Genomic DNA, 199,702 nt, shown 5'->3' on the forward strand with positions numbered 1-199,702 from the left:
CGGTCTTCGACCACCCGACGCCCCGGCTGCTCGCCGACCACCTCCGGGGCGAACTGCCCGGGCCGGCGGCGCCGGTGGTGGCGGAGCCCGCCGGCACCATCGGCCTGCTCTACCGGCAGGCCTGCGCCGACGGCAAGGTGAAGGAGGCGACCGACCTGCTGATGGTGGCCTCGCAGCTGCGGCCGTCCTTCGCGGCCGCGTCGGTGGCCGACACCCGGCGACTGCTGGAACCGGTCCGCCTCGCGGCGGGCCCCGCGGACGGCCCCGCCGCAGTGACGCTGTTCTGCCTGCCCTCGCTGACGGCGATGTCCAGCCCGCACCAGTACGCCCGCTTCGCCGCCGGGTTCGGACCGCGGCGCGCGGTCTCCGCACTGCCCCTGCCCGGCTACCTCCAGGGCGAGGAACTGCCGGACAGCGCCGAGGCGATCGTCGAACTCGTCGCCCGGTCGGTGCTGCACGGCGCCGACGGCGCACCGTTCGCCCTGGTCGGCTACTCCTCCGGCGGCTGGGCGGCGCACGACGTCGCCGCCCGGCTGGAACGGCTCGGCAGCCCGGCCGCGGCACTGGTCCTGCTCGACACCTTCCTGCCGGGCGAGGCCGCCGATCCCGCCTTCCGCACCGACATGGTCAAGGCCATGTTCGACCGGGAGGAGGAGTACGGCTGGACCACGGACGCCCGACTCACCGCGATGGGCGGCTACTTCCGGCACTTCCACGGCTGGACGCCCGACGGGATCGCGACCCCGACCCTGCTGGTGCGGGCCGAACAGCCGCTCGGCGACCGCCGGGCCTCCTGGCCACTGCGGCACACCGCGGTGGACGTCGACGGAGACCACTTCACCATGCTGGAGGCCGCCGCCGGCACCGCCGCCGACGCGGTGGACGACTGGCTGCGGACCGTGCAGCCGGAGCACAGCACCGAGGGAAAGACGACCCAGCAGTGAGCATACGTACCGCATCCGACCCGACCCCCCGTCAGGGCCTCGGCCCCGACGTCCGGAAGGCCGCCACGGTGGTCATCCTGGGATCGACCATGTCCTTCCTGGACTCGACGATCGTCAACGTCGCCCTCAAGGCCCTGGCATCCGGCCTCGACGCCTCGCTCGACACCATCCAGTGGGTGGTGACGGCCTACCTCCTCGCGGTCGCCGCGGCGATCCCGGTCTCCGGCTGGGCGGCGCGCCGTTATGGAGCCCAGCGCACCTACGTGGCCGCGGTGGTCGTCTTCACGGTCGCCTCCCTCCTGTGCGCGGCCGCCCAGACCCCCGGGCAACTGATCGCCCTCCGGGTGCTCCAGGGCCTCGGCGGCGGCCTGATCATGCCCGTCGGGCAGATCATCCTCGCGAGGGCCGCCGGACCGGTGAACCTCCCGCGCGTGATGGCGGTCGTCGGCGTGCCCATCGTGCTCGCACCCGTCTTCGGGCCGTTCGCGGGCGGGCTCCTGCTGCACTACGCGGACTGGCGCTGGATCTTCCTCGTCAACCTGCCGGTGGGAGCCGTCGCCGTGCTCTGCGCCCTGCGACTGCTGCGCCCCGACGGACCGCAGGACCCGACCCCGCTCGACCCGCTCGGGCTCCTGGCCGTCTCCGGCAGCATGGTCGCCCTGACCTACGGGTTCGGGGAGATCGGCCGGCACATCTCGGCCGTCCCGCTGCTGGTGCTCGCCGCCGGAGTCGTGCTGCTGGCGCTGTTCATCGTCAGGACCCTCCGTACGGCGCACCCGCTCTTCGACATCAGACTCCACCGCGATGCCGTGTTCCGGTCGGCCTCGCTCACCACGGTCTTCCTGTCCATGGGCATGTACGCGGGCATGGTGCTGATGCCGCTGTACTTCCAGAGCGTGCGCGGCGCCGACCCGGTCACCACCGGGGCGCTGCTGCTGCCGTCGAGCATCGGCGCCGCCGCGGCCACCTGGCTGTCCGGGCGGGTCGTCGAACGGCTCGGCGGCGGGCGCACCGCCTTCCTCGGGGCGGCGCTGAGCCTCGCCGCGGCCGTGCCGTTCGTCCTGGTCGGGGCGGACACGCCGTACGCGGTGATCGGCACCGCCATGCTGCTCTCCGGCTTCGGAGCCGGACTGTCCGTGATGCCGGCCATGACCTCGGCCTTCCGGGCCGTCGACCCGCGCAGGATCAGCGATGCCTCGCCGCAGATCAACATGCTGCAGCGGCTCGGGGGATCGATCGCGACGGCCGTGTTCGTGGCCGTCCTGCAGAACGGCCTGGACGAGGCGGGAGACAACGCCGACAGCCGGATGTCGGCGTTCACCGTCACCTTCTGGTGGTCGCTGGCCGCGGCGGCACTCGCCGCGCTGACCGCCCTGACCCTGGCCCTCGCCCAGCGGCGCGCGGCCACCCGCCAGAAGGCCGGGGCCTGACATGACACTCACCGTGCCGGGCCGCGTCGACGAGCGGCAGGACGAACTCTGCGAACTCGACCGGTCCCTCATCCGGATGATCCGGCGCCGCGCCGAGCTGGTCGGTGAGATCGAGGCGCTCCGCCGGGACGCCGGCCTGCCCCGCACCGAACTCGCCCGGGAGAGCCGGATGTTGAACGAGTACCAGAGCGGCCTCGGCCGACCGGGCGTCCAACTCGCCCTGCTGCTGCTCGAACTCGCCCGCCACCGGCCGTAGCCGGACACCCGGAGCCGCATCCGGACTGCCCGGAGCCGCAACCGGACGAAGCAGCGCAGTCGTCCGAGCCAGATGAGAACCACCTGATGGGACACACCACATGACCGAGATCTCGGCCATCCATTGGCCGCCGTCGCTCCGGCCTCGGCGGACACCGACTGGCCGCGAGCTGTAGGACGCGTACTCAGGCGGCCGGGGGTCAGCTGGTGAGGGTGGGAGCGGAAGGGATCGCCCTCGTCCCACCGCACAGAGGACCGCGGGGAGGGGCCGTGCGGTGGGAGAGTGGTCAGCGGCGCAGGAGGCCGAGCCGTTGGGCAGACCGGGACGCGACCCGCACCGGCGGCGGGGGCGGCCGTCGACTGTCTCCTCCCGTTCGACCCGGATCAGCCCTTCGGTCAGCAGCCGGTCCAGGCTGCTGTAGAGGGTGCCGGCGCCCAGCTGCATCCGGCCGTCGGAGATCGCCGCGACCTCCTCGCCGAGCGCGTAGCCGTGGCGTGGACGGTCCGCGAGGGCTGTCAGCAGGAGAAAGGTGGGCCCTGCAGGGAGCGTTTCTTCGTCTTGGCCACCACCATGATCCGCAGTCATCCGAGCCCCGGCGCCCGCTGCGGGACGTCCTGGTGGTGGGCCGAGCGTGCTTGTCCGTGACCTCGTCTACGGTCTTCCCATGCGTGATCAGCTGTCGTCGCAACTGGAGGGAACCGCGATGGACGGGGCAGGAGACGTTCGGGCGGCCTGGGCACGGTTCGCCGCGTGGCTCGAACGCTACGACCCCGGGGTCGTAGCCGTCCTCGGCAAGCCGGGGGACTCGGAGGACATCGGCCGAGCCGAGTTGCGTATGGGTCTGGAGCTGCCGACGGAGCTGCGGCAGTGGCTCCTCGCGCACGACCCGGACGCCGGGGGGCGGGCCGAGCCCCGCGAGACCCTGGTGCAGCGGGGCTGCGACGTGCCCGTTCCCGGCGGTCATCTCCTGCTCGGCCTGGGAGACATCGAGCGGGTCTACCTCCACCGGCTGGCCGTGGAGCAGATGGAACCCTCCGACGATCCCGACTGCCCGTCCTGGCGCCCGGAGTGGGTGCCGATTGCCGCGGATCGCGACGGCCTCTACGGGGTGTTCCTGGACGGGGCCAACGGGACGGTCGGCACGTGGGCCGAGTACAGCCTGCCCGACGAAGGCGTCTACGCCTCGTTGTCCACCTTCTTCCAGCAGGCGGCGGACGAGCTGGAAGGAGCCACCACCGGGAACTGGCGCGGCCCCGGCGCGCCTGCGCGGCCCCTCAAGCGCGACGAGCCCCGCCCGGGGGGCGAGGCGGCACGCCGCTGAGGCCCGCACCCGGGGCATGGTCGTGAACGACCGCGGGCGGATTTCCCTGACCACCCACTCGGTAGACCGAGTCGAGCGGCGTGGGCCCGCCCCGGGCAGGCTGGCTTGCCCACCCCGGTTGGCTTGCCCACCCCGGCTGACGGCCGCCACCCCGGCCGACGAGGGCGCCAGGACCGCACCGGCGGGCCCCGAACGTCGGGGCCCTTGTCGGCCGTGGCGACATCGATCCTGGCGAAGGGGACTCTCGGACCGGCTACCAGCCCTGACCGATCTGGCTGCGGGCTCCCAAGGCCGTGCTGCCGGTGCCCGGGTAGAAGTAGAGGCCGCCGGTGGAGCCGGTGGGCGCCTGGACGGCGTCGACGTCGCCCCTGCCGTCGCCGTTGAAGTCGGCGCCGACGAGTTGGCGCATGCTGTTCCAGCCGGTGCCGATCCGGACGCGGTTGCCCAGGGTGCTCGTTCCGTTGATGGAGCCGGAGCCCGGGTAGGCCCACAGCACGCCGTCGCGGTCGACCGCGACGAGGTCGGCCTTGCCGTCGGCATTCAGGTCGCCGGGGCTGGTGAGTTCGGTCATGGTGTCCCAGCCGGCGCCGATCTGGCTGCGACTGCCGAGTGTCGAGGTGCCGTTGAGTGTTCCGTTGCCGGGGTAGACCCACAGGGCACCGCTCCGGTCGATGGCCAGCACGTCCGGTTTGCCGTCGTTGTCGGCGTCCAGGACGGTGACCTCCCGCATGCCGTTCCAGCCGGAGCCGATCTGCGTCCGGGCACCGAGTGTGCTCATCCCTGCGGCGGTGCCGCTGCCGGGGTAGACGTACAGGTTCCCGGTGCCGGTGTCGACGGTGAGCAGGTCGGCCTTGCCGTCGCCGGTGAGGTCGCCGGCCGCGAGCATGCCCATGGAGCCCCAGCCGGCGCCGATCTGGATGCGGTCACCGAAGGTGCCGTTGCCGTTGCCCGGGTAGAGCCACAGTTTCCCGGTGGCGGCCTCGGCGCCCACGAGGTCGTTCCTGCCGTCGCCGGTGAAGTCGGCGGAGGTCAGGTTGACCATGCCCGCGGGGGCGGGCTGACCGGGCCAGGTGGTGTGGACGACGATGCGGTTGGAGTCGTTCTCGTTGGCCATCCAGAGCTCGTCGCTGCCGGGCCAGTAGGAGAGGTTCTCGATGTTGACGCCGGTACGGGTGATGAGGCGCACCGGCTCGCCGAGGTAGGCATGGTAGAGGCAGCTCGGGATGTTGGTGCCGCCGTGCGAGGCGTCCACGAACTCCGGGCACGGGCCCGCCATGACGAAACGTCCGTTGTTCATGGCGACGCCCTGCACGCCGCCCATCGGGGAGGCGAAGGCGTCCGACGCCTGGACCCGGCCCGAGGCGTCGGCCTTCAGGTTGCCGGTGACGGGGTCGATGGGCCAACGGACGATCGGCGCACTCGCCCTGCCGAAGTCCCCTTCCACCTTGTAGGGGTCGCCTTCCGAGGTGACCAGGGCGGGCTGGGAGCCCGTGAGGTCGAGCGAGGCCGAGGTGAGGCAGGGGCGCTGGGGAACACCCGCGTAGGCGCCGCAGTCGCCGGGCGAGCCCGCCCCGGTGTAGGTGTAGCGCCCCACGCGCGGGAGGGCGAAGGCGTGGCCGGCCGCGTGTGTCCTGCCGTTCGCGTCGACACCGACCGCGGTGTCGGAGGTGTCGTCCATCTGCCAGATGTCGTTCAGGTCGAAGACGTCGAGGCTGTCGCCCCGGCTCGCGACGTACAGCCGGGTGCCCGACCAGACGACGGAGTTGGCGTGACCGCCGAGCGCCGTGAAGGTGGCGCTGTCATCGGAGAGGCCGACGAGCAGGGCGTGCTTGTACGTCACATGGGCCGGGTCGGTGACATTGGCGAAGGTGATCCGCTCCGCACTGTCGGAGGGCCCGTGCCAGCTGGCGATGAGCACCTTGCGGCCGTTCACCAGGGTCTGCGCCTGGGGTGATTCGCCGGAGCCGGTGAGGCCCTGCGGAACCCAGGACGAGGTGTCGTCGTCCTCGCCGGACCAACAGAAGCCCTGGGCGCCGGTGATGTGGGAGGGGTGGCACAGGGCGCGGGCCGAGGTGCCGGTGGTGGCGAGGACGCCGTTGATCCCGGTGCGCTTGAGGGAGGGGTGGGCGGACTCGAAGGTGGCGGCTCGGGCCGCCTCCCGGCCGTTGTCCCACTGGAAGCCCAGCCCGTCGGTGCCGATCCGCGTGACCGTGTTGTAGGTCGCGACGGCCCCGTCGGGGACGGTGGTCACCGTGGTGGCGGCGGAGGCCGGGCCGCTCGCGGCTCCCACGGTCAGCGAGAGGAGTGCTGCGGCAACTGCGGCGGCACCTCGGATTCGTGGCTTGCTGCGAGGCGGAGTGGTCATGGTGGATCATCCTCCCACCGTGCCTGGAATGTGTCACGGCCCGGAGGTTCGTCCTGCGGAACGCGGCGCAGGGCCGTCCGTGCATCGATGATGCCGTAACGACCCTGGACGCTTAGGGCGAGTTGACGCTACATCAGGTGCGCCATTGAGGCGTTGGGTAGAGGCTCCTGGCGCGACTGCCTCGAAGCCGTCCGCCGTACGGCTTCAGCGGCGCTCGAACGCCGCCTCGCCCTGGCTGGGGGTACCGCACTGCGACCGCTGCGGTGACCGGTTCCACCGGCAGGTGAACCTCGCCAAGAGCGGAAAGAAGGGCCAGTCCGTCGAGGGCGAGCGGGTCACCGCCGCGATCGCCGGTTCATGGTGGAGTCCGAGATCGCGGAACGGATCGCGGCGCGACGCCCGGAACTGGACGACCGAAGAGCCCACGGCGGGCGGGGGCCGGGGAGAGCGTGGCGAGACCACGAACCGAGCGCGTCGGGGAGTGGGTCCGCGTCGAGCAGGTCAAACGCCGAGGAGCGGCGCCGACGCGCCAGCCCGGCAGTGGTAACTCACCTGCCAGGCTAGCGCGTTGGCGCCGTGCTGGTGGTGCCGTGGTGCTGTCAGGTGCGCCAGGTCGGGCTGGTGATGATCGCCTTCAGTGCGTCCACGTCGAGTGCGGGGTCGCCGGGCTTGAAGGTGAAGCCGTCCTCGCCGTTCCACTCCGAGACGCGCACCTGGCTGCCGTCCGGGTAGTACACCGCGGCCGTCCAGTGCAGGATCTGGTCCGTCGCGGTCTTGCCGTTGCCGAAGCGGTTGGTGACGACCAGGGTGCCGTCGGCCCGCTTCTCCCGGGCCTCCAGTGGGGTCGTGGTGTCGTGCGCCATGCTCTTCAGCTCGTCCCGGCCGCGCTGGGACGCGGGTTCCACGCCCACCATCAGCATGCTGCTGCGGCCGTCGACCGTCGCCGTGAGCACGGCCCGCTTGGCGTCCTGGCCGGAGACCTTGGCGCCGGCCGGCAGCAACGGGGCCAGCTTGGCGAGCAGGTCCTCCCCCGACGGGCCCTGGGGGGCGGTGGGCTCCGCAGCGCCTGCGGGCTTGAGTGCGCCCGGGACCGGCGCGAGCGAGGCGAAGACCCGGTCCCACTGCGGGGCGGTGACCAGGCTGGTCAGCTGGTCGCCCGTCAGCGGCGGGTTCGGCCGGCTCGCCACCGCCGGCTGCCCGTTGTGCTCGATGACCATCACCCTGCGGCCGTCCGGGCCGGCCCAGGTGGCCCGCCACTCGCGCTTGGCCGCGTCGTAGGCGTCCCGAAGCTTGTCGACGACCAGGACGGAGCCGTCCGGGCGGACGGTGCGGTCGCAGGAGTCCTGCGGCGTACTGAACGCGTCCATGCAGACCGCGCCCGTGTCGGGCCGCTGGTCCGTCCGTTCCGCGGAGACCTCGAGGATGCTGTCCCCCGCCCCGTCGTCGAACCAGAGCGTGGCACCGGTCCGGTGCTGGCCGCGGTCGCCCGCGCCTCCGGCGGTGATCACGCGCACCTTGCCCTGCGGGAGCAGTCCGGAGATCAGCCCGACGACCTCCTCGGTCGACATCTTCGGCAGGTCCGGCGCGGGCGGGCCGGCCGGGCCGACGGCGCCGAACGGCCCGCGGCCGGCGGCCGCGAAGCCGCCCGCCCCGGCCAGGACCAGGACCGCCAGGGCCCCGGCGACGCCGGCGCGACGGCGGCGGCGTCGACGGCGCCCGCGCTGCTCGGCGCTCGCCGCGAGGTCGGGCTGAGCGGGGCCGGGCGCCAGCTCGGCGGCGCCGCGCAGGGCGCGGGCGAAGTCGTCCGCGAAGTCGTCCGTGAATCCGTCGTCAGTGGGCATGGCGCAGCACCGCCTTCTCGGAGGAGGGGTCCGTTCCGGTCACGCCGCTCGCGCCTGTCGCTCCGGTCGGGTCAGTGGGTCGGCGCACGGCCGCATCGATGTTGTCGCCCAGTACGGCGCGCATCCTGACCAGCGCCCGCCTGCTGCGCGTGCGGACGGCGCTGGAGCTCAGGCGCAGGACGGTCGCCGTCTCCTCCACGCTGCGGTCCTCCCAGAACCGGAGCACCAGCACGGCGCGGTCCTGCGTCGGGAGCTCGGCCAGGGCGCGCAGCAGCGTCAGCCTGAGCGCCGGGTCCGGGTCGTCCACGCCGATCTCGGGGAACTCGTCGGTGACGCGCTCGGAGGCGCTGCGCTTGCGGCGGTACGAGAGGAAGGTGTTGACCAGGACGGTCTGCGCGTAGCCGCTCGGGTTGTCCAGGCGGGATATCTTCCGCCACTTGACGAAGATCCGGCCGAGCGCCTCCTGGACGAGGTCCTCTGCGAGGTGGGCGTCACCGCCGGTGAGGAGGAAGGCGGTCCGCAGCAGGTGGCGTCCGCGGGAGGCGACGAAGTCGGGGAACTCCGGCCACGGTGGTTCGGCCGGGGTGTCCGGACTCGGTGATTGATCCATGTCTTGGTAACGCGGTGGCCCTGGCTCCGTGTGACAGCTTGATCGTCAGATGGTCGCATGGACGGGATCGGCGGGATCAGCGGGATCGGCGGGATGGCCGGGCGCGGCGAGGCCGGGCAGGGCTGCACGGACGGCGGTGGCGATCCTCAGCCGTGGCGGACACGGCGGTGGGAGTCGGCCGGCTCCGGCGGCGGGCCGGTTCCCGGGCCCCGGGAGAACACCCCCACCCCCGCCGAGCAGCCCGCCGGCGCGCGGTGTTCTGCCAGCGGCAGAACACCGGCCGGGCCGGGCTCGACGATCGCTACAGTCCAGTCCCATGACGGCGATCACGACGCGTACGGTCGAGTACCCGGCGGACGGTTTGACGATGATCGGGCACCTCGCGCTCCCGGCCGGTATCGACCGCCGGCCCGCGGTGCTGCTCGGACCGGAGGGCATGGGGCTCAGCGACGTCGAGCGCCGCCGGGCCGATGCTCTCGCCGAGCTGGGATACGTAGCGCTGGCCTTCGACCTTCACGGCGGGCGCTATTTGGGCGACCCCGAGGAGATGCTGGCCCGTTGCCTGCCGCTGCTCGCTGATCCCGACCGGATGCGGGGCATCGGGCATGCGGCGCTCGACGTGTTGCGCACCGAACCGCGGACCGACCCCGACCGGATCGCCGCCGTCGGCTACGGCACCGGGGGCGCCGTCGGGCTGGAACTCGGGCGCGACGGCGTCAACCTGCGCGCGATCGGGACAGTCAACGCACTGACCACGGGCCGACCGGGCGAGGCAGCGCGCATTGGCTGCCCGGTGTGGGCCGGAGTCGGGTCGGAAGACGCGATCATGCCGCCCGCGCAACGGAACGCGTTCACCGCCGAGATGCAGGCCGCGGGCGTCGACTGGCGCCTCACGGTCTACGGCGGCGCCTTGCACGCCTTCCACCACCCACCGGTCGACCACCCCGTGGTCCCCGGCGTCGGCTACCACCCACAGCACGCGCAGCGAGCCTGGCGCGACGTCGTCGACCTGCTCGCCGAGTGCCTGCCCGTGACAGAGGATCTGGGGACATGACCTAGGCAAACGGCCTGGCGCCAGGCCTGATCCGCGTCATGCACTGACAGCCCCCTCCCCTCAAGTCCGCGCAGCGGAACCACATTCGAGCGGCCGACGGCGACCAGCTGCGCGAGCTCACACGGCTCGTCGACGCAGGAGAGATCCGTCCCGTCGTCGACCGCGTCATCTCTTTCGACCAGACCCGCGAGGTGATGGAGCACGCCGAGAAGGGCCGCGCCAAAGCCGGAAAGGTCGTCGTCGCGATGGCGTGAGAGCCTCCACCACGCAACGGCGCACCTCGGCAACCAGAGGATCCGCCCCTCACCTCACACAGGAACAGTCGTGAGGAGTGCGGCCGCGGGGAGGGATGAGCGTCCGATGCCGCCTTTGCGCAGGGTGGGCAGGATCACGGTGCGGTCGGGGACGGTGCGGTCGGGGATGCGGTTGGCGACGAACTGGAGCCCGGCTGAGCGGAACGCTCACGAGCATGCGGTGCAAGTTGGCCTTGCCGACCACGGATCCACTGAAAGCGGCTGACTGCGACTCCCCACGGACGGCCAGTAGTGGGGAGGTACCTGGCCCCCCGGTCACTCAGTGTTGATAGAACGGATGGTCGCCTCGTGTAGGTGGGCGTCGATCAGGGCGTTGGTGGCTTCCGGCTGTTCGATGTGCGGAAGATGGCCCGCCTCGGGGATGACCTGGAGCGCGCCGTTGGCGAAGGCGTCGGCGTACGCCGCGCCGTACGCGGGCGTGACGATGCGGTCGCTCTCCCCCCAGAGCAGGAGGGCCGGCACCTGCACACGTCCGAGCCGCCGCAGGAGTTTCGGGTCGTGCATGTAAGGGGCGCCCGCGAGGGTGCGCATGGTGGCCATGTTGGCTTGTCGGCGGGCGAGTTCGTCGGCGGGGATGCCGGCGGGGTCGAGGTGGTAGCGGTCCGGGTCGTGCCAGGAGTGCTCCGCCACGCCGCGTGCGTCGAGGGCGAAGAAGTCGGTGATCGGTTCCGCTTCGACGTTCACGCCGACGGCGTCGATCAGGATGAGGCCGGTGATGATTCCCGTGGTGTCGCGTACGGCCATCTCGGCGGCGATCCAGCCGCCGAGCGAGGAGCCGACGACGAGGACGTCGTGCAGCCGGCGGTCGTGCAGGAGGTGGAGGTAGGCGAGGGCGAGGTCGTCGATGCCGGTGAGCCATTCGGGCCGGTGGGTGCCGTCCCAGCCGGGGTGCACGGGCGTGATGGCGTGTGCGGTACGGGAGATGTGGCGGGCGAGGCCGGCGACCGTGGCCGGACCCCCTCCGCCGTGCAGGAGCAGGACGGGCCTGCCGACTCCGGCTTCGGACACGGTGAGGGGCAGGTCTGAGTACACGGCTGCCGTGTGGTCGGTGAGCATGCCTCCACATTAACTAAGTATCCTTATATAAGCTAGCTTGGTCATGTCGTAGACTCGATCCATGAACGGTGAGCTGCAAGAACTCGGCAGAGCGGTCAAGCAGGCCCAGTACCGGCAACACCGAGCGCTCGACAGTGCGCTCTCGACCGTCGGCACCACGCTGGCCCAGTGGGATGCCCTGCGCGCGATCGGCCGCACACCCGGGGCATCGGCCCGCGAGTTGGCTGCGGCGACGTTCCAGACCGAGCAAGCCTTCGGAACGCTCGTCGGCCGCCTGACGACCCAGGGCCTGGTCGAGCGTCGACCGGGACACGGCCGGCGCATCGAGCACCATCTCACTGCTGCCGGTGAGCAGGTCCTGGTGGCCGGCCACAAGGTCGCCGACGAGATTCTCGCTGCCTGCTTCTCCACCTTGCCCGCAGCGGACCGTGCGACCCTGCTCGACCTGCTCCGGCGTCTCAACGCGGCACAAGCCGGGTAGAAGCGACCGCCGCGCCCACCTCGTACCACTCGCAACCGGCCGCGCTGGAGAGCTCCGTCCGTCCGTTGCCACGCGCCGAGGGCCCAGCTGCGCCGCGGTCTCCTCGGCGCCGACTCCGAGGCGGTGGCGTTCGACGAACGCCCGCAGCCGGTGCTGCCCGTCGCCTTGGCGTGGCGTACGGGAGCTCGGCGGCGGGCCGGTACACCTCGGCGCCGGTCGCCAGCTCCGGCGCGGGACGAGGCCGGAAACGGGCTCGGCGGCTGCCAGGCTGCCAGCAGTGCGGGATATCCCTCAGCCGCCGCAGAGCGCGCGCAGCGGGCCGGTGCGGCCGCGGGTGGGGACGGACCACAGCTCGTGGCCCCGCAGGCCGAAGCTGTGCAGCAGGGCGTTGGCGGCGAGGAAACCCGTGGTGGCGGCCCGCTCTATCAGGGCCGTCGGCAGCGGGCAGCGGATGCCGTCAGCACCAGGCGCGGGTGGGACGTGCGCACGCCGGGCCGCCCGCGGTAGCCGTCGACCGCGAAGTGAGGGCAGTCCTCTCGCCAGAGGTGCCGGCTGTCGACGATCCGGGCGGTCGCCAGCTGGGGTGTCCGCCCAGGCGCGCTGGCGTGCCGTCAACGGCGCCCACCTGGTCGCGCTCGTCCGCGCCGGCGCCTGCTTCGAACGCGGCCTGCTCGTCGAGCGTGCCGAGGCCCTCGCAGCCTGATCAGGGGCTGCGAGGGCCGGGCAAGGGGGTTACGCGGTGGTGGGGCTGCTGCTGGTCCCGGCGCGCAGGGCCGCGATGAGCCAGGCGAACACGGGCGCAAGGCTCGGCGGGAGGGGCCAGGCGTTGATCACGGCAACGAGGTGCCAGTAGCGTTCCGCGCGCGGGTCGTTGGCGGTCTCCAGGCGCGTCAGCAACCACTCGCGCAGCTCGCCGTCGTCCGCACGGTTGAAGGCTCGGGCGTAGCGCGCGGTCAGGTCACGGACGACGGGCACGGACTCGGCGGAGGCCGGGGCGATGCCGGAGGCGAGGGCGTCGCCGACCCGGTCGCGGACGGCTTCGGTGAGCTCCTGGTGCAGGCCGGTGGTGTCGCCCTGGGCACGCTCGTTGGCCTGGTGCTCGGCCATCCGTCGCACGGAGGCGCGGAAGGCCGGGTCCTGGGTGAGTTCGGCGAGCTCGACCCAGGCGTCGAGCTGCTCGGGTTCGGGGTCGTCGGGCAGCTCGGGCATGGCCGAACGCATCAGGGCCACGAAGTCGGGGTTGGCTTCGAGATCGCCGAAGGTGTCGTCGATGAAGTCGTTGACGAGGCGTCGGCGTTCGTCGTCGGAGAGTTTCGCGAGCTTGTGCATGAGGTCCATCTCCTTGGGAGTAGAGCCCCGTTTGGCCACCGCCCGCAGCACCGCGCGTCGCAGTCGAAGGGTGCGGATCTGCACCTCCAGTGCGTCGGCGTGTGCCGCCGCGACCTCGGGCACCGAGATCTCCCGGTCCAGCACCTGCCGGATGACGGCAAGTTCCAGGCCCAGGTCGCGAAGAGTGCGCACCAGGTCCAGGCGTGCAAGCGCGGTGATGTCGTAGAGCCGGTAGCCAGCCGGGCTTCGGTCGGCTGACGGCACGATCCCGGTGTCGGAGTAGAACCGTATGGTCTTGACCGTCAGCCCGGTCCTACGGGCCAGAGCCCCGATCGTGAAGAGTCCGTCGCCGTCCATGCCCCCACCCTTGTGTCTCCCCTTACTGGAGACTCAAGTCATCTTCCCTCCACCCACCACCCCACGGGACCGAGACAGCCGCCTCATCCACAGGTCTTGACAATTGCTCGCACGCGAGCGGGGACGGCTCGCAGGCCTGGGGTCCTCCCCGACCGGCTCGGCGCTCGTGCGGGCAGATACGGCGGCGGGCGGTACACCAAGACCGGTGTACCGCCCGCCGCCGTTCGCATGAGATCAGGCCGCCGCCCTGAAACTGGCCTCCAACAGCGGCACTGCCCGAGACACGTCCTCGGCCGATGCGATCCGAACCTCCAGATTCCCGGTGCCCAGATGCCCGACCTTCCGAAGGTCACGGGTCCAGCCCGGCTCCAGCTCCACCGCGGAGGGGTCCACGTTGAGCACCACCACCAGCTCCCGGGCCAGCACTCTGACGCACGGGTAGTTCCGCCGCCGCCGGTAGGCGAGGGCTCGTTCGCCACAAACCGGATCCCCAGCATCGTCTCCATGTGCGCTTCGACCAACGCCTGAAGGTGCCGCTCCAGCTCCATCGCACCACCCTCGACCCTGCGAACCGCACCGCTATTGACCCGGAAGACCTGCGTGGTCGTACACCACGGTGACAGGTGCGTGGTCAGACCAGCGCTCGGCGTGCGTGGCAGGGCGCTCGACGTAGGCCTCAACCGCCTTGGCAGCGATGCCGGGAGTTGTGCAATGCAGGTCGATGCGCCAGCCGGAGTCGTTGTCGAAGGCGCGGCCGCGGTAGGACCACCAGGTGTAGGGGCCGGTGCGGTCGGGGTGGAGGGCGCGGACGACGTCGACGTAGGCGGCTTCGTCGTAGACGCGGGAGAGCCAGGCGCGTTCTTCGGGGAGGAAGCCGGCGGACTTCTGGTTGGCCTTCCAGTTCTTGAGGTCTTCGGGGCGGTGGGCGATGTTCCAGTCGCCGCAGACCACGACTTCGCGGCCGTTGGCGGCGGCGCGGGCGTGCAGGGCGGTGAGGTGGTCGAGGAATTCCGCCATGAAGCGTTCCTTCTCGTCCTGGCGGTCGGTGCCGACCTCGCCGGAGGGGAGGTAGAGGCTGGCGACCGTCAGGCCGGGCAGGTCGATTTCCACGTACCTGCCCGAGGTGTCGAATTCCTCCGACCCGAATCCGATCACGGTGCGCTGCGGCTCCACCCGGGAGAGGATGGCGACGCCGGCGCGGCCCTTGGCGGCGGAGGGGGCCCACACCGCGTGCCAGCCGTCCAGGTCGCGCAGTTCGACGGGCAGTTGCTCGGGTTCGGAGCGCACCTCCTGCAGGCAGACCACGTCCGCCTCGGTGCCGGCCAGCCACTCGACGAAGCCCTTCTTGGCTGCGGCCCGGATTCCGTTCACGTTCACACTCGTCACCACGATCACCCGGGCAGCCTACCGACTGGCCGCACCCGGCCCGAATCGTGACGCGCGGCGGCTCGGGGTGCGGGCCGGATAACGGCAGCGGCTGACACGAGCTGACACGAGCTGACCCGAGCTGACCCGCGCTGACCCGCGCTGACATGGGTTTATGCGAGCCGACGCGAGCTGACGTGAACGCGGCATGAAGAAGTGCGACCGTCGCATCAAGCCGCGGCATTGGTCTTGACCATCTCAGGACAGAGCCCCTAGGGTCACTTACTGCAAGGACCTTTAATAAAGAAGGACGGATAAAGGCTCGCTCTCCCACCTGCCGCAACAGCGGACAGCGGGCCCCGGATCCGCCCTCCTTGTCGCAGGGCGGACAGCACACAGGTGGAGGACGCGGTGGGAACGACTGGACAGCTTTCTGCGGTGCCGGAGCCGAAGTACTGGCACCTGCGCACGGTGCTGCTGCGGGCCATCGACTCGGAGTTCTCCATCGGTCAGGTCCTGCCCAACGAGCGTGAGCTGGCCGCCCGTTTCGGCGTGGCCCGGGCGACGCTGCGGCAGGCGCTCGACCAGCTGGAGCTGGAGGGCCGCCTGGTGCGCCGCCGCGGGATCGGCACGCTGATCGCGGCCCCGCGGGTGGGCGTCCCGGTCAACCGGCAGGAGGAGGGCTGGCCCGGTGTCGGCCGCAGCCAGGCCTGGCGGACGGTCGACTGCACCACCGCCCCGGCCTCCGCGCGGCTGGCGAAGGGCCTCGGCATCGCCGAGGGCGCCACCGTGCACACCGTCCGCCGGGTCCGCCTGGTGGAGGGCCGCGCGATGGCCACCGAGTCGCTGCACGTCCCGGCCGCTGCCCTGCCGCACCTGCCGGGCTTCCGCGCCGAGAGCGACCGTGCCCGTTCGGTGCTGCGCCAGCTGGAGCGGCTGGAGGTGGACGGTGAGTCGCGCTCGGTCGAGCTCGGCGTCGCCGAGGCCGAGGAGGCCGCCCTCCTGGAGCGCCCGCCGGGCTCCCCGGTCCTGGTCATGACCACCCAGTACGCCTCCGCCGGACGCCTGGTGGCGCTCGCCGTCTCCACCTACCGCGCGGACACCTGCAAGCTGACCTTCGGCGAGGCCGGCCTGGTCGAGGTCACCCCGGTCGCCCCGGCGGCCGCGACGGCCGAGGTCCGCACCGCTTCCTGAAACGCCGCCTCCCGGCGCACTGCCCGCTGGCGCACTGCCCGCTGGAGCACCGCTTCTCCCGAACCATTGTCCGGAAACCCTCAGGCCGAGGCCCGGGCGCCCAAGTGGCGTCCGGGCCTTTGCCGTTGACCGCCGCCGGCCGCCGAGCTCGACCCCCCGGCCGCCGAGCTTGACCCCCAAACGTGACGGATCCCCTGCCGTCGCCGGTCAGGCCCGGGGCGGGTCGACCGCGAAGAGCTGGTCCTCCGCGTGGTCCAGGGCCACCCGCAGGGCGCCCATCGCCACCACCTCCGATCCCAGGGCCGCCAGGGCGACCTCGGGGGCGCGCAGGGTGAACTGGGCGAGGCGTTCGCGCAGGGGGCCGAGGACGCCGTCGAGGCCGGCCGCCCAGCCGCCGATGACCACCAGTTGCGGGTCGATGGCCAGGACGAGGGCGGCGACGCCCTGGACGAGGCGGGTGAGGAAGCGGTCCATGGCGACCTTGGCGACCTCGTCGCCCTCCCGGGCCAGGCGCAGGACGCGGGCGACGGCGGCCTCGTCCAGCGGGTTGAGCGGCTTGCCGGTGGTGGACAGCAGGCGCTCGGGGGTGACCTCCTGGCCGAGCAGGTGCAGTGCGCCGATCTCGCCGGCCGCGCCGCCGTAGCCGCGGTGCAGTTTGCCGTTGATGAGGGATCCGGCGCCGGGGCTGAGGCCGGCCATCACGAAGACGACGTCGTCGGCGCCGACCGCCGAGCCCTGCCAGTGCTCGGCGATGGCGGCGAGGTTGGCGTCGTTCTCGATGAGGACCGGGCAGCGGAACGAGCGCCGGAGCCGGGCGCCGAGGTCGAGGCCGGTCCAGCCGGGCATCGCGGTGCCGAGTTGCACGGTGCCCTCGCGGTCCACGATGCCGGGGGTGCCGATGCCGACGGACCACAGGTTGTCGCGGGAGATGCCGGCCTTGCGCAGCACCTCGGCGACGGCGGTACGGACGGCGGTGAGCCGGTCCTCGGCCTCCAGGGTCTCGTCGACCGGCTTGAAGTGACTGCCCACCACCTCGCCGGTGAGGTCGGCCAGGATGACCCGGATGTCGTGCACGCCGATCTCGATGCCGAGGATGTGCCCGGCCTCGGCGCGGAAGCGGAACCAGCGGGCCGGGCGGCCGCGGCGGCCGGGCCCGGGCTGACCGTCCTCCTTGGGCTGCTCGACCTCGGCCACCAGCCCGGTCTCGACCAGGCCCTCGATCACGCCCTCGACGGTCGGGCGGGAGAGCCCGGTCTCGCCGACGAGCTGAGTGAGGGTCACGGAGTGGCCGTTGCGCAGCGCCCGGAGCGTGACCGCCGCGTTGATCCGCCGCAGCAGCGAGGAGTCTCCTCCGGTGAGCCGATCCGCCAATGCGATGCCCTTCGCCGTTCGCGCGACTGCCCTGGCGCGCGGTGTCGAGTGCGCGGTGCCCACCGAATGGCCCGCGGGGGTGCGCCCCCGGTACGCGTCACGGCGGCGGGGGGCCACCTGCGCGAGGGCCGGAGGACATGCGGAGCCTACCCGGGGACGGGCCCGGGCGGCGAGGATCCTTGCAGCTCATCCAGGCTTCGGTATCGAAATGGTACGGATCGGGTGGCGGTGCGTGATTCGGGCTTCACGGCGCGGTCACGGACGGTCCGTCCTGGGGCTGCCAGGGCCTGTGGGGCGTCCGAGGCCTCAGTCCACCCGGGCCGCGAACAGCCGCTGCCCCAGCAGCCCCATCGGGTGCCCGTCCTCCGGCAGCGTCAGGACGGTCGGGCAGCCCGCCGCGGTGAGGGCGTCCCGCCAGTGCTCCGGTGGCCGGGCGGTGAGGCCGCGGGCGTCGCCGGTGATGAGCAGGTCGAGCTGTTCGGCGGTGGGGGCGAGCAGGAGCAGTCGGCCGCCGGGGGCGAGCAGCCGGACCAGCGGCGGGACTTCCCCGTCGGGGCGTGCGGTCACGGTGGCGACGATCAGGTCGTAGCGGCCGCCGTCGGGGGTGACGTGGTGTTCGGCGTTCTGTCGGGGCCGGGCGGCGAGGGCGCGGGCGGCGACGGTCTCGGTGCCGTCGGGGTCGGGTTCGAGGACGCGCAGCGGGGCGGGTCCGTCGTGCGCTTCGGCGGTCCTGCGGACCAGCGTGCCGAGGGCGGCGCCGAGGTAGCTGCGGGCGGCGGCCCAGCGGACCGGGGCGGCGGCCGGTCGGGGGGCCTCCTCGCCGGTGATGAGCCGGGGCAGCCGCAGTGCGCCGCGCCGGACCCGGTCGAGGGCGGCGGCGGGGCCGAGTCCGTCGGCCCAGGTGTCGACGGCGGGGCGCCAGGCCTCCCGGGCTTCGGCGGGGGTGAGTGCGGGGCCGCCGTGGAAGACCGCGCCCTGGGCGCCGCCGTCGTGACGGGTGATCATGCCGTGCCGGGCGAGGGCGTCCAGCCAGCGGGCGACGCGGGGGCGCTGGGCGGGGGTGACCATGGCGGTGGCCATGATCTCGGCCTCGGGGTGCCCGCGGTGGGGGTCGGTGAGGGCGCCACTCTGCTGGAGGGTGAGGAGCAGGGCGCGGAGTACGGCCCGGTCGAGGTGGGTGCCGAACTCGTCTAGGTGTTCGGCGGTGACGCCGATGCTGTGCTTCCAGGCGGCGGCCGTGGCGTCGGCGGCGTCGGCGCGCAGTCGGCGGTCGGCGGCCTCGGCGTTGCTGTCGGGGGCGCGGACGTGGGCGAGGACGGCGCCGAGTGCGTCGACGGCGGCGTACACGTCGTCCTGGCGGGGTTCGGGGCCGACGTGCAGGACGAGGCGGAGCGCGCTCAGGTCGTGGGCGGTGTGGCCGGGCAGCCGGCTGAGGCGCCAGAGCAGGGCGGAGGGCAGGCTGAGGTGGGTGGTGCCGTTGGCGGCGATGGCGGCGAGCTGCCGGTCGGGTTGCTGTTCGGGGTCGCCGCAGTGGACGGTGCCGCCGGCGAGCAGGGTGGCGAGGGCGAGTTCGACGGCGAGGTCGGTGACGGGGTGCAGCACGGTGTGCCGGATCGGGGGCGGGCCGAGGATGCCGGCCCAGTAGCGCAGTCGCTGTTCGGCGGCGCGGGCGGCGGTGGGGGCCAGCGCGGCGTGCTGGGCGACGCGTTCGGCGAGGGCTCGTGGCAGGCCGCCCGGCGGGGAGGCGCCGAGCAGCAGGCCGGTGCCGCTGATCGCGCGCCCGTCGGTGACGACGGCGGGTCGGTCGCCGCGTTCGCGCAGCGCGCTGACCAGGGCGGGAGTCGTGGGCACGGTGATCACTTCCGGGGTGCGGGGGAGAAACCGCACTACTGAACCATGTGGTCGGGCAGGGGGAGCCCGTCGATGGGTCAAAATTCTGTAATGATTTTCATGTCGGGCAGCCAAGCGGCCCGGGCGAAGTCGCTACGAAGTGGACGGAACTTCGCATTCCGGAACTGCCGTGCGATCCCTTGACAGTCGTTGCGGGTACTGGATTACTGGGCCGGGGCGTTCCTGACCGAACGATCGGTAGGTTTCTCCCCGATCGGCCGACCAGTGAAGGAGCGACGATGACCGGCACCGCACCCGTCCCGCGCCGACGCCTCGGGGAGCCGATCCCGCCCGCGCTCCTGGACGCCGGCGAGCGCCTGGGCCCGGACGAGTTGCGCGCCCACCAGCTCACCCGCCTTCGGGCCACCCTGCGGCACGCCTACGACAACGTCGAGCTCTACCGCCGCAAGTTCGACGCGGCCGGCGTCCGCCCCGAGGACTGCCGCAGCCTGGCGGACCTCGCCCATTTCCCCTTCACCACCAAGGCCGACCTGCGCGAGGGCTACCCCTTCGGCATGTTCGCCGTCCCGATGGAGCGGGTCCGCCGGATCCACGCCTCCAGCGGCACCACCGGCCTGCCGACCGTGGTCGGCTACACCGACCACGACCTCTCCATGTGGGCCGACGTCGTCGCCCGCTCGATCCGCGCGGCCGGCGGCAGGCCGGGCCACAAGGTGCACATCGCCTACGGCTACGGGCTGTTCACCGGCGGCCTCGGCGCGCACTACGGCGCCGAGCGGGCCGGCTGCACCGTCATCCCCGTCTCCGGCGGCATGACCGCCCGGCAGGTGCGGCTGATCCTGGACTTCGAGCCCGAGATCATCATGGTCACGCCGTCCTACCTGCTCACCATCCTGGACGAGTTCGAGAAGCAGGGCGTCGACCCGCGCAGCACCTCGCTCAAGGTGGGCATCTTCGGGGCCGAGCCCTGGACGGAGGAGATGCGGCGCGAGATCGAGGAACGGCTCGACCTGCACGCCGTCGACATCTACGGCCTCTCCGAGGTGGTCGGCCCGGGCATCGCGCAGGAGTGCGTGGAGAGCAAGGACGGGCTGCACATCTGGGAGGACCACTTCTATCCGGAGGTCGTCGACCCGTTCACCGACAAGGTGCTGCCCGAGGGCGAGGGCGGCGAACTGGTGTTCACCTCGCTCACCAAGGAAGCGCTGCCGATCATCCGCTACCGCACCCGCGACCTCAGCCGCCTGCTGCCCGGCACGGCGCGGCCGGCGTTCCGGCGGATGGAGAAGGTCGCCGGGCGCAGCGACGACATGATCATCCTGCGCGGGGTGAACCTGTTCCCGACCCAGGTCGAGGAGATCCTGCTGCGCACCCCGGGCGTCGCGCCGCACTTCCAGCTGCGGCTCACCCGCGAGGGGCGGCTGGACCGGATGACCGTCCGGGTCGAGGCCCGGCCGGAGGCGTCCGCGGGGCAGCGGGAGGCAGCGCGGGAGGCGATCGTCCGCGCGGTGAAGGACGGGATCGGGGTGACGGTCGCGGCGGAGGTGGTCGAGCCGTACACCCTGGAGCGCTCGGTCGGGAAGATCAGGCGGGTGGTGGACGAGCGGGGCTGAGGCACGGGAGCGTCGGAGGCGGACGGCCGTCCGGGGGTGTCCTGCCGTACGCCTCCGACGTCTACAGAAATGTAGACGGTCGATCGGCGGTCAGTCCAGCGGGCTCTCCGGCTACCCGTTCGGCTCACCGGGATCGTGGGCGCGCCCGATGCTTCCCAGACTCGGAGGGCAAGGGGGTGGACTCAACCGGAGAGGCATCCTCATGAGCATCGGGCTTCGCCGCGTCCTCGCGGTCACCGCTGTGGTTTCCCTCGGTCTGGGCGCCGCCGCCTGCGGCAGCGCCAAGCAGTCGTCCGGAGGGGGTTCCTCGGGCGGCGCGAGTGCGAGCGGCAGCGTCTCCGTCGGGGCCGTCCGGATCGGCCTGCTGCTGCCGGAGAGCAAGACCACCCGCTACGAGCAGTTCGACCGCCCGCTGATCGAGCAGCGGATCAAGGAGCTGGCTCCGCAGGCGCAGATCGACTACTACAACGCCAACCAGGACGCGACCCTCCAGCAGACCCAGGTGGACACCGCCCTCACCAAGGGCGACAAGGTGCTGATCCTGGACGCGGTGGACGCCAAGTCGATCCAGTCCTCGGTCCAGAAGGCCCACGACGCGGGCGTCAAGGTGCTCGCCTACGACCGCCTCGCCCAGGGCCCGGCCGACGCGTACGTGTCCTTCGACAACCACAAGGTCGGCGAGCTGCAGGGCAAGGCCCTGGTGACGGCGGTGGGCGGCAAGGCGAACTCCGGCTCGATCATCATGATCAACGGCTCGCCCACCGACCCCAACGCGGCCGACTTCAAGGCCGGCGCGCACAGCGCGATCGACGGCAAGCTGAAGATCGGCAAGGAGTACGACACCCCGAACTGGGATCCGAACAACGCCAACCAGGAGGCTTCGGCGGCCATCACCGCCCTCGGGGCGAGCAGTGTGGTCGGCGTCTACTCCGCCAACGACGGCATGGCCGCCGGCATCGCCACCGCGCTGAAGGCCGCCGGCCTGAGCGTCCCGCTCACCGGCCAGGACGCCCAACTCGACGCCATCCAGCGGATCCTGGCCGGCACCCAGACCATGACGATCTACAAGCCGTTCAAGCCGGAGACCGACATCGCGGCCCGGATGGCCGTCGCACTGGCCGCCGGCCAGAACCCCGACTCCACCCTCGCACCGACGACGGTGACCAACGGCAGCGGCAACAAGGTGGCGGCCAACCTGATCACCCCGATCGTCGTCGACAAGAACAACGTCAAGGACACGGTGGTCAAGGACGGTCTCTACACCGTCGCCCAGATCTGCACGCCGGACTACGCCGACGCGTGCAAGGCCGCCGGCCTCGCATAGCCGGCGTCCTCCGCCCACCCGATCGAACCCGGATCGGCCCGAATCGAACCCGAACAGGCCCCGCCTCCACGACGAAGGCGGGGCAAGGGAGTTGGTCACTGTGGCAGGTGAGACCGTACTCGCTCTGCGCGGGGTCTCGAAACGGTTCGGCGCCGTCCAGGCGCTCACCGACATCGAACTGGAAGTGCGCGCCGGCGAGGTGGTGGCCCTGGTCGGCGACAACGGCGCCGGCAAGTCCACCCTGGTCAAGGCGATCGCCGGGGTGCACCAGCCCGACGAGGGCGCCATCGAGTGGCAGGGCAGGCCGGTGACCATCCACCGGCCGCAGGACGCCCAGCAGTTGGGCATCGCCACCGTCTACCAGGACCTCGCGCTCTGCGACAACCTCGACGTGGTCGGGAACCTCTTCCTCGGCCGCGAGATCCGGCGTTTCACCATCCTCGACGAGGTCGCGATGGAGAAGCGCTCCCGGGAACTGCTGGACACCCTCTCCATCCGCATCCCCAGCGTGCGGATCCCCGTCGCCTCGCTGTCCGGCGGCCAGCGCCAGGTCGTCGCGATCGCCCGCGCGCTGATCGGCTCGCCCAAGGTCGTGATGCTGGACGAACCGACCGCCGCCCTCGGCGTCGAACAGACCGCCCAGGTGCTCGACCTGGTCGAGCGGCTGCGGGAGCAGAACCACGGCGTGCTCCTCATCAGCCACAACATGGCGGACGTGATGGCCGTCGCGGACACCGTCGCGGTGCTGCGCCTCGGCCGCAACAACGGCGTCTTCGACAAGCGCTACACCAACCAGGAAGAGATCATCTCGGCCATCACCGGCGCCACGGACAACGCCGTGACCCGTCGGAGGGCCCGCGGCCAGGAGGGTTCCGAGTGAGCGACAACATCCCCGGGAGCCCCCCGGGCGGCGAGCCCGAACGCCACCGCGCCCGGCTGCCCGAGGACGGCATGTCCACGGGCGGCGTCAACGCCCCCGTCCCGGTGGCCCCGGAGGCCACCCCCGCGGTCGACCCCCGGCTGATCGTCCGCCAGGAGGGCATCAAGGGCTACCTCGCGGAGTTCCGCCGCCGGATGAGCAGCGGCGAACTGGGCTCGCTGCCCGTCGTACTGGCCCTGATCGTGATCTGGGTGGTCTTCGGGAGCCTCAACAGCAGCTTCCTGTCCGCCCAGAACCTCTCCAACCTGTCCCAGCAGATCGTCGGCACCGGCATGATCGCGATCGGCGTGGTCTTCGTGCTGCTGCTCGGCGAGATCGACCTCTCGGTCGGCTCGGTCAGCGGCCTGTGCGCGGCCATCTTCGCCGTCCTGAACGTGACCAACGGCGTCAACCAGTGGGTCGCCCTGATCACCGCGATCGCCGGCGGTGCGATCGTCGGCGCGATCCACGGCATCTTCTTCGCCAAGGTCGGCGTCCCGGCCTTCGTGGTCACCCTCGCGGGCAACCTCGGCTGGAACGGCCTGATGCTGCAGATCCTCGGCGCCAGCGGCACCGTGAACCTGTCCGGCAAGGACATCGTGTCCAGGCTCTACAGCACGATCTACGGCCAGCAGATCGCCGCCTACGGCGCGGCGGCGGTCGGCGTCCTGCTGTTCCTGTTCGCCTCACTGGTCGACGCCCGCCGCCGCCAGGCCGCGGGCGTGCCGTCCCGGCCGGTGGCCGACATCGTGCTGCGGACCGTCCTGCTGGCCGTCATCGCCTTCCTCGCCGCCTACACGCTCAACCAGTACAAGGGGCTGCCGCTCGCGCTGCTGATCTTCCTGATCTTCATCGTGGTGCTGGACTTCGTGCTGCGCCGCACCGCCTACGGCCGGCAGGTGTTCGCGCTCGGCGGCAACATCGAGGGTGCCCGGCGCGCCGGCATCAACGTCTCCTGGATCCGGATCAGCGTCTTCAGCATCTGCTCCACCATGGCGGCGGTCGGCGGTCTGTTCCTGGCCGCGCAGATCCAGTCCGCCAGCCAGACCTCCGGTGGCGGCAACCTGCTGATGAACGCCATCGCGGCCGCCGTCATCGGCGGCACCAGCCTGTTCGGAGGCCGCGGCAAGACCTGGTCCGCGCTGCTCGGCGCGCTGGTGATCGGCTCGATCCAGTCCGGGATGAACATCGAGGGCCTGAGCAACGCCATCCAGTTCATGATCACCGGCGCGGTCCTGCTGGCCGCCGTCGTGGTCGACTCGCTGGCCCGGCGCACCCAGAAGGCCGCCGGACGGGCGTGAGCGTCCCCCGGCTGGCCCTATGCTGCGGGACATGCCGAGTGAACTGCGTACTCTCCAGCCGGCCGAGGACCTCGCCTTCATCCGGCGCGAGACCGAGCTGAAACCCGTCCCCTTCGTACCCGAGATCAGCCTGCACATGGCCGAGGACGCCATCGCCCTGTGGGAGACCACCGAGCGGGCTCGCGGCCGGGACGGCCTGCCGCCGCCGTTCTGGGCCTTCGCCTGGGCGGGCGGGGTGGCCGTCGCCCGCTACGTGCTGGACCACCCCGAACTGGTCGCGGACCGCGCGGTGTTGGACGTCGCCGCCGGATCCGGGCTGGTCGGGGTCGCCGCCGCGCTGCGCGGCGCGACCACGGTGCGCGCGGCCGAGATCGACGCCTTCGCGGTCGCCGCGATCGGCCTCAACGCCGAGGACAACGGCGTACGGGTGGAGGGCGCCCTGGTGGACCTGGTGGACGGCGACGGCGCCCCCGCCGAGGTCGTCCTCGCCGGGGACGTCTTCTACGAGCGGGCCATGGCCGCCCGCTTCCTGCCCTTCCTGGAACGGGCCGCCGCGCGCGGCGCCACCGTCATCGTCGGCGACCCGGGCCGCGCCTACCTGCCCCGGGACCGGTTCACGGCGGTGGCGGCGTACCAGGTGCCGGTGGTCGCGGACCTGGAGGACACCGCCGTCAAGACCACCACGGTGTGGCGCCTCGGCTGAGGGCGCCCGCTCGCGGGCCGGAATTCCCGGCGGCCGGCCCGGGGCGACTGCTGGACAGGCCCGCATGACCGACCAGACCGCCGTGATCGAGAAGCCGGTGCTGCGCGCCGCCACCCCCGACGACATCCCCGCCGTGGGGTCAAGCCACTGGAGAGCTGAACCCGCCCGCTCCCGTTCCAGTCCCCGTCCGGACGGCCGCCGAGCGCTGGCGGCCGGTACCGGGGCGTGGTCCGCTGGGGCCGATGCGCATGCGAACGACTTCGTCGCGCCACGTGTCGAACCCGCCGGTGCGCGGCACCCCGGGGCCGGTTCCCGGGGTGCCGCGCACCGGTGTTGCCTAGCCGCGCAGGCGGGCCAGCCAGGCCTCGACCTCGTCGGAGCGGCGGGGGAGGTCGGCGGAGAGGTTCTCGTTGCCGTCGGCGGTGACCAGGATGTCGTCCTCGATGCGCACGCCGATGCCGCGGTACTCCTCCGGCACCGTCAGGTCGTTCTGCTGGAAGTAGAGGCCCGGCTCGACGGTGAGCACCATGCCGGGCTTCAGCGGGCCGTCCACGTGGATCTCGGTGAGGGAGTGGGCGCAGTCGTGGACGTCGATGCCCAGCATGTGGCCGGTGCCGGCGAGCGTGAAGCGGCGGTGCAGGCCCAGCTCGTACACCTTGTCGGCAGTCAGGTCGCCGAACAGGCCCCAGGCGGTGAGGTGTTCGGCGAGCTCGCGCTGGGCGGCGCGGTGGAAGTCGCGGAAGTCGGCGCCCGGCTTCACCGCGGCGATGCCGGCCTCCTGGGCGGCGAACACGGCGTCATAGACCTTGCGCTGCAGTTCGGTGAAGCGGCCGCTGACCGGCAGGGTGCGGGTGACGTCGGCGGTGTAGAGCTCGTTGGTCTCCACACCCGCGTCGAGCAGCAGCAGGTCGCCGGGCTCGGCGTGGCCGTCGTTGCGCACCCAGTGCAGGGTGGTGGCGTGCGGGCCGGCGGCGGCGATGGTGCCGTAGCCGACGTCGTTGCCCTCGATCCGCGCCCGGACGAAGAAGGTGCCCTCGATCAGCCGCTCCGGCGTCCGGGCGTCGGTGCCGAGGACGCGCACCACGTCCTCGAAGCCGCGGGCGGTGGCCTCACAGGCGAAGCGCAGCTCGGCGATCTCGAACTCGTCCTTGACCAGGCGCAGTCCGGACAGGAAGGCCTCGAACTCGGCGTCCCGCTCGGCGACGGCCCGGCCCTGGAGGGCCTGCTCGACGCCCGCGTCGTGGCGGCGCAGCACGCGGACCGGGCCGGTGGCGGCGGCCAGGTCGGCGTGGACGGTGTGCACGTCCCGGCAGGGCAGGCCGAGCAGCCGCTCGCTCTCGGTCAGGCTGTTGCGCCGGCCGTCCCACAGTTCGCCGTGGTTGTCCAGCCAGAACTCGCCGTTGTCGGTCCGGGAGCGGTCGCGCAGGTACAGCACGGCGGTGTGGCCGCTGTCGCCGGTGGGCTCCAGGACCAGCACGGCGTCCTGGGACTGATCGCCGGTCAGGTACACGTAGTCGGAGGACGGCCGGAACGGGTAGTCGGTGTCGTTGGCCCGCACCTTGGGGTTGCCGGACGGGACCACCAGCAGCTCGCCGGGGTAGGCGGCGGACAGTTCGGCGCGGCGCCGGGCGGTGTGCGCGGCCTGCGGGATCGGTGCCAGGGCGGTGCGTTCGGTGTCGGCCCAGCCCTGCTTCATGTTCTCGGCGAGTTCGTCCGTCACGCCGCGGGTGAGGCCGTTCTTCCGGTACTTGATGGTCTCGGCGGGCTCGGTCACTACGGTCTCCTGGTGAGGGTGGTGGATGCGAGGTGCTTCGCTACGCTGCCCCGTCCGACGGCATGCGTCCCGTACGGTATATCGAACGGGTGTCGGGAGAGAAGAGGTCGAGCGTGAACGACGCCGAGGAGTCCGTTCGGGGTGAGCAGTCTTTTCAGGTTGAGCGGTCCGATCAGGGTGAGGAGTCCGTTCGGGGTGTCCTCGCCGCCAACCTGAAGCGGGTCCGGGCCGCGCACGGGCTGACGCTGTCCGAGCTGTCCCGGCGGGCCGGGATCGGCAAGGCGACGCTCTCCCAGCTGGAGTCCGGCGCCGGCAACCCGACCCTGGAGACCGTGCTCGGGCTCTCCCGGGTGCTCGGCGTGCCGATCTCCGACCTGGTGGAGGGGCGGCCCGCCGACGAGGTGACGGTGGTCCGGGCGGCCGAGGCCGAGGTGTTGAGCGGCCGGGGCGTCGACCTGCGCCCACTGCGCCGGATCGAGTCCGGGGACGTGGTGTTCGAGGTCTACGACCAGCAGGTGCGCACCGACGGCACGCAGATCTCCGGCGGCCACATCGGCACCGAGCACACCATCGTCCAGGCCGGCCGGCTGCGCGTCCGGGCGGGCCGCCGCGAGGTCGAACTCGGCCCTGGCGACTACGTCGGCTTCGATGCCGCGCTGCCGCACTCGTACACCGCCCTGGGCGGCGAGGCGGTGCGCTCCGTGCTCCTGCTCCAGTACCGCGCCGAACAGCGCCTCCACCTCGACGAACCGGCGGGGCCGGCCACGGGGCAGCTCGCGCTGCGGCACGATCACTGACGGACGGCGTTCGGAGGTCGTTTGGACGGCGTTCGGAGGTCGTTCGGTTTACCGAATGCGCGGTGCGGCCCGTCGAGCCGTGGCGAGGCGGAGGCGGTGGGCCCCGGCCCCCACTCCCCTCGTGGTGGGGGCCGGAGCGGGTCTCCGCGGTGCCGACCAGGGAGAGCATGCCAAGCGCGGCGGCCGGACGGCCATGCATTAGCCTCGGGGCCTAATAGTCAACAACGCGCCAGGTCAAGGCGGCTGCGGGGAGCCGGGGGTAGGTTCGTGATCGCACTGAAGTTCGGGGTCGCGGACCTCGCGAAGACCCGGTTCGTCATATCGCCGTTCGACCACCTGATGGCCGCCTCGGCCCGGCGGGGCGTGCACCAGAGCGTCGGGTCGCGCAGCGAGCGCTGGTGGCGGGAGATCCGCCGCCACGTGCCCGACCGGGCCGGGCGCTTCCTCGACGTGGTCAACGCGAGCCCGATCGGCGTCCCCGACTTCATGGTGGCCGACCTCGACGCCGTCCGCCGGCAGCTGACCGACGAACTCGACGCGCTCCTCGCCGTCCCGCAGCGGGCGGTCGAGGAGGACGTCGCGATGTTCGGCAGCGGGCCCGAACTCCCGGCCGCCCTCGCCCGGTTGCGCGACGACGGCCCCCGGGGCCTGCGCGAGGTCAGCGACGGTGCCTGGGCACTGTTCCGGTCCTGCCTCGCCCCGGACTGGCCCGAGATCCGCCGGGCCCTGGAGGCCGACATCGCCGTCCGGGCCCGCACCACCGCCCGCTCCGGGATAGGCGCGATGCTCGACTCGCTCCACCCGAAGGCGGTCTGGCGGGACGAGGGCGTGCTGGAGTGCACCCTCGGCGAGCTGGAGGGCTCCTTCGAACTGGGCGGCCGGGGCCTGGAGCTGCGGCCCAACTACTTCGTCCAGCAGGGCATCAGCCTGCTGGCGGGACCGGACCGCCAGAGCCTGCTGCTGCACCCGATCGCCGCCCCGACCGCCGAGCCCGCGACCCGGACACCGGCCGCCGACGGCCTCGCCGCCGTCCTCGGCCCCGCCAGGGCCCGGGTCCTGCGCGCCATCGCCGGCAGCGCCTGCTCCACCACCGAACTCGCCCAGCGCCTCGGCGTCACGCCGCCCTCCGCCTCCGCCCACGCCGCCGCCCTCCGCGCGGCCGGCCTGATCGGCACCCGGCGCGAGGGCAAGCAGGTCCGCCACTCCCTCACCGACGTCGGCCACGACCTCCTGCTCGACAACCCGGAGCCGTCACTGCCGGCCTCGTAGCGGACGCCGTGCGGCCGTAGGGGGAGGCGCCAGAGGTGCCAAGCGGGCGGAGGCTGATGAGTCAGGACTACGAGCCGGTCGGCAGGCCGTCAACCGGGCTGTTCCAGGCCCCCACCCCGTGCACGAACGGTACGGAAACGGGCCGTGAATTGTTCCACCGCCCGGTCGCGTTCTGCCGGGCGCGTCGACCGTGGCGTCCATGGCGGCCGGGGCGCGGGTGATGTCGGGCACGGCGACGCCGACGCCTCGCCCGGTGATGGGTTCCACCTGCGTACGGGCCCGGGCGACTGCTTGCCGCGGGGGCGCGGTCGGCCGACGGCGGCGGTCCGATCGGCGGGTCGGCCGCTCCTCGGCGGACCGTGACCGGCCCGACGGGCGATCGGCGTACCGGTGCCGTCCGGCGCCGGGCCGGGCATCATGGGCCGCGACGGGACGTCGCGGAACGGGCGGAACAGGGAGTCGACCGATGAGAAGGCCGATGATGGAGTTCGGCTGCGCGAAGTGCTACGGCGAGGACGCGCAGGCGGTGTGGCGGAGGCAGCAGAAGGGGTTCGAGCACGAGGCCGAGGTGGTCGACGGGTCGCACTTCTCCGTCGCCGTCCGGCGCTGCCGGGACTGCTCACAGCGGTTCGCGTGGATCTTCACCGAGTTCGTCGACTGGATGGGCGGCGACGACGCCCAGTACGTCACGGTCCTGCCGCTCACCGCCGCCGAGGCCGGTGGGCTCGTCGCCGGCACCCTGCGGCCCCACGACCTCGGCGCGCTCGGCCGCGACCGCCGCCGCCTGGACCACGACTGGCCCACCGGAGGACCGGCCGGCCTCCGCTGGAACTCCGGCCCGTTCCTGGTCCGGGAAGGCCGCTGAACGCTCAGGCGTGGCACGTGGCCGGGGCGGCCGACCGGCGGGATAAGGCCTTTCCGTCCGGGCGAATGATGACCGGCGGACGCTACCGCGCCGTCGACCGCGGGAACCGGACGACGCCGTAGACGAGCATCGCGACCCCGAGGCCGTAGGCGTACGCGCCGGAGGCGAGGAGATCGAGGTACCCCCGAGTCGACTGGACGTACAGGTAGAAGAGGAACAGCCCGCTGTTGAGGGCAGCGGAGAGACCGTGCAGGTACCGGGGCCAGCGCGGGACGGGGAGCGTGCGGGCGCTTCGCGCGAGGAACAGCGCTGCCGTGCAGGTGGCGGCGCCGAGTGCGGAGGCCACGACGACCGGCCAGGAGCCGTCGGACAGGCTGGTGATGGCGACCGTCGACCCCTCGACGGGCGGAAGGACCATGGCGAGCGCCAGGGCGGCGATGGCCAGCCAGAAGGGGAGCACCGCGCGTTGCCGGGCCGCCGCGGGAAGTACGGCCGGGGTCGGCTCGGCGGGTGCGACCGGCCGGGCGATCGCCGTGCCGGGCAGCGCGTGCGCGACGGGCGGCGGTAGCCAGGCGGTCACCGGCGGCGCGGCTTCGGTGGTCGGCGGCCGGGTGTCGACCGGCAGCAGGGCGAGTTCCTCGATGAGCGCGGTCACCGAGGGGCGCCGGGCGGGGTCCTTGGCGAGGCAGCGGGCGATGACCTCCAGGCCCGTCGGCAGCCGGGAGAGGTCGGGTTCCTCGTACGCGATGCGGAAGTTGAGCGCCTGCGCCGAGCCGGTGCCGAAGGGGCCGGTGCCGGTGGCCGCGTAGGCGAGGACCGCGCCGAGGGCGAACACGTCGGTGGCCGGGGTGACGGGCGCGCCGGTGAGCTGCTCGGGGGCCATGAAGCCGGGGGTGCCGACGATCATCCCGGTGCGGGTGAGCGCGGTGGCCTCGGCGGCCACCGAGATGCCGAAGTCGACGACCCGGGGGCCGTCCGGGGCGAGCAGGACGTTCGAGGGCTTGAGGTCCCGGTGGACCAGGTCGGCCGCGTGGATGGCCTCCAGCGCCTCGGCGAGGCCCGCGCCCAGGGCCCGTACGCTCTCCGCCGGCCACGGGCCGTGCGTCGCGATCGCCCGGTCCAGGGGCAGGCCGGGGACGTAGGCGGTGGCGAGCCACGGGGCCGCGTTCTCGGGGTCGGCGTCGACCACGGCGGCCGTGAAGAAGCCGTTGACCCTGCGGGCGGCGGCCACCTCACGGCCGAACCGGCGCCGGAACTCGGGATCCTGGGCGAGTTCCGGCCGCACCACCTTCACCGCGACCAGCCGCCCGCTGGGCGACTGCCCGAGGTAGACCCGGCCCATCCCGCCGGCGCCCAGCAGCCCGGTGATCCGGTACCGCCCCACCTGCCGCGGATCGGTCGGCTGCAGCTCGTCCACCAGGCCCCCTCGCTTCACCGCCAGTGCTGTCCGGACGACGGTACCGCGTTGAACTGATCCAAGGTCAGGAGGATTTGTGCGAGCAGAGGTTCGCGGGTGGTGGTCCGGCTACCGCGCCCGGCTACCGCGCCCGGCTACCGGTTCGTCCGGAGGCCGTTGCGGTAGCGGCCCGGGGTCGTTCCGATGATGTCGGTGAACGCGGCGATGAAGCTGCTGGGGTTGGCCCAACCGCAGGCGTAGGCGGTGCGGGTGGTGTCGTGGCCGTCGGCGAGGAGCACGAGCGCGTGGTGGATGCGCAGTTGCGTCCGCCACTCGTAGAAGGTCATGCCGAGTTCGTCGCGGAACAGCCGGCTGAGGGTGCGGGTGCCGGCTCCGACCGCCTTCCCGAGTTCGGCCAGCGTGGCGTTGTCGGCCGGTGTCCCGTGCAGGATCCGGGCGATGGCCTGCAGCCGGTCGTCCCGTGGCTCCGGCAGGTGCAGTGGCTGTTCGGGTGCTTCGCGGAGTTCGTCGACGAGGACGCGGAGGAGACGGGAGCGCGCGGAGCGGCTGCGGTCGGGTGCGGCGTCGTCGTGGTCGCGGGGGACGGTCAGGGCGAGCAGGACCTCGCGGGCGAGGCCGGTGGCCAGGAACACGGCGGGATGGTCCGGTATCAGCCGGGCGAGGGACGGCGTGAGGAAGACGATCCGCATGTCGGTGTCGCCGTGGGCGCGGTGGTGGTGCGGGAATCCGGCGGGGGTCCAGGCGACCCGGTTGGCGGGGACGATCGACGTGCCGCGCTCGGTGTGGACCGCCAGGACGCCGCCGGCCGCGTACACCAGGTGTCCCCGGGCGTGCGACTGCACTGTGCTCGTGCCTCCGGACGGCCAGAGGTGGCGCCCGCCGGACGGCCACACCTGGGACGTCACACCGGCGGTCCGGCGAGGTTGGCCGTGAACGGGCATCAGTCGGCGTCCTGTCGGTAACGAGCCACAGCTTGATCCGGTGAGACTACCTACAGGCCCGCTGGCTTCCGGTCGTGCAGAGCGCCCGACCGCACCACAGGTCATCGAGGCGGCGTGCCCCGATGCCGCGGCTAGAGACAGAACTTGAGACAGAAGGAGACAACGCATGGCTACGTTCGTCCTGGTGCCCGGCGCCTGGAAGGGCTCCTGGTCGTTCGAGGCGGTGGTTCCGCTGCTGGAGCGTGCCGGTCACACCGTTCACGCCCTGACCCTGACCGGTCTGCGGCCGGACGACGACGATGCGACGGTGGCGGCCGCCAACCTCGACACGCACGCCGACGACGTTCTACGGCACCTCGACCGCCACCGCATCACCGACGCGACGCTGGTCGGCCACAGCTACGCCGGGATGGTGATCGCCGCCGCGGCCGACCGCGCCGGCGGCCGGATCTCACGGCTGGTGCATCTCGACGCGTACGTGCCGCGCGACGGAAAGTCGTGCTGGTCGTCGACGAACGAGCACTTCCGGGGAGTGTTCGCCGCCGGCGCCGCGGCCACCGGCTACGCCGTCCGACCGCCGGGCGCCGGCGATCCCCGCCGCCGCCCCCATCCGCTCGCCTCGTTCCTGCAGACGATCCGGCTCACGGGCGCCGTCGACCGCGTCCCCCGACGGGAGTTCGTCTACTGCTCGGGGTGGGAGGACCGGACGCCGTTCGCCGAACTCCGCACCCGGCTCCGGGCCGATCCCGAGTGGCAGGTCCACGACCTCCCGACCGGCCACGACGCCCTGCACGAGGCGCCGGAGGCGGTCGCCGCGCTGCTGCTCGGCTGAGGGCGCGCCGAAGCGTGCAGCCCTCGGACGCCGGCGTTCTCACACGCCGTTGAGGGCATAGGTGCGGAAGGTCGCGATCAGCGGCAGCACTTCGGTCTTGCTCGGGTCCTCCGTGACCGCGCGCATCGCGTCGATCACCGTGTGGGCGATGATCCTGGTGACGGCGAGGTCGTCCGGCGCGGCGACGGCGCCCCAGGCCCTGAGGGTCTGGGTGAGCAGGGCGCTCATCCTCGCCCCGATGTTGGAGCTGACCGCGTCGGAGATCTCGGCGATCTCCTCGTCGCTCATGGTGGAGCGCAGGCCGAAGGCCAGCGCCAGCAGCGTGTCCATCGCGTGTTCGCCGTACGCGGCGACCAGCGCCGGCAACGGCTGCTCGTCGGCGCTGCCCGCCGCAAGGGCGGACAGTGCCTCGGCGTCGTCGTTCCATGCCGCCTCCAGGGCGGCCAAGGCCCGCAGGGCCTCGTCTACGGTCAGCCCGTCTGTCATGGGAGGAACGGTAGGGAGCCGGTAGCGCTCGTGCCCGTGGTTCGGGGGCAGGGATCACACCTTCGAGCGAAGCCGGGCCGGTTCGGGCCTATTCGGGCCGATGGACGTGCGCGAAGTGCGCCGCGTCCCAGCTGCCGCCCAGCTCGGGGGCCAGCGAGGCGGTCGCGAGGGCGGCGAAGTCCTCGGCCGTGCCCGCCCGTTCGGGCAGGGCGCCGAGCAGGGGGGCGCCGGCGGAGCGCGGGAGGTCGGCGAGGTTGCAGCGTTCGGCGAGGCCGGGGGAGGCGGGCCAGGAGCCGACGACGACGCCGGTGAGCGGCAGGTCGCGCGCGGCGAGGGCCTCCGCGGTGAGGGAGACGATGTTGAGCGTGCCGAGGCCGGCCGAGGCGATGAGGAGCACCTCGGCGTCGAGCCCGGTGGCGCGGACGGCCCGGGCCTGGTCGGCGAGGGTGCGGCCCTCGTCGTCGTAGCGGACCAGCAGGCCGCCCGCGCCCTCGACCAGGACGAGGTCGTGGCTGTCGGCGAGTTCGGCGACCTCGGACACCACGTCGGCGGGGGAGAGGTACGGCAGCCCGGACCGCCGGGCGGCGGTGTCGGGGGCCAACGGCTCGGGGTAGCGAGCCAGTTCACGGTACGTCAGGTCACCGGCGAGGCGCCGGACCTCGGACGCGTCCCCGGGCTCGCCGGGGGCGACGCCGGTCTGGCCCGGCTTGAGCACGGCGACCTTGCGCCCCGCCCGCAGCGCCGCCGAGGCGAGGGCCGCCGTGGCGACCGTCTTGCCGACGTCCGTGTTGGTCCCGGTCACGAACAGGATGCGCGCGCTCATCCCGCCACCGCCGCGGCGGTCACGGCGGCAGCGATCCGTGCCACGTCCTCGTCCTCCGTCACATAGGGGGGCATGGTGTACACGAGGTCCCGGAAGGGGCGCAGCCAGACGCCCTCGCGGGCAGCCGCCTCGGTGGCCGCCGGGACGTCCACGGGATGGTCCAACTGCACGACGCCGATGGCGCCTTGGACGCGTACGTCCCGTACGCCCGGCAGTGCGGCCGCCGCCGCGAGGCCGTCGGCGAGGCCGGTCTCGATGCGTTTGACCTGCACCGCCCAGTCCTGTCCGAGCAGCACGTCCAGCGAAGCGCTCGCGACGGCGCACGCCAGCGGGTTGCCCATGAACGTCGGCCCGTGGGCGAGCACCGGCATCTCGCCGCGGCTGATGCCGTCCGCGACCTCGCTCGTGCACAGCGCGGCGGCCAGGGTGAGGTAGCCGCCGGTCAGCGCCTTGCCGAGGCACATCACGTCCGGTGAGACGCCCGCGTGGTCGGCGGCGAACAGCGCGCCGCTGCGCCCGAATCCGGTGGCGATCTCGTCGAAGACCAGCAACACCCCGTACCGGTCGCAGAGTTCGCGCAGCATCCGCAGGTAGGCGGGGGAGTGGAACTGCATGCCGCCCGCGCCCTGGACCACGGGCTCGACGATGACGGCGGCCAGCTCGTCCGCGTGACGTGCCATCAGTTCCTCGAACTCGCTGGCGTATTCGGGATCGAGCGGGGCGTCGAACCCGGCCGGCGGCTGCGGCGCGAAGAGCTGCCCGGGCAGCACCCCGGCCCACAGGTGGTGCATCCCGCCGTCCGGATCGCAGACGGACATCGGGTGGAAGGTGTCACCGTGGTAGCCGCCGCGCCAGGTCAGCAGCCGGCGCTTCTGCGGCCGCCCGGTCGACTGCCAGTACTGCAGGCACATCTTCATCGCGACCTCGACGGCGACCGAGCCCGAGTCGGCGAGGAAGACGTGCTGCAGCGGCTCCGGGGTGATCTCCACCAGCTTCGCCGCCAGCCGGACGGCGGGCTCGTGGGTGAGCCCGCCGAACATCACGTGGCTCATCCGCCCCAACTGCTCGCGCACGGCCTCGTCCAGCACCGGGTGCCGGTAACCGTGGATCGCCGCCCACCAGGACGACATCCCGTCGACCAGCTCGCGCTGCCCGCCGGCGACGGGCTCGGTCAGGCGCAGCCGCACCCCCGAGGCGGATTCGACCACGTAGGGCGTGACGGTGCCGGGCATCGGCCCGTACGGGTGCCACACGTGGGCGCGGTCGAGGGCGAGCAGGGTGTCCGCGGGCAGCGGGGGCATGGTGAGGTCTCTCCGAGGTGGGCCGAGGCGGCCGAGGTGTCAGGCGTTGGGCGCGAGTTCGGTGCCGGCGCCGCGGCGGCGGACCTTGACGAGGTCGCTGCGCAGCTCGTCCTCCGCCGGCTCCTCCGCCGGCTCCTTCGCGGGCTCCTCGGCCGGCGTGTCCTGCGGGTGCTCGTGCCCGCCGCAAGGGCCGCAGCCGCAGCCGCCGCCGCTGCCGCAGGCGGAGGTCGCGGTGCCGCAGCCACCGGTGGCTGCGGCGGCCTCGGCGACGTCCGCGCGGTGACGCGGCAGGGTGGCCTCGCCGGCGCCCTCGACCTCGAAGCCGGCGTCCTTGATCATGTCGAGGTCGGTCTGCCCGGCCTGGCCCTCGCTGGTCAGGTAGTCGCCGAGGAAGATCGAGTTGGCGATGTGCAGGCCGAGCGGCTGCATCGAGCGCAGGTGCACCTCACGCCCGCCGGCGATCCGCACCTCGGTGTCCGGGTTGACGAAGCGGACCATCGCCAGGATGCGCAGGCAGCGCTGCGGGGTGAGGTTCCACTCCTTGGCGAGCGGGGTGCCCTCGAAGGGGATCAGGAAGTTGACCGGGACGGAGTCCGAGCCGAGCTCGCGCAGCGCGAACACCACGTCGACCAGGTCCTCGTCGCTCTCGCCCATGCCCGCGATCAGGCCGGAGCAGGCGGACAGGCCCGCGCCGTGCGCCTTCTGCACGGTGTCCACCCGGTCCGCATAGGTGTGGGTGCTGGTGATGGCCCCGTAGGTGCCCTCGGAGGTGTTGAGGTTGTGGTTGTACGCGTCGGCACCGGCCGCCTTGAGGCGCTCCGCCTGGTTGTCGGAGAGCAGGCCGAGGCAGACGCAGATCTCGACCGCGGGGTCGGCGTCCTTGATGGCGGCCATGGTGTCGGTGACCCGGTCGATGTCGCGGTCCGTCGGGCCGCGGCCGCTGGCCACCAGACAGACCCGCTTGGCGCCGCCGGCCACGCCGGCGCGGGCGGCGTCGGCGGCCTGGTCCGGCTTGAGCCAGGTGTACTTGAGGATCTCGGCCTTGGACCCGAGCCGCTGCGAGCAGTACGAGCAGTCCTCCGGGCAGAGCCCGCTCTTCAGGTTCACCAGGTAGTTGAGCTTGACCCGGCGGCCGAACCAGCGGCGGCGCACCTTGCCGGCCGCGGCGACCACGTCGAGCAGCTCGTCGTCGGTGGTGGCGAGGACGGCCAGGGCCTCCTCGCGGGTCGGGACTTCGCCGCGCAGGCCCTTGGCCGTGAGGGTATCGAGCAGATCCATGGGGCGATCCTGCCTGCTGGTGCTCGAACGGCGCCAGAGCAAACCCGCCAGAAGATCCGGGTGAGGATGTGCCGATTGCCACAGTGTCGAAGGTCACGGCTCCGTCGCTGGTCACGCGCTTGACGGCGAACCCGGACGCCGGTTACCGACAGGTAGTCGGCGGTTCGCCGCGGCCGCGCCGGACGCCCCGCCGTGACGCGCCGCCAGGCCCCGCGCGGACGATGATCCACAACCCCCGACCCCGTGATCCAGGCCACCCCCGGGGTGCTTAGAATCTGCGCCATGACCACGCAGGGGGAGCGCACCCCGACTCCGGGAGAAGGCCAGGAAGACCAGGCAGGGCAGCGGACCGGAGGGGGCGCCGACGTCGTTGCGGCGGGCACCGGCCGCAGACGGGGCGGACGACTGACGGCCCGCCGCGTGGCCGGATGGCTCGTCATAGCCGGCGTGGTCGCGGGCGGCGGATGGGTCATCACCCGCCCGACGCCCGGCGACTACATACCCGGGCTCGGCCCGTCCCGCAACGACGCCGCCAAGACGCCGCCGGTCGTGGGCGCCCCGCCGCCGCGCACCGACCCCGAAGGCCTCAACGTCGACAACCTCTTCCCCGCCCAGCGGCCGGTCGAGGCCGCCGGGTACAAGGCGCGGCGCAACGGCGTCCGGCAGGGCGACAACTGCGCCGAGGTACTGCAGGACCGCGCACAGGAACTACTGAAGGACACCGGCTGCCAGGCCTACCTGACCGTCAGCTTCACCGGTGTCGACCGCCCGGTCCTCTCCAGCGTCACCCTGCTGCGCTTCCCCGACCAGGCCTCCGCCACCAGGGCCGCCGACGCCCTGCGGGCCAAGCCCGGCGCGGTGGCTTTCATCCTCGCCGACACCACCATCGCGCCCGCGCAGTCCGGCGGCGGCAAGCCGGGCGGCGACCCGCGGGTCGAAGCGGTCGGACACTACGTGACGGTCACCGGCTCCCGGACGGGCGACGGCCGCCCGGCGGGCGCCACCACGAGCGCCCCCGGCGCACCGGCCGCCCAGAACCCGCCGCCCACCGGCGCGGCGCCCAGCACCGAGCAGATGCTGGACGAGGCCACCCGCGCGCTCTCCTACGCGGCGGGACTGCCGTTCGTGTGGATGTGACCGACGCCGGGTGGACGTGACCGACGCCGAAGGGGCCCGGAAACCCCGGGCCCCGGCCGCCTCCCGCGGTCGACGGTCGGTCAGCCGCCGAGCCGGTCCACCGCGGTCACCCGCAGCACTGCCCGGCCCTCCTCGTCCGAGCCGTACAGGTCCACCTCGGCGCTGATGCCCCAGTCGTGGTCGCCCGCCGGGTCGTCGAAGATCTGCCGGACCCGCCAGGAGGAGTCCTCCTCCTCGATGATGAGCATCTTCGGGCCGCGCGCGTTCGGGCCGGTGCCGAGGTCGTCGTACTCCTCCCAGTACCCGTCCATGGCGTCCGCCCAGCGGTCCGCGTCCCAGCCGTACTCGCCGTCCAGCTCGCCGAGCTCGTCGTAGTGCTCCAGCGCGCACAGTTCGAGCCGGCGGAACAGCTCGTTGCGCACCAGCACCCGGAACGCGCGCGCGTTCGCGGTGACCGGCGCCGGCCGGTCGTCCAGCGTGACCTCCTGGGTGGCGGGCCCGGTCGGGTTGGCCAGTTGCTCCCACTCGTCCAGGAGGCTGGAGTCGACCTGGCGGACCAATTCGCCGAGCCAGGCGATGACGTCCTTCAGTTCGTCGGTCTTGACGTCCTCGGGGACGGTCTGCTCCAGCGCCTTGAAGGCGCCCGCCAGGTAGCGCAGCACGATGCCCTCGGTGCGCGCCAGCTCGTAGTGGCCGACGTAGTCCGAGAAGGTCATCGCCCGCTCGTACAGGTCGCGGACCACCGACTTCGGCTGCAGCCGGTGGTCGCCGATCCACGGGTGGGCCCGCTGGTACACCTCGTAGGCGTGGGTGAGCAGTTCCTCCAGCGGCTTCGGGTAGGTGATCTCCTGGAGCCGCTCCATCCGCTCCTCGTACTCGATGCCGTCCCGCTTCATCTCGCCGATGGCCTCGCCGCGCGCCTTGTTCTGCTGCGCGGCGAGGATCTGGCGCGGGTCGTCGAGCGTCGCCTCGACGATGGAGATCACGTCCAGCGCGTAGGAGGGCGAGGTCGGGTCGAGGAGTTCGAAGGAGGCCAGTGCGAAGGTGGACAGCGGCTGGTTGAGCGCGAAGTTCTCCTGCAGGTCCAGCGTCAGCCGGACGATCCGGCCCTCGCTGTCGGGCTCCGGCAGCCGCTCCACCACGCCGCCCTCCAGCAGCGAACGGTAGATGGCGATCGCGGTGCGGATGTGCCGGCGCTGCGCGGCCTTGTCCTCGTGGTTGTCGGTCAGCAGCTTGCGCATCGCCTCGAAGGCGTTGCCCGGGCGGCTGATCACCGACAGCAGCATCGCGTGGCTCACCTTGAACCGGGAGACCAGCGGCTCCGGGTCGGCGGCGATCAGCTTCTCGAAGGTCTCCTCGGTCCAGCCGACGAAGCCCTCGGGCGCCTTCTTGCGGACCACCTTGCGCTTCTTCTTCGGGTCGTCGCCGGCCTTCGCGACCGCCTTGTCGTTCTCGATCACGTGCTCCGGCGCCTGGGCCACCACCTGGCCCACGGTGTCGAAACCGGCCCGCCCGGCCCGGCCGGCGATCTGGTGGAACTCCCGGGCGCGCAGGATCCGCACCCGGTTGCCGTCGTACTTGGACAGCGCCGTGAACAGCACCGTGCGGATCGGCACATTGACACCGACGCCGAGCGTGTCCGTCCCGCAGATCACCTTCAACAGGCCCGCCTGCGCGAGGCGTTCGACCAGCCGGCGGTACTTCGGCAGCATGCCCGCGTGGTGCACGCCGATGCCGTGGCGCACGTAACGGGACAGGTTGCGGCCGAACTTGGTGGTGAAGCGGAAGTTGCCGATCAGGTCGGCGATGGCCTCCTTCTCCGCCTTCGAGCACATGTTGATGCTCATCAGCGACTGCGCCCGCTCCACCGCCTCCTTCTGGGTGAAGTGCACGACGTAGACCGGTGCCTGACCGGTCTGCAGCAGCTCCTCCAGGGTGTCGTGCATCGTGGTGCGGCGGTACTCGTAGAAGAGCGGCACCGGGCGGGTCGCGTTGCGGACCACCGTGGTCGGACGGCCCGTCCGGCGGGTCAGGTCCTCCTCGAAGCGGCGCATGTCGCCGAGCGTCGCGGACATCAGCAGGAACTGCACCTGCGGCAGCTCCAGCAGCGGGATCTGCCAGGCCCAGCCGCGGTCCGGCTCCGCGTAGAAGTGGAACTCGTCCATCACCACCTGGCCGATGTCCGCCCGCGTGCCGTCCCGCAGCGCGATCTGGGCCAGCACCTCCGCGGTGCAGCAGATGATCGGCGCCGTCGGGTTCACGCTCGCGTCGCCGGTCATCATGCCGACCTGCTCGGTGCCGAACATCTTCACCAGGTCGAAGAACTTCTCCGACACCAGCGCCTTGATCGGGGCGGTGTAGAACGTCCGCTGCCCGGCCGCCAGCGCCGCGAAGTGCGCCCCCGCCGCCACCAGGCTCTTCCCCGAGCCGGTCGGCGTCGCCAGGATCACGTTGTTCCCCGACACCAGCTCGATCAGCGCCTCCTCCTGCGCCGGGTACAGCGTGATCCCCCGCTCCTCCGACCAGGCTGCGAACGTCTCGTACAGCGCATCGGGGGTGGCGGGCTTCGGCATCAGCTCAAGGAGGGTCACCCGGCTATCTTGCCTGCTCGCCGCCACCCCGGGCAAAGCCCGCGGCCGACCGGACAAGGCGGCCGCCCTGCGGTGACCGGCCCGCCGGCTGCGCAGATCATGTGCCGAGCGGCACATTGATCCCGCTTCGGGCGGCATGCCAGAGTGCCGGGCATGAGCCAGCCCCTCGCCTCCGAACCGCACACCGCCGAACACGCACCGGCGCACGTCTTCGACTGGCTCGACGAGGCCGCCGCACTGCGCGCCGAGGCCGGGCTCACGCGCACGCTCCGCAGCCGGACGGCCGCGGACCCGGTGCTGGACCTCGCCGGGAACGACTACCTGGGGCTGACCAGGCATCCCGTCGTGACACAGGCGGCCGCGGCCGCCGCACTGCGCTGGGGCGGCGGATCGACGGGTTCGCGGCTGGTGACCGGGACGACCGCACTGCACACCGAGCTCGAACAGGAACTCGCCGAGTTCTGCGGCGTCGAGGCGGCGCTGGTGTTCTCCTCCGGATACACGGCCAACCTCGCCGCACTCACCGCACTCACCGACCCGGACACCCTGATCGTGTCCGACGCCTACAACCACGCCTCACTGATCGACGGCTGCCGGCTCTCCCGCTCCGACGTCCACCGCACCCCCCACAGCGACCCGGCGGCGGTCGCCGAAGTACTCGCCGGGCGGGCCCAGCGGCGGGCGCTCGTGGTCACCGACTCGGTGTTCTCGGTCGACGGCGACGCCGCCCCGCTGCCCGCCCTGTCCCGGGCCGCCCGCGCCCACGGCGCCGCCCTGCTGGTCGACGACGCGCACGGGCTGGGCGTCCTCGGCCCCGGCGGCACCGGCGCCCTCGCGGCAGCCGGACTCGCCGGGCAGCCCGACACCGTCGCCACCGCCACCCTCTCCAAGTCGCTCGGCTCCCAGGGCGGCGCCGTCCTCGGCCCGCGCCGGGTGATCCGCCACCTCACCGAGACCGCCCGCACCTTCATCTTCGACACCGGCCTCGCCCCGGCCGCCGCCGGCGCCGCCCTCGCCGCCCTGCGCCTCCTCCGCGCCGAACCCGCCCGCGCCGACCGCGCCCGCGAGGTCGCCCGCACCCTCGCCCGCCGGCTCACCGCGGCCGGTCTCCACGCCTGCGAACCGGAAGCCGCGGTGGTCTCCGTCCGCGCCCCCGGCCCGGAGGCGGCCGTCGCCTGGGCCGCCGCCTGCCGCCGCGCAGGCCTCGCCGTCGGCTGCTTCCGCCCGCCCTCCGTCCCGGACGGCATCTCCCGCCTGCGACTGACGGCCCGGGCCGACCTGACGGACAGTCAGATCGCCGACGCCGTCCGCCTCATCGCGGAGCTGGCCCCGGCCGGGTTTATTCCGGTGGATCGTACGGCTACCGGACGCTAGGGTGCGTGATCGTTCGGGGGGAGACCGAAGGCCGTTGGCGCGCCGATGACGCGTGGCACCGCCAGCCGGTTCGGGCCTCGGATGGAGGCTTTTCGGACCCGCCGATGGGAGAACGCTCTGATGAACCCCGTACGCCGCACGCTGGTTCCGGCACTCGGTGCCGCGCTGCTGGTGGCCGTCGCCGCCCCGTCCGCGAGCGCGGACTCCTTCCCGCCCGGTTTTCCGAACGGTATCCCGCCGAAGGTGGCGATACTGCGGAACGTGCACAGCGGCAAGTGTCTCGAGGTCGCGGACTGGAGTACCGACAACGGTGCTCCGGTCCGGCAGTGGGAGTGCCACGGCGGGGCCAGCCAGGTGTGGAACTTCGTCTCCGGGATTCCGGGCGCGTTCGTCAACGTGTACAGCGGCAAGTGCCTGGAGATCGCCGACTGGCGGCGGGACAACGGGGCACCCGCCCGCCAGTGGGACTGCACCCGCGGTGACAACCAGAAGTGGAGCTGGAGCCGCAACAGCCCGACCGAGGGATGGAAGATCTCCAACAACAACGGCCTGAAGGCGCTGGAGATCGGCGGCTGGAGCACCGACAACGGGGCCGCCGCGGACCAGTGGGAATTCCACGGCGGGGACAACCAGCGGTGGCAGGCCATCGAGCCCTGATCGAGAGGCCTGCCCCGCCGTGTCCTACGGCCGCCCCGCCACCAGTAGCGCCTCCGCGCCGGCCGGGCGGTAGCCCGCCGCCTGGAAGGCGCGGACGCTCGGGGCGTTGCCGGGGGCCTGTTGGGCCCAGACGGCGGCGCCCGCCGGCAGCAGGTGGCGGGCGGCGGTGGCTAGGGCGCGGCCGAGGCCGCGGCCCTGGGCGTGCGGGTGGACTTCGACGGCGCACTCCCAGCGGCCGGCCACGCCCCGGCCGAGGATCAGCACTCCGCCGTCCGCCGTGAACACCCGGACGTCCTCGCGGTGGCGCAGGGCCCGCACCACCCGCGGGTGTTCGCGGTCCTCGACCTCGGCCAGCGCCAGCGGCGGCTCGCCCGGGAGGCGGTCGGCGACCGACAGCAGGTCGATGTTGTTGACCACCCGCCCGGTGCGGTGTGCGAGGGCGGTCAGGAAGGGCGGGCAGAGCGGCGCGGACAGCGGGTCGCCGGGGTCGGCGGCGAGCGTCTCGTGCACCCAGGCCGGATCCTCGTCGGTGAAGACGAGCGCGTGCGCGGAGAAGGACACCACCCCGGCGTCGCGCGGCGACGGCTGCGGCACCACCGTCACCGACCCGTCCGGCGGAGGGAAGATCCCGCCCGCCGCGTCCGCCAGGATCTCCGCCAGCCCCCGCGCGCCCATGCGAGCCCCCATCCGGGGCCCTGTTCGGGCCCCCACCCGAGCCCCTGTTCCGGGCCCCCGCCTGTCGACGGCCGTCAGCCTACGCCGCTACCGGGTCACGTCACTTCCTGCGGGCCCGGCTCGGCTGGACCCGGGTGGGTTCGCCGGCCGCCTTGGGGTGGTCGGGCGGGTAGGGGAGTTCGCCGAGGCCTTCGTCGTGGAGCTGCTTCTCGTAGAGTTCGAGCAGGCCTTCCAGGCGGAACGCCTGGCCGTCCATCTCCGCGTTCGGGTCGCCGAGTTCGGCGAAGCGGGCGGGGACGGTGCGCAGGTCGAAGTTCTCCGGGGTGACGTCGTCGAGTTCGTCCCAGCGCAGCGGGGCGGAGGCGGTGGCGCGGGGGCGGGCGCGCAGGGAGTAGGCGGAGGCGATGGTGCGGTCTCGGGCCATCTGGTTGTAGTCGACGAAGATCCGCTCGCCGCGTTCCTCCTTCCACCAGGCGGTGGTGACCTGTCCGGGCATCCGCTGTTCCAGGACCCGGCCGAGGGCGATCACCGCGTGCCGCCCGTCGGTGAAGGTCCATTCGGGCACCAGCGGCACGTACACGTGCAGTCCGCGTCCGCCGGAGGACTTGGGCCAGCCGCGCAGGCCGTGCTCCTCGAGGAGGGCGCGTAGCTCGTGGGCGGCACGGACGGCGTCGTGGAAGTCGGTGCCGGGCTGCGGGTCGAGGTCGATGCGCAGTTCGTCGACGTGGTCGGTGTCGGAGCGGCGGACCGGCCAGGGGTGGAAGGTGAGGCAGCCCAGGTTGGCGGCCCACAGGACGGCGGCGGGTTCGGTGGGGCAGATCTCGTCGGCGGAGCGGCCGCTGGGGAAGTTGATCCGGGCGGTGGGCAGCCAGTCCGGCAGGCCTTTGGGGGCGCGCTTCTGGTAGAAGAACTCGCCGTCGACGCCGTCCGGGAAGCGTTGGAGGGTGGTCGGGCGGTCGCGCAGGCCGCGCAGCACCCCGTCGGCGACGGCCAGGTAGTACTGCGCGACGTCCAGCTTGGTGAAGCCGCGTTCGGGGTAGTACACCTTGTCCGGGTTCGACAGCCGGACGGTGCGCCCGGCGACTTCGAGTTCGACGGCTGAGCCCATGCCCTTCACGCTAGACGCGCCGGGCTCCGGCCGCGCCCCGAGCCGTGCGCCCCGCGCCTTGACCCGCGCCCCGCGCCCCGAGCCCCGCGAGCCCTGCGCCCCGCGCGCGGCCGGGGGCGAACCGGGCGAGGATCGGACGCATGGACCTGCCCGTGATGCCGCCGGTGGCGCCGATGCTCGCCAAGTCGGTGGCCAAGATCCCGCCCGGGATGCAGTACGAGGCGAAGTGGGACGGCTTCCGTTCCATCGTGTTCCGCGATGGGGACGAGATCGAGCTCGGCAGCCGGACCGGCAAGCCGCTGACCAGGTACTTCCCCGAGCTGGTCGAGGCATTGCGGCGCAATTTGCCGCCGCGTTGCGTGCTGGACGGCGAGGTGGTGATCGCCCGGGACGGCCGGCTGCGCTTCGAGGAGCTGCTCGAGCGGATCCATCCGGCCGCGAGCCGGGTGAGGCTGCTGGCCGAGCGGACCCCGGCCTCCTTCGTGGCCTTCGACCTGCTCGCCCTGGGTGACGACAGCCTGGTGGACGAGCCGCTGTCGGTGCGCCGCCCGGCGCTGGAGGCCGCCCTGGCGGGCGCCGTCGATCCGGTGTTCACCGCTCCCGCCTCCACCGATCTCGATGTGGCGCACACCTGGTTCGCCGAGTACGAGGGCGCCGGGCTGGACGGTGTGGTGGCCAAGCCGCTGGACCAGCCGTACCGGCCGGGGGAGCGGACCATGTGCAAGATCAAGCACGAGCGCACCGCCGACTGCGTGGTGGCCGGCTACCGCGAGCACAAGAGCGGCCCGGTGGTCGGCTCGCTGCTGCTCGGCATCAACGACGCGGCGGGGAGGCTGCAGCACGTCGGCGTCTGCGCGGCGTTCTCGATGGCCCGTCGCCGTGAACTGGCCGAGGAGCTGGCGCCGCTGCGGTTGGCCGACCTGTCCCGGCACCCGTGGGGCGCCTGGGCGGACGAGGCCGCGCACGCCGAGGGCCGGCTGCCCGGCGCGGTCAGCCGCTGGACCGGCGGCAAGGACCTGTCGTGGATCGCGCTGCGCCCCGAGCGGGTGGTCGAGGTCGCCTACGACCACATGGAGGGCACCCGCTTCCGGCACACCGCGCAGTTCCGCCGCTGGCGGCCGGACCGCACACCGGAGAGCTGCACCTACGAGCAGTTGGAGGAGCCGGTCTCGTACGATCTGCAGCGCGTGCTGGGCATCTGACGCAACACCCAGGGGCCCGACCCGGCGAACCGGGTCGGGCCCCTGGGTGTTTGCGGGGGCGGACGTCAAGCCCGCACGGTGGACGGCGAGTTGCCGGCCGGCACGGACGAGGAGTTGCCGGACGGCGAGTTGCCCGCGGAGGCGGATCCGGAGGCGGACCCAGAAGCCGAGCCCGAAGCCGAGCCGGACGCCGAACCCGAAGCCGAGCCCGAGCCCGGGGCCGACGGCGCGGCCGTCGCCGGCGGGATCGAGTAGACGTTCTTCGGCGAGACGATCTTGGTGATCTCGTTCGCGAACAGCGAGGACGGCTCCGAACCCTGGTACAGCGCATCGGTGTTGAGGAGCATCGTCAGCGTGCTCTGGGCGTCCGGCATGTACACCACCACGCTCTCGTAGCCCGGCATCGAGCCGTTGTGCCCGATCCACCCGTTGTTGTTGAACAGCCCGAAGCCGTAGGTGACGCCGGGATCCCCGGTCGGCAGGGTCTTCAGCCGTTCGGCCTGGGTGGCCGGCTTCAGCAGGGTGCCGGTGGCCACGGTCTTGGCCCAGCTCTCCAGGTCGGCGAGGGTGGTGATGACGGCCCCGGCCGTCCACGCCCAGGACGGGTTCCAGCTGGTGGCGTCGACGACGGAGCCGTCGGGCGTCTGGTTGGTGTAGCCGTGCGCGTGCGGGTCGGGGATGGCCGCGTCGACGGGGAAGCTCGTCTTGCCGAGCGAGGCGGGCGTGAACACCTGGTCCTTGAGGACCTCTCCGGCGGTCTGCCCGCCGACCTTCTCGATCAGCTTGCCCAGGATGATGTAGTTGCTGTTGTTGTACTGGAACTGCATGCCGGGCGGGGACACGGCGGGGTGCTTGTAGCCGTAGGCGAGCAGCTGGTCCGGGGTGAAGACGTGGTTGGGGTCGCCGATCAGCGTGTTCACGAAGTCCGGGTCGGAGCTGTACGGGAACAGGCCGCTGCGCATCTCGCCGAGCTGGCGGACGGTGATCCCGTCGCCGCCGGGGACTCCGTCCACGTACTTGGAGATCGGGTCGTCCAGGCCGACCTTGCCCTGGTCCACCAGCCGCAGCACGGCGGTCGCGGTGAAGGTCTTGGTCTCGCTGCCGATCCGCGAGTACAGCCCCGGGTCCATCGACGCCCCGGAGCTCTTGTCGGCGACGCCGAAGGACTTCTGGTAGGTGCCGCTGGGCGTGATGAGCCCGACCGAGATGCCGGGCACGGAGGCCTGGCTCATCACCCGTTGGATCGCGGCGTCCAGCCGGGAGGTGACGTCGGGGGTCAGCGGCACCACCGCGCCCGAGGAGCCGCTCGCCGAGGCGGTGGCGGACGGGCTGAGCGCGGCCGGTTCGGCGTTGACGCCCGCGCCGCCGGACTGCTGCGCGGGCGTGGAGTCGCCGGAGCAGCCCGCGGTGGCGAGCAGGCCGGTCAGGGCCAGGGCGGCGGCGGTCGCGCGACCGGCCGAGCGGGGGGCCGTCGGGCGGGGGGCGGCCGGGCGCGGCCGTCGGGTCTTGGTCATGGTGTCGAGAGCGCCTCTCTGGGGCGGACGGCCCCGTGGCGAAGGGCCCCGGAGCACTGCTCCACGGGGCCGTGGGGGGAGCGTCGCCACCGTAAGCACCGGGGCCGCCCGGCCGCGCGCGGATCGGCTCGCGGCTGATCCGAACGGGCCCGCTGTCAGCCGAGTGCCCCACCCGGCTGGCGGCAGCAGGTACCGTCAGCCGCCGTCAAGCCCCGTCAGGCACTGTCAACCGCGGTCTACCGCTGTCAAGTACCCCGGCAGGTCCGTCGGTTGGTGTCGGGGCAGCGGCCCCGCGCTCGGCCGGACGGGTGAGCCCCGGCACGCCGCGCCCGCCGCCGGCCGCTGCTCGGGCACGATCGTTTAGCCCAGCTGTGGCCACCCTTAAGAATTCCTCGATGGACCGCACCCCCTCTCACCAGGCAGATTGCTGCCTGCCCGGAGTGTGCCCGTCAGGTGCGGCCGATCCGGGCCCCGCGGCCTGCCCGACCCTCGAAGGCCGTCCCACCCGCACGTCAGGAGCCGTCGCCCGTGAAGGCACTCGTCAAGCAGAAGGCCGAGCCCGGCCTCTGGATGATCGACGTCCCGAAGCCCGAGATCGGCCCCGGCGAGGTGCTGATCAAGGTCCTGCGGACCGGCATCTGCGGCACCGACCTGCACATCCGCAAGTGGGACGGCTGGGCGCAGCAGACCATCAGGACCCCGCTCGTCCTCGGCCACGAGTTCGTCGGCGAGGTCGCCGAACTCGGCGCCGGCGTCACGGACATCGCGATCGGCGACCTGGTCAGCGGCGAGGGCCACCTGGTCTGCGGCAAGTGCCGCAACTGCCTGGCCGGCCGCCGCCACCTGTGCCGCAACACCGTCGGCCTGGGCGTCAACCGGGACGGCGCGTTCGCCGAGTACGTGGCGCTGCCCGCCTCCAACGTCTGGGTGCACCGGGTTCCGGTCGACCTGGACGTCGCCGCGATCTTCGACCCCTTCGGCAACGCCGTGCACACCGCGCTGTCCTTCCCGCTGGTCGGCGAGGACGTGCTGGTCACCGGCGCCGGCCCGATCGGCATCATGGCCGCCGCCGTCGCCAAGCACGCCGGCGCCCGCAACGTGATGATCACCGACGTGTCCCCGTACCGACTCGACCTGGCCCGCGAGGTCGGGGTGACGCTGGCGCTCAACGTCGCCGAGCACACCATCGAGGAGGGCCAGCAGAAGCTGGGCCTGCGTGAGGGCTTCGACGTCGGCCTGGAGATGTCCGGCCGGCCCGAGGCGATGCAGTCGATGATCGCCAACATGACCCACGGCGGGAAGATCGCCATGCTCGGCCTGCCCGCCGAGCAGTTCCCGGTGGACTGGGCCTCGGTCGTCACCTCGATGATCACCATCAAGGGCATCTACGGCCGCGAGATGTTCGAGACCTGGTACGCGATGTCCGTGCTGCTGGAGGGCGGCCTGGACCTCAGCCCGGTGATCACCGGCCGCTACCCCGCCGCCGACTTCGAGGCCGCCTTCGACGACGCCGCGAGCGGCAACTGCGGCAAGATCATCCTCGACTGGACCGCCTGAGCCACCCCGCCGACACAGAAGGAGCCTGTCGTGTTCGACAACGTGCGCGCCGACCTCGCCGCCACCCTCGACGAGATCCGTGAGGCCGGCCTGTTCAAGCCCGAGCGGGTGATCGGATCCCCGCAGAGCGCCGCGGTCACCGTCACCGGCGGCGGCAAGCCCGGCGAGGTGCTGAACTTCTGCGCCAACAACTACCTCGGCCTGGCCGACCACCCCGAGGTGCTGTCCGCCGCCAAGGACGCCCTCGACCGCTGGGGCTACGGCATGGCCTCGGTGCGCTTCATCTGCGGTACCCAGGACGTGCACAAGGAGCTGGAGGACCGCCTCTCGGCCTTCCTCGGCCAGGAGGACACGATCCTCTACTCCTCCTGCTTCGACGCCAACGGCGGAGTGTTCGAGACCCTGCTGGACGACCGCGACGCCGTCATCTCCGACGCGCTCAACCACGCCAGCATCATCGACGGCATCCGGCTCTGCAAGGCCCGCCGCCACCGCTACGCCAACCGCGACATGGCCGATCTGGAGAAGCAGCTCCAGGACGCCCAGGACGCCCGCCGCCGCCTGATCGTCACCGACGGCGTCTTCTCCATGGACGGCTACGTCGCCCCGCTGCGGGAGATCTGCGACCTGGCCGAGCGCTACGACGCCATGGTCATGGTGGACGACTCGCACGCCGTCGGCTTCGTCGGCGCGAACGGCCGCGGCACGCCCGAGCTGCACGGCGTGATGGACCGGGTGGACATCATCACCGGCACCCTGGGCAAGGCCCTCGGCGGCGCGTCCGGCGGCTACGTCGCCGCCCGCCGGGAGATCGTCGCCCTGCTGCGCCAGCGCTCCCGCCCGTACCTGTTCTCCAACTCGCTGGCCCCGGTGATCGCGGCCGCCTCGCTGAAGGTGCTCGACCTGGTCGAGCGGTCCAACGAGCTGCGCGAGCGGCTGGCGGCCAACACCGCGCTGTTCCGCAGCCGGATGACCGAGGCCGGGTTCGAGATCCTGCCCGGCGACCACGCGATCGCCCCGGTCATGATCGGCGACGCGGCCAAGGCCGGCCGGCTCGCCGAACTCCTCCTGGAGCGCGGCGTGTACGTGATCGGCTTCTCCTACCCGGTGGTCCCGCACGGACAGGCCCGGATCCGGGTGCAGCTGTCCGCGGCGCACTCCACCGAGGATGTCGAGCGCGCCGTCGCGGCCTTCGTGGACGCGCGCGCCGCACTGGGGGAGTAGCCCCCGTCGGGCCCGGCAGGGGCCCGCACAGACCGCCCGTGGGCCGGACCGCTCGGAACCGGACCGGCCCACGGGCTCACGACCGCCGTGCGGCGAAGGCGCGCATCGACGCGCCCGCGCCGCACGGCCACCAACCACCTGCCGCACCCTCCCGCCGCGGGGGCGGGACGCCGGCCCGGCCGGCGCCCCGCCCCCGTTCGCGGTTTCGCGGGTGCCCCCGGGATCGGATCAGTCGTCGTCCTGGCCTTGGCCCTGGTCGCCGTCTCCCTGATCGTCGCTGCCCTGGTCGTCGCCGTCGCGGTGACCGGTGGGCTTGGCGAAGACCTGGTAGCCGTCGCTCGCCGGGCCGCCCGTGCCGGCGGTCAGGTTGCCGCTGGTCGAGCCGAACACCACCGTGCGGCCGTGGGCGTCCACGAAGGGGTCGACCGAGGAGCCGTTGCCGAGCGAGCCGTCCGGCGCGGTGGAGACCCGCTCGGTGCGGCCGGTGCGCAGGTCCTGGCGGTAGACCTCCCAGCCCGGGTGCTGCGGGCCGGCCACCAGGTTGTCGGCGGCGGAGGAGAAGTAGAGCCAGCGGTTGTCGGCGGTGATCCGGCCGTGGCCCGAGGAGCCGACCGAAGTGGTGCCGGGCAGGCCGCCGCTGACCCTCGTCACGGTGCCCTTCCGCAGGTCCCGGACGTACAGCACGGTGTGGTACCGGTGGCCGCCGGTCGACCCGCCGGGCTCGGGCAGGGCGTAGACCGCGCGCCGCCCGTCCGGGCTGATCGTCGCGTCGAAGCTCGCGTAGCCGAGCTTGCCGTCGAGGTCGAGGCTCGCGGCGGAGATGCGGCCGGACTCGACGTCGTACGTGTAGTAGGCGCCGGTCGTCGGCCGGGCCAGGTTCGGCCGGGCCAGGTCGAGCTGCGCCAGGTTCGGCCGGGCGCTGCGGGGCAGGGCCGGGGCGGCGCCGGGGGCCTGTTCGACGTCGGCGGGGGCGGCCTCGGCGGCCGGGGCGGCGAGGGCGGGGGCCTGGTCGGCCGGCAGCAGGTTGCCGGCGAAGGAGGTGAAGCCGATGGTGCGGCCGTCCGCGCTGATCGTCGGGTTGAGGGACATGCCGTCGCCCGGCTTGCCGTCGACGCCGAGGGACACCAGGCGGGTCGTCCCGCTCCGGCGGTCGGTGACGTAGATGTTGTAGTCCCAGGTGTAGGGCCTGGCGAGCGACGGGTCGCCGCCCTGGAGGCCCGGGACGAGGTCGGTGCGGCTGGACACGAACGCCACGTAGCGGCCGTCGGCGCTGATCGAGGGGGCGTACGAGGCGTGGAACCGGTCGGTGTCCGTGCCGGTGAGCCCGCCGCTGATGAGCTCGGTGCGGCCGGTGCGGCGGTCGCGGAGGTACACGTCGTCCCGGCCCTGGACCTGCATGCCGGGTACCACGTTCGGGGCGTCGCTGTCGAAGGCGACGTAGCGGCCGTCGGCGTTGATCGCCGCGTAGTCGGTGAAGCCGTCCAGCGCCTCGCCGCCGGCGCTCAGGTCGACCCGCTCGGTGCGGCCGGTCCACAGGTCCCGGACGTAGGCGTCGCGGCCGCTCTTCGCGGGCTGGGACACCAGGTTGCCGGCCCACGAGGTGAACAGGGCGTAGCGGCCGTCCGCGCTGATCCCCCGGCTCCACGACTGGTTGTCCGGCACGGCGCCGTTCAGGCCGACGCTGACCTGCGTGGTGCCGCGCAGGACCGGTGCGGCCTGGGCGGGCGCCGCTGCGGCGGCGAGCACGGCGGCGGCCGCCAGGATGCTGCCGCCGCCCGCGAGCCACCGGCTGCGGGCGGTACGGGTGCTGGGTGTCATCGATGATCCTCCCCAGATCACGGTGCCGGGCCCCTCGGCCCCCGCGGCCCGGTTGGGCACGAGCCAAGCTCCGTACGGCCGGGCGGTCAACGAAGGGAAGCGATCTCGTCCGGAAATACGCCACGGGTGGTACCGCCGGCCGGGAGTCCGGTCCCGGCCGGTCCGCCGCCGGCCGGCCCAGCACCCCGGCCGGCCCGGTTCGCTCCGCCGCGCTGGCAGAATTGGTCTGTGATCGACGCACGACGGCTGCGGACCCTGCGGGCCGTGGCGGACCACCGCACCGTGACCGCCGCGGCGGCCGCCCTCTACCTGACCCCCTCCGCGGTCTCCCAGCAGCTGGCCGCCCTGGAGCAGGAGACCGGGCACCACCTGCTCGCCCGCGAGGGCCGGGGCGTGCGGCTGACGGCGGCCGGGGAGATCCTGCTCGGCCACGCCGATGTCGTGCTCGCCCAGTTGGAGCGCGCGGAGGCCGACCTGGCCGCGTACCGGGCGGGCGTCTCCGGGGAGGTCACCGTCGCCTCGTTCGCGACGGGTATCGCCTTCGTGCTCGCGCCCGCGATCGGCCTGCTCGCCGAGCACGCGCCGGGGGTGCGGCTGAAGGTGCTGGACGCCGAGGGTGACGCCAGCCTGCCGATGGTCCTGGAGGGCCGGGCCGATGTCGCGGTGGCCGTCGAGTACCGGGGCGCCCCGCGCGCGGACGACGCCCGGCTGACCCGGGTGCCGCTGTACGCCGAGCCCTTCGAGGCCGTCCTGCCGCTGGACCACCGGCTGGCGGCCGAGGCCGGTCCGCTCGCCGTGGCCGCGCTCGCCGACGAGCCGTGGATCGGGCCGTACCCGGGCAATCCCTGCCATGACGTGGTCCTGCTGGCCTGCGAGCACGCCGGGTTCCAGCCCCGGCTGGTGCACTCCTCGGACGACTTCCGCGCCGTCGTGGCCCTCGCCTCGGCGGGTGTCGGGGTCGCCCTGGTGCCGAGCTCGGCGCTGCGCGGCGTCGACCTGGGTAAGGTCGCGGTCCGCCCGGTCGACAGCGAGCTCGCCACCCGCCGGGTCTTCGCGGCCGTCCGGGCCGGGGCCGACGGGCATCCGCTGATCCGCCCGGTCCTCGACACCCTGGCCGAGGCGGCGGCCGCGAGCGCGTAGCGCTGCGGGGGCGCTGGGGGCCGCGGGGGCGTCCGGAAACGGTTCTGCGGCTGCTCGGCGTCCCGGGTCGGGCGGCCGCGCCGTGTGCTGTCGGCGTGGCGTCCCGGCCAGGGCGGCCGTGCAGCCGCTGGTCCGTGTGGGCGGTCGGGTGTCCGACCGCCGGGGTCACCCGTCCGTGAGGGTGATCAGGCGGACGGCGGGTGCGGAGACGACCTGTACCACCGTCGTGCCGGGCAGGCGCAGCTTGACGAAGCCGCCCTGGAAGGCCACCGACGCCCTGGGCACCGAGGAGACCACCCGGCCGTCGGCGTTCACCACCGTGTAGCCGTCGACCAGTTCGACGGCGGCCTCGGCCCAGTCCTCGTTCATGTGTCCCCCCGGTGTACGACCGTCCCTGCAAACGGTACCGATCGGTACCGCCTGCAGGACGGTACCGATCGGTACCGTTTGGCGTCAAGAGTGGTTAGGATCCGTCCCATGGCAGTCAACGCACGGGCGCGCCTGCTGAGCACGGCCGAGTCCCTCTTCTACGCGCACGGGATCCACGCGGTCGGTGTGGAGCGAATCCTCTCCGAGTCCGGTGTGGGCCGGGCCTCCTTCTACCGGCACTTCGCCGGCAAGGAGGCCCTGGTGACGGCCGTCCTGGAGGGCCGGGACGCGCGGTGGCGCGCCTGGCTCTCCGAACGGGTCGCGGCCCACGGCGGGCATCCGCTCCACGTCTTCGACGCGCTGGCCGAACGGTTCGCGGCGCAGGACTACCGGGGGTGCGTCGCCATCAACACGATGACCGAGATCACCGACCGCGCCAGCCCGGCCCGCGAGATGGCGGCCCTCCACAAGAGGCGCGTCGTCGAGCTGGTCGAACAGCTGCTGCGGGACGCGGACATCCCCGAACCCGGGCGCCTCGCGCGGCAGTTCGCCCTGCTGATGGACGGCGCCATCGTCACCGCCCTGCGCGAGGGCACCCCGGACGCAGCCTGGCGGGCCCGCGGCATCGCGCAGGCCCTGCTGGCCGCCTGAGCCGCCGCTGCGCCGCCCACATAGGGTGGGAGCGATGATCGTCCGTACGGCCAGGACATCCCGACCATCCCAAGGGGCCCCATGAGCGAGACCGCAGCTACCGACCACCGGCTCCCGGTCGGGGTGATCGGCCTGGGTGACATCGCGCAGAAGGCCTACCTGCCCGTGCTCACCGCGCTGCCCGGGCTCGACCTGCGGCTGATGACCCGGGACGCGGCCAAGCTCGACCGGATCGGCGAGGCCCACCGGATCGCGCCCGAGCACCGCTTCACCGACCTCGGCGCGCTGATCGGCAGCGGCATCCGCGCCGCGTTCGTGCACGCCGCCACCGACCAGCACGTCCCGATCGTCGAGCAGCTGCTCACCGCCGGAGTGGACGTCTACGTGGACAAGCCGCTCGACTACACCCTGGACGGCGCCCGCCGCCTGGTCGGCCTCGCCGACCGCACCGGCCGCTCGCTGACGGTCGGCTTCAACCGCCGCCACGCGCCCGGCTACGTGCAGGCCAAGGAGCGCCCACGCGACCTGATCGTGCTGCAGAAGAACCGCGAGGGGCTGCCGGAGGCCGCCCGCACCCTGGTCTACGACGACTTCATCCACGTCGTGGACGTGCTCCGCTTCCTCGCCCCCGGCGAGATCGAGCACGTGGACGTCCGGGCCCGCACCCGGGACGGCCTGGTCGAGCACGTGGTGCTCACCCTGGGCGGCGAGGGGTTCACCGCGCTGGGCATCATGAACCGGCTGTCCGGTTCGACCGAGGAGGTCCTGGAGGTCTCCGGCGGCGACTCCAAGCGGGAGGTGCGCAACCTGGCCGAGGTGGTCGACCACCGCGGCCAGCCCACCGTCCGCCGACGCGGCGACTGGGTGCCGGTCGCCCGCCAGCGCGGCATCGAGCAGTGCGTCGTCGCCTTCCTGGACGCCGTCCGCTCCGGGCGGACCGTCGACGCCCATGACGCGCTGCGCACCCACGAGCTGTGCGAGCTGGTCGTGGAGCGGATCGAGGCTTCCTGGGAGTCCGCTGGGAGCGGACTGTGAGAAGGCTGGGCTGACGGCCCGTCACGTCGCCCGAGCGGAACCGACAGTTCACCGACGAGGTCTTGTCGGGGCATTTTCTACGCGCGTATCTTGAGGGTCGCCGCGGGGGGCGGGCGTCCGTCCCCCGCTCCTTCGCTACGCGAGTAGCGCGCGCCCGAAGCGCGCCTCCGCCCGGACCGCCGTGCCACGACCGTGCCGCACGGCGGAGCTAGGAGTCCTGCCCGGTGACCACTGCCCCCGCACCCCGCCCCCGCAGAGCCCTGCTGCGCGCCGCCCTGATCCCGGCCTCGCTGGCCGCCTCGCTCGTGCTCGTCCCACTCCCGGTGGCGAACGCCGCCGCTGCCGCCACCCCCGCCCCGACCGAGGCCGGCCCGCTGCGGATCCACGACGTCCAGGGCTCCACCCGGATATCCCCGCAGGCCGGCAAGCCCGTCACCGGCGTCCCCGGGATCGTCACCGGCGTGCGCGCGTACGGCAGTTCCAAGGGCTTCTGGATCCAGGACCCGCACCCGGACGCCGACCCGGCCACCAGCGAGGGCATCTTCGTCTTCACCGGCGGCAACCCGACCGTCAAGGCCGGCGACTCGGTGCTGGTGAGCGGCAAGGTCACCGAGTACTACCCGGGCTACGCCGGCGGCTCGCAGTCCGTCACCGAGATCTCTGCCCCGGGCGTCACGGTCGTCTCCTCGGGCAACCCGCTGCCCGCCCCGGTGGTCGTGGACACCCGCAACATCCCCGGCACCTACGCCCCGGCGGCCGGCGCGGACGGCACCATCGACGCCGTCAAGCTCGACCCGGAGAAGTACGCCCTGGATTTCTACGAGTCCCTGGAGGGCATGCTCGTCCAGGTCAAGGACGTCCGGGTGATCCAGGCGACCGACAAGTACAACGAACTCTGGGTCGCCGCCGACCGCCAGGATCAGCGCAGCAAGCGCGGCGGCGTGCTGTACGAGTCCTACCGCGAGCCCAACGTCGGCCGTCTGATGGTGCAGCAGCAGGCGGCGTCCTCGCAGCAGCCGTTCCCGGTGGCCAACGTCGGCGACGAGCTGACCGGCACCACCACCGGCCCGCTGGACTACAACCAGTTCGGCGGCTACACGCTCGTCGCCGGCACTGTGGGCACGCTGAAGGACAACCACCTCCAGCGCGAGGTGACCGCCCAGCCGAGCGACCGCGAACTCACCCTCGCCACCTACAACGTACAGAACCTGGCCCCGAACAACCCGGCCGCCAAGTTCGCCGAGCTCGCCCGGGGCATCGTCACCAACCTGCGCTCACCCGACGTCGTCGCCCTGGAGGAGATCCAGGACGACAACGGCAACAAGAACGACGGCACCGTGGACGCGAGCCGGACCGTCGCCACGTTCATCGCTGCGATCAAGGCGGCCGGCGGCCCGGCCTACGACTGGCGCTCCATCGACCCGCAGGACGGCAAGGACGGCGGCGAGCCCGGCGGCAACATCCGCCAGGTCTTCCTGTTCAACCCGCAGCGGGTCTCCTTCACCGACATCGCGGGCGGCGACGCCACCACCGCCGTCGGCGTCACCGGCACCGGCGCCGCCGCCGCGCTGACCGCCTCGCCCGGCCGGATCGAGCCGAACGACGAGGCCTGGACCGACAGCCGCAAGCCCCTGGTCGGGCAGTTCGCCTTCCGCGGCCGGAAGGTCTTCGTGATCGCCAACCACTTCAACAGCAAGGGCGGCGACCAGGGCATCGACAGCCGCTTCCAGCAGCCGACCCGCAGCTCCGAGGTGCAGCGGACCAGGCAGGCCACCGTCGAACAGGCCTTCGTCGCCCGGCTGCTGGCCGCCGACCCGGAGGCCGAGGTGGTCTCCCTCGGCGACTTCAACGACTACCAGTTCTCGCCCGCACTGGCCGCGCTCACCAAGGGCGGCGTGCTGCGTGACCTGGTGAACGAGCTGCCCGAGACCGAGCAGTACTCCTACGTCTACCAGGGCAACTCGCAGGTGCTGGACCACATCCTGGTCAGCCCCGAGGTCGGCTACGCCAAGTACGACGTGGTGCACATCAACTCCGAGTTCGCCCAGCAGGCGAGCGACCACGACCCCCAGGTGGTCCGCATCAAGCCGTGACGTGAGCTGCGGTTATCCTGCCTCCGTACGCTGCCTCCGCCGCCGGTGATCCCCGGCGGCGGAGGCAGCGCCGTGTGACAGGGCAGAGACGGGGAGACGATGGAGTACCGGATCGAGCGGATCGGCCGCGAGGACTGGCAGCGCCTGCGGAAGGTGCGGCTGGCCCAACTCCTCGACACGCCCCTGGCGTTCGGCGAGACCCATGAGTACGCGAGCCACCAGGGCGAGGGCAACTGGCGGGCCCGGACGAACTGGGTCAACGAGCCCGGCCGGATCGGCCTGGTCGCGGTGGACACCGACGGCGAGTGGGTCGGCACGATGCTCTCCGTACCGAACGCCGACCAGGCCGACGCCGTCGACCTGATCGGCGTCTGGGTGGACCCGGCGCACCGCGGCCGCGAGCGCGGCGTCGCGGACGCCCTGCTGGACGCGGTGCTCGGCTGGGCCCGCGACCGGGGCGCCGGGCGGATGCTGCTCGGGGTGCACGAGGCGAACCCCCGCGCCGCCGCCTTCTACCTGCGGCGCGGGTTCACGTACACCGGGGGCGAGACGCCGTACGTGCTGGACGCCTCGGCCCGGCTCCTGGAGATGGCCCTCCCGCTGGGGTGACATCGAGAGGGCCCGGATCCTGGAGACAGCCCTCCCGCTGGGCTGACGCCCGGGCGGGGAGGGCCCGGACCTCATCGGCCGACGTACTCCGCCAGGGCCTCGCCGGTCAGCGTCGAGCGGGCGGCGACCAGCTCGGCCGGGGTGCCCTCGAAGACCACCCGCCCGCCGTCGTGGCCCGCGCCCGGGCCGAGGTCGATGATCCAGTCGGCGTGCGCCATGACCGCCGGGTGGTGCTCGATCACGACGACCGACTTGCCGGACTCCACCAGCCGGTCCAGCAGCCCGAGCAGCTGCTCGACATCGGCCAGGTGCAGGCCGGTGGTCGGCTCGTCCAGGACGTAGACGCCGCCCTTGTCCGCCATGTGGGTGGCCAGCTTGAGCCGCTGCCGCTCGCCCCCGGAGAGCGTGGTGAGCGGCTGTCCGAGGCTGACGTAGCCGAGCCCGACGTCCGCCAGCCGCTCCAGGATCCGGTGCGCGGCCGGGAGCCTGGCCTCGCCCGAGCCGAAGAACTCCGCGGCCTCGGTCACCGACATCGCCAGCACCTCGGCGATGTCCCGGCCGCCGAGCCGGTACTCCAGCACCGCGGGCTGGTAGCGCTTGCCCTCGCAGTCCTCGCACGTGGTGGCCACCCCGGCCATCATCGCCAGGTCGGTGTAGACCACGCCCGCGCCGTTGCAGGTCGGGCAGGCGCCCTCGGAGTTGGCGCTGAACAGGGCCGGCTTCACGTCGTTGGCCTTCGCGAAGGCCTTGCGGACCGGTTCGAGCAGCCCGGTGTAGGTGGCCGGGTTGCTGCGCCGGGAGCCGCGGATCGCGCCCTGGTCGACCGAGACGACGCCGGCGCCCGGTGCGATCGAGCCGTGGATCAGCGAGCTCTTGCCGGAGCCGGCCACCCCGGTCACCACCGTGAGCACCCCGAGCGGGACGTCCACGTCCACGTTCCGCAGGTTGTGGGTGTCCGCGCCCCGGATCTCCAGCTGCCCGGTGGGCTTGCGCACCTCCTCCCGCAGCGGCGCCCGGTCGGCCAGGTGGCGGCCGGTGACGGTGCCGCTGCCGCGCAGCCCCTCGACGGGCCCCTCGTAGCAGACCGTGCCGCCCGCCGTGCCGGCGCCGGGGCCGAGGTCGACGACGTGGTCGGCGATCGCGATGGTCTGCGGCTTGTGCTCCACCACGAGCACGGTGTTGCCCTTGTCCCGCAGGCGCAGCAGCAGCTTGTTCATCCGGTCGATGTCGTGCGGGTGCAGGCCGGTGGTGGGCTCGTCGAAGACGTACGTGGTGTCGGTGAGCGAGGAGCCGAGGTGGCGGATCATCTTGACCCGCTGCGCCTCTCCGCCGGAGAGCGTGCCGGACGGGCGGTCGAGCGAGAGGTAGCCGAGGCCGATCTCCACGAAGGAGTCGAGGGCCTGGCGCAGCGTGGTGAGCAGCGGTGTCACGGAGGGCTCGTCGAGTGCGCGGACCCAGGCGGCGAGGTCGCTGATCTGCATCGCGCAGGCGTCGGCGATGCTGATCCCGGCGACCTTGGAGGAGCGGGCGGCCGCGCTGAGCCGGGTGCCCTCGCAGTCCGGGCAGGCGGTGAAGGTGACGGCCCGTTCCACGAAGGCGCGGATGTGCGGTTGCAGCGCGTCCTTGTCCTTGGCGAGCATCGACTTCTGGATCTTGGGGATCAGGCCCTCGTAGGTCAGGTTGACGCCGTTGACCTTGACCTTGGTCGGCTCCCGGTGGAGGAAGTCCCGCAGCTCCTTCGCGGTGTAGTCGCGGATCGGCTTGTCCGGGTCGAGGAAGCCCGAGTTGGCGTAGATGCCGACCGTCCACCAGCTGTCGGTCTTCCAGCCGGGGATGGTGATCGCGCCCTCGGAGATCGACTTGGTGGCGTCGTAGAGCTGGGTGAGGTCGATGTCGGAGACGGTGCCGCGCCCCTCGCAGCGCGGGCACATGCCGCCGGTGATGCTGAAGCTGCGCCGTTCCTTGACGGTCTTGCCGCCGCGTTCGACGGTGACCGCGCCGGCCCCGCTGATCGAGGGGACGTTGAAGGAGAAGGCCTTGGGGGAGCCGATGTGCGGGGTGCCGAGGCGGCTGAAGAGGATGCGCAGCATCGCGTTGGCGTCGGTGGCGGTGCCGACGGTGGAGCGCGGGTCGGCGCCCATCCGCTGCTGGTCGACGATGATGGCGGTGGTGAGGCCTTCGAGGACGTCCACCTCGGGGCGGGCCAGGGTGGGCATGAAGCCCTGGACGAACGCGCTGTAGGTCTCGTTGATCAGCCGCTGGGACTCGGCGGCGATGGTGTCGAAGACCAGCGAGCTCTTGCCCGAACCGGACACGCCGGTGAACACCGTCAGGCGGCGCTTGGGGAGGTCGACGCTGACGTCCTTGAGATTGTTCTCGCGCGCGCCGTGGACGCGGATCAGGTCGTGGCCGTCGGCGGCGTGCGGCTCGGGCGGGTGCGCGTCCGTCCTCTTGGACATGGTTCTGGTCTCTCCCTGTCGGTCGGGCGGGCCCGTCCCCGCGGTCACGGTCGGTGGTGGAGCCCTTCGATCCAACCAGGATCGAACGGATCCGGACCGGCCGGTGCCGTAGCGGGGCGGGCCCGTCGGGCGGGTGGTTGCCGGGTGGTTCAGCGCACTTCGTTGAAGCGGATCAGGTTGCCGGCCGGGTCGCGGAAGGCGCAGTCGCGCGGGCCCCACGGCTGCTCGGTCGGCTCCTGCACCAGCTCGGCGCCGCCGGACTTCAGCCGGTCGAAGGTGGCGTCCAGGTCGGGGGTGGCCAGGACGAGCCGGGCGTAGGTGCCCTTGGCCATCATCTCGGTGATCGTCTTGCGCTCCTCCTCGGTGACCCCGGGGTCCGCGGCCGGCGGCTCCAGGACCACGGAGACGCCGGCCTGGCCGGGCGCCCCGAGGGTGATCCAGCGCATCGGGCCGCCGCCGACGTCGTTGCGGACCTCGAAGCCGAGCAGGTCGCGGTAGAAGGCGAGGGAGGCCTCGGGGTCGGTGTGCGGGAGGAAGGTCCAGTGAATGGTGATGTCGTTCATGAGGGCAACGCTAGGCGGGCCCCCGGGCCGGGCGCTTCTCGAATCCTGATCGGTCCGCGTGCCCGGCCCGGCGGCGAGCGCTGTCAGATGGTGAGCGGGTCAGACGGGCGGCAGCAGATCGCTCTCGCTGACGGTGTACGTCAGCGGGGGGTAGCGGAAGTCCGTCTCGGTGTTCTCACGGCGTCGCAGCCGGTAGAACTCCTGCCGCTGCTCCTCGTCGGCCGAGCGGAGGCGCGCACCGTGCGGGAGGTACGCATGGCCGTCTCGGAACCGGACGGAGGTCTTCGACGCCCGGAAGGTCACGCCCAGCCACTGGTTGTCCGCCGCCTGGACGGGCTTGTCCAACACGATCCTGTGCCGGAGGCGCCGGTTCGAGGCGACGGAGAACGCGACGACACTGTGGTGGGCGAGCGGGATCTCGAACGTCCCGCCCCCGGCGTCCTTCGACTCGAAGACCAGCTTCCTCGGCGGCCCTGCTTCGGGACGTCGGTAGCAGGAGAAGACGGCGATGTACGAGTCGTCGGCCAGATCGAGGGCTTGGTCGCTGTGGCTGCCCATGGTGGTGTAGGCGTTCGTGTAGCTCTCGATGAGGGCGTTGTTGAAGCCGACCGAAAGCCCCGCACGTTCCTGGATCCTTCGCGCGAGGTGTTCGTGCACCGCCCGGAACCGCTGCGTCGGACTGCCGTACCGGGTGGTCGTCCGCACGAGCGGCACGCCACCCGCCTCGTCGATCCGGGCAAGGGTGGCGCCCCGGCGGCCTTTTCCCACGTCTTCGAGGCGAGCCGACGCCGACAGCTCGGCGAAGAGGCCCTCCTCGGCCGGCAGCGGGTACGAGAGGATTTCGTCCGAAATCCTAGGCTCGGGGGGCAAGGTAGTCTCCCGTGTTCATGCTGAAGCGGAATCCGTCGCCGTAGTCGATCGTGGACGAGGTCCTGTTCTCCTCGGCGTACAGCCTGCGGAGGTCGTCCATGCCGGCCGGTGTGGGCGGCCCCAGCTCCACCAGGCCTCCGGCCGCTTTGAGGAACGTGCGGCCGTCCTTGTGCACGGCTTCGGTGCCGGAGCAGCGCACCACGTATCCCAGGCGGGTCGGGAGCGATTCGGCGGCCAGCATGGAGGGCCGGATCTCGTGCGTGTACAGGCGGTTGGTGGACAGCGGCATGAGGAACACGGAGCCGGGGTGGAGGGTCAGGGTGAACTGCGGGGGGAGCGTGCCGCCGCCGTGTTCCCCGGCCGGTTCCTTGAGTCGGAAGTGGAGCCTGGTCAGTCCGCTGGCACCCTTCACGCCGTGGTCGAAGGCGTCCTCGGCCAGCGGCTGCAGCTTGTCGAGCCGGTCGTAGAAGGTGCAGAAGGCCATGATGCCGTTGGCGGGCATGTCCTTGGTCTTGTCGGCGTGGGCCGAGATCCTGGCCTTGGACTGCTTGCGCCCGGCCGTGGCACGGGTGTTGTGGTAGATCTGGGCGAGGACGTGGTTCAGCGGCGCGTGGTTCCGGAAGACGGCGGCGGCCTCGCGGTTCAGGTCCGCCACGATGCGGGTGTCGGTCGGGCGGAAACCCTCGGTCGGCCCGGAGAGGTTCGTGGAGCACCGGAGCAGGCGGAAGTGCAGTTCGTCACCGTCCCGGGTGACGGGCGTCAGGTAGATCCCGCTGCGATGGGCCGTCCCGGGTTTGGTGGACTCCGTCAGGGACTGGAACGCGTGCTCGGCACGGATGCGTCCGAAGTGGTCGTCGCCGGGGTCGAAGAAGCGGCGGTAGTACACGCCGACGCCGTGGACACGGGTGGGAACGCGGCCGAGGTCGACCAGGGTCCACGGTTGGCCGGCGTCCCCGTGGCGGTCCTCGCGGTAGCCGTGTGACAGCTCCCGGATGACGAACACCCGGTCAGCCGTGCGCAGTTGGCGGTCGCTGATCGTCGATATGTCGCCACAGAGGTAGACGGTCCTGTGCGTGAGGTCGGGCGCACCGGACGCAAGGTCCTCCGGTGTGACCGTGGACCCGAAGAAGTCCCGGATCAACCGGCTCACGTCGTCATCGTGCGGTGTCGAAGGCGCAACCAGGATGGTGCCCGCATCCTCGATGCGGGCTTCGGCCGGCTCTGTTGTGTGCATCAAACGGTCCCCGCCATTCGCAGATCTTGGTGATCGGTCAAAACCGTAACCGTTGACGGCAACGGGCCGCCCCCGGCATCGGTTCCGACCGCGGCGGACGGCCGCCGGTCCGGGTGCTCCGTACGGCGAAACAAGCAGGCGTGATTGCTTTTTTCGCGAGGCGGTGCCACGCTGCTGCCCGACGGCGATCCCGCTGGGGCGTCGCCAACTCACCGGCAGGGGAGGCGCATTGGTGCGCGACGGCGCGGTACTGCGGATCGGCAACGGCTCGGGGTTCTACGGCGACCGCTTCGCCGCGATGCGGGAAATGCTCACCGGCGGGCCGCTGGACGTCCTCACCGGGGACTACCTGGCCGAGCTGACCATGCTCATCCTGGCGCGGGACCGGCTGAAGGACCCGTCGCTCGGCTACGCCCGGACCTTCCTGCGCCAGATGGAGGACTGCCTCGGGCTGGCCCGCGAGCGCGACGTCAAGATCGTGGTGAACGCGGGCGGCCTCAACCCGGCCCGGCTCGCCGACGAACTGCGCGAGCTGGCCCGGCGGCTGGGCGTCGAGGCCGCCGTCGCGCACGTCGAGGGCGACGACCTGCTGCCGCGCCGGGCCGAACTCGGCCTGCCCGACGGCCTGGTGGCGGCCAACGCCTACCTCGGCGCGTTCGGCATCGCGGCCTGTCTGGCCGAGGGCGCGGACGTGGTGGTCACCGGCCGGGTGACGGACGCGGCACTGGTCGCCGGGCCCGCGATCGCCCGCTTCGGCTGGACCCCGAAGGACCTCGACGCCCTGGCCGGGGCGGTCGCCGCCGGACACGTCCTGGAGTGCGGCGCCCAGGCGACCGGCGGCAACTACGCCTTCTTCCGCGAGCACGACGTGACCCGGCCCGGCTTCCCGATCGCCGAACTGCACGCCGACGGCTCCAGCGTGATCACCAAGCACCCGGGCACCGGCGGCGCCGTCACCATCGGCACCGTCACCGCCCAACTCCTGTACGAGACCGGCGGACCGCACTACCTCGGGCCGGACGTCACCGCCCGGCTGGACACCGTGCGGCTCACCGAGGAGGGCCCGGACCGGGTCCGGATCGACGGCGTGCGGGGCGAGGCCCCGCCGCCCACCCTGAAGGTGGGCCTCAACCGGATCGGCGGCCACCACAACGAGGTGGTCTTCGTCCTCACCGGCCTGGACGTCGAAGCGAAAGCCGCCCTGGCGCGACGGCAGTTCGCCGAGGCCCTGCCGCCCGAAGCCCGCCCCGCCGAACTGCGCTGGACGCTCGCCCGCACCGACCACCCGGACGCGCCGACCGAGGAGGCCGCCTCCGCCCTCCTGCGGCTGACCGCCCGGGATCCCGACCCGGCCAAGGTCGGACGGCAACTCGGCAAGGCGGCCGTGGAGTCGGGCCTCGCCGGCTACCCCGGCTTCCACCTCACCGCCCCGCCCGGGCCGGGCTCGCCGTACGGGGTGTTCACCGCCGTGTCCGTCGACGCCGGGGCCGTCGAGCACACCGCCGTCCTGCCCGGCGGCCGCCGACTCGCCGTCCCGCCCGTACCGGCCACCGCACAATCCGGCGACGCCGTCGGCGAGTTGCCCGAGCCGCTGCCGGCCGGACCGACCCGGCGGGCCCCGCTCGGCCTGGTGGCCGGCGCCCGGAGCGGGGACAAGGGCGGCGACGCCAACCTCGGCGTCTGGGCCCCCACCGACGACGGCTGGCGCTGGCTCGCTCACGCCCTCACGGTGGAGCGGCTGCGCGCACTCCTCCCCGAGACGGCGGACCTGACCGTCACCCGGCACCTCCTGCCGAACCTGCGCGCCGTCAACTTCACCCTCACCGGCCTGCTCGGCGAGGGCGTCGCCGCCCGGCACCGCTTCGACCCGCAGGCGAAGGCCCTCGGGGAGTGGCTGCGCTCCCGCCACCTGGACATCCCGGAACGGCTCCTGGCCCGGGAGCCGTTCCCCGACCGTGCGGAGGCGCCGCGATGACCGTCCTGCCCACCCGCGTCGACCCGGCCGGCCCGGAGTACGCCGAGCACCGCGCCGCGATGCTCGCCAAACTCGCCGACCTGGAGGCCGAGCACGCCAAGGCGTTGGCCGGCGGCGGCCCCAGGTACCTGCAGCGCCACCGCGAGCGCGGCAAGCTGCCGGCCCGCGAGCGGATCGAGCTGCTGGTCGACCCGGACTCCCCGTTCCTGGAGCTGTCCCCGCTGGCCGCCTGGGGCAGCGACCACCCGGTGGGTGCCGCGCTGGTCACCGGCATCGGGGTGATCGAGGGCGTGGAGTGCGTGATCACCGCCAACGACCCGACCGTGCGCGGCGGCGCCAGCAACCCCTGGACGCTGCGCAAGGCCCTGCGAGCCAACGAGATCGCGCGGCACAACCGCCTCCCGCTGGTGAACCTGGTGGAGTCCGGCGGCGCCGACCTGCCCAGCCAGAAGGAGATCTTCATCCCCGGCGGCGCCCTCTTCCGCGACCTCACCCGGCTGTCCGCCGCCGGCGTCCCCACCGTGGCCGTGGTGTTCGGCAACTCGACGGCCGGCGGCGCGTACGTGCCCGGCATGTCGGACCACACCGTGCTGGTCAGGGAGCGGGCCAAGGTGTTCCTCGGCGGCCCGCCGCTGGTCAGGATGGCCACCGGCGAGGAGTCGGACGACGAGTCGCTCGGCGGCGCCGACATGCACGCCCGCACCTCCGGCCTGGCCGACCACTTCGCGGTGGACGAGGCCGACGCCCTGCGGCTGGCCCGCCGGATCGTCGCCCGGCTCGACCACCGCAGGGCCGGCCCCGCGCCCGACCCGCGCGCCGAGCCGCCGAGGTACGACGAGGAGGAGCTGCTGGGCATCGTCCCCGGCGACCTCAAGGTGCCCTTCGACCCGCGCGAGGTGATCGCCCGGCTGGTCGACGGCTCCGACTTCGACGAGTTCAAGCCGCTCTACGGCACCAGCCTGGCCACCGGCTGGGCCCGCCTGCACGGGTACCCGGTGGGCGTGCTGGCCAACGCGCACGGCGTGCTGTTCAGCGCGGAGTCCCAGAAGGCCGCCCAGTTCATCCAGTTGGCGAACCAGCGGAGCACCCCGCTGCTGTTCCTGCACAACACCACCGGCTACATGGTCGGCAGGGACTACGAGCAGGGCGGCATCATCAAGCACGGCGCGATGATGATCAATGCCGTCGCCAACTCCCGGGTGCCGCACCTGTCGGTGCTGATCGGCGCCTCCTACGGGGCCGGTCACTACGGCATGTGCGGCCGGGCGTTCGAGCCGCGCTTCCTGTTCTCCTGGCCGAGCGCCAAGTCCGCCGTGATGGGCCCGCAGCAGCTCGCCGGGGTGCTCTCGATCGTCGCCCGGCAGTCGGCCGCCGCGAAGGGGCAGCCGTACGACGAGGACGCGGACGCGGCGATCCGGGCGATGGTCGAGCAGCAGATCGAGGCCGAGTCGCTGCCGGTGTTCCTGTCCGGCCGGCTCTACGACGACGGCGTGATCGACCCGCGCGACACCCGGACGGTGCTCGGCCTGTGCCTGTCCGCGGTCCACAACGCGCCGGTCGAGGGTGCGCGCGGCTACGGCGTCTTCCGGATGTGAGGGGGCAATCGTGAGGTCCACGACAGTGCTGGCACCGACGACGTCGATCGGCAACCTGCTGGTCGCCAACCGGGGCGAGATCGCCCGCCGGGTCTTCCGCACCTGCCGGGAGCTCGGCATCGCGACCACCGCCGTCCACTCCGATCCGGACGCGGACGCCCCGCACGTGCGCGAGGCCGACGCGGCCGTCCGGCTGCCCGGGGCCGCGCCCGCCGACACCTATCTGCGCGCCGACCTGATCGTCCGCGCCGCGCTCGCCGCCGGGGCCGACGCCGTCCACCCCGGGTACGGATTCCTGTCCGAGAACGCCGAGTTCGCGCGGGCCGTACTGGACGCGGGCCTGCTCTGGGTCGGCCCGCCGCCGGCCGCGATCGCCGCGATGGGCTCCAAGACGGCCGCCAAGCGGCTGATGGCCGCGGCCGGCGTGCCCGTCCTCGGCGCGCTCGCCGAGCCGACCGAAGCCGACCTGCCGGTCCTGATCAAGGCCGCCGCGGGTGGCGGCGGCCGCGGCATGCGGGTGGTGCGCGCCCTCGCCGAACTGCCCGGCGAACTGGCGGCCGCCCGCGCCGAGGCCGCCAAGGCCTTCGGCTCGGACGAGGTGTTCTGCGAGCGCTACCTGCCCGCCGGGCGGCACGTCGAGGTCCAGGTGCTGGCCGACGCGCACGGCACGGTCTGGGCGGTCGGCGACCGCGACTGCTCGCTGCAGCGGCGGCACCAGAAGGTGATCGAGGAGGCGCCCGCCCCGGGCGTCCCGGAGCGGGTCCGGGCCGAGCTGCACGCCGCGGCGGTGAGCGCGGCCCGGGCGATCGGCTACGTCGGCGCGGGCACCGCGGAGTTCCTGCTCGCGGCGGACGGCGGGTTCTGGTTCCTGGAGATGAACACCCGGCTGCAGGTCGAGCACCCGGTCACCGAGGCGGTCACCGGACTGGACCTGGTGGCCCTCCAACTCGCCGTCGCCGAAGGGCAGGAGCTGCCGCCGCAGCCGCCCGCTCCGCACGGCCACGCGATCGAGGCCCGGTTGTACGCGGAGGACCCGGCCCGGGACTGGCAGCCCGCCACCGGCACCCTGCACCGCCTCGAACTCGCCGTTCCGCACGAGGAGTTCACCGGCCGGGGCATGCGGCTGGACTCCGGCGTGGCGGCCGGCGCCGAGATCACCCCGCACTACGACGCGATGCTCGCCAAGGTGATCGCCTGGGCGCCGACCCGCGCCGCCGCCGCCCGCCGGCTGGCCGACGCGCTGGCCCGCGCCCGGATCCACGGCCCGGCCACCAACCGGGAGTTGCTGGTCCGGGCGCTGCGGCACCCGGCCTTCCTGGCCGAGCGCCTGCACACCGGCTTCCTGGCCGAGCACGGGGCCGAACTCACCGCGCCGGACGCCCAGGGCATCGAACGCGCCGCCCTGGCCGCCGCCCTCGCCGACGCCGCCGCCCGGCGCACGGCGCTTCCGTCCGGTTGGCGCAACCTGCCCTCCCAGCCGCAGCTCAAGCGCTACCGGTCGGATGACGGCACCGAGTCGGAGGTCCGCTACCGCCTCACCCGCGCGGGCCTCCGGGCCGAGGGCCACCCGCAGACCGAACTGGTCGAGGCCGGCCCCGACCTGGTCGTCCTGTGCGAGGCCGACGTGCGGCGCGGCTACCGCGTCGCCCGCTACGGCGACCGGGTCCACGTCGACTCGCCCCTCGGCAGCACCGCGCTCACCGCCCTCCCGCGCTTCCCCGCCCCCGCCGTCCGCACCGACCCGGGTGCGCTGCTCGCCCCGATGCCCGGCACCGTCGTGCGCACCACCGCCGCCGTCGGCGACACCGTGACCGCCGGCCAGCCGCTGCTCGTGCTGGAGGCGATGAAGATGGAGCACCGCGTCACCGCCCCCGCCGACGGCATCCTCGTCGAACTGCGCGCCACCCCGGGCCGGCAGGTCGAACTCGGCACCCTGCTCGCCGTCGTGCAAACGGCGGACCCCGCCACCGTCTGAGGAAGGACCCCGCATGTCCGCCATCGGCAGCCAGCTCCTCGAAACCCCCGAACGCCGTGCCCTGCGCCAGGCCGTCGGCGACCTCGGGCGCCGCTACGGCTCCGCGTACTACCTCGCCAAGGCCCGGGCCGGCGAGCCCGCCGACGAACTGTGGGCGGAGGCCGGCAAGGCCGGCTACCTCGGCGTCAACCTGCCCGCCGAGTACGGCGGCGGGGGCGGCGGCATCACCGACCTCGCGATCGTCCTCGAAGAACTGGGCGCCGCCGGCTGCCCGCTGCTGCTGCTCATCGTCTCCCCGGCGATCTGCGGCACCGTGATCGCCCGCTACGGCACCGAGGAGCAGAAGCGGAGCTGGCTGCCCGGACTCGCCGACGGCAGCCGCAAGATGGCCTTCGGCATCACCGAGCCGGACGCGGGCTCCAACGCGCACCGGATCTCCACCGTCGCCCGCCGGGACGGCGCGGACTGGCTGCTCAGCGGCCGCAAGGTGTTCGTCTCCGGCATCGACCACTCCGACGCCGTCCTGTTCGTCGCCCGCACCGAGACCGCGGCCACCGGGGGGAGCCCCAGGCTCAAGCCCTGCCTGTTCGTCGTCCCGCGCGACACCCCCGGCTTCGAGTTCCGGCCGATCCCGATGGAACTCGTCGCCCCCGAGAAGCAGTTCCAGGTCTTCCTGGACGACGTCCGGCTGCCCGCCGACGCGCTGGTCGGCGACGAGGACGCGGGCCTGCTGCAACTGTTCGCGGGCCTCAACCCCGAGCGGATCCTCACCGCCGCCTTCTCGCTCGGCCTCGCCCGCCAGGCCCTCGGCAAGGCCGTCGAGTACGCGAGGACCCGCACCGTCTGGTCCACCCCGATCGGCGCCCACCAGGGGCTGGCCCATCCGCTGGCCCAGTGCGCGGTGGAGGTCGAACTGGCCCGGCTGATGACCCAGAAGGCCGGGCTGCTCTACGACGCGGGCGAGGACGCGGCCGCGGGGGAGGCCGCCAACATGGCCAAGTACGCGGCCGGGGAGGCCGCCGCCCGTACGGTCGACCAGGCGGTGCAGACCCTCGGCGGCAACGGCCTCACCCAGGAGTACGGGCTGGGCGCGCTGCTGGCGGCCACCCGGGTCGGCCGGGTCGCCCCGGTCAGCCGCGAGATGGTGCTCAACTACGTCGCCCAGCACACCCTCGGCCTGCCCCGGTCGTACTGAGCCGGGGCGCCGTGCCGCTGCTCACCGTGCCGAGGACAGGTGGGCGAAGACCACGGTGTTGGCCTCGTACCCGGTCTTCCGGTCGAACTTCCCGCCGCAGGTGATCAGCCGCAGCTCGGCCCGGCCGGTGCCGCCGCCGTACACCAGGGCGTCCGGGAAGTCCTTCTTCGCGAAGACCCGTACGGAGTCCACGGTGAACACGGCGGTGTGCCGGTCCTTGCGGGCCACCTCGACGGTGTCGCCCGGGCGCAGCAGCCCGAGCCGGTAGAAGACGGCCGGCCCGCTGCGGTTGTCCGCGTGCCCGACGACGACGGCGGTTCCGTCGGCTCCGGGCGCGGCTCCGTCCCGGTACCAGCCGGTGAGGTTGCGCTGCTCCATGGGCGGGGTGCCCGGTGCTCACGGTGGGGTGCTCCAGGGTCCGGGGCCGCACCCGGGGGTGGGCGGCCGTGGGGCAACACCGTCCGTGCGGGTGCCCCCGGGGGCAACCGTGCCACGCAGGCGCGGCCTCCGGTTCCCCACAATGGCCCAGCCTCCCCCCTGACTGTCCGTATGCTCCTGAACGCGCCCCGAACCGATCCACCAGCGGTTTTGTTGCTGCGTCAACTTCCTTACTGGAGGCTTACCTTGGTGTTCCGAAGTGAATTCCCGGACGTCCCCGTGGCCGACCTGCCGGTCCACGAGGCAGTGCTCGGCGCCGCGGCCCGGTACGGCGACCGGCCGGCTCTGATCGACGGCCTCACCGGGGAGCAGGTCAGCTACACGCAGCTCGCCGCCGCCGTCGAGCGGGTCGCTGCCGGGCTGGCCGGATCAGGGGTGCGCCGCGGAGACGTCATCGCCCTCTTCAGCCCCAACACGATCGCCTACCCGATGGCCTACTACGGCGCCACCCGGGCCGGCGCCACCGTGACCACCGTGCCCTCGCTGGCCACGCCCGCCGAACTTGCCGGCCAGCTGCGCGACAGCGGCGCCCGCCGGCTGATCACCGTCTCCCCGTTCCTGCCGACCGCCCGGACCGCCGCCGACCTGCTCGCCGAGCAGGGCCACCCGCTCACCGAGGTCCTCGTCCTGGACGGCGCCGACGGCCACCGCTCGCTCGCCGACCTGCTCGCCGCCCCCGGCCCCGCGCCCGAGGTCGCCATCGACCCGGGCGAGGACGTCGCCGTGCTGCCGTACTCCAGCGGCACCACCGGCCTGCCCAAGGGCGTGATGCTCACCCACCGCTCGATCGCCACCAACCTCGTCCAGTGCGACGCCCTCTACCGCCCCGGCGTGGGCGAGCGGGTGCTCGCCGTCCTGCCCTTCTTCCACATCTACGGCCTGGCCGCGCTGCTCAACCAGCCGCTGCGCTGCGGCGCCACCGTGGTCGTGCTGCCCCGCTTCGACCTGGAGCAGTTCTGCCGCGCCGTCGAGGAGCACCGGGTCCAGGCCCTGGTGGTGGCCCCGCCGATCGCGCTCGCCCTGGCCAAGCACCCGGTCGTGGACCGCTACGACCTCTCCTCCGTCGAGTACCTGCTGTGCGCCGCCGCCCCGCTGGACCACGAGCTCGCCGACGCCTGCGCCCGGCGCCTCGGCCTGCCGCACCTGCTCCAGGGCTACGGCATGACCGAGCTCTCCCCGGTCACCCACGTCGTCTCCCCCCGGGAGGGCGACCCCCCGCGCGGCTCGGTCGGCCGGATGGTCCCCTCCACCGAGCTGCGGATCGCCGCCCTGGACGGCTCCGGAGACGACCTCGGGCCCGGCGAGCGCGGCGAGCTGCTGATCCGCGGCCCCCAGGTGATGAAGGGCTACCTCGGCCGCCCCTGCGAGACCGCCGCCGTGATCGACACCGACGGCTGGCTGCACACCGGCGACGTCGGCTACGTCGACGAGCGCGGCTACCTGCACATCGTCGACCGGGTGAAGGAACTGATCAAGTACAAGGGCTACCAGGTCGCGCCCGCCGAACTGGAGGCCGTCCTGCTCGGCCACCCGCAGATCGCCGACGCCGCCGTGATCGGCGTCCCGGACGCCGAGGGCACCGAGTGCCCCAAGGCCTTCGTGGTCCGCGCCCCCGGCAGCGGGCTCACCGCCGAGGAGGTCACCGGGTACGTCGCCGCGCAGGTCGCCCCGTACAAGAAGGTCCGCGCGGTGGAGTTCGTCGACGCCGTCCCCAAGTCCGCGGCCGGCAAGATCCTCCGCCGTGAACTGCGCGCCCGCGAGGCCGCGCGCGCTGCCGCCCACTGAACCGGCAGGGCCCCGGCGGGCGAGGACCGGCGCCCGTCTGTGAGGATCGACCCGCCGCGCCCGCACCGGAACAGGAGCCGCCAGCAGCCATGGCCAGCCACCCCGCCGCCCGCACCCCCCAGCAGGACCGCAGCCGCGCGACCAGGGCCCGGCTGCTCGCGGCGGCCGTGGACTGCCTGGCCGAACTCGGCTGGCACGGCTCCACCGCCACCGTGGTCGCCGAGCGCGCCGGCGTCTCCCGGGGCGCCGCCCAGCACCACTTCCCGACCCGCGAGGACCTCTTCACCGCGGCCGTCGAGCACGTCACCGCCGAGCGGCTGGCGGCCGTCCGCGCCCACGCGGACGAGCTGCCGGCCGTCGGCCCCGACCGCACCCTGGCCGTGGTCGACATGATCGTGCGCCTCTACACCGGCCCGCTGTTCCGCGCCGCCCTGCACCTGTGGACCGCCGCCGCCACCGAGGAGGGGCTGCGCGAGCGGATCGTCGCCCTGGAGGGCCACGTCGGCCGGGAGGCCCACCGGGCCGCCGTCGAGTTCCTGGACACCGACGAGAGCCACCCCGGCGTGCGCGAGTCCGTGCAGGCCACCCTGGACCTCGCCCGCGGACTGGGCCTGGCCAACCTGCTCACCGACGACAGCCTCCGACGATCCGGGGTGATCCGGCAGTGGGCGGGCGTTCTGGAGAGTACGCTGCGGCCGGTACGCCCATGACGCCCGTACATCCGGAGCGGCCGGACGACTCCTGACCAAGGGGTCGCCGGGCGGCCGATGTCCGTGCAGTCTGGAGAAGAACCCCGGCCGGCACGGACCGCGAGGCCCACCCGGTCGGGACACGAGGCCGAACCGGGGTGCTGTCTGATCATGCACGGACACGAGTGGGACGCTACCGACGCCGCCGACCCGGCACCGGGCGGCGCCCCGGCACGTCCCGAGGACACCCGCCCCGAGGGCATACGTCCCCAGGGCATACGTCCCGAAGGACACCGGCTCGTCCCGCTCGCGACGGCCCTGCTCCAGGGCGACGGCCTGATCCTGCACTGGAGCGAGGACGCCGAGGCCCTGCTCGGCTACACCTCCGACGAGGCCGTCGGCAGCTACGCCGCCCAACTGCTCACCGACGCCGGCGACCGCACCGAGGTGCTGGACCTCTTCGGGCGGATCATGAACGGCACCGGCTGGTCCGGCGTCTTCCCGGTCCGCCACCGCGACGGCCACAAGGTCGACCTCGAGTTCCGCACCTACCCCATCGCCGGCCCGGCCGGCACCCTGCTGCTGCTCGCCACCGCCTCCGACATCCGCGCCCTGCACGCCGTCGAGGCCGACCTGGCGGTGCTGGACGGCATCTTCGGCCGCTCGCCGATCGGCATGGCCGTCTACGACCCGGACCTGCGCTACGTCCGGCTCAACGAGGCGCTCGCCCGGATGAACGGCGTGCCGGTCGCCGCCCACCTCGGCCGCCGGATATCCGCGGTGCTACCCGGCCTCAACAGCGCCGAGATCGAGCAGACCATAAGACAGGTGCTGACGACCGGCCGGCCCGTCGTGGACGCCCGCTCGCACGGCCGCGTCCCCGGCGACCCCAAGCGGGACCGCGCCTGGTCCGCCTCCTACTTCCGGCTGGAGGACTCCACCGGCCGGGTGTTCGGCGTCTGCTCCTCGATCATCGACGTCACCGAGCGCTTCCAGGCCGAGGCCCGCGCCGCCCGGGCCCAGGAGCGGCTGGCCACCATCGCCGAGGCGACCGCGCGGATCGGCACCACCCTCGACCTCCAGCGCACCGCCGAGGAGCTGATCGAGGCCGTCGTCCCCCGGTTCGCCGACTTCGCCACCGTCGACCTGCTGGAGCCGGTGCTGCGCGGCTCCGAGCCCACCGCGATCCCCTCCGACCGGACCGTCACCCTGCGCGCCGTCGCCGTCGGGGAGTCCTACGAGTCCGGCCTGGTGCACGCCGTGGACGTGGTCGGCGAGACCTCCGAGTACGCCCCCGACCGCAGCTACACCCAGTGCCTGCGCAGCGGGAAGCCGCTGGTCCGGGCCCACGTGGACGAGGAGGTGTTGCGCGGGCTGGTCTCCAGCGAGGACCGGGTGGCGCCCGGCATGGCGGCGGGCATCCACTCGTACCTGATGGTGCCGATCACCGCCCGGGGCATGGTGCTCGGCGGCTCCGAGTTCATCCGGATGCGCAACCCCGAGCCGTTCACCGCCGCCGACGTCGCCCTCGCCGAGGAACTGGTCGCCCGCACCGCGCTGGCCCTGGACAACGCCCGGCTCTACCGGCGCGAGCGGGAGACCGCCCTGACCCTGCAGCGCAGCCTGCTGCCGCAGGAGGTGCACCGCACCCTCGGCCTGGAGATCGCCTACCGTTACCTGCCCAGCAGCGTGGTCAGCGAGGTCGGCGGCGACTGGTTCGACGTGGTCCCGCTGTCCTGCGGGCGGGTCGCCCTGGTGGTCGGCGACGTGATGGGCCACGGCATCCGGGCCGCCGCCACGATGGGCCAGCTGCGCACCGTCGCCCGCACCCTCGCCACCCTCGACATGCCGCCCGAGCAGGTCCTCACCCGCCTGGACGAGACCGCCTCGGGAATCGGCGAAGGCCAGTTCGCGACCTGCGTCTGCGCGGTCTACGACCCGCTGGAGCGCACCCTCCAGATCGCCTCGGCCGGGCACCTGCCCCCGGTCCGGGTCGCCCCCGACGGCACCGCGCAGATGGTCGAGGTGCCGCCCGGCGTGCCGCTGGGCGTCGGCGGCGTGGCCTTCGAGTCGATCGAGTTCACCATTCCCGAGGGCGGCATGGTCGCGCTCTACACCGACGGCCTGGTCGAACGGCGCGGCCAGGACCTGGACGCCGGGATCGACCTGCTCGCCCGCACCCTCGCCGGGCCCGGCCGCACCCTGGAGGAGAGCTGCGACGCGGTCCTCGGGGCTCTGGTCACCGACGGCACGGAGGACGACATCGCGATGATCATGGCGCGGGTGCTGCCGCTGCCCGCCGACCGGATCGCGACCCTCCCGCTCACCGGCGGCGGCAGGCTGCCGGGCAAGGCCCGCCGGTTCACCCGGGCCACCCTGGAGACCTGGGGCCTGACCGCGCTCACCGACTACGCCGAACTGCTGGTCAGCGAACTGGTGACGAACGCCCTGCTGCACGCCGACGCCCCGCGCCGGCTGCGGCTGTTCCGCGACCGGGTGCTCACCGTCGAGGTCGCCGACGCCGGCGGGCAGGCCCCGCAGCTGCGTCCGTTCGCCGAGCAGGACGAGGGCGGCCGGGGGATGTTCCTGGTCAGTGAGCTGGCCCAGCGCTGGGGCAGCCGGCTCACCCGGGACGGCAAGGTGGTCTGGGCCGAGCTGGAGCTGCCGCTCGGGGCGAAGTAGCGGCGCACCGGAACGCGAGAACGGCCGTTCCCGACAGGAGAACGGCCGTTCCGTGGCGGCGGCCGGCGGCGCGGGTCACACGGGGACCTTCTCCGACACCTCCGCCGGCTCCTCGGCGGCCGCATCCGGCCCGGCCAGCCCGCGCAGCAGCCGCCAGGCCGTCACGGCCGCGCCGACCAGCAGCACGGCGGCCAGCAGCCCGGCGCTGTTCATGCCGCCGACGAAGACCTCCTTCGCGCTCGCCAGCAGCGGCTGCGCCACCTCCGGCGGCAGGCCCTGCGCCGTCTCGACGGCCGCGCCCAGCGACTCGCCGGCCCGGGCCGCGACCGCCGGGTCGGTGCCGGCCGGGACGGACAGCCCGTTCGCGTAGATCGAGCCGACCACCGAGCCGACCAGCGCGATGCCGAGCGCGGTGCCCAGCTCGTACGCCGTCTCCGAGACCGCCGAGGCGGCCCCGGCCCGGTCGGCGGGCGCGGCGCCCAGCACCAGGTCGGCGCCGAGCGTGTAGACCACGCCCTCGGCCGTGCCGACCAGGAGGAAGGACGCCGCCAGCAGCAGGTAGGTGGTGTCCTGCTGCAGGAAGCCGAGCGCGCCGACGCCCAGGCCCATCGCCAGCAGACAGGCCGTCAGCGCCTTCCGGGCGCCGAAGCGCCGGGCCACCCGGGCGGTCAGCAGACCGCCGACCACCGAGCCCGCGAAGGCCGGCAGCTCGGCCAGGCCGGCCTGGAGCGGTTGGTAGCCGCGGACCAGCTGCAGGTACTGCGAGACCACGAAGATCACGCCGGAGAGGCCGACCAGGGAGACCAGCGAGGCCGAGACCGCCGCGGTGAACCGGCGGTCGCGGAACAGCCGGACGTCGAGCAGCGGGGTCTCCAGCCGCAGCTGGCGGCGGACGAAGACGGTCAGCGCGGCGGCGCCCAGCACGAAGGCGGCGGGGACGTCCCAGCGGTCGACGCCGTGCGCGGCGGCCTCCTTCACCGCGTACACCACGCCGATCACCCCGGCCAGCGACAGGACGACGCTCAGCACGTCCCAGCGGCCGGGCTCCGGGTCCTTGGACTCGGGCAGCAGCCAGGCGCCGAAGCCCAGCAGCAGGAGCAGCACGGGGATGTTCATCAGGAACACCGAACCCCACCAGAAGTGCTCCAGCAGCGCCCCGCCGACCACCGGCCCGAGTGCGGCGCCGGCGGTGGCGGCCGCGCCCCAGATGCCGATCGCGGTGGCCCGTTCCCGGTCGTCCGGGAAGAGGCCGCGGATCAGCGAGAGGGTGGAGGGCATGATCGTCGCGCCGGCCACGCCGAGCAGCGCGCGGGCCAGGATCAGCCAGCCCGGGCCCGGCGCGTAGGCGGCCAGCAGCGAGGCGGCGCCGAAGGCGGTGGAGCCGGCCAGCAGCAGCCGCTTGCGGCCGATCCGGTCGCTCAGCGCGCCCATGCTGACCAGCAGGCCGGCCAGCACGAAGGAGTAGGAGTCGCCGATCCAGAGCAGCTGGGTGCCGGTGGGGCGCAGCGTCTCGCTGATCGACGGGATGGCGAGGGAGAGGACGGTCGCGTCGAGCGCGACCACGGTCACGGCCAGGACGAGGACGGCGAGGCCGGTCCAGCGCTGGCGGGCGGTCGGGGTGCTCATGGTTTATCGGTGTCCGGTCTGCGGTCCGAGGTGCTGGGGTCCGAGGTGCTGGGGTCCGAGGTGCTGCGGGCGGTGGGACTGGCGCCGGTGGGGCTTCCGCCGGTGGTCGGGCTGGCGGTGGTGTGGCCGGGGCCGGGGGCGTGCGGTCTGCGCAGCGCGCCGCCGAGGAAGAGCTCGGCGAGGGAGAAGGCGGCGTCGCGCGGGGCGAGCCGGCCGTCCTGGATGGACCAGCCGACGCCGGCGACCAGATCGAAGAAGGCCTCGCTCAGCCAGGCGGCGCTCAGCTCGATGCGGAACGCGCCCTGCTGCTGGCCGCGCAGGAACAGCGCGTGCAGCCGGGCGATCTGGAGCTCCCAGAGGTCGTTGATGTCGTCGTTCTCGTAGAGCTGGTTCTCGCCGGCCAGGAAGGCGCAGAGCGCGGCGTCGGGGACGGAGGCGTCCACCAGCCGGCGCAGCGCGGCCTCGGCGTCGCCGTCCTCGACGCCGGCGGTGTCCAGGGCGGCGGCGAACCGTCTCAGGCCGAGCAGGCCGACCTCGCGGATCAGTGCCTCGCGGCCCGGGAAGAGCCGGTGCAGTGTGGCGCGGCTGATGCCGGCGGCGCGCGCGATCTCGTCCAGGTGGGCGGTCGGGCGGCGGGAGAGCACGCTGACGGCGGCTTCGAGGACGGTGTCGCGGTCGGTGGCCATGAGTCGAGTGTAGGTCACGTGAGACATGGGTGTCTCATAATTGATCCATGAGTCTCAGATGACCCGCCAGCTGTTGGTGTGCGGGCAGCAAAAAACCGGGGACGGCGAGTGCCATCCCCGGTCGGGGTGCCGCGGTGCCGCGGCTCAGCTCTGGTTGTAGAACCCGGTGTCGTCGAGCGGGCGGTCGATCACCATCACCTCGACCTCGGCCGGGGTGAGCAGGAAGACCCGGCGGGCGATCCGCTCGATGCCGCCCTGGGTGCCGAAGATCAGCCCGGAGGCGAAGTCGACCATGCGCTTGGCCTCGGCCTCGTCCATTTCGGTGAGGTCCATGACCACCGGGATGCTCGCCCGGATGTGCTCACCGACGGTGCGGGCCGCCTCGAAGCCCGTCGGCCGCAGGGAGACGATCTTCGCGGGCGCGGCGGCGGACGGTACCGTCTCCTGGTCGACCCACTCGTCGTCGTACACCGCGGCCGGGTAGTGCCCCGAGGGCATCAGCCACCCGTTGTGGTGCTCGTCGCGAAGTGCTCCCATGCCGCGCCTCCCTGCCTCGTCCCGTCCTGGTCCCCCGGGGGCGCGTGCCGTCCTTGACACGTCATCCACTCGTCGGAACTGTCCGAGTATCGCACTGTTCACCGGTCCCGTGCCCGCTCGCGACCCCCGTACGAGTCGTGCCGCGCCGGAAGCCCGGGCGGACCCGGGCAATCACAGCAGACGCGGCGCGGCGCCGTACGGTTGCGCGCGTAGACCATATCGGTCGCAGTCACCGGGTAATTGACCTTCTGTCAACAAAGCGGAAACGATTTCACCCGGCGGTTCACTCGCCGGTCCGGCCGTCCACCAACTCGCGCAGAAGATCCGCGTGGCCGTTGTGTCGCGCGTACTCCTCGACCATGTGGGCGAGGATCCAGCGGAGCGTCACTTCCCGGCCGTGGCGCGGCCGCTTGCCCACGGTGTCCAGCGGCAGGCCGTCGGCCGCGCGGCGGGCGGCCGCGATCTCGGCGCGCCAGGTGGCGAAGTCGGCGGCGACGTCGGCGGTGTCGACGTTGTCGAAGTCACCGTCCGGATCGGCCTTGCTCCAGTAGTGGCCGGTGGCGAACTCCTTGCCGAGCAGGATCTCCTGGAACCAGTAGCGCTCCACCTCGGCCATGTGCCAGACCAGGCCGAGCAGCGAGAGGCCGGACGGCGGGACGGAGCGCAGGCGCAGCTGATCGTCGCTCAGCCCCTCGCACTTGACGGCGAGGGTGCTGCGGTGGAAGTCGAGGAAGGCGGTGAGGGTGGCGGACTCGTCGGCGGCCATCGGCGGGTCCACCCGCGGGTTCTGTTCGGTCATGCCCGCCATCCTGACGCCCGGCGCCGAGGCGGGGCGAGCGATTTGTTCGGCCGGGCGTTCAGCCGGTCGTCTCCCGGCGGCGGCCCTTGGCCGTCCGCCAGAGCCCGACCAGCGTGCCCGCCGCGAGCAGGGCGATCACACCCGCCGACAGCAGGAAGGCCGCCGAACCCGGCCGGTCCGCGCTGGCCGCCGCCGTGACGTACACCGCCGTGGTCGGCACCACGCCGATCGCGGTGGCGAGCAGGAACGGCAGGAAACGGACGCCGGAGAAGGCCGCACCGTAGTTGGCCGCCTGGAACGGCATGCCGGGCAGCAGCCGCAGCACCAGCACGCTGCGGAAGCCCTGTTCGGTGAACCTGCGGTCCAGGGCGCCGAGTACCTTCCCGTGCAGGTGGGGGCGGAGCGCCTCCCGCCCGAGCCCCCGGCCGAGCCCGAAGGCCAGGGCGGCCCCCACCGTGGTGCCGAGGACCGCCAGCGTGACGCCCTGCTGGATGCCGAGCAGCAGCCCGGCGGCCGCGTTCAACGCCGGCCGGGGCACGAACGCGAGCGTCCCCACCGCGTAGACCAGCGCGAACAGCGGCCCGAACCAGTACCCGGGCAGCCGGTCCGCCAGCCCGCCCGACAGCAGGTCCGTCGGGCTCCACAGCAGCAGCGAGCCGGCTGCCGCGCCGAGCAGCACGATCAGCAGTGCGAACCGCCACCAGGGGGAACGCGGGGCGGCGGGTGGTGCGGCAGGAGGCGCGGGATCGGCGACGGGGCCGGAAACGGGGGCGGGAACGGGCGCGGACACCGCCCGAGCGTAACCGGTGCGCCGGGGCGCCCCGGCGCCTGCCCCAGCCCGGCCGCCCCCCGGCCCGCGCCCGGCCCCCGCCCGGCCGCCGACTCAGCTGTACGGGTCCTTCTCGGGGTTGTAGTGCCAGAACTGGTTGGCTCCGGCCTGGTACTCCCACTGGATCACCGGGGTGCCGTCGGCCAGGGCGCCGCCGGCGACGTCGAGGACGAGCGCGCTGGAGGCGTTCACGATGCGGCGGGGGGTGCCGGGGTGGCTCGCGGGCGGGTCGCTCCACTTCTGGTTGGAGCCGCCGTTGCAGGCCCACTGGTCGGCCTGGGTGCCCCAGGCGGTGCTGTAGGCGGGGATCTCCAGGCACTTGCCGCTGTGCAGGTTGATCCAGCCGTCGGCGGTCTGGGTCCACTTCTGGTTGTCGCCGCCGGTGCAGGTCCAGATCCGGACGGGGGCGCCGTCGTCGGTGCGCCAGTCGGCGACCTCCAGGCAGAGGTCGTTCGGCCCGGCGTACATCCCGGTGCGGATCTCGGCGGGGCCGAAGTCGGTGGCGGCGGCTGGGGCCGCCGGAGCCGCCGGTGCGGGTGGGGCGGTGAGGGCCACCGCGGCGGTGGCGAGGACGGCGGTGGCGGCGGCTAGCCGGGTACGACGGGTCATCTGGTCGACCTCCGTGGGTACGGTTCGGCGCCGACCGGCGACGAGGCCCGGCAGGGGTTGCCGGGAGTCCCGGGCCGCGACGGGGTGTTCGACGGCCGGGAGTTCGAAGAAGTTGTGCGGGGCGCCCCGGACAGGTGAAGACGTCGTGGAGACCGCCGGGCGGAGGGCGAGGTCGGCGAGGTCGGCGGGGCACTCCCTCGGGAACTCCCCGTCATATCGTGGAGAGGTCCTTTCCGGAACGCTTGTCCGGTTCCGTCGCGGTCGCGGTGTCGGCGGTGGCGTTCCGTTCGGCCCGGCGCAGCGCCCCGGCGCTCAGCAGCAGCGCGAAGACGAGGGCGGTGACCAGCCCGAAGGAGACGGTCAGCGAGGTGGCCTGGGCGAGGGCGCCGATGACTGCGGGAGCGATCAGGCCGGAGGTGTAGGTGACGGTGGCGACGCCCGCGATGGCCTGGCTGGCGTTGGTGCCGATCCGGCCGGCGGCGGCGAAGGCGAGCGGGACGATGACGGCGATGCCGACGCCGATGAGCGCGAAGCCGGGGATGGCCAGCGCGGGGCTGTCGGCGGCGACCACCAGCAGGCCGCCGACGGTGGCGACGGCCCCGCCGAGGCGGGTGGTGCGGACGGCGCCGAGGCGGCGGATCGCGGCGTCCCCGGCGAGCCGGCTGACCGCCATGGTCAGCGAGAAGGCGGTGTACGAGGCGGCCGCGAGGGTGGCCGAGGCGCCGGTGACGTCCCGCAGGTAGACGCCGCTCCAGTCCATCGAGGCGCCCTCCGCGAAGACCGCGCAGAAGCCGACCAGCCCGATCACCAGCGAGCTGCGCGGCGGCAGCGCGAAGCGCGGTGGCTCCTCCGCGCCCTCCGGCGCCCGCAGGTCCGGCAGGCCCCGGCAGACCGGCTGGGCGAGGATGAGCAGGACCAGGGCGGTGACGGCCAGCTGCAGCCGGGCGTCGAGGTCGAGGTGGGCGGCGAGGATGCCGAACCCGGAGGCCAGCAGGCCGCCGGCGCTCCACATCCCGTGCAGGCCGGACATGATCGAGCGGCCGAGCCGTTCCTCGATCTCCACGCCCTGCGCGTTCATCGCGACGTCCGCCATCCCGGCCGTGGCCCCGTACACGAGCAGTGCCGCGCACAGCCCCGGCAGGGAGGGGGCGAGTGCGGGCAGGGCGAGGGCCAGGCACCAGAGGGAGATCAGCCCGCGCACCGCCGCCCGCCCGCCGTAGCGGTGGACGAAGCGGCCGGCCAGGGGCATGGCGAGCGAGGAGCCGACGGCGGGCATGACCAGGGCCAGGCCGAGCTGGCCGGCGGAGAGGTCGAGGCGGTCCTGGATCCAGGGGATGCGGGTGACGAAGCTGCCGCTGACGGCGCCGTGCACGCCGAAGACGAGGGCGATGCTCGCCCGGGCCCGGCGGGGGGCGGCCAGCGGTTCCGGCGGTGGTGCGGTGGTGCGGCTCATCGGCGTTTCCTCCCGGTCGCGCGGGGCGGGGCGCGACGGTGCCCCGGTGGGTGGACGGTTCGATAAACTATCAGGAAGGGAACCTGATAGAAACACTCTGGAAGGATGAGCGGTCATGACCAGCGCGCGTACGGCCACGCCGAGCACCGCCCGGGCGATCAACGACCGGCTGGCGCTGAACCTCCTGCTCGAACAGGGGCCCCTGACCGCGACCGAGCTGCGCGACCTCACCGGCCTCTCCCGGCCGACCGTCGCGGATCTGCTCGAACGCCTCCAGCGCACCGGCCTGGTGGCCCTCGTCGGCGAACGCGGCGAACAACGGCGCGGCCCCAACGCCCGGCTCTACGCCCTGGCCGCCTCCCGTGCGCACATCGCCGCCTTCGACGTCCGCTCCGGCGGCGTCACCCTGGTCGTCGCCGACCTGGCCGGGCGGACCCTCGCCACCGCCGAGGTGCCGGTCGAGGGCGATGGGACGCCCGACACCGCCGCGGCGGTCACCGCCACCCTGCTGGAGACCGCGCACGGCGTCGGCGTCGAACGGCTGCACACCGTCGCGGTCGGCGCCCCCGGACTGGTCGACCCCGCCACCGGGCGGCTGCAGAGCACCGGCAAACTCCCCGGGTGGCACGCCGAACTCCACGCCGCACTGACCGAGCTGCCCGGCACCGACGTCATCCTGGAGAACGAGGTCAACCTGGCCGGGCAGGCAGAGCACCGGATCGGCGCCGCCCGGGACCGCGACACCTTCGTGCTGATGTGGCTGGGCCACAGCGTCGGCGCCGCCGTCATCCTGGACGGGCGGCTGCGCCGCGGCGCCTCCGGCGGCACCGGCGAGATCTGCTTCCTGCCCGTCCCCGGCACCGTCGGCCTGCCCAGAGCCGACAGCTGCGAGGACGGCTTCCACGGCCTCGTCGGCAGCGCGGCGGTCTGCGCGCTGGCCCGCGACCACGGGCTGCCCGCCGACCCGGCCGGGGACGCGCCCGCCGCCGAGGCCGCCGTCCGCGCCGCCCTGGACGCCGGCGAGGCGGGCGGGCGCTTCCTGGACGAGCTGGCCGAGCGGATCGCGATCGGCGCGGCCGGCGTCTGCGTGGTGCTCGACCCCGGCTGCGTGGTGCTCGGCGGCGAGACCGGCCGGGCCGGCGGCGCCGCGCTGGCCGACCGGGTCGAGCGGCGGCTGGCCCGGCTCTCCCCGCTGAGCACCGAGGTGCGGGCCGGGACGGCGGGCGGCGGCGCGGTGCTCGCCGGGGCGGTGCTGACCGCCGGGGACGCGCTGCGGCGGGACCTCTTCGGCGAGCCGTAGCCGCGCCGGTGCCGCCACCGGCCGCTCGCGCTTTTCCGGCCGCTTTTCCGGCCGCGCCGCCGGTACGGCAGGATGGCAGCGGGGGCGCGTACGACCGTCCCCGCGCCTCGAACCACCCGTCTCCCGAACCACCCGTCCCTCGAACCACCGTCAGGAGTCGCACATGGGCCAGCCCGAGGTGCCGGCCAACCCGTACCGCATCGGCGAGGCCGCGGCGCTGCTCGGCGTCAGCGCCGACACCATGCGGCGCTGGGTGGACGCCGGGCGGGTCACCGCCGCGCGGGACGAGCACGGCCACCGGATCATCCCCGGCGCCGAGCTCGCCGCCTTCGCCCGGGAGCTGGCCCGGCCGGAGACCGCCGAGGCCGAGGGCCGCCCGTCCTCGGCCCGCAACCGATTCCCCGGCATCGTCACCCAGGTCGTGCTCGGCGACGTGGCCGCGCAGGTGGAGGTCCAGGCCGGGCCGTTCCGGGTGGTGTCGCTGATCAGCCGGGAGTCGGCGGAGGAGCTGAACCTGGTCCCCGGCGCACCCGCCACGGCGGTCATCAAGTCCACCAATGTGATGATCGAACGGCGCTGACAGCCCACCGACGAGTCCCGGAACCGACCCGAGAGGCCCGGATGCCACCCCAGCCCCTGCCGACCGCCCAGAGCGCCGTGCCCGCGGTCGAAGCCGCCGCCGCCCGGCCCGGCCGGACGGTCCACGCCCGGCACGACACCGGACGGGTGCTCGCCGTCGCCCACCGCGGCGACCCGTACCGCCACCGCGAGAACACCCTGCCCTCCGTCGAGTCCGCGCTCGCCGCCGGAGCCGACGCCGTCGAAGTGGACGTCCAGCTCACCCGTGACCGGGTACCCGTCCTGCTGCACGACCGCACCCTGGAACGGCTCTGGGGCGACCCGCGTGCCATCGGCCGGGTCACCGCCGCGCAGCTGGACGAACTCCGGCAGGGCCCGCACGCCATCCCCACTCTCGCCGAGGCGATCAAGGCGGTGGCCGCGGCCGAAGACCGCCGGCTGCTGATCGACCTGGACGACCCCGGGCCGGCCGCCGCCACCTGGTCCGAGGTCACCGGGCTCGGCGCAGAGCGGCACGTCGCCTTCTGCGGCCCCGCCACCGCCATGCTCGCCGTACGGGAACTGAGCCCGGACGTCGAGATCGCGCTCACCTGGAAACAGCCCCGGCTGCCCGCCCGCGCCCTGCTCGACGATCTGCGCCCGCGCTACCTCAACCCGCCCTTCGGCCTGGTCACCCCCGAGTTCACCGCCGCCGCCGCGGACGCCGGACTCGCCGTCTCCACCTGGACCGCCGACCTGCGCCGCACCATGCGCCGCCTGCGCGACGCCGGCGTCGCCTCCATCACCACCAACCGGATCGCCGCCCTGCGCTCGGTGCTGGACCGCCGCCCGTGACCGCCACCGGGCCGGTGCTGGGACGGCGGGCCGTCGGCCGCGCCCTGCTGGCCCGTCAGCACCTGCTCGCCCGTACCCGCCGGACGCCCGCCGACCTCGTCCACCACCTCGGCGGCCTCCAGGCCCAAGCCGCGCCCCACCCGCCCTACCTCGGGCTGCTCGCCCGGCTCGACGGCTTCACCCCCGAGCCGCTGAGCGCACTGATCGAGCAGCGGGCAGTGGTCCGGATCGCCCTCCAGCGCGGCACCATCCACCTCGTCACCGCCGACGACTGCCTGACCCTGCGCCCGCTGCTCCAGCCCGTCCTCGACCAGGCGCTGCGCACCACCTACGGCAAACAGCTCGCCGGGCTCGACCTGGAGGCCCTTGCCGCCGAGGCGCGCGGCCTGGTCGAAGCGGAACCGCGCACCTTCCAGCAGCTCGGCACGCTGCTCGCCGCCGGCCGCCCCGACCGCGACCCGGCCGCGCTCGCCCAGGCCGCCCGCTGCCGGCTGCCCCTGGTCCAGGTGCCGCCCCGCGGCCTGTGGGGACGCGGCGGGCCGGCCGCCCACACCACCGCCGAGGCCTGGCTCGGCCGCCCGCTCGACCCGGCGCCCTCGCTGGACGATCTGACCCTGCGCTACCTCGCCGCCTTTGGCCCGGCGACCGCCGCCGACCTGCAGAAGTGGAGCGGGCTCAGCCGGCTCGGCCCGGTGCTGAGCCGGCTCGCACCCCGGTTGGCGACCTTCCGGGACGAGCACGGCCGGCTGCTGTACGACCTGCCGGACGCGCCCCGGCCCGACGGGGACACCCCGGCGCCGGTGCGGCTGGTCGCTCCGTTCGACAACCTGCTGCTCTCCCACGCCGACCGCACCCGGGTGCTGCCGGAGGAGTACCGGGAGCGGGTCATGACCCGGAACGGGATCGTGCTCGGGACGCTGCTGGTGAACGGGCTGGTCGCCGGTACCTGGCGGCTGACGGACGAACGGGACGTCGTCGTCCGGCCGTTCGCGCCGCTGCGGCGGGCCGACCGGCAGGCGGCGGAGGCCGAGGCCGAGCGGGTGGCGGCCTTCGCGGGCCGGGGTGGGGCCGTGGGCGGGGCTGAGGGCGGGGGCGGGGATGGGCAGGGCGGCGGCGGGGCGGCCCGCGGCGCGGTCCGGATCGAGGCGCCCCAGTAACCCGTTCGGGTGCTTGCCGGTGACTCGACGGGCGCGTCGTCGGCCGCTCTGCTGAGCTGGGGCGGTTCCGACCCCATGACCCCCGGCGGAGGTGACCGTGTCGGTGGAGCGCCCGCCCGATGGCCAGCCCGAGCACCGCAGTCCCGAGCACCGCAGTCCGGACCACCGCAGTCCGGACCAGCTGCTGCCGCCCGTGCTGCGGCAGGCGGCGGCCTGGTCGGCGGCGGTGATCCTGCTGATCGCCGTCGCCTCGATCGTGGTCTTCGCGCTGGTCGAACTGCGGGCCGCCACCGTCCCGTTCATCCTGGCCCTGCTCGGGGCCTCCCTGCTCTACCCGGTGGTGCCCTGGCTGGTCCGGCGCGGCGTCGGGCGCGGCCTGGCCGCCGGGCTGACCTGCGTGGTGCTGGTGGTGGCGGTCGGCGGGGTGATCGCGCTGCTGGTGAACTCCCTGGTGCACAGCGCCCCGCAGATCGCCACCTCGCTGCAGGAGTCCGGTCAGCGGCTGTCCGAGTGGCTGGGGCCGCTCGGGGTGAAGATCCGGCACGCCCTCGACAACGCGAAGGGCGAGACCAACTCGCTCGTCTCCACCCTCACCAGCGGCGTGCTGTCCGGCCTCGGCCTGCTCACCCAGCTGATCGCCGGCGGGGTGCTGTCCCTCGCGCTGGTCTTCTTCTTCCTCCGCGACGGCCACCGCACCGGCGACACCATCCGCTCGTACCTGCCCGAGCGCAGCGCCGAGACCGTGATCGCGTGCGCCGAACGCGCCTTCGACGCGATGGCCGGCTTCATGCGCGGCACCACCCTGATCGCCCTGATCGATGCGGGCTTCATCACCGTCGGCCTGATCGCCCTCGGCGTGCCGGGCGCGCCCGGACTCGGCGCCCTGGTCTTCATGGGCGCCTACATCCCCTTCGTTGGCGCCTTCCTGTCCGGCACGGTCGCCGTCCTGGTCGCCCTCGCCGACGGCGGACTCGGCACGGCCCTGTGGGCCCTCGGCGTGGTGCTCGCCGTGCAGATGATCGAGGGCAACATCCTCCAGCCGGTCATCCAGAGCCGCACGGTCGAGTTGCACCCGGCCACGATCATGGTCGCCGTGGTGGCCGGCTCGGGCATCGCCGGCATCATCGGCGCCCTCCTCGCCGTTCCGGCCTGCGCGGCGGCGACGGGCATCGTCTCGGTGCTCCGGGGTGTCCCGGCGCGGGCGGACGGCGGGGCGTGAGAAGCCGGTTGCCAGGCCCGGGGCCCGTGTGTGAACATCGCTAATGCGACATGAGTCGCGATAACTTGGGGTGGGGTGGCATGGAACTCTTCGAGGTGGCCGAGGCTGGGGCCGGCCCGTACGGGGTGGCCGTCGGCAGCGACGGGGGTGTCTGGTTCACGCTGGTGCACTCCGGCGAGGTGGGGCGGCTGGGCGCGGACGGCTCGGTGGCGCGGTACGGCCTGGGGGCGCCCGGGTGCGGGCCGGCGGTGATCACGGCCGGCCCGGACGGGGCGATGTGGTTCAGCCGGATGCGGGACCAACGGATCGGGCGGATCGACGGGGACGGCGAGGTGGGCTCGTTCGCGCTGCCGGGCGAGAGCGCCGGGCCGGGCGGGAACACGGGGCCGTACGGGGTCGCCGCCGGCCCGGACGGGGCGCTGTGGTTCACCGAGCCGAACGCGGACCGGATCGGGCGGATCACCGTGGACGGCGAGGTGACGGAGCATCCGCTGCCCGTGGCCGGGGCGTTCCCGTCGCTGATCACGGCCGGCCCGGACGGCGCCCTGTGGTGCACGCTCAACCAGGCCGACGCCGTCGCCCGGATCACTGTCGACGGGGAGGTGACCGTCCACCGGCTGCCGACCGGCGGCACCGCTCCGGTCGGGATCACCGCCGGGACGGACGGGGCGCTGTGGTACGTCGGCATCGGCGGCGGTCTGGTCGGGCGGATCACCGTGGACGGCCGGGTGACCGAACACCCGCTGGCCGACCGGACGGCCAGGCCGCACGCGATCGCGGCGGGGCCGGACGGCCGGCTCTGGTTCACCGAGTGGGGCGCCGGCCGGATCGGCGTGCTCTCCCCGGACGGGCAGCTCGACGGCCACCTGGTCCCGGCCGGGGCCGCCGAGCCGCACGGCATCGCCGTCGCCCCGGACGGCACGGTGTACGCGGCGCTGGAGTCCGGGCAGATCGCCCGGCTGGCCGCTCAGGGCTGACGGCGGAGCAGCTCCTCCAGGTCGGCGAGCAGGCCGAGGGCGGCGGCCCGGTCGGGGACCGGCTGCGGGGCGGGGGCGCGCTCGGCGACCACCCGCAGCGCGGCGGCCGCCTGGCGGGCGAACATGGCCAGCAGGTCCAGTTCGGGCAGGCTCGCGCGGGCCTGCGGGGCCGGGTCCAGCACCTCCAGGACGCCGAGCACCCGGCTGCCGTGCGTGAGCGGCGCGGCCATCAGGGCGTTCGGGACGTACGCGGTGGACTCGGCGAAGTCCCGGTCGAAGGTGCGGTTCGCGCCCAGGTCGTCGACCACCATCGGCTCGCCCGACGCGGCGACCCATCCGGCGATGCCCCGGCCGGCCGGGAACCGGCGGCCCACCAGCGACTCCTCGCCGCGCCCGGACACCGCCTGGAAGACCAGCTCCCCGGCGCTCTCGTCGAGGAGGCAGACCGAGCCGGCCTGGGCGCCGAAGATCGCCCGGGCGACGTCCACCACCGACTGCAGCAGCTCGCGGGCCAGCGGGTCGGCGGCGGGATCAGTGCTGAGGGTCATCGGGCGCCTCCGGGGTGGGGGTGGTCGGGACCTGGACGTTGGCCGCGGTGAGGTAGAGCGCGCTCTTCAGCTGGAAGGTCGTCAGCCGCGGCCGCCGGGACAGGATGCGGGCGCAGAGCCCGGCCACGTACGGGGTGGCGAAGCTGTTGCCGGTGGTGCGGATGGTGGCGCCGCCGAGCCAGGGCACCCGGACGTTCTGGCCGGGGGCGAAGAACTCCACCGGCGGCGCCGGGTTGTACAGGTGCAGGGCCGGATCGTCCTCCTGGTGGCTGCCCACCGAGATGACCGAGGAGAACCGCCAGGGGAAGCTCTCCACCGGGGTGTTGTGGGCGGAGGCGACGATCGCGGTGCGGGCGAAGAAGGCGTCGTCGGCGATCGCGTGCAGCTCCTCCAGGAAGCGGGTCCGGGTGGTGGAGAGGCTGAGGTTGACGACGTCGAAGCCCTGCCGGACGGCCCACCGCAGCCCGGCGATCAGCATGTCGCCGGTGCCGGTGAAGCGTTCGCCGAGGACCCGGACGCTGTAGAGCTCGCAGTCCGGCGCGGTGCGGCGGATGATCCCGGCGCAGGCGGTGCCGTGGCCGCAGGTGTCGCCGGCGGTGTCCGGGCGGACGGTCAGCTCCCGGGTGACCGGATCCTTGACCACCGCCCACGAGCCCTGCAGCGGGCCGACCAGCGGGTGGTCCGGCTCGACGCCGGAGTCGACGACGCAGACCCGCACGCCCTTGCCGGTGCCGCCGCTTCCGCCGCCGGTCTCGTCGCCGGCGTCGGTGAAGTGGTCGGCGAGGACCGGGAGTTCGGCGGGGGAGCGGTCGCGCAGGCTCCAGGTGAGCCCGGCCGGGCCGCTCACCGGGTGCCCCCGAGCCGCTCGGCCCGTCGTACGCCGGGCAGGTGGCCCTTGGTGGCGAAGCGGTCCCGGGCGGTGGCGGCGGCCACGGCGGCCTCGGCCGGGCGGTCGAGCAGCAGCAGGGCGTGCGCGCGGTCGAGCGCGGTCAGCGCCTGGAGCAGCAGCGACTCGGTGGCTTCGGCGGCGCTCAGGGCGGCCGCGGTGAGGTCCAGGGCCGGTGCGCCCTCGCCCCGGGCGGCGGCGAGCCGGCCGCGCAGCGCGTCCAGTTCGACCGCGAGCACCGGCGGCAGCGCGGCGCCGGCGTCCATGTCGTCCAGGTGGCGGGCGGCCTGGGCCGGGCGGTCGGTGTCGAGCAGGACACGGGCCGTGGTGAGGGCCAGGCGCGGCAGCGGGGCCGCGGTGCCCTGGCGGCGGGCGATCTCGGCGGCGTCGGCGAGCAGGTCCAGGGCCTGGCCGGTCTGGCCGGTGGCGGCCGCGGCCTGGGCGGTCAGCGCCGGCAGTGCCACCATCGCCTCGGCCAGCGACAGCTCCCCGGCCAGGCCGTTGGCCTCGGCGAGCAGCAGCTCGGCCTCGGCGGGGCGGTCGCGCAGGGCCAGCAGGACGGCCAGCGGGCCGTTCAGCGCGACCCGGACGGTGCGCCGGCCGGCGCCGTGCTCGGCGAGCAGCGCCCGCAGCCGGAAGGTGACGTTCGGCACCGGTTCGGGGCCGGCCAACAGCGAGGCGGCCAGCGCGGCCAGCACGGCGGCCCGGTCCAGCTCGGCGTCGGTGCGGGAGACCTGGTCGAGCGCCTCGTCGAGCAGCTGCTCGGCCGCGGTGTGCCGGCCCGCGAGCAGGTGCTCCTCGGCCAGCCGGAGCCGGGCACGGGCCTGGCCGAGGTCGTCGCCGGTGTCGGCGAACAGCGGCAGCACGGCGCGGGCGGTGGCGGCGGGCTGGTCCGGGCCGGGCGGCAGGCCCCGGGCGGCCAGGGCGAGCCGGGCGTGCGCGGCGTCCAGTGGGTCGGCGGCGGAGTCCCGGACCTGGGTCAGGACGGGCAGGGCCTCGTCGGCGCGGCCGAGCGCCAGGCGGGTCTCGCCGAGGCGGCGCAGGGTGGGGCCGGCGGAGCGCTCGTTCGGGTAGTGCAGCCGGACGGCGCGCTCCAGCAGGTCGACGGCGGCGGCGAGGTCGGCGCGGGCGAGGGCGCCGGCGCCGGCGGTGCCGAGGGCGGCGGCCGCACGGCTGCGCAGGGTGTCGGTGCGGGCGTCCAGCAGCCCGAGCTCCAGCCGGTAGCGGTGGGCGCGTTCCAGGTGCCCGCCGACGGCGGCGTCCCCGGTGGAGCGGACGGCGGGCAGGTCGGCGGCGCGCTCGTGGCGTTCGGCGCGGGCCCGCTTGGACATCGACTGGTAGACCGACTCCTGGACCAGGCCGCTGCTGAACCGGTAGCCCAGGCCGGCCGGTTCGACCAGGCGGCGCTCGGCCAGCCGGGCCAGCGCGGCGTGCAGCCGGGGCGGGGTGTCGTCGCCGGCGGCGGCCGGGCCGACCGGAAGGCCGTCGATCGGGCCGGTGAAGACGTCGTCCTCGGGGTCGGCGAAGGCGTCCTGATCGGCACCGCCGTGGGCGAGTTCGGCCAGCTCGGCGGCGGTGAAGGCGCGGCCGAGGACGGCGGCGAGATCCAGCGTGGCGCGCTCGTCGCGCTCCAGCCCGTCGATCTGGGCGCTGAGCAACGCCCGTCCGGCGGGCGGGAGTTCATCGGCCAGGGCGGGGCCGTCGGCCTCGGTGAGGGCGGCCAGCAGCTCCTCCAGGTGCAGCGGGTTGCCCTCGGCGCGCTCCAGCAGCCGGGTGGGCACCGCGTCCTGGTGGGCGCTCAGCTCGGTCAACTGGGCGGCCAGCAGGGCCGATTCGTCCCAGGACAGGCCGCCGACCGGCAGCGCCGGCAGCTCCGGGCGGGCGGCCGGCAGCTCGGGGCGGGCCAGGCAGAGCAGCAGCACCGGAGCCGCGCCGAGCACGCCGGTCAGCCGCTCGACGGCGTCCAGCAGCGCCGGGCCGGCCCACTGGCAGTCGTCCAGGACGAGCACCGCGGGGCGCTCGACGGTGCGCCCGCGCAGGATCGCGGCCAGCAGCTCCAGCGACCGCCCGGCGCCGATGCCCGGCGCGGTGGCCTCGTCCAGCCGGGCCAGCGCCTCGGCCGGGGCCGCGCCCTCGGGCTCGTCCAGCAGGGTGCGGACGGCCTCGGCGAGCGGCGCCAGCACGCCCTGCTCGCCGAAGCTGCGGCAGCGGGCGGTGCCGCAGCGCGCGGTGCGCCGGCCCACCCGCTCGCGCCAGTCGCGCACCAGGCGGGTCTTGCCGATCCCCGCCTCGCCGGACACCAGCAGCAGCTCGGCGCCCGAGCCGCCCGCCACCCGGACCAACGCCGCGTCCAGCTGGGCCAGTTCACGCTCCCGGCCGACCAGCGGCACGTCGAAGCGGCGCAGCAGCTCCGGGTCGTCCTCGTCCAGGCCGACCAGGCGGTAGGCGGTGACCGGCTCGGCCTTGCCCTTCAGCCGCAGCGGCCCGACCTCATCCACCTGGGCGGCCGGGCCGGCCGCGCGCAGCGTCTGCGGGCCGATCAGCACCTGGCCCGGGGCGGCCTGGGTCTGCAGCCGGGCGGCGATGTTCACGGTCTCGCCGGAGATCAGCGCCTGGCGCGCGGAGGCGTCCGAACCTGCCACCACCTGGCCGGTGTTGACGCCGATCCGGACGTCCAGCCGGACTCCGAGGGTGGCGTCCAGCTCGGTGTTGAGGTCCTCCAGGTCCTCCAGCATGGCGAGCGCGGCGGCCAGCGCCCGGTGGGCGTCGTCCTCGCGGATCACCGGGACGCCGAAGACGGCCATCACGGCGTCGCCGATGAACTTCTCCAGGGTGCCGCCGTGCGCCTCGATCCGGCGGTGCATCCGCTCGAAGTAGCGCAGGATCACCTCGCGCAGCGTCTCCGGGTCGAGCGCGCCGGACAGGGCGGTGGAGTCGACCAGGTCGCAGAAGACCACCGTGACCAGCTTGCGCTCCTCGGCAGCCAGGTCGAGGGCGGCGGCCCGCGGGGTGCCGCAGGCGGGGCAGAACTGGTCATTCGTGGCGACGAGTTGGGCGCAGAGTGGGCAGGGCATGGGGGCCGTCCTTCGGTCGTCCTCCGCGGTGCGGGGCGTACGGGGGCGCGGGCGTACGGGGTCTGGCGTGCGGGGTCCGGGTGTTCCGAGCCTGAGTGTTCCGGGCCAGGGTTGCGGGTGCGGCTTCGGGCCCGGTTCGGGAGCGCCTGGCGATCGGTATGGCCGCAGGTGGGGCGGGGTGCGGGGGCGCCGGGCGGCGGCGGCGAGGGGCCGGCGGGCCCCGCCGGCGGGGCTGCGACCTGCGGGCATACCGGCGGCCAACCGCCTCCAAAGCCGGGCGCAGCCGGCCCCGCCCACCATGGGTCGGCACGGCGGGCACCCGCTCGCCGCCACCGTAACGAACCATCTGTGGAAGGGAGTTCGACCATGGCTGAGAACATCGACCAGAACACCGACCAGAACACCGACCAGAACGTCGGCGAGAACGGCGAGGAGGCCCCGGAGGTCGAGGCGCACGCCGCGAACGTCCTGGACCTGCAGTCGATGAAGGTCCTCGCCGAGGCCTCCGACGGCAACTGCTTCAGCCTGATCAGCTACGTCGCCGGCGCCGAGACCTCCGCCTGACCGGCACCGGCACCGGGGCGGGGGCGGGCGCACCACCGCCCCCGGCCGCCGGCCGTAGCGCAAGGCTTCCGGGGCGGTCCCGCCGACGCGGGGCCGCCCCGGCCCGATCCGCCCCCACCCCACCACGGAGGACGGCCATGGAGCCCACCCCGCTCGCCCGCAACCGGGACTTCCGGCTGCTCTGGGCCGGCGGCCTGCTGGCCTCGCTCGGCTCCCAACTCGCATCGATCGCCCTGCCGTTGCTCGTCCTCCGGGAGACCGGCTCGGCCGTCCGGGCGGGCGCGATCGGCACCGTCTCGGTCGGCGCGCTGCTGCTCACCATGCTGCCCGGCGGCGTGCTCGCCGACCGGGTCGAGCGGCGCCGCCTGATGCGGGTCTGCGACGTCGTCAGCCTGCTCGCCGTCAGTGCCCTGGTCGTCGCCGTGCTGCGCGGTCACACCCCGCTGCCGCTGGTCCTGCTGGTCGCCGCGGCCGGGGCGCTGATCTCCAGCGTCTACGGCCCCGCCGCCGGCGGCCTGCTGCGCGCGGTGGTGCCACGTGAGCAGGCCCGCGACGCCTCGTCCCGGATGCAGGCACGCGGCGCCGCGGCCCGGCTGATCGGACCACTCGGCGGCGGCGCGCTGTTCGCCTGGCACCCGGTGCTGCCGTTCCTCGCCGAGGGCGTCGGACTGCTGCTGTCCACGGTCTGCGTGGCCCTGATGCGGACCCGGTCGGTGCCCGGCGAGAAGAGCGGATCGGTGTTCAACAAGCGGGAGTTGACCGCCGGGCTGTCCTTCATCTGGCACCAGCCCTACCTGCGGACCCTGCTGCTGATCTTCGGCCTGGGGATGAACTTCGCGTTCAGTGCGCTGATGTTCGCCACCCTGGCCGTCGCCTCCGACGGCGGCCGCTCCGGCGTCGGCGGCGGCACGGTCGTCTCCTGCACCGCGGCCGGCGCCCTGGCCGGCGCGCTGCTCGCCCCGAAGCTGGGCGCCCGGGCCCGCGACGGCAGCCTGGTCGCGCTCGCCTGCTGGGCCTGCGCGCTGACGGCCGGCGTCCTGGTGGTGACCCGGGTGCCCCTGCTGGTCGGGCTGCTCTGCGCGGCCTGCATGTGCCTGTCCACCGTCGCCAGCATCGGTTTCGTCTCCGGCATGCTGCTCGCCGCGCCGCCCGACCGGATCGGCCGGGTGCAGAGCGCCGCCGCCTTCCTCTCCACCCTGGTCCAGCCGTTCGGCCCGCTGGTGGGCGGCACCCTGCTCGGCGCGGTCGGCGGCACCCGTACCTTCGCCCTGCTGGCGCTGGCCATCGCGCTCTGCGCGGCCGTGGTGACCTGGGCGCCGCCGGTGCGGCGCGGACCGGCGCTGAGCCCCGCCGTCTGAGCCCCGCCGTCCGGAAGGCGTCCGGGCACACCGTCCGGAAGCCGGCCGGGGCCGCCCCTCCGACGCTGTCCGACCCGCCGTCCGAACCGTTCCGGAAGGAGGCGCGCCATGGCCGGCGCCCACGAGACCCAGCTGTACTGCCTCGCCGACCCGACGTACTACGACACCCCCGGGCGGCTGCGCGACCGGACGAGCCGCTACGCGCTGGGGCTCGGCGAGCCGCCCGACGGCTGGCGCCGGGAGCACCGGGGCCTGTGGACGGTGCTGCGGCCCGACGGGGTCCGACTGCCGGAGCAGGGCTGGAAGCTGCACGTGTCGGCGGTCGAGGACGGCGCCGAGGAGACGCTGGCCGTCGTCGCGCGGATCTGCGCCGCACGCCGGGTGGTGTTCAAGTTCCTGCGCGGCCCGGCGGCGCTGCGGGTGGCGAACGGCAAGTTCACGGGGCGCGGCAGCAGTGGCAAGTTCGTCACCGTGTACCCGCCCTCCGAGGAGGAATTCATCGGACTGGCCGAGGAGTTGGCGACGGCGCTGGACGGGCGCCCCGGGCCGTACGTGCTGACCGACCTGCGGATCGGCACCGCCCCGGTGTACGCGCGCTACGGGGCGTTCGTCGAACTGTGGTGCCAGGACGGCGCCGGACGGCCCGCACCCGCCCTGCGGGATCCGTCCGGCGCCCTGGTGCCGGACTCGCGAGAGCCGGCGTTCCGGCTGCCGCCGTGGGTGCGGCTGCCAGAGGCGCTGCGCCCGCACCTGGCCGCGCGGGAGGCGGCCGTCGGGGAACTGCCGTACCGGATCCTCGACGTGCTGCAGTTCTCCAACGCCGGCGGGATCTACCTGGCCGAGCACCGGGGTACCGGGGAGCGGGTGGTGCTGCGCGAGGCCCGCCCGCACGCCGGGCTGGACGCGGCCGGCGCGGACGCGCTGACCCGGCTGCGGCGCGAGCGGTGGGCGCTGGAGCGGCTCGCCGGGCTGGACTGCGTGCCCCGGCTGCACGAGGTGCGGACGGTGTGGGAGCACACCTTCCTGGTGCAGGAGCACATCGAGGGCGTCCAGTTGTTCACCGAGGCGATCCGGCGCTACCCGCTGGTGCACCAGGACTGCACCGCGCAGCAGCGCGCCGAGTACGCCGCGTGGGTGGGCGGGGTGGTCGCCGGCCTCGACAAGGCGCTCGACGCGCTGCACGCGCGGGGCGTGCGGTTCGGGGACCTGCACCCGGCCAATGTGGTGCTCCGGCCGGACGGTTCGGTGGTGCTGGTGGACTTCGAGTACGCGGCGGCGCTGGACGACCGGCGGGTGCCGACGGCCGGGGCGGGCGGCCCGCGGATTCCGCCCGGGCTCGACGGGGCCGGGGCGGACCGCCACATGCTGTGGACCACCTGGCTGATGCTGCTGATGCCGGTGCTGGAGCTGGCCGACCGCGACCCCGGCAAGCTGCCGGCTCTGGAGCGGCGGGCACGGGAGTGGTTCGGGCTGGGACCGGAGGAGGGGCCGGTGCGACCGGGGACATCGGCGGCGACGGCGGAGTCGGTGAGCGAGCGGCGGGGCCGGGAGCTGCTGGCCGGCCCGTCCTGGGCACCGGCCCGGCGGGAACTGGTCGCGGGGATCCACGCGGGCGCCACCCCGGACCGGCCGGACCGGCTCTTCCCGGGGGACGTGGCCGGCTTCGCCGACGGCGGGACGGGCGTCGCGCACGGAGCGGCCGGGGTGCTGTACGCGCTGCACCGGGCGGGCGCCGACTGGCCGGCGGAGTACGCGGACTGGCTGGTCGCGGCGCTGCGCCGGCGCGGTGCCCGGCCGGGCACGGGCGGCCTGTACGACGGGCCGCTCGGCGTCGCCGTGGTGCTGGCCCGGGTGGGGCGGCCGGAGGCGGCGGAGGAACTGCTCGAACGGGCGCGCGCGGCCCGCCCGGCACGCGAGGCCGGACTGTTCGGCGGGCGGGCCGGCGCCGCGCTCGCCCGGCTGCGCCTCGCGGACGCGCTGGGCGGCCGCCGGGAGTCGGCGGACGCGCTGGCCGACGCCTGCGAGCTGGCCGCGGTGGTCCGCGGCGAGGAGGTCGCCGGGCTGGACGCGCCGACCGCGGCCGGCCTGCTGTACGGGCTGGCGGGCATCGCGCTCCTCCAACTCCGGCTTTACCGGCGGACCGGCGAGCCGTGGCTGCTGGACTCGGCGCGGGCGGCGCTGGAGCGGGCGACGGCGCAGTGCGTGCGGGTGCCGGACGGCTCGGTGCAGGTGCTGGAGGCCGGGCGGCGGCTGGCGTACCTGGACCGGGGGAGCAGCGGCATCGCCCTGGTGGTGCGGGAGTTCCTGGACACGGCCGAGCTGCCCGACGGGGAGGCGTTCCTGGCGGCCGTCCGGACGGTCTGCGCGCCCGGGTTCGTCCGGGAGCCGGGGCTGTTCCGGGGGCGGGTCGGGCTGACGCTGGCGCTGGACGGGCTGGGCGGCTCGGCGGAGGCCGTCGCCGGGCAGGTGGCGCGGCTGCAGTGGCACCTGGTGGCGCGGCCGGAGGGCCTGCTGGTGCCGGGGATGCGGCTGCGGCGCTTCTCGGCGGACCTGCACACCGGGGCCGCGGGGGCGCTGCTCGGGCTGTGGGGGCTGGAGGAAAGCGGGCGCGGGGACGTGCTGGACCTGCTGACGCTGGGCTGAGGCCCCGCGCCGCGCCGGCCGGCTCGGCGTCAGGAGACGGGGTCGAGGCAGGCCGCCGCGCGCTCCCGGGCGTGCAGCTGGGTGAGCCGGGGAAGGGCGTACAGGGCGGCGTGGGCGGTGACCTCGCCGGTGGGCGAGGTGACCGCCCCGGTGTCGGTGAGCGATTCGAGCGTCCGCAGGGCGAGGCGCTCGGGGCGGCCGAGCGCGGTGGCGGCCTCGGGGAGGGTGAACAGCAGGGACAGCGGCAGGGCGGCGAGCCGGGCGAGGGCCAGGCGGCCCTGGTCGGTGAGGTCCCGCCAGCCGGAGTCCAGCCGGGCGCGGACGGTGACGTCCCCGGCGACCAGTTCGTCCAGGGCCCCCGCCGGGTCCTCCAGCCGGGCCGCGTACTCGGCGAGCGGGAGGTGGCGCAGGACGGCGAGCCGGGTGCCGGCCACCCGTACGGCGAGCGGCAGCAGTCCGCAGGCGTCCACGATCCGGGCGGCGGCCGCACGGTCGGTGCCGAGCCGGCCGGTGCCGACGATGCGGCCCAGCAGGTCCAGGGCCTCGGCGGGCGCCAGCGGCGGGACGGCGACGCGGCGCACCGAGGCGAGCCCGGTGAGCTGGCTGCGGGAGGTGACCAGGACGGCGCTCGGGCCGGAGCCCGGCAGCAGCTCGCGGACCACGGCCTCGCCCGGGGCGTCGTCCAGGACCAGCAGCATCCGGCGCCCGGCGAGGGAGGCGCGCCACAGCGCGGCGGCCTGGCCGGGGTCGGCCGGGGCGCCGGTCGACGGAGTGGTGGTCGACGGAGCGGCGGCCGACCGGGCGGTGAGGGAGGCGAGTTCGGCCAGCACCTCGGGCAGCGGGCGCGGGGCGCCGTCGGCGGTTCGCAGCCGGACGAGCAGCCGGCCGTCCGGGAAGCGGTCGGCGAGCAGGTGGCCGGCGTGCACGGCGAGCGCGGTCTTGCCGCTGCCGGCCGGGCCCGAGAGCACCGCGACGCGCCCGCTGCCCTCAGCCAACTCGTCGATCAGCTCGCGCAGTTCGGCCGACCGTCCGGTGAAGTCGGCGGTGTCGGCGGGCAGCAGGGCGCCGCCCGGGGCGGCGGCGCGCTCCGCGCGGGCGGCCGCGGGCCCGGTCCGGCCGCGGGCGAGCAGCTCGCGGTAGCGGGCGGTCAGGGCGGGGCTCGGCTCCAGGCCCAACTCCCGGGAGAGCAACTGGCGGTGGGTGTCGTACACGGCCAGCGCCTCGGCCTGGCGGCCGCAGAGGTGGAGGGCGTTCATCCGGCCGGCCTGGAGGCGTTCACGCAGCGGGTGGCGCTCGGCGAGCTCGGCCAGCTCCTCGGCGACGGCCCTGGCGTTGCCGAGCTCCAACTCGGTCTCCGCCCAGTCCTCGTGGACGCCCAGGCAGTGCGTCTCCAGGCGGCGCGCCTCCGCGTCGACGGCGGGTGAGGAGCGCAGGTCGGCGAGCGGCGGCCCCTGCCACAGGTCGAGGGCCTGGCGCAGCAGCCGGGCGGCCGGGGCGAGCGCACCGCCGTCGGCGGCGGCCCGGCCGGCCCGGGCGAGGGCGCGGAACCGCAGGAGGTCGAGCTCGGGCTCGGCGAGCCGCAGCAGGTAGCCGCCGGACGAGTGGACCAGCCGGTCGGGCCCGTCCTCGCGGCCGAACAGGGCGCGCAGGGTGCAGACGTAGACCTGGAGGTTCTTGCGGGCGGTACGCGGCGGCTCCTCGGGCCAGACCGCGTCGGTGAGCAGGTCGACCGGGACGGCCGCGTTGGCCCGGCTCAGCAGCACGGCCAGCACCAGCCGCTGCTTCAACGGCCCGAGGGCCAGCGGGCGGCCGGCGGCCTCGCCGGTGAGCGGGCCGAGGACGGAGAAGCGCAGCCGGGCGGGGGCGGCGGGCTGGGCCAGGGGCATCGGCGTACCTCCGGGGCGTGGGCGGCGGTGGTGCGGGGATGGTTCGTGGGTGGTTCGCGAGTGGATCGTGGGTGGTCCGTCGGTGTGGCGCAGGCTACTTGACGGCCGGTCGGGGCTGAAGGGCACGGAATCGAGCTGGTTCGGTCACGCCGTCCGCACAACTCGGCCGCCCGGAGGTGTCATCAGCGGGTGCTCTCGTACGGGAGTACGGATGGCGTTCGGCAGGTCGCGCGCGGTGGGCAGCGATGGGCGGCGGTGGCGGTGCCCGGGCTGCAGGCGGCGCGCGGACGTCCGTGGGCCCTGGCGGTCGGGAGTGCGGGAGCGGCGGCGTTCCGGCGGTTCTCGACCGGGCCTCCGCGGCTTGGCGAGCGGGGCCCGAGCGGCGGCGACACCACGCGCGGACGGGGGCGGGGGGAGCGTCCGGCGGCAGGGCCGCTGAGCCGGACGGGCCGCCACGGCGACGCCCGCGCGCGGCCGGTGAGGTGCGGCTCGATCGACCCGAGCCCGCGGTGTCGACGGGGCGACGGCGCGCGGCCCGGTGGCGGCCGCAGATCAGCGCCCGTACTAGTGTCATGGGCGCGCCGCGGCCGGCGGTCGCCACCCGACCGGGCGGCACGGCCGGGTCTCGGCACGGTCGTGAGCTCTGGGGGCTGAAGCGGATGAAGATGACGTTCGGGCTGCTGGGCCCCCTGACGGTCGCCGTGGACTCCGTGCCGCAGGCGCTGCCGAGGGCCACCGTCCTGCGGGGGCTGCTGGGCGCCCTGCTGCTCGCGGAGGGGGAGCGGCTGCCCGTCGGGCGGCTGCTGGAACTGGTGTGGGCGGAGCAGGCGGACCGGATCGGCCGGGGCGCGGTGCACACCGGAATGTCCCGGTTGCGCACCTGGCTCGGGACCTTCGGGGACGAGACGGTCACCCTGGAGTCCGACGCGCAGGGCTACCGGCTGGCGACCGGGCCGGACGCGGTGGACCTCGGTCGGTTCCGCCGGCTCGCCGCCGACGGGGATCCGACCGCGGCGATCGCCCTGCGGCGCGGCCCGCTGCTGGCGGGGCTGGAGCGGCTGAACCGCGCGGACCCGCTGGTGGCGTCCGCGGAGGGCCTGGTGCGCGCCACGGTTCTGGCCCTGGCCCGGGAAGCCCTGGCCACCGAAACGACCGAAGCGACCGAAACGACCGGAGCGGATGGGGTGGCCGGGGCGGCCCGGGCCGCCGTTCCCGTCGTGTCGGCACTCGCGCAGGAGCACCCGTACGACGAGCCCGTGCACGCCGCACTGCTGGAGCTGCTGGCGGCGGACGGCCGGGCCGCCGAAGCGCTGCGCCGCTTCCAGTCGCTGCGCCGGCGACTGTCCGAGGAGCTCGGGATCGAGCCGGGCGAGCAGGTGCAGAACGTCTTCCTGACGCTGCTGTCACATGACCGCGAGGGCGCCCGCCCGGACCGCGGTCGCTCCCGAGTGCCCTCCCAACTGCCGCGCGACGTCACGGACTTCACCGGCCGCCACGAACAGGTGCGGCTCGTCCTGGACGCCCTGGCAGCCGGCCGGGTGCCGGTGATCGCCGGCATGGGCGGCATCGGCAAGACGGCGCTCGCCGTCCACACCGCCCACCGCGTCGCCGCCGACTACCCGGACGGCCGCCTGTACGCGGACCTGCGCGGCGCCGACGACTCACCCGCCGACCCCGCCGGCGTCCTGGCCGCCTTCCTGCGCGCCCTCGGCGCCGACCCCCGGGAGATCCCGGCCTCCCTGGACGAGCGCGCCGCGCTGTACCGCACCCTGCTCGCCGACCGCCGCACGCTCGTCCTCCTCGACAACGCCGCCGACGAGCAGCAGCTCGGGCCCCTGCTCCCCGGCACCCCGGCAGCCCCGGCGCACTCGGCAGATCCGGCAGACCAGGCGCTGGAGCCCCCGGCAGGCCGTCCGGCCGGTCCCCGCCCCGCCCGCCCCGCCGTCCTCGTCACCAGCCGTGCCCCGCTCACGGCCCTGCCCGGCGCCCGGCTCGTCGACCTCCACGAACTCGACGCCCCCCACGCCCGTACGCTGCTGCGCCGCATCCTCGGCGACCACCGCGTCGCCGCCGAACCGGTGGCCGCCGCCCAGATCGTCGACCTGTGCGGCGGCATGCCGCTGGCGGTCCGCATCGCCGGGGCCCGCCTGGCCGCCCGGCCCCGCTGGACCCTGGCCCGGCTCGCCCACCTGCTGCGCGACGAACGGCGCCGCCTCGACGAACTGGCCGCCGGGAACCTGGCCGTACGGGCCGGCTTCGCCGTCGGCTACAGCCGGCTCCCCGAGCCGACCCGCCGCACCTTCCGGCTGCTCGGCCTGCTCGACGCGCCCGACTTCGCACCGTGGGCCGCGGCGGCCGTCGCCGACATCCCCCTGGAGCAGGCCGAACGGCAGCTGGAAGAGCTGATCGACGCCCAACTCCTGCAGGAGACCGGCACGGAACCGCATCTGCGCTACCGCTTCCACGACCTCGTCCGGCTGTACGCGCGCGAGCACGCCGAAGCCGCCGACGAACCGGCCGCACGCACCGCCGCGCTCGAACGGGCCTTCGGCGCCTGGCTCTGGCTCGCCGAGCAGGCAGCCGACCAGGTGCCCGGCCCCTGCTTCGCGCCGATCCACGGCGCCGCGCCGCGCCACCCGCTGCCGACCGCCGTCACGGCAGCGCTGCTGGACGACGCGACGGCCTGGTTCGACGCCGAGCAGCCCGCCCTCAACGCGAGCGCCCGCCAGGCCGCCGCGCTGCGCATGGTCCCCCTCGCCTGGGACCTCGCCGCCTGCCAGGAGAAGTACTGCGACGTGCGCGGCCTGTACGACGACTGGCGCACCACGCACCTGGCCGTCCTCCAGGCCTGCCGGACGGCCGGCGACCACCTGGGCACGGCCGTCCTCACCCGCGGCCTCATCGAGGTCACGACCTGGACCACCCCGGCCGACGACACCCACACGGCCGTCGGCCTGACGGACGGCAGCCAGACGATGGTCGCCCTGGAGGGCCACGCCCGGCACCTGCAACGCCTGTTCGAGCAGGTGCGGGAACCGCGCGGAACCGCCGACGCCCTCGTCCTCACCGCCTGGAGCCTGGTGGCCCAGGGCCGCGAACAGGAAGCCCTCGACGCGGCCCGCCGCGCCCTGGACCTCGCCACCACCCACGACCACCCGGGCGGCCAGGCCCGGGCCCACCAGATCATCGCCATCGCCTACGGGGAGACCGACCTCGACCGCACGATCGAGCACCTCACCGAGACGCTGCGCCTCGCCCGGCTCATCGGCAACACCCGCTTCGAAGCGACCGCGATCCAGTTCCTCGGAGCCGCCCACGGCCGGGCCGGCCAGGTCGAACGGGGCGGCGAACTGCTCACCCGCTCCCTCGCCATGGCCCGCTCCCTCGACGACCGCTACGTCGAGGCGTTCTCCCTGCTCTACCTGGCCAGCCTCCACGCGGCCACCGGCGACGGCCGCGCCCGCGAGACGGTCACCGCCGCACTGGCCATCGCCCGGCGCTTCGACCTCGGACACCACCTCGCCCAGGCCCTCGGCATCCTCGGCGAACTGGACCTGGCGGCCGGCGACCACGGCTCGGCCGTCGCCCACCTGGAGGAGTCCGTCCTGATGTGGCGCGCCCGCGGCTGGCGCTCCTTCCTCGCCGACGCCCTCCGCACACTCGGCCGGGCCTACGAGGCGGCCGGGCTGCCCGACTCGGCCGCACACGTCCTCGACGAGGCCCGCGCGCTGAGCGACACCCCGACGCACGGGAACTGACACCCCCGTGCGGGGCTCACTCCGGCCTCACCGACCGCAGACCAATCGGTAAGCCATCGGTAAGACGCGTCCGCCTAGGCTCGACCCCCACGGCACAGGACAGGCACCCGCGACCCTCGAACCCGGTCGACACGCCTGTCCCATGCCCGCCCACGGGCTACCGGCCGGGTCCGCGCAGGGGACGGACCCGGCCGGAGGCACGTCCACGGACCCCCGGCCCGTCGAGCACCCGGCCTCCCTCGGCCTCGCCGCCGACATCCGATCGACATCACGCCGCCGACGCCGCGCCGACGCCGCGCCCACCGCGCAGGCGGCGGAGGGGGAGCAGGGCGAAGCTGCCGGTGGTCCTGCCGCTCGGCACCCGCGCCACGGCCCTAGCGTGAGGTGCGGCGCCGGACCTGCCGAGGCGCCGCAGGAGAACCACACCGCGCCGTCAACTCCCCTCTGTCCGGAAGGACTTCAGGCCCTCTCATGTCCAGACTCCGCTCCCGGGTCGCCGCCCTGGCGGCCCTCGCCACGGTCGGCTTCGGCACCCTCACCACGGGCATCGCCCACGCCGCCCCGACCGTTCCGGCGGCCGCTCCCGCTGTGGCCGCCGCTCCCGCCGTGGCCGCCGCGCTGTCCGAGCCCACCCACATTCCGATGAACAGCCTGCTGAACCGCAACCAGGCCTGGTACTCGCCGAACGGCCACATCGTGCTGGCCATGCAGGGCGACGGCAATGTCGTCCTGTACCGCGACACCACCCCGATCTGGGTGGCCAAGGGCGCCATCCCCAACGGCAACATCCTGGCCATGCAGGGCGACGGCAACCTCGTCGTGTACGCCGCCGACAACACCGCCCTGTGGGCCAGCAACACCGGCGGCCACCCCGGCGCCGAGCTGACCATCTACAACGAGGGCGCCATAGCTGTCCAGCTGAACGGCAAGGTCCTCTGGACCTCTGCCCAGTCGACGCAGCCCCTGCCGCCGTGCCCGCCGTGGGGCCCGCCCTACCCGGGCCAGATCACCTGGCCGTGGTGCCCGGTCTGGCCGTTCCCGAGCTGACCCCACCCGGACGGCCGGGCGCCCGGCCGGCGGCCCGGCTGCCGCCCGCGCCGATCCCCGGCCCTCAAGTCCGGTGAGGCGCCCGCGAGCGGGCGCCTCACCCCGGGTCGGTGCCGCGTCAGGGGGGCGTGTCACGGCGGCGACGAGGACGGCGTTCCTCCGTCACCCCAGGGCCGCGTGGAGGAACCGGAGGATCTCCGCCCGGGCGGCCTCGGCCTGCGGCTCCACGCCGGGCAGGGCGAGGAACGCGTGCTTCGCGCCCGGGTATTCGGTGAGCCGCACCGGCGTGCCGGCCGCGCGCAGCCGCTCGGCGTAGCGGCGGCCGTGATCGGCGAGCGCGTCATGGGTGGGCACCACCACGAGCGCGGGGGCGAGCCCGCTCAGATCGTCCGCGTACAGCGGCGAGCATGCGTCGGCGCAGGCTCCCGGCTGGACGGCCAGCCGCTGGACGAGCCGCAGTTGCGGCAGGGCGCGGGTCGGGCCGGCGTACTCGGCGAACGAGGGGTAGTCCTCCATCGTCGCGGTCACGTCGGTCGCGGGATTGACCAGCACCTGCGCCTTGAGCTCCAGGCCGGCCTCCCTGGCCCGAATGGCCGTCAGGGCGCTGATCAGCCCGCCGCAGCTCTCGCCGAAGACGGCGGTGCGCGCCGGGTCGACGCCCCACTGCGCGGCGTGCCGCAGCACGTGCCGGAGCGTGTCCCAGCCGTCGTCGGCGGCGTCTGCGAGCGGGCTGTCCGGGGCGAGGAGGCGGTGCTCGACCGAGACGACGAGCGCGGGCAGGTGGGCGGCGAGGTGGCTGTTGGCCCAGTCGCACTGCGCGGCCGTGCCGACGAAGCCGCCTCCGTGGACGTGGAGCACGAGTGGCAGGTCGGTCCGGGCGGCGGCCTCGCCGTGTCCCGTCGGCGCCGGCCGGTACACCCGGACCGGTAGGCGGCGGCCGGGCAGCTCGATCTCCTGCCAGTGGATCAGGGCGCCGGCGTCCGGCTTTCCGAGGATCGCCTTCGCCGCGTCGGAGGCACGGAAGCCGTTCTCCGCGTCGCGGTAAGCGATCAGTTCCTCGGTGGTGATCGCGGAGAAGTCCGGCTCCGGCGGCCGCTTCCCGGTGGTGGTCCCGCTCGTGTTCGCGGTGGTGGTCTCGCTCATGTCCCCTGCTCCCCTCCCGGCCGGATGCCGGGTGTGTCGTTTGCGGTCGGGCATCACGTTGTCCTCATTATGCACGCAGTGCGTGCAACGACAAGCGCAACGCCAAGCGCAACGCCAAGCGCAACGCCAAGCGCAACTCCAAGCGCAACGCCAAGTGCTACGGCAAGCGCATGGGTTAGGCTGAGCCCGGACGTGAGCGCGGTGAGAGGAGCGGGATGACTGGCCGACGGCGATGGTCGACCGAGGAGATCCTGGACACGGCGGCGGACCTGCTGCGCACGGGCGACGCCGAGACGTTCAGCGTGCGCAAGCTCGCCGCCGCGCTCGGGACCGACTCCTCCAGCCTCTACCGGCACTTCCGCAACAAGACCGAACTGCTGCGCGCGGTCGCCGACCGGATCCTCCTGGCCGCCATGGACGGCTACCGCCCCGAGGGCGACTGGAGGCAGCGCATCAGCGCCCTGGCCCTGCGCCTGCGCGAGGCCTTCGGCGAGCAGCCCCAACTCGCCGCGATCTGGGGGCGCTACGCGTCCAGCGGCACCGGATCCAGGCTGGTCATGGAGGAACTGCTGCAGGCCCTGCGCGCGTCCGGCCTGCCCGACGGCGAGGTCCCGGCGCGCTACCACCGCCTCGTGGTCCTCCTCGCCGCGCTGATCGCGGCCGAGGCCGGCATCAGCACCGTCACCGCCGAGGAGTACGAACAGGGCATCGAGCTGTTCCGCGTCGCGGTGCTCGGCGCCGATCCCGAACGCTTCCCCGCCCTGGCCCACTTCGCCCGCGACGTCCGCCCGCTCGGCGCGGACCGCCGCGCCGCCTTCGAGGAGATCCTCGCCACCCAACTCGCCGACATCGAGGCCCGGATCCCCTGACGCGGCCCGCCCGGCCGCCCCGCGGGCGGGGGTTCGACGACGGGTCCTAGAAGGACCGGAAGACTCCGGCGGGGTCGAGCCGGGCGGCCTCGGCGACGTCGGCGATGTCCAGGTTCGCGATCGACAGGTTCGCGTGGATGTCGTGGACGGCGGCGGGTACGGCGCGGACCGATGCGCCGTACGCCTCGAACTCCTCGTCGCTCTCGCACTCGTCCCTGGTCAGGACGGCCACCACCAGCAGCGGGTGGTCCTGGTCGCGCATCGTGGCGCGGTCGGCGAGGAAGACGACGCTCAGGTCCTCGTCCGCGGACACGGCGGCGACCACGTCGTCGGCCGTGGCGCCGGACCAGGCCGGATCGTCGACGAGGTGGACGACAGGGTCGTAGTCGCCGTCGCCCCACGGCTTCGACAGCTCGGTGCACACGGCCCGCCAGGCCGGCTCGTCGCCGAAGTCGGTTCTGATGATCAGCGCCGCGGACTCGTCCCGGTCGGTCACAGGGGGCAGCACCTTCGGGCTCCGCTCTCTACAGGTGGTGGGGCGCGTCTTCCGGGGCGGGTTCAGCTCTGGACGGCCGCGGCGGGCACCCCGTACGCCCGGGCGGCGGACTCGGCGATGTGACTAGGCGCCACCCTAGGGCCCGCCGGTTCGTTCGCACCAGTCCATCTCCCGGATCGGAACACCACCGCAGTCCGGCTGCGGGGACTACCGGGCGTGTGCCTGGTCGACGGGCCGGCGGAGTGCGCCGTGGAACACCTGCCGCGCTGCCGACGTCAGCCGGTCAATCCGTCGCGCCTACCCCGTTCGGGTGAATGTTTGTCCGCCGATCGATGGAACGGCGCCGGGCCGCCGTAGCCTCGGGGGCGGCCCGCCGCCATCGAGGTGCGCGAACCGATAGGAACCGCGCGAACCATGCCGCCACCCACGCGCGATCCATGCGAAGCCGCAGGAATTCCAGGAACTCGCCGACCCGGGTCCCACCGGTCCCATCGGACCTCTCGGACGCGCCCTCCCGCCGCAGGCTCCTCAGGATCGGCCTCGGCCTCGGCGCCGCCGTGGGGGCGGGGGCCCTCGGTCCGGGCGCCACCGCGGCGATCGCCAACGGCCCGTACGACCCGACCAGTCCGACGATCGCGACCAAGGTGAAGAACCTCAGCGGGCCGGCCGAGACCGGGCCGTTCGCCTCGCCGTGGACCGACCTCGGCATCCCCGTGCGGTGCCCGGACGGCACCATGCTGTTCGTCTGCGGCGACACCTTCGACGGCGACCAGGTGGGCGCCGCCGACTGGCGCGCCCCGGTCGGCCTGCGCTCCGGCAGCTCGGACCTGAACAACCTGCGCATCGACGGCAGCGTCGGCGGCGGCCACGCCAACAGCCTGGTCGACGAGCCCCACAACCCGGTCGGCGACAAGTTCACGACGGCGATCCCCTCCGACGTGTTCGTCGTCGACGGCGTGATGTACATGCACCTCATGCGCGGCGTCATCTACGACACCCACCACACCGACTTCTGGCGCTCCACCGACAACGGTGAGACCTGGGAGTACCTGTGCCAGTGGGCGGGCGACCTGTACGGCGGCCAGTTCCAGCAGAAGACGTACGCCGTGGCCGACGACGGCTACTGCTACGTCCTGTCCACCGTCTTCAACCGCGAGGTGGAGTCGGGAATGCTGCTGCACCGGGTGCGGAAGGACAGCCTCGGCAATCCGGACGCCTACGAGCCGTGGGGCTACGCCGACGGCGGCTGGCGGTGGAACGCGCCCGCCCCGACGACCGTCTTCGGCACCCGCCGGTGGGGCGAGATGTGCTTCCGCGCCATGGACGGCAAGTACGTCCTCACCTGGCTGAACATGGATCCGCTGTCGATCAGGGCGATGGTCTTCCCGCTCCCGACCTCGGACCTGACCAGGACGCTGGAGCAGGCCATGATCCTCCCCGGCAGCCCGGGCCAGGAGGCCGGCAACCTCGTCGCCAGCCCGTACGGCGGGTTCGTCATCCCCGGCTCGACGTTCGGCAACTTCCACATCGTCGTCAGCCAGTGGTACGACCCGACGAACTACCGGATCATGCAGTACCGGATCAACATGCTGTCCTGAGCCGGTACGGGGCGGCGGCCGGCCGGTTCTGCCGCCGTAGACTCCGCGGGCGGGCCTTTCGTCCCGTCGGCGAGGGTCCTGCGGCCCCTGTCGGGGGCCGGACGCGGCTGCCAGGGTGGGGGAGGGCGGACGGGGCGTCAGCAAGACCGGGGCCCGCACACCTCCCATGACCACCTGACGGGCCATCGACCTGACGGGCCATCGCAAGGCTCCGGCCCGCTGGGCGGGAGTCCGATTCCTCCCCGGCCCGAGGGTCGGGGTTCTCTTGGAGGCATACCGATGAGCGAGCCAACCGAGCTGACGTCGACCGTGCTGGCCGGGGTCGACGGCTCGCCGCAGAGCGCCGCCGCCGCCCACTGGGCCGCCGAGGAGGCGGTGCGCCGCGGCGGAACGCTCCGGCTGGTGCACGCCTGGCCGCGGCTGACCGACGGCGTGTCCGCGTTCGCCGAGCCCGACGACCTGCCCGATGCCGTCCAGCGGACCCTCGCCGAGGCGGCCGAGGACGTCCGCGGGCGGCATCCGGAGCTGGCCGTACGGACCGACGCGGTCCTGGACGCGCCGGTCGACGGCCTGGTGGCCGCCGCCGCGGACGCCGAACTGCTGGTGCTCGGTTCGCGCGGTCGCGGCGGCTTCACCGGGCTGCTGCTCGGCTCGGTCAGCAGGTCGGTGGCCGGGCGCAGCGGCGTGCCGGTGGTCGTGGTGCGGGACGCCCACGAGGGTGCGCAGGGCGCGGCCGAGGTGGTGGTGGGTGTCGACGCGCACAGCCCGGAGGCGGACGTGCTCGACTTCGCCTTCCACGAGGCCGCGCTGCGCGGCGGCAGGATCCGGGCGGTGCACGGCTGGGACCTGCCGCCGGTGTTCGGCTACGCGGGCGGGGTCGTCCCGGCGGGCGAGGTCGCCCAGTTGGAGGCGCTGGAGGCGAAGCTGCTCTCGCTCGCCCTGGCCGGTCCGCGCGAGCAGTACCCGGGCGTCGCGGTGGTCGAGGACGTCCGCCTGGGCGCGGCCCGCGGGCTGGTCGAGACGTCGGCGGCAGCCGCGCTGGTCGTGGTCGGGCGGCGCAGGCGCGCGGGCGAGGTCGGCCCCCGGCTCGGCCGGGTCGCGCACGCGGTGCTGCACCACGCGGAGGCCCCGGTCGCGGTCGTCCCGCACGGGTGACCAGCGGGCCGGGCAGGCGGCAGGGCGCATGTCCCTGCCGCCCGCCGGGACCGCCGCGCAGGGCGCAGGAGGTAACGGCCCCGGCGGCTCAGCGGCCCGAACCCTGGAAGCCGCTCAGCGCGGCCGCTCCGCCGGTGCCAGCACCTGTGCCCTGAGCCGGAGTTCGGGGCTGTGGCGGAACGTGAGGGTGAACTCCACCCACTGGCCGGCCCGCAGCGGTGGCGGGTCGGCGATCATCAGGTCGGCGTCCTCCGGGGACATCGCCAGCTCGCCGCCGCTCGGCACGGCCAGGGCCGTGGCCGGTTCCCAGCGGCCCGCCGCGCCCTGGTGGAGGTGCCGCTTCAGGGTGATCCGACCGCCGAACTGCCAGCTCGCGCCCGTCAGTTCGTCCGGTATGTCGCCCGGGTTGCGAATGGTGAAGAAGGCCGCCGTGGCCGTGGCCGCGCCCGCCGTCGGCAGCAGGACCCAGCCGGGCCCGGCCTCCACCGGGCGGGAGCGGCCGGCTCCGCCGACCGCCGTCCACCCGGTGAGCAGGACCAGTGCCAGCGCCGCCGCGCCGACCGGCGGGCCGAGGACCTTCAGCCGTTCCGTTGCGCTCATCGCCGCGCCCCCTTCCGTCGCGCGGAACCGCCCCGCCCCGGTTGCCAGGTGCGCAGCCGCAGGCTGTTGCCCACCACGAGCAGCGAGCTGAGCGACATCGCCACCGCCGCCAGCATCGGGTTGAGCAGTCCGACCGCCGCCAGCGGGATCAGCACCAGGTTGTAGCCGAAGGCCCACAGCAGGTTGGCCCGGATCGTCGCGAGGGTCTGCCGTGCCAGCCGGACGGCGTCCACCACCGCCTCGATGTCGCCGCGCACCAGGGTCAGTCCGGCCGCGCCGATCGCGGCGTCACTGCCCGAGGCGAGGGCCACCCCGAGGTCGGCGGAGGCCAGCGCCACCGCGTCGTTGACGCCGTCGCCGACCACCGCCACGGTCCGTCCGGCGGCGCGCAGTTCGGCCACCACTTCGGCCTTGCGCTCGGGCGAGGCCGAGGCGTGCACCCGCTCGATGCCGAGCTCGGCCGCCACGGCCCGGGCGGCGCCGGGGCCGTCCCCGGTCAGCAGCACCGTCTCCAGGCCCAGCCCGCGCAGCCGGTGCAGCGCCCGCCAGCTGCCCGAACGCAGCGTGTCGCCGACCGTCAGGACGGCCGCCGGCCGTCCGTCCAGTTCGACCACGACGGCGGTGCGGCCGGCGGCGCCGGCTGTCGCGACCGCCTCAGCCAGTACCGATGCCGATGCCGAGGCTGATGCCGGGGCTGATGCTGATGCCGGGGGCAACACGGTGTCGTCCGGCCGGACCACCCGGACGGCCCGGCCCTCGACGGTCCCCGACACCCCGAGCCCGGCGGCCGCCGCGAAGCCGTCCACGGCGGGCAGGGCCCCGCAGCGCTCCCTGGCCGCCGCCGCGACGGCCCGGCCGATCGGGTGCTCGGAGCGGTGCTCGACCGCGCCGGCGAGCCGCAGCGCCTCCACCTCGGTGACGCCGTCGGCCGTGGCCACCGCGGCCAGCTCCATCCGGCCGGTGGTCAGCGTCCCGGTCTTGTCCATCACCACGGTGTCCACCCGGCGCAGGCTCTCCAGCACCTCCGGGCCGCGCACCAGTACGCCCAGCTCCGCGCCCCGCCCGGTCGCCGCCAGCAGTGCCGTCGGCGTCGCCAGTCCGAGCGCGCACGGGCAGGCCACCACCAGCACCGCGACGGCCGCCGTGACCGCGGCCTGCGGGGCCGCGCCCGCGCCCAGCCAGAAGCCCAGCACCGAGGCCGCGACCGCGAGCACGCAGGGCACGAACACCCCGGCCACCGCGTCCGCCAGGCGCTGCGCCCGGGCCTTGCCGGCCTGGGCGTCCACGACCAGGGCGGTGATCCGGGCCAGTTGGGTGTCCGCGCCGACGGCCGTGGCCCGGACCACCAGCGCGCCGCCGACGTTCACCGTCGCCCCCGCCACCGCGTCCCCGGGGCCGACCTCGACGGGCACGCTCTCCCCGGTCAGCAGGCTCAGGTCGAGCGCCGAACCGCCCTCGACCACCACCCCGTCGGTGGCCACCCGCTCGCCCGGGCGCACCACGAACTCCTGCCCGGGCAGCAGCAGTTCGATCGGCACCAGACGCTCCTCGCCGTCCGCCTCCCGCAGGCACACCTGCTTGGCGCCCAGCTCGGCCAGTGCCCGCAGCGCGGAGCCGCTGCGCCGGCGCACCCGGCTCTCCAGCAGCCGCCCGGCGAGCACGAACAGCGGCACCCCGACCGCCGCCTCCAGGTACACGTGTGCCGCGCCGCCGCCGTCGGCGGTCAGCGAGAACGGCATCCGCATGCCCGGATCGCCGGCGCCGCCGAGCACCAGGGCGTACGCGGACCAGCCGAAGGAGGTCACCACGCCCAGGCTGACCAGGGTGTCCATGGTCGCCGCCGCGTGCCGAAGCCCCTGCCAGGCCCGGCGGTGGAAGGGGGCCGAGCCCCAGGTCACCACCGGGACGGCCAGCGCGAAGCAGACCCACTGCCAGGCCGCGAACTGCAGCGAGGGCACCATGGACAGGGCCAGCACGGGGACGGCCAGGAGGGCGGTCACCAGCAGCCGCCACCGTTCGGCCGGCTCCTCCTCCGCCACCCCGACCGGCGCTCCCGCGGGTGCCGGCTCGGCGGTGTAGCCGGCCCGTTCGACGGCGGCCACGAGATCGGCCACCGGCACCCCGGCCGGGTGCAGCACCCGGGCCCGGCCCGTCGCCAGGTTCACCCCGGCCGTCACCCCGTCGATCCGGGCCAGCCGTTTCTCGACCCGGCCCACGCATGCCGCGCAGGTCATCCCGCCGACCGCCAGGTCGGTGGAGACCAGGGCCCCGGCACCGGTCCCCGCGACGGCGCTCACCGCATCCCGTCCATGCCGTGCCCGTCCATCCCGGGGGACGCCGGGCTTCCGCTGCCCGGCCGCAGCCCGGGCGCCACCGGCCCCACCTGCCGGCCCGTTCCGTAGGCCACCACGAACACCACCACCAACAGCAGGGCGAACCCCGCCAGCACACTCAAGGGCCGGGCTCCCGGCGACTTCGCACTCACCCACCAGCAGTCGGACGGGCAGCGCGGTCGGTTCCCGTACGTTCCGAAATCCTCGCGCGAATAATTCGGATGACGGCCCGCGGCCGTCCGGGTAGCGTCCGGGACGGCGCCTCCCGATGCGCCCGGCCCCGGTTACTTCCTGACCAAAACAAGTGCCGCCGGTGCCACTTCTGATCCCGGGAGGCGCCTGCCTCCGCGTGCGCTCCCACCGCTCCGACTGTTCCCACCGCTCCCACGCCTCCCAGCCCAGCCTGACCACCCACCAGGGGGACCTCTGCATGACCCGGTTCAACCGCCAACGGACCAAGGCCGACACCAGGGCCGAGATCCAGCGAGAACTACCGGGACTCACCAGGCGCGGCGTGTCCTCCCCGCTCGCCACCGACGGGCAGTGGCCCGTTCCGGAGGTCCGTCACCTCCGGTGGCCACCGCCGCCGGTCATCTCGCGCCGGGCGACGGGCCTGGGCGGGGCGGCAGGCGAGGCCGGTACGGTCGCCAACCACCAGGGCGGCGCCGGATACGTCCGGGAGCCGAAGGCCGAGCTGTTCCTCCTCGCCGTCTCCCACCTGTACGGACAGGAGAGCTTCTACGAGGCGGCCGCCGAGCGGGACGAACGCTACGTCCGCCTGATCCGCGAGCACGCCGTGAGCGACCCGCGGTGGACCCTCGGCCTCCTGCACTGGCTGCGCACCGAGGCCCGCATCCGGACGGCCGCCGTCGTCGGAGCCGCCGAGTTCGTCCACGCCCGGGCCGCGGCCGCCGCCGCCGGGTGCTCCCGCCAGGCCGTCGACGCGGTGCTCCAACGACCGGACGAACCGGGCGAGTTGCTGGCGTACTGGACGTCCCGGTACGGCCGTCGGCTGCCCCAGCCGCTGCGCCGGGGCATCGGCGACGCCGTCCGCCGCCTCTACACCGGCCGCGCCCTGCTGAAGTACGACACCCCCTCGCACGGCTTCCGCTTCGGCGACGTCCTGGAGCTGACCCACCCCGCACCCGACCCGGCCAAGCCCTGGCAGGGCGCGCTGTTCCGGTACGCCCTGGACCGTCGCCACCACCCGGAGCACGCCCTGCCGCCCGCCGACGAACACCTGCTGGGCGCCCACCACGCGCTGCTCGCGGTCCCGACGGCGGACCGCCGCGCGCTGGTCACCGAGCCCGGCGGCGCGCAGCGCCTCGCGGCGGCCGGGATGACCTGGGAGGCCCTGGCCGGCTGGCTGCAGGGCCCGCTGGACGCCGCCGCCTGGGAGGCCGTCATCCCCTCGATGGGGCCGATGGCGCTGGTGCGCAACCTGCGCAACTTCGACCAGGCCGGGGTCTCGGACGAGGTGGCGGCGGAGGTGGCCCGCCGGGTCGCCGACCCGGAGGAGGTGCGGCGCTCCCGGCAGTTCCCGTTCCGCTTCCTGGCCGCCCACCGCGCCGCGCGCTCGCCGCGCTGGACCGACGCCCTGGAGACCGCCCTCGGCCACTCGCTGGCCAGGGTGCCCGCGCTGCCGGGCCGCACGCTGGTGCTGGTGGACCGCTCGGGCTCGATGTTCGACCAGCCGTCGGCCCGGACCCGGCTCAACCGGGCGGACTCGGCCGCCATCTTCGGCACCGCGCTGGCGTTGCGGGCCGAACAGGCCGACCTGGTCCAGTTCGGCAGCGACAGCCGGGTGGTCGAACCGGAGCCGTCGGTGCTGCAGACCCTGCGGCGCTTCCGCAACCTGGGCGGCACCGCCACGGGCTACGCGGTCCGGACGCACTACCGGGGCCACGACCGGGTGGTCGTGGTGACCGACGAGCAGACCCACTGGTCGCCGTACGGCGTCTTCGCGCCCGTGCCCTCGAACGTCCCGGTCTACACCTGGAACCTGGCCGGCTACGCCACCGGTCACACCGCCCCGGGCCCGCACCGCTACACCTTCGGCGGGCTCAGCGACGCGTCGTTCGAGCTGATCCCGCTGCTGGAGCGTGGCGACGCCGCCGCCTGGCCGTGGGAGTGCGGTGGGAGCGAGGCGGGAGCGGCGCTGGGAGCGGGGTCGGGGTCGGGGTGATCAGGGCCGCACGCTGCGCGGTCCGGTCACGTCGGCGCCCAGCGCGCCGACGCGGGCCCGCAGTTCGCGGTCGGCGGTGACGACCAGGCAGGGCCGCTCCGGGTGTTCGGCGCGGGCGGCCCGGACCAGCTCCACGATCCGGTCGTCCCCGCTGCCGCTCGCCTCGACCACCCGCACCTCGGGCCGTCCGGCGACGCCCCGGGCCGCCCCCTCCACGACCAGGACCACCTCCAGCGGCCCCGGCCGGTCCGGCACGCCCCGCGCGGCGACTGCGACCAGCGCGTCGCGCAGCCGCTCGGCAGCGCCCAGCCGGTCCCGCCACCAGCCGTCGGGCACCGATCCGACCACGTTCGCGCCGTCCACCACCAGCAGCGGCGGCGGCGCGGCCTCGTTCTCTCCCATGGCCGTCAAGCCTGCCACCGCGGGCCGCGTCCGGGCCAACCGGCGACGCGCACGGCCTGCCCGTACCCGGCGTCAGTCCGCGAGGGTGATCCGGATGCCGACGGTGCCGCGCTCGCCGCGCCGGAGCCGGCTGCCGAGCAGGGTGAGCACGCCGAGCAGCCCGTACTTCTGGCGCAGCAGTGTCCGGTACGCGGCGGTGCGTTCGGGGCCGAGGATCTCGGCGGTGGCCGGGTACTGCTCACCGGTCGGCCGGCCCTTGACGTCGCACGGGCCGACCAGGACGTCGGCCCGGTTGCGGATCCGCTTGACCTTCCAGGAGTCGGCGACGGTCCAGACGCCGAGCGCCTCCCCGTCCCGGACCACCCACACCGGGGTCGGCACGGTGGTGCCGTCCTTCTTGTACGTGGTGACGAGCAGGTAGCTCCCGGTGGAGAGCTGGACGATCCGGGCGAGCCGGTCCGCGGCGGAGGGGTCGGGCGTGGTCATGGCCGGAAGTCTAGAGGGCACACGGCAGGGGATCAGGCCGCAGGTCAGCGTGGCGCGCGGGGCCCGCGGGTGCGGGCGGAGCGCAGGAGGGCGCGGGCGCGGCGGGTGAGGCGGCGGCGGCCGTGGCCGCCGAGGCCGCTGGCGCCGCCCAGGGCGGTCGCGCCGCCGCGGTACGGCGGGGTGGCAGCAGCGGGCGCGGCAGCGAGTGCGGTGCGGCGGCGGCCGGCGGCGCGGGCGGTGGCCCAGACGGCGAGGGCGGTGCCGAGGACGGCGGCCGTCCAGACGGCGGGGGCGAGGCCGACTCCGTCGCCGCTGATGACGGGCGGCCGGGACCACGGCGGCAGCTGGGAGTCGGCCTCGGCCTCCGCGGCCGGGGAGGGGGCGTGGGAGGGCGCCGGGGAGGGGGCCTGGGAGGAGCGGGGGTCGGCGGCCGGGGCGCCGAGGTCGTCGACCAGCCGGCCGACCGGCTGGACCTTCCCCGCCGCCGCGAAGCCCCAGTCGAGCAGGCTGGCGGCCTCCTCGTAGACCTTGCCCTGCGCCTCGGGGTGCATCACCGTCACCAGCAGGGTGCGCCCGCCGCGTTCGGCGGCGCCGGTGAAGGTGGCGCCCGCGTTCGTCGTGTAGCCGTTCTTGACGCCGATCAGGCCCGGGTAGGTGCCGAGCAGCCGGTCGGTGTTGGCGATGTCGAAGCTGGTGCGCTGACCGGTGAGCCTGTCCAGCCCGCCGGGGAAGTGCGCGGTGCGGGTGCCGCAGTAGGAGCGGAAGTCGGCGTTGCGCAGCCCGGCGCGGGCGAACAGGGTGAGGTCGTAGGCGGAGGAGACCTGGCCGTCCATGTCGTAGCCGTCCGGGGAGACCACCTTGGTGTCCTTCGCCTGCAGCGTCCCGGCGCGGGCCTGCATCTCGGCGACGGTCTGCGGTATGCCGCCGTTCATGTGGGCGAGGACGTGGACGGCGTCGTTGCCGGAGCTGAGGAAGACACCCCGCCACAGGTCCTCGACGCGGTACGGCAGGTTCTCCTTGACGCCGACCAGGCTGCTGCCGGCGCCGAGGCTGGCGAGTTCGGCAGACGTGACCTTGTGCTCCAGGGCGCGGTCGAACTTGGGCAGCACGGTGTCCGCGAAGAGCATCTTGAGCGTGCTGGCCGGGGGCAGCGGCAGATGGGCGTTGCGGGCGGCGAGCACCTCGCCGGTCTGGGCGTCGGCGACCAGCCAGGAGCGGCCGGACAGCGCGGACGGCAGCGCGGGCGCCCCGGCCAGCGGCGCGACCTGGACGGACGACCCGGCGAGCCGCTCCCCGCCGACCGGGCCGGCGGCGTCCTGGGCGAGGGCCGCGGCGGCGCCGGCGGCGAGCACCAGGGCGGAGACGGCGGCACCGGCCGCGGCCCTGGTGACGTACGGTGACTTCTGCTGCAGGGGCTTGGGAGGCACACGGCGAACGTACCCGGGCCGCCGTCGGGCCGCCGTGCCTGCTGCTCCGTCCGGTGCCCCGCGCCGGGAGACCGCCGCCCACGACTTTGGTGGTGCCCGGTCGCGCCGAAAGTCGGATGTCCGGGGAGTGGCGCGACCCTAGGCTCGGGGGCATGAAGACCCTGCTCGGCTACCTCGGTTTCGTGCTGATCCTCGGCGGTGCCTCCGGCCTGCTGTCCGGTCGGCTCGGGGGCTTCCGGCTGTTCGGCTTCGTGCGCTTCCTGGTGCCGGAGGGCCACGAGACCGTCGGGTACGGCGCCCTGGTGGTGCTGGGCGTGCTGCTGGCGATCCCCGCCGCCCGGCGCGGCTGACCGGCTGGTCCCGCCTACTCGTTCGCCCCCGCCGACGGGGCCGCCCCCGCCGCGATGCCGTCGAGCAGCACGTCGAGCCCCGCGCGGAACGCCTCCTGGTGGCTCTCCTCCGGGGCGCCGCCGCCCGCGCCCTGCAGGCCGGTGAGCAGCGGGAAGCGTGCGGTGAAGTCCGGTGCCAGTTCGGCCAGTCGGGCGGAGCGCGCGGTCCACCACTCCTCGTCCGCGACACCGGTGGCGGCGGCCGCGGCGCGCGCGTCGGCGGTCGTGGCGGCGAGGCCGCGGACGAACTGCCAGAGCGCGGCGACCGCTCCGCGCAGCCGTCCGGGCGCCAGGCCGGCCGGCTGCAGCGCGCGCAACAGGCTTTCCATCGCGGCGAGTTCGGCCGGACCGAGCACCGGGCGGGCCTGCGAGACCTGGAGCACCCAGGAGTGGCGCAGGTAGCAGGCGTACAACTCCCCGGCCCACGTGGTGACGGCCCCGCGCCAGCCGTCCGCCGGCGCCGCCCCGGCCAAGGCGGCCGGAGATTCCGGGAGTTCGGGGGATTCGGGGAGTTCCGGCATTTCGGCGAGCACGCGGTCGTGCATCAGGTCGAGCAGTTCGGCCTTTCCGGGCACGTACGTGTAGAGCGCCATCGCGGTGCGGCCGAGCCGTTCGCCCACGGCGCGCATCGACAGTGCGGCCATGCCCTGGGCGTCGGCCACCGCGATTCCGGCGGACACGATCGCGTCCACACTCAGGCCGGGCTTGGGGCCGCTGCGCCCGGTACGCGGTTCCTCGGGCCCGCCCCACAGCAGGGTGAGCGACCGGTGGGCGTCGCCCTGCCCGGCGTAGACGGTCATCCGGCATCTCCTTATGTCGTAAAGTATCGGCGTGACAGCAACGCTTTATGCCGTAAGGTTACCAACCGAAGGGGTTTCGCGATGACACTGCCCGTCACCTTCGTCGAGGTCGTCGAAGTCCGCCGGATCACCCCGCGCACCGCCCGGATCACCTTCGAGGCCGAGGAACTGGCCGACACCGTCGGCACTGCGCCAGACCAGCAGCTCAAGCTCTGCTTTCCCCGCGCCGGGCAGGCCGAGCCGGTGCTGCCCGCGGGCCAGGACGACCCGATGGGCTGGTACCAGGACTACCTCGCGATCCCCGAGCCCGAACGCCCGCTGCTGCGCAGCTTCACCCTGCGCGGCCGGCGGCCCGGCACCCGGCTGGTCGACGTCGACTTCGTGCTGCACGGCGACACCGGCCCGGCCGCCGCCTGGGCGCTGCGCGCCGCGCCGGGGGACCGGCTCGGCATGGTCGGCCCCTCGGCGCTGTACGCGCCACCGGTCCCGTTCGCCGAGGCCGCCGCGGCGGCCGACTGGGTGCTGCTGGCCGGGGACGAGACGGCGCTGCCCGCGCTCGCGACGCTGGTCGGGGCGCTGCCCGCCGGGGTGCGGGCGCTCGCGTACGTCGAGGTCGCGGACGAGGCCGAGCGGCAGCCGCTGGAGAGCCGCGCCGACCTCGCCGTGCACTGGCTGCACCGCGGCGGCGCCGCGCCGGGCGCCGTCCTGGTCGGAGCCGTCCGGGCCGCCGCACTGCCGGCCGGCCCGCCGTTCGCCTGGCTGGCCGGGGAGGCGGGCGCGGTGCGGGCGTTGCGCCGGCACCTGGTCGAGGAGCGCGGGGTGCCGAAGTCGTCCGTCGACTTCACCGGCTACTGGCGGCACCGGCTGACCCAGGACGACGCGCCCGCCGCCGAGGACCTGGCGGACGCTCAGGAGCGGTCGGCTGCTTCCTGATCGGGCGGTCCGGCGGTCAGGCGACCCGACAGCCCGGAGATTCGGTGCGGGCCGGGAAGGTGCGTGGGCGAACTCCCGGCCCGCCGGAAAACGGGCTGCCGGCCCCGGCTGTCAGACCCGGTTTCGGCGTGGGCGGGCGGGGAAGGACAAGTGTCTGTGTCGACAAGTAGGCAGTCGACGAGTGGCGGCGGCTGTCGGTGGGCCCGCGGACGGTGGCGGTGTTTCGCCAGTGTCGAGAGTTCGCCACCGGCGCTTTTTCGGAGCCGGTCCGGTCGCTTCCGGTCGGATCCGGCCGGAAGCGACCGGACTCGCTCGGGGAAAAGGGGCGGAGATGGCCCGATTTCTGCCGTGAATTTTACTTCCTGATGGTTATTTTTACTTTTTGATGGTCATTTCCCCCTTGTCGTGGTCGTGTCGCATGCGCTGGAATTCGACAGCTGTCGGGACGCGCGGTCCGAGCAACCACGCCTCCGATCCGGATCCGCGTACGCTGAGCCGTGCAACCTGACGTCGCATCAGACGAAAGGATGTCCATGATCGGCTGGCGAAAAGCCCAGCTAACAGCTGCCATCACGGTCACCGCCGCGTCCATGGTCCTGAGCCTCGGGACCAGTGCCAACGCAGCTCCGACCCCGGACCCGCAGAACGCCCAGGCGGCGTCCACGGACGGGGCCCCGGTGCCGGTGATCGTGATCCTCAAGGACCAGATAACGGACGCCCCGGCCGACCACGGCCACCTGGGCGCCCGCCAGCAGAAGGCCGCCGACTCGCAGGCGCCGCTGCTGAACAGGGTCAAGGCAGGCGGCGGCACCAACATCAAGAGTTTCGTGGTCGGCAACGCCTTCTCGGCCACGGTCAGCCCCGCCCTGCGCGCCCAGCTGCAGGCGGACCCGGCCGTCTCCTCCGTGGTGACGGACGCCCAGGTCCAGGTCGCCCCGGCGGCCGCCGGCAAGGCGAAGACCGCCAAGGACGCCGCCGACACCGCGGGTGCCGCCGGCGCGAAGGCGCCCAAGGCCGCCGCCGCACAGGCCGTTACGGGCAGCAACGGCCAGGGCGCCGAGGAGAACGCGACCAACACGGTCTGCCCCTCCGACCCGGCCAAGCCGCTGCTGGAGCCCGAGGGCCTCTACTCGACCAGGGCCTACACCGGCAACGGCAAGCCCGGCGTCGAGAACCTGGCCACCGGCAAGGGCGTCAAGGTCGCGTACATCGCGGACGGCCTCGACCCGAACAACCCGGACTTCATCCGGGCCGACGGCTCGCACGCCGTGGTCGACTACAAGGACTTCGCGGGCGACGGCTGGGACGCGCCGACCGGCGCGGCGGAGGCCTTCGGCGACGCCTCGGCGGTCATCGCCCAGGGCCGCCAGACCTACGACGTCTCCAAGTTCGTCAACGCCTCGCACCCGCTCCCGGCCGGCTGCAACATCCGCATCCGCGGCCTCGCCCCGGACGCCGACCTGGTCGCCCTCAAGGCCGGCGGCGAGCTGATGTCCAACTCGTCGATCCTGCAGTCGATCGACTACGCGGTGCGGGTCGCCCACGTGGACGTCCTGAACGAGTCCTTCGGCGGCAACGTCACCCCGGACAGCGGCGCGCACGACACCATCTCGCTCTTCAACGAGCAGGCCGTCAAGGCCGGTGTCACCGTGGCCGTCTCCTCCGGCGACGCGGGCATCAGCGGCACCATCGGCACGCCGTCGACCGACCCGTACGTGATCTCCGTCGGTGCCTCCACCGACAACCAGAACTACCAGCAGACCGGCTACGCCGCCGCCCAGTTCTCCAACAAGACCTGGAGCAACAGCCGCATCTCCGCGCTGTCCTCGGGCGGCTTCACCCAGGCCGGCCGCACGGTCGACCTGGTCGCGCCGGGTGAGTCGGACTGGGCGCTGTGCACCCCCGACGTCGCCAAGTACACCGAGTGCACCGGCTTCAACGGCCAGGCCTCGCCGATCCAGCCGTTCGGCGGCACCAGCCAGGCCGCCCCGTTCGTCACCGGCGCCGCGGCCCTGGTCATCCAGGCCTACCGCGACACCCACGGCGGCGACTCGCCCGCCCCGGCGCTGGTGAAGAAGTTCCTCACCGGCACCGCCACCGACCTCGGCGTCCCGGCCGAGGAGCAGGGCGCCGGTCTGCTGAACGTCCGGGCCGCCGTCGAGGCCGCCCGCGGCTACGACGACGGTGACGGCACCGACGGCGCCAGGACCGTCGTGGTCAACACCGGCCAGGTCGACATCGCCGGCACCCCCGGCTCGACCCACACCACCGACGTGTCCGTCACCAACACCAGTGACGAGCCGCAGACGGTGAGCGCCGCGACCCGCAGCTTCGCCCCGCAGGCGAACAACCAGCAGACCGTCCAGCTGGACTCGTCCGCCAAGGACACCTTCAAGTACGCCACCAACGGTGCCGACTGGGTGCAGAAGCAGGTCAAGTTCACGGTGCCGGCCGGCGCCGACCGCCTGGCGGCCTCGATCGCCTGGCACGGCGCGGCCAACCCGGTCTCCAACGGCCCGGTGGTCCGCATGACGCTGCTCGACCCGTCGGGCCGCTTCGAGACCAACACCCGTCCGCAGGGCGGCGCCACCCCGGCCAACTACGGCCTGGTCGACGTCCCGCACCCGGTGGCCGGCGAGTGGACCGCGATCCTCTACACCCCGGCGGGCAAGGCCGGCTTCACCGGCCCCGTCCAGCTGGGTACCAGCACCCAGCGCGCGGTGCCGGCCGGCGCCGTGAGCCCGAGCACCACCGAGCTGCAGCCCGGTCAGACCAAGACCCTCAAGGTCCAGCTGACCACCCCGGCTACCAGCGGTGACTCCAGCGAGGCGATCGTCGTCTCCGGCTCGAACGGCAACACCACCAGCGTCCCGGTCGTGCTGCGCAGCCTCATCCCGGTCAGCCAGGGCAAGGGCACCTTCACCGGCACCATCACCGGTGGCAACGGCCGCAGCTACTCGCCGACGCAGAGCTTCTCGTACGGCTTCGACGTCCCGAAGGGCCAGAAGGACCTGCGGGTCGGCCTCACCGTCGGCAAGGACGCCAACCTGCTCATGCAGGGCGCGCTGATCAGCCCGAACGGCACCCCGGTCGACATCGAGGGCAACGGCCAGTTCGACGCGCAGGGCAACCTGACCGGCTCCTCGGCCGGCGTCTCGGCCACCACCGTCAACCCGGCCGCCGGCCGCTGGCGGTTCGTCCTGAACGTGCTCGGCCCGGTCAGCGGCCAGCAGCTCGCCCAGGACTTCACCGGCACCGTCGCGTTCAACCAGGACCAGGCCACCGCGGCCGGTCTGCCGAACGACGCGCGCACCAAGCTGGCGGCCGGCAAGCCGGTCACCGTCCAGGTGAACTACACCAACAACACCGTCGCCACCCAGAAGATCGCGGCCGACGGCCGGCTGGACCGCCGCGCGGACCTGCCGCTGGTGCCGCAGAACGCCTCGGCGACGGTCAACCTGCCGCTGAGCCTCAGCTCCTCGGTGCCGTCCTTCCTGGTGCCGCCGGGCACCGACCAGCTCAAGGCCGTGGCGGCGTCCTCGACGCCGGCGCAGATCGAGCTGAGCGCCACCACCGGCTCGCCGGACCTGTTCGGCGACCTGAAGAAGGCCCAGGACGGCTCCGCCCTCTCGGTCGTGACCGACAACGGCACCGCCGAGCAGCCGATCGTCCCGGGCAACTGGAGCACCTTCGTCCAGCAGATCGGCCCGTTCGGCAACGGTGGGGCGCCGACCGGCACCTCCACCATCACGGCCACCGCGCACACCCAGGCCTTCGACCCGGCGCTGACCTCCAGCACCGGTGACCCGTACGCCGCCTCGGTGAACGCCTCGGCCCAGGCCGCCAACCCGGTGGCCGTCGCGCCGGGCGCCACCGGCTCGCTGCAGGTGACGCTGACCCCGACCGGCCCGAAGGGCAGCACGGTCAAGGGCGTGCTGTACCTGGTGTCCGGCCCGACCGGCGTGGCCACCGCCAACAACGCCCTGAACACCACCGGTGCGGTGCTCGCGGCGATCCCGTACAGCTACACGGTGAACTGACACCACGTCGGACCACCCTGAGGCCGAGGCCGTCCCGGAATCCCGGGGCGGCCTCGGCTGCGTCCGGCCGGCGAAGGACGAGGGTTCGGGAGCGGCCCGCTGGGCAGGTACGGGAACGTACGTGCGTTTGCTGACGAATGGGGAGTTCCGTGTCGTACGAGGCGATCAAGCACAGCGAGGTCGAGGTGAACGGGGTGCGGCTGCACCTCGCCGAACAGGGGGAGGGGCCGCTGGTCCTGCTGCTGCACGGCTTCCCCGAGAGCTGGTACTCGTGGCGCCACCAGTTCGGGCCGCTCGCCGAGGCCGGCTACCGGGTGGTGGCGCCCGACCAGCGCGGCTACGCCCGTAGTGAGCAGCCCACCAGCGTGGACGCGTACACCCTGCTGCACCTGGTCGGCGACGTGACGGCGCTGATCGGCGCACTCGGCGCGGAGCGGGCGGTGGTGGTCGGGCACGACTGGGGCGCCCCGGTCGCCTGGGCCACCGCGGCGCTGCGCCCCGACCTGGTGCGCGGCGTCGCCGGGTTGAGCGTGCCGCCGCTGCCGTCCGGGCCGGGGCCGCTGGCGCTGTCCCGGGAGAGGTTCGGCGAGGGCTTCTACCAGATCTACTTCCAGGAGCCGGGCCGGGCCGACGCCGAGCTGGCGGCCGACCCGAAGGCCACCTTCCGCCGCGTCCTCGCCGGCACCCACCCCGACGGGGAGCCGAAGCCGTGGGTCGTCCCGGACGGCGTGAAGCTGCTGGACTCCCTGCCGGAGCCGACGCGGCTCCCGGCGTGGCTCACCGAGGCGGACCTCGACGCGTTCGCGGCCGACTACGCCCGGCACGGCGAGCGGGCCTTCACCGGCGGGCTCAACTGGTACCGCAACATCGACCGGAACAACGAGCTGATGGCGGCGTTCGCCGGCCGGCGGATCGAGGCGCCCGCGCTGTACGTCACCGGCGAGCAGGACCTGGTGAACGCGATCGTCCCGCCCGAGGTGATGGCCCACCTGCTGCAGGAGGTGACGCCCCGGCTGCGCCGGCACATCCGCCTCCCGGAGACCGGGCACTGGACGCAGCAGGAGCGGCCGGCGGAGGTCAACGAGGCGCTGCTGGACTTCCTCGCCTCGCTGGACTAGGAGTCGAAGCCGGCACGCCGGGGAAACCTGGGCGGCCCGGGCGGCCTGAGGTCGGCCGCCCGGGCCCGCGCTCACGGGGTGCCGGGGGCCCCGGCGCACAGCGCGTGTTCGATCAGGGCGTCGGCCGCGCCCTCCTGGGCGACCATGTGGTCCTGGGTGTCGCCGCGCGCCTCGGACATGGAGACCACGGCGCTTCGCCGGCCGTCGTCGGTGACGCCGTTGAGGGTGATGTAGCCGCCGTCCCCGCCCTCGTGGCTCCAGTAGGTCCCGCCGCAGTCCAGGGGGCGTTCGACCAGGCCGAGTCCGTACCCGCCGTTGTGCCACAGCAGTGCGGCCAGCCCCTCCACGGGGACGGTCTGCTTCATCTCGGTCAGCTGACGGGCCGGCAGCAGGCGGCCGCCGAGCAGGGCGCGGAGGAAGTCGTTCTCGTCCCGGGTGGTCGTGACCCAGGCCAGGTTCTCGTGGTCCACGGGTATCTGGTCGGTGACGTCCACCCGGGAGCCGGGGCCGTAGTACTGGTAGGCCTGGGCGTGCGGGCGGGGCAGGGTGGGCGAGGTGCCCGTCCACCGGGTGTGGTCGAGGCCGAGCGGGCGCAGGATGCGCTCCTCGATCTGCTGGTGGGCGGGCCGGCCGGTGACCTTCTGGATGATCAGGTCGAGCAGGACGTAGCCGGTGTTGGAGTAGTGCCACTGCTCCTTGGCGGGCTCGTGGGCCATGGCCAGCTCGACCAGCTGTTCGGCACTGTGGACGTCGTAGCGCTGCTGGTAGTACTCCTCCTCCGTGGTGTAACCGGGCAGGCCGTCGTCGGTGATCCCGCTGGTGTGCTGGAGCAGTTGGCGGACGGAGATCCGCCGGCCGTCGTGGCCGTTCGCCCGCACCAGCCCCGGCAGCCAGTGGTCGACCGTGTCGTCCAGGGACAGCCTGCCCTCGGCCTCCAGCTGGAGCACCGCGGTGGCGACCAGGGTCTTGGACGTGCTGGCCATGCGGAAGTAGCCGTCGGAGGGGACGGGGCGGCCGGTCCTCAGGTCGGCGGTGCCGCTGGTGGCGACCGTCTGCCGGCCGTCGGGCGCGACCGCGCGGGCCTGCACGCCGCTGACACCGAGGGCGTGGATCGCTTCGGTGTCCCGGCGTAACTGGGCCAGGGCGGAGGGCCCGGCGGGCTGGGCGACGGCGCCGGCCACGTTGGTGGCGAGCAGCGCCGCGACGGCGGAGGCCATGGCGAGGTGCTTGCGCGGAGTCGAGGTCATGGTCCGGACGCTAACCGGCTCCGATCATCGGCGACACGCGCTCCGGCGGACCTCAGGGGCGCGTGGGGGATCTCCCGGAAGGGGCGTCAGACCGGCAGCAGGCGGGTGATCAGGTCGCCGAGGCGGCGCGCGTTGCGGCAGGGGTGCATCTCCACGACGTCGGCGTAGACGAGGGCGGCGGAGTCGCCGGTGGGCCAGAGGGAGGGTTGCTCGGGATTGAGCCAGAAGACCCGTCGGGCCCGGGCGGCGATCCGGCGCAGGGCGTCCGGGTTGGGGTCGCGGTGGTTGGTGCGGGCGTCGCCGAGGACGAGGACGCAGGTGCGCGGGCCGACCGCGGCCAGGTGGTGTTCGGCGAAGTCGCCCAGTGCGGAGCCGTAGTCGCTGTTGCCGTGGTAGCCCATGACCTTGGCCTCGGTGAGGATGCGGGCGGCCAGGCGGGCCGGGTCGTCGCCGGCACCGGCGCCATCGCCGTGGCCGTCGCGGAGCAGGTCGGTGACCTCGGCGGTGCGGTTGACGAAGGCGAACACCCGCACCTTGCTGAACTGTTCGCTCATCGCCCGCACCAGCAGCATGGTGAAGTCGGCGAAGCCCGCCACCGAGCCCGAGACGTCGCACAGCAGCACCAGCTCCGGCCGGGCCGGGCGGCGCAGCCGGTAGGCGGGGCGCAGCGGTACGCCGCCGGTGGCCAGCGAGCGGCGCAGGGTGCGGCGCAGGTCGATCCGTCCGCGGGCGGCGCGGCGGCGCCGGGCGGAGAGGCGGGTGGCGAGCTTGCGGGCCAGCGGGTGGACGGTGCGGCGCAGTTCGGCGAGCTGGTCGCGGCCGGCGTGGAGGAAGTCGATCAGGTCGGCGGTGGGGGCGACGGCGCGTTCGGCGATCCGCTCGGGCCCGCGCAGTTCGGCGACGCGGCGGCGGGCCTCGCCGGACACGAGGGCGCGGAAGCCCCTGATGCGGCGGCGGACCTCGTCGGCGAGGACACGGTCGGAGAGGTCCGCCGTGCCGTGCCGGTCGCGCAGGGCGGCGAGGATCCGGGCGAGCAGCGTCTCGGGGGAGAGCCGGCCGAGCGCCTGCTGGGCGGACCAGCCGTCGGAGCCGGGGGCGCTGCCGGCGCCGTAGCGGCCGAAGGCCTCCACCACCTCGCCGGCCAGCCGGGCTTGGGCGGCGCGGTCGTCGGCGGCCAGCGCGGCGGCGAGACGCTCGCGCAGCTGGTCCCGCAGGGGGTCGGGGCGGCCGAAGCGGGGCGGCTCGGGGTCGTCGGGCCGGGGCGGAGGATCGGCGCGGACGGCTTCCGGAGTGCCGACGCCCAGCGGGAAGAACAGGTCGAAGGTCGCGTCGAAGACCGCCCGCTGGCCGTCGGAGCGCAGCAGGGCCGCGGCCAGGCCGGCCCGCATCTGCTCGCGGTCGGTGAAGCCGAGGACGTCGAGGACGGCGGCGGCGTCCACCGTTTCGGCGGGGCCGATCCGCAGGCCGTGCCCGCGCAGGGCGCGGACCAGGCCGGTGAGGCGGGCGGCGGTGTCGGCCGGCTCCTGTGCGGACGGTCCGGGCCCGCCCGGCAGGGGAGCGGTGGTCATGCGGGGGTGAGCTTCCGGATGGCCTTGCGGATGTCGTCCTGGTGCTTGAGGATCACGCCGAGCGTGTCCCGGACGGCGGCCTCGTCCAGGGTGTCCGCGCCGAGGGCGAGCAGGGTGCGGGCCCAGTCGATGGTCTCGGCGACGGACGGGGCCTTGCGGAGCTCCATCGCGCGCAGGGCGCCGACGACCCGGACGAGCGACTCGGCCAGGGTGTCGTCCAGGCCGGGCACCTTGAGCCGGACGATCCGGCGCTCCAACTCGGCGTCCGGGTAGTCGAGGTGGAGGAACAGGCAGCGCCGGCGCAGTGCCTCGGAGAGTTCGCGGGTGGCGTTGGAGGTGAGCAGGACGAAGGGGCGGCGGCTCGCGGTGATCGTACCGAGCTCCGGGACGGTGACCTGGAAGTCGCTGAGCACCTCCAGCAGCAGCGCCTCGACCTCGACGTCGGCCTTGTCCATCTCGTCGATCAGCAGCACCGTCGGCTCCTCGCCGCGGATGGCGGTGAGCAGCGGGCGGGTGAGCAGGAACTCCTCGCCGAAGATGTCGGTGCGGGCGTCCTGCCAGCCCTCGTCGCGGCCGGCGGTGATCCGCAGCAACTGCTTGGCGTGGTTCCACTCGTAGAGTGCGCGGGCCTCGTCGATGCCCTCGTAGCACTGCAGGCGGACCAGCCGGGCCTGCCCGATCTCGGCGACGGCCTTGGCGAGTTCGGTCTTGCCGACGCCGGCGGGGCCCTCGACCAGCAGTGGCTTGCCGAGCCGGTCGGCGAGGAAGACGGTGGTGGCCACGGCGGTGGAGGCGAGGTAGCCGGTGGCGGCCAGCTGCTCGGCGGCGTCGGCCACCGAGGTGAAGAAGCCGGTGCCGTTGTCGGCGCCGCTGCTGTTCCCGTTCCCGGTGCCACTGCCGCTGGTGCCGCCTGTGCCGCTGGTGTCGCTGGCCATGTGCCCGCCCCGTTCCGGTTCGCCGTCTCCGTGCGGCGCCACCCTACCGGCCGGTCACTTCGGTGTCCCGAGGTCGCGAGGCCCCGAGGCTCGGGGGAGCGGCGTACGGCGTGGTGCGGGTGCCGTACGCCGCTGTCGTGCCGGTGGGCCCTGGCGTCAGTTGACGAACAGGACCGGGCTGCCGGCGACGGAGGTGTCGGTCACCGGGCCGTAGGTGGCGCTGAAGTAGCCCGTCGTGAAGCACAGGCCCGGGCCGGAGACCAGGGTGAACGGCTGGGCGGAGAAGCCGATCGTGTTGCCGGTGTTCGAGGTGGTGCCGTTGATCCCGGTGGCGTTCTGGTAGTTGCAGGTGACGCTGCCCAGGATGGTGCTGAGCACCACGGTCGTCCCCATCGGGCCGGCCGCGCCGGGGGCGAGCTTGACCGGGTTGCCGGGGGCGTCGCTGACCGTGTTGGTGAACGGCAGGTTGGTGACGGTGATGCTCCTGACGCCCGTGACGCCCAGGACGTTGGAGGTGCAGGAGCCGAAGGTCTGGGTGTTGAGCTGCTCGACGGCGCTACCCGGGGCGGCCGGGTTGGCGGTCACGGTCGCCGAGAAGGAGGAGGCGGCACACTTGATGCCGCTCGTCCCGGTCGCGCTGTTGTAGAAGGTCGCGTAGCTGCCGGAGGCGAGGTTGGCGGTCAGGACGTCGCCGACGGCGACGGCGGGGCCGGACGGGCTGCCGGTGGTCAGCACGGCGGAAGCGGCCTCGGCGGGTGCCATGGCCGCGCCGGTGAGGGCGAGGGCGGTGAGGGCGGCGGTGGCGAGGGTGCGGCGGATGCGCATGAGGGTGACCTCTCTCCGTCCGAGGGGACGGGTGGGGGGATTCCCGGCGTGCGGGTGTGGTGGTGCGCACGACGGGGGAGGTGCATGGCGTACCGGGGGCTCCGGCGGAGCCGCGGGAACGGGCGGGCCCGGCGCCACGGGCCCGCTCGTGCGGTACGGCGGTGAACGGACGTACGCGGGGCGGACGTCCGGGCGGTGCGAGGGTGCGAGTGGTACGGCCTTGCGTCCGTACGGCGGTGCGGAACACAGCGCCGGTACGGCGGTGGGGAACGCGGCGGGACTGCGCCGAGTCGGTGCGGACGTGCGGTGCTGCGTGGGGGTGCACGTCGGCGGCTGCCACCGCCGCGGGCCTGCGTTCGCCGTGGTCCCGGTCCCGTGGCCCGGGCGGTTCGCCCGGGCGGTGGGGCCCCTGGAGGTCGGCCGGTGGGGGCCTGCTCGCCCACCGGTTGGAAACCTGTCAGTGTTGTAAACCCGGTGTTCCGCCAATGTCAATACAGGACACAGGAGTTGGTGATGGATCGGAACTACCTCCGGAGTGCCGACATGGTCCTGCTGCCGGGCGCGCGCACCGGCCGCGACCCCGCCCGGTCGATCAAGCCCGGCCCGCGCCGGCTCCCCGCGGGCGTGGTCGCCGCGACCCAGCGCGAGCGGCTGCTGGACGCCCTGGTGCGGACCGTCGCCGAACGCGGCTACCAGCACGCCACGGTGAGCGACATCTGCCGTGCGGCGGGCGTGACCAGGCCGGTCTTCTACGAGCTGTTCAGCGGCAAGGAGGACGCCTTCCTGGCGGCCCACCGGTACGGGACCGGGGTGGTGATCCGGCGGATGGCGGCGGTCTTCGCGGCCGAGCCCGACTGGTGCCACGGGATCCGGCGGGCGCTCGGCGCTATGCTCCAACTGCTGGCCGGTACACCCGCGTTCGCCACCATGGCGGTGATCGAGATCGAGGCGGTCGGCCCGTCCGGGCGGCGCGAGCGCGACCAACTCCTCAAGAAGTTCCGGGCGTTCTTCGCCGAGGTGCCCCAACTTCCTTGCGGCATCGCGGTGCAGGAGCTGGTCGATGCCGTGGTGGGCGGCGTCTACAGCGCGGTCTACCGCCGGGTCGACTCCGGCGCGACCGAACAACTGCCGGATCTGCTGCCGGGGTTGAGCATGTTCTGCCTGGCGCCGTTCCTCGGCCCGGCGGAGGCGGCCGTACGGCTCGGGTCGGGGATTGGTGAAGATCCTTCGTGCACCCGTATTGACCCGGCCAATACCCGGCAGTAGCTTCCCAGTTACTCACCGCGCTCCGACCGGATCCGCCCCGCTGCCGAGGGGCGGCCGGGCCGGCCGGGCCGGGGAACGCTGTCCGCGCCAGGGCAACGTGCCAGTGCCTGCACACCCAATCCACCCACAGGGAGCACACATGGCCATGTCCGAGGACGCCGCCGCGGCGGCCGAGACCGCGCAGACGCCGACCGGGCCGAGAAGAGGCCGGGTCCGGCTGAAGCGCACCGCCCTGATGGCCGTACCGGCCATCGCGGCCGGGGGCGTCCTGATGGCGCTCACCGCCCAGGGCGTGCTCGCCGCGCAGTTCTCCATCTCCGGCATGCCGTTCACGATCACCGCCGACAAGCTGGAAGGCCAGGGCTTCGCCCAGTTCGGCGCCCTGGACTCGATGATCCCCGACAGCCCCAACGCGGGCTCCACCGGCGGCCAGGTGCTGGTCGCGGTGTCGGCGATCAAGAGCGCCCAGATCACCAACCTGTGCCAGAGCGTCGACCTCGGCGGCATCAACCTGGTGATCCACGCGGGCGACGGCGGCACCCCCGTCAGCGCCACCAACCTCACCACCGACTCCGACCTGCTCTCCGGCGACGCGGAGTTCACCAACATCGAGATCGGCGGCGACGCAAGCACCTACACCAAGGCCGGTCCGGCGGGCAAGGGCAACCCGGGCGTCTTCGGGCAGCAGGCCGACACCGTCCAGCTGACACACCTCAACCAGCACAACTACGCGAGCACCGCCGTCGGGTTCAAACTGCCCAACCTGCGGCTGAGCTTCGCCTCCCAGGGCTGCTGAGCATGACGGCGTCCGTACCGGAGCCGGCCGGGACCGGCGAGAGCGCCGCGCCACGGGCCGAGGAGGTGGCGGCCGAGGGGACGGCCGCCGCACCCGGCACCGCCGCAACGGGCATCGCAGCACCCGGTACTGCCGCACCCGGTACTGCCGCGCCCGGCACCGCCGCCCCGGCTCCCGCCGCCGAGACCGCCACCCGCGCCCGCCCGGTCAGGCGCGACTGGCGGGGCAGGCGACCGTTCTGGGGCGGGCTGCTGGTGGTGCTCGGCGGCGCCGAGATCCTGTTCACCCTCAAGGCCCCGCTTCCCGTCATCCTGCACATCGGGATGCAGGGGCTGGCCGGGTACCTGGTACCGGCGGTGCTGGTGCTGTGCGGCCTGCTGATCCTGTTCAACCCGGCGCAGCGGCTGTTCTACTCCATCCTCGCCGTGCTGGCCTCCCTGGGCAGCTGGATCACCTCCAACCTGGGCGGCTTCCTGATCGGGATGCTGCTCGGGGTGGTGGGCGCCTGCCTCACCTTCGGCTGGCTGCCCGACCAGCCGCTGCGCCAGGGCCGGCAGCGGCGGCTGGAGCGCCGCGAGGAGCGGCGGGCGACCGGGACGGCCCCGGTGTGACGCGGGTGCCCCGCGTCCGGGTGACGGGAGAGCACCGGGACGCGGGGCACCTTCGTATTCGTACGGCGTTCCGCGCGGCTGTACTGCGAGGCTGTTCCGTGCGGTTGTTCTGCGCGGCTGTTCCGCGCGCCGACCGTCAGATGGTCGCGGCGTCGATCACGAAGCGGAACCGGACGTCGCCGTCCAGCAGCCGCCGGTAGGCCTCGTTGATCTGGTCGGCCGGGATCAGCTCGATCTCCGCGGCGATCCCGTGCTCACCGCAGAAGTCCAGCATCTCCTGGGTCTCCGGCAGCCCGCCGATCATCGAACCGGCCAGCGAGCGGCGCCCGACGGCCAGCGGGTACGGGTGCAGGGTGACCGGCTTCTCCGGCATGCCGACCTGCACCAGGGTGCCGTCGGTGCGCAGCAGGCCGATGTACGCGCCCAGGTCGAGGTCGGCGGAGACGGTGTTGACGATCAGGTCGAAGCTGCCCGCCAGCTCGGTGAAGGTCGCGGGGTCGGAGGTGGCCCGGTAGTGGTCGGCGCCGAGCTTCAGACCGTCCTCGCGCTTGCGCAGCGACTGGCTGAGCACGGTGACCTCCGCGCCCATCGCGTGGGCGAGCTTCACCCCCAGGTGGCCGAGGCCGCCGAGACCGACGATCGCGACCTTCTTGCCCGGGCCCGCGCCCCAGTGGGCGAGCGGCGAGTACAGCGTGATGCCGGCGCACAGCAGCGGCGCGGCGGCGTCCAGCGGCAGGCTGTCGGGGATGCGCAGCGCGTACGCCTCGTCGACCACGAGCTCCGCGGAGTAGCCGCCGTACGTCGGCAGGCCGTCCTTGCCCGTGCTGTTGTAGGTGTAGACGACGCCGCCCTCGCCGGTGCAGTACTGCTGCAGGCCCGCACGGCAGTTGTCGCACTCCCGGCAGGAGTCGACGAAGCAGCCGACACCGACCCGGTCGCCGACCTTCCAGCGGGTGACGCCGGGGCCGACCTCGGCGACCACGCCGGCGATCTCGTGGCCCGGCACCATCGGGAAGATGCCGGTGCCCCAGTCCTCGCCGACCTGGTGGAGGTCGGAATGGCAGATGCCGGAGTACTTGATGTCGATCACGATGTCCTGCGCGCCGACGGCCCGCCGGCTGACCGTGGTCTTCGCCAGCGGGGCGTCGGGGTGCTGCGCCGCGTAGGCGGTGACGGTACGGGCGGTGCCCGGGCTGGCGGCGGTGCTCGTGGTGGTGCTCGGGGTGGTGCTCTGCGGCGTCTCGTTCGTCATGCCCCCAGCCTGCGGCGGGCCGATCCGGCCAGCCAGATCAAGGATCAACGTACGAAGCCGGGACGTACGAACCCGGGACGTACGGCCGCGGAACGTACGCACGGCAGTATCACCCTCGTGCGCACCCCCCGGCACCGGACCGCCCGCATACTGCAGTCATGGACCAGCGCACCGAACTCAGCGAGTTCCTCCGATCCCGCCGCGCCCGGCTGCGGCCCGAGGACGTGGGCCTGCCGGACACCGCGACCCGGCGCCGGGTGCCCGGCCTGCGCCGCGAGGAGTTGGCCCAGCTCGCCGGAGTGAGCACCGCCTACTACACCCGGCTCGAACAGGGCCACGGCGAGAGCGTCTCCACCGCCGTGCTGGACGCCATCGCCCGGGTCCTGCGGCTCACCCCCGCCGAGCGCGACCACCTCGGCCGGCTGACCAAGCCGCCGCGCCGCCGCCCCGGCCGGGCCGCCGCCCGGGTGCAACGGGTACGGCCGGAGCTGCAGCGGCTGCTGGACGCGATGGAGGGCGTGCCCGCGTACGTCATCGGCCGGCGCCTCGACATCATCGCCTGGAACCGGCTCGGCACCGCCCTGCTCGGCGACTTCGCGGCCATGCCGCCCGAGCAGCGCAACATCGCCTGGCACGTCTTCCTCGACCCGGGCGCCCACGAGCTGTACGTGGACTGGGAAGGCAAGGCCTCCGACATCGTCGGCATGCTGCGGCTGGACGCCGGACGCGACCCGGACGACCCCAGGCTCGCCTCGCTGATCGGCGAACTCTCCGTCAAGAGCGAGGAGTTCCGGAGCCTCTGGGCCACCCACAACATCCAGGACAAGGGCCACGGCACCAAGCGCCTGCACCACGCGGTGGTCGGCGGGCTCAGCCTGCAGTACGAGACCCTCCGCCCGACCGGGGACGCCGACCAGGTGCTGGTCGCCTACCACGCCGAGCCGGGCTCGACCTCGGCCGAATCGCTGCGCCTGCTGGCCAGTTGGGCGGCCACCGAGTTCCAGGCGGGGGTGTCCGAGGCGCGGGCCGAGTCCGCCGCCGAGCAGGCCCGGTAGCGCCCCGCCCAACAGCCGCCCCGGCCGGACCCACCGCAGTTCCCACCGCAGTTCCCACCGCCGAACCACCGCCGGACCCACCGCCGAGCGCTCCGCACCTACCGGCCGGTATGGTCGGGGCGGAACGGGTGGTCACCTGCCACACCGGCAGGCAGAGCAGAGGATCGGTGCGGCGGCGATGGAGTTTCGGGAAGACATCCTGGGTGCGCCCTACGAGGCGGCGGAGCTGGAACTGCGGGCCGACGCCGAGGGAACCGTGTGCGCGACGCTCGTGCGGCGGGTCGTCCCCGGCGCGAAGCGGGCGGTGCTCTACATCCACGGGTACAACGACTACTTCTTCCAGACCAACCTGGCCGACCACTACGCCGCGCTCGGGTTCTCCTTCTACGCCCTGGACCTGCGCAAGTACGGACGGTCGCTGCGGCCGCACCAGTCGCCGAACTTCGTCCGGGACCTCGTGGAGTACGACGAGGAGATCGACGAGGCGGTGCGGATCATCCGGGAGGTGGACGGCCACCGGCAGCTGCTGGTGAACGGGCACTCGACCGGCGGGCTGATCGGCGCGCTGTGGGCGGGGCGGCGGGCCGGCCGCGGACTGGTGGACGGACTGTTCCTGAACAGCCCGTTCCTGTCGATGCCGGCCGCGCCCGCGGTGCGGACGTTCGGCGCACCGGCCGTGCTGGCGATCGCGCGGCTCGCGCCGACCCGGGTGCTGCCCTCGACCCTCAACCCGCACTACACGCACAGCCTGCACAAGGACCACAAGGGCGAGTGGGACTTCGACCTCACCCTCAAGCGCGCCGAGGGCTTCCCGCTGTTCGCGGGCTGGCTCGCGGCGATCCACCAGGGACACCGCCGGTTGCGGCACGGACTGGGGATCGACGTGCCGGTACTGCTGATGGCCTCGACCAAGTCCATCACCACCACCAAGTGGCACAACGCCCTCCACCACGCCGACGGCGTGCTGCGCGCCGACGACATCGCCGCGCAGGGGCCGAAGCTCGGCCGGCACGTGACGATCGTGCGGATCGAAGGCGGCATGCACGACCTGGTGCTCTCCGCGGAGACGGCCCGGACCCAGGTGTTCGCCGAACTGGACCGCTGGCTGGCCGCGTATCTGGACGTGCCGTCCATCGACGACGTGCCGTCCGTGGACGACGTGCAGCCCGTCGAGGACGTGCCGTCCGTCGGGGAGAACGCGTGACGGACGAGCCGGCACCGGTCGGGCGACGGACCGACCTCGGCTTCGCCAAGCTCATGCCGGACCTCGACCGGGACGGCGGCTGGCTGCTCACCCTCGACGGCACCCCGCAGTCGTACGTCGACCTCGCCGACCCGACCCACCTCGAGTTCGAGTACACCCGGCGGCTCGGCCACCTCGCCGACGCGCTCGCCCCGGCCGGACGGCCACTGGACGCGCTGCACCTGGGCGGCGGCGCACTGACCCTGCCCCGCTACCTGGCCGCGACCCGGCCCGGCTCGCGGCAGCGGGTGGTGGAGGTCGACGGGCCGCTGCTGGACCTGGTCGCCGAGCACCTGCCCTGGCAGGGGCCCGGCGCGGACGTCACCGCGACGGTCGGCGACGCCCGGGCGGCACTCGCCGGCATCCCGGCGGGTTCGCAGGACCTGCTGATCGCGGACGTCTTCCGCGGCTCCCGCACCCCCGCCCACCTGACCTCGGTGGAATTCGTCGGCCTGGCCGCGGCCGTGCTGCGCGACGGCGGCTGCTACGCGGCGAATCTGGCGGACGGCCCGCCGCTGGCCTTCGCCAGGGCGCAGGCGGCAACGGTCCGGGCGGTGTTCCCGTACGTGTGCCTGGTGGCGGAGGCGTCGGTGCTGCGCGGGCGGCGGTACGGCAACGTGCTGCTGGCCGGCTCGACGGCGCCGCTGCCCACGGCGGAGCTGAGCCGGCTGTGCGCCGGCGACATCTTCCCGGCCCGACTGGTGGAGGGCGGCGACCTGGCGGCCCTGGTCGGCCGCACCGCCCCGGTCACGGACACGGACGCCACCGACTCCCCGCCCCCGCCCGACGGAGCCTTCACCCTCGGCTGAGCCGCGCCGGCCGAGCACGGCTCTGCGTCGGTCGCCCGCGGTCGGGAGCCCCGGAGTGTCGAGGCCGGGCCCGGAGCGGGACAGGCCGCGCGTCGGGCCGGGGCGTCGCACGGACGGGTGTCAGAATCGGCGGGTTCATGACTGACTGCGGAGCACGGCCTTGGCTCTCGATCAGCTCTCGATCTCGCTGCTCGTGGTTCCGCTGATCTTGATTCACCGCTCCTGAGGAGGCTCACGTGGTTTCTACCGAACCGTCCGCACCGCTGTCAGCCGAGCTGAGTGCCGTGCCCGAGACGGCGCTGTGGACGCTCTACCAGCGCGCCGTCGAGGCCCGTCGGCCGGATGCCGTGCTGCACGACCCGAAGGCCGTGGAGCTGGTCGAGCGGATCGACTTTCCGTTCGAGGAGCGGTTCGGCACCAGCGCCGTCCAGGCCCAGCTCCAGGCGCTGCGGGTGGCCTGCTTCGACCGCGAGGTGACGGACTTTCTGCTGCGGGAGCCGCGCGGCACCGTGGTCTGCCTGGGGGAGGGGCTGGAGACGCAGTACTGGCGGGTCGACAACGGCCGGGCCCACTGGCTCAGCGTGGACCTGCCCGAGTCGATCGCCCTGCGCGAGCGGCTGCTGCCGCCCGGCCCGCGACAGCGCTACCTGGCCGCCGATGCCATTGATCTCGGCTGGGCCGAGGAGGTGGACCGGGACCGCGCGGTGTTGGTCACCGCACAAGGCCTGCTCATGTACCTTCCGCCGGCCCGGGTGAAGGCCCTGATCGCAGGCTGCGCGGAGCGGTTCCCGGGCGGCTCGCTGGTACTCGACGCCGTGCCGCACTGGTTCAGTCGGCTCACCCTGAACGGGAAGATGCGTACGCACGACTACGTGCCGCCCCCGATGCCGTGGGCGATGGACGCGGGTGAGCGGGACAAGCTCCGGACCGCGAGCCCGGCGGTGACCACCGTGCGCGACGTCCGGCCGATTGGCGGGCGTGGGCTCGTCGGCGCCCTCCTGCCGCTGGTGCTGACCTTCCCGCCCCTGTCCACCCACCGCCCCTCGGTCACCGTCCTGGACTTCGCCGAGCGGCCCCACGGGTCGTAGACGCTGGAACGGCGGGCCGCCGCGCGCGGAGTCTGATCAATCAGGCCGGCGGCGTCTCGACCGACTCCGCTCACCACGCCACCTACAGGTCCTGTTTCCGGTTCTGATCCGAGGTGTGCGTGACTCCGGTTGACCTGAAGCGCACTTGAGGTTGCAAGCTTCTGGGCATGGACAACGAAGCGATGCAACGCCACCTGCGGGCCCTGACCGACCGCGCCGAGATCACCGATCTGATGGACCGCTACCTGCACTCCCTGGACGACGGGGTCTTCGACGAGGAATGGGCGCGCGCCTTCCATACCGAGAACGTCACCGCGGAGACGCCCATCGGCACCGTCCACGGCCGCGATGCCCTGTTGGCACGCATCCGACGCGGGATGGCACTGTTCGACCGGACCGTGCATCTGAGTACCAACGCCGTCATCGAAGTCAACGGCGACCAGGCCACTGTCCGCGGCGCCCAGCTGAGTACCCATGTTCTGGCGGACAGCGCGGACAGCGTCTTCGTCTCTGCCGGCCACACCGACACCGAACTGGTCAGGACAGCCGACGGCTGGCGGATCTCGGCCTCGTCGCTGCGTGTGGTCTGGACTCAGGGAACCCCGCCGCAGTTGCCGGACGAGTGGTCCCCAACAGCCGTGGTCTAGCGTCGCTTCAGTACATCTCCGATGCCGTCGGCGTCCCGCGCGATGAGCGGCTGGACCGTGCCGCACTGCGGCCTGGGAGGCTGGCATCGGCTTTGGCCGGCGGGCTACGGTGTGCAGCCAGGACTACCGGAACGGCATTGCGCCACACACGGATTGGTGACCCGGTGCTCTTCTGAGCGCCGTACGGGCCGGTGCCGGCCCGCTGTCGGATCGAGGATCCTGCGCTGCTGCGCGGGCTCCGCCTCCGTCGTGTTGGCCTCCTCAGCGATGTTCCGGAGCGGGTGCGGGCGGGGCAACCCGCCCCCACCAGCTCACCGGCTCACCGTGCGCGCAACCGGTCGAATGCCGACTGGCTCTCATCGTCCGCGGCGCGGCAGATCATCAACCGCTGGTCCGGATCCTGGAGGGGCACAAGCACTTCGAAGTGCACAGCGATCACACCGGCGCCCGGATGCCGCACCACCTTGCGTCCGCGGCCGTTGACCTTCACGTCTCGCTCGGCCCACAGTCGCGCGAATTCCTCGTTACGGGTGCTGCATTCGGTGATGAGGTCGGTCAACGCCCGGTCCTCCGGGTGCGTGGCCCACGCTGCGCGCAGGTGGGCGATTCCCTCCCGCACGACGCGCTCGCGGTCGACGTAGAGTTCGCGTATCTCCGGGTGTACCAGGCAGAGCCACATCGCATTGCGCTGCGCCGGCGGCAGGGTTTCGAAATCCAGCAGCAGCCCCGCCATTTCGCTGTTCCAGGCCAGGATGTCGTAGCGGTGGTTCATCAGCATGGCCGGCAGTGGTGACAGGTCGGCGACCAGCCGGGCCAGCGGCGGCGCCGCAGTGGTGGCGGGCTCGTCGGCGTTGCGGGGGCGCTGCTGGGCCAGATTGAAGAGGTAGGCGCGTTCGTCGGGGGCCAGGCGCAGCGCCCGGGCCAGCGCCTCCACCACGTTCGCTGAGGGCCGCAGTCCCCGGGCCTGTTCCAGCCGGACGACGTAGTCGGTGCTGACCCCGGCCAGTTCGGCGACCTCCTCGCGGCGCAGTCCTGGGGTCCGCCGGGCCTGCTGACGCGACGGCAGGCCGAAGTCGTCCGGGTTGAGGCGTTCGCGTCGGGTCCGCAGGAATGCGGCCAGCTCCTGTGCCGTGTCCACGGTGCGGGTCGTCATGTCCGGCCCAACAGGCAGGGTAGGACTGGTGTTCCCAGGAACTTCCTTCCCTTATCCCCGGCTCGCGGCGGTCAGAGACTTGTGCTCTACAACGGATCACAAGCACAGGAGGACACGATGTCGCTCACCCTCGACACCTACCGGCTGCTCGGCCGTTCCGGGCTGCGGGTCTCACCGCTGGCGCTGGGCGCGGCGACCTTCGGCACCGAGTGGGGCTGGGGTGCCGAGCAGGACGAGGCGCGCAGGCTGTTCGACCTCTACGTCGAGCGCGGCGGCAACTTCATCGACACCGCCAACACCTACACCGATGGCAGCTCTGAGCGCTTGCTGGGTGAATTCACCCGCGACAACCGCGAAAGCCTGGTGCTGGCGACGAAATACACCACGCTGCGCCGGCCCGGCGACCCGAATTCCGGGGGCCCGCACCGCAAGAGCCTTTTCGCGTCGGTGGAAGCCAGTCTGCGACAGCTGAACACGGACTACATCGATCTGCTGTACCTGCACGTGTGGGATTTCACGACACCGGTCGAGGAGATCCTGCGCGGCATGGACGATCTGGTCCGGCAGGGCAAGGTCCTGTACGTGGCGATCTCCAACGCCCCGGCCTGGCAGGTGTCGCGCATGCAGGCGATCGCCGACCTGCGCGGCTGGTCGCCGCTGGTCGCGCTGCAGATCGAATACAACCTGATCGAGCGCACCGGGGAACGTGACCTGATCCCCATGGCACGCGAGATGGGGTTGGGCGTGGTGCCGTACTCGCCACTGGCCGGCGGGGTGCTCACCGGCAAGTACAGCCGCGACGACCTGACCGCGGCGAACGCCGCGGTCGACGACGGCACCCGGAAGAACTTCAACATCGCCAACGGCGGGCTGACCGAACGCACCTTGGACATCGCCGATGTCGTGAAGGAGGTCGCCGCGGAGCTGGGCCGCACAACCGCCCAGGTCGGGTTGGCCTGGACCCTGAAGAACCCGGACGTGACGGCATCGCTCATCGGCGCCCGCACTCTCGCGCAACTGGAGGACAACCTGGGTGCCCTGGAGGTCGACTTCACGGCCTCCCAACTGGCCCGCCTCGACGAGGCCGGCGCGATCGAACTCGGCTTCCCGCACGACATGCTCGCCGGCGACAGGATGCGCGCGGTGACCCACGGCGACCTGAAGATCGAAACCCGCCGCTGACACCCGATACCGGGCCCCGGGGGGGCAGCACTGCTACTCCCGTCGGGTGATCACCGGCAGACCTCCGGCTCGGGTACGAGCACGAGGACGCGGGGAGGTCCGTGCGGCGGTGAGCGCCGCCCGTGGCCGAGGGCACTCCGGCCGTGGCAGGAACTTTGCCGAATCTTGAGGAAAAACGGGTCCGCCTGGAACCATGGCGTACGGCCGCACGTCGAAGTCGACGGGTGATCGGCCAGGGGGACGGGCCGCCCGGCACGTTACCCTCCCTGAGGGGGAGCGGCGTCGTGCCGCCATCGGACAAAGACTGCCGGGACCGGCCCGCGGCTCCACGGGGGCGCGGCCGGTCCCGTCCTGCCACGGAGGTACTGGCCTTGCACATCGACGCCTGGATCGAGGGCATTCCGCCGGTCGCGGTGTACGCCGTGGTCGGTCTGATCATCGGCATCGAATCGCTGGGCATTCCGCTGCCCGGCGAGATCGCCCTGGTCACGGCGTCCCTGATGGCGGTCAAGGGCGTGGTGAGCCCGTGGGGCGTCGCGGCCTGCGCGGTCGCCGGCGCGATCATCGGCGACTCGATCGGCTACTCGATCGGACGCAAGGGCGGCAAGCCGCTCTTCGAGAAGCTGGGACGCAAGTTCCCCAAGCACTTCGGCCCCTCGCACCTGGCCACCGCCGAGCGCTCGTTCCAGAAGTGGGGCATGTGGGCGGTCTTCTTCGGCCGGTTCATCGCCCTGCTGCGCATCTTCGCCGGTCCGCTGGCGGGCGCGCTGAAGATGCCGTACTGGAAGTTCCTGATCGCCAACGTGCTGGGCGGCGTCGTCTGGGCCGGCGGGACGACGCTGCTGGTCTACAAGGTGGGCAAGAGCATCGAGCCGTGGCTGGCCCGCTTCTCGTGGGCCGGACTGGCCGCGGCGATCGTGGTCGGGGCACTCTCGGCCTGGATCATGAAGCGCCGGGCCGCGAAGACGCACGCCAGGATCGAGGCGGAGGAGGCGGCTGCCGCCGCTGCCGCCACGGCCGCCGTCGCGGAGTGACGGAGCGCGGTTGACGGTCGTCCCGGAGCGCGGTTGACGGTCGTCCCGGAGCCATCGGGCCCTCGGAGTAGCATCGGCGGGGTACTTGCCGATCTTGCACTCTGGAGGGCCCGATGGCGTTGCAGGCGACGTGGGATGCCGTGGACGCGTACTTCACCGAACAGCTGGTCGGGCACGACCCGGTGTTGGAAGCCGCGACGGCCGCCGCCGCCGCGGCCGGGCTGCCGGAGATCGCGGTGGCCCCCAACCAGGGCAAGCTGCTGCACCTGCTGGCGCTGACGCAGGGCGCGAAGCGGATCCTGGAGGTCGGCACGCTCGGCGGTTACAGCGCGATCTGGCTGGCCCGGGCCCTGCCCGCCGACGGCACCCTGATCACCCTGGAGGTCGATCCCCGGCACGCCGAGGTGGCCCGCGCCAACCTGGCCGCCGCCGGGCTCGAGCAGGTCGCCGAGGTGCGGCTGGGCCGGGCCGCCGACTCGCTGGCGGCGCTGGTGGAGCAGGGCGTCGAGCCTTTCGACCTGGTCTTCATCGACGCGGACAAGCCGAGCAACCCCGCGTACTTCCGCCGGGCGCTCCAGCTGACCCGGCCGGGCTCGCTGATCATCGTCGACAACGTGGTCCGCGGCGGCGCCGTCGCCGACGCGGACAGCAGCGACCCCGCGGTGGTCGGCACCCGGGCCCTGCACGAGCTGATCGCGGCCGAGCCGAAGGTCACCGCGACCTCGGTGCAGACGGTCGGCAGCAAGGGCTACGACGGCTTCACACTCGCCCGCGTCCAGGGTTGAGATACCGGCTACGGCCGGGACACCAGACGTAGCCGACACGCCGGACGTAGCCGACACCCGGCACGTGGCTGACGCACCAGGCACAGCCGTGGCACCAGGCACACGAGGAACGGAGACATCGTGCGGATCGGACTGCTGGGCACCGGCCCCTGGGCGGAGCGGGTGCACGCGCCCGTGCTGGCCGAGCATCCCGGGCTGGAGTTCACCGGCGTCTGGGGCCGCCGCCCGGAGGCGGCCGAGGCGCTGGGCGCCGCGCACGGCGTGCCCGGGTACGCGGACCTCGACCGGCTGCTGGCCGACGTCGACGCGGTCTCCATCGCCCTGCCGCCGACCGTGCAGGCGGGCCTCGCGGTGCGGGCCGCCGAGGCCGGCTGCCACCTGCTGCTGGACAAGCCGGTCGCGCTGACCGTGCCGGACGCCCGGGCCGTGGCCGCGGCGGTGCGGGAGCACGAGGTCGCCTCGGTGGTGTTCTTCACGGTGCGCTTCGGCGGCCCGCAGATCCCGTGGATCGAGGAGCAGGCGGCGCTGGGCGGCTGGTACACCGGCCGCTCGGACTGGCTCGGCTCGGTGTTCGCGCCGGGCAGCGCCAGCCCGTACGCGGCCTCGCCGTGGCGGCAGGAGAAGGGTTCGCTGTGGGACGTCGGCCCGCACGCGCTGTCCGTGCTGCTCCCGGTGCTGGGCGACGTGACGCAGGTGACGGCGGTGGCCGGCCCGCTGGACGCCGTGCACCTGGTGCTGCGGCACGCCGGTGGCGCGTCCAGCACGCTCGCGCTCAGCCTGACCGCGCCGAGCGCGGCGGGCGGGACGGGCATGGAACTGCGCGGCGAGCACGGCGTGGTGCACCTGCCGGAGCGCGGCGAGGGGCCGCTCGCCGCCCTGCACCGGGCGCTGGACGCCCTGCGGGCCGCCGCGGCCTCCGGCGAGCCGCACGCGTGCGGGGCGGACTTCGGCCTGCGGGTGGTGGAGGTCCTCGCGGCGGCCGAGCACTCGCTGGCCGCCGGCGGTCCGGTGGCGGTGTGAGGCCCTGAGGCCCTGAGGCGCTGACGCCCTGAGGCGCCAGGATCCGGGGCCGGCCCGGGGCCGCCCCCGGGTCGTCGTCAGCGCGGCGGCAGGGGCGGCTGGGCGGCGTCCGGTCGGCGGTCGGCGGGGCGGGTCGGCGGGATGGTGGCCGCGTGGAAGTCCCGCGGGCCGGTCCAGAGGGCGGGGACGGCGTCGCTGCGGCGGGCCAGTTCGTACGCCACGGCCTCGTAGTTGACGCGCCAGCCGTGGAAGTGCGGCCAGGCCTCCTCGACCGGGCGTTCGCGGGGGAAGCCGGCCGCGGTGATCATCGCGACGGCGCCCAGGTACTCGGCGTAGGTCAGCCGGATCGGGACGTCCGGGTCGGGGTCCGGGTCGAAGTGGATGCGCAGCGAGCGGGCGATGTCGCGCATCGCGGTGAACCCGGCGCGGAGCACCAGGCGGGCCTCGGGCGGGGCCGAGCGCGGGCACAGGGCGAGGTGCAGGGCGGCGGCGTCCAGCACGGCGATCAGGCCGACCACCCAGCTGCGGTTCGGCTGGGGGGAGCGGAAGGAGAGCAGCACCGGGTAGTTGGAGTGGCTCTCCCCGATGTCGGCGGCCAGGCGTTCCCAGTCCCGGTAGAGCTGGGGGAGTGCGGTCTCAGTGTCCACCAGGGACTGCCGGGCCAGCAGTTCGGGGCCCCACGCGGGTTCGCCGGCCCGGGACTGCAGCAGCGTCACCTCGGTCTCACGGCGCTGGTAGGCGGCGTACAGGGTGGGCAGGTAGGAGATCTGCAGGGCGATCACCAGCGGGCCGCTGGCCGCGGCCATGAAGTCGATCGCGGACAGCTGCAGCCGCTCGCCGCTCGCGAAGCCCAGGGTGAAGAGGCTGGAGCCGGCCTCGCGGATGGCGATCGTCCAGCCGAACCCCGACGTGCCGTGCAGCAGCAGGGTGTAGGCGAGCAGCATCCCGCCGAGCCACATGCCGAGCATGCCCAGCAGGACCAGCGGAGCCAGCCACGTGAGCGCCCGGTCCTGCGCGCGGTAGCCGCCGAAGGGCGTGGCGGAGAGCCGCAGCACGGCCCGTAGCACCGCCCAGAGCCGGTTGACCAGGGACGAGTAGAGCCCGCGCGGGACGACCAGCGTGCGCAGGATGCTGCCGACGATCAGCAGGAGCAGCAGTGCGCCGAGCGCGGTGTGGATCAACCTCATGGCGCCATTGTGGCGGTCGCGGGGGCCGCCGCGGCGCCGGGCGGCCGTCGGCGCCGGGCGCGGCGGCGGTCGTCAGCCGCGGTATGACCATGATCACACCGCTTGCGTGCCCTCCTGGCCCGGCCCCGATCGCATCTATCTGTTCGAGAGGACTGTTGCGCGAGCGAAATCGGAGACCGGACTGTGCGTGCACACCGAGCTGGCGGGGCCGAGGGGGAGTCGCCCGGACGCCGACGATGGCGTCCGTTGCGGCGGATCGACTACCCGCGCGGCGGGCGGCGCGGGGTCCGGCGGTGGCTCCCGTCCTGGCGTCAGCTACTCCTGGTGGCGGGGGTCGGGGCGGTGGCGCTGACGGGGACGGCGGCGTGGTTCTTCACGATCACCAAGGTGCCGGAGGACCTGAACGCCTTCGCCACCCAGCAGAACAACGTCTACTTCTGGGCCGACGGCACCGAGATGGCGCGGATCGGCCCGACCAACCGGCAGGAGGTGCCGCTCGGCCAGGTGCCGGAGCCGGTGCGGTGGGCCGTGCTGGCCGCCGAGAACGAGACCTTCTACGAGGACCCGGGGATCTCCGTGACGGGCATCGGCCGGGCGGCCTCCTCGATGCTCTCGGGCGGTGACACCCAGGGCGGCTCGACCATCACCCAGCAGTACGTCAAGAACGCCTACCTGAACCAGCGTCAGGACATGTCCCGCAAGCTCAGCGAGATGGTCATCGCGATCAAGCTGGACCGGCGGACGGACAAGGACGACATCCTGGCCGGTTACCTCAACACCAGCTGGTTCGGGCGCGGCAGTTACGGCATCGAACGCGCCGCGGCGGCGTACTACGGCAAGGACGTCTCGCAGCTCGACCCGAGCGAAGGGGCCTTCCTGGCCGCCCTGTTGAAGGGAGCCGGGCAGTACGACCCGGCGCTGAGCCCGGAGAACCACCGGCGGGCCGAGGAGCGGTGGTCCTGGATCCTGAAGCGGATGGTGGAGGTCGGCAAGCTCTCCGCCGCCGAACGCGCGCGCTACACGGTGTTCCCCGAGCCCAGGCCCCAGCCGAAGTCGGCGGGGCTGGGCGGCCAGGTCGGGTACCTGGTGGACATGGCCCGGTCCTACGTGGAGAGCCACAGCGACATCACACCGGCCCAGTTGGACCTCGGCGGCTACCAGATCCGCACCACCTTCGAGAAGCCGAAGGTCGACGCCCTGGCCGCCGCCGTCCAGGAGTCCACCAAGGGACTCGACCCCGGCAGCCGCGAAGCCGACCGGCTGCTGAAGGTCGGCGCCGCCTCGGTGGCCCTCGACGGGCGGATCGTCGCGCTCCACGGCGGCCCCGACTACCTCAAGCAGGGCTTCAACAACGCCAACACCTCGTCGGTGCCGATCGGTTCGGCCTTCACCCCGCTGGTCTACGCCGCCGGGCTCGGCCAGGGGGTGCAGCGCGAGCGCGGCGGCAGCCGGACCCCGGTGACGCCCACCACCACGTACGACGGCGACAACGGGGTGAAGGTGATGACCCCCGAAGGGCCGTACTGGGGACGCGACGGGAAGATCGTGAAGACCGCGAACGACGGTGGGCGCGACTGGGGCCCGGTCACCCTGAGGAGCGCGGTCGAGCAGTCCGTCAACGGGCCGATGGTGCAACTCGGCATGGACGTCGGCCTGGACCGGGTCCAGAAGACCGCCGCGGACCTCGGCCTGCTCCCGGGCAGCATGGGCGACCTGGTGCCCGCGTTCGGGGCCGGCAACTCCACGCCGAGCGCGATCAGGACCGCGGACGCGTACACCGCCTTCGCCGCGGGAGGCAGCCGCACCGACCCGTACTCGGTGCTCGGCGTCAGCCGCAACGGCGCGCAGCTCGGGCTGCGGCTGCCGACCGCCGTGCAGGCGCTGACCCCGGCGGTCGCGGGGGAGGTGGACGCGGCGCTCAAGGGCGCGGTCCGCGACGGGAGCGCCAGGGCGGCGGCGGAGGCGGGCCCGGCCGTGGCGGCGAAGTCCGGTACGACGGCGGATCGGACGGCGGGCTGGTCCGTCGGCTACGACGGGGGGATGGCCACGGCGGTCACCGTCTTCCGGGCGGACCTGAAGGACATGAAGCTGCTCTCGCTGGAGGGCGTGGGCGGGGCCGCCCCGGACACCCCGGACTCGGCGCTGCCGACCCGGATCTGGACCGCCTACACGAAGGCGGCCGGTGGGCGGTAGGCCGGGCGCGGCCGCGCGGCCCGCCACGCCACGGACCGCCCGGCTGCCCTCACTTGACCAGGCGCGACCAGTCGGCGGGCTGCCCGGGATCCAGTCGGCGCAGTTGGTCGAGCACCTTCGGATCCTGGGCGTCCAGCCAGTCGGCGACCTGGCGGAACGAGACGCAGCGGACGCCGTCGCGCTTGCACACGCTCTTCATCACGTCCTCGACGGCCTGCATGTAGATGCCGCCGTTCCAGTCCTCGAAGTGGTTGCCGATGAAGAGCGGGGCGCGGCTGCCGTTGTAGACGCGCTCGAAGCCGGCGAGGTAGCCGTCCCGGGTCGCCTTCTCCCACGTGTCGTACTTCTTCGGGTCGCCTTTGGTGCTGTCCTTGGACTGGTTGGCGAGGAAGTTGAAGTCCATCGAGAGCACCTGGCTCGACGTGCCCGGGTAGGGCAGCAGCTGGAGCGGGAAGTTCCAGAGGCCGTCCTTCCTGGCGGGCCAGACCTGGAACTCGCCCGGCGAGCTGGCGTCGTAGCGGAAACCCGCGGCCTTCTCGGCCGCGAGCAGGTTCTTCTGGCCCTCCAGGCAGGGGGCGCGCCCGCCGACCAGCTCCTTGGTGTAGTCGAAGGGGAGCGGCGGGAGGTCCTTGAAGCCGGTGTTGGTCTTCCAGTTGGTGACGAAGGAGACCGCCTGGTCGAGCTCGCTCCGCCACTCCTCGGTGCTCCACTCGCCACCACCCTTGGCCTCGCAGAAGTGCCCGTTGAAGTGGGTGCCGATCTCGTTGCCGTCCTGCCAGGCCAGGCGCAGCTGCTCCAGGGTGGCCTTGATGTGGCTGTCGGTGGCGAAGTCGATGGCGGCGGCGCCGGCGTCGTGCTGCGGGGGGTGGTAGAGGGTGCGCTTGGACTTCGGCAGGGTGTAGATGCCGCTCAGGAAGAACGTCATCCGGGCGTTGTTCTCCGCACCGAGCTTGCGGAAACGGGAGAACAGGTGGTCGTCGCCTTCGAGGGCCCCGTCCCAGGAGAAGACGACGAACTGTGGCGGCTTCTCGCCGGGTTTCAGCTTCTCGGGCCTGGGCTGGGCCGGCTGGGGGCCGGTGTCGGAGGTGGAGCCGTCGCCGAGCACCTTGACCTGGCCGTCCCAGGTGGGGGTCGGCGTGGGGGCGGGGGTGGGGCTTTCGGTGTCGGACGGTGTGCCGGTCGGGCCGGGGGCGGGGCTCGCGGGGGTGGTGCCGGCGGCGGTGGGTCTGCCCGGCGAGTCGGGGCCTCCCGTGGTCAGGACGAGGGCCGCGACGACCCCCACCGCGAGCAGTCCGGTCGTGCCGCGAGCAAACCGCACCATACCTCCACAAATCGCCCTGCAGTTCGACCATTAGAACACCTTGGTCGATGCTCGTGGGGGTGATGAACGTTTCGTCGATCGCGCTGAACCACCGTGCCAGCGGACCGCGTTGAAGGGTGTGCGGGCTGCCGCGGCCGACGCCGGGGCGACTGTGGGCGCGTGCGACTGCTGGCCCCGTGCGGATGCTCAGCGGTCGTGCGTCGTCTCCGCGTCCACCCAGTCCAGGTAGGCGGTCGAGCCGGTGACCACCGGAACGCCGACGATTTCCGGTGTCTCGTAGGAGTGCAGTTCGGCGATGCGCGCCGCCAGCCGCTCGGCGAGCCCGGCCCGGGTCTTCAGGTCGATGCGCCACTCCGCGGAGTCCCGGACCTCGCCGTCCCACCAGTAGACGGACCGGACGGCGTACACCTGCGCACAGGCCGCAAGCCGGTCACGCACCACCGCCGAGGCCAGGTCGCGGGCCTTCGTCTCGTCGTCGTGCGTCGTGGTCACCACGATGAAGTCACGGTTCGTCATGCCCCGAACGCTACCGGCGCCACCGGCCGCGGCCCTGAGCCGCGGAGCGACCGCCCTCGCAGGCCCCCCCGCTGACGTGATCGACATCACGAGGCCGGACCGAAACCTTGCCCACGCCAAGCCGGTCGAGCTGCCGATGCCCGGCCGACTGCCCCCGCGCGAGTACGTCGAGGACCACCCGAGCGTCGCCAAGGTGACCACCGAGTTGGCGCGCGTGCCCCCCAAGGTCTTCAACAAGGTCTGGGACTACCTGAAGGCGGTCCCGGGTGGCGGGATCAGCATCGGCCCCAGGCCTGTCACGGAGCTTCCGGGAGGCTTCGACCTCGCGGGCGTCAGGCCGGTGGGAGGAAGCGTGCCTGCGGACGAGGTGCCCGGAATGTACCGGCCGGACCAGCGCCGGCTCCTCGTCGATTCAAGTGCCGACGAGCGCAGCAGCGTTGCCGTCCACGAGTTCGGGCACGCGGTCGACGAGGCCTACGGATTCAAGAGCCGCCAGCCGGAGTGGCAGCATGTGCAACAGCAGGTCCTGGACCGGATCGGCGGCAATCCGAAGCTGGACGGGTACACCCGCCAGCCGCACGAGTTCTTCGCCGAGGCATTCAATTTCTGGACCGCCAAGAAGCTGACGAAGTTCACGTTCGGCGACCGCGAGGCCGCGAAGATACTGAAGGAGTACTTTGAGCGAGCATTCTGAGAGCTACGAGGTCACCGGGAACCCGATGCTCGACGCGGACGGCGCCACCATCTGGCAGCGGTACGGCGGGAAGGCCCCGGAGGGGTACTTCTACGACGGGTGGCACAAGATCGAACCGGGGGATCCCCGCTACGACGAACTGCTTCCACGGGCGCGGCAGAATCCGCGCGAGGCGGATGACGGCGACGACCTCGACGACGACCTGGACGACCTGGACGACCTGGACGACGACGAGGGGGAGAGCACGGTGCACCCCGAGACGTTGGCCATGCTGATGGACATGCAGCGGAAGACGCGGGAGCGGGGCTCGGGCCGGTAGTACGGCCAGGGTCGCGGCCGACACCACCCGAACGACCCCTGAGCCGGTCCGGCTCGGGGGTCGGGTCGTCGACGGGAGGATTGACAGGAGGGGTGACGCGGCTGAATGCTAAGCAAGCGCTTAGTCAATGCCCGTCGACTCCAGGAGCCGCCCGATGGCCGACACCCCCGCCGACCCGCCCGGCCTGGACCTGGGCCGACTCCGTTCCCACCTGCGGCGCGAACTGCCCGGCACCGTCCAGGGACCGCTGCGGGCCGACCTCATCGAGGGCGGCCGCTCCAACCTCACGTACGTCCTCACCGACGGCACCTCCCGCTGGGTGCTGCGCCGGCCCCCGCTCGGCCATGTGCTCGCCACCGCGCACGACATGGGGCGCGAGTACCGGGTGATGTCGGCCCTGCGCGGCACCGGAGTACCGGTCCCCCGCATGCTGCTGATCGACCAGGGCGACGACGTCCTCGGCGCCCCCTGGTACCTCATGGAGCACGTCACCGGCACCGCGCACCGGGACGCCGCCCCGCTCGCCGCCCTCGGGGAACAGCGCGTCCAGGCGCTCGGCCACCGACTGGTCGACACCCTGGCCGCCCTGCACCGGATCGACCCCGCCGCCGTGGGCCTGGCGGACTTCGGGCGGCCCGACGGCTACCTCGAGCGCCAACTGCGCCGCTGGTCCCAGCAGCTCGCCGCCTCCCGCAGCCGCGACCTGCCCCAGCTCGACCGGCTCCACGCGCTGCTCACCGAGCGGCTGCCCGCCTCGCCCGCGCCCGCCCTCGTGCACGGCGACTACCGGCTGGACAACGTGCTGGTCGACGAAGGCGACGACATCGCCGCCGTCCTGGACTGGGAGATGTCCACCCTCGGCGACCCGCTCACCGACATCGGCCTCCTGGTGATGTACACCGAGCTCGCCGGAGTCGGCGGCGGCATCATCCCCTCCGCCATGACCGCCCCCGGCTTCCCGAAGCCCGACGAGATCGTCTCCCGGTACGCCGGGACGACCGGACGGCAAGCGGCAGACCTGGACTGGTACGTGGCCTTCGCGTCGTTCAAGCTCGCCGCCGTCGCCGAAGGCATCCACTTCCGGTTCCAGCAGGGCCGCACCCTCGGCGCGGGCTTCGAGCGCGCGGGCGAGATGGCCCCCGTCCTCGCCCGGCACGGCCTGGCCACCCTCAAGGAGAACTGACCGATGGACTTCGCGTACGACGCCCGGACCGAACGACTCCGCGATCAGCTGCTGGCGTTCATGGACGAGCACGTCCACCCCGCCGAGCCCGTCCTCGCCGCGCAGCTCGCCGACCCGGCCCGCGCGCCCTGGGCCGTCCCCCCGGTCGTCGCCGACCTGCAGGCCGAAGCCCGCAAGCAGGGCCTGTGGAACCTCTTCCTCGCCGACCGGGACAGCACCCCGGGCGGGCCCGGGGCCGGCCTCACCAACCTGCAGTACGCCCCGCTCGCCGAGATCACCGGCCGCAGCCCGCAGTTGGCCCCGCCCGCGCTCAACTGCGCCGCCCCCGACACCGGCAACATGGAACTGCTGGCCCAGTTCGGCAGCGCCGAGCAGCGCGAACAGTGGCTGCGCCCCCTCCTCGACGCCGAGATCCGCTCCGCGTTCGCGATGACCGAGCCCGAGGTGGCCTCCTCGGACGCCACCAACATCGCCACCCGGATCGAGCGGCACGGCGACGAGTACGTGATCAACGGCCACAAGTGGTACATCACCGGGGCGATGAACCCGGACTGCAGACTCCTCATCGTGATGGGACAGACCGATCCCACCGCCGAACCGCACCGCCGGCAGAGCATGGTGCTCGTCCCGCGCGACACCCCCGGCGTCACCGTCAAGCGCGGCATGACGGTCTTCGGCTACGACGACGCCGACCACGGCGGCCACGCCGAGGTGCTGTTCGAGGACGTCCGCGTCCCGGTCTCCCACCTGATCGGCGAGGAGGGCAGCGGCTTCGCCATCGCCCAGGCCCGGCTCGGCCCGGGCCGGATCCACCACTGCATGCGCGCGATCGGCATCGCCGAACGGGCACTGGAGCTGATGTGCCGCCGGGCGAGCGAGCGGATCGCCTTCGGCAGGCCGCTCGCCGAGCAGGGAGTGGTCCAGGACTGGATCGCCGAGTCCCGCGTCCGGATCGAGCAGCTGCGGCTGCTGGTGCTCAAGACCGCCTGGCTGATGGACACCGTCGGCAACCGCGGCGCGCACACCGAGATCCAGGCGATCAAGATCGCCACCCCGCGCACCGTCGAATGGATCCTGGACAAGGCCGTCCAGGCCCACGGCGCCGCCGGCGTCAGCCAGGACACCCCGCTCGCCCAACTCTGGGCCGGCAACCGCACCCTGCGGCTGGCCGACGGCCCCGACGAGGTGCACAAGCGCTCGCTGGCCCGCCGGGAGCTGAGGCGCTACCGCTAGGACGAGGACGGCCGAGGACGCTCGAGGGTGCGTCCGTGGGACCGGACGTAGCTGACCCTAGGGGCGTCATACCCGGGTAGTCAGGGCTGATTGGCTCCCGGGTATGACGGCTCCGGGCCGCCCCCGCCCGTAGTGTCCTGCATGTTCGATCGACCGGATCGACCAGCGCGAGGAGAGACAACATGGGCAGTGGGGGACAGGCCGTGGCTGCGGTCCTGCTGGCGGCGACGGCGGTGCTGGGCACGGTCGGCGCGCCGGGAGCGGTGGCGGTGGAGGGCGGGAGTGCCGGGCAGCAGGCGCGGGCGTGGCTGCCGGAACCCACCGGGCCGTACCCGATCGGGACGACCGCGCTGCACCTGACCGACGTCGCCCGGGAGGACCCCTGGCAGCCCGGGCACCGGCGCGAGCTGATGATCAGCCTCTGGTACCCGACCTCCCGCCCGGCCGGCCCGGCCGACCGCGCACCGTACATGGAGCCCGCCGCCGGGGCGCACTTCGGCAGCGCCGACGGCCTCGCCAAGGTCAACTACGGCACCGAGCCGGGCGCCACCGACTGGTCCGGCATCCGCACCCACGCCCGCCAGGACGCCCCGGCGCTGCCCGGCGGCCGGCGCCCGGTGGTGCTGTACTCGCCCGGCCTCGGCGACCCGCGGACCTGGGGGACGGCGCTCGTCGAGGACCTGGCCTCGCGCGGCTACGTCGTGGTCACCGTCGACCACACCTACGAGGCCTCCGAAGTCGCCTTCCCGGGCGGCGGCCTGGCCGCCTCCGCGTTCCCCGGCATGCTCGGCCAACCGGACCTCGACATCGGCGCCGTGCTGCGCAAGGCCCTCGGCACCCGGGTCGACGACACCCGCTTCGTGCTGGACCAGCTCCCCGGGCTGGGCGGACGGCCCGGCCTGCCGGCCGGTGTGGCCGGCGCGCTCGACCTCGACCGGATCGGCATGGTCGGCCACTCGGCGGGCGGCTTCACCGCACTCCAGACCATGCACGACGACCCGCGCATCGCCGCCGCGATCAACCTGGACGGCCAACTGCACTTCCCCGGCCCGGACGGCCACACCGGAGTCTTCCTGCCGAGCCTCGCCGAGGACGGCCTGGACCGCCCCTTCCTGCTCATGGGCAGCGGGAGCGACGACTCGGGGAGCTACCGCCGGCAGCCCGGCTGGAACGCGCTGTGGCAGCACAGCACCGGCTGGCACGCCGACGTCACCCTCACCGGTTCCCGCCACGGGTCGTACACCGACGCCCAGTCCCTGCTGCCCCAGCTCGCCCGGCAGGGCTCGCTCGGCGCGGAGCAGCTGCGCGGGGACGTCGGCGACATTCGCCCCGGCCGCGCGGAGCTCGCCACCCGCGCGTACGTCGCCTCGTTCTTCGACCGCTGGCTGCGCGGGCACGACGACCGGCTGCTGGACGGGCCTTCGCCGCGTTTCCCGGAAATGGCGTACGAGGGTTAGTAGTCCGGGCGGTGCCGGGTGGAGTCCCGGCGCCGCCCCTTTTCCGGCCGAGCCGAGGTCAGGGGCCTGCGGGGAGCGATGAATGCCCGTCAGGGAACGCCAATTCGCGGGGGTGGCAAGCGGATTCAGGAACAGAATTCGGGTTCGTATTCAGTTAATGGCTACGCGCGTTGATCCCATCTCATCGACGCGGCTTGACCTGCCTGGACTCCCTCCTTAATCAATCCTTACCCTTTGCCGTTGACCGCTGTTCATCAGCTCTGCTTTCCTTCATGCCCAGCAGGCGAAAAGAACCGACGGGCAGTCAATTCCGGGTGTGCGGAAGAATTCCGACCGGAACCGACGCCCGCCGGAATTCCCCGCCGGCCCTTCCCCACAAAGGGATCGTCCGCGGCCCCCAAACCGCAGGGCGATCGGCAGAAGAGAGGCACCCTCACCCATGGGTCACTCACCCAGGATCCGACGCGCGAAGTACGCCGCGCTCACCGGCATAGCGTCGCTCGCGCTCGCCGCCGCCGGCCTGGCCGGCGCCGCCGGCCCGGCCTCCGCACAGGACATCTCCAGCTCGCAGGGCAGCACCGGCAGCGAGTTCAACCCCTGGAGCCCGCAGAGCGGACACCCGTACCGGCACGGCGCCGTACCGGGCATGTCCCAGCACGAGAACTACAAGAAGTGGCTCGCCGCCCACAACCAGGCCGCAGCCACCGGCCAGCAGACGCTGTCCTACGGCGGCGGCGTCGACGGCATCGGCGTGCAGAGCGGGCACTCCAAGGTCTATCTGGTGTTCTACGGCAACCAGTGGGGCTCGCAGACCACCGACGCCAACGGCAACGCGAAGTTCTCGGGCGACTCGGCGGGTGCGGCCGGCGCCGCCCAGCAGATGTTCAAGGGCATCGGCACCAACAGTGAGACCTGGTCGGCCGACCTGACGCAGTGGTGCGACGGCCCCGCCGTCGCCACCGGCGCCGTGAGCTGCCCGTCCAACGCCAACTTCATCCCGTACCAGAGCGGCGGCGTCCTGTCCGGCGTCTGGTACGACAACGCGGCCGCCTCGCCGAGCCAGGCCAGCGGCAACCAGCTCGGCCAGGAGGCGGTCAAGGCCGCCGGCCACTTCGGCAACACCACCGCCGCCTCCAACCGGGACGCGTACTACATCGTGCTGTCCCCGCACGGCACCAACCCGGACGACTACCAGAACCCCAGCACCGGGTACTGCGCCTGGCACGACTGGAACGGTGACACCACCCTCACCGGCGGTGCGGCGAACTCGCCCTACGGCGACATCGCGTTCTCCAACCAGCCCTACAACGTCGACGCGGGTGCCAACTGCGGCGTCGGATTCGTCAACTCGCCCGGCACGCTCGACGGTTGGACGATGACCCTCGGCCACGAGTGGCACGAGATGATGTCCGACCAGAACCCGGCCGGCGGCTGGACCAACCACGTCTCGGGCAGCAGCTACAACGGCCAGGAGAACTCCGACGAGTGCGCCTGGATCAAGCCCGGCAGCACCGGCGGCGCCGCCAACATCTCCTTCGGCGGCTTCGGCTCCTACGCCGAGCAGGCCAGCTGGTCCAACGACACCAACTCCTGCGCGATCTCGCACGCCATCCTGACCCACGGCAACACGGTCACCGTCACGAACCCGGGCAACCAGAGCGGCACCGTCGGCACCGCGGCCAGCCTGCAGGTCCACGCCACCGACTCCGCCTCCGGCCAGACCCTCAGCTACTCGGCCACCGGCCTGCCGGCCGGCCTGACGATCAACGCCACGACCGGCCTGATCTCCGGCACCCCGACCGCCGCCGGCACCTCCGGCGTCACCGTCACCGCGACCGACACCACCGGCGCCACCGGCAGCACCAGCTTCAGCTGGACCGAGTCCACCAGCGGCGGCGGCGGTAACGCCGTCACCAACGGCGGCTTCGAGAACGGCAACCTGACCGGCTGGACCGCCGCCGGCACCACCTCCGCCACCACCGCCGCCGCCCACAGCGGCAGCTACGGCGCCATGGTCGGCTCCGCCAACCCGACCGGGGACTCCTCGCTCGCCCAGACCTTCACCGCGCCCACCGGCTCCACCAAGGTGTCCTTCTGGTACAGCAACACCTGCAACGACACCGTCACCTACGACTGGGCCACCGCCACCCTGAAGGACAACACCACCGGCACGACCACCACGGTCCTCGCCAAGACCTGCACGACCACCGGCACCTGGACCAACAAGACGGCCACCGTCACCCCGGGCCACTCCTACACCCTCACCCTGAGCAACCACGACGACAACTACGCGGGTGACCCGACCTACACCTACTACGACGACGTGACCGTCTCCTGACGACCAGCACGCCGAACGCACCGGGGTGGGCCCAGCGGCCCGCCCCGGTGCCGTCTTTCCGCCCGAAGGGGATCCGATCCGGCCGCCGGTACGTCGAATCGGCATCGCCCGCACACCGGCACTGCCCGCACTTCGGCACCGCTCGAACACCGGCAAAGGAACCACTGTGAACCCGAGAAGAACCGCCACCCTGGCACTGGCCGCCGCCCTCCTCACCCTGACCGGCTGCGCCTCCACCGGGACGAGCCCGTCGGCGACCGCCCCCACCCCGGCCGCCACCACCCCCACCCCGGCTACGGCCACGGTGGACGAACACGCCGACCACACCACCGTGAAGGTCTCCGTCGGCTCGACCGTCTCCGTCGGCCTCCACAGCACCTACTGGTCCGCCGCGACCAGTTCCGCCCCCGACGTCGTCGCCCCCGCCGGCACCCCTACCACCGCCCCGTCCCCCTCCTGCCGCCCCGGCGGCGGCTGCGGCACCGTCACGACCTCCTTCACCGCCCACACCCCCGGCACCGCCCACCTCACCGCCACCCGCACCACCTGCGGCGAAGCCCTCAACTGCCCGCCCGAGCAGCGCAGCTACGACGTCACCGTGGAAGTCACCGGCTGACGCCCGGAATTCCCGGGGCGTGTCCGACAGTGCCCGCCAGGCGCGGCCGTCCTCCGCCCTGCGGTGCACGCACCCGACGCCGCGCCCCGATCCGACGCGCTCGTACTGGAGCGGCTGCGCGGGCGCGAGGGCGTCGTCGCCGGCTCGCGCACCCCGGAGAGGGCGCCGGCGGGCACACCGCCCCGGCTGGTGGACTTCGACCGGCCGGAGACCCTGGCGGAGGCCTTCGCCGGGGTGCGGACCCTGCTGCTGATCTCGGCCGGCGCCGCCGAGGACGACGTGGTGATCGCCCGGCACGGCGCGGCGATCGAGGCGGCGGAACGGGCGGGCGTCGAGCACGTCGTCTACACCAGCCTGTCCGGGGACGGTGACCACCTGCCGTACGCGCTCGCCCACCGCTGGACCGAGCGGCGGCTGCGCGACTCGGCGACCCTGCGGTGGACGGTGCTGCGCAACGGGCTGTACGCCGAGTTCCTGGGCGCGATCGCCGCGCCCGGCCCGGACGGGGTGATCACCGCCCCGCTCGGCGCGGGGAAGCTGGCGGCGGTGGCCCGGGCGGACCTCGCCGAGGTGGCGGCCGCCGTCGCGCTGGACCCGGGCGCGCACGCGGGCCGGACGTACGAGCTGGTGGGGGAGCGGGCCGTGGGCGGCGCCGAGATCGCCGAGGCGATCGGCGCCGAGTACCAGCCCGGGACACTGACCGGGACGCGGACGGCGGTCGCGGCGTCCGGCACGCTCGCGGACTTCCAGGTGCCGATGACGGTCGGCACCTACTCGGCGATCGCGCACGGCTTCCTCGCCGGGCCGGGCGGCCCGGGCGACCTCACGGCGCTGCTCGGCCGCCCGCCCCGCCCGGCCCTGGAGGTCATCGCGGGGCGTTAGCCTCCGCAGCCTCAGGAGCGGGCGGGCAGTCGCCCCGGTCTCCTCAGTCGCCCAGGACGGCGATGCGGCCGGTGCTCAGTCCGTCGGCGACGCGCTGGACGGCGTCCGCGGCGCCGGCCAGCGGCACCCGGGCGCTCACCAGGGGGCGGACCGTGCCCTGCTCGGCGAGCTTGGTCAGCTCGTCGTGCGCGGCGCGGACGGCGCGCGGGTCGTGGGTGTTGTACAGGCCCCAGTGCAGGCCGTGGATCGAGTAGTTCTTCACCAGGGCGTGGTTGAGCGCCGGTGCCGGGATCTGCCCGGCGGCGAAGCCGACCACGACGATCCGGCCCTCGAAGGCGACGCACCTGGTGGAGCCGGTGTAGGCCTCGCCGCCGACCGGGTCGAAGACGACGTCCGCGCCGCGCCCCTCGGTGGCCTCCTTGACGGCGGCGACGAAGTCCCGTGCCGTACGGTCCACGACCAGGTCGGCGCCGAGCGCCCGCGCGGCCTCCGCCTTGGCCGCGCCGCCGACCACCGCGATCACCCGGGCCCCGGCGGCCCGGCCGAGCTGGACGGCCGCGCTGCCGACCCCGCCGGCCGCCGCGTGCACCAGCAGGGTCTCGCCGGCCCGCAGCCGGGCCCGCCGGTGCAGCGCGAACCAGGCGGTCTGGTAGCCGATGTGCAGCGCGGCCGCCTGGGCGTCGTCCAGGGCCTGGGGCGCCGGGAACGCGGCCGCGGCGTCCAGCAGCGCGTACTCGGCGAAGGCGCCGTGCGGCAGCACCGGGTTGCCGATCAGCCGTTCGCCCCGCCGGGGCCCGTCCGCGACCTCGCCGCAGAGTTCCACGCCGGGTGTGAACGGCAGTGGCGGGCGCACCTGGTACTGCCCGCGGACCATCAGCGCGTCCGGGAAGTTGACGGCGCCGGCCCGTACCCGGACCAGCAGCTGCCCCGGGCCGGGCACCGGCCGGGCGACGTCCTCGACGAGCCGCATCACCTCGGCGGGCTCGCCGAGCCCGCCCACCTGCCAGGCCCTCACAGCGCCCCGCTCCTCTCCAGCCCCTGCTGGAGCCGGTTCACCCCGGCGAGCCAGCGGTCCGGCTCGGTGGCGCGGACCCGGTAGTACTCGGCGACCTCGGGGTGCGGCAGGATCAGGAAGCGGTCCTCGCGCAGCCCGGCCAGTGCCGCCTCGGCGACGTCCGCCGGCTCCAGCGCCGTCGGCGTGAGCAGCGCCTCCCCGACCGCCCCGGTCGAGGCGAGCATGTCGGTGCGCACGCCCTGCGGACAGAGTGCGTGCACCCGCACGCCCCGGTGCCGGTACGTCGCGGAGAGCCACTCGGCGAAGGCGAGCGCGCCGTGCTTGCTGACGGCGTACGGGGCCGAGCCGAGCATCGTGAGCAGTCCGGCGGCGGAGACGGTGGACAGGAACCGGCCCTCGCCGCGCTCCAGCCAGCGGGGGAGCAGCAGTTCGGCGGCGCGGACGTGCGCGAGCACGTTGACCTCCCACGCGCTCGCCCAGGCGGCGGCGGGCGCGTCGGCCCCGCCGACGGGGGCGACGCCCGCGTTGGCGCACCACACGTCGATCTCGCCGAGCTCCGCGCGGGCCCGGTCGACGAGCTTGGCGAGCCCGTCGGCGGACGCGGCGTCGCCGGCCAGGGCGGTGCCGTCGAAGCCCGCCGCGACGGTCCGGGCGGCCTCGGCGTCGAGGTCGTTGACGACCACCCGGGCGCCGGCCGCGGCGAAGGCCCGGGCCAACGCGGCCCCGATGCCCCGCCCGGCGCCGGTCACCACGACGCCCTGGCCGGTGAACTGCGCCGTCACATCCCACCGCCGAGTGTGACGCCGCCGTCGACGACGAGGGTCTGGCCGGTGATCCAGCCGGCGTCGGGGGAGAGGAGGAAGGCGACGGCGCCGGCGATGTCCTCGGGGACGCCGAGGCGGCCGAGCGGGTAGGCGGCGGCCACCTTGTCCTCGCGGCCCTCGTACAGCGCTTCGGCGAACCTGGTCTTGACGATGGCGGGGGCGACGGCGTTGACCCGGATGCCCTGGGGGCCCAGTTCGGCGCCGAGTTCGACGGTGAGCCGGATCAGTGCGGCCTTGCTGACGCCGTACATGCCGATCCCGGCGGAGGCGCGGATGCCGGCGATGGAGGCGACGTTGACGATCGAGCCGCCGTGTTCGCCCATCCAGGCGGCGTGGGCGCGCCGGGTCCAGGCGAGGGGGCCGAGCACGTTGACGGCCAGGATCTTGGCGGCGGCGGTCTCGTCGGTGTCCAGGACCGGCCCGTAGACCGGGTTGATGCCGGTGTTGTTGACCAGGTGGTCGAGCCGTCCGAAGGCCTCCAGGGTGCGGGCGATCGCCTCGTCCTGGTGGGCCGGGTCGTCGGCCTTGCCGGCGACGGCGATGGCGTTCTCGGGGCCGCCCAGGTCCTGGACGGCGTCGGCCAGCGGCTCGGGGTTGCGCGCGGTGAGGCAGACCTTGGCGCCGCGGGCGACCAGTTCGCGCGCGATGCCGAGGCCGATGCCCCGGCTCGAACCGGTGACGACGGCCACCCGGCCCTTGAAGGAGTGCACCACGGGGCGTCCTGCCTTTCGTGTTCTCGTGCGGGATCCGGCTTCCGCAAACCGCTGACTAAGCGCTTGCTCAGCATGCTGTCGGTGCGGGAGCCTGTCAACAGCCCGCCGGGCGGTCAGCGGGAAAGCCTGTGCGAGTTCTCTGGGAGGATGACGCCATGACCAGCACCCCGATCGCCGACCTCTGGCCCAACCTGCCCGGCGCCGACACCCGCCCCGACGCGGCGTACCGGCTCCTCCAGGCGGCCGTCGAGTCGTTCGCGGAGCGCGGCTTCCACGCCACCACCACCCGGGACATCGCCACCGCCGCCGGAATGAGCCCGGCCGCGCTGTACATCCACTACCAGTCGAAGGCCGCACTGCTGGCCGAGATCAGCCAGGCCGGACACGCCGCCACGCTGGCCCTGGTCCGGGAGGCGGTGGCCGGCGGGGGCGCGCCGGCGGAGCGGATGCGGCGGCTGGTCGAGCAGTTCACCGCGTGGCACGCCCGGGCCCGTACGGTGGGCCGCGTCGTCAACTACGAGCTGCACGCGCTGCCCGAGGACGCCTACGCGGTGGTCGCGGCCCTGCGGCTGGACATCGAGCGCGAGGTCAGCACGCTGATCGAGGAGGCCGTGGCGGCCGGGGAGTTCCAGGTCTCGGAGGTGCGGACGGCGGCCCGTGCGGTCACCTCGCTGGGCATCGACGTCTCCCGCTGGTACACCGACCGCTCGACCGAGACCCCGGAGGAACTCGGCCGCCGGTACGGCGAGTTGGTGCTGCTGATGCTGGGCGCCCGGGTCTGAGCCCGGGGCCCGCGAAGCTGTCCCTTGACCTGCCCCCGGCGGTGCGCGCAGACTCGTATACGAAGTACGTGTGCCTCGTACGTGTGCCTCGTTTTTCACCGCTCCTCGAAACAGGACGCCCTACAGCAGGACGCCCGACAGCAGGACGCCCGCCACGACCGGTCGTGGCGGGCGCCCTGCTGTCGGGCCCGGGGGCCGTTCAGGCGGTGGCCAGGCAGAACTGCACGAGCCCGGCGTCGACGTCGAGGACGATCTTCGCCATCTCGGTCCAGGACGGGTGGAACTTCTCGCCCCACTCGACGGTGAAGCCGAGCACCTTGCCCCGGTCCGGGTCGACGAAGTGGCGGGCGAAGACGTAATCGTCGCTGGTGCCACTGGTCGGGTAGAGGTGGAATCCGCTCAGCGGCTTGTACGTCAGGCCGCGCACGCCGTGGACGCCCTGGCAGAACGCCTCGGCGAGCAGCACGGCGGCGTCCTCGTCGCCCTTCGGGATGTACTCGGCGTACCCGACGTCGCCGGGCAGGCCGCGCCTGCCGTCGTACTGGGGGTTGCGGAAGTTCATGTCGGGGTCGACCGACTGGTTGTCGTCGTCGCCCCAGTTGTAGAGCATGTCCTGGGAGTAGCTGTGCACGTCGACGAACCAGCCGGTCCGCGGGAACTGCTCCAGCAGCCAGCGGACGTTGCGGGTCTCGGGCTCGGAGAAGGCGCTCGGGCCCTCGTAGACCTGCTGGTCGCACGGGTCGGCCGACACCTGCGGGGTGGCGGTCGGGGCGAAGGCGGTGGTGAAGTCGAAGAGGAAGTCGTAGTTGCGGTTGAGGTCGACGCCGACGCAGTCGGGGTTGGAACTGCCGCCGGAGTGGGCCGGGTCACGGTTCTTGCGCCACATCGGGTCGACGGTCTGGCTGTAGAGCCGGCCGTCCGGGTTGACCAGCGGGAAGAGTACGAGGTCCAGCCGCTGCAGCAGCCCGCCGACCTGTTCGGCGGTGAACGCGGTCGCGCCGTAGCCGAGGCCGGTGCCGTCGCGTTGCGCCTCCAGCAGGTCGGCGGCGAGGTGGACGAGGATCTCGCAGCTGCCCCACTCGCGGGCGTGCACGCCGCCGATCATCAGCAGGCAGGGCTTGGGCGCCGCGGCGGTTGCGCCGATCTTCAGGGCGTGGGCGGTGCGGCCCTCGATGGAGGGCTCGGGCAGGGTGAGGAGTCGGGTCGTGGCGGGGAAGGCGGTGGCCAGGCTGGTCACGGCGGACTCGACTTCGGTGATGTTCAGGTACGGCATGGCGACCTCCCTGGTCAGCCGGCGGTCTTGGCCGCGAGGCCGTGCGGGACGGCGTCGGCGGCGGCGAACCGGTCACCGGTGCCGACGTCGGCCTGGGCGGCGCGTCCGGCCGCGCTGGCGTTGCCGATCCGGGTGACCGTGACGCCCTCGCGTTCGAGGGCCGCGACCTGGTCGTCCGGGGCGTAGACGTCGATGCCGATGCTGCCGTCGGGTTCGGCGTGCGGGCGTCCGCCGACGTCGGGGCGGGTCTCGCGCAGCAGTGCGCGCAGGAGCTCGGGGCTCTTCGCGGTGACGCGGAGCCGCAGGATGTCGGGCCGGGCCGGTTCGGTGGGATCGGCGGACCTGTCGGTGGGATCGGCGGACATGGTGACCTCTTCCGGGCGCCGTCGGGGCGTTTCCGGAGCGTGCGGCCCCGGTTCGCTCGGCGGTGCCGATTCGAGCGGATATGTCCGACGTGTACCTCGTATCCTCAGCGTGCGCCGCCGCCGTAGAAGGCGTCAAGGGGCGGCTGGGGCATCCCGTCCAGCAGGCTGTCCAGGCCGGCCAGCATCTCGCGCTCGTCGTCGAACTCGGCCAGGCGGGGCACCAGGGCGCGCAGCCGCGGGTACTCGGCGGCGGACAGCCGGTGCAGGCCCAGCCGCAGCACCGGGTCGGGCTCGTCCGGGTTGTCGACCACCTGGCGCTTGTCCACCAGCAGGCAGCCGAGGTTCCAGGCGACGAAGGTGCGGTAGACGGTCAGTGCGGTGGCGTCGTCGAAGCCGGCCCGGCCGAGCACCGCCAGGATGTGCTCGGTGAGTTCGAGCACCGGCGCCGGGCGGCGGGCCATCGGGACGCTCAGCGGCCGGGTCGCGACCAGCGGCAGGATCTCGGGGTGGGCGTGCGCGGCGGCGGCGAACGCCCGGGAGATCCGGCGCAGTTCCAGGCGCCAGCCGGGCTCGCGGGCGCCGCCCGCGGCGTTCGTCCGCAGCCGGTCGTTGATCTCGGTGAAGTAGGCCTCGATCAGGCCGTCGAGTAGGGCCTCCTTGCCCGGGGTGTAGCGGTACAGGGCCATCGACTCGACGCCGAGGTCGGCGGCCAGCCTGCGCATCGTCAGCGCGGCCAGGCCCTCGCGGTCCACCAGCGCCACGGCGGCGCCGAGCACCAGCGGGCGGCTCAGGCGCCCCCGCTTCTCGGGGCCGTCACGGTCAACCATGTCCGCGCTCCTCCGGGTCGGGGCCGTCATCGCCGGTCCGCCTCGTCAGCCTCGTACTCGTGCCAGTCGGGCGGATGTCACTCAACGGATACAGAACCAGGATACAAGGTATGAATCGGGCGTAAACGGATGAGCGGCGCCGCCTTCGTCGGACCTGCGATGCCGCTGGTCAGCCGACCAGGAGCCGGACGGCGAGCCCGGCGACCAGGGCGGAGGAGCCGAGTGCGGTGAGTAGTCGCCCGCGCGGGCCGGTCAGCGCCCGGCCCAGCAGCGCGCCGCCCGAGGCGAGCAGCAGCTGCCAGCTCGCGGAGGCGGCGAACGCGGCGGCGACGAATGCGGCGGCGGTCGATACCGCCGGGGCGAGGGCGTCGGAGGCCGCGCCGCCCCGGCCCCCGCCGCCGAGGACCAGGGCGGCGAAGTAGAGCACGGTCAGCGGATTCAGCAGCGTGATCCCGAGCAGGGTGAGGAACGCCCCGACGGGCGTGGGCGGTGCCTGCTCCGGTGTCGCGGCGGCCCCGGAACGGCTGCGGAGCGCGGCATGGGCCGTCCGCGTGGCCAGGGCCAGCAGCACCAGGGCGGAGACGGTCCGCAGCGGTCCGGCGACCGGTTCGAGCAACGGCGCGAGGCCGGAGCCGCCGGCCACCGCGAGCAGCGCGTACAGCCCGTCCGCCGTGGCCACGCCGAGCGCGGCGCAGGCGCCGATGCGCAGCGAGGTCCGCGCGGTGAGCGCGACGAGGTAGGCCCCGACGGCTCCGACCGGGACGGCGACGCCGAACCCGGCGAGCAGCCCCGCGACCAGCGCGGCCCTCACGTGCGGGCGGCGTCGGGCCTCCGGGGGCGCCCGGGCTGCTGCTGGACCACGGCCGGGCGGGCGGCGGAGGTCACGGGCAGCGGGCAAGCCGGGGAGTCGGTCATGGGTCGATCCTGGTGGTCGGACGGGGGGTGGGCAACCGGTTTTCGACGGGCGCCGGGTAGCGTGGGGCCGTCCCGTGGCCGCTGTTCCGAGGAGAGCCGATGAACCGTCAGACCGACCCGGTGCGCGCGATGTTGGCGCAGGCCTGGACCTCCTGGGCGGAGCGCGGCGCGGCCCTGAGCGCCCAGGACTGGGACCGGCCGACCCGGCTGCCCGAGTGGACCGTCCGGGCGCTGTACGCGCACGTGGCGCCGGTGCCGGAGATGTTCACCGGGCTTCGCACGGCCGTCCTCGACACACCGGCCGAACTGTCCACCGGCGCCGGGATCCTGCGCGCCTTCAACCGGCCGGGCGGCCTCGCGCACACCGCCGCCGGGCAGGTCGCGGACGCCGCGAAGCGGACGGCGGCGGTGACCGACCCGGCCGTGCTGATCGCCCGGTTCGGGATCGAGGGCCCGAAGGCCCTGGCCGGGCTCGACGACCTGCCGCCGGACACGACGGTGGCGCACCCGCTGCTGGGCAGCGTGACGGTCGGCGCGCTCGGCGAGGTGGCGCTGATGGAGGCGACCGTCCACCTGCTCGACCTGGTCGCGGCCGTCGGCGGCCCGCCGCCCGCCGACGCGGCCCTCGCCGCGACCCGGGCGCTGCTGGCCGAAGTGGCGGACCCGACGGCCTTCATCGAGGCGGCGACCGGGCGCAGCGCCGCGGCGGTACTGCCGGTCATCCGCTGACGCCTGACGATTGACGCCTGACGCCTGACGCCTGACGCCTGATGCCTGGCGCCGTTCGTCCTGGTCGGTCGTATGATCAACCCCTGGTATCGGTACCGGTGGGGGGACGTTCGTGGACTCGGTGTGGAACCTGTGGTGGATCGCGCCCATCCTGCTGTACGGCAGCGGATGGATCGTCAGGGACGCCCGGCAGGCGCTGAAGGTGCGGCACGAGCGCAAGATGGAGGTGCTCGCCGCCACCGAGCGCCGGCACGCCGCGCTGGAGGCGGCCCACCGCCCGCCGGAGCCGGTCTGCGGCTGCACCCACCACCTGGCCAAGCACGACAAGCAGGGCCGCTGCCACGAGGTCGTCGAGGCCCCGACCGCGTGGGACGCCGACCGCCGCCCGCTGCAGTACGAGGCGCGGCCCTGCAACTGCCAGCAGTACATCGGCCCGGAGCCGCTGGGCACGGTCTTCGCCCCGGAGCTGGTCGACCCGCGCTGAGGCCGGAGTGGGCGCGGGTTGAGGCCGGGTTGAGGCCGGGCTCGACCGGGACGGTGCCGGTTGATGTCATGAGCTTTTCAAAGGTGCGGGTTTGCTGTCACGCTGCTGCTCCCGGCCCGCTCCCCGAGAGGTTCCGATGAGAAGACTCCTGCACGCCCTGACCGGCGCCGCGCTGTTCGCGACAGCCGGCCTCGCGGCCCTCGCCACCCCCAACGTGGCGAGCGCCGCGGACTGCACACCCTCCCAGGTCGTCGCCAACGGCGGTTTCGAGTCCGGCAGTTCACCGTGGACGGCGCCGAGCGGCGCGATCACCGCCGATGCCGGCCAGAGCGCCCACTCCGGCAGCTCCTTCGCCTGGCTCGACGGCTACGGCTCCACCCACACCGACACGCTCTCGCAGTCCGTCACCCTTCCCGCCGGGTGCGGCACGGCGACGCTCGGGTTCTGGCTGCACGTCGACACCGCCGAGACGACCACCAGCACCGCCTACGACAAGCTGAGCGTCAAACTCGGCTCCACCACGCTGGCCACCTACTCCAACCTGGACGCCCAGAGCGGGTACGTGCACAAGACCGTCGACGTCTCCGCCTTCGCGGGCCAGAGCGTGACGCTCGCCTTCACCGGCGTCGAGGACTCCAGCCTGCAGACCAGCTTCGTCCTGGACGACGTCACCCTGGACGCCTCCGGCGGCACCACCCCGCCCCAGCCCGGCGACCCGACCCGGACCCCGGCCGCGCCCGCGTACACCGTCTCCCTCAGCAGCGACGCCTCGGGCGGCAGTTGGACCGGCCACGAGAGCGTGAACTTCACCAACGCCTCGCCCACCCCGCTGAACGAGGTGTACCTGCGGCTGTGGGACAACGCCCACGGCAGCTGCCCCAGCACCCCGATCACGGTGACCAACGTGACCGGCGGCACGCCCGCCCCGCTCTCGGTGGACTGCACCGCGCTCAAGGTCACCCTGCCCGCACCGCTCGCCCAGGGGCAGAGCGGCACCGTCGGCTTCGACCTCGGCATCACCGTGCCGAGCGGCGCGGACCGATTCGGACACGACGGCGCGTACAACTTCCTCGGCAACGCCCTGCCCGTCCTGGCGATACGCGACGCGGCCGGCTGGCACCTCGACCCGTACACCAACAACGGCGAGTCCTTCTACTCGGTGGCCGCGGACTTCGCCATCACCCTGGACCACCCCACGAGCCTGCTGGTGCCCGCGACCGGCACCTCGGTGGACACCCCCGGCGCGGCCGGACGGACCGTCACCAAGGCCACCGCGAGCAAGGTGCGCGACTTCGCCTGGGGCGCCGGGCCGTTCACCCGGATCTCCGGCACCTCGGCGGCCGGGGTGAAGGTCAACGTCTACTCGGTGGCGGGGATCAGCGCGGCGGACTCCAAGTCGATGCTCTCCACCGCGACCTCGGCGGTCGACGCCCACGCCCAGCGCTTCGGCGCCTACCCGTACGGCGAACTGGACGCGGTGATCGACAACAACTTCTGGTTCGGCGGGATGGAGTACCCGGGCTTCGTCCTCGACCTGGTCAGCACCACCGCCCTCACCCACGAGATCGGCCACCAGTGGTGGTACGGCATCGTGGGCGACGACGAGTACAACGGCCCCTGGCTGGACGAGGCGTTCACCGACTACGCCACCGACCTCGCGCAGGGCAAGACCGGCAACGGCTGCTGGAGCAGCGTCTCCTGGGCCTCGTCGGCGGAGAAGATCACCAACTCGATGGCGTACTGGGACGCCAACTCCTCCCGCTACTCCACGGTCGTCTACGGCTACGGCAAGTGCGCCCTGCACGACCTGCGCCGGACCATCGGCGACACCGCGATGACCACGCTGCTGCGCAGCTACGCGCAGGCGCACTGGTACGGCGTCTCCACCACCGCTGAGTTCAAGGCCGCGGCCCAGGCCGCCACCACCGTCGACCTGACCTCCTTCTGGAGCCAGCACCGCATCGACGGCTGACCCGGCCCGCACCGCCACGCACGGCCACGCACCGCCACGCACGGCCACGCACCGCCACGCACGGCCACGCACCGCCACGCACTGCCACGCGTCGCCCCCCGCTCCCGGCCGGGGGGCGACGCCCCTTGACTGGGCGTGCGGCGGGGCGGACGCTGTCCGTATACGGCATATATGTCCGCCGTATACCGACAGTCGAAAGCACACGACCCACCGTCGCGAGGCTCCCGGCGCTGACCCGACCGCTGGAGCGATCATGTCGACCCACCCCTACGTGGCGCTGCCGGACAGCTCCCGCGTTCCCCTCCCCGGAGCGCGGGCCATCGGCCCGGCCGATCCACGAAGCCCCCTCACCGTCACCGTCTACCTGCGCCGCGACCCCGACGCGCCCGCGCGGCCGGACGTCTACGAGCTGGCGCTGCAGCCGCCGACCCGCCGCACCGTGCCCACCGACGACGAGTACGCCGCCACCCACCGCTGGCGCGACACCGACCTCAAGGCGGTCGAGACCTTCGCCGCCGAACACCGCCTCGCCGTCTCCAACGAGAATCCGGTGGCCCGCAGCGTCCAGTTGACCGGCACCACCGAGGACGTCGGGAACGCCTTCCGGGTGACCCTGGCCCGCTACCGCTACCAGGACGTCCACGACCGGCCCCGGATCTACCGCGGCCGGGAGGGCGCCGTCCACGTCCCCGACGAACTCGGCGGCATCGTCACCGGCGTGTTCGGCCTGGACGACCGGCCGATCGGCGCCAACCTGCTGATCCGCCGCGCGGAGCTCACCCTCCCGCTCACGGCGAAGGCCGTTCCGGCGCTCCCGGCCGGCGTCTTCTTCCCGCACCAGCTGGCGAAACCGTACGCGTACCCCGCCGACGTCGACGGCTCCGGCCAGTGCGTCGCCGTGCTCGCGTTCAACGGCGAGACGTCGCCCGGCGTGCCGTCCGGCGGCTACTCGGCGGCCGCGTTGCGCACCTACTTCGGCGCGCTGGGCCTGCCCGTGCCGGCCATCACCGACGTGGTGGTCCCGAACGTCGGATCCCCCGGCAACGACCCGGGCCCGGGCGACGCCACCGAGGACCCGCTCGACAGCACCGGCGAGATCATGCTCGACCTCGCGGTGGTCGGCTCCCTCGCGCCCGGCGCGAAGATCGTCGTCTACTTCAGCAAGTTCACCGAACAGGGCTGGATCGACGTGATCAACCGGATCGCGACCGACACCGACCACCGGCCCACGGTGATCTCCTGCAGCTACGGCAACCCCGAGGAGGGCGGCTTCCGCTGGACCCCCGCCGGGGTCGCCAACGTGGACGGGGTCTTCGCCAACGCGGGCACCAAGAACATCAGCATCTGCTGCGCCTCCGGCGACGACGGCTCCCGCGACGACGGCTTCTCCGAGCGGGCGCACGCCGACTTCCCCGCCTCCAGCCCGCACGTGCTCGGCGTCGGCGGCACCCACCTGGTCGTCCAGGGGGACGAGGTCGGCCGGGAGATCGTCTGGGACGACGGACCGAACGCGCGGACCGGCGGCGGCATCAGCCGGATGTTCCCGGTGCCCCCGTACCAGGCCGGAACCGCTGTCCCGGTCGCCGCGAACCCGCCGCACGTGCACGGCCGGGGAGTGCCCGACGTGTCCGCGGTCGCCTCCCGCAACACCGGCGTGGTCATCCCGAACGTGGACGGCACGCACGTCGACCTGGTCGGCGGCACCAGCGCGGCCGCCCCGATGTGGGCCGCCCTGCTGGCCCGGATCAACCAGGGCCTCGGCGCCCCGGTCGGGTTCCTCAACCCGCTGCTGTACGCGCGCTTCGCCGCCCACGTGCTGCGCGACATCACCGAGGGCAGCAACGGCGCGTACCCCTCCGGCCCCGGCTGGGATCCGTGCACCGGCCTCGGCAGCCCCGGCGGGCGGCAGCTCCTGGACGGCCTCAAGGCCCTGTGAACCCTGGTCGGTCCGCACCGGCCGGTGCGGGGCGCGCACCGACCCGTGTCGGCGGGTGCCGACACGGGTCGGTGCTTGCCGGTGCTTGCCGGTCAGCCCAGGGCGAGGGCGCGCAGGCGGTCGGCCGCGCCGTTGAAGTAGTCCTGGTCACCCGGGAAGGTGCCGGAGTCCGCGGACTGCCAGAAGGTCTGGTAGCCCCAGCCGTTCGGGAGGGTGCCGACGGTCGAGGCGTAGCGGGCTATCCAGAGCGGGTTGGTGGAGCCGAAGCCGCCGTAGTTGCCGGTGCACTGGGTCCACCAGTTGGTGGTGGTGTAGATGGTCGGGTAGCGGCCGGTGCGGGCGAGGACGGTGTCGCTGAAGGAGCGGATCCAGCTGACCATGGCGCTCTGGCTGAGGCCGTAGCAGGTGGCGCCGTAGGGGTTGTACTCGATGTCCAGGGCCGGCGGCAGGGTCTTGCCGTCGGCGGACCAGCCGCCGCCGTGGCCGACGAAGTAGGCGGCCTGGGTGGCGCCGGAGGAGGCGTTCGGCAGTGCGAAGTGGTACGCGCCGCGGACCAGGCCGGCGTTGTAGGACCCGTTGTACTGCTGGGCGAAGCTCGGGTTCGTGTAGCCGGTGCCCTCGGTGGCCTTGACGTAGGCGAACTTGGCGCCGTTGGCCGCGACCGAGGACCAGTTGACGTTGCCCTGGTAGCTGGAGACGTCCAGCCCCGGGGTCTGGGTGGCGACGAGGGAGGCGGACGGCGCGCCGGCGCCGCGGCCCTCGTGGGAGGCGACGGTGGAGCCGGCGAAGTCGCGGTCCGGGTGGAAGCCGGGGCCGCCCTCGACGACGGGGGCGGGCCCGGCGGCGTACGCCGGGGCGGCGATGCCGGCGACCAGGGCGGTCGCGGCCGCGAGTGCGGCCACGGCGGGCAGGGTGCGCAGGGCGGGGAGGGTGGACAGGACGGGCAGTCGGCGGCGACCGGCCGATCTGTCGGTTCCGGTGGTACGGGCGGAGCGGGAAGAGCGGGGCACGAGCACTCCTCTGGTCCGGTACGGGTGGCCCAAGTGGCCTGGAACGGCCGGTGGTTGATCCGGCCGTACCGCAGAGTAGCCATGTACCCGCCAGTGCCGCCAGGCATCTTTGGACACAGTGTGAACCGGCGCCCCAAAATGCCGGACCGCGCGCTGTGGCACGATGCCCGCGGGCCGGCCACCACGGGCGGCACCCAGCACGGAGAAAGGGGCCAGCCATGACCGAGACCGCCGCCGACACCACCCAGCCCGCCGGGGAGCCGGTGTTCCGGTCCGCCACGCCCGCCGACGTCCCGGCGCTGGTCGACCTGGTCGAATCCGCCTACCGGGGCGAGTCCAGCCGGGCGGGCTGGACCACCGAGGCCCACCTGCTGGAGGGACGGCGCACCAACCCGGAGGCCGTCGCGGAGGCCGTCGGACACCCCGACGGGCTGGTGCTGCTGGCCGAGCGCGACGGCGAGCCGGTCGCCTGCTGCCAGCTCGAACGGCGGGGCGGCCGGGCCTACTTCGGCATGTTCTCGGTGCGTCCCGGCCTGCAGGGCGGCGGGGTCGGCCGAGCGGTGCTGGCCGAGGCGGAGCGGCTGGCCGGCGAGGAGTGGGGCGTCGGCGAGATGGAGATGACGGTGATCGAGCAGCGCACCGAGCTGATCGCCTGGTACGAGCGGCGCGGTTTCCGGCGGACGGGCGTCTTCAGCCCCTTCCCGTACGGCGACGAGCGCTTCGGCATCCCGCTGCGGCCGGACCTGCGGTTCGAGCAGCTGGTCAAGGAGCTGGGCAAGGAGCCGGGGGAGGACCTGGGTGAGGGGCCGGGGGAGGGTCTGGGCGACGGGCTGGGCGGTGAACTGAAGGACTCCTGAAACGGGCCGCCCTCGGGGTTCGGTTCAGGCGCGCTCGACCGGATCCGACCAGGTGACGCGGCGTCAAGTCGCTGAGCGGGGGCGATGCGGAGATGTCATACCTCGTTCATGATTGGTCTAGGCCAATGTGAGAAGCTGAGGGCGAACGGCCACGTTCCGTCCGCTGCCCAGGGGGGCCATTTCCGCATGCCCGTACTCCATGGCACCGCCATGCCCGCACCCGCCGACCCCGTCCCCGACCTCCGACGCCCCGACCGCCGAGATCCCGATCACCGAGATCCCGATCACCGAGATCCCGAGCTCCGACTGCCCAGCCCGCCCGACGACGACGAGCTCTACTGGTACTTCGGCCCGCAGCGCCGCTGGGTCCTGCTCTGCGCCACCCTCTCCTACGCGGGAGCCACCGCCACCCTCGGCCTGTTCGCCCTCAGCAAGCCGCTGCTCTGGCCGTTCCTGGTGCTCACCGTGCTCAACGCGGCCACCTGGCTGCTCTCGCTCACCGACGGCCAACGCGCCCGCCGCTTCACCCGCGACTCGCACGACCTGCTGATGCGCGCCTGGCAGCCCGCCCACCACCCCGGCGTGGACCTGCTGCTGCCCACCGCCGGCGAGCCGCTGGCCGTCCTCGACAACGCCTACCGCCACACCGCCGCCGTCCGCTGGCCCGGCGAGCTCACCGTCCTGGTCCTCGACGACGCAGACCGCCCCGAAGTGCGCCGACTCGCCGAGTCCTACGGCTTCGAGTACCGCGCCCGCCCCGACCGGGGCCGCTTCAAGAAGGCCGGCAACCTCAACCACGGCCTGGCCGAAGGCACCGGCGAGATCGTCGCCGTCCTCGACGCCGACTTCTGCCCCCGCCCCGACTTCCTGCACCACCTGGTGCCCTACCTCGACAACCCCGAGGTCGGCATCGTGCAGAGCCCGCAGTGCTTCGACACGGACGCCGACATGTCCTGGCTCGAACGCGCCGCAGGAGCCACCCAGGAGATCTTCTACCGCTGGATCCAGCCCTCCCGGGACGCCCAGGACGGCACCGTCTGCTGCGGCACCAACGCCCTCTACCGCCGCGCCGCACTGAAGCGGATCGGCGGCTTCGCCGAGATCGACCACAGCGAGGACCTGTACACCGGCCTCGCCCTCGCCCGCGCCGGCTGGGCCACCCGCTACGTGCCCGCGCTGGTCGCCAAGGGTATGTCGCCCACCGGCCTGCCCGCCTTCATCAGCCAGCAGTACCGCTGGTGCCTCGGCTCCCTGGCCCTCGTCCGCGACCCGGACTTCCGCCGCGGACCGCTCTCCCGCTCGGCCCGGCTCTGCTTCTGGAACGGCATCCTCGGCTACCTCACCAGCGCCGTGAACGTCTTCGCCGTGCCGCTGCCGGCCCTGATCATGCTGTTCTTCCGCCCCGAGGAGATCGAACCCTGGCAGGTGCTCCCCTTCCTGCCGCCGATCTGGGTCGCCCTCGTCCTGCTGCCCGCGATGTCCCGCACCCGCTGGCGCTTCGAAGTCACCCGGGTCCAACTCCTCGGCGGGCTCTGCCACGTGGTCGCCATCGCGCACGCGCTGCGCCGCCGCTCCGCCGACTGGGTGCCCACCGGCGCCGTGTCGGGCGGCAGTTCACTCGCCCGCGCCGTCGCCCGGATCGGGGTCGGCTGGCTCGGACTCGTCATCCTCGCGGGCGCCGCCGGACTCACCCGGGCCGCGCTGCTGCACGGCTGGCGGCCGTACTGGGCGCTCACCGCACTGCTCGCGCTCACCGCGTACACCATGATCCCGCTGATGCGAGCACTGTGGCCGCTCCTCAACGGTGCGACCGGCGGCAAGGGCACCGCCGTCGGCGAGGTCGCCGCGCCCGCCCGGGGCCGCTCGGACCTCGGGTTCGGACGAGCCGAGGCCGTCGCCGTCAGCGCAGCGCTGCTGCTCTGCGGGCTGCTGGCGTCGGGCTGGGCCGATCCACTGATCTACTGACGTCGCGTCAATTTGCGTTGCACGTCAGCTGCTGAGTCGATCCGCCGCTTCACCGCTTTCCCTGCTTCACCGCCGAGTTTCCTTGCGCGTCGCCCCACCGGCGCGGACTCCGCCCGGCCGCCCCATCGGCCCCGGCGGCCCGACCACCGTCGCCACCCCTGCAAGGAGCACCGCCGTGTCAACGGCCGTACCACCGTCGTCGTCCTCACCGTCCACGCCCGCGATACCTGCCGCGGCCTCCGTCGCCCTGCTGCCCGACGTCGTCCGGGTCGACCGGCAACCCGCCGCCCCCCAGGGCGCCGCCGTCGCCGAGACCGGGCAGGCCGGCCGGCGCACCGCCTTCCGCCCCGACATCGAGGGACTGCGCGGCCTCGCCGTGCTGTCCGTGCTCGCCTTCCACTCCGCCCTACCGGGCCTGACCGGCGGCTACGTCGGCGTCGACATCTTCTTCGTCATCTCCGGCTACCTGATCACCGGCCTGCTGCTCGCCCGCCCGCTCGGCCTGTGGGACTTCGCCGCCCGCCGGGCCCGGCGCATCCTGCCCGCCGCCGCCACCGTCCTGGTCGCCACCGCCGTCGCCGGCGGCGCGCTGCTCGACCCCCTGCGCGGCACCGACCTCGCCCGTGACCTGATCGCCGCCGCCGGCCAGTTCGCCAACTGGCGCTTCGTCGGCCAGCAGACCGACTACCTGGCCGCCGAACGCGACCCCAGCCCGCTGCAGCACTTCTGGTCGCTGGGCGTGGAGAACCAGTTCTACCTGCTCTGGGGCGTCCTGCTGCTCGGCCTCGCCCGCTACCTGCACGGGCGCCGCCGCACCGCCGTGATCACCCTCGCCACCGTGGCCGTCGGTGGCGTTTCGCTCGTGCTCTGCCTGCGCTGGACCCAGACCTCGGCGCCGCTCGCCTACTTCTCCACCGGCAGCCGGCTCTGGGAGTTCGCGGCGGGCGCCTGCGCCGCCCTCGCAGGCGGTGCGCTGGCCTCCCGGCCGGAACGGCGACCGGTGCTGTGGTCGCTGCGGCTGCTCGGCTGGCTCGGCCTGGCCGCCGTGGTGGCGCCGATCGTCCTGTACGGCCGCGACACGCCGTTCCCCGGCGCCGCCGCGCTGCCGCCCGTCCTCGGCACCGCCGCCGTCCTGCTCGCCGGGCACGGACCGCTGCGCGCCGTCGACGCCGGACGCCTGCTCACCGCCCGCCCGCTGCGCGCCGCCGGGCGCCTCTCGTACGCCTGGTACCTCTGGCACTGGCCGGTGCTGACCATCGCCCAGGCCCGGTACGGCGCGCTGCCCTGGACCGTCCTGGTCGCGCTCAGCGCGGCGAGCGCCCTGCCCGCCTGGCTCACCCTGCGCCTGGTCGAGCAGCCGCTGCGGTACGGCAGCAGCCCGGCGCCCCGGCGCGGGCTCGCGGTCGGCGCGAGTGCCCTGGTCATCCCGCTGATCGCCGCGCTCACCCTCGGCGGCGGCACCGTCCGCGCCCTCGGCGGGACCGCCGACGCCCCGGCCGCCGCACCCGCCGGAGCGCCCGACGGGCCGAGCCTGCTCGCCCCCGGCACCCGGGTGCTCGCCCTGACGCCCTCGCTGGCCCGCGCCCGGGAGGACTTCCCGCCCGGCAAGGGCTGCGAGATCCCGCTCAACGCCGACAGCAGCCCGCGCTGCCGGTTCGGCACCGAGGACAGCCCCGACCGGATCGTGCTCCTCGGCGACTCGCACGCCGGACAGTGGATCTCCGCGGCCCTCGCGATCGCCGAGCAGCGGCACTGGGCACTGGAGGTCCTGGTCAAGCCCGGCTGCCCGCTGGCCACCCTGACCGTGCGCAACAACGTGCTCGGCCGCACCTTCGACGAGTGCGACCGCTGGCGCGAGAACACCCTCACCCGGCTCACCTCCGGGCCCAAGCCCCGCCTGGTCCTGATGGCCGGACTCAACCGCTACGGCAGCCCGGACGAGCGCACCGAGGGCTGGACCCGCACCCTCGACCGGCTCACCGCGCTCGGCGCCCCGCTCGCCTACCTCGGCGACACCCCGATGCCGGGCAAGGACATCCCGACCTGCCTGGCCGCCTCCGACGGGCGCTCGGACGCCTGCTTCTTCCCGCGCGACACCGCCTTCGAACCCGACCCGATGCTGGACGGCGGACTCGCCGCCCGGTACGGCGTGCGGACCCTCGACCTCGGTCCGCTGCTCTGCCCCGGCACCGGGCCCTCCTGCCCGGCGGTGCTGGAGGGCGTGGTGCTGTACCGGGACACCGGGCACATCACCGACACACTGGCGCGGGTGCTGGCGCCCCGCCTGGACCGAGGGCTGCTCGGGGTGGCAGGCGGCCCGGCAGGCGCCCCGGTAGGTGTCGATGCGGCCGGCACGCCCGGTGCGTCCGGCCCGTCCGGTGCTCCGGTGGGCGAGGGCGCCCCGGCCGCTCAGCCGTAGACGCTGTGGCAGAGCCGGGCCTGCTCGGAGCCGGCCTGCCACCGCCCGACCCGTTCGGCCTGGTCGCAGATGCTGCCCCCGCCGACGCCCGGCAGCGACGCGCCCGACCCCGCCGGGGCGGGCACGCCCGACGCCCCACGGGCCGGGGCGGTGGCGTGCGGGCTGTGGCCGGGCTTCGGCCGCGGACTCGCCGAGGCGTGCTGGGCGGCCCCGGCCCCGGCCCCGGTTCCGGCCCCGACCCCGGCATCGGGCGCCAGCGCCGCCGTCGCCGCCTCGCCCGGGCCTCCCGGCCCGCCCGGCCCGCTGGCCGTACCTGCCTCCGGGACCGGCGCCGGCAGCGGGGAGGGCGCGGGCGTTGCAGGCGGCGGGAAGACCGGCAGCAGGCGCGAAGCCGAGTCCGAGGCCGACGGCGAGGCATCCGGCAGCGCCGTCACCCGCAGGTCGTCACCCGACCCCGGCCCGCACATCACCAGGACCGAGGCCAGCACGGCACCCGTCCCGACCGCCGCGGCCGCCCACACCTTGCGCGAACGCCGCGCCGGCGGCACCGCGACGGGCGTCGGAGGCGGAGGAGGCAGGGGCGTCGTGGGGACCGGAGGCGGCTGCCACGCGTCCCGCGGCCACTGCCACTGTCCTTCGGTGGGCTGCCCAGTCATGTGCTCGTCCTTCCCGCGGCCCCCCGCGTACCTTTCCGTGCTCAACGAGCGCGCCGACGGCGGGACATGACCCGGAAGAGGGGTCTGCGCGGGCGCTGATTGCCACCGCACCACATGCTTGGGGTCATGGAGACCAACAGCACGTCCGAGCCCCTGGTCGAGGTGGCCGAGTTCCGGACCGACAGCCGCTACCGGCTCGTCCACTTCGAGGGCCACGGCTGGGAGCCGCTCGCGCCGGAGGAGTTCGAGCCGCGGGTCCACCAGCTCTTCCCGGACCTCGACCCGCGCGACCCGCAGCGGGTCCACTGGGTCGACCGCCCCTGGGAATGGCCCGCCTGGCACCCCGGCGAGGCGTGAACCGTCGCCCCGCGGCGGTCGTGGCTTCGTTACGCTGAGCGGGTGAATGTGGATCACTTCTGGTGCCGGCTGCCGGGTCACACCGTCGACACCTGCTCGGCCGAGGAACTCGGCGAGCTCGTGCCCCGGCACCGCGACGGGCGCTACGACCGGCTGGCCGCCGCCGGACTCGCCCTCGGAGTGCGCAGCACCGCCGTCCTGATGGAACTCGCGCTCACCGAGAACGGCCTCCACCCCGACCCGGCCGCCCGGCTCCCCGTCTACGGCGGCGCGCGGCGCGAACCCGGCACCGCGACCCTCGTCTTGCGGCCCGCGCAGGTCGAGGCGGCCTCCACTTTCCTGCGGGACGCGGCGCTCGGCGAACTCGTGCGCCAGCAGGACACCGTGCTCGCCCGGAAAGTCGCCCACCTCGGCCACCCGACGCCCTGGTCCGAGTCCTGGGCGGTCCGGGTCGTCACCGACCTGCGCGAACTGCGGGACTTCTTCGCCCGCGCGGCAGCGGCCGGCGACGCGGTGATCGTCCGGGAGGCGACATGAGCGGCCCGGCCGGTACCGCGGGCTACGGCGAGGAGGCCGAGCAGCTCGCCGTCCAGTACGAGAGCGTGAGCTTCGCCCAAATCCACCGCGACATGCTCCATCTCTACCCGGCGCCGCCCGCGGCCGTCCTCGACATCGGCGCCGGCACCGGCCGCGACGCCGCCGCCCTCGCCGCGCGCGGCCACCGGGTGGTCGCCGTCGAACCGACCCCCGAACTCCGCGCCGTCGGCGAGCGGTTGCACGCCGACGCGGCCGTCCGGTGGGTCGCGGACGCGCTGCCGGGCCTGCCCCTGCTCGCCGCCGAAGGCGGGCGCTTCGACCTCGTGCTGCTCACCGCCGTGTGGATGCACCTGGCCCCCGCCGAACGCCCGCCCGCGATGGACGCCCTGGCCGAACTCCTCGCCCCCGGCGGCCGCCTCGCCCTCACCGTCCGCCACGGCCCCGTCCCACCCGGCCGCCGGATGTTCGACCTCCCGCCCGAACCCACAGTCGACCTCGCCGCCAGTCGAGGCCTGCGCCTCCTCCACCGCTCCGCCCGCCCCGACCTGCACGGCCGCGCCGGGGTGCACTGGACGGCCCTGGTCTTCGAACGCGAGGGGTAGTCGGGCGGGCGGCTCGGCCAGGCCGGCAGCGCCTTCGCGGTCAGGGCAACCGGCGCTATCCCGCGCTGGGCGGCGGCAGCCGCCGCGTGATCCGGTCGAACAGCTCCTCCAGCGGCTCGCCGACGTCCCGACCGAACTCGGTGAGCCCGTAGGTGACCTGGGGCGGCGTCGTCGGTTCGACGCGCCGCCAGACCAGGCCGTCCTGGACCAGCGCGCGCAGGGTCTGGGCGAGCATCTTCTCGCTGATGCCCCGGATGCTCTCGCGCAGCTCGAAGAACCGGAGATCGTTGCCCTGCAAGGAGATCAACACCCAGACGCCCCACCGGCTCGTCACGTGGTCGACGACCTCGCGCGCGGGGCAGCCGGTGTGAAACACCTCATACCGCGCCCCCGCCACGGCCGGTGTGAACTGCGCGCCTTCCGTCATGTGCGGAGCTTACCTCCGGGTACGTCCTTACCAAAAGTAAGCCGGGCTCCTAGCGTCATGGCCACACAGGACGAGGACATCGGACGAGGAGCTGTTCATGATCGTGGTGACCGGGGCTACCGGAAACGTCGGCCGACCGTTGACGCGGGCGCTGACCGAGGCAGGCCGACGGGTGACGGCGGTGTCGCGGCACGCGGCGGCGGTGCCGGACGGCGCCCGCCACGTGGTGGCCGACCTGGCCGAGCCGGCCGGCCTCGAACCCGCACTGGCCGGGGCGAAGGCGCTGTTCCTCCTGCTGTCCGGCGACCTGCACGCCGCCGGAGCCCGCCCGGCCGACATCATCGGCCAGGCCGCGGCCGCCGGAGTCCGCCGGGTCGTCCTGCTCTCCACGCAGGGCGTGGCGACCAGGCCCTTCGGTGCGACACGGATCGCGATGCGTGCACTCGAGGACGTGCTGCGGGAATCCGGCCTGGAGTGGACCGTCCTGCGGCCGGGCGGCTTCGCCTCCAACGCCCTGTGGTGGGCCGAGTCCGTTCGCGCGCGGCGGGCCGTCGCCGCCCCCTTCGGCGACGTGGGGGTGCCGGTCATCGACCCGGCGGACATCGCCGACGTCGCGGCGGCCTGCCTGCTGGACGACCGGCACACCGGCGAGGTGTACGAGCTCACCGGCCCGGCGGTGATCACGCCGCGCGAGCAGGCGCAGGCCATCGCCGCGGCGCTCGGCTCCCTGGTGCGGTTCCACGACCTCACCCGCGACGAGGCCAAGGCCGCGATGGCCCAGAACATGCCGGCCGAACTCGCCGACGACACCCTGGACATCCTCGGCTCCCCGAGGCCAGCCGAACTACGCGTCAGCCCCGACGTGCAGCGAGTCCTCGGCCGCGCTCCACGCCCGTTCGCCGAGTGGGCCGCCCGCAACGTCGCCGCGTTCCGCTGAGATCACGTCGGCGCTGCCGGAACGCGTGGGAAGTCGGGTGGGCCGACTTCCCACGCCGGGTCATCGGGTGCCGAAGTCCTCCTCGACGAGACGGGTGGCCCATCGGGTGAGGGCGAGGGTGACCGGGGGGTGGGTGATGCCCGCTGCGTTGGTGAGGTGGTCGGCGGAGGCGGTGTCGTACTGGTCCTCGGAGAGGAAGGCGAGGGCCTCGGGGTCGGCGCCGGTGAGGGCGCGGGGGAGGCGGCGGACGAGGGGCACGGGGATCAGGCCGTGGGGTGGGCGGACGTCGAGATGGGTGGCGAGGAGGGTGATGAGGTCGGGGAGGAAGGGGGTTTCGGGGTCGAGGACGGTGTGGGCCTGGGCGGGGGTGTTGTCGTGGTCGGGGACGGCGGCGAGGAAGCGGGCCAGGTGGTCGACGGTGACGACCGGCAGGAAGGTGCGCCGGGTGCCGGCCAGCAGGGGGAGGCGGCCGCGGTGGAGTTGGCGGACCAGTTGGGCCAGGCCGAGGTACTGGCCGGCCTCGCCGGTGCGGGAGTGGCCGATGACGCTGCTCGGGTTGATGGTGGTGAGCGGTACGCCGAGGCGGGGCGCGGTGACGCGGACGGCGGCGTCGCCGATCCGCTTCGAGGCCTCGTACGCGCCGAGGCGGGTGTGGAGCGCGGCGGTGGCGCGCTCGTCGAGCGGGTACTGCGGCCGCGGGTCGCGGCCGACGCGGTAGCCGGAGAGGTGGACCAGGCGGCGCAGCCGGGGCCGGGTGGCGGACCACTGCAGCGCGTGCAGGGCGCCGTGGACGTTGGCGGGTTCGGCCTGGGCGCGGGTGAGGCCGAAGTCGTAGCGGGCGGCGAGGTTGTGGACGTCCCGGACCTCGGTGAGCCGGGCGTCGTCCTCGGGAGAGAGGCCGAGGCCGGGGCGGGTGAGGTCGGCGGCGACGGTGGTCAGGGCGGTGTCGTCGGCGTCGTGCCGGCGCAGCCACCGCCGGAGGGCGTCGGCGCGGCCGGTGTCGCGGGCGGCGGCCGCCACGGGCTCGCCACGGGTGAGGAGTTCGAGGACCAGCCAGCGGCCGAGGAAGCCGGTGGCGCCGAGGACGAAGGTGCGGGGCGGCGGGGCGGGCGTCATGCTGCGCTCCAAGGGTCGGGAAATCAGGGTCGCGAAATCAGTAGACCGGTCTGCATATTTTTTGGGCGTGCGGAGATGCGCCGCGCGAACGGCCGCGCACCTCCGGCTACGCGTCGCGGTGGCCGAGCAGGTGCCGGACGGCGTGCCGGGCGTGGTCCAGCGGTTCGCGGCTGCGCCGGACGGAGGCGAGCAGGACGGCGCCCTCCAGCAGGGCGAGGGTCTGACCGGCGGCGGTGTCGGCCTCGGCCGGCCCGAAGCCCTCGGCCTCCAGTCGGTCGGCCAGGACCTGCTGCCACCGCGCGTACACCTCGGCGCAGACGGTCCGCAGTGCCTCGTTGGTGCCCGCCGTCTCCAGGGCGACGGTCGCGATCGGGCAGCCGCTGGTGTAGTCGGACTGAGCGAGGCGTTCGGCGAAGGCCTCCACGAGCCGTTCGGCGAGGGTGACGGTGTCGGCGCCCTCGGCGGCCAGTGCGGCGAGCAGGGCCTCGACCTCCTGGCCGGCCTCGGTGAGGGCGGCCGTCACCAACTGATCCTTGCCGCCGGGGAAGTGGAAGTAGAGCGAGCCGCGCGGGGCGCCGGTGGCGGCCACGATCCGGTTCAGGCCCGTGCCGAAGTAGCCCTGCGCCTCGATCAGTTCCCTGGTGCCGGCGATCAGCCGGGCCCGGGTCTCCTCGCCCTTGACTCCCATGCGGCGATAGTAGACCGGTCTGCATATTTCTGTCGACGGCGGATCGGCGGGCCGCCGGCCGGCCCGGTGCCGACGCGATGTCGGCCCGGTGCGGGCGGGGTCAGCAGTGCAGTCCGGGCGGGAACCCGGTCCAGCGCAGGTCCTCGGGCAGGTGGCCCTGGTCGTTCAACAGCAGGACGGACGGCGGCCGGTCGGGCGCGTAGCGCAGTACGGTCAGGCCCGCGTTGGCGATCTGGAGGCCGAGCCAGCGCCAGGCCGGGGCGTCCAGGGCGTGCCGGACCAGCCAGGCCACCAGGAAGGCGTGGGTGACGACCAGCTCGTGCCGCTCCTCGCCGCCCGCCACCGGCCCGGTGAACCGCTCGACCGCCCGCGGCGCCAGCACCGCCCCGCTCGCGCACTCCTGCGGCGTGGCGTGCGAGAGGAACTCCAGCAGGAACTCCGCACTGTCCTCGGGCAGTTCGGCCCGCTCGGGCAGGTACGGGAGCCAGTCCCCAGCCTCCTCGCACGGCACCGGTGCCACGCCGTCCACCTGCTCCGCGACCAGTCGCGCGGTCTGCGCGGCCCGGGGCAGCGGGCCGTGGTGCACCGCCGAGATCGGCCGGCCGGCCAGCCGTCGGCCCAACAGGACGGCCTGCCGGCGCCCGGCAGCGGTGAGCCCGCTGCCGTCGGGCGCGGCCTCGCCGTGTCGGGCCAGGTAGAGGTAGCGGGTGGCGAGGTCGGTCATGCTCCGGGTCTCCTCGGCGGGTGTGAGAGGCAGGTCGTCCCCGGGGCGACGCGCGCCGGGCCCCCGACCGGTTCCGGCTCAGCCGGTGTGGGCGGCGGTGGTGTCCGTGGCGTCCGTCGTGTCCGTGGCGTTCGCGGCGCCCGTGTGGGCCGCGTCCAGCTGGGCCAGCTCCGCCGCCGACAGCCGCAGCGCCCCGGCGGCGAGGTTGTCCTCCAGGTGCGCCACGTCTCCCGTGCCCGGGATGGCCAGGACGTGCGGGCCGCGGTGCAGCGTCCAGGCCAGGCGCACCTGCGCGGTGCTCACCCCGCGCGCCGCGGCCACGGCCCGTACCTGGGCGGGCTCGGCCCCGCTCGCGCCGCCTTCCCGCCCCGCGCCGGCGATCGCGTAGAAGGGGACGAAGGCGATGCCCTGCTCGCCGCAGAGCCGCAGCAGTTCGTCCTGCTCGGGTGAGGCGCCGATGCCGTACGGGTTCTGTACGCAGGTGACGGGTGCGATGGCCTGCGCCTCGGCGAGTTGGTGCGGGTGGACGTTGGACAGCCCGAGGTGGCGGATCAGCCCGGCCTGGCGCAACTCGGCCAGTGCGCCGAAGCGTTCGGCGACGGAGTCGGTGCCGACGATCCGCAGGTTGACCAGGTCGAGGTGGTCGCGGCCGAGCTCGCGCAGGTTCTGCTCGACCTGGGCGCGCAGCCGCTCGGGAGTGCGGGCGTGCTCCGCCCACTGGCCGTCGAGGCCGCGGGCCGGGCCGACCTTGGTGGCGATCACCAGGTCGTCGTACGGCGCGAGCGCCCGGTTGACCAGCTCGTTGGCGGAGCGCAGCGGGGAGAAGTAGAAGGCGGCGGTGTCGATGTGGTTGACGCCGAGTTCGACGGCGCGGCGCAGCACCCGCAGGGCCTGCTCGCGGTCGCGCGGGACGGCGTGCGGGGTGAGCGCGGGGCCGGTCTGCGGCAGGCGCATGGTGCCGAAGCCGATGCGGTGGACGGCGCGGTCGCCGAGCGTCCAGGTGCCGGAGGCGACGGCGGGTACGGGGGCGGCGGCGGTCACGGGGACGGAGGTGGTCAGGGCGGTGGTCACGGTGGTCTCCGAAGTCATGCCTGTCATGATCGCCACTGCACTAGCCTGACCGCCAACGATTCGAACATGTCTGAATCCACGGGGGTGGGGCTTGGCGGCCGAGCTGTTGTTCACGGCGGGCGACCTGGCGCGGATGCGCTTCGCGTGCTCCCCGATGTGGGAGGTCGGCCCGAGCCTGCGACTGCTGCGCTCGGGGCTCGACCACCCCGTCCACCGGCCCTGGGCGGAACAGGTGCGGCCCCGGCTGGCGGCACTCGGCCCGGCCTACGCCCTCCTCGCCGAACTCGTCCCGCCCGCCGGGTACGTGCCGGACTTCCTCAACCCGACCCCGGCCGGGCCCGCCCCCACCCTGGCGGACGAGCTGGCGGCGATCCGCGCCACCCCGGCCGGGTCGGTCCGCCTCGACCTCGACCGGCTGCGGGACGACCGGGGCGGGCTCGGCCCCCGGCTGCGCGCCCTGTACGGCGACCCGGTCGGCGGGCTGGCCCGGCTCACCGAGGCGGTCGAGGCGTACTGGCAGCTCGCACTCGCCCCGTACTGGGCGCGGATCCGCGCCGTCCTGGACGCGGACGTGCTGCACCGCGCCCGGCAGGCGGCCGAACACGGCGCGGCGCGGGTCCTGAACGGCCTGCACGCCGAACTCCGCTGGACGGAGGACACGTTGCGGCTGCGCCACCGCAGCCGCCCGCTGCCGGGCCGGACGGCCGGGGCGGGGCTGCTGCTCATCCCGTCCGCGTTCACCGGCCCGGCGCTCCTCACCCGCCTCACCCCGTCCGACCCGCTGCAGCTCGCCTACCCGGCGCGCGGCACCGGCACCCTGTGGGCGACCGCCCCGCCCGCCGGCACCGAGGCCCTGGCCGCCGTCCTCGGCCGCTCCCGCACCCGGCTGCTGACCGAGCTGGCGGCCCCGGCGTCCACCACCGAGCTCGCCCGCCGCACCGGGCTCTCACCCGCCGCCGTGTCCCAGTACCTGACGGCCCTGCGGGACGCCCGGCTGGTCAGCGCCCACCGGGTCGGGCGGTCGGTGCTGTACGCGCGGACGGCGTCGGCGGAGGCGCTGCTGGCACCGCTGGGCCGGGAGTGACGGGGTGGTTCCGCCGCCCTCCGTAACGCCGCCCGGGCCTCCCGGTGCCGCCAGGCAGGATCCACCGGGCGGCCGTAGGGTGCCGGACATGACGCCCAGTCGGTACCCCCACCGCCGCCGGACCGGACTCGTCGCCGCACTGCTCGTGGCCGCCCTCGGCACCGTCGCGCTCACCGGAACCCCCGTCCGAACGGCCGAACCGGCACCGACCGGCCGACTGCGCGCGGCCGGTGCGCCGCCGACCGTCTTCGCCCACCGCGGCGCCTCCTCCGCCGCGCCCGAGAACACCCTGGTGTCCGACGAGGTGGCCCGGCGTGGCGGCGCCGAGTGGATCGAGAACGACGTCCAGCCGAGCAAGGACGGCGTCCCGTACGTCCTGCACGACGACACCGTGGACCGCACCACCGACGGCAAGGGCCGCATCCGCGACCTGACCACCGCCCAGCTGGACGCGCTGGACGCCGGCTCCTGGTTCGCCCCGGCCTACGCGGGCACCCGCCTGCCCACCCTGGCCGCCCAGCTGGAGGACCTGCGCACCCGTGGCGGCAGCCTGCTGCTGGAGATCAAGGGCCCGCACACCCGTGACGAGGTCGCCCGGATCGTGCAGGAGGTCCGCGACCACGGCATGACCGGCCGGGTCCTCGTGCAGAGCTTCGAGGTGGACGCGCTGCGCTTCACCCGCGAACTGGCCCCCGAACTGCCGCTCGGCCTGCTGCGCGGCGACCTGGACGCCGACCCGGTCGCCACCGCCCGCGAGCTCGGACTGTCCGCCTACAACCCCTCGGACGACGCGCTCTCCACCCGCCCCGGCATCGTCCGCGAGCTGCACGCCGCCGGGGTCGCGGTCAACGTCTGGACGGTCGACCGGCCGGTCCGCTGGAAGGCTCTCGCGGACGCCGGGGTGGACGGCATCATCACCAACCGCCCGGCGGAGCTGGCCGGTTGGATCGCGGCCGGGTCGCCGCCCCGCGACGCCGGTTAGGCAGCCGGGCGTGAACGGTGAACGGCATGAGCGGCGGGCACGCCGGTACCGCCGGTACCGGTTGTGACGGTTGTCATGCCTGATCCATGATCGTCCGCGCTGGCGCGGGACCGGGTCCGGTGGGAATGATGGCCGGACGACCGGGCAGGACTGCCCGGGTCTTGTTCGACAACGGGGGTTCGGCGATGTCGCCGCACGAGATCGGGTTGTACGTGAGCGCTGCCGTGGTGGTCGGCGCGGGACTGCGGACGCTGGTACTGGCCGGTTCCGGAGCCGGAGGCCCGGCGGGCGGCGAACCGTCAGGTGGAGGCCCGGCGGCCGGTGGGCCGGGCGAGGTGGTCGCCGTCGTCCGGGCCGCCGTGCTGCGCCGCCCCCTTGCCACCGCCGCGCTGTTCGCCGTGATGGCGGTGATGGCCGTGGTCCAGTACGCGGTGCCCCACGTGGTCGACGATCTGATGCGGCAGCCGGGGGCCCTGTCCGACGGGCAGTGGTGGCGGGCCGGCACCGCGCTGCTGGTGCAGTCTTCCGGCCTCATGCAGATCGCGTTCAACCTGTCGGCCCTGCTCGTGATCGGCGCCGTCGCCGAGTCGGTGCTCGGATGGTGGCGCACCCTGACGGTCTTCCTCGTCAGCGGCGTCCTCGCCCACGTGGTGAGCCTCGGCGGCTGGTCGCCGCGCGGCGGCGGCGATTCGGTGGCCGTCTGCGGTCTGCTGGGCGCGCTGGTCGTCACCTGCCTGCTGCGCGGCAAGCTCCGGGGCCCCGCGCTCAAGGCCAACTGGTTCGTCCTGCTCATCCCGGTCGCGGGCCTGGTCCTGTGCGCGATGGAGAACAACCACGGCGCCGGCCTGGTGGCGGGCTGCGTGCTCGGCCTGGTCCTCGCCACCGGTACGAGGAGCGGACTCCCGGAGGCCGCCGCCGCGTGACTGCAGGGCGCGGCGCGGCCCGCTGACCATCCGATGCGCTACCGGCGGTACTACGGCGAGGCGGTGGAGGGCATCGAGGCCGTCCTGGCCGGGGATCCGATCCGCCGCCTGGGCTGATACCCGTGGCGGCGTCCCCCTTCCGCGCCGCCCCGGGCCCCATACTGGCCGCGTGACGAGCGGAGACGATGGTCGACCGGGTCCGGACCGGCGCAAGGTGCTGCGGACGGCGGGTGCGGCGCTGCTGCTGGGCGCGGCGGGGTGTACGAGCGGGAGCGGCGGCAAACCGCAGGCGGCGGGGAGCAGTTCGGCGGCTGCGAGCCCGGCGGCCACCCCCGCCGGAACGCCGACACCGACGCAGGCCCCCACGCCGACGCCAACACCATCGCCGACGCAAACCCCGTCGCCCACCCCACTGCCCCAGCCGCCGCTCTGGCAGCCGGGCCCGTCCGAGATCCAACCCGACGTCAAGCGCCGCGCCGTCGAGCTGGTCGCCGCGCTCGGCGCCTGGCCGCCCGGCGGGCAGGGCGTGGCGGCGGCCCGGGCCCGGGTGGCGGCGCTCGGCCTGCCGCCCGCGCTGGCGGACCAGGCCGGCCCGTTGGCCCCGGCGGCGCCGGAGGCGAGCCTGGAAGTGCTCGTCGCCCAGTACGGCGGAATCCTCGCCGACTCGGCGAGCGTGCTGGTGGTCTGCCGGCAGTGGACCCGGGGCCCGGACGGTTCGGTGGTCGAGGGCGGCACCACCGTGGACGTCCGGCTGAGCCGGGCCGCGCCGCGCTGGACGGTCACCGCGCTGCACCCGGGGGGCGCGGGCCCGGCCGCCGCCTCACCGGCCCCGGCGGTGGCCCGGGTGCTGGCCGAGCCGAGGATCGAGCTGCCGCCCGAGGCGGCGGCCGACCTGCGCAGCGGCACCGTCCACGACAGCGTGCTGCAGGCGATGCTGGGGCTGGCGGCCCCGTACACGCTGACGGTGAGCGTGGTGCGGACCGGCCACCCGCTGGACGTCTTCGGGACGACCCGGCCCAGCGACCATCCGCTGGGCCGGGCCTTCGACGTCTGGCGGATCGACGGCCTGGCCGTGGTGGACCCGGCCACGCCCCGGCAGCTGGTCGAGTCCTTCATGCGGGACGCGGCCGCCGCCGGTTCGTACAACGTGGGCGGGCCGGTGGCGATCCCGGGGGCCGGCAACCGGTTCTTCACCGACGACACCCACCACGACCACTGCCACGTCGGCTTCGACCACTAATACTTCAACCGCATCTGCGCGATCTGGCCTCGGCGTTTGTTGGGAGCGGCGAACTCGGGCCTGGCTGCGCCGTCGGGAGCGTGATCAACGCAGATGGTCGCTGCAGTCCTGCCGGAGTACCAAGGATCAAGCTCAACCCGCGCGCTTGAGCTCTTCGAGCCGATTTCTATCGGTGGCCGTGATATAGCGCTTCTTGGGATGTTGTCGGGTAAGTCCGCGGTTGCTGCGACATATCGTGGGAACGCTCCGCATTCGCGCCGCCATCCGTGGATGCCAGGCCTACCGGCAATCGTCACACGGCGTCAACACGACTGGGCTTGAGCTGCCGAGATGCGCACCTACTTTCGACGAGTAGGATGGTGTGTATCGAATGAAAGTAATACCCTCCATCAGGTCTTCAATGGCTGGACAGGTGGGACAGTCGTGGGCGGAAGTGACTTGTGGGCGCCCTTCAAGTCCCTGGGTGACAGGATCGCTTCGGAGTGGCGCGCGCATGATTACGCGGCAGACGGTTTCGCGGACATCTCCGCGAGGTTTCTCACCGAAGAAGCGCTCTTGTCGGAGGTGAATGCACTCGAGCTCGCTTCACGGGCCGTGATCGAGCCCGAGTTCCCTGCTCAGGTCGATATGGATGCGTTCTTCGGCCAGCCACCGCTCACGCTGTACAGCAGTAGTCGCTTCCACATCAGTCTGCTGTACTGGTTGGACGCGACGACATCCATCCACGAACACGTATTCCAGGGCGCCTTTCGAGTCATCTGCGGCTCCAGCCTCCACAGCACATGGCGTTTTGACGAGCACACGCAGGTCTGCGGCCGACTCTGCGTCGGCACCGCCACCCGGCTCGGGTCCGAAGTCCTTACAGAGGGTGACGTTCGCACCATCCTTCCCGGGGCCCGGGGCGCCCATGCCCTCTTCCATCTCGACAAGCCCTCGGCAACATTGGTCGTGCGGACGAGGTCCGACCCGTCCGCACAGCCCCAACATGACTATTACCCACCCTCACTTTCGGTCGCCCCGTTCGCCGACGACGCTCCGCTCACCCGCCGCCTGCAGTTGTTGCACCTCTTGAGACGGACTGACGAGGATAGCCTGCGGGAGGCCATCCGGACCACCGTCGGCCTTGACAATCTCGACTCCGCGGTCACCGTGCTGCTTGAGGCGTGCCGGATGGAGCTGGGAGACGATTTTCCTGAAGAGGCAGCCGGCATTCTGGCAGACCGGGACGAACGACTGGGCAAGTCATTGCCAGCAGTCGCCAGGAGAGTGGTACGCGACCACCGCCTCATGGCACTACGTCGGAGAGTGAACGCCGCCGAGCCGCGCCTGGTCCTCGCAGTCGCGCTGAACGGCCTGGATCGCCGGAGCGCACTCGGAGTTTTCGCCCAAAGGTACCGGACCGATCCGGTAGGGCGGCTGGCAGGGGCTGTCGGCGAGTTGTTGGCCGAGGCCGACGGAATAGATCCCGCCGGGCCTCTGCCGGAAATCCTTCGCGGCCTACTTGGCGGGCTTCCTGCGGAATCCGTAGTCCGTGACCTCAGTCGGCATCCGGAGTTCCAGCCCCGTCATATCGAGAGGATTGTTGACACTCTATTGCAGTCGCCATCCCTAGGTCGGCTATTCCAATAGTCGGAATGATCGATAGCAGCTGAACTCGAGCCAGCCCCCAAGAAAGGAGAAGAGAACAATGGAAGAACGCCCGGTGGACCTGGAGAAGCTCTCCGAGGAGCTTTCGAATAGCGAGCTGATTCGCCTGGTGGACGGCATCCGGAGCCATCTGACTCCCGAGGTCATCGGCAGCGAAAGGCAGGCCATGGCGCACGTGGCATGCAATGACAACTACTGCGTCGTAGTCCGGCCGCGTGAACAGTAAAGTTCGCCACAGTGGCCTGCAGGAGCCGTCCTCACATTCTGAACTCGGCTCCTGTGGCCTGCCCGCGTGCATCGGACGAATTTTTCGCTGAGAAGGTCTGCCGCCATGGCTAACGGTCACAATCGGTTGCCGGCGCCGCCCGAAAGAAGGCTTCGGACGGACTATCTGCACAGCCGGATCGATGACGTGCTGCAGTTTGCTCTCGGAAATCTCCAACTCATCGACGACTACGCCAAACAGTGGGAGGACGAAGTCGACGCCATCGTGCGCACGGAGGACAAGATCGCCATCGAGACCTCGCTACTCCTGCTGGTGGTGGACCGTACAAGAAGCCGCCAGGGCTGCGTCTGGTGGAATGGGCTCGTCGACTTTTGCGACAGTAGATGCCGAAGCGAGCGAGTTAGATGCGCGATCGCCCGCCACCCCAGGGCAGTATCGAGCCTGGGATTAGGACATTTCTTCCTCTCCGCACTCGGCCGTCCTGACAAGGGCATGGATGAACTGATCCGAAGAGCCGTAGCGACCGGCCACGTGGGAACCGAGGAACTCCTGCCTTTCCGTCGGCTCGAGTTCTGCTGGGCACAGCGGAAGGCCGAAGGCAGATCGTCTACGGCTCTCGGCCATATGTCACCGCAGTGGCAGATCGAGGCATCGGTCATCGCGTCCGACCAAGACGGCCTCTACACCACTCGGGAAGACTGTTACGCACTGACACACACGCTCATGTACGCCACCGATTTCGGATCGGACCGGATTTCCGGGGCCGACGAGGACCGGCTCAGATCCTCAATCGGATCCGCCATCTGCTTCGCCCTTGCGATCTGTGACTTCGATCTGTTGGGCGAACTGCTGCTTGCCGACGCAGTGCTACCAGGAAGCGCCTCCGCTTCCGCCCGCTGCGGGTGGGCACTGAGGACTCGTGTGCTGAACAGTAGAGGCTCACTCCCCGGACCCTCATTCCGCGCCGACGACTTCCGGCGCCGGGACACTCCCGGGCGAGCAGCATACGCGTTCCAGCACTCGTACCACACTGCCTATGTTGATGCGCTGCTCTGCGCTGCAATCCTCGGCCGCCAGGGCGACTGGTTCGATTATGCTTCAGACGGCGAGGGCGAAGGTGACTCGAAAATGCTCCGGAGGATCGCGGATCTCGCGTGGCCTGGTTCGCCACCGGCGGGGACGGAAACCGCCATGGATCTGGGCACGCTACCGATTGCACGGGCGGACCGAATCGAAACCATCGTCGAGGTCGCGGCAATTGAAATCATCCGCCGGTACGACCTCCTGGCGCTGCGCGAACTGCTTCGCGAGATCCATGGAAGCTCGCTGGAGAGAACCAGAAGTATGCAGGTGGCGGCTCGGTTCCTCTCGAATCAGATCGCCCTTTCCAGGCACCTGGGACCGCCGCCTACCCGCCAGGGCCGCGACGCTGCTCAATCCGCGGCCAGCCGCAGACCGGGTAGACCCGGCGAACCCGTGCGGTCAGAGCACTAAAGGTTGTTCCGAACGGTTGGGGGCGGGTCTGGCGTGCTGAGGAAATGCGGAAGACTGGGGCGCGTCGGGGGTGGCGTGGCCAGCGTATTCGACGAGCTGCCGGCCTGATCTTGCGGCCCACCGGTCTCAGGATCCCCGGACGTAGTGCTGCCGCCGAGCTCACGCACCGCCAGCTTACCAGGCCCTCGCACTGCCGCACTCGCCGACTCCACCTGCTGACCGGTGCTCACTGCCGTGAGGAACCCCAGCCGCGCGCCGGCGGGGGTTCCTCATCCTGCGCAGGTGGCGCCGGGGCCCCGGTCGGGGAGCCTGGACTGTCTGTCGTGACGGGCTGAGGACGGGCCAGGCAACGGTCGGTCAGCTGACGTTGACGCCGCTCCAGGCCGCCGCGACGGCCTTGTACTCGGTGCTGTTGAGGCCGTAGAGGTCCTTGGCCGCGCTCAGCGAGGCGGTGCGGGCGCCCTTGTAGGTGGTGGTGGAGGTCATGTAGACGGTCAGCGCGCGGTACCAGATCTTGGCGACCTTCTGGTTGCCGATGCCGGTCACCGTGGAGCCGTTGCAGGTGGGGCTGTTGTAGGTGAAGCCGTTGATGGTCCGGCTGCCGCTGCCCTCGCTGGCCAGGAAGAACCAGTGGTTGCCGACGCCCGAGGAGTTGTGCACGTCCAGCTTGCCGACCGAGCTGCTCCAGCAGTCCGCCGAGCGGCCGTCGAGCGAGGGCTTGTCGAAGCGGCGCAGCCACGGCGGGGTGGACTGGTCGCTGAACAGGTAGTCGGGGGTGTCGACCTTGTTGTTGGCGTACCACTCGACCATCGTGCCGAAGATGTCGCTGGTGGACTCGTTGAGGCCGCCGGACTCGCCGCTGTAGCGCAGGTTGGCGGTGGCGCTGGTGACGCCGTGGGTCATCTCGTGGCCCATGGTGTCGAGGTCGACCTGCTCGGGGTCGTGGCTGCCGTCGCCGTCGCCGGTCATCATGCAGAAGCAGCTGTCGGACCACTGGGCGTTGTCCCAGTTGGTGCCGACGTGGACGAAGACGGTGGCGCCCTTGCCGTCGTTCTTGATGCCGTTGCGGCCGAAGGTCTTCTTGTAGTAGTCGTACGTCCAGGCGGTGTTGGCGTGGGCGTCGACGGCCGCGGTGGAGCGGTCGGTGGAGAACTTCTTACCGTCGCCCCAGACGTTGGTGGCGCTGGTGAACGCGGTGCCCGAGGAGGCCTTGACCGAGCTCGCGGAGAGGTTGTTGGCGTCCTTGGTGACGGTGCCGCGGACCGGGTCGGTCAGGGTGTAGCCCCCGCTGACCGGGGTGGTGTCGATGGCGACCGTGCCGGTGTACTCGGAGTTGCCGGTGCCGGAGGCCTCGTGCTCGGCGTCGTAGGACTCGATCTGCTCGCCGGTGGTGGCGTCGGTGACGACGACCTTGCCGGCCGGCTGGCCGTGCTCGCCGGTGCCCTCGACGGTGGTGCGCCAGGCGAGGCGCGGGGTGCCGTCGGCGGCCCAGACGACCAGCTCGGGGGTGCTGACGGCGTCCTGGACCCCCGGGGCGGCGGACAGCGCCTCGGCGGCGCCGGACTGCGCGGGCACCTTGGGGACGGTCGACTTCACGGCGGCGTCGTGGGCGGCCGCACGGGAGGTGTCCTTGAGCCTGCCCTTGGCGTCCTGGTGGACGACCAGGTCGCCGCCGACCACCGGCAGGCCCTGGTAGGTGCGGTCGAAGCGGACGTGCGAGGTGCCGTCGGCGTCGAGGACGACGTCCTTGACCACGAGGTCCTGGCCGTTGCCGAAGCCGAACACCGAGGCGTTGTGGGCGACGTTGGCGCGGGCCTGGGATATCGCGGCCGTGCGCGGGTCGGGCGCGGCGGAGGCCGTGGCGGCGGGGACGGTCGCGCCGGCGAGGGCGGCGACGACGGCGACGGCTGCGGCCACGCGGGCACGGCGGAAGGAGGACGTGGGGGTCACTCTGACTCCAGTGGGGTGGATGCAGGGAAGAAGAGCTGCGACCGAGATTGACGGCGATCAGTCAGGTCCAGCTAGAGGAATGGTCATAACTTTGCCAAGTTGTGTCCTTGGACATTCAAAAATGATCGGAAGTTAACAAGCCCTCCACAGTGCCGTCGTGACGACCGACTAGTCGCTCCGTTGTCGGCCGCACGGCCCACCGCCGGCAGTCGCACGGCCCACTCCGGCAGCCGTACGGCCCGCCGCCGCCGGGCTGTCGGCACTGCGACCGGAGCCCTACGCTCTCTCCTCATGGACGGATGGGTGGAGGCCTGGACCGGCGGGCGGGCGGCGGTCCACGTCGGCGACGTCGCGGACTTCAACGCGCAGTTCTCCAACCCCGGCATGGACCCGGTCCAGCGCCTTCGGCGCCTGCGGCAGGCACACCACTACGCCGGCCTGGCCGCCTGCTACAGCCCCGAGCCGGCCCTGCTGGTGCTGCCCGCCGAAGTCGCCCCGGAGTGGACCGACTGGCTCGCCCGGGAGTTGGCCTGGGGCCCGGTCGAGGTGCACAGCGGCGTGGCGCCGGACCGGACGGTGGCAGAGGCGCTCGCCGCCCGCCCGCGCTGGCCGCCCGGATCGCCGACTCCGGCCGCCCGGTGGTCCGTTGGGGCCGGACGGCCGCACAGGGCGACGGGCCCGAGCTGGCCGCCGTCCGCCACTACGAGTCAAAGGCCGCCGCGCACGACCTGTTCGCCGCGCTCGCCCGCGGACATCCCGGCATCCGGCTGCCGCAGCAGGAACGCCCGGCCGGCCGGCGCCGGGCCGCCCGCCGGCTGACGGCCCGCGCCGTCCGGGGCCTGACCACCGTGCTGAAGAGCCCGTACGGCGTCGGCGGCTACGGCACCGTCGTGGTCGAGCCCGCCGACCTGTTCACCGCGGGCGGCGGCCGGGCCCTGCTGAAGCGGCTGGCCCCGACCGAAATCCTGCCGCCCGAGGGCGAGTTGCTGATGGAGGAGCACGTCAGTCCGCGCTCCGCCAGCAGGGCGGCCAGCCGGTCCGCCAGCCCGTCGAGTTCCCCGTACGTCAGCTCCCGGTCGCCGCAGCGCACGGCCACCGCCGCCGGTGCCCGGCGGGCCTGCTCCTCGACCAGCCCGTGCAGGGTGTCGGCCCGCTCGGCAGCCATCCGCATCCGCCTCCCCCTCGTCCCCTCACACCCGCGTGCCCACCCGCGTGCCCACCCGCGTCCCCACCCAGGGACGCTCGCACCCGGGCCCGCTCGCACCCGATCCCGCCCGCACCCGGCCCCCGCGTCCCCTCGGAGGCACGATCCTCCTCCCAACTCCCTTCGCGCAAAAGCCTTCTGGCGCGTCCACTCCTCGGACGGCCCGGCCGCACCCCGACCGGTGGTTGTACTCTGCACGCGGACGGACGGCGCCGGCCCGTCCGGTGCGGCGCCCCGCCCGCACCCTGCCCGGCGCCGCGATCGGAGTCCCCCGCCGTGAATCCCTCCACCCCGTCGTTCGACGGCCCGCTGCTGCGCACCAGGGACGTGGACGTCGTGCGCGACGGCCGCCACCTGCTGCGCGGGATCAGCCTGGAGATCCGGCCCGGAGAGCACTGGGCGCTGCTCGGCCCCAACGGTGCGGGCAAGTCCACCCTGCTCGCCCTGCTCGGTGCGGTCTCCCACCCCACTCGCGGCGAGGTGGACGTGCTCGGCCGCCGGCTCGGGCGGGTCGACATCCGGGAGCTGCGCGCCCACCTCGGGCACGTCAACCCACGGCACCCGCTGCGCTCGCCGCTGACCGTGCGCGAGGTGGTGCTCACCGGGCACACCAACACGATCGAGCCGGAGTGGCACCGCAAGGCGGCCCCGGAGGTGCTGGACCGGGCCGAGCGGCTGATCGAGACGCTCGGCATGGGCGCGATGGCCGAGTCCCCGTGGACGACCCTCTCCCAGGGCGAGCGCGGCCGGGCCCTGATCGCCCGTGCCCTGATGCCCAGTCCGCGGCTGCTGCTGCTCGACGAACCCGCCACCGGGCTGGACCTCACCGCCCGCGAGCTGCTGCTGGACAGCCTGGACCTGCTGCGCCACCAGCACCCGGAGCTGGCCAGTGTGCTGGTCACCCACCACCTGGAGGAGCTGCCGGAGAGCACCACGCACGCCCTGCTGCTGCGCGAGGGCGGGTGCGTGGCGGCCGGGCCGGTGGACGAGGTGATGACCACCGGACTGATCAGCGAGACCTTCGGACACCCGATCCGGATCAGCCGGCACGAGGGCCGCTGGACGGCCCGGGCCGCGGCCCGTCGGACACCGGGAAGGTAACGGTTCCTGGGGGTGGGTGTAGACGTTAAAGCGTCTTTACGTAAGGTATGCCTTAGCTAACGTCGGGGTGCCGGTCCGCCGAACCCCCGCACTGCCTCGGCACCCCCATGCCCTTTTCCGTTGGAGCCCGCATGTCCGCCCGCCGCCGTTCCACCGCAGCCGCGCTGCTCACCCTCGCCGTGGCGACCGCCACCCTGGCCGGTTGCGCGTCCAAGAAGGACGACAAGGCGGCCGCCGCCGACACGGTCAAGGTGAACGCCAGCGACTCCGCGTGCGAGGTCTCCAAGACCACCTTCCCGGCCGGCCACGTCGTGCTGGACATCAGCAACAAGGGCTCCAAGACCACCGAGGTCTACGTCTACGGCGACGGCGACAAGATCGTCACCGAGCGCGAGAACATCGGCCCCGGCACCAAGGCCAGCATCAACGCCGAGATCAAGGCCGGCTCGTACGAGATCGCCTGCAAGCCCGGCATGGTCGGCGACGGCATCCGCCAGAAGATCACCGTGACCGGCGAGGGCGGCAGCGCCGCACCGGCCGACCCGCGCCTGACCGCCGCCGTCGCTGCCTACCGCACGTACGCCCAGGAGCAGGCCGACGCCACCATCCCGGCCGTCCAGGCCTTCGCCGCCGCCATCAAGGCGGGCGACGTGGCGAAGGCCAGGTCGCTGTACGCGGCCTCGCGCACCGGCTGGGAGCGCACCGAGCCGGTCGCCGAGAGCTTCGGGGACGTCGACCCCAAGACCGACACCCGCGAGGACAAGCTGGAGCAGGGCCAGCAGTGGACCGGCTGGCACCGCCTGGAGAAGGCGCTGTGGGCCGACGCCAGGATCGGCGACGACGAGAAGAACCTCGCCGACCAGCTGGTCACCGACCTCCAGGACTGGCAGAAGAAGATCCCCGCGGCCGAGATCACCGCGACCAGCATGGCCAACGGCGCCAAGGAACTGCTGGACGAGGTCGCCACCAACAAGATCACCGGCGAGGAGGACCGCTACAGCCACACCGACCTGGCCGACTTCCAGGCCAACGTCGAGGGCGCGCAGAAGGCCTACGAGCTGCTGAAGCCGGTCGCCTCCGAGAAGGACCCGGAGCTGGCCAAGGCCCTGGACTCCGAGTTCGCCGCCATCAACGCCCTGCTCGCCACGTACAAGCAGGCCGACGGCACCTTCACCTCCTACGACAAGGTCACCGAGGCGGAGCGCAAGACCTTCTCCGACGCGGTCAACTCGCTGGGTGAGCCGCTGTCGAAGCTGGCCGCCGCCGTGGTCGTCAAGTAACCCGCCCACGCGCCGCAGCCACCCGCCGTGCCCGGCGCAGGCCGGCGCCCCCGCAGTTCAGCACGCACAGCAGTTTCAGCATGCACAGCAGTTCAGTACCGAGAAGGGCCCGCCCGCCGATGGACGCCGAGAACGAGCAGCAGAACGGGACGCCGGCCGAGACCGACGCCACCGCGACCGACGCCACCGCCACCGACGCCACCAGCGCCGGCGCGACCAGGAGCACGGTCAGCCGACGCGCCGTCATCGGCTGGGCCGGCGCGGGCGTCGCCCTCGGCGCCGCCGCCGTCGGCTCGGTCGCCGCGGCGACCCGGCAGGACGACGACCCCGCCCCGGCGGCCGCCGCCCCGACCACCGCCGAGGTGCCGTTCTACGGCGACCACCAGGCCGGCATCGCCACCCCGGTCCAGGACCGCCTGCACTTCGCCGCGTTCGACGTCTCCGAGAAGGCCACCCGGGAGTCCCTGGTCAAGCTGCTCAAGGAGTGGACCAAGGCCGCCGCCGCGATGACCGGCGGCCGCGAGGTCGGCGCCGGCGCCGCGACCGGCCTGCCCGAGGCGCCCCCGGACGACACGGGCGAGGCGCTCGGCCTGCCCGCGTCCCGGCTCACCCTCACCATCGGCTTCGGCCCGAGCCTGTTCGAGAAGCCCGGCCCGGACGGTGAGCCCGTGGACCGCTTCGGCCTGAAGGCCAAGCGCCCCGAGGCCCTGATCGACCTGCCGAACTTCAAGGGCGACAAGCTCGACCCCGCCCGCAGCGGCGGCGACCTCTGCGTCCAGGCCTGCGCCGACGACCCGCAGGTGGCCGTGCACGCGATCCGCAACCTGGCCCGGATCGGCATGGGCACCGTCAACATCCGCTGGTCCCAGCTCGGCTTCGGCAAGACCTCCTCGACCACCCCGGACGCGCAGACCCCGCGCAACCTGATGGGGTTCAAGGACGGCACCCACAACATCGCGGGCAACGACACCGCGAAGCTGGCCGACCACGTCTGGGCCGGCCCCGGCGACGGCCCGGAGTGGATGACCGGCGGCTCCTACCTGGTCGCCCGGCGGATCCGGATGCACGTCGAGACCTGGGACCGCGCCTCGCTCAAGGACCAGGAGGACACCTTCGGCCGCACCAAGGGCGAGGGCGCTCCGTACGGCAAGGCCAAGGAGCACGACGCCCCGGACCTCAAGACGATGCCCGCCGACTCGCACGTCGCGCTCGCCCACCCGGACGCCAACAACGGCCTGATGATCCTGCGCCGCGGCTTCTCCTTCACCGACGGCACCGACGGCCTCGGCCGCCTGGACGCCGGCCTGTTCTTCCTCGCCTACCAGCGCGACACCCGCAAGGCCTTCGTGCCGCTGCAGACCCGCCTCGCGGCGAGCGACAAGCTCAACGAGTACATCCAGCACGTCGGCTCCGCCCACTTCGCCTGCCCGGCGGGCGTGCGCAAGCCGGGGGAGTGGTGGGGCCAGGCCCTGTTCGGCTGACGCCCCGACCGCGTTCCCCCCGTACCACCTCGACCCCCAGGAGCCCGCGTGTTCGGCAACTACCTGATCGGCCTGCGTGAAGGCCTCGAAGCCAGCCTCGTCGTCTGCATCCTGATCGCCTACCTGGTCAAGACCGGCCGCAGGGACAAGCTGCCGCCGGTGTGGCTCGGCGTCGGCTCGGCCGTGGCGCTCTCGATGGCCTTCGGCGCGGTGCTGCAGTTCGGCTCCTCGCAGCTGACCTTCGAGGCCCAGGAGGCGCTCGGCGGCTCGCTGTCGGTCATCTCGGTCGGCCTGGTGACCTGGATGGTGTTCTGGATGCGGCGCACCGCCCGGCACCTGAAGACGGAGCTGCACGGCAAGCTGGACGCCGCGATCGCGATGGGCACCACCGCCCTGGTGGTCACCTCCTTCCTGGCCGTCGGCCGCGAGGGCCTGGAGACCGCGCTGTTCATCTGGTCGGCCGTGCAGGCCACCGGCGACGGCTGGAACCCGCTGATCGGCGCCGCGCTCGGCCTGCTCACCTCGGTGGTGCTCGGCTGGCTGTTCTACCGGGGCGCGCTGAAGATCAACCTGGCCAGGTTCTTCACCTGGACCGGCGCGATGCTGGTCGTGGTCGCGGCCGGCGTGCTCGCCTACGGCGTGCACGACCTGCAGGAGGCCGGCTGGCTGCCGGGCCTGCACGCCCTGGCCTTCGACATCTCCAGCACGATCCCCAAGGACAGCTGGTACGGCACCCTGCTGAAGGGCGTGTTCAACTTCCAGCCCGACCCGACGGTCCTGCAGCTGGTCGTCTGGCTGCTCTACCTGGTCCCGACGCTGGCCGTCTTCTTCAACGTCCTCGGCGGGGGCGGCGACAAGTCCAAGCCCGCCCGGCCCGCCACCGCCAAGCCGGCCGCCTGACAAGCCTGTCCGGCCCCCCGCGAACCGCCCCGCCCGGCACCCGCCGGGCGGGGCGGTTCCGTGCGTACCGCCGGGTTCTAGTGGTGGTAGACGCTCAGGACGACGACGAGGCCGATCAGCCCGATCGCCAGCCTGATCCAGAACGACGCGGAGAACTCCCGCCGCAGGTGCGAAGCCCCGTGATCGCTCGACAGGTGCGCCTCCGCCTTGTCCCGCGCGCCGAAGTACGCGCGCCGGCGGTAGCCGCAGCTGTCGCACTCCACGTACGTCTGCCCCTCGTACCGCTCGACGATCCGCACCGAGTGCTGGTGCCCGTGGTGATCCTCGCCCGTGATCCTGCTGTTCTCGTACACGGCCGGCCCCCTTCGTGTATCACCATCCTGGCACGCACCACCGACAGTCCGTGATGCGCCGGAGCCCCCGGGACGGCTCGACCGAACCGTCCCGGGGGCTCCGTGCGTACGGCCCCGGGCTAGTCGCTCTTGATGGCGTCCAGGATGTCCAGCTTCGCCGCCTTGTGGGCCGGCCACAGGGCAGCCACCAGGCCGACCACGGCGGCCGCGAGCAGGAAGCCGAGGATCTGCACCGGCGGCACCTCGGTGGTCATGTCCTTGAAGGTGTCCCCCAGGGTGCGCAGGCCCGCCCAGGCGACCACGATGCCGAGGACGACGCCGACCAGCCCGCCGAACAGCGCGATCAGCAGCGACTCCAGCCGGACCATCCGGCGGATGCCGAGCCGGTCCAGGCCGACCGCCCGCAGCATGCCGATCTCCCGGCGACGCTCGAACACCGACATCGCCATGGTGTTGACCACACCGAGCACCGCGATCACCACGGACATGCCGAGCAGCCCGTACATCATGTCGAGCAGCGCGGTGATGATCTGGCGCTTCTCCTCCTTGATGTCCTTCTCGCCCTTGACCGCGATCAGCGGGTTGCCGCCGGTCGCGTCGCGCAGCGTCTGCTTCAGCTCCCCGGTCGGGCCGTCCGCGCCCTTGACGAGGACCTTCTCCAGCCCGGTGCCGGGCAGTGCGTGCGGGCCGACCACGGCGTCGGGGGCGACGATCCCGGCCAGCGCGGTGTTGGCCTCCAGGATGCCGCCGACGGTCAGTGCGCCCTTGGTGCCGTCCGGGTAGGTGACGGCGAGCACGTCGCCGGGCTGGTAGCGGTTGCGCTCGGAGGTGCCGGAGCTCACCAGCAGCTCGCCCTTCGCCAGGGCGTCCGCGGCGCCCTCCCTGACCTTGACGGTGGCGAGCCGGTCGATGGTGGCGGCGTCCACGGCGGTCAGCCATTCGCTGTCCGAGCCGTCGGCGCCGGTCTCCACGGGGACGGTGCGCACCACGCTCATCGCGCTGACGCCGGGCGCCTTGGCGATCTGGGCGGCGACGTCGGGGGACAGCATCGAGTAGTTCTGCATGGTGACCGTGAAGTCGGCCTTGAGGTCGCTCGCGGTGGCCTTGTCCACGGCCTCGTTCACCGAGGCGCCGACCACGGTCAGCGCGGTGATCAGGGTGACGCCGATGGTCAGCGCCGAGGCGGTGGCGGCGGTGCGGCGCGGGTTGCGGATCGCGTTCTCCTTGGCCAGCCGGCCCGGGGTGCCGTACAGCCCGCGCAGCAGCGGGGCGAACAGCGCGATCAGCGGCCGGGACAGCAGCGGGGTCAGCACGAACACGCCGACCAGCAGTGCGGCCGCGCCGAGGCCGACCAGGTTGACCTCCTTGCTGCCCGCGCCCGCGGCCAGCGCGCCCAGGCCGGCCAGGGCGAGGACCAGGCCGATGGTGTTGCGGACCACCAGGCTCTTCTGGGTGGCGGGCTGTTCGGCCGAGCTCATCGCCGCCACCGGGGCGATCCGGGAGGCGCGGCGGGCCGGGAGCCAGGCGGCGACCAGGGTCACCAGCACGCCGACCGCGATCGCGGCGGCGACCGTGGTCGGGGCGACCACCAGCGGGCCGTCCGGCAGGTTGGCCTCCAGCGGACCGTTGAGCAGCGCCCGCAGTCCGGCGGCGATCCCGATGCCGACGACCAGGCCGGCCACCGAGGCGGTCAGGCCGACCAGCGCAGCCTCGATCTTGACGGAGCGGGTGATCTGCTTGCGGCTGGCGCCGATGGCGCGCAGCAGGGCGAGTTCCCTGGTGCGCTGGGCGACCAGCATGGTGAAGGTGTTGGCGATGATGAAGATGCCGACGAAGAGCGCGATGCCCGCGAAGACCAGCAGGGCGGTGCTCATGCCCTTGGTGCCCTCCCGGATCATCCGGTCCTGCTCGTCGGCCAGTTCGCGGCCGGTCCTGGCCTGGATGTTGTCGCCCTGCGGGACGGCCTGCCGGACGGCGGCCAGCAGCGCGGTGTCGTCGGCGCCGGGCCGGGACTTGACGTCCAGCTCGCCGAAGCGGCCCGGGCTCAGGTAGAGCTGCTGGGCGGTGGCGCTGTCGAACGCGGCCAGCGAGCCGCCGGCCGTCACCCGCGGGTCGTTGGTGCGCAGGGTGCCGGTGAGCCTGAGCTCCATCACCGGGCCGTTGACGGCCACCCGGACGGTGTCGCCGACCTTGTAGCGGCCCTTCTCGGCGGTCCTGGCGTCCAGCGCGACCTCGGTGGCGCTCTTCGGTCCGCGCCCCTCGACCAGCGGGTAGCGCGGGTCGGTGCCGTCGGCGCCCGGCACGTAGTTGGTGCCGGTGGTGGAGAAGCCGTTGCCGATCAGCGCGCCGTTCTTGTCGGCGATGCCGGCGAAGCCGCTGACCACGCCGCGCGCCTCGGCGACGCCGGGCAGTGCCGCGACGGCCTTGCGGGTGTCCTCGGTGAGGGTGGGGCCGGTGCCGGCCTTGCCGCCGTGGTCGTAGCCGCGGCCGACGGCGTCCCGGTCGCTGACCGTGACGGTGATGTCGGTGTAGCTCTTGGAGTTCTGGGACCTGAGCGCGCTGCCGAGCGTGTCGGTGAAGACGAGGGTGCCCGCCACGAAGGCGGTGCCGAGCAGGACGGCGAGCGCCGTCATCAGCAGCCGGGCCTTGTGGGCGAGCACATTGCGCAATGCGGTGCGGAACATGAGGGGGTGTCAGTCCTGGGTGTTCGTGGGTCGGGTGGCGTCGGGGCCGGTCGGCCGGGCCCTTCAGCTGGTGCGGCCCTTGGCGTCGAAGCGGCGCATGCGGTCCAGGACGGTGTCGGCGGTGGGGGCGTGGAGTTCGTCGACGATGCGGCCGTCGG

At 73.5% G+C, this 199,702-nt stretch carries 173 protein-coding genes and 3 pseudogenes (1 of these 176 cut by a window edge); 99 read left to right on the forward strand and 77 right to left on the reverse strand.

The features are described 5' to 3' along the window. The 3 genes in view from AC0B61_RS08925 to AC0B61_RS08935 are tightly spaced (at most 1 nt apart) and all read left to right on the forward strand, a layout consistent with a single transcriptional unit that may run on beyond the window. On the forward strand, positions 1-944 hold the 3' end of the coding sequence (locus AC0B61_RS08925) for a type I polyketide synthase (RefSeq protein WP_471739933.1). Its footprint begins 10,180 nt before the window's first position; only the last 944 of its 11,124 coding nucleotides appear in the window; its start codon lies off the left edge, out of view; its stop codon occupies positions 942-944. Then, the gene (locus AC0B61_RS08930; protein ID WP_471739934.1) at positions 941-2,374 is read left to right on the forward strand and encodes a DHA2 family efflux MFS transporter permease subunit; all 1,434 of its coding nucleotides are present in this window, start codon (positions 941-943) and stop codon (positions 2,372-2,374) included. The genes AC0B61_RS08925 and AC0B61_RS08930 overlap by 4 nt, the downstream gene beginning before the upstream one ends. Before the next feature lies 1 nt (position 2,375). Then, positions 2,376-2,630 (forward strand): chorismate mutase, encoded by a 255-nt coding sequence (locus AC0B61_RS08935; protein ID WP_471740115.1) that lies wholly within the window; start codon positions 2,376-2,378, stop codon positions 2,628-2,630. Positions 2,631-2,969: 339 nt separating this feature from the next. On the opposite strand, the pseudogene AC0B61_RS08940 reads toward AC0B61_RS08935, so the two are convergent. Beyond that, a pseudogene (locus AC0B61_RS08940) lies at positions 2,970-3,215 on the reverse strand (PadR family transcriptional regulator); the annotation flags it as partial. A 79-nt stretch (positions 3,216-3,294) separates the two neighbouring features. Between AC0B61_RS08940 and AC0B61_RS08945 the strand changes: the two are divergent. After that, positions 3,295-3,951, forward strand: a complete 657-nt coding sequence (locus tag AC0B61_RS08945) for an SMI1/KNR4 family protein (protein WP_471739935.1) — start codon at positions 3,295-3,297, stop codon at positions 3,949-3,951. A 253-nt stretch (positions 3,952-4,204) separates the two neighbouring features. Here the strand turns inward: AC0B61_RS08945 and AC0B61_RS08950 are convergent, their stop codons facing one another. The 3 genes from AC0B61_RS08950 to AC0B61_RS08960 all read right to left on the reverse strand — a co-directional run bounded on the left by AC0B61_RS08950 (position 4,205) and on the right by AC0B61_RS08960 (position 8,767). Beyond that, entirely contained in the window at positions 4,205-6,316 is a 2,112-nt protein-coding gene (locus AC0B61_RS08950; RefSeq protein WP_471739936.1) for an FG-GAP repeat domain-containing protein, read from the reverse strand. A gap of 599 nt (positions 6,317-6,915) precedes the next feature. Beyond that, on the reverse strand, positions 6,916-8,157 hold the full coding sequence (locus AC0B61_RS08955) for a hypothetical protein (RefSeq protein ID WP_471739937.1): 1,242 nt from the start codon (positions 8,155-8,157) through the stop codon (positions 6,916-6,918). After that, positions 8,147-8,767: a SigE family RNA polymerase sigma factor gene (locus AC0B61_RS08960; RefSeq protein ID WP_471739938.1), complete on the reverse strand. Its 621-nt coding sequence runs from the start codon at positions 8,765-8,767 to the stop codon at positions 8,147-8,149. Before AC0B61_RS08960 ends, AC0B61_RS08955 begins: the two co-directional genes overlap by 11 nt. Before the next feature lie 316 nt (positions 8,768-9,083). Here AC0B61_RS08960 and AC0B61_RS08965 point away from each other — a divergent pair, with 316 nt between their 5' ends. Beyond that, positions 9,084-9,821: a dienelactone hydrolase family protein gene (locus tag AC0B61_RS08965; protein WP_471739939.1), complete on the forward strand. Its 738-nt coding sequence runs from the start codon at positions 9,084-9,086 to the stop codon at positions 9,819-9,821. 83 nt (positions 9,822-9,904) lie between these two features. Further along, on the forward strand, positions 9,905-10,075 hold the full coding sequence (locus AC0B61_RS08970) for a zinc-binding dehydrogenase (RefSeq protein WP_471740106.1): 171 nt from the start codon (positions 9,905-9,907) through the stop codon (positions 10,073-10,075). 315 nt (positions 10,076-10,390) lie between these two features. Here the strand turns inward: AC0B61_RS08970 and AC0B61_RS08975 are convergent, their stop codons facing one another. Further along, positions 10,391-11,191, reverse strand: coding sequence for an alpha/beta fold hydrolase (locus tag AC0B61_RS08975; RefSeq protein ID WP_471739940.1), 801 nt, complete (start codon positions 11,189-11,191; stop codon positions 10,391-10,393). Positions 11,192-11,252: 61 nt separating this feature from the next. On the opposite strand from AC0B61_RS08975, the gene AC0B61_RS08980 reads away from it, so the two are divergent. Then, positions 11,253-11,672, forward strand: a complete 420-nt coding sequence (locus AC0B61_RS08980) for a MarR family winged helix-turn-helix transcriptional regulator (RefSeq protein WP_471739941.1) — start codon at positions 11,253-11,255, stop codon at positions 11,670-11,672. Between the two features lie 291 nt (positions 11,673-11,963). Here AC0B61_RS08980 and AC0B61_RS08985 read toward each other — a convergent pair. The 4 genes and pseudogenes from AC0B61_RS08985 to AC0B61_RS09000 form a co-directional block, all read right to left on the reverse strand. Continuing rightward, positions 11,964-12,256, reverse strand: a pseudogene (locus tag AC0B61_RS08985) (isorenieratene synthase); the annotation flags it as partial. A gap of 148 nt (positions 12,257-12,404) precedes the next feature. Beyond that, positions 12,405-13,358, reverse strand: coding sequence for a MerR family transcriptional regulator (locus AC0B61_RS08990; RefSeq protein WP_471739942.1), 954 nt, complete (start codon positions 13,356-13,358; stop codon positions 12,405-12,407). A 234-nt stretch (positions 13,359-13,592) separates the two neighbouring features. Continuing rightward, on the reverse strand, positions 13,593-13,763 hold the full coding sequence (locus AC0B61_RS08995; protein ID WP_471739943.1) for a hypothetical protein: 171 nt from the start codon (positions 13,761-13,763) through the stop codon (positions 13,593-13,595). A 174-nt stretch (positions 13,764-13,937) separates the two neighbouring features. Next, positions 13,938-14,753, reverse strand: coding sequence for an exodeoxyribonuclease III (locus AC0B61_RS09000; protein ID WP_471739944.1), 816 nt, complete (start codon positions 14,751-14,753; stop codon positions 13,938-13,940). A 381-nt stretch (positions 14,754-15,134) separates the two neighbouring features. Between AC0B61_RS09000 and AC0B61_RS09005 the strand changes: the two genes are divergently transcribed. Further along, positions 15,135-15,917, forward strand: a complete 783-nt coding sequence (locus tag AC0B61_RS09005; protein WP_471739945.1) for a GntR family transcriptional regulator — start codon at positions 15,135-15,137, stop codon at positions 15,915-15,917. A gap of 207 nt (positions 15,918-16,124) precedes the next feature. Here the strand turns inward: AC0B61_RS09005 and AC0B61_RS09010 are convergent, their stop codons facing one another. Together AC0B61_RS09010 and AC0B61_RS09015 are read right to left on the reverse strand one after the other, a co-directional pair. Further along, positions 16,125-17,288 (reverse strand): ROK family protein, encoded by a 1,164-nt coding sequence (locus tag AC0B61_RS09010; protein WP_471739946.1) that lies wholly within the window; start codon positions 17,286-17,288, stop codon positions 16,125-16,127. Between the two features lie 306 nt (positions 17,289-17,594). Further along, positions 17,595-19,139, reverse strand: coding sequence for a hypothetical protein (locus AC0B61_RS09015; protein ID WP_471739947.1), 1,545 nt, complete (start codon positions 19,137-19,139; stop codon positions 17,595-17,597). A gap of 278 nt (positions 19,140-19,417) precedes the next feature. Between AC0B61_RS09015 and paaK the strand changes: the two genes are divergently transcribed. The 5 genes from paaK to AC0B61_RS09040 all read left to right on the forward strand — a co-directional run bounded on the left by paaK (position 19,418) and on the right by AC0B61_RS09040 (position 24,999). After that, the gene (gene paaK / locus AC0B61_RS09020) at positions 19,418-20,752 is read left to right on the forward strand and encodes a phenylacetate--CoA ligase PaaK (protein ID WP_471739948.1); all 1,335 of its coding nucleotides are present in this window, start codon (positions 19,418-19,420) and stop codon (positions 20,750-20,752) included. Between the two features lie 202 nt (positions 20,753-20,954). Next, positions 20,955-22,076 carry a sugar ABC transporter substrate-binding protein gene (locus AC0B61_RS09025; protein WP_471739949.1) on the forward strand — a complete coding sequence of 374 codons (1,122 nt, stop codon included), beginning with the start codon at positions 20,955-20,957 and terminating at the stop codon, positions 22,074-22,076. A 100-nt stretch (positions 22,077-22,176) separates the two neighbouring features. Beyond that, a complete protein-coding gene (locus AC0B61_RS09030; RefSeq protein WP_471739950.1) occupies positions 22,177-22,956 on the forward strand; it encodes an ATP-binding cassette domain-containing protein in 780 nt (259 codons plus the stop codon). Between the two features lie 71 nt (positions 22,957-23,027). Continuing rightward, positions 23,028-24,296: a sugar ABC transporter permease gene (locus tag AC0B61_RS09035; RefSeq protein WP_471740107.1), complete on the forward strand. Its 1,269-nt coding sequence runs from the start codon at positions 23,028-23,030 to the stop codon at positions 24,294-24,296. Positions 24,297-24,327: 31 nt separating this feature from the next. Further along, positions 24,328-24,999, forward strand: coding sequence for a class I SAM-dependent methyltransferase (locus AC0B61_RS09040; RefSeq protein ID WP_471739951.1), 672 nt, complete (start codon positions 24,328-24,330; stop codon positions 24,997-24,999). A gap of 337 nt (positions 25,000-25,336) precedes the next feature. Here the strand turns inward: AC0B61_RS09040 and AC0B61_RS09045 are convergent, their stop codons facing one another. Continuing rightward, entirely contained in the window at positions 25,337-26,773 is a 1,437-nt protein-coding gene (locus AC0B61_RS09045; protein WP_471739952.1) for an aminopeptidase P family protein, read from the reverse strand. Positions 26,774-26,886: 113 nt separating this feature from the next. Between AC0B61_RS09045 and AC0B61_RS09050 the strand changes: the two genes are divergently transcribed. From AC0B61_RS09050 to AC0B61_RS09060, 3 genes are all read left to right on the forward strand, one after another. Next, on the forward strand, positions 26,887-27,570 hold the full coding sequence (locus AC0B61_RS09050; protein WP_471739953.1) for a helix-turn-helix domain-containing protein: 684 nt from the start codon (positions 26,887-26,889) through the stop codon (positions 27,568-27,570). Between the two features lie 267 nt (positions 27,571-27,837). Beyond that, on the forward strand, positions 27,838-28,839 hold the full coding sequence (locus AC0B61_RS09055) for an ArsR/SmtB family transcription factor (RefSeq protein WP_471739954.1): 1,002 nt from the start codon (positions 27,838-27,840) through the stop codon (positions 28,837-28,839). Between the two features lie 466 nt (positions 28,840-29,305). After that, complete coding sequence (locus tag AC0B61_RS09060) at positions 29,306-29,704, forward strand: hypothetical protein (RefSeq protein WP_471739955.1); 399 nt, start codon at positions 29,306-29,308, stop codon at positions 29,702-29,704. 82 nt (positions 29,705-29,786) lie between these two features. On the opposite strand, the gene AC0B61_RS09065 is transcribed toward AC0B61_RS09060, so the two are convergent. Continuing rightward, positions 29,787-31,121 carry a serine/threonine-protein kinase gene (locus AC0B61_RS09065; protein ID WP_471739956.1) on the reverse strand — a complete coding sequence of 445 codons (1,335 nt, stop codon included), beginning with the start codon at positions 31,119-31,121 and terminating at the stop codon, positions 29,787-29,789. 134 nt (positions 31,122-31,255) lie between these two features. Continuing rightward, on the reverse strand, positions 31,256-31,963 hold the full coding sequence (locus AC0B61_RS09070; protein WP_471739957.1) for an AraC family transcriptional regulator: 708 nt from the start codon (positions 31,961-31,963) through the stop codon (positions 31,256-31,258). Positions 31,964-32,228: 265 nt separating this feature from the next. Between AC0B61_RS09070 and AC0B61_RS09075 the strand changes: the two genes are divergently transcribed. Further along, positions 32,229-32,894 (forward strand): alpha/beta fold hydrolase, encoded by a 666-nt coding sequence (locus AC0B61_RS09075; protein ID WP_471739958.1) that lies wholly within the window; start codon positions 32,229-32,231, stop codon positions 32,892-32,894. 39 nt (positions 32,895-32,933) lie between these two features. Here the strand turns inward: AC0B61_RS09075 and AC0B61_RS09080 are convergent, their stop codons facing one another. The 4 genes from AC0B61_RS09080 to bioB form a co-directional block, all read right to left on the reverse strand. Continuing rightward, positions 32,934-33,380, reverse strand: coding sequence for a hypothetical protein (locus AC0B61_RS09080; protein WP_471739959.1), 447 nt, complete (start codon positions 33,378-33,380; stop codon positions 32,934-32,936). 88 nt (positions 33,381-33,468) lie between these two features. Then, positions 33,469-34,203 carry a dethiobiotin synthase gene (bioD, locus tag AC0B61_RS09085; RefSeq protein WP_471739960.1) on the reverse strand — a complete coding sequence of 245 codons (735 nt, stop codon included), beginning with the start codon at positions 34,201-34,203 and terminating at the stop codon, positions 33,469-33,471. Further along, positions 34,200-35,504 (reverse strand): adenosylmethionine--8-amino-7-oxononanoate transaminase, encoded by a 1,305-nt coding sequence (locus AC0B61_RS09090; protein ID WP_471739961.1) that lies wholly within the window; start codon positions 35,502-35,504, stop codon positions 34,200-34,202. The genes bioD and AC0B61_RS09090 overlap by 4 nt, the downstream gene beginning before the upstream one ends. Positions 35,505-35,543: 39 nt before the next feature. Further along, entirely contained in the window at positions 35,544-36,782 is a 1,239-nt protein-coding gene (bioB, locus tag AC0B61_RS09095; protein WP_471739962.1) for a biotin synthase BioB, read from the reverse strand. Positions 36,783-37,064: 282 nt separating this feature from the next. Between bioB and AC0B61_RS09100 the strand changes: the two genes are divergently transcribed. After that, positions 37,065-37,919 (forward strand): hypothetical protein, encoded by an 855-nt coding sequence (locus AC0B61_RS09100; RefSeq protein WP_471739963.1) that lies wholly within the window; start codon positions 37,065-37,067, stop codon positions 37,917-37,919. Between the two features lie 80 nt (positions 37,920-37,999). Here the strand turns inward: AC0B61_RS09100 and AC0B61_RS09105 are convergent, their stop codons facing one another. Further along, on the reverse strand, positions 38,000-40,492 hold the full coding sequence (locus AC0B61_RS09105; RefSeq protein ID WP_471740108.1) for a DEAD/DEAH box helicase: 2,493 nt from the start codon (positions 40,490-40,492) through the stop codon (positions 38,000-38,002). A 171-nt stretch (positions 40,493-40,663) separates the two neighbouring features. Between AC0B61_RS09105 and AC0B61_RS09110 the strand changes: the two genes are divergently transcribed. Then, positions 40,664-41,884 (forward strand): 8-amino-7-oxononanoate synthase, encoded by a 1,221-nt coding sequence (locus AC0B61_RS09110; RefSeq protein ID WP_471739964.1) that lies wholly within the window; start codon positions 40,664-40,666, stop codon positions 41,882-41,884. A 120-nt stretch (positions 41,885-42,004) separates the two neighbouring features. Then, a complete protein-coding gene (locus AC0B61_RS09115) occupies positions 42,005-42,541 on the forward strand; it encodes an RICIN domain-containing protein (protein WP_471739965.1) in 537 nt (178 codons plus the stop codon). A gap of 24 nt (positions 42,542-42,565) precedes the next feature. Here the strand turns inward: AC0B61_RS09115 and AC0B61_RS09120 are convergent, their stop codons facing one another. Then, positions 42,566-43,216: a GNAT family N-acetyltransferase gene (locus tag AC0B61_RS09120; RefSeq protein WP_471739966.1), complete on the reverse strand. Its 651-nt coding sequence runs from the start codon at positions 43,214-43,216 to the stop codon at positions 42,566-42,568. A 100-nt stretch (positions 43,217-43,316) separates the two neighbouring features. Continuing rightward, positions 43,317-44,324 (reverse strand): non-homologous end-joining DNA ligase, encoded by a 1,008-nt coding sequence (ligD, locus tag AC0B61_RS09125; protein WP_471739967.1) that lies wholly within the window; start codon positions 44,322-44,324, stop codon positions 43,317-43,319. Positions 44,325-44,464: 140 nt separating this feature from the next. Between ligD and AC0B61_RS09130 the strand changes: the two genes are divergently transcribed. Next, complete coding sequence (locus AC0B61_RS09130) at positions 44,465-45,526, forward strand: ATP-dependent DNA ligase (protein ID WP_471739968.1); 1,062 nt, start codon at positions 44,465-44,467, stop codon at positions 45,524-45,526. 65 nt (positions 45,527-45,591) lie between these two features. Here AC0B61_RS09130 and AC0B61_RS09135 read toward each other — a convergent pair whose 3' ends face one another. After that, entirely contained in the window at positions 45,592-47,040 is a 1,449-nt protein-coding gene (locus AC0B61_RS09135) for a serine hydrolase domain-containing protein (RefSeq protein ID WP_471739969.1), read from the reverse strand. Positions 47,041-47,568: 528 nt separating this feature from the next. On the opposite strand from AC0B61_RS09135, the gene tdh reads away from it, so the two are divergent. Beyond that, on the forward strand, positions 47,569-48,597 hold the full coding sequence (tdh, locus tag AC0B61_RS09140; RefSeq protein WP_471739970.1) for an L-threonine 3-dehydrogenase: 1,029 nt from the start codon (positions 47,569-47,571) through the stop codon (positions 48,595-48,597). Positions 48,598-48,627: 30 nt separating this feature from the next. Then, positions 48,628-49,821 (forward strand): glycine C-acetyltransferase, encoded by a 1,194-nt coding sequence (locus AC0B61_RS09145; RefSeq protein ID WP_471739971.1) that lies wholly within the window; start codon positions 48,628-48,630, stop codon positions 49,819-49,821. A gap of 228 nt (positions 49,822-50,049) precedes the next feature. Here AC0B61_RS09145 and AC0B61_RS09150 read toward each other — a convergent pair whose 3' ends face one another. Continuing rightward, positions 50,050-51,639: a TolB family protein gene (locus AC0B61_RS09150; protein ID WP_471739972.1), complete on the reverse strand. Its 1,590-nt coding sequence runs from the start codon at positions 51,637-51,639 to the stop codon at positions 50,050-50,052. 228 nt (positions 51,640-51,867) lie between these two features. Between AC0B61_RS09150 and AC0B61_RS09155 the strand changes: the two genes are divergently transcribed. Next, positions 51,868-52,779, forward strand: a complete 912-nt coding sequence (locus AC0B61_RS09155; RefSeq protein WP_471739973.1) for a LysR family transcriptional regulator — start codon at positions 51,868-51,870, stop codon at positions 52,777-52,779. Between the two features lie 165 nt (positions 52,780-52,944). Here the strand turns inward: AC0B61_RS09155 and AC0B61_RS09160 are convergent, their stop codons facing one another. Then, positions 52,945-53,148, reverse strand: a complete 204-nt coding sequence (locus AC0B61_RS09160) for a hypothetical protein (RefSeq protein ID WP_471739974.1) — start codon at positions 53,146-53,148, stop codon at positions 52,945-52,947. Positions 53,149-53,256: 108 nt separating this feature from the next. Between AC0B61_RS09160 and AC0B61_RS09165 the strand changes: the two genes are divergently transcribed. From AC0B61_RS09165 to AC0B61_RS09180, 4 genes are all read left to right on the forward strand, one after another. After that, on the forward strand, positions 53,257-53,799 hold the full coding sequence (locus AC0B61_RS09165; protein ID WP_471739975.1) for a TetR/AcrR family transcriptional regulator: 543 nt from the start codon (positions 53,257-53,259) through the stop codon (positions 53,797-53,799). A gap of 81 nt (positions 53,800-53,880) precedes the next feature. After that, positions 53,881-54,834 carry a Gfo/Idh/MocA family protein gene (locus AC0B61_RS09170; RefSeq protein ID WP_471739976.1) on the forward strand — a complete coding sequence of 318 codons (954 nt, stop codon included), beginning with the start codon at positions 53,881-53,883 and terminating at the stop codon, positions 54,832-54,834. A gap of 224 nt (positions 54,835-55,058) precedes the next feature. Then, positions 55,059-56,927 (forward strand): endonuclease/exonuclease/phosphatase family protein, encoded by a 1,869-nt coding sequence (locus tag AC0B61_RS09175; RefSeq protein WP_471739977.1) that lies wholly within the window; start codon positions 55,059-55,061, stop codon positions 56,925-56,927. Positions 56,928-57,026: 99 nt separating this feature from the next. Further along, positions 57,027-57,536, forward strand: a complete 510-nt coding sequence (locus AC0B61_RS09180; RefSeq protein ID WP_471739978.1) for a GNAT family N-acetyltransferase — start codon at positions 57,027-57,029, stop codon at positions 57,534-57,536. 71 nt (positions 57,537-57,607) lie between these two features. On the opposite strand, the gene AC0B61_RS09185 is transcribed toward AC0B61_RS09180, so the two are convergent. The 4 genes from AC0B61_RS09185 to AC0B61_RS09200 form a co-directional block, all read right to left on the reverse strand. Then, positions 57,608-59,995, reverse strand: a complete 2,388-nt coding sequence (locus AC0B61_RS09185; protein WP_471739979.1) for an ATP-binding cassette domain-containing protein — start codon at positions 59,993-59,995, stop codon at positions 57,608-57,610. Between the two features lie 149 nt (positions 59,996-60,144). Continuing rightward, positions 60,145-60,558, reverse strand: coding sequence for a VOC family protein (locus AC0B61_RS09190; protein ID WP_471739980.1), 414 nt, complete (start codon positions 60,556-60,558; stop codon positions 60,145-60,147). Between the two features lie 99 nt (positions 60,559-60,657). Next, positions 60,658-61,428 (reverse strand): alpha-ketoglutarate-dependent dioxygenase AlkB family protein, encoded by a 771-nt coding sequence (locus tag AC0B61_RS09195; RefSeq protein ID WP_471739981.1) that lies wholly within the window; start codon positions 61,426-61,428, stop codon positions 60,658-60,660. After that, positions 61,412-62,662 (reverse strand): hypothetical protein, encoded by a 1,251-nt coding sequence (locus AC0B61_RS09200; RefSeq protein WP_471739982.1) that lies wholly within the window; start codon positions 62,660-62,662, stop codon positions 61,412-61,414. Before AC0B61_RS09200 ends, AC0B61_RS09195 begins: the two co-directional genes overlap by 17 nt. 232 nt (positions 62,663-62,894) lie before the next feature. Between AC0B61_RS09200 and AC0B61_RS09205 the strand changes: the two genes are divergently transcribed. Genes AC0B61_RS09205 through AC0B61_RS09220 form a run of 4 tightly spaced genes read left to right on the forward strand, consistent with a single transcriptional unit; the run spans position 62,895 to position 69,402 of the window. Further along, a complete protein-coding gene (locus AC0B61_RS09205) occupies positions 62,895-64,637 on the forward strand; it encodes an acyclic terpene utilization AtuA family protein (RefSeq protein WP_471739983.1) in 1,743 nt (580 codons plus the stop codon). Beyond that, complete coding sequence (locus AC0B61_RS09210; RefSeq protein WP_471739984.1) at positions 64,634-66,232, forward strand: acyl-CoA carboxylase subunit beta; 1,599 nt, start codon at positions 64,634-64,636, stop codon at positions 66,230-66,232. The genes AC0B61_RS09205 and AC0B61_RS09210 overlap by 4 nt, the downstream gene beginning before the upstream one ends. 10 nt (positions 66,233-66,242) lie before the next feature. Beyond that, positions 66,243-68,207: an acetyl/propionyl/methylcrotonyl-CoA carboxylase subunit alpha gene (locus tag AC0B61_RS09215; protein WP_471739985.1), complete on the forward strand. Its 1,965-nt coding sequence runs from the start codon at positions 66,243-66,245 to the stop codon at positions 68,205-68,207. A gap of 13 nt (positions 68,208-68,220) precedes the next feature. Further along, the gene (locus tag AC0B61_RS09220) at positions 68,221-69,402 is read left to right on the forward strand and encodes an acyl-CoA dehydrogenase family protein (protein WP_471739986.1); all 1,182 of its coding nucleotides are present in this window, start codon (positions 68,221-68,223) and stop codon (positions 69,400-69,402) included. 21 nt (positions 69,403-69,423) lie between these two features. Here AC0B61_RS09220 and AC0B61_RS09225 read toward each other — a convergent pair whose 3' ends face one another. After that, on the reverse strand, positions 69,424-69,780 hold the full coding sequence (locus AC0B61_RS09225) for a class F sortase (RefSeq protein ID WP_471739987.1): 357 nt from the start codon (positions 69,778-69,780) through the stop codon (positions 69,424-69,426). 246 nt (positions 69,781-70,026) lie between these two features. On the opposite strand from AC0B61_RS09225, the gene AC0B61_RS09230 reads away from it, so the two are divergent. The 3 genes from AC0B61_RS09230 to AC0B61_RS09240 all read left to right on the forward strand — a co-directional run bounded on the left by AC0B61_RS09230 (position 70,027) and on the right by AC0B61_RS09240 (position 74,996). After that, positions 70,027-71,625 (forward strand): 4-coumarate--CoA ligase family protein, encoded by a 1,599-nt coding sequence (locus AC0B61_RS09230; RefSeq protein ID WP_471739988.1) that lies wholly within the window; start codon positions 70,027-70,029, stop codon positions 71,623-71,625. Between the two features lie 89 nt (positions 71,626-71,714). After that, positions 71,715-72,335, forward strand: a complete 621-nt coding sequence (locus AC0B61_RS09235) for a TetR/AcrR family transcriptional regulator (RefSeq protein WP_471739989.1) — start codon at positions 71,715-71,717, stop codon at positions 72,333-72,335. A gap of 150 nt (positions 72,336-72,485) precedes the next feature. Further along, positions 72,486-74,996 (forward strand): SpoIIE family protein phosphatase, encoded by a 2,511-nt coding sequence (locus tag AC0B61_RS09240; RefSeq protein WP_471739990.1) that lies wholly within the window; start codon positions 72,486-72,488, stop codon positions 74,994-74,996. Between the two features lie 75 nt (positions 74,997-75,071). Here the strand turns inward: AC0B61_RS09240 and AC0B61_RS09245 are convergent, their stop codons facing one another. The 7 genes from AC0B61_RS09245 to AC0B61_RS09275 all read right to left on the reverse strand — a co-directional run bounded on the left by AC0B61_RS09245 (position 75,072) and on the right by AC0B61_RS09275 (position 81,535). Next, positions 75,072-76,622, reverse strand: a complete 1,551-nt coding sequence (locus AC0B61_RS09245) for an MFS transporter (protein WP_471739991.1) — start codon at positions 76,620-76,622, stop codon at positions 75,072-75,074. Beyond that, complete coding sequence (locus AC0B61_RS09250; protein WP_471739992.1) at positions 76,619-77,308, reverse strand: TetR/AcrR family transcriptional regulator; 690 nt, start codon at positions 77,306-77,308, stop codon at positions 76,619-76,621. Before AC0B61_RS09250 ends, AC0B61_RS09245 begins: the two co-directional genes overlap by 4 nt. A 144-nt stretch (positions 77,309-77,452) precedes the next feature. After that, the gene (locus AC0B61_RS09255; protein WP_471739993.1) at positions 77,453-77,845 is read right to left on the reverse strand and encodes a cell division protein SepF; all 393 of its coding nucleotides are present in this window, start codon (positions 77,843-77,845) and stop codon (positions 77,453-77,455) included. 283 nt (positions 77,846-78,128) lie between these two features. Further along, positions 78,129-78,644 (reverse strand): DinB family protein, encoded by a 516-nt coding sequence (locus AC0B61_RS09260; protein ID WP_471739994.1) that lies wholly within the window; start codon positions 78,642-78,644, stop codon positions 78,129-78,131. A 58-nt stretch (positions 78,645-78,702) separates the two neighbouring features. Then, entirely contained in the window at positions 78,703-79,434 is a 732-nt protein-coding gene (locus tag AC0B61_RS09265; protein WP_471739995.1) for a TVP38/TMEM64 family protein, read from the reverse strand. A 93-nt stretch (positions 79,435-79,527) separates the two neighbouring features. Next, positions 79,528-80,082: an RICIN domain-containing protein gene (locus tag AC0B61_RS09270; RefSeq protein WP_471739996.1), complete on the reverse strand. Its 555-nt coding sequence runs from the start codon at positions 80,080-80,082 to the stop codon at positions 79,528-79,530. Between the two features lie 211 nt (positions 80,083-80,293). Next, entirely contained in the window at positions 80,294-81,535 is a 1,242-nt protein-coding gene (locus tag AC0B61_RS09275) for an MFS transporter (protein WP_471739997.1), read from the reverse strand. A 115-nt stretch (positions 81,536-81,650) separates the two neighbouring features. Between AC0B61_RS09275 and AC0B61_RS09280 the strand changes: the two genes are divergently transcribed. The 6 genes from AC0B61_RS09280 (at position 81,651) to AC0B61_RS09305 (ending at position 87,601) form a co-directional block, all read left to right on the forward strand. Next, the gene (locus AC0B61_RS09280) at positions 81,651-82,835 is read left to right on the forward strand and encodes an ROK family transcriptional regulator (RefSeq protein ID WP_471739998.1); all 1,185 of its coding nucleotides are present in this window, start codon (positions 81,651-81,653) and stop codon (positions 82,833-82,835) included. Between the two features lie 163 nt (positions 82,836-82,998). Continuing rightward, positions 82,999-83,415 carry a TOBE domain-containing protein gene (locus tag AC0B61_RS09285; RefSeq protein WP_471739999.1) on the forward strand — a complete coding sequence of 139 codons (417 nt, stop codon included), beginning with the start codon at positions 82,999-83,001 and terminating at the stop codon, positions 83,413-83,415. A 41-nt stretch (positions 83,416-83,456) separates the two neighbouring features. Next, entirely contained in the window at positions 83,457-84,248 is a 792-nt protein-coding gene (locus AC0B61_RS09290) for a glycerophosphodiester phosphodiesterase (RefSeq protein WP_471740000.1), read from the forward strand. Continuing rightward, positions 84,245-85,405, forward strand: coding sequence for a winged helix DNA-binding domain-containing protein (locus AC0B61_RS09295; RefSeq protein WP_471740001.1), 1,161 nt, complete (start codon positions 84,245-84,247; stop codon positions 85,403-85,405). Before AC0B61_RS09290 ends, AC0B61_RS09295 begins: the two co-directional genes overlap by 4 nt. A gap of 97 nt (positions 85,406-85,502) precedes the next feature. After that, a complete protein-coding gene (locus AC0B61_RS09300; RefSeq protein WP_471740002.1) occupies positions 85,503-86,624 on the forward strand; it encodes an AI-2E family transporter in 1,122 nt (373 codons plus the stop codon). Between the two features lie 80 nt (positions 86,625-86,704). Then, on the forward strand, positions 86,705-87,601 hold the full coding sequence (locus tag AC0B61_RS09305) for a Vgb family protein (protein WP_471740003.1): 897 nt from the start codon (positions 86,705-86,707) through the stop codon (positions 87,599-87,601). On the opposite strand, the gene AC0B61_RS09310 is transcribed toward AC0B61_RS09305, so the two are convergent. Genes AC0B61_RS09310 through AC0B61_RS09320 form a run of 3 tightly spaced genes read right to left on the reverse strand, consistent with a single transcriptional unit; the run spans position 87,592 to position 92,109 of the window. Next, positions 87,592-88,149 (reverse strand): GAF domain-containing protein, encoded by a 558-nt coding sequence (locus AC0B61_RS09310; protein WP_471740004.1) that lies wholly within the window; start codon positions 88,147-88,149, stop codon positions 87,592-87,594. The genes AC0B61_RS09305 and AC0B61_RS09310 overlap by 10 nt on opposite strands. Then, positions 88,133-88,996 (reverse strand): S8 family peptidase, encoded by an 864-nt coding sequence (locus AC0B61_RS09315; RefSeq protein WP_471740005.1) that lies wholly within the window; start codon positions 88,994-88,996, stop codon positions 88,133-88,135. The genes AC0B61_RS09310 and AC0B61_RS09315 overlap by 17 nt, the downstream gene beginning before the upstream one ends. Then, on the reverse strand, positions 88,993-92,109 hold the full coding sequence (locus AC0B61_RS09320) for an adenylate/guanylate cyclase domain-containing protein (RefSeq protein ID WP_471740006.1): 3,117 nt from the start codon (positions 92,107-92,109) through the stop codon (positions 88,993-88,995). Before AC0B61_RS09320 ends, AC0B61_RS09315 begins: the two co-directional genes overlap by 4 nt. Before the next feature lie 366 nt (positions 92,110-92,475). On the opposite strand from AC0B61_RS09320, the gene AC0B61_RS09325 reads away from it, so the two are divergent. From AC0B61_RS09325 to lanKC, 3 genes are all read left to right on the forward strand, one after another. Further along, complete coding sequence (locus AC0B61_RS09325; RefSeq protein ID WP_471740007.1) at positions 92,476-92,673, forward strand: hypothetical protein; 198 nt, start codon at positions 92,476-92,478, stop codon at positions 92,671-92,673. A gap of 137 nt (positions 92,674-92,810) precedes the next feature. Beyond that, positions 92,811-94,031: an MFS transporter gene (locus AC0B61_RS09330; RefSeq protein ID WP_471740008.1), complete on the forward strand. Its 1,221-nt coding sequence runs from the start codon at positions 92,811-92,813 to the stop codon at positions 94,029-94,031. A gap of 108 nt (positions 94,032-94,139) precedes the next feature. After that, positions 94,140-96,674, forward strand: coding sequence for a class III lanthionine synthetase LanKC (gene lanKC, locus AC0B61_RS09335; protein WP_471740009.1), 2,535 nt, complete (start codon positions 94,140-94,142; stop codon positions 96,672-96,674). Between the two features lie 29 nt (positions 96,675-96,703). Here the strand turns inward: lanKC and AC0B61_RS09340 are convergent, their stop codons facing one another. After that, the gene (locus AC0B61_RS09340; RefSeq protein ID WP_471740010.1) at positions 96,704-98,560 is read right to left on the reverse strand and encodes an AfsR/SARP family transcriptional regulator; all 1,857 of its coding nucleotides are present in this window, start codon (positions 98,558-98,560) and stop codon (positions 96,704-96,706) included. A 659-nt stretch (positions 98,561-99,219) separates the two neighbouring features. Here AC0B61_RS09340 and AC0B61_RS09345 point away from each other — a divergent pair. After that, positions 99,220-102,318, forward strand: coding sequence for an ATP-binding protein (locus tag AC0B61_RS09345; RefSeq protein WP_471740011.1), 3,099 nt, complete (start codon positions 99,220-99,222; stop codon positions 102,316-102,318). A 471-nt stretch (positions 102,319-102,789) separates the two neighbouring features. After that, positions 102,790-103,365 (forward strand): hypothetical protein, encoded by a 576-nt coding sequence (locus AC0B61_RS09350; RefSeq protein ID WP_471740012.1) that lies wholly within the window; start codon positions 102,790-102,792, stop codon positions 103,363-103,365. Between the two features lie 162 nt (positions 103,366-103,527). Here the strand turns inward: AC0B61_RS09350 and AC0B61_RS09355 are convergent, their stop codons facing one another. Beyond that, on the reverse strand, positions 103,528-104,508 hold the full coding sequence (locus AC0B61_RS09355; RefSeq protein ID WP_471740013.1) for an alpha/beta hydrolase: 981 nt from the start codon (positions 104,506-104,508) through the stop codon (positions 103,528-103,530). A gap of 215 nt (positions 104,509-104,723) precedes the next feature. Here AC0B61_RS09355 and AC0B61_RS09360 point away from each other — a divergent pair, with 215 nt between their 5' ends. Then, complete coding sequence (locus tag AC0B61_RS09360) at positions 104,724-105,377, forward strand: TetR/AcrR family transcriptional regulator (protein WP_471740014.1); 654 nt, start codon at positions 104,724-104,726, stop codon at positions 105,375-105,377. A 46-nt stretch (positions 105,378-105,423) separates the two neighbouring features. On the opposite strand, the gene AC0B61_RS09365 is transcribed toward AC0B61_RS09360, so the two are convergent. Then, entirely contained in the window at positions 105,424-105,873 is a 450-nt protein-coding gene (locus AC0B61_RS09365; protein WP_471740015.1) for a DUF6924 domain-containing protein, read from the reverse strand. Between the two features lie 437 nt (positions 105,874-106,310). On the opposite strand from AC0B61_RS09365, the gene AC0B61_RS09370 reads away from it, so the two are divergent. Together AC0B61_RS09370 and AC0B61_RS09375 are read left to right on the forward strand one after the other, a co-directional pair. Next, positions 106,311-107,471 carry a DUF4185 domain-containing protein gene (locus tag AC0B61_RS09370; protein WP_471740016.1) on the forward strand — a complete coding sequence of 387 codons (1,161 nt, stop codon included), beginning with the start codon at positions 106,311-106,313 and terminating at the stop codon, positions 107,469-107,471. A gap of 279 nt (positions 107,472-107,750) precedes the next feature. Continuing rightward, positions 107,751-108,626: a universal stress protein gene (locus AC0B61_RS09375; RefSeq protein WP_471740017.1), complete on the forward strand. Its 876-nt coding sequence runs from the start codon at positions 107,751-107,753 to the stop codon at positions 108,624-108,626. Between the two features lie 114 nt (positions 108,627-108,740). On the opposite strand, the gene AC0B61_RS09380 is transcribed toward AC0B61_RS09375, so the two are convergent. From AC0B61_RS09380 to AC0B61_RS09390, 3 genes are read right to left on the reverse strand one after another with little or no spacing between them, the layout of a single operon-like run. Then, on the reverse strand, positions 108,741-109,226 hold the full coding sequence (locus tag AC0B61_RS09380) for a copper chaperone PCu(A)C domain-containing protein (RefSeq protein ID WP_471740018.1): 486 nt from the start codon (positions 109,224-109,226) through the stop codon (positions 108,741-108,743). Continuing rightward, positions 109,223-111,523 carry a heavy metal translocating P-type ATPase gene (locus AC0B61_RS09385; protein ID WP_471740019.1) on the reverse strand — a complete coding sequence of 767 codons (2,301 nt, stop codon included), beginning with the start codon at positions 111,521-111,523 and terminating at the stop codon, positions 109,223-109,225. The genes AC0B61_RS09380 and AC0B61_RS09385 overlap by 4 nt, the downstream gene beginning before the upstream one ends. Then, on the reverse strand, positions 111,520-111,681 hold the full coding sequence (locus AC0B61_RS09390; RefSeq protein ID WP_471740020.1) for a hypothetical protein: 162 nt from the start codon (positions 111,679-111,681) through the stop codon (positions 111,520-111,522). The genes AC0B61_RS09385 and AC0B61_RS09390 overlap by 4 nt, the downstream gene beginning before the upstream one ends. A gap of 308 nt (positions 111,682-111,989) precedes the next feature. Between AC0B61_RS09390 and AC0B61_RS09395 the strand changes: the two genes are divergently transcribed. Beyond that, the gene (locus AC0B61_RS09395; protein WP_471740021.1) at positions 111,990-113,744 is read left to right on the forward strand and encodes a TROVE domain-containing protein; all 1,755 of its coding nucleotides are present in this window, start codon (positions 111,990-111,992) and stop codon (positions 113,742-113,744) included. Here AC0B61_RS09395 and AC0B61_RS09400 read toward each other — a convergent pair whose 3' ends face one another. The 3 genes from AC0B61_RS09400 to AC0B61_RS09410 all read right to left on the reverse strand — a co-directional run bounded on the left by AC0B61_RS09400 (position 113,745) and on the right by AC0B61_RS09410 (position 116,059). Beyond that, positions 113,745-114,146, reverse strand: a complete 402-nt coding sequence (locus tag AC0B61_RS09400; RefSeq protein ID WP_471740022.1) for a PIN domain-containing protein — start codon at positions 114,144-114,146, stop codon at positions 113,745-113,747. 72 nt (positions 114,147-114,218) lie between these two features. Continuing rightward, the gene (locus AC0B61_RS09405) at positions 114,219-114,632 is read right to left on the reverse strand and encodes a PPOX class F420-dependent oxidoreductase (RefSeq protein ID WP_471740023.1); all 414 of its coding nucleotides are present in this window, start codon (positions 114,630-114,632) and stop codon (positions 114,219-114,221) included. A 44-nt stretch (positions 114,633-114,676) separates the two neighbouring features. Beyond that, complete coding sequence (locus AC0B61_RS09410; protein ID WP_471740024.1) at positions 114,677-116,059, reverse strand: D-alanyl-D-alanine carboxypeptidase family protein; 1,383 nt, start codon at positions 116,057-116,059, stop codon at positions 114,677-114,679. A 152-nt stretch (positions 116,060-116,211) separates the two neighbouring features. Here AC0B61_RS09410 and AC0B61_RS09415 point away from each other — a divergent pair, with 152 nt between their 5' ends. Continuing rightward, the gene (locus tag AC0B61_RS09415; protein ID WP_471740025.1) at positions 116,212-116,409 is read left to right on the forward strand and encodes a hypothetical protein; all 198 of its coding nucleotides are present in this window, start codon (positions 116,212-116,214) and stop codon (positions 116,407-116,409) included. 14 nt (positions 116,410-116,423) lie between these two features. On the opposite strand, the gene AC0B61_RS09420 is transcribed toward AC0B61_RS09415, so the two are convergent. Then, positions 116,424-117,248, reverse strand: coding sequence for a TetR/AcrR family transcriptional regulator (locus tag AC0B61_RS09420; RefSeq protein ID WP_471740026.1), 825 nt, complete (start codon positions 117,246-117,248; stop codon positions 116,424-116,426). An 81-nt stretch (positions 117,249-117,329) separates the two neighbouring features. Between AC0B61_RS09420 and AC0B61_RS09425 the strand changes: the two genes are divergently transcribed. From AC0B61_RS09425 to AC0B61_RS09435, 3 genes are all read left to right on the forward strand, one after another. Further along, positions 117,330-118,181: a siderophore-interacting protein gene (locus tag AC0B61_RS09425; protein ID WP_471740027.1), complete on the forward strand. Its 852-nt coding sequence runs from the start codon at positions 117,330-117,332 to the stop codon at positions 118,179-118,181. A gap of 533 nt (positions 118,182-118,714) precedes the next feature. Further along, positions 118,715-122,221 (forward strand): S8 family serine peptidase, encoded by a 3,507-nt coding sequence (locus AC0B61_RS09430; RefSeq protein WP_471740028.1) that lies wholly within the window; start codon positions 118,715-118,717, stop codon positions 122,219-122,221. A gap of 137 nt (positions 122,222-122,358) precedes the next feature. Then, positions 122,359-123,339 carry an alpha/beta fold hydrolase gene (locus tag AC0B61_RS09435; protein ID WP_471740029.1) on the forward strand — a complete coding sequence of 327 codons (981 nt, stop codon included), beginning with the start codon at positions 122,359-122,361 and terminating at the stop codon, positions 123,337-123,339. Positions 123,340-123,410: 71 nt separating this feature from the next. Here the strand turns inward: AC0B61_RS09435 and AC0B61_RS09440 are convergent, their stop codons facing one another. The 4 genes from AC0B61_RS09440 to AC0B61_RS09455 form a co-directional block, all read right to left on the reverse strand. Then, the gene (locus AC0B61_RS09440; protein ID WP_471740030.1) at positions 123,411-124,586 is read right to left on the reverse strand and encodes a serine hydrolase domain-containing protein; all 1,176 of its coding nucleotides are present in this window, start codon (positions 124,584-124,586) and stop codon (positions 123,411-123,413) included. Between the two features lie 86 nt (positions 124,587-124,672). Beyond that, the gene (locus tag AC0B61_RS09445) at positions 124,673-126,154 is read right to left on the reverse strand and encodes a VWA domain-containing protein (RefSeq protein WP_471740031.1); all 1,482 of its coding nucleotides are present in this window, start codon (positions 126,152-126,154) and stop codon (positions 124,673-124,675) included. Next, a complete protein-coding gene (locus AC0B61_RS09450) occupies positions 126,151-127,089 on the reverse strand; it encodes an AAA family ATPase (protein WP_471740032.1) in 939 nt (312 codons plus the stop codon). The genes AC0B61_RS09445 and AC0B61_RS09450 overlap by 4 nt, the downstream gene beginning before the upstream one ends. Before the next feature lie 156 nt (positions 127,090-127,245). Then, positions 127,246-127,914, reverse strand: coding sequence for a Tat pathway signal sequence domain protein (locus AC0B61_RS09455; RefSeq protein ID WP_471740033.1), 669 nt, complete (start codon positions 127,912-127,914; stop codon positions 127,246-127,248). 513 nt (positions 127,915-128,427) lie between these two features. On the opposite strand from AC0B61_RS09455, the gene AC0B61_RS09460 reads away from it, so the two are divergent. From AC0B61_RS09460 to AC0B61_RS09470, 3 genes are all read left to right on the forward strand, one after another. Further along, positions 128,428-129,180 (forward strand): TetR/AcrR family transcriptional regulator, encoded by a 753-nt coding sequence (locus AC0B61_RS09460; RefSeq protein WP_471740034.1) that lies wholly within the window; start codon positions 128,428-128,430, stop codon positions 129,178-129,180. 139 nt (positions 129,181-129,319) lie between these two features. After that, entirely contained in the window at positions 129,320-129,976 is a 657-nt protein-coding gene (locus tag AC0B61_RS09465; protein WP_471740035.1) for a DUF6230 family protein, read from the forward strand. Between the two features lie 113 nt (positions 129,977-130,089). Continuing rightward, a complete protein-coding gene (locus AC0B61_RS09470) occupies positions 130,090-130,587 on the forward strand; it encodes a DUF6114 domain-containing protein (protein WP_471740109.1) in 498 nt (165 codons plus the stop codon). 136 nt (positions 130,588-130,723) lie between these two features. Here AC0B61_RS09470 and AC0B61_RS09475 read toward each other — a convergent pair whose 3' ends face one another. Then, complete coding sequence (locus tag AC0B61_RS09475) at positions 130,724-131,839, reverse strand: NAD(P)-dependent alcohol dehydrogenase (protein WP_471740036.1); 1,116 nt, start codon at positions 131,837-131,839, stop codon at positions 130,724-130,726. Between the two features lie 158 nt (positions 131,840-131,997). Between AC0B61_RS09475 and AC0B61_RS09480 the strand changes: the two genes are divergently transcribed. From AC0B61_RS09480 to AC0B61_RS09500, 5 genes are all read left to right on the forward strand, one after another. After that, positions 131,998-132,894, forward strand: coding sequence for a helix-turn-helix domain-containing protein (locus tag AC0B61_RS09480; RefSeq protein ID WP_471740038.1), 897 nt, complete (start codon positions 131,998-132,000; stop codon positions 132,892-132,894). Between the two features lie 178 nt (positions 132,895-133,072). Next, complete coding sequence (locus tag AC0B61_RS09485) at positions 133,073-134,098, forward strand: alpha/beta hydrolase (RefSeq protein WP_471740039.1); 1,026 nt, start codon at positions 133,073-133,075, stop codon at positions 134,096-134,098. Positions 134,099-134,151: 53 nt separating this feature from the next. Further along, positions 134,152-134,946, forward strand: a complete 795-nt coding sequence (locus AC0B61_RS09490; RefSeq protein WP_471740110.1) for a spermidine synthase — start codon at positions 134,152-134,154, stop codon at positions 134,944-134,946. A 236-nt stretch (positions 134,947-135,182) separates the two neighbouring features. Further along, positions 135,183-136,034 carry a class I SAM-dependent methyltransferase gene (locus AC0B61_RS09495; RefSeq protein WP_471740040.1) on the forward strand — a complete coding sequence of 284 codons (852 nt, stop codon included), beginning with the start codon at positions 135,183-135,185 and terminating at the stop codon, positions 136,032-136,034. 167 nt (positions 136,035-136,201) lie between these two features. Continuing rightward, complete coding sequence (locus tag AC0B61_RS09500; protein ID WP_471740041.1) at positions 136,202-136,681, forward strand: nuclear transport factor 2 family protein; 480 nt, start codon at positions 136,202-136,204, stop codon at positions 136,679-136,681. A 319-nt stretch (positions 136,682-137,000) separates the two neighbouring features. Here the strand turns inward: AC0B61_RS09500 and AC0B61_RS09505 are convergent, their stop codons facing one another. Further along, positions 137,001-137,834 carry a helix-turn-helix transcriptional regulator gene (locus AC0B61_RS09505; RefSeq protein ID WP_471740042.1) on the reverse strand — a complete coding sequence of 278 codons (834 nt, stop codon included), beginning with the start codon at positions 137,832-137,834 and terminating at the stop codon, positions 137,001-137,003. 117 nt (positions 137,835-137,951) lie between these two features. Here AC0B61_RS09505 and AC0B61_RS09510 point away from each other — a divergent pair, with 117 nt between their 5' ends. From AC0B61_RS09510 to AC0B61_RS09525, 4 genes are all read left to right on the forward strand, one after another. Then, positions 137,952-139,016 (forward strand): aldo/keto reductase, encoded by a 1,065-nt coding sequence (locus AC0B61_RS09510; RefSeq protein WP_471740043.1) that lies wholly within the window; start codon positions 137,952-137,954, stop codon positions 139,014-139,016. A gap of 371 nt (positions 139,017-139,387) precedes the next feature. After that, positions 139,388-140,050: a DedA family protein gene (locus AC0B61_RS09515; protein ID WP_471740044.1), complete on the forward strand. Its 663-nt coding sequence runs from the start codon at positions 139,388-139,390 to the stop codon at positions 140,048-140,050. 113 nt (positions 140,051-140,163) lie between these two features. Continuing rightward, positions 140,164-140,835 carry an O-methyltransferase gene (locus AC0B61_RS09520; RefSeq protein ID WP_471740045.1) on the forward strand — a complete coding sequence of 224 codons (672 nt, stop codon included), beginning with the start codon at positions 140,164-140,166 and terminating at the stop codon, positions 140,833-140,835. A gap of 120 nt (positions 140,836-140,955) precedes the next feature. After that, a complete protein-coding gene (locus AC0B61_RS09525; RefSeq protein ID WP_471740046.1) occupies positions 140,956-141,855 on the forward strand; it encodes a Gfo/Idh/MocA family protein in 900 nt (299 codons plus the stop codon). A gap of 77 nt (positions 141,856-141,932) precedes the next feature. Here the strand turns inward: AC0B61_RS09525 and AC0B61_RS09530 are convergent, their stop codons facing one another. Next, positions 141,933-143,042: a hypothetical protein gene (locus AC0B61_RS09530; protein WP_471740047.1), complete on the reverse strand. Its 1,110-nt coding sequence runs from the start codon at positions 143,040-143,042 to the stop codon at positions 141,933-141,935. 324 nt (positions 143,043-143,366) lie between these two features. Between AC0B61_RS09530 and AC0B61_RS09535 the strand changes: the two genes are divergently transcribed. Continuing rightward, on the forward strand, positions 143,367-145,235 hold the full coding sequence (locus tag AC0B61_RS09535; RefSeq protein WP_471740048.1) for a transglycosylase domain-containing protein: 1,869 nt from the start codon (positions 143,367-143,369) through the stop codon (positions 145,233-145,235). A 49-nt stretch (positions 145,236-145,284) separates the two neighbouring features. Here AC0B61_RS09535 and AC0B61_RS09540 read toward each other — a convergent pair whose 3' ends face one another. Together AC0B61_RS09540 and cutA are read right to left on the reverse strand one after the other, a co-directional pair. After that, positions 145,285-146,556 (reverse strand): polysaccharide deacetylase family protein, encoded by a 1,272-nt coding sequence (locus tag AC0B61_RS09540; protein WP_471740049.1) that lies wholly within the window; start codon positions 146,554-146,556, stop codon positions 145,285-145,287. Positions 146,557-146,742: 186 nt separating this feature from the next. Beyond that, positions 146,743-147,072: a divalent-cation tolerance protein CutA gene (gene cutA / locus AC0B61_RS09545; RefSeq protein ID WP_471740050.1), complete on the reverse strand. Its 330-nt coding sequence runs from the start codon at positions 147,070-147,072 to the stop codon at positions 146,743-146,745. Positions 147,073-147,148: 76 nt separating this feature from the next. Here cutA and AC0B61_RS09550 point away from each other — a divergent pair, with 76 nt between their 5' ends. The 8 genes from AC0B61_RS09550 (at position 147,149) to AC0B61_RS09585 (ending at position 155,794) form a co-directional block, all read left to right on the forward strand. After that, positions 147,149-147,766 carry an anthrax toxin lethal factor-related metalloendopeptidase gene (locus AC0B61_RS09550; RefSeq protein WP_471740051.1) on the forward strand — a complete coding sequence of 206 codons (618 nt, stop codon included), beginning with the start codon at positions 147,149-147,151 and terminating at the stop codon, positions 147,764-147,766. After that, positions 147,750-148,085 (forward strand): hypothetical protein, encoded by a 336-nt coding sequence (locus AC0B61_RS09555; protein WP_471740052.1) that lies wholly within the window; start codon positions 147,750-147,752, stop codon positions 148,083-148,085. The genes AC0B61_RS09550 and AC0B61_RS09555 overlap by 17 nt, the downstream gene beginning before the upstream one ends. Before the next feature lie 154 nt (positions 148,086-148,239). Then, positions 148,240-149,268 carry a phosphotransferase family protein gene (locus AC0B61_RS09560; RefSeq protein WP_471740053.1) on the forward strand — a complete coding sequence of 343 codons (1,029 nt, stop codon included), beginning with the start codon at positions 148,240-148,242 and terminating at the stop codon, positions 149,266-149,268. Positions 149,269-149,271: 3 nt separating this feature from the next. After that, a complete protein-coding gene (locus tag AC0B61_RS09565) occupies positions 149,272-150,501 on the forward strand; it encodes an acyl-CoA dehydrogenase family protein (RefSeq protein ID WP_471740054.1) in 1,230 nt (409 codons plus the stop codon). 182 nt (positions 150,502-150,683) lie between these two features. Next, positions 150,684-151,958 carry an alpha/beta hydrolase family protein gene (locus tag AC0B61_RS09570; protein WP_471740055.1) on the forward strand — a complete coding sequence of 425 codons (1,275 nt, stop codon included), beginning with the start codon at positions 150,684-150,686 and terminating at the stop codon, positions 151,956-151,958. A gap of 439 nt (positions 151,959-152,397) precedes the next feature. After that, positions 152,398-154,296, forward strand: a complete 1,899-nt coding sequence (locus AC0B61_RS09575; protein WP_471740056.1) for a putative Ig domain-containing protein — start codon at positions 152,398-152,400, stop codon at positions 154,294-154,296. Between the two features lie 166 nt (positions 154,297-154,462). Beyond that, on the forward strand, positions 154,463-154,912 hold the full coding sequence (locus tag AC0B61_RS09580) for a hypothetical protein (RefSeq protein ID WP_471740057.1): 450 nt from the start codon (positions 154,463-154,465) through the stop codon (positions 154,910-154,912). 63 nt (positions 154,913-154,975) lie between these two features. Then, positions 154,976-155,794, forward strand: coding sequence for an NAD(P)H-binding protein (locus tag AC0B61_RS09585; protein WP_471740058.1), 819 nt, complete (start codon positions 154,976-154,978; stop codon positions 155,792-155,794). 43 nt (positions 155,795-155,837) lie between these two features. Here the strand turns inward: AC0B61_RS09585 and AC0B61_RS09590 are convergent, their stop codons facing one another. From AC0B61_RS09590 to AC0B61_RS09600, 3 genes are read right to left on the reverse strand one after another with little or no spacing between them, the layout of a single operon-like run. Beyond that, positions 155,838-156,809, reverse strand: coding sequence for an NADPH:quinone oxidoreductase family protein (locus AC0B61_RS09590; RefSeq protein ID WP_471740059.1), 972 nt, complete (start codon positions 156,807-156,809; stop codon positions 155,838-155,840). Continuing rightward, positions 156,806-157,591, reverse strand: coding sequence for an SDR family NAD(P)-dependent oxidoreductase (locus AC0B61_RS09595; protein ID WP_471740060.1), 786 nt, complete (start codon positions 157,589-157,591; stop codon positions 156,806-156,808). The genes AC0B61_RS09590 and AC0B61_RS09595 overlap by 4 nt, the downstream gene beginning before the upstream one ends. Beyond that, a complete protein-coding gene (locus AC0B61_RS09600; RefSeq protein ID WP_471740061.1) occupies positions 157,588-158,346 on the reverse strand; it encodes an SDR family oxidoreductase in 759 nt (252 codons plus the stop codon). The genes AC0B61_RS09595 and AC0B61_RS09600 overlap by 4 nt, the downstream gene beginning before the upstream one ends. Before the next feature lie 155 nt (positions 158,347-158,501). Here AC0B61_RS09600 and AC0B61_RS09605 point away from each other — a divergent pair, with 155 nt between their 5' ends. After that, on the forward strand, positions 158,502-159,128 hold the full coding sequence (locus AC0B61_RS09605; protein WP_471740062.1) for a TetR/AcrR family transcriptional regulator: 627 nt from the start codon (positions 158,502-158,504) through the stop codon (positions 159,126-159,128). Positions 159,129-159,327: 199 nt separating this feature from the next. Here AC0B61_RS09605 and AC0B61_RS09610 read toward each other — a convergent pair whose 3' ends face one another. From AC0B61_RS09610 to AC0B61_RS09625, 4 genes are all read right to left on the reverse strand, one after another. Next, positions 159,328-160,401 (reverse strand): M14 family metallopeptidase, encoded by a 1,074-nt coding sequence (locus AC0B61_RS09610; RefSeq protein WP_471740063.1) that lies wholly within the window; start codon positions 160,399-160,401, stop codon positions 159,328-159,330. A 14-nt stretch (positions 160,402-160,415) separates the two neighbouring features. After that, positions 160,416-160,766 (reverse strand): hypothetical protein, encoded by a 351-nt coding sequence (locus AC0B61_RS09615; RefSeq protein ID WP_471740064.1) that lies wholly within the window; start codon positions 160,764-160,766, stop codon positions 160,416-160,418. A 104-nt stretch (positions 160,767-160,870) separates the two neighbouring features. Continuing rightward, positions 160,871-161,593: a TetR/AcrR family transcriptional regulator gene (locus AC0B61_RS09620; protein WP_471740065.1), complete on the reverse strand. Its 723-nt coding sequence runs from the start codon at positions 161,591-161,593 to the stop codon at positions 160,871-160,873. Between the two features lie 169 nt (positions 161,594-161,762). After that, positions 161,763-162,404: a LysE family transporter gene (locus AC0B61_RS09625; protein ID WP_471740066.1), complete on the reverse strand. Its 642-nt coding sequence runs from the start codon at positions 162,402-162,404 to the stop codon at positions 161,763-161,765. A 203-nt stretch (positions 162,405-162,607) separates the two neighbouring features. On the opposite strand from AC0B61_RS09625, the gene AC0B61_RS09630 reads away from it, so the two are divergent. The 4 genes from AC0B61_RS09630 to AC0B61_RS09645 all read left to right on the forward strand — a co-directional run bounded on the left by AC0B61_RS09630 (position 162,608) and on the right by AC0B61_RS09645 (position 167,629). After that, the gene (locus tag AC0B61_RS09630; protein ID WP_471740067.1) at positions 162,608-163,237 is read left to right on the forward strand and encodes a maleylpyruvate isomerase N-terminal domain-containing protein; all 630 of its coding nucleotides are present in this window, start codon (positions 162,608-162,610) and stop codon (positions 163,235-163,237) included. Between the two features lie 130 nt (positions 163,238-163,367). Further along, the gene (locus tag AC0B61_RS09635; RefSeq protein WP_471740111.1) at positions 163,368-163,721 is read left to right on the forward strand and encodes a hypothetical protein; all 354 of its coding nucleotides are present in this window, start codon (positions 163,368-163,370) and stop codon (positions 163,719-163,721) included. Positions 163,722-163,857: 136 nt separating this feature from the next. Beyond that, a complete protein-coding gene (locus AC0B61_RS09640) occupies positions 163,858-165,693 on the forward strand; it encodes a M1 family metallopeptidase (protein ID WP_471740068.1) in 1,836 nt (611 codons plus the stop codon). 253 nt (positions 165,694-165,946) lie between these two features. Further along, entirely contained in the window at positions 165,947-167,629 is a 1,683-nt protein-coding gene (locus AC0B61_RS09645; RefSeq protein ID WP_471740069.1) for a S53 family peptidase, read from the forward strand. A gap of 92 nt (positions 167,630-167,721) precedes the next feature. Here AC0B61_RS09645 and AC0B61_RS09650 read toward each other — a convergent pair whose 3' ends face one another. Continuing rightward, positions 167,722-168,576: a lysozyme gene (locus AC0B61_RS09650; protein ID WP_471740112.1), complete on the reverse strand. Its 855-nt coding sequence runs from the start codon at positions 168,574-168,576 to the stop codon at positions 167,722-167,724. 281 nt (positions 168,577-168,857) lie between these two features. On the opposite strand from AC0B61_RS09650, the gene AC0B61_RS09655 reads away from it, so the two are divergent. From AC0B61_RS09655 to AC0B61_RS09665, 3 genes are all read left to right on the forward strand, one after another. After that, positions 168,858-169,496, forward strand: coding sequence for a GNAT family N-acetyltransferase (locus AC0B61_RS09655; protein ID WP_471740070.1), 639 nt, complete (start codon positions 168,858-168,860; stop codon positions 169,494-169,496). 186 nt (positions 169,497-169,682) lie between these two features. Continuing rightward, a complete protein-coding gene (locus tag AC0B61_RS09660; protein ID WP_471740071.1) occupies positions 169,683-171,461 on the forward strand; it encodes a glycosyltransferase family 2 protein in 1,779 nt (592 codons plus the stop codon). A 175-nt stretch (positions 171,462-171,636) separates the two neighbouring features. After that, positions 171,637-173,880, forward strand: coding sequence for an acyltransferase family protein (locus AC0B61_RS09665; RefSeq protein ID WP_471740072.1), 2,244 nt, complete (start codon positions 171,637-171,639; stop codon positions 173,878-173,880). Here AC0B61_RS09665 and AC0B61_RS09670 read toward each other — a convergent pair. Then, positions 173,871-174,368, reverse strand: coding sequence for a hypothetical protein (locus tag AC0B61_RS09670; protein WP_471740073.1), 498 nt, complete (start codon positions 174,366-174,368; stop codon positions 173,871-173,873). The genes AC0B61_RS09665 and AC0B61_RS09670 overlap by 10 nt on opposite strands. Before the next feature lie 294 nt (positions 174,369-174,662). Between AC0B61_RS09670 and AC0B61_RS09675 the strand changes: the two genes are divergently transcribed. From AC0B61_RS09675 to AC0B61_RS09685, 3 genes are read left to right on the forward strand one after another with little or no spacing between them, the layout of a single operon-like run. Continuing rightward, positions 174,663-174,893, forward strand: a complete 231-nt coding sequence (locus AC0B61_RS09675) for a hypothetical protein (RefSeq protein ID WP_471740074.1) — start codon at positions 174,663-174,665, stop codon at positions 174,891-174,893. Positions 174,894-174,935: 42 nt separating this feature from the next. Continuing rightward, on the forward strand, positions 174,936-175,430 hold the full coding sequence (locus AC0B61_RS09680; protein WP_471740075.1) for a hypothetical protein: 495 nt from the start codon (positions 174,936-174,938) through the stop codon (positions 175,428-175,430). Then, positions 175,427-176,032: a class I SAM-dependent methyltransferase gene (locus tag AC0B61_RS09685; RefSeq protein WP_471740076.1), complete on the forward strand. Its 606-nt coding sequence runs from the start codon at positions 175,427-175,429 to the stop codon at positions 176,030-176,032. The genes AC0B61_RS09680 and AC0B61_RS09685 overlap by 4 nt, the downstream gene beginning before the upstream one ends. A 55-nt stretch (positions 176,033-176,087) precedes the next feature. Here AC0B61_RS09685 and AC0B61_RS09690 read toward each other — a convergent pair whose 3' ends face one another. Beyond that, complete coding sequence (locus AC0B61_RS09690; protein ID WP_471740077.1) at positions 176,088-176,459, reverse strand: winged helix-turn-helix transcriptional regulator; 372 nt, start codon at positions 176,457-176,459, stop codon at positions 176,088-176,090. Between the two features lie 97 nt (positions 176,460-176,556). Between AC0B61_RS09690 and AC0B61_RS09695 the strand changes: the two genes are divergently transcribed. Continuing rightward, on the forward strand, positions 176,557-177,396 hold the full coding sequence (locus AC0B61_RS09695; protein ID WP_471740078.1) for an SDR family oxidoreductase: 840 nt from the start codon (positions 176,557-176,559) through the stop codon (positions 177,394-177,396). Between the two features lie 60 nt (positions 177,397-177,456). On the opposite strand, the gene AC0B61_RS09700 is transcribed toward AC0B61_RS09695, so the two are convergent. The 4 genes from AC0B61_RS09700 to AC0B61_RS09715 form a co-directional block, all read right to left on the reverse strand. Further along, positions 177,457-178,512 (reverse strand): SDR family oxidoreductase, encoded by a 1,056-nt coding sequence (locus tag AC0B61_RS09700; protein ID WP_471740079.1) that lies wholly within the window; start codon positions 178,510-178,512, stop codon positions 177,457-177,459. A gap of 106 nt (positions 178,513-178,618) precedes the next feature. Continuing rightward, positions 178,619-179,200, reverse strand: a complete 582-nt coding sequence (locus tag AC0B61_RS09705) for a TetR/AcrR family transcriptional regulator (protein WP_471740080.1) — start codon at positions 179,198-179,200, stop codon at positions 178,619-178,621. Positions 179,201-179,300: 100 nt separating this feature from the next. Then, positions 179,301-179,924: a histidine phosphatase family protein gene (locus AC0B61_RS09710; RefSeq protein WP_471740081.1), complete on the reverse strand. Its 624-nt coding sequence runs from the start codon at positions 179,922-179,924 to the stop codon at positions 179,301-179,303. A 78-nt stretch (positions 179,925-180,002) separates the two neighbouring features. Continuing rightward, complete coding sequence (locus AC0B61_RS09715) at positions 180,003-181,013, reverse strand: aldo/keto reductase (RefSeq protein ID WP_471740082.1); 1,011 nt, start codon at positions 181,011-181,013, stop codon at positions 180,003-180,005. 73 nt (positions 181,014-181,086) lie between these two features. On the opposite strand from AC0B61_RS09715, the gene AC0B61_RS09720 reads away from it, so the two are divergent. The 7 genes from AC0B61_RS09720 to AC0B61_RS09750 all read left to right on the forward strand — a co-directional run bounded on the left by AC0B61_RS09720 (position 181,087) and on the right by AC0B61_RS09750 (position 188,591). Continuing rightward, complete coding sequence (locus tag AC0B61_RS09720) at positions 181,087-182,079, forward strand: ArsR/SmtB family transcription factor (RefSeq protein WP_471740083.1); 993 nt, start codon at positions 181,087-181,089, stop codon at positions 182,077-182,079. A gap of 88 nt (positions 182,080-182,167) precedes the next feature. Continuing rightward, a complete protein-coding gene (locus AC0B61_RS09725) occupies positions 182,168-183,061 on the forward strand; it encodes a glycerophosphodiester phosphodiesterase (RefSeq protein WP_471740084.1) in 894 nt (297 codons plus the stop codon). Between the two features lie 161 nt (positions 183,062-183,222). Next, positions 183,223-183,984, forward strand: a complete 762-nt coding sequence (locus AC0B61_RS09730) for a rhomboid family intramembrane serine protease (protein ID WP_471740085.1) — start codon at positions 183,223-183,225, stop codon at positions 183,982-183,984. Between the two features lie 169 nt (positions 183,985-184,153). Then, positions 184,154-185,224: a hypothetical protein gene (locus tag AC0B61_RS09735; protein WP_471740086.1), complete on the forward strand. Its 1,071-nt coding sequence runs from the start codon at positions 184,154-184,156 to the stop codon at positions 185,222-185,224. Positions 185,225-185,554: 330 nt separating this feature from the next. Continuing rightward, positions 185,555-186,853 carry a hypothetical protein gene (locus AC0B61_RS09740; RefSeq protein WP_471740087.1) on the forward strand — a complete coding sequence of 433 codons (1,299 nt, stop codon included), beginning with the start codon at positions 185,555-185,557 and terminating at the stop codon, positions 186,851-186,853. A gap of 58 nt (positions 186,854-186,911) precedes the next feature. Then, positions 186,912-187,097, forward strand: a complete 186-nt coding sequence (locus AC0B61_RS09745) for a hypothetical protein (protein WP_471740088.1) — start codon at positions 186,912-186,914, stop codon at positions 187,095-187,097. Positions 187,098-187,202: 105 nt separating this feature from the next. Further along, positions 187,203-188,591, forward strand: coding sequence for a DUF6895 family protein (locus tag AC0B61_RS09750; RefSeq protein ID WP_471740089.1), 1,389 nt, complete (start codon positions 187,203-187,205; stop codon positions 188,589-188,591). Positions 188,592-188,948: 357 nt separating this feature from the next. Here the strand turns inward: AC0B61_RS09750 and AC0B61_RS09755 are convergent, their stop codons facing one another. Continuing rightward, positions 188,949-190,541 carry a M4 family metallopeptidase gene (locus AC0B61_RS09755; protein WP_471740090.1) on the reverse strand — a complete coding sequence of 531 codons (1,593 nt, stop codon included), beginning with the start codon at positions 190,539-190,541 and terminating at the stop codon, positions 188,949-188,951. 291 nt (positions 190,542-190,832) lie between these two features. Between AC0B61_RS09755 and AC0B61_RS09760 the strand changes: the two genes are divergently transcribed. Further along, the gene (locus AC0B61_RS09760) at positions 190,833-191,360 is read left to right on the forward strand and encodes a hypothetical protein (RefSeq protein ID WP_471740091.1); all 528 of its coding nucleotides are present in this window, start codon (positions 190,833-190,835) and stop codon (positions 191,358-191,360) included. A gap of 58 nt (positions 191,361-191,418) precedes the next feature. On the opposite strand, the gene AC0B61_RS09765 is transcribed toward AC0B61_RS09760, so the two are convergent. Beyond that, positions 191,419-191,706 carry a hypothetical protein gene (locus AC0B61_RS09765; protein ID WP_471740092.1) on the reverse strand — a complete coding sequence of 96 codons (288 nt, stop codon included), beginning with the start codon at positions 191,704-191,706 and terminating at the stop codon, positions 191,419-191,421. A gap of 315 nt (positions 191,707-192,021) precedes the next feature. Between AC0B61_RS09765 and AC0B61_RS09770 the strand changes: the two genes are divergently transcribed. The 4 genes from AC0B61_RS09770 to efeU all read left to right on the forward strand — a co-directional run bounded on the left by AC0B61_RS09770 (position 192,022) and on the right by efeU (position 196,507). Further along, the gene (locus tag AC0B61_RS09770) at positions 192,022-192,846 is read left to right on the forward strand and encodes an ABC transporter ATP-binding protein (RefSeq protein WP_471740093.1); all 825 of its coding nucleotides are present in this window, start codon (positions 192,022-192,024) and stop codon (positions 192,844-192,846) included. Between the two features lie 131 nt (positions 192,847-192,977). Then, complete coding sequence (gene efeO / locus AC0B61_RS09775) at positions 192,978-194,126, forward strand: iron uptake system protein EfeO (RefSeq protein ID WP_471740094.1); 1,149 nt, start codon at positions 192,978-192,980, stop codon at positions 194,124-194,126. Positions 194,127-194,245: 119 nt separating this feature from the next. After that, positions 194,246-195,607: an iron uptake transporter deferrochelatase/peroxidase subunit gene (efeB, locus tag AC0B61_RS09780; protein ID WP_471740095.1), complete on the forward strand. Its 1,362-nt coding sequence runs from the start codon at positions 194,246-194,248 to the stop codon at positions 195,605-195,607. A gap of 48 nt (positions 195,608-195,655) precedes the next feature. Further along, a complete protein-coding gene (gene efeU, locus AC0B61_RS09785; RefSeq protein ID WP_471740096.1) occupies positions 195,656-196,507 on the forward strand; it encodes an iron uptake transporter permease EfeU in 852 nt (283 codons plus the stop codon). Between the two features lie 77 nt (positions 196,508-196,584). On the opposite strand, the gene AC0B61_RS09790 is transcribed toward efeU, so the two are convergent. The 3 genes and pseudogenes from AC0B61_RS09790 to AC0B61_RS09800 form a co-directional block, all read right to left on the reverse strand. Continuing rightward, positions 196,585-196,860 (reverse strand): hypothetical protein, encoded by a 276-nt coding sequence (locus tag AC0B61_RS09790; protein ID WP_471740097.1) that lies wholly within the window; start codon positions 196,858-196,860, stop codon positions 196,585-196,587. A 119-nt stretch (positions 196,861-196,979) separates the two neighbouring features. Continuing rightward, positions 196,980-199,544 carry an ABC transporter permease gene (locus AC0B61_RS09795; RefSeq protein WP_471740098.1) on the reverse strand — a complete coding sequence of 855 codons (2,565 nt, stop codon included), beginning with the start codon at positions 199,542-199,544 and terminating at the stop codon, positions 196,980-196,982. 63 nt (positions 199,545-199,607) lie between these two features. Further along, positions 199,608-199,702, reverse strand: a pseudogene (locus AC0B61_RS09800) (ABC transporter ATP-binding protein); the annotation flags it as partial.

The sequence above is a fragment of the Kitasatospora sp. NPDC023385 genome (assembly GCF_055664045.1).

Coding starts and splice junctions, on each gene's coding strand:
- AC0B61_RS08935 (WP_471740115.1), top strand. CDS start 2,376: ATGACACTCACCGTGCCGGGCCGCGTCGACGAGCGGCAGGACGAACTC.
- AC0B61_RS08945 (WP_471739935.1), top strand. CDS start 3,295: ATGCGTGATCAGCTGTCGTCGCAACTGGAGGGAACCGCGATGGACGGG.
- AC0B61_RS08950 (WP_471739936.1), bottom strand. CDS start 6,316: ATGACCACTCCGCCTCGCAGCAAGCCACGAATCCGAGGTGCCGCCGCA.
- AC0B61_RS08955 (WP_471739937.1), bottom strand. CDS start 8,157: ATGCCCACTGACGACGGATTCACGGACGACTTCGCGGACGACTTCGCC.
- AC0B61_RS08960 (WP_471739938.1), bottom strand. CDS start 8,767: ATGGATCAATCACCGAGTCCGGACACCCCGGCCGAACCACCGTGGCCG.
- AC0B61_RS08965 (WP_471739939.1), top strand. CDS start 9,084: ATGACGGCGATCACGACGCGTACGGTCGAGTACCCGGCGGACGGTTTG.
- AC0B61_RS08975 (WP_471739940.1), bottom strand. CDS start 11,191: ATGCTCACCGACCACACGGCAGCCGTGTACTCAGACCTGCCCCTCACC.
- AC0B61_RS08980 (WP_471739941.1), top strand. CDS start 11,253: ATGAACGGTGAGCTGCAAGAACTCGGCAGAGCGGTCAAGCAGGCCCAG.
- AC0B61_RS08990 (WP_471739942.1), bottom strand. CDS start 13,358: ATGGACGGCGACGGACTCTTCACGATCGGGGCTCTGGCCCGTAGGACC.
- paaK (WP_471739948.1), top strand. CDS start 19,418: ATGACCGGCACCGCACCCGTCCCGCGCCGACGCCTCGGGGAGCCGATC.
- AC0B61_RS09025 (WP_471739949.1), top strand. CDS start 20,955: ATGAGCATCGGGCTTCGCCGCGTCCTCGCGGTCACCGCTGTGGTTTCC.
- AC0B61_RS09035 (WP_471740107.1), top strand. CDS start 23,028: ATGTCCACGGGCGGCGTCAACGCCCCCGTCCCGGTGGCCCCGGAGGCC.
- AC0B61_RS09040 (WP_471739951.1), top strand. CDS start 24,328: ATGCCGAGTGAACTGCGTACTCTCCAGCCGGCCGAGGACCTCGCCTTC.
- AC0B61_RS09060 (WP_471739955.1), top strand. CDS start 29,306: ATGAGAAGGCCGATGATGGAGTTCGGCTGCGCGAAGTGCTACGGCGAG.
- AC0B61_RS09075 (WP_471739958.1), top strand. CDS start 32,229: ATGGCTACGTTCGTCCTGGTGCCCGGCGCCTGGAAGGGCTCCTGGTCG.
- AC0B61_RS09080 (WP_471739959.1), bottom strand. CDS start 33,380: ATGACAGACGGGCTGACCGTAGACGAGGCCCTGCGGGCCTTGGCCGCC.
- bioD (WP_471739960.1), bottom strand. CDS start 34,203: ATGAGCGCGCGCATCCTGTTCGTGACCGGGACCAACACGGACGTCGGC.
- AC0B61_RS09090 (WP_471739961.1), bottom strand. CDS start 35,504: ATGCCCCCGCTGCCCGCGGACACCCTGCTCGCCCTCGACCGCGCCCAC.
- bioB (WP_471739962.1), bottom strand. CDS start 36,782: ATGGATCTGCTCGATACCCTCACGGCCAAGGGCCTGCGCGGCGAAGTC.
- AC0B61_RS09100 (WP_471739963.1), top strand. CDS start 37,065: ATGACCACGCAGGGGGAGCGCACCCCGACTCCGGGAGAAGGCCAGGAA.
- AC0B61_RS09105 (WP_471740108.1), bottom strand. CDS start 40,492: ATGCCGAAGCCCGCCACCCCCGATGCGCTGTACGAGACGTTCGCAGCC.
- AC0B61_RS09110 (WP_471739964.1), top strand. CDS start 40,664: ATGAGCCAGCCCCTCGCCTCCGAACCGCACACCGCCGAACACGCACCG.
- AC0B61_RS09115 (WP_471739965.1), top strand. CDS start 42,005: ATGAACCCCGTACGCCGCACGCTGGTTCCGGCACTCGGTGCCGCGCTG.
- AC0B61_RS09120 (WP_471739966.1), bottom strand. CDS start 43,216: ATGGGCGCGCGGGGGCTGGCGGAGATCCTGGCGGACGCGGCGGGCGGG.
- ligD (WP_471739967.1), bottom strand. CDS start 44,324: ATGGGCTCAGCCGTCGAACTCGAAGTCGCCGGGCGCACCGTCCGGCTG.
- AC0B61_RS09130 (WP_471739968.1), top strand. CDS start 44,465: ATGGACCTGCCCGTGATGCCGCCGGTGGCGCCGATGCTCGCCAAGTCG.
- AC0B61_RS09135 (WP_471739969.1), bottom strand. CDS start 47,040: ATGACCAAGACCCGACGGCCGCGCCCGGCCGCCCCCCGCCCGACGGCC.
- AC0B61_RS09150 (WP_471739972.1), bottom strand. CDS start 51,639: ATGACACCCAGCACCCGTACCGCCCGCAGCCGGTGGCTCGCGGGCGGC.
- AC0B61_RS09160 (WP_471739974.1), bottom strand. CDS start 53,148: ATGAACGAGGACTGGGCCGAGGCCGCCGTCGAACTGGTCGACGGCTAC.
- AC0B61_RS09165 (WP_471739975.1), top strand. CDS start 53,257: ATGGCAGTCAACGCACGGGCGCGCCTGCTGAGCACGGCCGAGTCCCTC.
- AC0B61_RS09170 (WP_471739976.1), top strand. CDS start 53,881: ATGAGCGAGACCGCAGCTACCGACCACCGGCTCCCGGTCGGGGTGATC.
- AC0B61_RS09180 (WP_471739978.1), top strand. CDS start 57,027: ATGGAGTACCGGATCGAGCGGATCGGCCGCGAGGACTGGCAGCGCCTG.
- AC0B61_RS09185 (WP_471739979.1), bottom strand. CDS start 59,995: ATGTCCAAGAGGACGGACGCGCACCCGCCCGAGCCGCACGCCGCCGAC.
- AC0B61_RS09190 (WP_471739980.1), bottom strand. CDS start 60,558: ATGAACGACATCACCATTCACTGGACCTTCCTCCCGCACACCGACCCC.
- AC0B61_RS09200 (WP_471739982.1), bottom strand. CDS start 62,662: ATGCACACAACAGAGCCGGCCGAAGCCCGCATCGAGGATGCGGGCACC.
- AC0B61_RS09210 (WP_471739984.1), top strand. CDS start 64,634: ATGACCGTCCTGCCCACCCGCGTCGACCCGGCCGGCCCGGAGTACGCC.
- AC0B61_RS09220 (WP_471739986.1), top strand. CDS start 68,221: ATGTCCGCCATCGGCAGCCAGCTCCTCGAAACCCCCGAACGCCGTGCC.
- AC0B61_RS09225 (WP_471739987.1), bottom strand. CDS start 69,780: ATGGAGCAGCGCAACCTCACCGGCTGGTACCGGGACGGAGCCGCGCCC.
- AC0B61_RS09235 (WP_471739989.1), top strand. CDS start 71,715: ATGGCCAGCCACCCCGCCGCCCGCACCCCCCAGCAGGACCGCAGCCGC.
- AC0B61_RS09240 (WP_471739990.1), top strand. CDS start 72,486: ATGCACGGACACGAGTGGGACGCTACCGACGCCGCCGACCCGGCACCG.
- AC0B61_RS09245 (WP_471739991.1), bottom strand. CDS start 76,622: ATGAGCACCCCGACCGCCCGCCAGCGCTGGACCGGCCTCGCCGTCCTC.
- AC0B61_RS09250 (WP_471739992.1), bottom strand. CDS start 77,308: ATGGCCACCGACCGCGACACCGTCCTCGAAGCCGCCGTCAGCGTGCTC.
- AC0B61_RS09255 (WP_471739993.1), bottom strand. CDS start 77,845: ATGGGAGCACTTCGCGACGAGCACCACAACGGGTGGCTGATGCCCTCG.
- AC0B61_RS09260 (WP_471739994.1), bottom strand. CDS start 78,644: ATGACCGAACAGAACCCGCGGGTGGACCCGCCGATGGCCGCCGACGAG.
- AC0B61_RS09270 (WP_471739996.1), bottom strand. CDS start 80,082: ATGACCCGTCGTACCCGGCTAGCCGCCGCCACCGCCGTCCTCGCCACC.
- AC0B61_RS09275 (WP_471739997.1), bottom strand. CDS start 81,535: ATGAGCCGCACCACCGCACCACCGCCGGAACCGCTGGCCGCCCCCCGC.
- AC0B61_RS09280 (WP_471739998.1), top strand. CDS start 81,651: ATGACCAGCGCGCGTACGGCCACGCCGAGCACCGCCCGGGCGATCAAC.
- AC0B61_RS09285 (WP_471739999.1), top strand. CDS start 82,999: ATGGGCCAGCCCGAGGTGCCGGCCAACCCGTACCGCATCGGCGAGGCC.
- AC0B61_RS09290 (WP_471740000.1), top strand. CDS start 83,457: ATGCCACCCCAGCCCCTGCCGACCGCCCAGAGCGCCGTGCCCGCGGTC.
- AC0B61_RS09305 (WP_471740003.1), top strand. CDS start 86,705: ATGGAACTCTTCGAGGTGGCCGAGGCTGGGGCCGGCCCGTACGGGGTG.
- AC0B61_RS09310 (WP_471740004.1), bottom strand. CDS start 88,149: ATGACCCTCAGCACTGATCCCGCCGCCGACCCGCTGGCCCGCGAGCTG.
- AC0B61_RS09320 (WP_471740006.1), bottom strand. CDS start 92,109: ATGCCCTGCCCACTCTGCGCCCAACTCGTCGCCACGAATGACCAGTTC.
- AC0B61_RS09325 (WP_471740007.1), top strand. CDS start 92,476: ATGGCTGAGAACATCGACCAGAACACCGACCAGAACACCGACCAGAAC.
- AC0B61_RS09330 (WP_471740008.1), top strand. CDS start 92,811: ATGGAGCCCACCCCGCTCGCCCGCAACCGGGACTTCCGGCTGCTCTGG.
- lanKC (WP_471740009.1), top strand. CDS start 94,140: ATGGCCGGCGCCCACGAGACCCAGCTGTACTGCCTCGCCGACCCGACG.
- AC0B61_RS09340 (WP_471740010.1), bottom strand. CDS start 98,560: ATGCCCCTGGCCCAGCCCGCCGCCCCCGCCCGGCTGCGCTTCTCCGTC.
- AC0B61_RS09345 (WP_471740011.1), top strand. CDS start 99,220: ATGAAGATGACGTTCGGGCTGCTGGGCCCCCTGACGGTCGCCGTGGAC.
- AC0B61_RS09350 (WP_471740012.1), top strand. CDS start 102,790: ATGTCCAGACTCCGCTCCCGGGTCGCCGCCCTGGCGGCCCTCGCCACG.
- AC0B61_RS09355 (WP_471740013.1), bottom strand. CDS start 104,508: ATGAGCGAGACCACCACCGCGAACACGAGCGGGACCACCACCGGGAAG.
- AC0B61_RS09360 (WP_471740014.1), top strand. CDS start 104,724: ATGACTGGCCGACGGCGATGGTCGACCGAGGAGATCCTGGACACGGCG.
- AC0B61_RS09370 (WP_471740016.1), top strand. CDS start 106,311: ATGCGAAGCCGCAGGAATTCCAGGAACTCGCCGACCCGGGTCCCACCG.
- AC0B61_RS09375 (WP_471740017.1), top strand. CDS start 107,751: ATGAGCGAGCCAACCGAGCTGACGTCGACCGTGCTGGCCGGGGTCGAC.
- AC0B61_RS09380 (WP_471740018.1), bottom strand. CDS start 109,226: ATGAGCGCAACGGAACGGCTGAAGGTCCTCGGCCCGCCGGTCGGCGCG.
- AC0B61_RS09395 (WP_471740021.1), top strand. CDS start 111,990: ATGACCCGGTTCAACCGCCAACGGACCAAGGCCGACACCAGGGCCGAG.
- AC0B61_RS09400 (WP_471740022.1), bottom strand. CDS start 114,146: ATGGGAGAGAACGAGGCCGCGCCGCCGCCGCTGCTGGTGGTGGACGGC.
- AC0B61_RS09405 (WP_471740023.1), bottom strand. CDS start 114,632: ATGACCACGCCCGACCCCTCCGCCGCGGACCGGCTCGCCCGGATCGTC.
- AC0B61_RS09415 (WP_471740025.1), top strand. CDS start 116,212: ATGAAGACCCTGCTCGGCTACCTCGGTTTCGTGCTGATCCTCGGCGGT.
- AC0B61_RS09420 (WP_471740026.1), bottom strand. CDS start 117,248: ATGACCGTCTACGCCGGGCAGGGCGACGCCCACCGGTCGCTCACCCTG.
- AC0B61_RS09425 (WP_471740027.1), top strand. CDS start 117,330: ATGACACTGCCCGTCACCTTCGTCGAGGTCGTCGAAGTCCGCCGGATC.
- AC0B61_RS09430 (WP_471740028.1), top strand. CDS start 118,715: ATGATCGGCTGGCGAAAAGCCCAGCTAACAGCTGCCATCACGGTCACC.
- AC0B61_RS09435 (WP_471740029.1), top strand. CDS start 122,359: ATGGGGAGTTCCGTGTCGTACGAGGCGATCAAGCACAGCGAGGTCGAG.
- AC0B61_RS09440 (WP_471740030.1), bottom strand. CDS start 124,586: ATGACCTCGACTCCGCGCAAGCACCTCGCCATGGCCTCCGCCGTCGCG.
- AC0B61_RS09445 (WP_471740031.1), bottom strand. CDS start 126,154: ATGACCACCGCTCCCCTGCCGGGCGGGCCCGGACCGTCCGCACAGGAG.
- AC0B61_RS09450 (WP_471740032.1), bottom strand. CDS start 127,089: ATGGCCAGCGACACCAGCGGCACAGGCGGCACCAGCGGCAGTGGCACC.
- AC0B61_RS09455 (WP_471740033.1), bottom strand. CDS start 127,914: ATGCGCATCCGCCGCACCCTCGCCACCGCCGCCCTCACCGCCCTCGCC.
- AC0B61_RS09460 (WP_471740034.1), top strand. CDS start 128,428: ATGGATCGGAACTACCTCCGGAGTGCCGACATGGTCCTGCTGCCGGGC.
- AC0B61_RS09465 (WP_471740035.1), top strand. CDS start 129,320: ATGGCCATGTCCGAGGACGCCGCCGCGGCGGCCGAGACCGCGCAGACG.
- AC0B61_RS09475 (WP_471740036.1), bottom strand. CDS start 131,839: ATGACGAACGAGACGCCGCAGAGCACCACCCCGAGCACCACCACGAGC.
- AC0B61_RS09480 (WP_471740038.1), top strand. CDS start 131,998: ATGGACCAGCGCACCGAACTCAGCGAGTTCCTCCGATCCCGCCGCGCC.
- AC0B61_RS09485 (WP_471740039.1), top strand. CDS start 133,073: ATGGAGTTTCGGGAAGACATCCTGGGTGCGCCCTACGAGGCGGCGGAG.
- AC0B61_RS09490 (WP_471740110.1), top strand. CDS start 134,152: ATGCCGGACCTCGACCGGGACGGCGGCTGGCTGCTCACCCTCGACGGC.
- AC0B61_RS09500 (WP_471740041.1), top strand. CDS start 136,202: ATGGACAACGAAGCGATGCAACGCCACCTGCGGGCCCTGACCGACCGC.
- AC0B61_RS09505 (WP_471740042.1), bottom strand. CDS start 137,834: ATGACGACCCGCACCGTGGACACGGCACAGGAGCTGGCCGCATTCCTG.
- AC0B61_RS09510 (WP_471740043.1), top strand. CDS start 137,952: ATGTCGCTCACCCTCGACACCTACCGGCTGCTCGGCCGTTCCGGGCTG.
- AC0B61_RS09520 (WP_471740045.1), top strand. CDS start 140,164: ATGGCGTTGCAGGCGACGTGGGATGCCGTGGACGCGTACTTCACCGAA.
- AC0B61_RS09530 (WP_471740047.1), bottom strand. CDS start 143,042: ATGAGGTTGATCCACACCGCGCTCGGCGCACTGCTGCTCCTGCTGATC.
- AC0B61_RS09540 (WP_471740049.1), bottom strand. CDS start 146,556: ATGGTGCGGTTTGCTCGCGGCACGACCGGACTGCTCGCGGTGGGGGTC.
- cutA (WP_471740050.1), bottom strand. CDS start 147,072: ATGACGAACCGTGACTTCATCGTGGTGACCACGACGCACGACGACGAG.
- AC0B61_RS09560 (WP_471740053.1), top strand. CDS start 148,240: ATGGCCGACACCCCCGCCGACCCGCCCGGCCTGGACCTGGGCCGACTC.
- AC0B61_RS09565 (WP_471740054.1), top strand. CDS start 149,272: ATGGACTTCGCGTACGACGCCCGGACCGAACGACTCCGCGATCAGCTG.
- AC0B61_RS09570 (WP_471740055.1), top strand. CDS start 150,684: ATGGGCAGTGGGGGACAGGCCGTGGCTGCGGTCCTGCTGGCGGCGACG.
- AC0B61_RS09575 (WP_471740056.1), top strand. CDS start 152,398: ATGGGTCACTCACCCAGGATCCGACGCGCGAAGTACGCCGCGCTCACC.
- AC0B61_RS09605 (WP_471740062.1), top strand. CDS start 158,502: ATGACCAGCACCCCGATCGCCGACCTCTGGCCCAACCTGCCCGGCGCC.
- AC0B61_RS09610 (WP_471740063.1), bottom strand. CDS start 160,401: ATGCCGTACCTGAACATCACCGAAGTCGAGTCCGCCGTGACCAGCCTG.
- AC0B61_RS09615 (WP_471740064.1), bottom strand. CDS start 160,766: ATGTCCGCCGATCCCACCGACAGGTCCGCCGATCCCACCGAACCGGCC.
- AC0B61_RS09620 (WP_471740065.1), bottom strand. CDS start 161,593: ATGGTTGACCGTGACGGCCCCGAGAAGCGGGGGCGCCTGAGCCGCCCG.
- AC0B61_RS09630 (WP_471740067.1), top strand. CDS start 162,608: ATGAACCGTCAGACCGACCCGGTGCGCGCGATGTTGGCGCAGGCCTGG.
- AC0B61_RS09640 (WP_471740068.1), top strand. CDS start 163,858: ATGAGAAGACTCCTGCACGCCCTGACCGGCGCCGCGCTGTTCGCGACA.
- AC0B61_RS09645 (WP_471740069.1), top strand. CDS start 165,947: ATGTCGACCCACCCCTACGTGGCGCTGCCGGACAGCTCCCGCGTTCCC.
- AC0B61_RS09655 (WP_471740070.1), top strand. CDS start 168,858: ATGACCGAGACCGCCGCCGACACCACCCAGCCCGCCGGGGAGCCGGTG.
- AC0B61_RS09660 (WP_471740071.1), top strand. CDS start 169,683: ATGCCCGTACTCCATGGCACCGCCATGCCCGCACCCGCCGACCCCGTC.
- AC0B61_RS09675 (WP_471740074.1), top strand. CDS start 174,663: ATGGAGACCAACAGCACGTCCGAGCCCCTGGTCGAGGTGGCCGAGTTC.
- AC0B61_RS09685 (WP_471740076.1), top strand. CDS start 175,427: ATGAGCGGCCCGGCCGGTACCGCGGGCTACGGCGAGGAGGCCGAGCAG.
- AC0B61_RS09690 (WP_471740077.1), bottom strand. CDS start 176,459: ATGACGGAAGGCGCGCAGTTCACACCGGCCGTGGCGGGGGCGCGGTAT.
- AC0B61_RS09695 (WP_471740078.1), top strand. CDS start 176,557: ATGATCGTGGTGACCGGGGCTACCGGAAACGTCGGCCGACCGTTGACG.
- AC0B61_RS09700 (WP_471740079.1), bottom strand. CDS start 178,512: ATGACGCCCGCCCCGCCGCCCCGCACCTTCGTCCTCGGCGCCACCGGC.
- AC0B61_RS09705 (WP_471740080.1), bottom strand. CDS start 179,200: ATGGGAGTCAAGGGCGAGGAGACCCGGGCCCGGCTGATCGCCGGCACC.
- AC0B61_RS09710 (WP_471740081.1), bottom strand. CDS start 179,924: ATGACCGACCTCGCCACCCGCTACCTCTACCTGGCCCGACACGGCGAG.
- AC0B61_RS09715 (WP_471740082.1), bottom strand. CDS start 181,013: ATGACTTCGGAGACCACCGTGACCACCGCCCTGACCACCTCCGTCCCC.
- AC0B61_RS09725 (WP_471740084.1), top strand. CDS start 182,168: ATGACGCCCAGTCGGTACCCCCACCGCCGCCGGACCGGACTCGTCGCC.
- AC0B61_RS09740 (WP_471740087.1), top strand. CDS start 185,555: ATGCGCACCTACTTTCGACGAGTAGGATGGTGTGTATCGAATGAAAGT.
- AC0B61_RS09745 (WP_471740088.1), top strand. CDS start 186,912: ATGGAAGAACGCCCGGTGGACCTGGAGAAGCTCTCCGAGGAGCTTTCG.
- AC0B61_RS09750 (WP_471740089.1), top strand. CDS start 187,203: ATGGCTAACGGTCACAATCGGTTGCCGGCGCCGCCCGAAAGAAGGCTT.
- AC0B61_RS09760 (WP_471740091.1), top strand. CDS start 190,833: ATGGACGGATGGGTGGAGGCCTGGACCGGCGGGCGGGCGGCGGTCCAC.
- AC0B61_RS09765 (WP_471740092.1), bottom strand. CDS start 191,706: ATGGCTGCCGAGCGGGCCGACACCCTGCACGGGCTGGTCGAGGAGCAG.
- efeO (WP_471740094.1), top strand. CDS start 192,978: ATGTCCGCCCGCCGCCGTTCCACCGCAGCCGCGCTGCTCACCCTCGCC.
- efeB (WP_471740095.1), top strand. CDS start 194,246: ATGGACGCCGAGAACGAGCAGCAGAACGGGACGCCGGCCGAGACCGAC.
- AC0B61_RS09795 (WP_471740098.1), bottom strand. CDS start 199,544: ATGTTCCGCACCGCATTGCGCAATGTGCTCGCCCACAAGGCCCGGCTG.